The sequence below is a fragment of the Trichococcus patagoniensis genome (assembly GCF_003051085.1).
GTDB lineage: Bacteria > Bacillota > Bacilli > Lactobacillales > Aerococcaceae > Trichococcus > Trichococcus patagoniensis.
Genome location: NZ_QAOM01000002.1, coordinates 1 through 212644, shown reverse-complemented (window position 1 = coordinate 212644; position 212644 = coordinate 1). Strand labels below are relative to the sequence as shown.

Annotated in this window: 169 protein-coding genes and 3 pseudogenes; 23 read left to right on the top strand and 149 right to left on the bottom strand. The window is 46.2% G+C overall.

Annotated elements, in window-relative coordinates:
* Nucleotides 1-210 precede the first annotated feature (210 nt).
* From C8U37_RS02215 to C8U37_RS02205, 3 genes are all read right to left on the bottom strand, one after another.
* Nucleotides 211-2490 carry a glycoside hydrolase family 65 protein gene (locus tag C8U37_RS02215; RefSeq protein ID WP_108031659.1) on the bottom strand — a complete coding sequence of 760 codons (2280 nt, stop codon included), beginning with the start codon at nt 2488-2490 and terminating at the stop codon, nt 211-213.
* A gap of 165 nt (nt 2491-2655) precedes the next feature.
* Nucleotides 2656-3966: an alpha-amylase family glycosyl hydrolase gene (locus C8U37_RS02210; protein WP_108031658.1), complete on the bottom strand. Its 1311-nt coding sequence runs from the start codon at nt 3964-3966 to the stop codon at nt 2656-2658.
* A gap of 20 nt (nt 3967-3986) precedes the next feature.
* Entirely contained in the window at nt 3987-5690 is a 1704-nt protein-coding gene (locus C8U37_RS02205) for a glycoside hydrolase family 13 protein (protein ID WP_108031657.1), read from the bottom strand.
* A gap of 422 nt (nt 5691-6112) precedes the next feature.
* Between C8U37_RS02205 and proC the strand changes: the two genes are divergently transcribed.
* On the top strand, nt 6113-6931 hold the full coding sequence (proC, locus tag C8U37_RS02200) for a pyrroline-5-carboxylate reductase (RefSeq protein WP_108031656.1): 819 nt from the start codon (nt 6113-6115) through the stop codon (nt 6929-6931).
* A gap of 327 nt (nt 6932-7258) precedes the next feature.
* On the opposite strand, the gene perR is transcribed toward proC, so the two are convergent.
* Nucleotides 7259-7750 (bottom strand): peroxide-responsive transcriptional repressor PerR, encoded by a 492-nt coding sequence (gene perR / locus C8U37_RS02190; RefSeq protein ID WP_108031654.1) that lies wholly within the window; start codon nt 7748-7750, stop codon nt 7259-7261.
* Between the two features lie 289 nt (nt 7751-8039).
* On the opposite strand from perR, the gene C8U37_RS02185 reads away from it, so the two are divergent.
* Nucleotides 8040-9137: an FUSC family protein gene (locus tag C8U37_RS02185; protein ID WP_170100163.1), complete on the top strand. Its 1098-nt coding sequence runs from the start codon at nt 8040-8042 to the stop codon at nt 9135-9137.
* A gap of 328 nt (nt 9138-9465) precedes the next feature.
* On the opposite strand, the gene C8U37_RS02180 is transcribed toward C8U37_RS02185, so the two are convergent.
* From C8U37_RS02180 to C8U37_RS02145, 8 genes are all read right to left on the bottom strand, one after another.
* The gene (locus C8U37_RS02180; RefSeq protein ID WP_170100162.1) at nt 9466-10278 is read right to left on the bottom strand and encodes a Cof-type HAD-IIB family hydrolase; all 813 of its coding nucleotides are present in this window, start codon (nt 10276-10278) and stop codon (nt 9466-9468) included.
* Between the two features lie 340 nt (nt 10279-10618).
* A complete protein-coding gene (gene pulA / locus C8U37_RS02175; protein ID WP_108031651.1) occupies nt 10619-12598 on the bottom strand; it encodes a type I pullulanase in 1980 nt (659 codons plus the stop codon).
* Between the two features lie 432 nt (nt 12599-13030).
* Nucleotides 13031-14167: an SGNH/GDSL hydrolase family protein gene (locus C8U37_RS02170; protein ID WP_108031650.1), complete on the bottom strand. Its 1137-nt coding sequence runs from the start codon at nt 14165-14167 to the stop codon at nt 13031-13033.
* A gap of 195 nt (nt 14168-14362) precedes the next feature.
* On the bottom strand, nt 14363-14908 hold the full coding sequence (gene ntdP, locus C8U37_RS02165; RefSeq protein WP_068561041.1) for a nucleoside tri-diphosphate phosphatase: 546 nt from the start codon (nt 14906-14908) through the stop codon (nt 14363-14365).
* A 123-nt stretch (nt 14909-15031) separates the two neighbouring features.
* A complete protein-coding gene (gene mutY, locus C8U37_RS02160) occupies nt 15032-16306 on the bottom strand; it encodes an A/G-specific adenine glycosylase (protein ID WP_245879739.1) in 1275 nt (424 codons plus the stop codon).
* Complete coding sequence (recX, locus tag C8U37_RS02155) at nt 16306-17142, bottom strand: recombination regulator RecX (RefSeq protein ID WP_108031649.1); 837 nt, start codon at nt 17140-17142, stop codon at nt 16306-16308. The genes mutY and recX overlap by 1 nt, the downstream gene beginning before the upstream one ends.
* Nucleotides 17143-17376: 234 nt before the next feature.
* Nucleotides 17377-18192: a general stress protein gene (locus tag C8U37_RS02150; protein WP_170100161.1), complete on the bottom strand. Its 816-nt coding sequence runs from the start codon at nt 18190-18192 to the stop codon at nt 17377-17379.
* 117 nt (nt 18193-18309) lie between these two features.
* On the bottom strand, nt 18310-19251 hold the full coding sequence (locus tag C8U37_RS02145; protein ID WP_108031647.1) for a competence protein ComK: 942 nt from the start codon (nt 19249-19251) through the stop codon (nt 18310-18312).
* Between the two features lie 273 nt (nt 19252-19524).
* On the opposite strand from C8U37_RS02145, the gene C8U37_RS02140 reads away from it, so the two are divergent.
* The 4 genes from C8U37_RS02140 to C8U37_RS14730 all read left to right on the top strand — a co-directional run bounded on the left by C8U37_RS02140 (nt 19525) and on the right by C8U37_RS14730 (nt 21519).
* On the top strand, nt 19525-20064 hold the full coding sequence (locus C8U37_RS02140; protein ID WP_108031646.1) for a sigma-70 family RNA polymerase sigma factor: 540 nt from the start codon (nt 19525-19527) through the stop codon (nt 20062-20064).
* Nucleotides 20065-20155: 91 nt separating this feature from the next.
* Nucleotides 20156-20362: a DUF1659 domain-containing protein gene (locus C8U37_RS02135; RefSeq protein WP_068561036.1), complete on the top strand. Its 207-nt coding sequence runs from the start codon at nt 20156-20158 to the stop codon at nt 20360-20362.
* A gap of 57 nt (nt 20363-20419) precedes the next feature.
* The gene (locus C8U37_RS02130; RefSeq protein ID WP_068622645.1) at nt 20420-20653 is read left to right on the top strand and encodes a DUF2922 domain-containing protein; all 234 of its coding nucleotides are present in this window, start codon (nt 20420-20422) and stop codon (nt 20651-20653) included.
* Between the two features lie 155 nt (nt 20654-20808).
* Complete coding sequence (locus C8U37_RS14730; RefSeq protein WP_108031645.1) at nt 20809-21519, top strand: LysM peptidoglycan-binding domain-containing protein; 711 nt, start codon at nt 20809-20811, stop codon at nt 21517-21519.
* A gap of 333 nt (nt 21520-21852) precedes the next feature.
* Here the strand turns inward: C8U37_RS14730 and C8U37_RS02120 are convergent, their stop codons facing one another.
* The 4 genes from C8U37_RS02120 to C8U37_RS02105 all read right to left on the bottom strand — a co-directional run bounded on the left by C8U37_RS02120 (nt 21853) and on the right by C8U37_RS02105 (nt 25058).
* Nucleotides 21853-22113 (bottom strand): hypothetical protein, encoded by a 261-nt coding sequence (locus tag C8U37_RS02120; RefSeq protein WP_146161797.1) that lies wholly within the window; start codon nt 22111-22113, stop codon nt 21853-21855.
* A 108-nt stretch (nt 22114-22221) separates the two neighbouring features.
* Nucleotides 22222-22836, bottom strand: a complete 615-nt coding sequence (locus tag C8U37_RS02115; protein WP_108031643.1) for an RloB family protein — start codon at nt 22834-22836, stop codon at nt 22222-22224.
* Nucleotides 22826-24055 (bottom strand): AAA family ATPase, encoded by a 1230-nt coding sequence (locus C8U37_RS02110; protein WP_108031642.1) that lies wholly within the window; start codon nt 24053-24055, stop codon nt 22826-22828. The genes C8U37_RS02115 and C8U37_RS02110 overlap by 11 nt, the downstream gene beginning before the upstream one ends.
* A gap of 352 nt (nt 24056-24407) precedes the next feature.
* Complete coding sequence (locus C8U37_RS02105; protein WP_108031641.1) at nt 24408-25058, bottom strand: YdcF family protein; 651 nt, start codon at nt 25056-25058, stop codon at nt 24408-24410.
* Nucleotides 25059-25225: 167 nt separating this feature from the next.
* Between C8U37_RS02105 and C8U37_RS02100 the strand changes: the two genes are divergently transcribed.
* Nucleotides 25226-25987 (top strand): SDR family oxidoreductase, encoded by a 762-nt coding sequence (locus tag C8U37_RS02100; RefSeq protein ID WP_108031640.1) that lies wholly within the window; start codon nt 25226-25228, stop codon nt 25985-25987.
* 248 nt (nt 25988-26235) lie between these two features.
* Here C8U37_RS02100 and C8U37_RS02095 read toward each other — a convergent pair whose 3' ends face one another.
* The 3 genes from C8U37_RS02095 to C8U37_RS02085 all read right to left on the bottom strand — a co-directional run bounded on the left by C8U37_RS02095 (nt 26236) and on the right by C8U37_RS02085 (nt 28830).
* On the bottom strand, nt 26236-26631 hold the full coding sequence (locus C8U37_RS02095) for a GtrA family protein (RefSeq protein WP_108031639.1): 396 nt from the start codon (nt 26629-26631) through the stop codon (nt 26236-26238).
* Nucleotides 26624-27598, bottom strand: a complete 975-nt coding sequence (locus tag C8U37_RS02090; protein ID WP_108031638.1) for a glycosyltransferase family 2 protein — start codon at nt 27596-27598, stop codon at nt 26624-26626. The genes C8U37_RS02095 and C8U37_RS02090 overlap by 8 nt, the downstream gene beginning before the upstream one ends.
* Before the next feature lie 74 nt (nt 27599-27672).
* Nucleotides 27673-28830 carry an acyltransferase family protein gene (locus C8U37_RS02085; RefSeq protein WP_170100160.1) on the bottom strand — a complete coding sequence of 386 codons (1158 nt, stop codon included), beginning with the start codon at nt 28828-28830 and terminating at the stop codon, nt 27673-27675.
* 194 nt (nt 28831-29024) lie between these two features.
* Between C8U37_RS02085 and C8U37_RS02080 the strand changes: the two genes are divergently transcribed.
* Nucleotides 29025-29651 carry an FMN-dependent NADH-azoreductase gene (locus C8U37_RS02080; protein WP_108031636.1) on the top strand — a complete coding sequence of 209 codons (627 nt, stop codon included), beginning with the start codon at nt 29025-29027 and terminating at the stop codon, nt 29649-29651.
* Nucleotides 29652-30252: 601 nt separating this feature from the next.
* Complete coding sequence (locus C8U37_RS02075; RefSeq protein ID WP_108031635.1) at nt 30253-30957, top strand: metal-binding protein ZinT; 705 nt, start codon at nt 30253-30255, stop codon at nt 30955-30957.
* Nucleotides 30958-31187: 230 nt separating this feature from the next.
* Here C8U37_RS02075 and C8U37_RS02070 read toward each other — a convergent pair whose 3' ends face one another.
* From C8U37_RS02070 to C8U37_RS02025, 9 genes are all read right to left on the bottom strand, one after another.
* Complete coding sequence (locus C8U37_RS02070) at nt 31188-34160, bottom strand: GW dipeptide domain-containing protein (RefSeq protein ID WP_108031634.1); 2973 nt, start codon at nt 34158-34160, stop codon at nt 31188-31190.
* A 282-nt stretch (nt 34161-34442) separates the two neighbouring features.
* Nucleotides 34443-36908 (bottom strand): GW dipeptide domain-containing protein, encoded by a 2466-nt coding sequence (locus C8U37_RS02060; RefSeq protein WP_170100159.1) that lies wholly within the window; start codon nt 36906-36908, stop codon nt 34443-34445.
* 174 nt (nt 36909-37082) lie between these two features.
* Entirely contained in the window at nt 37083-38135 is a 1053-nt protein-coding gene (locus tag C8U37_RS02055; RefSeq protein WP_108031631.1) for an EpsG family protein, read from the bottom strand.
* 20 nt (nt 38136-38155) lie between these two features.
* The gene (locus C8U37_RS02050; protein ID WP_108031630.1) at nt 38156-39226 is read right to left on the bottom strand and encodes a hypothetical protein; all 1071 of its coding nucleotides are present in this window, start codon (nt 39224-39226) and stop codon (nt 38156-38158) included.
* Complete coding sequence (locus tag C8U37_RS02045) at nt 39223-40329, bottom strand: glycosyltransferase family 1 protein (protein WP_245879738.1); 1107 nt, start codon at nt 40327-40329, stop codon at nt 39223-39225. Before C8U37_RS02045 ends, C8U37_RS02050 begins: the two co-directional genes overlap by 4 nt.
* Nucleotides 40330-40350: 21 nt before the next feature.
* A complete protein-coding gene (locus C8U37_RS02040; RefSeq protein WP_108031629.1) occupies nt 40351-41394 on the bottom strand; it encodes a glycosyltransferase family 2 protein in 1044 nt (347 codons plus the stop codon).
* Between the two features lie 89 nt (nt 41395-41483).
* Entirely contained in the window at nt 41484-42368 is an 885-nt protein-coding gene (gene galU, locus C8U37_RS02035) for a UTP--glucose-1-phosphate uridylyltransferase GalU (RefSeq protein ID WP_108031628.1), read from the bottom strand.
* A 144-nt stretch (nt 42369-42512) separates the two neighbouring features.
* Entirely contained in the window at nt 42513-43526 is a 1014-nt protein-coding gene (gene galE, locus C8U37_RS02030; RefSeq protein WP_108031627.1) for a UDP-glucose 4-epimerase GalE, read from the bottom strand.
* 70 nt (nt 43527-43596) lie between these two features.
* A complete protein-coding gene (locus tag C8U37_RS02025) occupies nt 43597-44682 on the bottom strand; it encodes an LCP family glycopolymer transferase (protein WP_170100158.1) in 1086 nt (361 codons plus the stop codon).
* 451 nt (nt 44683-45133) lie between these two features.
* Here C8U37_RS02025 and C8U37_RS02020 point away from each other — a divergent pair, with 451 nt between their 5' ends.
* Nucleotides 45134-51346, top strand: a complete 6213-nt coding sequence (locus C8U37_RS02020; protein WP_108031625.1) for a polysaccharide deacetylase family protein — start codon at nt 45134-45136, stop codon at nt 51344-51346.
* Nucleotides 51347-51454: 108 nt separating this feature from the next.
* Here the strand turns inward: C8U37_RS02020 and C8U37_RS02015 are convergent, their stop codons facing one another.
* The 37 genes from C8U37_RS02015 to C8U37_RS01830 all read right to left on the bottom strand — a co-directional run bounded on the left by C8U37_RS02015 (nt 51455) and on the right by C8U37_RS01830 (nt 90381).
* Nucleotides 51455-52303 carry a glycosyltransferase family 32 protein gene (locus C8U37_RS02015; protein ID WP_281257475.1) on the bottom strand — a complete coding sequence of 283 codons (849 nt, stop codon included), beginning with the start codon at nt 52301-52303 and terminating at the stop codon, nt 51455-51457.
* Nucleotides 52272-53795 carry a lipopolysaccharide biosynthesis protein gene (locus C8U37_RS02010; RefSeq protein WP_170100157.1) on the bottom strand — a complete coding sequence of 508 codons (1524 nt, stop codon included), beginning with the start codon at nt 53793-53795 and terminating at the stop codon, nt 52272-52274. The genes C8U37_RS02015 and C8U37_RS02010 overlap by 32 nt, the downstream gene beginning before the upstream one ends.
* Before the next feature lie 76 nt (nt 53796-53871).
* Nucleotides 53872-54846 carry a glycosyltransferase family 2 protein gene (locus tag C8U37_RS02005; RefSeq protein ID WP_108031622.1) on the bottom strand — a complete coding sequence of 325 codons (975 nt, stop codon included), beginning with the start codon at nt 54844-54846 and terminating at the stop codon, nt 53872-53874.
* A gap of 34 nt (nt 54847-54880) precedes the next feature.
* Nucleotides 54881-55921 carry a glycosyltransferase family 2 protein gene (locus C8U37_RS02000; protein ID WP_245879742.1) on the bottom strand — a complete coding sequence of 347 codons (1041 nt, stop codon included), beginning with the start codon at nt 55919-55921 and terminating at the stop codon, nt 54881-54883.
* A 327-nt stretch (nt 55922-56248) separates the two neighbouring features.
* Entirely contained in the window at nt 56249-57469 is a 1221-nt protein-coding gene (locus C8U37_RS01995; RefSeq protein ID WP_108031620.1) for an LCP family glycopolymer transferase, read from the bottom strand.
* Nucleotides 57470-57860: 391 nt separating this feature from the next.
* The gene (locus C8U37_RS01990) at nt 57861-58649 is read right to left on the bottom strand and encodes a tyrosine-protein phosphatase (RefSeq protein ID WP_108031619.1); all 789 of its coding nucleotides are present in this window, start codon (nt 58647-58649) and stop codon (nt 57861-57863) included.
* Entirely contained in the window at nt 58649-59407 is a 759-nt protein-coding gene (locus C8U37_RS01985; protein WP_108031618.1) for a CpsD/CapB family tyrosine-protein kinase, read from the bottom strand. Before C8U37_RS01985 ends, C8U37_RS01990 begins: the two co-directional genes overlap by 1 nt.
* 12 nt (nt 59408-59419) lie before the next feature.
* On the bottom strand, nt 59420-60157 hold the full coding sequence (locus C8U37_RS01980; RefSeq protein ID WP_108031617.1) for a YveK family protein: 738 nt from the start codon (nt 60155-60157) through the stop codon (nt 59420-59422).
* Nucleotides 60158-60432: 275 nt separating this feature from the next.
* Nucleotides 60433-61140 (bottom strand): CpsD/CapB family tyrosine-protein kinase, encoded by a 708-nt coding sequence (locus tag C8U37_RS01975; RefSeq protein WP_108031616.1) that lies wholly within the window; start codon nt 61138-61140, stop codon nt 60433-60435.
* Nucleotides 61141-61143: 3 nt separating this feature from the next.
* On the bottom strand, nt 61144-61878 hold the full coding sequence (locus C8U37_RS01970) for a YveK family protein (RefSeq protein ID WP_108031615.1): 735 nt from the start codon (nt 61876-61878) through the stop codon (nt 61144-61146).
* 67 nt (nt 61879-61945) lie between these two features.
* Nucleotides 61946-62695: a type I methionyl aminopeptidase gene (gene map, locus C8U37_RS01965; protein ID WP_108031614.1), complete on the bottom strand. Its 750-nt coding sequence runs from the start codon at nt 62693-62695 to the stop codon at nt 61946-61948.
* 376 nt (nt 62696-63071) lie between these two features.
* Nucleotides 63072-63800, bottom strand: coding sequence for a CpsD/CapB family tyrosine-protein kinase (locus C8U37_RS01955; RefSeq protein ID WP_108031612.1), 729 nt, complete (start codon nt 63798-63800; stop codon nt 63072-63074).
* On the bottom strand, nt 63800-64849 hold the full coding sequence (locus tag C8U37_RS01950; RefSeq protein WP_108031611.1) for a YveK family protein: 1050 nt from the start codon (nt 64847-64849) through the stop codon (nt 63800-63802). Before C8U37_RS01950 ends, C8U37_RS01955 begins: the two co-directional genes overlap by 1 nt.
* A 124-nt stretch (nt 64850-64973) precedes the next feature.
* On the bottom strand, nt 64974-66125 hold the full coding sequence (locus C8U37_RS01945) for a DegT/DnrJ/EryC1/StrS family aminotransferase (protein ID WP_108031667.1): 1152 nt from the start codon (nt 66123-66125) through the stop codon (nt 64974-64976).
* A 52-nt stretch (nt 66126-66177) separates the two neighbouring features.
* Nucleotides 66178-66804 (bottom strand): hypothetical protein, encoded by a 627-nt coding sequence (locus C8U37_RS01940; RefSeq protein WP_108031610.1) that lies wholly within the window; start codon nt 66802-66804, stop codon nt 66178-66180.
* A gap of 33 nt (nt 66805-66837) precedes the next feature.
* Nucleotides 66838-68658: a polysaccharide biosynthesis protein gene (locus C8U37_RS01935; protein ID WP_170100155.1), complete on the bottom strand. Its 1821-nt coding sequence runs from the start codon at nt 68656-68658 to the stop codon at nt 66838-66840.
* Nucleotides 68659-68770: 112 nt separating this feature from the next.
* Nucleotides 68771-70246, bottom strand: a complete 1476-nt coding sequence (locus C8U37_RS01930) for a lipopolysaccharide biosynthesis protein (protein WP_245879741.1) — start codon at nt 70244-70246, stop codon at nt 68771-68773.
* Nucleotides 70247-70300: 54 nt separating this feature from the next.
* Nucleotides 70301-71518 carry a hypothetical protein gene (locus C8U37_RS01925; RefSeq protein WP_108031607.1) on the bottom strand — a complete coding sequence of 406 codons (1218 nt, stop codon included), beginning with the start codon at nt 71516-71518 and terminating at the stop codon, nt 70301-70303.
* A gap of 24 nt (nt 71519-71542) precedes the next feature.
* Nucleotides 71543-72664, bottom strand: a complete 1122-nt coding sequence (locus C8U37_RS01920; RefSeq protein ID WP_170100153.1) for a glycosyltransferase family 4 protein — start codon at nt 72662-72664, stop codon at nt 71543-71545.
* Between the two features lie 38 nt (nt 72665-72702).
* Nucleotides 72703-73671: an ATP-grasp domain-containing protein gene (locus C8U37_RS01915; protein ID WP_108031666.1), complete on the bottom strand. Its 969-nt coding sequence runs from the start codon at nt 73669-73671 to the stop codon at nt 72703-72705.
* Nucleotides 73672-73691: 20 nt separating this feature from the next.
* Nucleotides 73692-74648, bottom strand: coding sequence for a peptidoglycan bridge formation glycyltransferase FemA/FemB family protein (locus C8U37_RS01910; protein WP_108031605.1), 957 nt, complete (start codon nt 74646-74648; stop codon nt 73692-73694).
* A gap of 31 nt (nt 74649-74679) precedes the next feature.
* The gene (locus tag C8U37_RS01905; protein ID WP_108031604.1) at nt 74680-75279 is read right to left on the bottom strand and encodes a sugar transferase; all 600 of its coding nucleotides are present in this window, start codon (nt 75277-75279) and stop codon (nt 74680-74682) included.
* Between the two features lie 28 nt (nt 75280-75307).
* Nucleotides 75308-76417, bottom strand: a complete 1110-nt coding sequence (locus tag C8U37_RS01900) for a DegT/DnrJ/EryC1/StrS family aminotransferase (protein ID WP_108031603.1) — start codon at nt 76415-76417, stop codon at nt 75308-75310.
* Between the two features lie 435 nt (nt 76418-76852).
* Nucleotides 76853-77386 carry a hypothetical protein gene (locus tag C8U37_RS01895; RefSeq protein WP_108031602.1) on the bottom strand — a complete coding sequence of 178 codons (534 nt, stop codon included), beginning with the start codon at nt 77384-77386 and terminating at the stop codon, nt 76853-76855.
* Between the two features lie 221 nt (nt 77387-77607).
* Nucleotides 77608-79278, bottom strand: coding sequence for a hypothetical protein (locus C8U37_RS01890; RefSeq protein WP_108031601.1), 1671 nt, complete (start codon nt 79276-79278; stop codon nt 77608-77610).
* A 215-nt stretch (nt 79279-79493) separates the two neighbouring features.
* Nucleotides 79494-80144, bottom strand: a complete 651-nt coding sequence (locus tag C8U37_RS01885; protein ID WP_170100152.1) for a VanZ family protein — start codon at nt 80142-80144, stop codon at nt 79494-79496.
* Between the two features lie 349 nt (nt 80145-80493).
* On the bottom strand, nt 80494-81051 hold the full coding sequence (locus C8U37_RS01880) for a hypothetical protein (protein WP_108031599.1): 558 nt from the start codon (nt 81049-81051) through the stop codon (nt 80494-80496).
* A complete protein-coding gene (locus C8U37_RS01875; RefSeq protein ID WP_108031598.1) occupies nt 81048-81587 on the bottom strand; it encodes a hypothetical protein in 540 nt (179 codons plus the stop codon). Before C8U37_RS01875 ends, C8U37_RS01880 begins: the two co-directional genes overlap by 4 nt.
* Nucleotide 81588: 1 nt before the next feature.
* Nucleotides 81589-82611, bottom strand: a complete 1023-nt coding sequence (gene pilM / locus C8U37_RS01870) for a type IV pilus biogenesis protein PilM (RefSeq protein ID WP_170100151.1) — start codon at nt 82609-82611, stop codon at nt 81589-81591.
* Nucleotides 82612-82654: 43 nt separating this feature from the next.
* Entirely contained in the window at nt 82655-83410 is a 756-nt protein-coding gene (locus C8U37_RS01865; protein WP_108031596.1) for a prepilin peptidase, read from the bottom strand.
* A 70-nt stretch (nt 83411-83480) separates the two neighbouring features.
* Complete coding sequence (locus C8U37_RS01860) at nt 83481-83813, bottom strand: competence type IV pilus major pilin ComGC (protein WP_108031595.1); 333 nt, start codon at nt 83811-83813, stop codon at nt 83481-83483.
* Between the two features lie 142 nt (nt 83814-83955).
* Nucleotides 83956-85161 carry a type II secretion system F family protein gene (locus C8U37_RS01855; protein WP_211306098.1) on the bottom strand — a complete coding sequence of 402 codons (1206 nt, stop codon included), beginning with the start codon at nt 85159-85161 and terminating at the stop codon, nt 83956-83958.
* A 32-nt stretch (nt 85162-85193) separates the two neighbouring features.
* Nucleotides 85194-86210, bottom strand: coding sequence for a type IV pilus twitching motility protein PilT (locus tag C8U37_RS01850; protein ID WP_108031593.1), 1017 nt, complete (start codon nt 86208-86210; stop codon nt 85194-85196).
* Nucleotides 86211-86223: 13 nt separating this feature from the next.
* Nucleotides 86224-87849 carry a GspE/PulE family protein gene (locus C8U37_RS01845; RefSeq protein ID WP_211306097.1) on the bottom strand — a complete coding sequence of 542 codons (1626 nt, stop codon included), beginning with the start codon at nt 87847-87849 and terminating at the stop codon, nt 86224-86226.
* A gap of 17 nt (nt 87850-87866) precedes the next feature.
* Entirely contained in the window at nt 87867-89507 is a 1641-nt protein-coding gene (locus C8U37_RS01840) for a DUF7305 domain-containing protein (protein ID WP_108031592.1), read from the bottom strand.
* A gap of 9 nt (nt 89508-89516) precedes the next feature.
* The gene (locus C8U37_RS01835; RefSeq protein WP_108031591.1) at nt 89517-90008 is read right to left on the bottom strand and encodes a PilW family protein; all 492 of its coding nucleotides are present in this window, start codon (nt 90006-90008) and stop codon (nt 89517-89519) included.
* Nucleotides 89953-90381: a hypothetical protein gene (locus tag C8U37_RS01830; RefSeq protein WP_108031590.1), complete on the bottom strand. Its 429-nt coding sequence runs from the start codon at nt 90379-90381 to the stop codon at nt 89953-89955. Before C8U37_RS01830 ends, C8U37_RS01835 begins: the two co-directional genes overlap by 56 nt.
* A gap of 311 nt (nt 90382-90692) precedes the next feature.
* Between C8U37_RS01830 and C8U37_RS01825 the strand changes: the two genes are divergently transcribed.
* Nucleotides 90693-91676 (top strand): sensor domain-containing diguanylate cyclase, encoded by a 984-nt coding sequence (locus tag C8U37_RS01825; protein WP_170100150.1) that lies wholly within the window; start codon nt 90693-90695, stop codon nt 91674-91676.
* Between the two features lie 117 nt (nt 91677-91793).
* Here C8U37_RS01825 and C8U37_RS01820 read toward each other — a convergent pair whose 3' ends face one another.
* The 4 genes from C8U37_RS01820 to C8U37_RS01805 form a co-directional block, all read right to left on the bottom strand.
* Nucleotides 91794-92756, bottom strand: a complete 963-nt coding sequence (locus C8U37_RS01820; RefSeq protein WP_108031588.1) for an HD-GYP domain-containing protein — start codon at nt 92754-92756, stop codon at nt 91794-91796.
* Nucleotides 92708-93292, bottom strand: a complete 585-nt coding sequence (locus C8U37_RS01815; RefSeq protein ID WP_108031587.1) for a PAS domain-containing protein — start codon at nt 93290-93292, stop codon at nt 92708-92710. Before C8U37_RS01815 ends, C8U37_RS01820 begins: the two co-directional genes overlap by 49 nt.
* 73 nt (nt 93293-93365) lie before the next feature.
* Complete coding sequence (locus C8U37_RS01810) at nt 93366-95624, bottom strand: putative bifunctional diguanylate cyclase/phosphodiesterase (RefSeq protein WP_108031586.1); 2259 nt, start codon at nt 95622-95624, stop codon at nt 93366-93368.
* 224 nt (nt 95625-95848) lie between these two features.
* Nucleotides 95849-96898, bottom strand: coding sequence for a GGDEF domain-containing protein (locus tag C8U37_RS01805; protein WP_108031585.1), 1050 nt, complete (start codon nt 96896-96898; stop codon nt 95849-95851).
* 430 nt (nt 96899-97328) lie between these two features.
* On the opposite strand from C8U37_RS01805, the gene C8U37_RS14380 reads away from it, so the two are divergent.
* Nucleotides 97329-97532 (top strand): hypothetical protein, encoded by a 204-nt coding sequence (locus C8U37_RS14380; RefSeq protein ID WP_146161796.1) that lies wholly within the window; start codon nt 97329-97331, stop codon nt 97530-97532.
* A 318-nt stretch (nt 97533-97850) separates the two neighbouring features.
* Here the strand turns inward: C8U37_RS14380 and C8U37_RS01795 are convergent, their stop codons facing one another.
* The 11 genes from C8U37_RS01795 to C8U37_RS01745 form a co-directional block, all read right to left on the bottom strand.
* Nucleotides 97851-98771 (bottom strand): GGDEF domain-containing protein, encoded by a 921-nt coding sequence (locus C8U37_RS01795; RefSeq protein WP_170100149.1) that lies wholly within the window; start codon nt 98769-98771, stop codon nt 97851-97853.
* A gap of 584 nt (nt 98772-99355) precedes the next feature.
* Nucleotides 99356-99664, bottom strand: coding sequence for a helix-turn-helix transcriptional regulator (locus C8U37_RS01790; RefSeq protein WP_108031582.1), 309 nt, complete (start codon nt 99662-99664; stop codon nt 99356-99358).
* Nucleotides 99661-100017 carry a type II toxin-antitoxin system RelE/ParE family toxin gene (locus tag C8U37_RS01785; protein ID WP_108031581.1) on the bottom strand — a complete coding sequence of 119 codons (357 nt, stop codon included), beginning with the start codon at nt 100015-100017 and terminating at the stop codon, nt 99661-99663. The genes C8U37_RS01790 and C8U37_RS01785 overlap by 4 nt, the downstream gene beginning before the upstream one ends.
* Nucleotides 100018-100106: 89 nt before the next feature.
* Nucleotides 100107-100820, bottom strand: coding sequence for a nuclease-related domain-containing protein (locus tag C8U37_RS01780; protein WP_170100148.1), 714 nt, complete (start codon nt 100818-100820; stop codon nt 100107-100109).
* Between the two features lie 545 nt (nt 100821-101365).
* Nucleotides 101366-103189: a lantibiotic ABC transporter permease gene (locus C8U37_RS01775; RefSeq protein ID WP_108031579.1), complete on the bottom strand. Its 1824-nt coding sequence runs from the start codon at nt 103187-103189 to the stop codon at nt 101366-101368.
* Nucleotides 103186-105411 carry a glycosyltransferase gene (locus C8U37_RS01770; RefSeq protein WP_108031578.1) on the bottom strand — a complete coding sequence of 742 codons (2226 nt, stop codon included), beginning with the start codon at nt 105409-105411 and terminating at the stop codon, nt 103186-103188. The genes C8U37_RS01775 and C8U37_RS01770 overlap by 4 nt, the downstream gene beginning before the upstream one ends.
* 5 nt (nt 105412-105416) lie before the next feature.
* Nucleotides 105417-106457: a glycosyltransferase gene (locus C8U37_RS01765; RefSeq protein WP_108031577.1), complete on the bottom strand. Its 1041-nt coding sequence runs from the start codon at nt 106455-106457 to the stop codon at nt 105417-105419.
* A gap of 540 nt (nt 106458-106997) precedes the next feature.
* Nucleotides 106998-107405 (bottom strand): hypothetical protein, encoded by a 408-nt coding sequence (locus C8U37_RS01760; RefSeq protein WP_108031576.1) that lies wholly within the window; start codon nt 107403-107405, stop codon nt 106998-107000.
* Nucleotides 107406-107409: 4 nt separating this feature from the next.
* On the bottom strand, nt 107410-107907 hold the full coding sequence (locus tag C8U37_RS01755) for a macro domain-containing protein (RefSeq protein WP_108031575.1): 498 nt from the start codon (nt 107905-107907) through the stop codon (nt 107410-107412).
* A gap of 262 nt (nt 107908-108169) precedes the next feature.
* Complete coding sequence (locus tag C8U37_RS01750; protein WP_108031574.1) at nt 108170-108916, bottom strand: plasmid pRiA4b ORF-3 family protein; 747 nt, start codon at nt 108914-108916, stop codon at nt 108170-108172.
* Between the two features lie 33 nt (nt 108917-108949).
* Nucleotides 108950-109630, bottom strand: coding sequence for a nuclease-related domain-containing protein (locus C8U37_RS01745; RefSeq protein ID WP_211306096.1), 681 nt, complete (start codon nt 109628-109630; stop codon nt 108950-108952).
* Between the two features lie 677 nt (nt 109631-110307).
* Between C8U37_RS01745 and C8U37_RS01740 the strand changes: the two genes are divergently transcribed.
* Nucleotides 110308-111012 carry an EAL domain-containing protein gene (locus C8U37_RS01740; RefSeq protein WP_108031572.1) on the top strand — a complete coding sequence of 235 codons (705 nt, stop codon included), beginning with the start codon at nt 110308-110310 and terminating at the stop codon, nt 111010-111012.
* Nucleotides 111013-111275: 263 nt separating this feature from the next.
* Here C8U37_RS01740 and C8U37_RS14605 read toward each other — a convergent pair whose 3' ends face one another.
* The 8 genes from C8U37_RS14605 to C8U37_RS01690 all read right to left on the bottom strand — a co-directional run bounded on the left by C8U37_RS14605 (nt 111276) and on the right by C8U37_RS01690 (nt 119038).
* The gene (locus C8U37_RS14605) at nt 111276-112025 is read right to left on the bottom strand and encodes a YecA family protein (RefSeq protein WP_108031571.1); all 750 of its coding nucleotides are present in this window, start codon (nt 112023-112025) and stop codon (nt 111276-111278) included.
* A gap of 924 nt (nt 112026-112949) precedes the next feature.
* Nucleotides 112950-113684: a plasmid pRiA4b ORF-3 family protein gene (locus C8U37_RS01720; protein ID WP_108031568.1), complete on the bottom strand. Its 735-nt coding sequence runs from the start codon at nt 113682-113684 to the stop codon at nt 112950-112952.
* A 32-nt stretch (nt 113685-113716) separates the two neighbouring features.
* Nucleotides 113717-114394: a nuclease-related domain-containing protein gene (locus tag C8U37_RS01715; RefSeq protein WP_108031567.1), complete on the bottom strand. Its 678-nt coding sequence runs from the start codon at nt 114392-114394 to the stop codon at nt 113717-113719.
* 225 nt (nt 114395-114619) lie between these two features.
* Nucleotides 114620-115687 carry an HRDC domain-containing protein gene (locus C8U37_RS01710; RefSeq protein WP_108031566.1) on the bottom strand — a complete coding sequence of 356 codons (1068 nt, stop codon included), beginning with the start codon at nt 115685-115687 and terminating at the stop codon, nt 114620-114622.
* A gap of 447 nt (nt 115688-116134) precedes the next feature.
* On the bottom strand, nt 116135-116440 hold the full coding sequence (locus C8U37_RS01705) for a helix-turn-helix transcriptional regulator (protein ID WP_108031565.1): 306 nt from the start codon (nt 116438-116440) through the stop codon (nt 116135-116137).
* A gap of 28 nt (nt 116441-116468) precedes the next feature.
* The gene (locus C8U37_RS01700; protein ID WP_211306095.1) at nt 116469-116810 is read right to left on the bottom strand and encodes a type II toxin-antitoxin system RelE/ParE family toxin; all 342 of its coding nucleotides are present in this window, start codon (nt 116808-116810) and stop codon (nt 116469-116471) included.
* Nucleotides 116811-117105: 295 nt separating this feature from the next.
* On the bottom strand, nt 117106-118005 hold the full coding sequence (locus C8U37_RS01695; RefSeq protein ID WP_108031564.1) for a nucleotidyl transferase AbiEii/AbiGii toxin family protein: 900 nt from the start codon (nt 118003-118005) through the stop codon (nt 117106-117108).
* 1 nt (nt 118006) lies between these two features.
* Nucleotides 118007-119038, bottom strand: coding sequence for a type IV toxin-antitoxin system AbiEi family antitoxin domain-containing protein (locus C8U37_RS01690; RefSeq protein WP_108031563.1), 1032 nt, complete (start codon nt 119036-119038; stop codon nt 118007-118009).
* Nucleotides 119039-119928: 890 nt separating this feature from the next.
* On the opposite strand from C8U37_RS01690, the gene C8U37_RS01680 reads away from it, so the two are divergent.
* The gene (locus tag C8U37_RS01680; protein ID WP_108031561.1) at nt 119929-121203 is read left to right on the top strand and encodes an AAA family ATPase; all 1275 of its coding nucleotides are present in this window, start codon (nt 119929-119931) and stop codon (nt 121201-121203) included.
* Nucleotides 121196-121621 (top strand): RloB domain-containing protein, encoded by a 426-nt coding sequence (locus C8U37_RS01675; protein ID WP_245879737.1) that lies wholly within the window; start codon nt 121196-121198, stop codon nt 121619-121621. Before C8U37_RS01680 ends, C8U37_RS01675 begins: the two co-directional genes overlap by 8 nt.
* Before the next feature lie 503 nt (nt 121622-122124).
* Here C8U37_RS01675 and C8U37_RS01670 read toward each other — a convergent pair.
* Nucleotides 122125-122430: a helix-turn-helix transcriptional regulator gene (locus C8U37_RS01670; RefSeq protein WP_108031560.1), complete on the bottom strand. Its 306-nt coding sequence runs from the start codon at nt 122428-122430 to the stop codon at nt 122125-122127.
* Nucleotides 122431-122458: 28 nt separating this feature from the next.
* Nucleotides 122459-122800, bottom strand: coding sequence for a type II toxin-antitoxin system RelE/ParE family toxin (locus tag C8U37_RS01665; protein WP_211306094.1), 342 nt, complete (start codon nt 122798-122800; stop codon nt 122459-122461).
* Between the two features lie 455 nt (nt 122801-123255).
* On the opposite strand from C8U37_RS01665, the gene C8U37_RS01660 reads away from it, so the two are divergent.
* A complete protein-coding gene (locus C8U37_RS01660) occupies nt 123256-123591 on the top strand; it encodes a hypothetical protein (RefSeq protein ID WP_108031559.1) in 336 nt (111 codons plus the stop codon).
* Nucleotides 123592-124102: 511 nt separating this feature from the next.
* Here C8U37_RS01660 and C8U37_RS01655 read toward each other — a convergent pair.
* The 22 genes from C8U37_RS01655 to gmd all read right to left on the bottom strand — a co-directional run bounded on the left by C8U37_RS01655 (nt 124103) and on the right by gmd (nt 153808).
* On the bottom strand, nt 124103-124699 hold the full coding sequence (locus C8U37_RS01655; protein WP_108031558.1) for a type IV toxin-antitoxin system AbiEi family antitoxin domain-containing protein: 597 nt from the start codon (nt 124697-124699) through the stop codon (nt 124103-124105).
* Between the two features lie 553 nt (nt 124700-125252).
* The gene (locus C8U37_RS01650; protein WP_108031557.1) at nt 125253-126203 is read right to left on the bottom strand and encodes a carbohydrate kinase family protein; all 951 of its coding nucleotides are present in this window, start codon (nt 126201-126203) and stop codon (nt 125253-125255) included.
* A gap of 16 nt (nt 126204-126219) precedes the next feature.
* Nucleotides 126220-127740 carry a glycoside hydrolase family 32 protein gene (locus tag C8U37_RS01645; protein ID WP_245879736.1) on the bottom strand — a complete coding sequence of 507 codons (1521 nt, stop codon included), beginning with the start codon at nt 127738-127740 and terminating at the stop codon, nt 126220-126222.
* Nucleotides 127740-129182: a sucrose-specific PTS transporter subunit IIBC gene (locus C8U37_RS01640; protein WP_108031556.1), complete on the bottom strand. Its 1443-nt coding sequence runs from the start codon at nt 129180-129182 to the stop codon at nt 127740-127742. The genes C8U37_RS01645 and C8U37_RS01640 overlap by 1 nt, the downstream gene beginning before the upstream one ends.
* Before the next feature lie 336 nt (nt 129183-129518).
* Nucleotides 129519-130496 (bottom strand): LacI family DNA-binding transcriptional regulator, encoded by a 978-nt coding sequence (locus C8U37_RS01635; RefSeq protein ID WP_108031555.1) that lies wholly within the window; start codon nt 130494-130496, stop codon nt 129519-129521.
* Between the two features lie 689 nt (nt 130497-131185).
* Nucleotides 131186-132403: an FRG domain-containing protein gene (locus tag C8U37_RS01630; protein WP_108031554.1), complete on the bottom strand. Its 1218-nt coding sequence runs from the start codon at nt 132401-132403 to the stop codon at nt 131186-131188.
* Nucleotides 132404-132781: 378 nt separating this feature from the next.
* Nucleotides 132782-135139 (bottom strand): excinuclease ABC subunit UvrA, encoded by a 2358-nt coding sequence (locus C8U37_RS01625; protein ID WP_211306093.1) that lies wholly within the window; start codon nt 135137-135139, stop codon nt 132782-132784.
* On the bottom strand, nt 135102-136187 hold the full coding sequence (locus tag C8U37_RS01620) for a HesA/MoeB/ThiF family protein (protein ID WP_108031553.1): 1086 nt from the start codon (nt 136185-136187) through the stop codon (nt 135102-135104). Before C8U37_RS01620 ends, C8U37_RS01625 begins: the two co-directional genes overlap by 38 nt.
* Nucleotides 136184-137293, bottom strand: a complete 1110-nt coding sequence (locus C8U37_RS01615) for a HesA/MoeB/ThiF family protein (protein ID WP_108031552.1) — start codon at nt 137291-137293, stop codon at nt 136184-136186. The genes C8U37_RS01620 and C8U37_RS01615 overlap by 4 nt, the downstream gene beginning before the upstream one ends.
* The gene (locus tag C8U37_RS01610) at nt 137293-137745 is read right to left on the bottom strand and encodes a JAB domain-containing protein (RefSeq protein WP_108031551.1); all 453 of its coding nucleotides are present in this window, start codon (nt 137743-137745) and stop codon (nt 137293-137295) included. The genes C8U37_RS01615 and C8U37_RS01610 overlap by 1 nt, the downstream gene beginning before the upstream one ends.
* An 83-nt stretch (nt 137746-137828) precedes the next feature.
* On the bottom strand, nt 137829-138008 hold the full coding sequence (locus C8U37_RS01605; protein WP_211306092.1) for a hypothetical protein: 180 nt from the start codon (nt 138006-138008) through the stop codon (nt 137829-137831).
* Nucleotides 138009-138432: 424 nt separating this feature from the next.
* Nucleotides 138433-139503 carry a glycosyltransferase gene (locus C8U37_RS01600; RefSeq protein ID WP_108031549.1) on the bottom strand — a complete coding sequence of 357 codons (1071 nt, stop codon included), beginning with the start codon at nt 139501-139503 and terminating at the stop codon, nt 138433-138435.
* Between the two features lie 105 nt (nt 139504-139608).
* Nucleotides 139609-142185, bottom strand: a complete 2577-nt coding sequence (locus C8U37_RS01595) for a hypothetical protein (protein ID WP_108031548.1) — start codon at nt 142183-142185, stop codon at nt 139609-139611.
* A gap of 350 nt (nt 142186-142535) precedes the next feature.
* Nucleotides 142536-143006 carry a VanZ family protein gene (locus C8U37_RS01590; protein ID WP_108031547.1) on the bottom strand — a complete coding sequence of 157 codons (471 nt, stop codon included), beginning with the start codon at nt 143004-143006 and terminating at the stop codon, nt 142536-142538.
* 66 nt (nt 143007-143072) lie between these two features.
* Complete coding sequence (rfbB, locus tag C8U37_RS01585) at nt 143073-144101, bottom strand: dTDP-glucose 4,6-dehydratase (RefSeq protein WP_108031546.1); 1029 nt, start codon at nt 144099-144101, stop codon at nt 143073-143075.
* A gap of 399 nt (nt 144102-144500) precedes the next feature.
* On the bottom strand, nt 144501-145415 hold the full coding sequence (galU, locus tag C8U37_RS01580) for a UTP--glucose-1-phosphate uridylyltransferase GalU (RefSeq protein ID WP_108031545.1): 915 nt from the start codon (nt 145413-145415) through the stop codon (nt 144501-144503).
* Nucleotides 145416-146833: 1418 nt separating this feature from the next.
* Nucleotides 146834-147877, bottom strand: coding sequence for a type II TA system antitoxin MqsA family protein (locus C8U37_RS01570; RefSeq protein ID WP_108031543.1), 1044 nt, complete (start codon nt 147875-147877; stop codon nt 146834-146836).
* 30 nt (nt 147878-147907) lie between these two features.
* On the bottom strand, nt 147908-148321 hold the full coding sequence (locus tag C8U37_RS01565; protein ID WP_108031542.1) for a hypothetical protein: 414 nt from the start codon (nt 148319-148321) through the stop codon (nt 147908-147910).
* Between the two features lie 389 nt (nt 148322-148710).
* The gene (locus C8U37_RS01560) at nt 148711-150039 is read right to left on the bottom strand and encodes a sugar phosphate nucleotidyltransferase (RefSeq protein ID WP_108031541.1); all 1329 of its coding nucleotides are present in this window, start codon (nt 150037-150039) and stop codon (nt 148711-148713) included.
* 25 nt (nt 150040-150064) lie between these two features.
* Nucleotides 150065-151690 carry a phospho-sugar mutase gene (locus C8U37_RS01555; RefSeq protein WP_108031540.1) on the bottom strand — a complete coding sequence of 542 codons (1626 nt, stop codon included), beginning with the start codon at nt 151688-151690 and terminating at the stop codon, nt 150065-150067.
* Between the two features lie 33 nt (nt 151691-151723).
* Complete coding sequence (gene fcl, locus C8U37_RS01550; RefSeq protein WP_108031539.1) at nt 151724-152665, bottom strand: GDP-L-fucose synthase; 942 nt, start codon at nt 152663-152665, stop codon at nt 151724-151726.
* A gap of 75 nt (nt 152666-152740) precedes the next feature.
* A complete protein-coding gene (gmd, locus tag C8U37_RS01545; protein WP_108031538.1) occupies nt 152741-153808 on the bottom strand; it encodes a GDP-mannose 4,6-dehydratase in 1068 nt (355 codons plus the stop codon).
* Between the two features lie 177 nt (nt 153809-153985).
* Between gmd and C8U37_RS01540 the strand changes: the two genes are divergently transcribed.
* The gene (locus tag C8U37_RS01540) at nt 153986-154984 is read left to right on the top strand and encodes an AraC family transcriptional regulator (RefSeq protein WP_146161795.1); all 999 of its coding nucleotides are present in this window, start codon (nt 153986-153988) and stop codon (nt 154982-154984) included.
* Between the two features lie 239 nt (nt 154985-155223).
* Here C8U37_RS01540 and C8U37_RS01535 read toward each other — a convergent pair whose 3' ends face one another.
* From C8U37_RS01535 to C8U37_RS01465, 14 genes and pseudogenes are all read right to left on the bottom strand, one after another.
* Nucleotides 155224-156678, bottom strand: coding sequence for a flippase (locus C8U37_RS01535; protein ID WP_108031536.1), 1455 nt, complete (start codon nt 156676-156678; stop codon nt 155224-155226).
* A complete protein-coding gene (locus C8U37_RS01530; protein WP_108031535.1) occupies nt 156671-157909 on the bottom strand; it encodes a protoporphyrinogen/coproporphyrinogen oxidase in 1239 nt (412 codons plus the stop codon). The genes C8U37_RS01535 and C8U37_RS01530 overlap by 8 nt, the downstream gene beginning before the upstream one ends.
* On the bottom strand, nt 157906-158916 hold the full coding sequence (locus tag C8U37_RS01525) for a hypothetical protein (protein WP_108031534.1): 1011 nt from the start codon (nt 158914-158916) through the stop codon (nt 157906-157908). The genes C8U37_RS01530 and C8U37_RS01525 overlap by 4 nt, the downstream gene beginning before the upstream one ends.
* Before the next feature lie 329 nt (nt 158917-159245).
* Nucleotides 159246-159440: a transposase gene (locus C8U37_RS14810; RefSeq protein ID WP_170100147.1), complete on the bottom strand. Its 195-nt coding sequence runs from the start codon at nt 159438-159440 to the stop codon at nt 159246-159248.
* Between the two features lies 1 nt (nt 159441).
* Nucleotides 159442-160592 (bottom strand): annotated as a pseudogene (locus C8U37_RS14805) (IS1634 family transposase); the annotation flags it as partial.
* A gap of 124 nt (nt 160593-160716) precedes the next feature.
* A complete protein-coding gene (locus tag C8U37_RS01505) occupies nt 160717-161766 on the bottom strand; it encodes a glycosyltransferase (RefSeq protein WP_108031530.1) in 1050 nt (349 codons plus the stop codon).
* Between the two features lie 527 nt (nt 161767-162293).
* The gene (locus C8U37_RS14800) at nt 162294-162623 is read right to left on the bottom strand and encodes a helix-turn-helix domain-containing protein (protein WP_108031529.1); all 330 of its coding nucleotides are present in this window, start codon (nt 162621-162623) and stop codon (nt 162294-162296) included.
* Nucleotides 162624-162798: 175 nt separating this feature from the next.
* Nucleotides 162799-163926 (bottom strand): O-antigen ligase family protein, encoded by a 1128-nt coding sequence (locus tag C8U37_RS01495; protein WP_146161793.1) that lies wholly within the window; start codon nt 163924-163926, stop codon nt 162799-162801.
* Nucleotides 163927-164351: 425 nt separating this feature from the next.
* A complete protein-coding gene (locus tag C8U37_RS01490; RefSeq protein WP_108031527.1) occupies nt 164352-165290 on the bottom strand; it encodes a glycosyltransferase family 2 protein in 939 nt (312 codons plus the stop codon).
* A gap of 15 nt (nt 165291-165305) precedes the next feature.
* Nucleotides 165306-166496, bottom strand: a complete 1191-nt coding sequence (locus C8U37_RS01485) for a glycosyltransferase family 4 protein (protein WP_170100145.1) — start codon at nt 166494-166496, stop codon at nt 165306-165308.
* A gap of 41 nt (nt 166497-166537) precedes the next feature.
* Nucleotides 166538-167377, bottom strand: coding sequence for a WecB/TagA/CpsF family glycosyltransferase (locus C8U37_RS01480; protein WP_108031525.1), 840 nt, complete (start codon nt 167375-167377; stop codon nt 166538-166540).
* A gap of 49 nt (nt 167378-167426) precedes the next feature.
* Nucleotides 167427-168617 (bottom strand): nucleotide sugar dehydrogenase, encoded by a 1191-nt coding sequence (locus C8U37_RS01475; RefSeq protein WP_108031524.1) that lies wholly within the window; start codon nt 168615-168617, stop codon nt 167427-167429.
* 39 nt (nt 168618-168656) lie between these two features.
* Nucleotides 168657-170069, bottom strand: a complete 1413-nt coding sequence (locus C8U37_RS01470; protein ID WP_108031523.1) for a sugar transferase — start codon at nt 170067-170069, stop codon at nt 168657-168659.
* A 56-nt stretch (nt 170070-170125) separates the two neighbouring features.
* Nucleotides 170126-170803, bottom strand: coding sequence for a sugar transferase (locus C8U37_RS01465; protein ID WP_108031522.1), 678 nt, complete (start codon nt 170801-170803; stop codon nt 170126-170128).
* A gap of 1156 nt (nt 170804-171959) precedes the next feature.
* Here C8U37_RS01465 and C8U37_RS01460 point away from each other — a divergent pair.
* Nucleotides 171960-172406: a NanQ anomerase/TabA/YiaL family protein gene (locus tag C8U37_RS01460; RefSeq protein WP_108031521.1), complete on the top strand. Its 447-nt coding sequence runs from the start codon at nt 171960-171962 to the stop codon at nt 172404-172406.
* A gap of 432 nt (nt 172407-172838) precedes the next feature.
* On the opposite strand, the gene C8U37_RS01455 is transcribed toward C8U37_RS01460, so the two are convergent.
* The gene (locus C8U37_RS01455; RefSeq protein ID WP_108031520.1) at nt 172839-174197 is read right to left on the bottom strand and encodes an AAA family ATPase; all 1359 of its coding nucleotides are present in this window, start codon (nt 174195-174197) and stop codon (nt 172839-172841) included.
* Nucleotides 174198-174468: 271 nt separating this feature from the next.
* Here C8U37_RS01455 and C8U37_RS01450 point away from each other — a divergent pair, with 271 nt between their 5' ends.
* Nucleotides 174469-175653 carry an ATP-binding protein gene (locus tag C8U37_RS01450; RefSeq protein ID WP_108031519.1) on the top strand — a complete coding sequence of 395 codons (1185 nt, stop codon included), beginning with the start codon at nt 174469-174471 and terminating at the stop codon, nt 175651-175653.
* A gap of 76 nt (nt 175654-175729) precedes the next feature.
* Here C8U37_RS01450 and uvsE read toward each other — a convergent pair whose 3' ends face one another.
* The 17 genes and pseudogenes from uvsE to rpsN all read right to left on the bottom strand — a co-directional run bounded on the left by uvsE (nt 175730) and on the right by rpsN (nt 190234).
* Entirely contained in the window at nt 175730-176989 is a 1260-nt protein-coding gene (gene uvsE / locus C8U37_RS01445) for a UV DNA damage repair endonuclease UvsE (protein ID WP_108031518.1), read from the bottom strand.
* Nucleotides 176990-177051: 62 nt separating this feature from the next.
* Nucleotides 177052-177747: a Gfo/Idh/MocA family protein gene (locus tag C8U37_RS01440; RefSeq protein ID WP_245879740.1), complete on the bottom strand. Its 696-nt coding sequence runs from the start codon at nt 177745-177747 to the stop codon at nt 177052-177054.
* Nucleotides 177733-178021, bottom strand: a pseudogene (locus C8U37_RS01435) (Gfo/Idh/MocA family oxidoreductase); the annotation flags it as partial. The gene C8U37_RS01440 and the pseudogene C8U37_RS01435, both read right to left, overlap by 15 nt.
* Before the next feature lie 397 nt (nt 178022-178418).
* Complete coding sequence (locus C8U37_RS01430; RefSeq protein WP_108031515.1) at nt 178419-178835, bottom strand: type II toxin-antitoxin system death-on-curing family toxin; 417 nt, start codon at nt 178833-178835, stop codon at nt 178419-178421.
* Nucleotides 178836-178838: 3 nt separating this feature from the next.
* On the bottom strand, nt 178839-179243 hold the full coding sequence (locus tag C8U37_RS01425) for an AbrB/MazE/SpoVT family DNA-binding domain-containing protein (RefSeq protein ID WP_108031514.1): 405 nt from the start codon (nt 179241-179243) through the stop codon (nt 178839-178841).
* 422 nt (nt 179244-179665) lie between these two features.
* Nucleotides 179666-180070 (bottom strand): annotated as a pseudogene (locus C8U37_RS01420) (DsrE/DsrF/DrsH-like family protein); the annotation flags it as partial.
* A gap of 152 nt (nt 180071-180222) precedes the next feature.
* The gene (locus C8U37_RS01415) at nt 180223-180798 is read right to left on the bottom strand and encodes a Fic/DOC family protein (RefSeq protein WP_108031512.1); all 576 of its coding nucleotides are present in this window, start codon (nt 180796-180798) and stop codon (nt 180223-180225) included.
* Nucleotides 180782-180958 carry a hypothetical protein gene (locus C8U37_RS14410; protein WP_170100143.1) on the bottom strand — a complete coding sequence of 59 codons (177 nt, stop codon included), beginning with the start codon at nt 180956-180958 and terminating at the stop codon, nt 180782-180784. The genes C8U37_RS01415 and C8U37_RS14410 overlap by 17 nt, the downstream gene beginning before the upstream one ends.
* A gap of 2722 nt (nt 180959-183680) precedes the next feature.
* The gene (locus tag C8U37_RS01410; RefSeq protein WP_108031511.1) at nt 183681-184313 is read right to left on the bottom strand and encodes a redox-sensing transcriptional repressor Rex; all 633 of its coding nucleotides are present in this window, start codon (nt 184311-184313) and stop codon (nt 183681-183683) included.
* The gene (locus C8U37_RS01405) at nt 184310-184468 is read right to left on the bottom strand and encodes a FeoB-associated Cys-rich membrane protein (protein WP_108031510.1); all 159 of its coding nucleotides are present in this window, start codon (nt 184466-184468) and stop codon (nt 184310-184312) included. The genes C8U37_RS01410 and C8U37_RS01405 overlap by 4 nt, the downstream gene beginning before the upstream one ends.
* On the bottom strand, nt 184458-186449 hold the full coding sequence (gene feoB / locus C8U37_RS01400) for a ferrous iron transporter B (protein WP_108031509.1): 1992 nt from the start codon (nt 186447-186449) through the stop codon (nt 184458-184460). The genes C8U37_RS01405 and feoB overlap by 11 nt, the downstream gene beginning before the upstream one ends.
* The gene (locus tag C8U37_RS01395; protein ID WP_211306091.1) at nt 186376-186789 is read right to left on the bottom strand and encodes a FeoA family protein; all 414 of its coding nucleotides are present in this window, start codon (nt 186787-186789) and stop codon (nt 186376-186378) included. Before C8U37_RS01395 ends, feoB begins: the two co-directional genes overlap by 74 nt.
* Before the next feature lie 330 nt (nt 186790-187119).
* Nucleotides 187120-187968 (bottom strand): metal ABC transporter permease, encoded by an 849-nt coding sequence (locus C8U37_RS01390; RefSeq protein WP_108031508.1) that lies wholly within the window; start codon nt 187966-187968, stop codon nt 187120-187122.
* Entirely contained in the window at nt 187965-188738 is a 774-nt protein-coding gene (locus C8U37_RS01385; RefSeq protein WP_108031507.1) for a metal ABC transporter ATP-binding protein, read from the bottom strand. The genes C8U37_RS01390 and C8U37_RS01385 overlap by 4 nt, the downstream gene beginning before the upstream one ends.
* Nucleotides 188735-189610 carry a metal ABC transporter solute-binding protein, Zn/Mn family gene (locus C8U37_RS01380; RefSeq protein ID WP_108031506.1) on the bottom strand — a complete coding sequence of 292 codons (876 nt, stop codon included), beginning with the start codon at nt 189608-189610 and terminating at the stop codon, nt 188735-188737. The genes C8U37_RS01385 and C8U37_RS01380 overlap by 4 nt, the downstream gene beginning before the upstream one ends.
* 156 nt (nt 189611-189766) lie before the next feature.
* Nucleotides 189767-189916 (bottom strand): 50S ribosomal protein L33, encoded by a 150-nt coding sequence (rpmG, locus tag C8U37_RS01375; protein ID WP_108031505.1) that lies wholly within the window; start codon nt 189914-189916, stop codon nt 189767-189769.
* A 48-nt stretch (nt 189917-189964) separates the two neighbouring features.
* Nucleotides 189965-190234, bottom strand: a complete 270-nt coding sequence (gene rpsN / locus C8U37_RS01370) for a 30S ribosomal protein S14 (protein WP_108031504.1) — start codon at nt 190232-190234, stop codon at nt 189965-189967.
* 269 nt (nt 190235-190503) lie between these two features.
* Between rpsN and C8U37_RS01365 the strand changes: the two genes are divergently transcribed.
* Together C8U37_RS01365 and C8U37_RS01360 are read left to right on the top strand one after the other, a co-directional pair.
* Nucleotides 190504-190938 (top strand): Fur family transcriptional regulator, encoded by a 435-nt coding sequence (locus C8U37_RS01365; RefSeq protein ID WP_108031503.1) that lies wholly within the window; start codon nt 190504-190506, stop codon nt 190936-190938.
* Between the two features lie 77 nt (nt 190939-191015).
* A complete protein-coding gene (locus tag C8U37_RS01360) occupies nt 191016-192215 on the top strand; it encodes a GTP-binding protein (protein ID WP_108031502.1) in 1200 nt (399 codons plus the stop codon).
* A gap of 1253 nt (nt 192216-193468) precedes the next feature.
* Here C8U37_RS01360 and C8U37_RS01355 read toward each other — a convergent pair.
* From C8U37_RS01355 to C8U37_RS01335, 5 genes are all read right to left on the bottom strand, one after another.
* Entirely contained in the window at nt 193469-194389 is a 921-nt protein-coding gene (locus tag C8U37_RS01355; protein WP_108031501.1) for a nuclease-related domain-containing protein, read from the bottom strand.
* Nucleotides 194390-196434: 2045 nt separating this feature from the next.
* Entirely contained in the window at nt 196435-203241 is a 6807-nt protein-coding gene (locus C8U37_RS01350; RefSeq protein ID WP_108031500.1) for a SpaA isopeptide-forming pilin-related protein, read from the bottom strand.
* A 151-nt stretch (nt 203242-203392) separates the two neighbouring features.
* Entirely contained in the window at nt 203393-204007 is a 615-nt protein-coding gene (locus C8U37_RS01345) for a class D sortase (RefSeq protein ID WP_108031499.1), read from the bottom strand.
* A gap of 1292 nt (nt 204008-205299) precedes the next feature.
* On the bottom strand, nt 205300-207801 hold the full coding sequence (locus C8U37_RS01340; RefSeq protein ID WP_108031498.1) for a CoA-disulfide reductase: 2502 nt from the start codon (nt 207799-207801) through the stop codon (nt 205300-205302).
* Nucleotides 207802-208709: 908 nt separating this feature from the next.
* Complete coding sequence (locus C8U37_RS01335) at nt 208710-209609, bottom strand: nuclease-related domain-containing protein (RefSeq protein WP_108031497.1); 900 nt, start codon at nt 209607-209609, stop codon at nt 208710-208712.
* 1350 nt (nt 209610-210959) lie between these two features.
* On the opposite strand from C8U37_RS01335, the gene C8U37_RS01330 reads away from it, so the two are divergent.
* Both C8U37_RS01330 and C8U37_RS01325 read left to right on the top strand, forming a co-directional pair.
* Nucleotides 210960-211409, top strand: coding sequence for a flavodoxin (locus C8U37_RS01330; protein ID WP_108031496.1), 450 nt, complete (start codon nt 210960-210962; stop codon nt 211407-211409).
* Between the two features lie 80 nt (nt 211410-211489).
* Entirely contained in the window at nt 211490-212392 is a 903-nt protein-coding gene (locus C8U37_RS01325) for a hypothetical protein (RefSeq protein ID WP_108031495.1), read from the top strand.
* The last annotated feature ends 252 nt before the right edge of the window (nt 212393-212644 follow it).

Below are 212644 nucleotides of genomic sequence, written 5' to 3'. Positions count from 1 at the left end.
CCCTTTTGGGTCTTCATTTTTTGTCTATTTCTCTTTTCACCCGGTCCGGTGTGGAATTTAGTTTTACAAACTGGAATTTACTATTGCAAGTAACCATTATTTGAATCTTTTTTGTGTATTCCTCCAAGTTTCCGAGCGATTGTATGACTGTATTCTCAGCTCCTGCTTCAGAAAAATTTTAGGGCCGCCTCCCAGCAGCCCCCAATCCCATCATGCCTTCATCTCGACGACGACGGCATCATTTACCTGCACCAATTCATCATACAAATAAACAGCAAGCTGCGGTCCTTCCTCAACGGTAAGGGTAACTTTTCCCTCATTCACTTCCACATCAAGCAAGCTGCCGCGGAAATTGATTTTGAAATCATAGCCTTGCCAACTTTTGGGGACGAATGGTTTGAAATGCAGGACGCCCTCTTTCACGCGCATTCCAGCGAATCCTTGGACGATAGCCAACCAGGCACCGCTCATCGAAGTGATGTGGAGCCCGTCATCCGTATCATTGTTGTAGTTGTCCAGATCGAGCCTTGCGGTGCGCGCATACAATTCGACCGCTTTTTCTTCTTTTCCGAGTTCCGCAGCCAGAACGGCATGAACGGAAGGCGATAAGGATGATTCGTGAACAGTCATCGGCTCATAGAAATCAAAGTTGCGTCTCTTTTCTTTCATGCTGTACCGATCATTCAGGAAATAGATGCTCTGCAGCACATCGGACTGTTTGATGAATGGGGATCGGAGTATCTTATCCCATGACCAGTGCTGATTCAAAGGCCTTTCGCTCGGATCCAAAGTATCGGCAGGACGAAGGTCTTTATCAAGGAACGTGTCATGCTGGACGAATACGCCGAGTTCTTCATCATACGGATAATACATCCGGTCAATGATATCTTTCCAGTGGCCCGTTTCCGTTTCCGTCAGGCCATGCTCTGCCCATTTCTCGGGGGACACTTTTTTGAGTGCGTCCAGCGTGTACTGCAGCGTCCAGGTCGCCATATTATTGGTGTGGTAATTGTTGCTTACGTTGTTTTCGTACTCATTCGGGCCAGTCACGCCATGGATCATGTATTTTTGATTGCGTTTGGAAAAATGGACCCGATCTGCCCAGAAACGGGAAATACCGACGAGGACATCGATTCCCGTTTCCACGAGGTAGCTTTCATCCCCCGTATAGTTCGTGTAATTGTAGATGGCATGCGCGATCGCCCCGTTGCGGTGGATTTCTTCAAAAGTGATTTCCCATTCGTTGTGGCATTCGATTCCGTTGAAGGTCACCATCGGATACAAAGCGCCTTTCAGACCCTGCTGGCGTGCGTTGTGGAAAGCACCCGGCAACTGCTGATGCCGGTAGCGCAACAACTGGCGGGTGACTTTCGAATCGGCCACGGAAAGGTACATCGGCACCATGTATGCCTCCGTATCCCAATAGGTGGCGCCGCCGTATTTCTCGCCGGTGAAGCCTTTCGGACCGATGTTCAAGCGTTCATCTTCTCCATAATAGGTAGAAAACAATTGGAAAAGGTTGAAACGGATCCCTTGCTGCGCTTCGTCTTCGCCCATTATTTTTACGTCCGCTTTCGCCCATCTCGCTTCCCAAGCACCTTCATGCGTAGCGAGTAGCGTATCGTAGCCTTCCCCAGTTGCTTCACTGGCCATCTTTTTGGCGATGAACGCCTGCTCAGCATCCGGAATGTCCCGGCTGGTGATGACAGCGACATACTTGTCCAAAACGACCTTTTCGCCCGCGCAAACGAGTCCGGAAAAAGTTTCTTCTACTAAAAGGCCGCTTTCGTTGCTGCCGGTTTGTCCCAAGCCGGAAATACGGTTGCTCATCGCTGCAGTGACCGTGAACTGGTCGATCCCGAACGGATTCGGAATCGTTTTGGCACTCAGGCTGACAGGCGCATCCAAGGTACGCCCCGCTTCTTCCCAGAACATTTCCTCGTAATTCGCATCCTCATTCGTGACGTTCCCGTCCAGACGCGGATGGAATTCCAGATCAGCGGAACCTTTCAGCACTTCTGCCGTGACCCGCACGAGGCATAGCTCCTTCTGTGAGATGCTGACAAAGCGTTCAAAAGTGAACTTGATTTCCGCAGCATCACCCTCACTTTTCCAAACGAAACTGCGGTTCAATACGCCGCGATGCATGTCCAATTCCATGTGGAAATCCGCGACAGGTTGCTTCGCCAAATCAAGCGGTTCGCCATCGATGAGGATGCCGACAGCAATGAAATTCATGGCGTTGATGACTTTCCCGAAATATTCCGGGTAGCCGTTCTTCCACCAGCCCACACGCGTTTTGTCGGGATACCAAACACCCGCCAAGTAGGTCCCTTCATGGGTATCGCCTGAGTAGCCTTCCTCAAAATTACCGCGCATCCCCATATACCCGTTGCCGATCGCGGTCAGGCTTTCCTGCAGCCGCTTCTCTTCTTTATCCAATACAGCCGTCTTTATTTTCCATGGATCGATATCAAACAGTCTTTTCATGAACATTCCCTCTTTCCGAGATCAGATGCCGCTCCTTTTCGAAGCCTGCATAAGAATGATTGTTTTGATGACTCTATTATCCCAATTCCGACCACTGTGTTGCAAGCGCAATCACGATTAACACTACAATGTTTTCATTTTATTCCAAACCTTTTTCCTGCGCGCTCAGACTTCGGTCAGCAGCGCTTCGCCGTAGCTCTTGAACACTATCGGCAAACTTCGTGTCTCCAGCATGCCTTCACTGATTTGATACTCCTGGTCATCCAGCAGATTCCGGTACCCACCGTCAGGCAAATCGACGGCAACCTTGGCCGCTTTCCCGTCCAGACAGAAAATACCCGTCAGCCTTTCATTCCCAAACCGGTAATAGCCGATGACCGTCTCCGAACCGGCGGCTGCCGTCAGGTCATAACTTCCTTCCCGAACTGCCGCCTCCCTTTTGAAGCGTTGCAGTCGCTGCAGCAAAGGCGTCAGATCCTCCTCATGGTTCCATAAAATCGGATCCTTTTCGAACAGATCCGGCAGATGCGCTGTCGCGGTCTCCTGTCCGCCGAAGAGCAGCAGGGTCCCTTTCTGGAAATAGGCAAAGGCCGTCCAATTCCGCAGCCTGCCGAGTTCTTCGATTTTCGAGCGGATGCGCGGATGATCGTGGTTCTCCAGGAAACGCAGTTTGACGTAATTCACGGGGTAGATGCCGTCCTGGAACAGAAGGACATCCAGATAATTTTTTAGGCTGATTTCGCCCCAGAAGTAAGCCTGTTGGAAATCGTGCACATCATAGTCGTAGGTGATATCGAACGCTTCATACAGTTCGCTGTCGGAGTGGCCGATATTGCCGCGGTCCCGATTCATCCGCAGAAAAGTCGGATGGACCGACTCGGCCAACCAGATGACGCCTTCTTTGACTTCCGCGACTTCTTTTCTGGCCCGCATCCAAAATTCCAAAGGCACGAGACTGGCCACATCGCAACGGAAGCCGTCAACAATCGAAGCCCACTGCTTCAACGTTTCAATCTGATAATCCCACAATTCCCGATGGCTGTAGTCCAAGTCGACGATGTCATACCACTCGCCAACTTTATTTCCCATTTCGCCGTTCGGTCGGCGATAGAACCACTCCGGATGCTGTTCAACAAGCTGTGAATCCGGCGAAGTGTGGTTATACACAACATCGATCATCACCTTCATGCCCAATTCACGGATTGCGGCGGCCAGCGCTTTGAAGTCGTCCATCGTTCCGTAGGCAGGATTGACGGCGCGATAGTCTTTGATGGCATAGGGACTGCCTTCCACCCCTTTGCGCTTCGTTTCTCCGATGGGATGGATCGGCATAAACCAGATGATGTCCGCACCCAGCCCGCGGATCCGTTGCAGATCCGGGATGATGGCAGCAAAGGTCCCTTCAGGCGTATGGTTACGCACGTAAATGCAATAAATGATTTCATTTCGTAAGTTCAAAAGCGTGTCTTTTGCCATAAGGATCCCCCTTGACTAGTTTAACTATTGTAATCGGTCTGGAAAATTGCCACACCGTAAGGCGCCAGGTGCAACGTTTCCCCTTCTGTGCTATTCCCTTCATTCTGCAACAGAATCTGGCGGTAACCGTGCTGTTCCAGCGGGTGCAGTACGAATTCGCGTGTTTGATCCGTGACGTTGCAGATGACCAAACCGACTTTTTTGTCCATCACGCGCTCATAGACAAAGAAGTCATCGTGCGTATCCCAGAGCTGATAGTCCCCATCGATGAACAGATCCGTCTTCTTCAGATCCAATACTTTTCGGTAAAAATGCAGGATACTGTCGAAAGCTGCTTCTTCTGCCGCTACGTTGTATTCCGGTTCGACGTTTACGCCGCTCCACGGGCCAACCGTCGAAAAACCGGCAAAAGCCGACTGATCCCATTGCATCGCACCCCGGCTGGCGTCTTTGGAACTTTCCCGCAGATTGTAGAGAACAGCCTCTTCGCTGTACCCCAATGCCAAGGCATCCTTGTAGAACGTTTGTGCTTCCGGCGAATGGAAATTTTTGATGTCATTCAGGAAAAGGTTCTTCATCCCAAGCTCTTCCCCGTTGAGGATGAAGGGGATGCCCTTCTGAAGATACATCAGCGCCGCCAGCATTTTCGCGCTGTTATCGCGGTGGATAGTGTCGTCGCCAATCCGGGAAACGACCCGAGCCATATCATGGTTGTTCCAATAGAGCGTCGGACCGCCGACATCCGCCATCACTTGCTGCCACTCCTGCAAATTTTTCTTGAAGGCGCCGTACAGCAGCTTCGTCTTCTGCATATTGGAGGAAAGGCGCGGGTCTTTCGACTTTTCATCCATCGTGAAATAACGGAAAGTGATGACCGTGTCGCAGCCGCCGTCAACGGGATCCGTATAGGAACGCGCCAGCTCGACGGTGGCCGAGGCTGCTTCCCCGACGATGAACGTGTCCGGATAACGTTCCCGCAAAGTCGAGGTAAAGAATTTCATGTATTCATTGATTTTTGGCAAATTGGCATAATAGTTTTCAGCCAGTCCGATTTCCCCTTCATCCAGCCCTTCCACATCCGGAAAGCCATCTTCCTTTTGCAGATGGATGAACGCATCCAAACGGAAACCATCGACCCCTTTATCGAGCCAAAAAAAGGCGATATCGACCATCGCGCGCCGCACTTCCGGATTGGCCCAATTCAGATCAGGCATTTCCTTCGCAAACAGATGGAAATAGTATTGGTCACCCGATGGTTCCTTTTCCCACACAGTTCCGGTGAAAAAGGATTCCCAATTGTTCGGCAAATCTTTCCCGCCGTTTTTGCCGTCCGCCCAGATATAATAATCGCGGTACGGATTGCCTTTCCCCTTTAAGGCCTCTTGGAACCAAGGATGCTGTTCCGAGGTATGATTCATCACAAAATCGAAGATGACTTTGATGCCGCGTTTGTGCGCCTCAAGGATCAACTCTTCAACCTCCGCCATCGTCCCGAAAATCGGATCGATTTCGAGAAAGTCGGAAATATCATACCCATTATCGACTTTTGGCGATTTGAAGATCGGATTCAGCCAAATCATATTGACGCCCAAATTTTGAATATAATTCAACCTGTTGATGACGCCGCGGATGTCCCCGACACCATCCCCGTTGGAATCCTGGAAACTCATCGGATACACTTGATACACAATCAAACCGTGCCACCACTCACGCACATTCCCCATATCAAAAACCTCACTTTTATGATGAGAAAAGCGGAACGGGTTCATTCAGCCCTGAAAGAAATTTAGGAAATCGTACCGACTGAGCATCGTAGAGCGCAATAGGTGCGATTTATCTAATTTCCGAAGGGCTAACCCGTGCAGCTAGCCATCATTATTGATTGTAATAATAACTACCCTAAGCTTACCGAAAAGGGTTAACAAAAACAAATTTATGGACACATAGGATGCACTGTGGGCGCAAGCGCCCAAGTGTATCATGTCTCTAAGCGATTGAAATCGCAAGAGCCATGACAATTCGCGTTAGATACCCGTACGTTGGAGCGCTTCATCATTTTATGTACGGTTTCCCCATTTACTTGGTATAATGATGTAGTTAAAGCAATCAAACTAACTTACTCATCATCCAAAAGGAGCCCTCACTTATGAAAAAAACAATCGGATTCATCGGCAGCGGGAACATGGGCGGAGCCATCATCGGCGGTCTTGTCGGTTCTGCACTTGTTGCCCCTAACCAGGTCATCGTATCCAGCCAAGACAACGAAAGCCTGAAAGCCTTGAAGGAACAACACAGCATCCGCATCGCGGCCGACAACAGACAGGTGGCAGCCGAATCGGATATCCTCTTCTTGGCCGTCAAACCGAATATCTACAATGTCGTCATCGACGAAATCAAAACAGCCATCAAAGAAAATGTCGTCGTCGTTACGATCGCAGCCGGAAAAAGCTTAAGTGACATCGAAGAACGCTTCGGCCGCAAAGTGAAAGTAGTGCGCGCCATGCCGAATACGCCTGCGTTGGTCGGCGAAGGCATGACCGGCATCTGCGCCAATGAAGTAGTGAACGTCGCCGAGCTGACGGATGTCAAAAACATCTTTGACAGTTTTGGTCGCAGCGAAATGGTTGCGGAATACATGATGGATGCGGTGACAGGCGTCAGCGGTTCATCCCCGGCCTTGGTCTTCATGTTCATCGAATCACTGGCGGACGGGGCCGTCCGCGGCGGCATGCCTCGCCAACAAGCCTACAAATTTGCGGCACAGGCAGTACTTGGTTCCGCAAAAATGGTGCTGGAAACAGGCAAACATCCCGGCGAACTGAAAGACATGGTCTGCTCCCCTGGAGGAACGACGATCGAAGCCGTTGCGGAATTGGAAAAAAACGGATTCCGATCCGCTGTCATTTCGGCAGTCCAAACAACCATCGAAAAATCCATCGCTATGAGCAAACCGAAAGAGAACTGAATCTAACCAAAACGAAGAGGAATGTCCCGAAATGGGACATTCCTCTTCGTTTTGGTTTGGTTACAGAATCGTCTCTTATGTGGTTCGGATTCGTGGTGGATTTCCCCGCCAAAATGGTTTTGGCGGGGAATTTCTAGTTGCCCGCGGGCGTTTTTCCCCGCGAAGGTTGCTTTGGCGGGTTTTCTGACCGTGATTTGAACTGTTTTCCCCCGCCAACAAGACTTTGACGGGGAATCTCTGAGCAGAAATTTAATTTCCATGCAGTCCGCCTTCTTTCGGGAACAAAAAAACTCTCCCTCGCAAAATTGGAGGAAGAGTTCATACTAATTAATGCTGGTGGTGATGATGCCCGGCAGCTTCGGCTCCGTCATCGATGTCCTCTTTTTGGACCCCTTTTTCCTGACACTCAGGACAGATGCCGTAGACTTCCATGCGGTGATGGCTGACTTGGAAACCAGTCAAATTCTCGGCGACCATCTCCACATCATCCAATACCGGATAATAGAGATCGACGATTTTTCCGCAACTTTCGCAGATGGCATGGTAATGTTGCGTATTGCTGAAGTCAAATCGGCTTGAAGCATCTCCATAAGCCAATTCCTTCACAAAACCAATTTTTACAAAAAGTCTCAAATTGTTGTAAACAGTGGCTGCGCTCATGTTCGGAAAGCGATCGGCCAACGCTTTGTAGATGTCATCCGCTGTCGGATGCATCTTGGACTCGACCAAATATTCCAAAATCGCGTAACGTTGCGGTGTAATTCGGATATTTGCATTTTTCATTTTTTCGATTGAATCATTTACGACTGTACGGTGCATGGTGTATCCCCCCTCTTATGGAATCACTTGTATATGATAGTCATTATAATTTACATTTAGCTGAGTTCATCATATATCGATTTGCCGAAAATAGCAATACATAAGCCTCTAACATTCACAAAAAATGCTTACTTTTTGTTATCTCGCCGCTGATGATAGCGGATGCAAGGCAACACTTGACTTAGGATACTTTCATCCAATCTTTACACCGGCTCCGGATTGGTATATCCTTAACTTGAATAGCTATTATTAGTCATCTACACAAATTATTGACATGGAGCTGAAACTTATGAAACTTGGCGCCCGCACCTTTAAAACGGGTCTCGCCGTCGCATTATCAATGATCGTCGCCCAATACTTCGGATTCGAAGGCGGAGGCGTCATCGCCGGCATCGCAGCTATCTATTCCACCCAGCCTTCCCTTGGCCGGTCCTACGCGAACCTGAAGAACCGGATCATGGCGAATACAATCGGCGGTTTGGTTGCTGTCTTTGTCGTCATGACATTGGGATACAACATTTACCTCCTCGGCATATCGGTTATGCTGTTGATCGCCATCCTGAATGCCCTCAAGTTCGAAGACGTGATTGGATTGTCGATTGTGACATTGATCGTCATCATGGTCGGCACGGATGACAACTTGTTGTTAAGTGCAACCTATCGCGTATTGGAAACATTCGTCGGCGTCATCATTGCCTTTTTGGTCAATACATTCGTTGCTCCTCCGCGATACGATGAACGTTTGTACCATACTGTGGACTATGCCACTACCGAGTTTCTGATTTGGATCCGCGCTGGTTTGCGCAAGAACACCGAATATTCTATCATGAACAACGATCTGAAATGGGCGCGCACGCAGCTCAAAAAAATGGACAATCTCTATCAATATTTGACTGAAAGCGGTCTGTTCAACAAGCAAAACAAGTATCAGAACAAAAAGATGCTGGTCGTCTACCGCAAAATGATCCAAACGACCCGCTCCGCCTTCCACGTTCTGGAAGTCCTGCACGATTACGAAAATGTTTTCTATCAGTTCCCCGCCGAAATGCGCATCATGATCCGCGAACGCCTGGAAACCTTGATGAGCGGGCATGAACAGATCATGCTGAAATTCAGCGGTCGCGTTCGGGCCAATCAAGTCAATTTTTTTGAAGCCGATAAGGCCCAACGCCATGAAATGATGGACGTCTTTTTCCAGCGTGCCCAAGAAGAAAGTGATTTCGGCAAATACAGCAGTTCCGAAAGCTACGGCATCATCCATCTGATGAGTGCCATCCTGGCCTACGAAGACGATCTGGTCCATTTCAACAAATTGGTCCGCAGCTACAAAGCGACCCCGGGCAATATATCCAAGAACATCAATAATATCGAAGACATCATCCACTAATAATACAAGGGGCGGGCTCATAATGAGACCGCTCTTCTCTTATTTGTGTTTTAGTGGCATAGAGATTTGATCCTGGGTTCGAGTTCACGGCGGAATTCCCCGCCAAAATGGTTTTGGCGGGGAATCTCGTATGGTTTGTGGGCGGTTTTCCCCGCAAAAGTAGTTTTGGCGGGTTTTCTGACTGTAATTTCAACTGATTTTCCCCGCCAAGTTAGTTTTGACGGGTTATTTCTGAGCATCAATTCCATTACCATTTAAAATCAAAAGGGTGTTTCAAAACTAGAATGGCATTTTCTAGTTTTGAAACAGCCCCTTTTTTTGCATTCATCTAGCTTTGGAAAGCCCACTTCTCGATGGCATGGGCCACGCCGTCTTCTTCGTTGGATAAGGTGATTTCATTGGCAATGCTCTTAAGATTATCGGTTCCGTTCGACATCACGACACCCAGACCGGCAACTTGGATCATTTCATAATCGTTCTCGCCGTCGCCCAGCGCCATTACTTCCTCCATCGTGATACCCAAATGATCTGCCAATTTAGTCAACGCGGTGCCTTTATTCGAGCTCTTCTCCATTACTTCCATAAGGAAATCCTGGCTACGGACGATATAGAAGTCATCACGCATCTTGTCGGGAATGGCCGAATCGATGACATCCACCTCATTCGGTTCGCCGATGTAAAGGATCTTCATCAAACCCATCTCTTCACTTACCGCTGTGGGATCCAATACACTGATAGCCATGTTGACGAGGGTGGCATCCTTTTGCATCGATTCCGTCACTTCATCTTCCAAGCTGTAATAATGATGCTCACCCACTAATAGCGTCCCGGCGGAAAAACCTTTTCCGAACTCGTAAATTTCCTGCACTTCAGCACGCGACAACGTTTTTTTGTAGACTGTTTCGTCCGTGTCTGCACGCAGAATGTAGGCGCCATTCTGTGCAATGATATAGTCCTCATGTTCCCCAAAGCCCAACTCATCGGCATACGGTTTGATGCCCGCAGGCGGCCGGCCTGTGCAAAGTACGATTTTGATGCCGCGGCGCATTGCCTCTTGGATCGTCTCTTTTACTTTTTGCGTCATTACTTTCTGTTCATTGACCAACGTGCCATCGATATCGATCGCTATCATTTTTATCATCTGAATACCCCACTTCATCATTATCAGCAACATCATTCTCTGTTCATTGTACCAAAAAATGCGCTAGGATGTGACAATCTTGCATCAGACCGAATGAAAAACGATGCCTAGAACAGTGATCAGTTGGTCGCCTGTACACTAACTCCGGTGGGCCAGTCCTTGGCCGGAGTTCACCGCGGAATCGGGTAATCTTCTCCGGCCAGCATCTCGCGGCCGGAGTTAGGCGCGGTTTCGGCCGCCAAACTCCGGCTAACCCTCCCTAAGCCGGAGGACAGCACCGGACCGTTCTTTTCATACCAAAAAACGGTCGCCTCAAGTGAGACGACCGCCCGGACTACCATCATTTATTCTTTACAAGCACTGTAACGGAAAGGTATTCCACCCGGATGCGGGATAGTCCTTCGACTATTCTCGGTTCATCCAAGTTCGCTTTGCCGTCTTCGATCAACACTCGATAGTCCCCAGCTTCAATATCAAAATCGATGGCATTCGTCTGGCCATTGAAGATGACGTAGTATAACTTTTCTTGGTCCTCCAACTGGTAGACAACAATCTGATAATCTGCTTTCAGTATATTCATGTGTCCCTTGACTTCATCGATGGTCCGCAAGCGGAATAACGGCTCCCGTTTGCGCAATGCAATCAGGCCTTTCATATAATCCACAGCTTGTTTCATCTCGAAACGGCGGTGCCAATCCATGCGGTTGATCGAATCCGGCGCATTGTAGCTGTTCTCAAGCCCGTTCTTTGTGCGCAAAAACTCTTGCCCTGCATGGAGGAACGGAATGCCTTGGCTCAGCAAAACGAAGCTGCTTGCCAAAAGGTGACGCCGCACACGGGAATCCTCCTCATCCCACGGCATCGAAATCTTCAATTTGTCATAAAGCGTCAGATTGTCGTGCGCCTCCACATATTGCACTATCTGAGCCGGAGTCTTGTAGTTGCCGCGACTAGCGGGATAATACGCTCCGCCCTGCAGATTGGTAGCTACCCAACCTTCCATGAACGGTTTGCCGGTGACAAACCCGGTATCGTTCCCGCTGTTGAAGTCGGAACCTTTGATAGCCTCGCGCAACGCATCATTGAAATGAGCCACACCGGGCATTCGGTCCGCATTTTGTTGGACAGCCTTTTCGGAAGGAGGCAGATTGGTGTTCAGAATCCACCCTTCACCGAGCATGATGATGGAAGGATCGATCGCATCCAAAGCGACACGGATTTCATTCATCGTTTCGATATCATGGATTCCCATAAGATCAAAGCGGAATCCGTCCATATGGAAGTTCTTCGCCCAATATGTGATGCTGTCGATAATGTATTTGCGCATCATATAACGCTCCGAGGCGGTATCGTTACCGACACCAGTCCCATTGGAGAGCGTTCCATCAGCATTTTTTCGGAAATAATAACCTGGCACAGTATTTTCCAAAGCATGCAGTTTCGGTAAAAAAACGTGATTGTAAACGACGTCCATGATGACACGGATTCCCGCATCGTGCAAGCCTTGGATCATTTCCTTCATTTCCATGATCCGAACTTCCGGTTGGTAGGGATTGGTGGCATAGGATCCTTCCGGAACATTGAAGTTCTGCGGATCATAGCCCCAGTTGTATTGTTCCAACGGTTTCAACTCATTAACTGTGGAAAAATCGGCCATCGGCAAAAACTGGACATGCGTTACGCCAAGTTCTTTAAGGTAATCCAGCCCGGTCTTGTCGCCATCCGCAGACAAGGTACCTTGCTCGACCACTCCAAGGAATTTGCCTTTATTTGCAATCCCGCTTGTTGGGGAAATCGTGAAGTCACGAATATGTAATTCATAAATAATGGCGTCGACTGGTGAAGCGATCGGCTCCAATCGGGCTCCCCATCTTTTTGGATTCGTGTTTACTGCATCCATAATGACGGAGCGTTCTCCGTTTGCGGTCGTCGCGTAGCTATAGGGATCGACTGTCTCAACAACTTTGCCATCCGGAAAAGTAATGGCATATTTGTAGGCAGTGCCCACATAGTCCCCAATCATAATGAGTTCGTGAGTCCCTCTTCCACCATTCCCCATCGTGTGTCTTTTCTTCTCTTTGCGATACAGACTTTCATAAACGATTACTTCTACGCTGAGCGCAGTCGGAGCCCATAGCCGCAGAATAGTTCGTTGCGGAGTATAAAGCGCTCCTAACTCTCCATCAAATGAATACTTTTTATCAAAAACAGGCGACTGTACAAATTGCTCTAGTCGATCGTCTAAATTATCTAAGTTATATTGATAATAAGTAGTCGATAGAACGTCAGTCCGTTTCCGTTCATCAACTTGTATGTACATGACATTACCTCCGAAAAATCTCTTTTCTGATGAAATTGCCTTTATGCGGATGGCTATCGTGCGGCGGTTTCCAAATTTTCCTGCATATTTGTGAAATACATAGCTTCGGACCTACACAGAACCCCTTTCATAAAAACGCTTACATCATTTGGTTATGCCATAATTATACATCAGAAACGTAATAATATCAATATTTCAAAGACTGTCTTAAGAAGTAAGGACAATAATGTTTTTGTGTTGTACATAAAGCGGAACTTTGTGAAGATCAGATTAAAAACGGTTAACTTATCTGCTTTTTTGTGACTGTAAAAACGATTAAAGCACCAAAAAAAGTCTGTATTTACCGTACAATCCGGTAAATGCAGACTTGATATTTTGTGATTCATTTGTGTTGATTACGTGTGAACCGAATATGGTTATGTCATCTTAGCGCTACTCAGTTGTACCTTCTCCTACAGCTGTTCCCTGATCGATAGCAGTATCGTCACTTGGTACTATCGGAGTTATTGTTGTATCAGTAACCGGTGCGACATATTGATAAGTCGGCGCGACGTAAGTGGGCGCTTCATAAACCGGCTCTTCGTACACCGTTTCTGCCTCGACTGTCTCCTCGATTACAACGGCAGGCACTTCCGGCACGACTAAAGTTGGTGCGATCGGTGTGTAGGCAGGCTTCTCGCCTTCTGCATACAAACCGGCTGTTGTATCGATCATTTTTGTCCGCAGGCTGTTCGCAAACATTTCACCGTAAAATTTTTGACCGGCTTCGTTCAATTCCAGACCGGTTGCATCCATCAAGTTGGGCAAAGTTTCGCCGCGATTCGTCAACTCAGCAAGGAAATCCGCATGCAGATCGTATAAAGGAACGGTGAAAACAGCATTTTGTTCAACCAGATTGTTGGTATAGTTCCGATAATCCAATGAACGTGAATTCCAATCGGCCACTTTGGCTTCTGACGGAGCCGGCGTCATCAAAACGATCAACGCGTCAGGCAAGGCAGCTCTGATTTCATCATAAATCTTGTAGATGTTTTGCGTCGAATCGACCAAACTGATATCAACCACTTGATCGGTCTTCGTCGGGATGGTGTAAAAAATCACATCCGGACTGCTTGCGACCATCTCCTGAACATACTGGCTGCTCAGATAAACCGAGCTGCCGTCGGACGGATGGCTGAAGAATGATGTCGTCAGATTCTCGAGCGGATAATCGGCTTGGATGTCGGCGATGGCTGACTTGGCCCAGACCGCATCGGATGCGACATCCCCGAAGAAGGCGACATTGACTTCTTTCGTATGATGATGAACATATTGCAGATAATCAACAACCGAGGCATTGCTTCTGTTCTCAGCAAAAGCGGCCAAGAATTGTGCATAAGCTTCGGATGTATCGCTCTCAGCGATTGGCGACTCTTGTGAGGAGACCACTTCGGAAACAGTTTCCGTCTGTTTTTCCCCTTCGTTCAATAAGGCCTCTTTTTTACCGGCCGCGTATTTATATCCAAAAAGAACAATGGCAATCGTAAGGATACCCATGATGGAAACAAGCACTATTTCCCTTTTTTTCATTCTGACTCCTCCAATATTTTTTACATATTTCAAATATTGACTCTATATTACAGATACAATTATCATAATATAACGGTTGTATTATTGCACGGTATTTTTTCGTCGGATCGGATTTTTCAATATTTCACTTTCAATATTTCCGATAAAAAACCAGCCGATCTATAAGCTCGACTGGTTGTTTATAATTTGGATTCATCACGAGTTTTGCTGATTATGCGACAGCTGACAGTACCGCTCATACCATAAGTCGACGTATTCTTTGGAAAATGGACCTTTTTCTTCGTTGATCCAGCTCACCAAAATCTTTACGTTCTCTTTCAGGATATGATCGATCTCTTTTGGGTAATTCATGCGATTGCGGTGCAATTCATACTCATCTACATCAAGCAAACGTTTTTCACCATCAGGAAAAACTTTAATGTCCAGGTCATAATCGATGTACTTCAGTGCTTCCTGGTCAATCACATAAGGCGATGCCAGATTGCAATAGTAGGAGACACCCTTTTGGCGGATCATGGTGACGATGTTGAACCAATAATGTTTATGGTAATACAACAATGCAGGCTCTCTGGTGACCCAGCGACGCCCATCTGCTTCCGTTACTAAGGTGTGATCATTACAGCCGATTATGGATTGGTCACTAGTTTTTAATACCATGGTGTCACGCCACGTTCGATGCAGGCTGCCGTCATGCTTATAACTCTTTATGGTGATGAATTCTCCCTCCCGAGGGTTATGCATCACGGTGCCCAACTTTCTACAACTATTTGAGCCCTTGCCGGAAATTTTTTCGGCGGAACTCTCAACTTTCAGTTCATTGAACAGTATATCATAGAATAGAAATAGATTGCGAAACTTTAGCCATTATAGACCAAATTCTTTTCGGGTCTGTTGCTGGAATTGTTGCCACATTTTTTGCTGTGGCACCGGGAAGGCGTAGTCGGCAAAATCGTTTTCGCTGACCCAACGGCATTGTTCGGGCAATGGGCTGCCATCGTTCGTCAACACGCGTCCGTAATAACCGGTGATGTGCCATTTGATGTGACTGAAGACATGATTGACCGATCCGGTTTCCGCCTTCAGCCAGACAGGCTTCAAGCCGTATTTTTCTGCCACAGCTACTGAAAGCTGGGCTTCGATCTGGTTAAAAGACGGCAGCTTTTTGTCGGTCTTCTTCGCTGCTTCCGACAGTTTCGGGAAATCCTCCGCGACCAGCAATTCCGTCTGGATGCTGGCCGGTTCTGGGGTTGTATCCACCGATTCCGGAAGCGCATCGAGGTCGAGCTGGATCAACGGAAAGGTCCAAAAATCCGCCAGCAGACCGCTGTTCGGGCGCTTCTCTAAAAGAAACTGCTTCTCTTTGTTCTGCAGGATGACACCCTGCAGGTTCATCGGCACCGGCCTTTTCGCTTTCGTCTTGACCGGATAAAGGTGCATCGTTCCGTTTTTGTAGGCGGCATTGAATGCCTTGACCGGGCTGATTTCAGGCTGTGGATTCAGCGGCGTGCAGATGCTCGAGCCCAGATCCATCAAGGCTTGGTTGAAGTCGCCCGGACGCTCCGGATCGATCAGTTCGCGTATGATCGCTTCGAAGATTTTCCGGCTGGCTGGTTTGGCGATGTCGGCATCGATTTCGAACAACCGGCTCATGACACGCATGACGTTACCGTCGACTGCCGGCTCCGGGATCTGGAAGGCGATGCTGGAAACGGCGCCGGCCGTATACGGACCGATTCCCTTCAGTTTCGCAATTTCCTGCGGATCTTCCGGGAAAACACCGCCGTATTCGGCGACGATCTGTTGTGCTGCTTTCTGCATATTCTTGACCCGGGAATAATAACCGAGTCCTTCCCAAGCTTTCAGTATCGCATCTTCAGGAGCAGCCGCCAACGCTGCGATGTCCGGGAATTTATCCAGAAAATTTTGGTAATACGGGATCACCGTGTCCACCCGTGTCTGTTGCAGCATAATTTCCGACACCCAAATGCTGTAAGGATCGCTCGTCCGGCGCCAAGGCAGGTCGCGTTTCTCTTTTCCGTACCAATCCAATAGCGCCTTACGGAAAGCTTTTATCTTTTCGGCCGGCCACATTTCAATGCCGGCTGCTTTGAATATTTTTTCGTGTTCCGAATTTGTCATTATTCTACTTCCTGTTCCTTTTCTTCGATATAGGCGGAGATCAGTTCTCCAGGATATCCCTTTTGATAAAGGCCCGACCTGACTTTTTGATGCAGCTCACGGCCTTTTGCTTTTCGCTCATAACGGCGCCAAAGCTTGTCCCCTTGCATGCGCAGTGCGGCCATTTCGTCCTCTTCCTCTTTTTCCGTTTCGATCTCGCCCATGACTTCCAGAACGATGTCGGAAGGATAGCCTTTCTGATGCAGATGGAGGCGGATTTTTGATGCCGCTTCATGCGAAGAAACCCGGCTTTGTTTGCGGAGTTGCTTCTCGGCGATCGATTGGGCATTTTCCAGCTGCAGTTCATGCGGATATTGTTTCAGGGAAAAGGCGATATCCTCTTCCGACAAGCCCTTCCCTTTCAGTTCGTTGGCGATGAGCTGCGGTCCCTTCAGGTTCAAGTTCGCGGCCGTGCGCGTGTAGCTTTCGCCATAGCTGCGGTCATTGACGTATTTTTGGTCTATCAGCCGCGTCAGCGCACGTTCGATCGCGTCCGGACTGATTTCTTCGTCGTGCAGTTTTTTGCGGACCTCTTTCTCGCTGCGCAGACTGTAGGACAGATAATTGACTGCCGTCGTGTAAGCCATGTAATCGTAATTTTCCTTCTCGATCTCGGCGCTGCGCTCTTTCGTGAGCGTCATCCCTTTATGCAAGCCGACCTTGATGAGCACGGCTTCCGATATCGGAAAGCTGTACTCCCCGTCAATGAAGACATTGAAGCGGTCCTTGCGTTTTTTCTGAACAGTTATTTTTGTTACGACAGGCAATTTTTCAGCCTGCTCTTCGGTATGATCCATTTTCTACTTCCTTTCGGCGAATCTCACTTGCTATTATACACGCAAAAACAAAAAGGAACAAAACGTATGTTCGAACTGGCTGCTTGAATCGGTAATCGATCGTCGGTCATCGGTACCGCCCCGAACCGGCTTCGCCGCTGAGTTCAGTGCGCGGCCCCAAACCGACGAAGAATAGACGAAAAAAAACACCAAGTGCTGCCTCATTCCGAGGCAGCACTTGGTGTTTAAATCCCATCACAGAGCCGGTTTTGGTTTGTCCGTCTCTTCATAATCAGGCTCGATGTCATCAGCATCCTCGCCGGCTTCGGCAACGACCGTGTCGCCTCCGAACGGGTCTTTGGAAAATTGTTCTTTTTCCTCCTCCAGTTCTGGCAGGGAATCATCTTTGTCGAACTGCATCTCCGGTAAACGATGACTGTCTTCCGCCATCGCAGGGTCCGCTACCGTTTCCGCTTCGATCGGCTGGCCGGTGATATCATCGGTCACATCAGCAGGCTGTGTCGCAGGAGCAGCCGCAACAACTTCGCTGCTTTCCAGTTGTTTCTCAGCTTCGATGGAATGGGCCGGCACATCTCCGACTTCTTCGCTGTCGGCGGAGGTCCAATCCGGTTTCGTGGCAGTGACGGCTGCGACAGGGACGATTTTTTCGTCAGGCAGAATACCATCGCGAACCAAAAATTCGGCATGTTCATCATTGATCGGAGCGGCATCGTCGATCAACAGCAGCAACTCGCCGTCATCCAAAGCATCCTCAAACCGTTCGTACGTATCCTCATCAATGCCGTAGCGTTCGAAAATCGCTTCTTCCTCTTCTTCGTCCAAATCAACCGTAAAAAATTTTACGATCTTGTCCCACAAAGAATCTTCCTCGCGGTCCTCACCGGTTATGATCACCTGCACCGCAGTCTCTTCCGTAATGTAGTTGCTCTTGCCGTTGCGGGTGATGACCAGCAATTGCTCCGGCGCATATCCCTCATGCTTGATCAGGTGTGTGATTTCGTCGATCACCATTTCCTGATTGGCAAAGGTACCTTCGATTCTCTTGTCCATAACGTTTCCTCCCTTGACTGAAGATTTGTTCTTTGAACTCATTGTAAAATACTTCCACCTGAATCACAAATGATAGCCTACTTTCCCATCATACAAATCATTACTCGGCATCGCTGATCAGAGCGGTGCATTCCTGAGATGGGGCAGATCTCCGTACAGATTCTCCCGTAGCAAATGTAGCGCCTCCTCAGTCACCGGATTGTCACGCAACGAAGGATGCCGCAAAGCTGTTTCAGCCAAAGAAAACTGAAAAATCCGGATATATTCCTCCATCGAAATCGTGGAAAGGCGAGCGGCATTGGCGTGCAGCGCATTGCCCAACAGATTGTGCTCGCGTTCTTCTTTCCGTCCATCGCCGTAATCGAAATTTGTTAAAACGCTGCGCAACAGGTGGTCTTGGCGGTGGACACTCTGGCCGGCCTGTTTGACTTTTTCGGTGAAAAATTGCGGACGCACCGGAAGCTGGAAAACATGCTGATTGACGCAATGGACTTCCACTCCTTTTTCCCCTTTCAGCGCCTGAGAGTGCAGTACCTTTGAAAGATTGATCCAGGAACTGTTTTTGCGGGTCGGACCGTTCAAAGGCAAAAACCGATACCTCCCAAAAATATAGGGAACGCAATGGGAATCTTTGCCGTTGACACGCGTGGAGATGCCCCGAATGAAATCATAATCGAAGCCGATCAGTTCAAACAAGGAGAACATCACACTGTTGCTGTTTTCGCGCGTCTTGATGAGGCGGCCGTCTTTGAAAAAGATGAGCGTCCGAAAATCCGTCCGATGAATCTGCGCATCAAGGCTGAGTATGTACAGAAAAGAGTTGTCCAGCACAAAACGGTCCAAGGCCCAGGCACGCTCCAAATAAGACTGGATGCTTTCCGGATCGAGCAATACCAAGAATGGTTCCGGCTCCTCTTTTTTCTGGCTTTTGTGCGCAAAGGACACCTCCAATGAGGAACGCATATGCGAAATGATCGTCTCCAACATCTCAGGATCAAGCGCTCGCTCCGATTGTCGCTTCAGTTCTTTACGATACTTTTTTGCTGTCTTGTTTTCCATAAAATCCCCCCAAATAGGAATGCTTACCTTCAAAATATACACTAATTTGATGCCGAACGAAATATCAACGCTTACATTTTTTTAGTTAATTGAAAAATAACAGTCAAACTTATCGATCCAATCACTTTTGTCCCAATTATTGCCGGATTTGCCGTTTTGACCCGGATGCACCCGCAACGCTAATATGGGCATCAGCAAGCTTGCCGAGGCCGTGATGAGCATGCCAGGGTACGCCCTGCATCACGCCAGCCACTACATTACGGAGGCAAAGCCATGAATACGAAAAAAAGAATCTGCACTGATGAAGCCGCCACCCTATTGAGCGAACTGTACGCGGGTGTCATCCATCATTGTCTGAACAAAATCAATCGGTATCCGGACCACAACGACTACGACGATTTCTACCAATTGGGGCTGATCACCCTTTTTGACACGTACGAAACTTGCCTAAAGGACGCGCTCGCAAGCGAGAACAGCTTTCTGTTCGTCAGCTATGCCAAACAAAAAATCCACTGGATCTTCCTGGATCAAATCCGCAAGGACCAAAAAAAAACGAGCCGCGAAGCCTACCTTTCCGAAGCGGAATTGGAGGAAATCCCCAACGCCGTTTCGTTTGAAGACCAGCTGGAGCAGGAGGATTTGCTGCAACGCCTTTCCGCCTGTCTGACCGCCGAGGAGAATGCCTACCTGCGTGACGCACTGGATGGCCTGAACATCACCGAAATCGCCAAGAAACAAAAGCTTTCGCGCAAAACGATCTACAAAAGAAGACGCCACATCCAAACCAAAGTCCGCACTTTTCTGAAGGGCTGAAAGACGGGGTTACACATTGCCTATCCCCCTTCGTCGTTATAGGTGTAAGCAGTCATGACACTTACCAGAAAAGAAAATGGAGGAATGCCAAATGGTGAAACAATACGAAGAAGGAAACATCGAGCTTTATTTCAATGATTTTGCAAACGAGAAGGAAGTCAAACAGTCATTCGCGAACCTGAAACCAGGCGTCACCGCTGAACAGGTCCAATCCTTCCAATCAGCCGTATCCGGTCTCGTCGACCTGCCTGCTGCTTACGCAGTCGTTGTCGAAAAGAACCGCTACTCCATCGCCTAAGCCAACCGAAAGCAGCTCGATAATCACTAACCATCAGACATCTAGGAGGAAATGAACATGACGACAACAGTAACCTTGGAATTGAAATTTTTGACGGCCGACGGGAAAACCCGCAACTTGAGTGTCAAGAACCCGAAAAGCGGCTTGACATCCGCTGAACTGCAACCGGCGATGGACGCCATCATCGGCCTGAACGCGTTCGAAGTGAAAGGCATCAACCCCTTCACGGCAGTCAACAGCGCCCGCTACGTGGAACGCACCATCACTGACCTGATCGCCGAAGCCGAATAAGCATAAGAAAAGCAGCACAAGCCGCTTGGACTGCTGGACAGCTTAAGTTTTCATCAACAACGCCCAAGGGTGTCTCATTGGAGGCACCCTTTTTGTCGCTGATCCCCTGGCCCTTTTAGAGACTACCGCATCAACAAACACGAGGAGGAACACACATGAACTACACAATCGAAAAGCGGATTTTTTCCATCTATCAGAATCCGCTCAACGCCAGCAACCTGATCATCGCCCATGAATCCGGCAACCCGAACAACGTCGGACGCAACAGCCTCGAGAACGAAGTCGCCTACATGCAGCGCAATTGGCAAAACGCCTTTGTTTCCCATTGGGTCGGCGGAGGCGGGAAAATAATCCAGATCGCCAACACCGGCAAAGTCCAATGGGGCGTCGGCCCGAAAGCGAACGGCTATGCCTATGCCCAAGTCGAGTTGGCGCGTACGAATAGCCGGACCATCTTTGAACAGGATTATAAAGCCTATGTCTGGCTGCTGCAGAAATTGGCGCTGGAAGCAGGAATCCCCTGCACGCTGAACAGCGGAGCGAGCGTGCATGACAAAGGCATCAAAACCCATTCCTGGGTTTCGAAAACTGTCGGCGGAACCAACCATACCGATCCGGATGGCTACCTCGCGAGTTGGGGTATATCGCAGGCCCGGTTCCGTCAGGATATCGAAGCCGGCCTCTCCGCGCTGCCTCCGCTTACGAGCGCACCAGGCACGTTCCTGTTGCACCGCGTCGTCAAAGGCGACACACTCTGGGGGCTGTCGCGCAAGTACGGAACAACCCCGGCTACGCTGAAACAATTGAATCAGCTGTCTGGTGATCTGATTTTGATCGGCCAGCAACTGAAGGTGCGTCAATACTGAACGGCACCGCTACATCCGCATCACCTGCGGATGTAGCGGTGTCGCTGCCGCCGGTGCCGTTGAATGTGCATTAAATGCTCTTCTCCGGTGAACGCAGGCTTCGCCGGAGTTCGGCCCGCATTTTTGACTGTCTACTCCGATGAGGCAGGTTTCGCCGAAGCTGAGGCCGATTATTACCGGTGTCTACCGGCGAGCGACGGCCTGACCGGAGCTACGCACGGATTCCTACGCTGTACTCCGGTGAACCGCCGCTCCTCTCAATAAAATAGTCTAAACCACAAAAGAAGGCCAGCCCCCAATCAAACAGGGGCTGGCCTTCTTTTGTGGCTTTCATCAATAATCTGCGCGTTCGTAGTTGAATTTACCGATATCCAGATCCAAAAACTCTCTGATGATGGCATACTGGACCTCTAGCGGTTCCTCTTTGACCTCATCGCACAAGTTTTGGCAACTCCTGAAAAAAGCGGCCGCCTCATCCGTTGTCTCGAACAGATACTCCTCCGCCACTGCGTCGTCTTCAACAAAATGAATGACGACCCCTTTCTTGTCCTCCGTGAAATCCATCCCTAATACCGGTGTCATGAACATTTGCAATCGATCCCTTCTCGTCTTGTTAAGTGGCCTTTGTTGCTTGATAAGACCTACACTGGTATTATCCGCAATAATTCGCGCCAGCTTTTTTTATTTTTAAAATTTTTTAAATTATTTTCGCAGATGTTTGTTGAGCTCCTCCACCAGCATGAAGACGGTCGTGGATGGATTGTCCCGAGCTGGCGAAGGCGAGCGCTGGCTGTAGAGTTTCTTGGCATTCTGGATGGCTTCGGGCTGCCTTGATAATAATACGCTGTACATATGCGGATGATTTTTTTTGTAGAAAAAACCGAGCCGTTTCGACAGCATGTCGGGGTAATGGAAGCGCGAAATCGATTTTCTGATCAGTTCGAAATGCAGCAGATACCAGATTTCGAAGGCTTCGTTGCTGTAGGCGGCGCGGAAGCCTTCCCGGTAATGCGTTTCGCAGAAAAAAACAGCTTCATTGAAGATATCCCGGTCGAAGGAATCCTTGTCGAAAACGAGCCAAATTTCATCATACTCGTCACGCCGGGTATCGATAACTTCGCGCGCATGGTTGACCAAGGACATCGTGTTCATCGCCGTCCCGACGATTTCGACCTGCGCAGAGATGACGTGAAAACTGCGGAAGTAGTTCGGCTCGGTCTTGGTGCCTTCGCAAAGGATCAGGAATGTTTTTTCCGGCCGTTTGGTTCCAACCGGCCGTTCAAATTTTTTCTTGTGGCCTCTTCTTCTATTTTCCATTGTCGACCCACCAATCCACCGGCAACGGGAACGGGATCGCCCCGTATTTGCCGTTCAGGTAGTTGCGGTAAAATTCAAAACTGTTCTTCCTTTCCTCGTCATCAAAACGATATTCCACCAAGGAAGTCAGGTGGCTCGCGCTGTAGCTGTCCTTCTCCACGAACCAGACCTGGTCCCTGCGGAAAAGGCTGCTGGACAGATTCGTGATGTCATGCGTCGAATAGATCATCTGGGCGCCCTTTTCGTTGGTATTGCCGGAAAAAAGCTCCAACACATAGCGCGTCATCAAAGTATGGAACTGCGTATCCATCTCATCGACCATCAACAGACCGCCTTTTTCAAGCGCCTCGATGATCGGACCGGCCAACGCCAGCAGTTTGACGGTTCCGGCCGATTCGGTATCCTGGAAACGGAAATTTTCGCAATGCGGCTCGGATTCCCCGGCTTCATTGCGCCGGGTCTTGACGACGAAAAATGCCAATTCCGGCCGGCCGTTGCGCGGATTGCCGAGTTCATGGACAACGATGTCCTGAATGGTGGGATCGGCCACGCGGATCAAGGCCAACAGATTATGCTTGTATTTGGAAAGGTGCATCTTCGCCATCGAAATGGACAGCCCAATTTTCGACGTATCGAGGATGATGCGCATCTCCGTGAACCACTCGAGAAACAATTTCAACTCCGGATGTTGGGCTGATTCAGGTGCGTAAAGTAAGGACGACAAGGCCAAACGCGTATCATCCAAAATGATGTGGCGGAAAAGTTCGGCCCATTCCCCGCCGACAATCGCGCCGGTCACATTCCGGAAGAACAGATCTTTCTGCTCCTCGCCTTCCAGATAGAGAAACTCTTCGGTCACCCGTTTGCGATTGACGAAAAAACCATAGCGATAAAGCTTCCCGGCCAAAAGGAAGCTGACTTCCAACATCGTGTCCTTTTTCTCGGTGCGCGCATCCAGATGGAACGGTTCGATATGGCTCAGCCATTCCGTGGACGTGCACGTCTGCAGCAAAACGCCTTCCTGGATCATCTTCATCGCCTTCAGCAAGTTGCTTTTCCCGCTGGCGTTCGCCCCATAGATCGTCGCCAATTTCGTAACGGCGATGTTGTCCTTGCCATAGACGGACTCAGGGTGTTCAGCAATCGGGCTGGCGACCATCGAAAAAGTAGCCTCATCCTTAAAGGAAAAAAAGTTTTCCATCACAATTTCTACGAGCATTTCCGCACCTCCTATACCCAAAAGTATAGCACCCTAGCGGCGTTTCTTCTAAGAATAACCGTCAAGAATGCAAAAGTGGGGAATGTTTATGAGATCGGTTACATGAATGCGGGTTTGTAGGCGTTTGGGGGATGTTTGCATCCGCAAAATTCTCAGTAAACGAAAAAGTCCAGGCTCGCCAGCTCCGGGGAACGGTTGGCTCACCGGAGAAGCGGTAGTGATAAGGCGTTGTTCTCCGATGAAGTTTGCCTCACCGGAGCCGAGCGGTTGAACCTACACTCGATCTCCGGCGAGCCCCTGCCTGGCCGGAGATCGGGTACCCGAACAATATTAAAAAAAGACGCACTCCAATTCATGAGCCGCCTTCCCCGATATCAATGAAATTATATAACCCCAACCAGTAACCGACCGTTTTGAAAATCTCATACTGCGCCAATCTCCTTCCGAGTTGCGTTTCGATCCAAGGCAAGCCGTATGGGCCACCTGCAGACACATAAATGAACGTCAAGTCCTTCCCTTTTGCCGCTTTCTCGAAGCTGTACTTGACCCGATTCATATGATAATCACTCGAAACAACAATCGCGGAGTCATAACCGTTATCCTCCATCAATGCGATGCTGAAAACAGCATTGGTCCAGGTACTGGTCGCCTGGTAATCCGCCAATATGTCCTCATCCATCATGCCGAGTTCACCGTATGGCTGCAGATGCAGCAGCTCGGCTTCCACCAGTAACGGCGAGACGATGATCTTGCCGGATTCGGAAAAGCCTTGCTCCAGCAGTTCGGAAGCCTTAACTCCCCGCTCCGGCGCGCCTTCCGGTACGATGATGATGTCGGAAACGACCGGTTCCTCATTGATTTCCAGATTGGCGAGGATGTAGAAGCTGATCGCCAAAGCGACGGCAGTCACGATCAAAAACGCATTCAGCAACAGCATCGTTATTCTGGTGGATTCGTCCGTCTTCAGGAGGCTGCGCTCCTTGTCGAATGGATAATTTGCCATCTGCCGCTTCCATCCCCTTTCCTCACGCTATTATCACTCTATTTTAGCTGAAATGCGGAAATAAGCCATCGCTTTTTGTATTTTTTCTTCTGCGGTGATCATCAACCGATACTTGTAAGCGCTATCGTGCTATGATTAAAGCAATAAGGCATAAGGAGGAAAACAACATGAAACTGATGAACAAAGTCGCTGTCGTGACCGGGGGAGCCTCCGGTATGGGTGAAGCCATCTGCCGCCGGTTCGCAAAGGAGGGTGCAAAAGTAGTCGTCGCCGACTACAACTTCGAAGGTGCCCAAAAAGTCGCAAACGAAATCAACGCTGAAACCCTGGATGCTGCCACTGCCCTTAAAGCAGATGTTTCGCTGGAACACGACACCAACGCCATGATCGACACCGCCATCGCCCTCTACGGAAAATTAGATATCCTTGTCAATAACGCCGGGATCATGGACGGTTTCGAACCGGTCGGAGAAGTCACGAATGACCGTTGGGACAAGGTTTTCGCCGTCAACGTCAATGGACCGATGTACGCCAGCCGCAGAGCCATCGCCCTTTTCCTTGAACAAGGCAGCGGCAACATCATCAACATCGCTTCGATCGGCGGCCTACACGGCGGTCGTGCTGGCGTCGCCTATGTTGCTTCGAAACATGCTGTCATCGGGCTGACGAAGAACACAGCCTTCATGTACGCGAAAAAAGGCATCCGCTGCAACGCCATCGCGCCTGGAGCCGTCGCTACCAATATCGCCCAGTCGATGGGCACCGTCAGCACATTCGGCCAGGAAACGACTGGCGTCGGCATGGCGATCAACCCGGCTTTCGGAATGCCCGACCAGATCGCTTCCGTTGCGCTTTTCCTGGCGTCCGACGACTCCAGCTTCGTCAACGGCGCAGTCGTGACCGCGGACGGCGGCTGGACCAGCTACTGAAGCATGATTAATGTCACATAAAAACGAATGCGGCTGTTCCGAAAGGAGACAGCCGCATTCGTTTTTGTCTATCCTAGCTCAGGTTGGCCATCAGATTTCAGATGCCCGAATGAATGCTTGATATCCGGGACTTTGACCTGACTGAGAGGTCAAAGCCCCGGATGTTCCTAGAGCATTCGGGAATCCCGCCCATTTCTGCGTTTAAATAATCGAATATCCCTCAAATATTCGAGAACTTCGCTTGTCCGCTATCCGTTTTTGTCCTCCAGCCAGATTTTCCGGGAAATGAAATTCCAGGCCATCACGAACACAGTGGCGGCGACCTTCGCCACCAAATAATAAAACCCGACTTGTTCCACGAACAGCCACATCAGCACTTGATTCAATCCGAGGCCGATGATGCTCAACGTCACGAAAAGCAGCAGCTCCTGGCGCTTCTCGGCTTCACCAAAGCGGCTCGTGAACACATAGCGCATGCTTGCCGCATAATTGAACAAAGTCGCAGCCACGAACGCCAGCGCGGCGGCCGTCAAATAATGCAGGCTGATGAAATCGGTCAATACATACAAAACAATAAAATCCAATACGGTCGCAAAGACGCCGACGATCCCGAATTTCACCACTTGTGCCATCAGTTTAGTCATCGTCCTGCCCCTCCTTGCGATCAGTCGGCAAGGCAACATCCGTCTCCTTCAGAATGTAGAGCGGGCGCCTTTTTGTCTCCATGAAGGTTTTCCCCAAGTATTTCCCGAGGATCCCCAAGCAGAGCAACTGCAAGCCGCCCATCCCCAAGATGATGACGATGAGCGAAGTCCAACCGGATGTTGCGTTCCCGAACACCAAAGTCCGCACGGTCAGGATCAGTGCTGCCAAAATCGCAACCGCGAACGATAGGAATCCGGTGAAGGCCGCAATCGCCAATGGTGCCTCGGAAAAGGCCACAATCCCGTCCAGCGAATATTTGAACAGACTCCAGAACGACCAGGTCGTCTTGCCGGCGACCCGTTCCTGATTTTCGTAGGACAGGTACTTCGTCTCGAAGCCAACCCAGCTGAAGATTCCCTTCGAAAAACGGTTGTATTCGGTCATCTCAAGCACCGCATCGACCATCTGGCGCGTCATCAGCCGGAAATCGCGGGCGCCATCGACGATCTCGGTATCGGAGATGCGGTTGATCAAATGATAGAACTGCCTCGCGAAAAAGGAACGGATCGGCGGTTCGCCTTTGCGGTCAAGGCGTTTCGTGCCGATGCATTCGTATTCGCCTGTGCGGATCAGGGCAACCATCTCCACCAGCAGCGCCGGCGGGTCCTGGAGATCCGCATCCATCACGGCGACGTAATCCCCGGTCGCGTGGCGCAGCCCCGCCACCAGCGCCGCCTCTTTGCCGAAGTTGCGCGAAAAGGACAGGTAATGCACCCGTTCATCCAGCGCGGCCAACCGTTTCAGCTCCGCCAGCGTGGCATCCTTCGAGCCGTCATTCACGAAAATCAGTTCGAATGCGGCATCCGGCAGCAGCGCGCTGACCGCGGTGATCTCTTTATAAAAAATCGGCACCATCTCTTCCTCGTTGTGGCAAGGAATGATGATGGAAATGATAGCTTTTGACATGTGTCCACCTCGGCAATTCCTTCAAAAATTTTTGTGCTTCGTTTATCGTATCATAATTTACACGGGATGACCGTCTATTTCTTGAAATGTTTCAGCAAACCGAGGCATCGGGTTTCGACGTTCTTCTGCCACAGATAGGCCACCGGCAAAGCGAACAGCGGCGAAAGCAGCAGCGCCGTTTCCGGCGGGATGACCTGGCCCAGGAACGTCACAAAGAGGATAATCGACGTCGTGTGCGTCAGGTACAGGCTGAAGGACAGCCTTCCCAAAAGCAGCAGCGGTTTCGATTTGAAGAACGCCGTCAAACGCGGCGACTCCAGGCACAACAAAAGGAACAGAATGATGCCCAGCCCCGTCAGCAACAGCGTGTGCCGCACCCGGAACGACAAACCGAGCTCCGCCAGGATCCACTGGCTCGGAATCAAGAACGGGATCGCCCAGGCCGAAAGGATCCGGAAACGGCGGTGCTCCTGCACAACTACTCGGATGGCGGGAAGATGCTTCGCCAGTACCGCCCCCATCACGAAAAAGATCGCATAATAATTGGTCCGGTTGAGCGACTCCGACAGTTGTGCCAACCAGGCCGTGTCGCTCTGCATGCCCCAATTCGTCAACGCCTCAATCCCCAACTGCAGGACAGCATAATACCCAAGGACCTTCCCTGTCCGGTTGCGGTGAAGCGCCACAGCCACAAAGGGCAGGATGAAGGACAAGCGCCATTCCTGGACCATGCTCCAAAAAGCACCGCTAAGGATGTTCAAATTGTAGTCATACCCGAGAAAATACAACAGCATCTCCAGCGTGTTCGGCACCCTTTTCCATTTCACGTTGAACGAACCGCTCAAGTCGATCGTGTCCTGCTTCCAGGCTCCAAACAGCGCAATCAGGATGACCGTCACCGCGATGACAAGCACATAAGGCAGCATCAGGCGGATCCAGCGTTTGATGATGAACGGCTTGAAGTCCAGCTTCCGTCCGTTCAGATAGGGCCGTGCCAGCACAAACCCGCCGATGATGTAGAAGACCAGCACCGCTTCATTGCCGCCCCAGATCATTTTCAATGGTGTCTGCGTCGCCACCCTCCAAAAGGAATTGGCAAAGATTTTGTATTCATTGGCACTGTAACCATAAACTGTCCAGACCGCCATGTGGAAAATCATGACAATAAGGGAGGCCAATCCCCGCATGCCGTCAAAGATTTCGATCCGTTGGCTTTGGCCGGATTTTTGCATATCATTCACTCCCATTATCAACAAAACTATCGAAATATTCCTTCCTATGGTAGTGCAAATGTTACAAAATTTCAAACTGTTTATTTTTTTGAGCATATCCTATGCATATTTCGAAGCCGAGATGTTATACTGTACTTACATGCGGTAAGTGAATCGAAAACCGCATCAAATCAACCATAAGTGGAGGAACACACATGAACGTTTTAGTAGTAAAAGGAAACAACAGACCCGCAGAAGAAGCGATTTCTTCAAAAATGTACGAAACTTTTTTGGCAGCAGCCAAAGAAAATGATAAATTGAACATCACAACTTACAACGTCTTTTCAGAAGATATGCCTTACTTGGGCCAGGACCTATTCGGCGCTTACGGCAAAATGGCTGTCGGCGAAGAATTGACTGACATCGAAACACGCCTTTTGGCAGCAAAACAAAAAGCAATGGACGCTGTAACCGCAGCTGACGTGATCGTATTCGCATTCCCATTGTGGAACTTGACGATTCCAGCTAAATTGCAAACATTCATCGACTACATCTTCGCAGCTGGCTTTGCTTTCAAATATGACGAAACAGGCACAATGGTTGCTTTGATGCCTGAAAAGAAAGTCATCCTTCTGAACGCACGCGGCGGCGTCTACTCGTCTCCTGAAATGTCTCCAATGGACATGGGCGTCAACTACATGCGCAACGTTTTTGCTGGCGTCTTCGGCATGGAAATCATCGGCGAAGTCATCATCGAAGGACACGCAGCTGTTCCTGATCAAGCTGCAACAATCATCGAAGAAGGTCTTGCTAAAGTTACAGCATTAGCAAAATCACTATAATCATAACTAGCGGGGTGCATCAAAACCAGAAAATACCATTCTGGTTTTGATGTACCCTTTTTGCTTTATGCGGTGATTGAATCGATGCTAAGAATTTCCCCGCCAAAACTACCTTAGCGGGGAAATTCAGATCAAATCACAGTCAGAAAACCCGTCAAAACTACCTTGGCGGGGAAAATTGTCCGCAGAAAACATGAGATTCCCCGCCAACACCACTTTGGCGGGGAATTCCACCCTAAATTCGAACGCAGATCCAAACCTTCATTGCAGAAATCTGGATCTGCAACTGCTCTTCTACGGTGAACGCAGGCTTCGCCGGAGTTCGGCCCACATTCTGCTTGTGTTCTCCGATAAGCACTGCTTTATCGGAGGTAAGTCCGATTGTTACCGGCGTTCTCCGGTGAGCGGATCGTTCACCGGAGGAACGGACGCAAACCGGAGTCTTCCTCCTGCTAGCTTCTTCGTTGCGCTCCGCAATCGCAATCCTGACATCGGATTGACAAAATCATTGTATTTATTGTTGACAGCCTTCGCACAACTATGCAATAATACAAAACGTAATCATTTCGATTTGCTATCATTTATTTTTCAGGAGGACAAAATGCAGAAAAAACATAGAACAACCCAGTGGATGATCGGCAGCCTGCTCGTGTTGAGCTTGGCGGCTTGCCAAAACGACCCGGAAACCGAAGAATCCGCGACATCCAGTGAACCTGCTGCTGCCGAAATCACGATAGCGCCCGTCAACTTGCAGGACCAGGCGACAATTGATGCGGCCAACGGCATTTTTGAAGACAGCCAAGTCGCCGATCGCCCTTTGAGCGATTGGGAAGGCGAATGGCAATCGGTCTACCCTTACCTTTTGGACGGCACACTGGACAGCGTCTTCGCGGATAAAGCCGAGGATACCGGTGAAAAGACCGCAGAGGAATACAAGGAATATTACACAGTTGGCTACGAGACAACGGTTGATGAAATCGTCATCAGCGCTGACACCATTACGTTCCATGACGGCGACACCATACGTACCGGCACCTACCGGTCCAGCGGCTACCAAATTTTGACCTACGAATCCGGAAAGAAAGGCGTCCGCTATCTGTTCGAGTTGACGGATGCGACCCAAGATGCACCGCGTTACATCCAATTCAGTGACCACATTATCGAACCGACAGCTTCCGCGCACTACCACATTTACATGGGCGACGAAAACCACGAAGCGCTGCTGCAGGAGATGGACAACTGGCCGACTTTCTATCCGGACGGGCTGGACGGAGCGGAAATCCTTGAGGAAATGCTGCATCACTGATCTGAAAGTGGGTCACCGGGAGCTGTGCTCCGGTGAACGACGGCTTCGCCGGAGTTGACTGCTGTTATCGGCTTTCTCCTCCGGCGAGGGGGTCTTCACCGGAGGATGAACCGGATTTCGCTGTCCAGCTCCGGTGAACGGTTCCTTCGCCGGAGCTGGCGCTCTGCCACGCATACTCGCAAAAAAATCTCCGGCAAGCGCCTGCTTGCCGGAGATTTTTTATCATACGGTCATAAACACCGCTTGTCGACCCAGCCCAGCGTCTTGCCGTTCAGCGTCACAAGCGCATAGTAGCCGTCCGCCGATTCCTGGATGACCTGAACAGATGTATTCAGGTAGGAACTGGTCAGCCCCAGCATCGTGAAGCCAGGCGTCCCCCATGGCAGACTATCGATCGAATAGCCGACCGAGCGGATCGTGGCGGCGTAATTCACCGCTTTTGTATTCAAAGCCGCCAAAGCGCGGTAGTCGACCCAGCCCAAGTTCTGGCCGTTCAGCTGGATCAGCTTGTAATTCCCGTCAGTTGATTCCGCTACGACCTTCACGAGGCTGCCCAAATAGTTGTTCGTGCTGTCCAGCAGTTGATACCCTGTTGTTCCCCATGGCAGGCTGTCGATCGAATAATTTTGGCCCGAGATACCGGCGTAATAGGAAACCTGGCGCGCATTGCTGAAGGCCCTTTTGTCGATCCAGCCGATCCGTTGTCCGTCGATGGCGATCTCCGCATAGGCACCGTCCACACTTTCCCGCAGCACAGTAGCTAATTTCCCGAAATAAGCCGCTGCATCGGCAATCTTGACGAAACCTGGCTCTCCCCACGGCAAGCTGTCGATCGAATAATTGCCGTTCATGATCGGCAGGCTGTAACTCGCGGCGACTGTCGAAAAGTTCTGCAGACCCTTGCTGTCGATCCAACCCAGAGGCTTCCCGTCAAACGTAATATACGCGTACGCACCATTCGCCGTTTTGCGCGTCACAATTACTTCTTTTCCGTAATAATTCGAAGAAGAATCCAGATAAACATAACCTGCTTCGCCCCATGGCTGGCTATCGATCGAAAAGTTCGTGCCGGAAACGACCGCCGAATAATAAGCAGCCGTAGCATCGAAGCTCTCGAAAGCGCGGTAATCCACCCAACCCAGCGGCGAGCCGTTGTAGGCCAAACACAGGTAGGCGCCGTCAGCCGATTTTCCGATCACCGTGACGGTCTTGCCGACATAAGAGCTGCTCCAGTCGAGCGTCCGGTAGCCGGAAGTCCCCCACGGCAAGCTGTCGATCGAATAGTTGCCCTTGCGGATAACTGCATTGTAGCTCGGGAAAGCCGCGTTGAAGGCCCGCTTGTCTATCCAGCCCAGTTTGACCCCGTCGACCGAGATTTCGGCATAGACTCCGTTGGCCGTTTCCCGGACGACCGTCGCCAATTTCCCGTAGTAAGCCGCCGTGTCGCCGACATGAGCGTAGCCCGGCTCACCCCACGGCATCGAATCGATCGAATACCCGCTGTTCATGATTGGCAACGAATAACTTGCCGGAACGGTGTAAAAATTCTTCAGCGCATCCCTGTCGATCCAGCCCAGTTCTTTGCCGGCGCAGGAAATAAACGCGTACTGTCCATCCACGGTTTGCTTCGTGACCGCAATTTCCTTGCCGTAATAATTGGAACAAGGCTCCAAATATTTGTAGCCTAGCGTCCCCCACGGCAGACTGTCGATTGAAAAGTTTGTGCTCGCTACGATTGCGTTGTAATTCACTGCCACCGTCTTCGGTCCATCGAACTTGGTCAGATCATAAGCGCTGATGATGGCATTCAGCTTGATATAATAGGAAGAGTCCGTCGCATAACGCCCAGTCAAATACAGTGTGGCATCCTGATAACTGGTCGTATTTTCCTTCCAGGTACCTTTGTAGTAATTCGCATCCCAGCTGACGCCATTGCGCAGTTTTTCCGCATAATCGATCATCGATTCATAATAGGAAGGGTACAGCCTGAAGAAGGCATCGATCCAGATGATCGACCCGTCGCTCTCTTCCTCCCACGTACGCATCACGATCGAATTGCCGGCGTAGGACCCTTTGATGCCGAAAAGATTGTTGCCGACCGTACTGAGTTTACTGGTTCCATAAGCGGTCTCTAGCGAAGCTTGGGCGACCATGACCGAAGCGTACAGATTGTAGTCGTTGCCGATTTCGGTGGCGTACTGCCCGAGATAGTTCACGAATTCCGCCGTCGTGGCGAACGTCCGCGTCTCCTTGTCGATTTCCGTATAGGCATTCGTGCCATTGACGCTCAACAGCTGTCCGATATTGATGAGAGTGCTCGTCAGACTGTTCCAGCGCGTCAAACTAGCGACATCCGTGCTGTAATGAGTGGCTATTTTCTGCAGCGTATCGCCGGATTGGACGTAATAATACCAAGTGCCTTTCGCTTCCTCGACGACAGTCGTGGTTGTGGCGGTAGCGGCAGTTGCTGTCATCAGCGGGGCTTGAGCCGTTTCTTCGGCATCAGCGGATGCCGATCCCGAGTCGGTCTCTCCGATTGGTTCAGCGCTGCTGTCATCGGTTCCGAGCGCCACCTCAGGGGCCGAATCCGTTACAGGTTCCTCCCCAACCGTTGAAGCGGTTTCATTTTCAGTGGTCGGTAAAGACGGATCTGTCGGATTTGCTTGTGGGTCTTCCGCATCCACTGCAGTCCCCTCTTCCGTTCCTTCCGCTGCGGGCACCAGCCAATCCGATTCGCTCAACAAGATCGTTTGGGTGGCATCCTTATAGACTTTCACCTGCAAAACGGTTGTCCCTTCCGGAACGCTCTCCAACGCAACCGTAAAAATTCCGGCTTCATCAGCGGTTTGCTCGCCAACCTTGCTCTCTTCTGCACAAATAACCACGTATGCGTTCGGTTGGGTTGTTCCAGAGAGCTGATTGGTTCCGTAAATTCCGTCATCCAAAATGGTTTCGACCGGTATCGATGATGCAGTTTCTGTTGCAGCTTCTGTTTCTTCTTCCGTTGGTAATTCTGCTGATACCGGCAGCTCATCCGCTTGCTGCACAGGAAGGACCGGATTTGTTGATTCGATCGGCGCCAAGGTTGCAGTGGTGCCATACCCTTCTTCGGCAAAAGCAATCTTGTTTCCGACAAGTAAGCTTGCGGCAACGCTTGATAAAGCGATATAAGTTCGTAGGTATTTTTGTTGAACAATCTTCATACTAACCCTCCATATCTATCGATATTTTCTTAAAATTCCGTTAAATCCCATACGTTCATTATATCATCCAGCACGAATAACGCATCATTACTTTTTCATTACAAGCGCTTTCGGTCAGATGCCGCATCACTGCTCTTGATAGCGGATCACCGGAAGCTGTGCTCCGGTGAACGACGGCTTCGCCGGAGCTGGCCCCGCATTCATGCTTGAATGTATTACCGTAAAAAAAGCCGGAAGACACATCCATCTTGGATGATATCTTCCGGCTCCCAGCTAGTAACCCTAATTGAAATAAGCCACAATCCCTACAGTGATTGCTTTTGCCAAAGTCGTCTGATAGCTGGTCGTAGTCAATTTTGCCAATTCGGTCGGTGAGCTCATGTAACCCAACTCGAGCAACACAGCAGGAATAGCCGTTTCGCGCAGAACAGCGAATGTGTTCCGACGCACGCCGCGATCGATCGCGCCCGTATTCACTACCAAGGAATTCTGGATCGCCGAAGCCAAATGGGCACTTTCCAGAATGCGTGTCGGATCATTGTGCATTTCTTCATTGATGATCGGCGGATAGTCGGAGTCGTATTGATAGTAATATGTCTCGATTCCGGTGACAGTCGCATTTCCAGGCATCGCATTGTGATGGATGCTGACAAAAATATCCGCTCCCGATGCATTCGCTTCTTCCGAACGCTCCAACAAACCAACGTAGGTATCCGTTATGCGCGACATGATGACCGTGAATCCCAACGCTTCCAGATTCGCTTTCACCTTATTCGAAACAGCCAGATTGATGTTTTTTTCCATCACGCTGCTGTATGTCGCGCCGGCTTCCCAGCCGCCATGACCCGGGTCAAGGAATACTGTGTGGTTCAATTCAGCAACCGTCAAAGCGTCCTTCGCGATCCACCCTAATACTTTTCCGTTCAGGGAAACTAATGCCCAACGGACACCATTCGCGGTCAATTTTTCTTGACTGACCGTTACACCGGAACCAAGATAACTTGAAGTGTAGCCTACAGTCTGGTAGCCTTCTACCCCCCACGGCAAAGAGTTGATACCGTCCGTACCGCGTGTGATCGTCGCTTTATAGAAAGTGTCGGTCGTTGTGACAACCTTATTGAAGAGCGCATCCTTCGCAATCCAACCGAGTTCCTTTCCATTGATGGAAATCAAAGCCCAAGTCACGCCATTATCCGTTACTTGCTCTTTTGATACAGTGACTTTTTGTCCCAGATAAGTATAGCTATATCCGATTGTTTTGTAGCCTTTCATTCCCCATGGCAATGTGTTGATGCCATCGGTTCCTCTAAAAATAGTTGCTTGATATGAAACGGTCTTCGAAGATACGACTTGGACATAACTTGGTTCGGTCAAGGCAGCTTTCGCAATCCAGCCGATCTGGTTTCCATCAATCGAAAGAAAAGCCCACGTCACTCCATTGTCAGCCACTTTTTCTTGGATGACGGTCACTTGCTTGCCCAGATAGTCCGAGCTGGTGCCGATGGTTTGATACCCTCTTGTTCCCCATGGCTGCGTGTTGATGCCGTCCCCACCGCGCGTTACCGTAGCCGGATAATTCACATCTGTAGTCGAAAGAATCTGCACATATATGACCGGTTTCAGAGCATCCTTAGCTATCCATCCCAATTGGATGCCGTCTAAAGTGATGAATGCCCAAGTCACTCCGTTGTCAGCTACTTTTTCTTGGCTAACGGTCACTTGCTTGTTCACGTAAGTGCTGCTGTTGCTGACTGTCTTGTAGCCTTTCGTGCCCCACGGCTGCGAATTGATCGCATCAGAGTTGCGGATGATTGTCGCTTCATAATCCACATTGGTAGTAGACAAAATCTGCACATAGGTCGGCTCGGTCAAGGCATCCTTGGCGATCCAGCCTAATTGGGTGCCATTGAGCGAAATCAGCGCCCATATCACACCATTCTCGACAACTTTTTCTTGGCTGACAATTACGCTTTTGCCTAGGTACGCCGCACTCTGGCCCAAAATCTTAAACCCGCGTGTACCCCATGGCGCTGTATTGATTGCATCCGTTCCGCGCGTAATCGTTGCCGGGTAATCCACAGTTGTGGTTGATAAAACCGATAAATAAGTGGGCTCAGTCAAAGCGTCCTTGGCAATCCAGCCTAGTTGCGTGCCATCCAAGGAAATCAACGCCCACGTCACGCCGTTCTCCAATACTTTTTCTTGGCTGACGGTCACGCTTTTGCCTAGATAAGCGGCGCTATGGCTTAGAGTCTTGAACCCTTTCGTGCCCCATGGCGCTGTATTGATCGCATCAGTGCCGCGCGTGATTGTCGCCGGATAATCAACAGTTGTCGTGGATAGCACAGCCAGATAAGTCGGCTCAGTCAAAGCGTCCTTGGCGATCCAACCGATTTCCTTGCCATCCAAGGAAATCAAAGTCCAGGTCACACCGTTATCGGTCAATTTTTCTTGGCTGACGGTGACCGTTTTCCCGAGATAACTCGAGCTGGATCCGATCGTCTGATACCCTTGCGTCCCCCAAGGAAGTGTGTTTATTCCGTCGATACCGCGCGTTACCGTAGCTTCGTAATTCACAGTCGTCGTTGATAGAATCTGGACGTAAGCCGTTTCTGAAACCGCAGTTACGCCATCTATATCAGTAGCCTTAGCGACCGGAATATTGAACGTGCCTAAAGCCAAAAGCACAGCCCCTACCATAGAAGCCCTGCGCCAATCCCAAGCATTATTATGAAACATTCTCTTCATTTTACCCCTCCAACCAGATAATGAATCCATTCAATTATTTTGAACAATACAAGGTTATCTTACCATTTTTCAATCTGGATGACACCTTGTTTTTCGAGCAGATATTTCAACCGTCAAAAAGCAAAACAGTCTCTCCGATTTCCCTAGCCAAACAGGAAATCGGAGAGACTGTGTTTAATTCAAAAGCGTATCGTACGGGATAAAGTAGGCGTAATCACCTGACAGGATGAAGATTAGCAGGAAGATGATGACCGTGAATCCCAAGCAGAAAATCAGATTGACCAATTTGTTCTTCGTGAAGTTCAGGATGAAATAAGGCGCCACGAACATCTCATAGGTCGCAAAAGGCGAACTCAGACGCCCCCCTACCGTCGCCAGATTCCCGAAAGCGATCAGGATCAACGACGCCAGGAAATAGAGATTATGGTAGGTCCGGTATTTTTCATCCTTGCGGACATTCGTGAACAACAGTGTCCCGAAGAAGATTAGCAGCTGCATCAACAGGACCGGATTCATCAGCCATTGTCCGCCGGTATAGGCTGGATTCGTAAAGTAGGGAGCATAGCGGTCCGGTACCGCCCACAAGTAAAGCTGCGGCATCTGCACAACAATTCCGGCAGCGACCGCCAAACCGAACAGCATCAGCACCTGCAGCTTGCTGCCGTCATAAAGATAGTTCTCATAGATGTAGCCAACGATGAAGATGAGCGCAGTAATATGGAACAGAGAAGCAAGCCCCACAACGGCCAGAAAGCGGAACATCTGTTTCTGCTTCATGTACTTCACCGAATAGAGCAGGATGATGCTCGCTATCGAACCGCGGATCTGCCCCATATCCCTCGCCAAAAAGAAGCGCGAGAAATAATAGAAAAGAATCAGGGACGGATATGGGACATTCTTGTAGAGATAATTGACCAACAGCCCCATGCTCAGGAACGCGAAGAAGAGAATGAACGCATAATAATTCAAACCCAGCTTCAGGAAAAGATAGTTCAACAGCAGGTAGCCCGGTTCGGAGTCGATGCTGCCGTTGAAGACGTCCGACAAACCGGTCAAATCATAGAAAAAGTAATAATAAGAAACGAAATCATAACCCGAGTAATAGCGGAATCCAGCCAAGATAGCCAAGAGACCGCCTCCGATCAGGACGATTTTTTTGTTGTCATAGAACACTTCAGCAAGGCTGAGCAGCATCAAAGTGATGAAGGTAAAGACATAGAGAGCCATCCATTATTCCTCCTCCAATGCTAGACTAAGATGATTTTGATTGGAGTCGCGTAATTTTCCAATAGCGTGCGTTGGTTCTTGTACCAATCCTTCGTCGTGCCGTTCTTACGGGAAACGATGATGACTTCATCGAAACTCAACAGTGGGTCTGCCGAAAGGACGGATTGCGCGAATACGTATGGCGTGCCTTCCATCTGCTCCAGAAGTTTCTGTACGTCAGTAGGCAACGGCTGCTCTGACAAAACTAGCTTGCGGGCCGCAGCCGGATGTTGGATTCCATGCGCCAAAGCGGCTTCCTGAGCTGTAGCAGTCGTATGGGACAAGTCGAGCACGGTATCATCATCGCTCATGCGATAATTGAACACATCCGTGATTTCCTTCTTGAAGAATAGTCGGAAGAATCCCAACAGCATGCCCAAAAATAAACCAGCGATGAACAGTCCGGCTCCCATGACAAGATACAGCAACATGCTAGTACTTCCTGTTTCATTTGTCTGCTCCGGACCTTTATCCAGTTGGACAACATGCGGTTCGGACAACAGGTAGATGCTCTTGTTTTCGAAGAATGGGATCGTTCCCTCTTGCATTGCTTTATAGAGGACTGTTGCGATGGCTTCATTCTTTGCTTCATCCCCTGTCCCTACAGTGATGTGCAACTCACTCGTATCATAATCCGTATCCACATCAATCATGTAATTCGCCGGAATGTCGCCTTCCTCCATCGCTTCGATTTCATCAGTTGCAACGATCGGCTCCACCGAATCAATCGCTTCATAGACATTTGGCGATAACAGCACTGCTTCCAACAGATTAAAATTCGTGAAAGCATAGCCTTCCGTATTTTCTACATAGAAATCGAAACGTACGGCATCTTCTAAGAGTGCTTTGTATTCAGTGTCCGTGATCAACTGCAGTTCCAATCCAGTGCCCGGATCAATTTTCTTGATTTCTTCGACTTTATCATCACTGAACAGCGTGTAGGCGATCGCCAGTGCATACAGGAGGACAAGTGCTAAAGCAGTCCCGAAGATCGTCTTTTTGTTATCCTGCAAAAATTCTTTTGTTTGTTTTAGGGTGGGTAAATGCATCATGCAGAGGCCTCCTTCGCGTCGTATATTTTTTCCAGCGCTTTTGCGGTCTTCCGCATGTCAAAAGCTTCCATTTCCGGTTTTGGACGGTTGCCTTTCGGCTCTCCCATGACTTCGGCTTCCCAAATGTCCAGACTCGCATCAAGCGGCACAAAACGGACATTCTCGGATAACACCGTGTCCTCCGAGACTTCCGTCGACATCACCAACTTGGCGTTGGCGGCCTGCGCTTCCACCGCCACGATCGGCAAACCTTCATACAACGAAGGCAACAGGAAGACGTCCATCGCTTTCAGCAGCTCGGCGATATCTTCGCGTTCCCCCAAGAAGAGCACATGCTCGGATACGCCCAGATCCTTGGCCAAGCCGTGGATCTCTGCTTCCAGGCTGCCGGCCCCGACCGACAGCAGATACGTGTTCGGGTGCTTCTTCAGGATGTGCGCAAAAATTTTCAGCAGCAGCCGGTGATTTTTCTGTTCCTCGAAGCGGCCGATGTGTCCGATCACGAAAGCATCTTGCGGAATGCCCAACTGCGCATGCATCTCTGCCTTCGTCACCGGCACATTGCGGTAACGGTCCAGGTCGATGCCGTTCGGAAGCATAACGAAAGGCTGTTCCTTGCCGAAAAGGCCAACGCCGGCCTCATCCGAACAGCCAATGAAATCAGTCGCATATTTCATCATCAAACTGTTGAAAATTGGGCGCACGACGCTGTACGGGAATCGGTTGCCCTTACCGTCGGAAGTCGCATGGCTGTGGGCGATGCGCTGTTTGACGCCGGCTTTGGCAGCCAGCCACAAGTTCAGGCCGCCGCCGAAGAAGATTTCGTTATGGACGATATCGACTTGGTTCTCCTGCAGCAGTTTGCTGACGGTTTTGATGTATTTTAATGGATGCTTATTAGGGTTCGGCACGACGAAAATCTTGCCCCCCAATGCAGCGATTTCGTCATGGTAAGGACGCACATCAGCAAATTCTTCATAGATGACGAAATCGAATTGAAACTTTGAGCGGTCGATATTGCGGTAGGCGTTCATCATGAAGGTTTCCGCGCCGCCTTTTCCCATTCTGCCCTGGAAATGCAGGACACGTTCAGGTTGAGTCATTAGTGTAGTTCTCCCATCTGTCTAGAAATTTCCTTTGAGTTTTTCGATCAATTTCGGCGACGCATTACTCAAGAGGTGCATCATGCCGGAAGCGATATAGTTCAGGTAGACCGATTTGCTCCGGAACAGGAACTGCATGATTTTCCGGATCGGTGTATCGGTCAGGCTGTGCGCCGTTGCATACTGCACGCGTGGATGCTGCAGTATCTTTTCGATGTAGCGCCGTTTGCCTGCCCAATCCAAAGGGCAGCTGGCGCCGTGCAACGGAATGATGCAGGACATCGTGCCTTTCAGGAAAAGCGCACTGAAACCACCCAGATTCTTGTCGGTCAGGTCCAGCAATTCATTGTAGAATTCCAGGAACGTCTCGAATTTATTGTCGAAATACTTGTTGGTCAAGCTGCTTTTGCCTTCGAAGGCGTACTGGTACAGCACCTCGCTTGTCGTCACGACTTTGTCGGCATGCCGGTAGTAGGCGATGTTGAACAGGCGGTCCTCGCAGCTGCTGTAGCTCGGAAAGGTGATTTGGTGCTCACGGATGATGTCCAGACGGTAGATTTTGTTCCAGATGACATACATCAGCTGTTTGTTCATCAAAGGATACAGATTCTCCAGGAACGCCGCATTCGAGGCGTAGACCCGATCCTCGGCGATGACCTGCTTTTCCGAAACGATTTCCTGATTGTCCAGCACCCGCAGATTGTAGGATGCCACGATCAGATCCGGAGACTCTTTGTTGATGATTGCTTGGTAGCGTTCCAAAGTATGGTACTCGATTTCATCGTCCGCATCCATCAAAAACAGATATTGTCCCTGTGCGCGGGCAATCCCTTGATTGCGGGCATTCCCCGGCCCATTGTTCGGAATGGTGATGAAAGAGAAGCGGCTGTCCTTATCTGCGAATGCCTGCAGAACGTCCGCAGTCGCGTCCTTCGAACCGTCGTTCACGATGATGACTTCAAAATCGCTTACCGTCTGCGCGGCGATGCTTTCCAAATTGGCAGGGATGGTGCCGGCGCAGTTGTAGGCCGGGATCACGATGCTGAAAAAAGGTTTGTTTTCCATTAGTTTTCCTTCCTGACATTGGGCATGACGGAGCACCCAGGCCAGCCAAGGCCGGGGCTGTATAAAATTTGCTCCGTCAGATCAACGCGTTATGCTTTGTTCTTTAATTCCTTAGCCAATTCTTTCAGGTAAGGGCGCATTTTGTCGGCTGTATCTTTGTTCTCCAGACCGAATTCGATGTTCGCGATCAATAAGCCGTATTTATCGCCTACGTCATAGCGCTTGCCGGTATATTCATAAGCGACCAACGGATGGATCGCATTCAATGACTCGATTGCGTCGGTCAGCTGGATCTCGTTGCCGGCATCCGGCGCTTGGTTGCGCAGAATGTCGAATATTTCCGGCGTCAGCAAATACCTGCCGATGATGGCAAGGTTGCTCGGCGATTCTTCCGGAGTCGGTTTCTCGATGAAGTGGTTGACGCTGTAGATATGTTCGCCGACTTTTTCTTTGATGTCGACGATGCCGTATCGGTTCGTCATGTCATCGGGGATGCGCATCGTTGCAACAACGCCGCCATTCGTCTCGTCATAGGTATCCATCAAAGCTTTTGCCAACGGGACTTCGCTCGGCATGATATCATCGCCCAAAAGCACGACAAAAGGTTCGTTCCCGATGAAAGCTTCAGCCTGCAGAATGGCGTCACCAAGTCCATTCGGATAGGCTTGGCGCACGTAATGGATGTGCGGAATGTTTGTTTTCTGAACCAATTCCAACATCGCCGTCTTGCCTTTTTCCTTCAAGTTCTCTTCCAAGGCAATGTTTACGTCAAAATGATCCTCGATCGGACTTTTGCCCTTACCGGAGATGATGATGATCTCTTCGATGCCGGCAGCCATGGCTTCTTCCACCACATATTGGATGCTCGGTGTATCCACGATCGGCATCATTTCCTTTGCCATCGCTTTCGTCGCCGGCAAAAATCGCGTTCCTAAACCTGCTGCAGGTATTACAGCTTTCCGTACTTTTGTCATGGGGACTCCCTCTTTCTTCGTATAGTCTGTTCCATTATAACAAAGATGCCGCAAAAAAAGAATCAACATAAGACAGAAAAAGGGCCACGGCACGCATCCAATCGGATGAGCGCTGCCGCGGCCCAAGCTCATTCAGCGCAGAAACTACGCTTCGTAACCATTCGGATTACTCTTTTGCCAATTCCAGGAATCACGGCACATGTCAGCCAATGTCTTCTGGGCTGTCCAGCCTAGTTCTTCTTTTGCCTTTGTCGCATCCGCGTAGCAAGTCCCTACGTCGCCAGGGCGTCTGTCGATGATTGTGTAAGGAATCTCGACTCCAGTAGCCTTCTGGAAATTATACGTCAAGTCCAGCACACTGTAGCCGATGCCGGTACCGAGGTTGTAGATGCCGACGCCGTTTGTTTCTTTGATTTTGTCCAAGGCTTTGATGTGGCCCAATGCCAAATCGACGACGTGGATGTAGTCGCGCACGCCGGTACCGTCCGGGGTGTCATAATCGTCCCCGAACACGCTCAGGCGCGGCAATTTTCCGACCGCCACTTGGGTGATGTAGGGCATCAGGTTGTTCGGGATGCCGGTCGGGTCTTCGCCGATCAGGCCGGATGCATGCGCGCCGATCGGATTGAAGTAACGCAGCAAGGCGATGCTCCACTCGGAATCGGAAACAGCCACATCCTGAAGGATCTGTTCAATCATGACTTTCGTGTAGCCGTAAGGGTTCGTTGCGCTTGTCGGCAAGTCCTCAGTCAGAGGCGACACGTTGTTCATACCGTAGACCGTCGCCGAGGAGCTGAAGACGATCTTCTTCACGCCATGACTGCGCATCACATCGCACAGTACCAAAGAGCTCGTGATGTTGTTGTGGTAATATTCGATCGGTTTCGATACGGATTCGCCCACTGCTTTATAACCGGCGAAATGGATGACGGAGTCGATGTCCTCTTTTGCAAAGACGCCATCCAGCGCCTCGCGGTCCAAAACATCCACTTCATAGAAAGTCGGTGCTTTACCGGTGATCATTTTGATCCGGTTCAACACTTCCGGTTTGCTGTTCGAATAGTTGTCGACGATGACCACTTCTTGACCTGCGTTCAATAATTCCACTACGGTATGGCTGCCGATGTAGCCGGCTCCGCCTGTTACTAATACTGACATGTAATCCCTCTTTCCAATTGGCTGATATCGTTTATTTTCTTTTTCATTATTGCTGTAGATGATTTTTTTCTTATTCTTCTGTTTCTTGGACACTGTCTAAATCGGACGTCCCTGTAACCAATCCGGCGCTGGTCATCTGGCCAAAACCAAAGGATGAGTCAGCATCCGAAAGATTCATGTCGCTGAACTGAACCTGATCGATTTCCAATTCATCACGCAGCGTGTTGGCGATGCGCAAACGCTCTTCCGGATCCACATAATAATAGTAGATTTCATCATAATACAATTCTTCCCCAGCAATCGAAAGTTGCGTGAATGTGTCAAGGGCGTCGACATAGCCGGACTTGATGTCCAGGAGATCCTCGAAAGAAAGATTGGTTTGGATATTCACTTCCACTGCACTGAGAATTTTTTTGTAATTCGTGACGCTGTCGATACTGATCAACTTATCCAAAATCGCTTTGATGACCATCCGTTGTCGATTCTGTCGACCCAAGTCGCCTTCCGGATCCTCTTTGCGCATCCGGGCGAAAGCCAAGGCATCCCAACCACCCGCTAGAACTGTTTTGCCCTCAACGAAGGAAGAACCTTCAAACTCGAAAGTCAACGGGCTCGTCAATTCGATGCCTCCGATTGCTTCGACGATATCGTGCAATCCTTGCATATTGATTTCGACGTAATAGTCGATCGGCACGTTCAGGAATTCCTGGATGGAGTTTATCGCCATCTGGGTGCTCCCGAAAGCATAGGCATGCGTGATTTTGTCGTTGTATTCGGGATAGAGGTTTGTTTCGTAGCCCACCATCTCAGCATAGCTGTCACGCGGCACACTGACGATTGTAGTCTCTTTGGTCTTCGGATTGACCGTCGCAACGATGATCGTGTCCGAACGACCGGTTCCGTCTGCGATACCATCACCGTACATATCGATACCCAACAGCGCAAACGAAATCGGATGGGTCGCATCGACCGAAACTTCCTCTTCCCGCATATTTTCCGTTTCGACATCCTCAAAAACAGTTTTCAACGTGCTCTCCACATCGTCGTAGACAGTCCAGAACAATGCGAAAGCGACGAGGACAAGGCTCATCAATGATAGAATAATGATTCGGTTTCGTTTTTTCTTCTTAAAATAATTGCTTCTTGTGTCATTCATCGGTTCGAGCCTCTTTCTGCGCAATGCGGCTGCATGACAGCCCATCACCCTACTTAATATCGCTCCACCAAGTATAGAACAATTTTGGCGAATGAAAAAGGAATATTAAAAAACTTAACAAAAAAGTAAACCTATCGCAAAGTAATACTACTCAATTTTAACATAGTCATACAAATCCCTCTGCGGACGCTTTTATGAATTGACTTTGAATTCTCAAATTCTTTTAAATCGCTTTCATTTAGGTTATAATAACATAAAGTGGTTAAGTTAAGCAGTCGAATAAACCTATCAATACTTGACCTCTTACACTGTTTCCGGCTCATTCCACGTTTAATTTCAATAATAAGGAGATGGTCCTGATGGTTACGTAGCATACAACCCACCACAGCAAAAGAAACACTTAATTGAATATGCTTGTTTTCAGATTTAGCGATTGAAGGAGGGCTGAATTATGAAAAAAAGATTTATTATACTGCATCCTTTCTTAGTCATATTTACAATCTACGGCGCGCTGACAGATGTATCTGCAGCAACGGAAGGGACAACAGGGACAACTGAAACCACACTCCAAGAGCCCATTCTCTATGAACAGCCGCCAGGTATTCCGCTGCCGGAAACAGTGATGGAAACCAATGACGCCAACACACCCGCAACTACAACCACGGAATCTCCGCCCGCAGAAGTGAGTGCGGTAGATGAGCAGATGACGGAAACTCCTGCATCACCTACAGAACAGCCTCTGCCGGAAACGGCCGATCCGCAACCCACCACCACAGAAACAACCACACCGGCGACCACGCCTACTGAGGACGCGACCATACCGGAAGCAACCGACCTAACAGCTCCCACAACGGAAACAACTACTCCAGATATGACTGCACCCGTAACACCCATTCCTGAAGAAAATCCAGTAGATGTAACTGTAGAACAACCTGCTACCGGCACAGAAACTCCGATCGAAACGGAACAGCCAACGGAAACTCCGACAGAAACGATTGAAGTGACCGAAGAAACTGCACCAATAGAGTCGATTGTAGAAGCCGGAATCACCTACGAAGAACCCATGCAAGTGATGGCTGCAGCCGCAGTCAGCGATTTTTCAGGAACTTCACAAATCATCAATTCAGTAAATATCGCAGATAATGTGATCGCTCTGACGTTCGATGATGGCCATTCCTATGGAAACCTTTACGAGATTCTGGATAATTTAAACTACTTAGGCGTGAAGGCCACTTTCTTCATGAACGGTGATGCCGACGCTTCCTTGCTGCAGCAGATTGTGGCGGACGGTCATCAATTGGCCAACCACACCTACTCACATGGCGACTCTGCGACACTCTCGTCATCTGCCTTGGCGAACGATATCAACCTGATGGAAGATTACATCCAAGAAACAACCGGCACTTCATCCTTGCCTTTCTTCCGTCTCCCTTACGGTTCCTACAACAGTTCCGTTTTGGATACGGTCGGTAGCCTCGGTTACCAATATACAATCGGTTGGGACGTCGATACGCTCGATTGGACCGGCATTTCCGCTACTGCGGTAAGCAGCGCAGTCGTCAACAATGTCAGACCTGGTTCAATCGTCCTGATGCATGCCAGCGTCGGTGCTGCCAACACCCCTGAATCTTTGTGGTATTCTATCGCAGCCCTTAAAGAAGCCGGTTATAGCTTCTCCACAGTCAGCGATCTGTTGGCATTAGGGGGTTATTTTGCAGTCGAAGAAGAAGCACCGATCGAAGAGGATTATTCGGATGATATCCTATCAGAAGTCATCAACCAAGTTTCTACCGGCGAAAAAACCATTTCCTTGACCATCAGCGATGCATCCGATGCCGAAAATGTCCGTGAAATATTGGCGAACCTGGCCACAATGGATGTGAAGGCTACTTTCTTCCTGAACGGCCTGACTGATCCGACCGTGATCAACGAAATCATCCAACAAGGACATGAAATCGGCAACCATACCTACACACACGATGATGCCACAGCAATGACAGTAGGCGAAGTCGTCTGGGAACTGAATGCCTTGGAAACATTGGTACAAGACAGTACAGGCGGAGCAACTACCCGCCCTTACTTCCGGGCACCGATGGGCGAAACCAATGATGCAGTCCTTGCGACAGCCGCCAGTATGGGATACATGTATACAATAGGCTGGACGGTCGATACACGCGATTGGAGTGGAACATTGACGGCAGCCCAAGTCAGCTCTGCTGTCGTGAACAACTTGGCACCAGGCGCCATCTTCCTGATGCATGGAAATGCTTCAGCAAGCACGACACCTGCCTCTTTGCTGCAGATGATCACAGCAATCCGCCAACTGGGGTACAACTTCGCTACAATCAGCGAATTGCTCGCTTTGGAGGGCTCCTATCCGACAACACCGGGAGAGGAACCTGGTGAAACAATCCCTGATCCGGACCCAAATCTGCCGAGCAGCACTTCGCCCGCTGAAATCGTGAACCAAGTCAACACCGATGTGCCGGTCATCTCTTTGACCATCAGTGATGCATCCGGAACCGAGAATGTGCGGCAGATCCTCAATAACCTCGCGCTATTGGGAATCAAAGCCACCTTCTTCCTGAACGGCATGACCGATCCGAGCCTGATTGATGACATCATCGCGCAAGGCCACGAAATCGGCAATCATACTTACAGCCACGAAGATGCCACCCAAATGACCCAAGCACAATTGAAGACGGACCTTAACAACCTTGAGCAACTCGTTCAAGATGCAGCAGGCACGAGCACGACACCTTACTTCCGTGCACCGATGGGCGAAACCAATGCGACGGTTTTGGCAACCGCGGGCAGTCTCGGTTATCAATACGCCATCGGTTGGACAATCGAAACGCGCGACTGGAGTGGTACGCAAACAGCAGCACAAATCAGTTCTGCTGTCGTAAACAGCTTAGCACCCGGAGCGATCCTTCTTTTGCACGGCAGCGCCGACGCAGTTGCAACACCAGCCGCAATTCTGCAGATGGTGGCGGCAGTACAGGCACTTGGTTACCGCTTTGAGACAATCACCGGCCTATTGGCTTATCAAGGCATCTATGTTGGTGAAGAACCTGTAGTTACCGATCCTGATGTAGAAGAACCGGACTACGGAACGGGACCATCCCGTTTCGTCAGCCATGTCGATACCGGCAGAAATGTCATCGCCCTTACGTTTGATGACGGTGACGACTACACCAACCTGGCCGACATCATCTACAACCTCAATTACCTCGGCGTCAAAGCCACCTTCTTCCTGAACGGCACAACCGATCCCGGACTGATGGCCGAACTGGTCGCAACCGGACACCAACTATCGAACCATACCTATTCCCACAATGACGATTCTACATCCCTTTCAGCCGATGAATTGGCTTATGACTTGGAACTGATGGAAGATTACATTCTGCAAACTACAGGCGTATCCTCCAAACCCTATTTCCGTGCTCCAGCAGGGGTCTATAACGATGCCGTGCTCGAAACACTCGGTAGCCTCGGTTATGCCTATACAATCGGTTGGACACAGGACACACGCGACTGGGAAGGTTTATCCGAAACGCAGATTGCAGCCAGCGTAACCGATTATCTGGATGCAGGGTCAATCTACTTGCTGCATGCGAATCCGACTGCTGTCGGCACGCCGCAATCCCTTTGGTACCTTATCGCAGAAGCCCGCAGTCAAGGCTATGAATTCGTCACAATCGACGAATTAATGGCGCTGGAAGGCGTCTATGATGATGGCAGTGATAATGGTTCCGGAGAAATTTCTGATGGCGTCTCCCAATTCATCGAACAGGTAGACACGAACCAAAAAGTGATTTCTTTGACCTTTGACGATCTTGGCGACAGTGAAGTCTTGCAGGGAGTCCTTGATGCTTTAGCTGAATTGGACGTCAAAGCGACCTTCTTCGCAGACGGCACAGCCGATCCGGACATGTTGTATCAAGTCGTTTCCCAAGGACATGAACTAGGGAATCACAGTTACTCGCATGAATTTTCTACCTACTTGACCATAGCAGAATTTACGGCTGAGCTGAACGCTTTGGAAAACAAAGTCGTTAATGCGACAGGAGCAACATCCAGACCGCTCTTCCGTCCGCCATACGGGGATTACGATCAATCTGTTTTGGAAACTCTCGGCAGCCTTGGCTATACCTACACTGTAGGTTGGTCAGTCGATACCTTGGATTACCTTGGAACATTATCTTCTGAAGAAATTGCCTTCAACGTGTTGGACCAATTATCACCAGGTTCCATCTACTTGATGCATGCCGTGCCAGAATCCGCCAACACACCAGGTTCCTTGTACGAAATCATCACCTCAGCCCGCGAAGCTGGTTACTCCTTCGCCACCATCAGTGATTTGATCCAATTGGATGGCGTCTACTTGGAAGAGCCTGTAGATCCGGAAATACCGGTTGATCCGGAAAATCCAGTCGAAACCGTCCTTTCACAGCTGATCAATCAGATAACGACCGGAGAAAAAGTCGTTTCCCTGACCATCAGTGATGCTTCAGACGCGGATAATGTCCGGGAAATATTGGCAAACTTGGCTACTCTGAATGTCAAAGCCACGTTCTTCCTGAATGGCTTGACCGATCCGACTTTGATCGATGATATCATCGCCCAAGGCCACGAAATCGGCAACCACACCTTCAGCCATGACGATGCCACCCAAATGACCGAAGCCCAATTGACCAACGACCTCAACAACCTTGAGCAACTGGTCCAAAACGCTTCCGGAACAAGCTCAAAACCTTACTTCCGCGCTCCGATGGGGGCAACGAACACTACCGTCCTTACGACAGCAGGCACGCTCGGCTATGACTACACAATCGGTTGGACAGTGGACACACGTGACTGGTCAGGCACTATGACGGCTGCTCAAGTCAGCTCCGCCGTCGTGAACAACTTGACTCCCGGCTCAATCTTCTTGTTGCATGGGAATAGCTCAGCCGCAACTACTCCGGCAGCTTTGTTGGAAATGATTGCAGCTGCACGCGCGCTCGGTTATGAATTTACAACTATCACAGGCTTGTTGGCTCTCCAAGGCATCTATCCTGACCCGGTCGACCCTGTGGACCCAGTAGATCCAGTCGACCCGGTTGATCCACCGGTCATCACGACACCTTCGCAATTAGTCAATCAAGTCAACACCAATCAACAAGTCATTTCCTTGACTATCAGTGATGTTTCCAGTGCTGCTAATCTCCGCCAGATATTGGCAAATTTGGCGCTGCTGGACGTGAAAGCGACCTTCTTCCTGAACGGCCTGACCGATCCGACTCTGATCGATGACATCCTTGCCCAAGGTCATGAGATAGGCAATCACACCTTCACCCAAGACGATGCCACTCAAATGACGGCAGCTGAATTGACAGCCGACCTGAATCAATTGGAGCAGCTAGTGAAAACAGCTACCGGCGAAAGCACAATACCTTACTTCCGCGCTCCGATGGGTGAAACGAACGCAACCGTATTGGCTACAGCTGGCAGCCTAGGCTACAGCTACACAATCGGTTGGACGGTCGACACCCGCGATTGGTCCGGAACACTTTCAGCCAGCCAAGTAAGTGCGGCGGTCCTGAACAACCTTTCTGCAGGTGCCATCTATCTGCTGCACGGTAACAGCTCAGCCAGCACAACTCCTACCGCGTTGTTGGAAATGATTACAGCAGCCCGCGCCCTTGGTTATCAATTCACGACCATCAGCGAGTTACTTGCCTATGAAGGCGACTACAGCTACGTGGAACCTGAACCGGAATTCGTCATCCCGGAACTGGATGAATTCGGCAATGTCACAAACCCGGTCATCACCCGCAACGATGTGAACGACGTCTCCAATCCACTGGGCACAGCGGATCCGTTCATCATTCTCGTCGACGGCGTCTACCACATGTTCTTTGAAGTATTGGAAGAATACGACATCGCGACGCAAAGCTTCACCGATGGGGTTGCACATGCCTACAGTGAAGATCTGATCAATTGGACCTACACCCAAGTCGTGCTAAGTCCGGAAACTGATGGCATCAGAGCCGCTTATCCCAATGTCTTCGAGTACAACGAAAACTACTATATGATCCCTGACCAAGCCGGCAATGTCGAAGCCTACTTCGCGACTTCGTTCCCGCTCGATTGGGATTATCATTCCACTCTGTTGGAAGGCAACTTCGTCGATACGAACGTCTTCGAAGTCGGTGGCACTTGGTACATGACGACCTCCGAAGATCCGTACAACAGCATCTCCTTGTACTACAACACGTCAGGCGACTGGCGCAACGACCAATGGGAGCTGCACCCAGCCGGTCTCATCATTGAAGAGGACTGGACAGAAAAAGGCTACCGCGGCGCCGGCAACCCGTTCGTGTATGAGGACTATGTCGTGATGCCGGTACAAGTCACGCCGGTCGCCACCAACGTCTACGGCGAGTACACAACTTGGTTCAAGCTCTCCGATCTGTCACCGACAACAGTGACCGTCGAACAGCTCGGCACCGCCATCGAAGCGCAACACAACGGATCCTGGAACGACCTTGCGATGCACCACATCTCCCACGCCCCATACGGTGACGGATACGTGTATGCAGTCGATGGATACGCCTACTACGCAAGCGGAACCGGCCAAGCCGAATACACGATCGGCCTTTACACCTCAAAAGCTTGATACTAAAGTTCATGCTCAAAAAAAAACGCGGAAGCAACCCAGCTTAGTGGTTGCTTCCGCGTTTTCTTTTTTGGGTTCTGCTTAAAACGTCTTATATTTGAGAAAAATTTACTTTCTGAATTTTCCGATCACCTTCTTGATCAGGCCGCCCAAATCGTTCCTTTTCAGAATATCCGGCAACGACAGGACGTAATGCATTCCGGTTCCGACCGTTTTCCCATAACGTTCGATCAGGTGCAGCTTACGTTCGTAGTTCAGCTTTTCCTTATCTGATAGCCAAGATGCATTGTAGTGATGGATTGTGTAGGAATTTTCGGTCAGGTTCATGGCACCGGTGTAATAATCACGCGGACAGAAATAAGCTTTCGGATAGATGCTGATGCCTTCGATTTCCTGATAGGTATCGTTTTGTTTCAAGCCCTTCTCCAACAAATAATCGGTCGTGTAATGTGGACTCGGCAAGGTGTTGAAGCTGCCGTCCGGTTTGATGAAGGAGACGCCTTCGTAGACGTCGCGCATGGCCTTGATGTGCAGATTGCCCTTGGCGGCGCCGAAACCAAGTCCCAAAGCGACGAACTTGCCGTCCTCGAAGCCCATAAACGCCTCATTTTCCAACAGCGGATCCATGTTGCGGATGATCTCCACATCCGTATCCAAATAGATGCCGCCTTGCGTATAGACGATGTCCAAGCGGGCATAATCCGGCACGAAGCCCCACTTCTTCACGTCGTAGGCTTCCTTCATGTAGCGGTTTTTGGTTATGTCATAATTGCTTTCGTTCCATTCGATGATTTCGTAATCCGGACAGAATTTCCTCCAGCTTTCGATGCAGGCTTTGTCTTTTTCCGGAATCGGCGCGCCTCCGAACCAGCAGTAATGGATGATTTTTGGTATCTTCGTCATGAGTTTCCCCTTCCGTTCTCTTTTATTTGCGCAACACTTTTTTGACGACCGCAGACCGTTCCTCTTTATTCAAAAGGACGATGAAGTTGAAGCTGATCGCAAAGATGCTCGTCAAGATGCCGGCAAAAATCAGCATCGCCCAGCCGTCTATCGGAAGGAAGTTCCGGACCAAGAGGGAGAAAGCCGATGCTACAATGACTGACAGCGTGTTCTTCAGGATGGACGGATAGAAGGACGTCCATTTTATGTTGAGGCAATGCGCCCCGTAAATCGGCAGGAAGAACAGGGAACGGATCACCGCAAAGGCTGTGCTCGTCCCAGCAATGATGTACAATTTCAACGTGTCATCATTCGTAAACTGCAAAGCCACCAAGACGATGATGATCGTAACGATCGAGTTGGCGAACATGTAGATTGAAGTCTGCTTGACCTTGTTTGTCGCCGTAAAGAGGTTCCATAGCCCTTCCAACGGCAAGACGAACATAAACTCGATGCAGGACAAAATCGTCAGCATGTACAGGAGATGCGCATCCTGGGTCGGCACCCACAGTTTATAAAAGATTTCCCCATAAGCGAACAGCGCTGCTACCGGGATACAAGCGAACAGGCCAAGGAACTTGATTGAAGACATTAATTGGTTCTTCATTTCCTTGTAATTATTCTCCGCATAGCTTATCGTCAGCTGCGGCGCATAGACGCTCGCCAAAGTCCCGAACAAAGTCAGGATTGCACTCGGCACCGTTTTAGCTACCGAAAGCACGCCCATAGCGGCCGAACTCACGTACAGATTTGTCACCAGCAGATCAAGACCGGTCGACAGAATCGAACTCAGACGCGTGAAGCTGTTCCAGATACCTGAGGAAAGCAGCACTTTGATAACATTCACATCAAAATAGCGCCGTTTGACTTTTATATCAGGAATCAGTTTACGCGTATAATGGACATTCCAAACGAAGATGTAGAGAGAGGCCACAAATGCTGCCAAACCGACATACCAGACTGAGGGAACGAAAAAACTGAATGCTGCGATCAGCACCGCTACCCGCAGGATGTTGGAGATAATGCCCTGCAGCGAAGATAAGTACAACTTATTGCGGACGAACGTCGCCACACTGTACGTTGACGAAATGATGCTGATCAGGAAATTCAGGAAGATGAATGCCCACAGCCATTGAACATCAATCAGAATCGCGTCGGACACATTGACGATTTTGTTCAGATTCAGGATGATGATGGCCGAAGGAACGCTCAATACCAAGGCTGTCATGATGTTGGCGATGACGACAGAAGTGAAATAACGGTTCGATCCTTCCACATCATTTTCGGTGATTTTGATTGTGATGAAACGACTGGCCATCGAGTTCAAAGCCACGGTGATGACTTGCGCGTAGCCGACAAAGTTGTTTGCCAAGCCGACAAACCCGTAGGCCTCGCTGCCGACATGCTCTACGACGAACGGGGTCAACAGGAAGCTGATACCCATCATCACGACAAAGCCGACGACCTGCGCTATCATATTGATGGCGAATTGTTTATTTTTATCCACTGTAACCCTCTTTTCGTTCAGGAAAAAAGGCTGCTTCAGAACCGGAATAATCGGAAAACGAAGCAGCATCTCCTGATTACTTCAATTTTTTATAAGTGCGGTAAGCCCACGCGATCGGTCGTTCATAAGAAAGGTAGGTGTTGTACAAAAAAGCCAATTTCGAACGGCCTGTGCGTTTCAAGGCATTGCGGGCCTTCTTGAGGATGCCTCTGACCGTTATTTTCGGCTCGGTCTCTTTGCGTGCATCCAATTCCAGATTAACCGACAAAGCTTCGGAAAAAAGCGATTTATAAGTGCGGTCGCTCAGTTCCGGCCGGTCCACCTCGTGGAAAAAGGCTGCCCGTTCAACCAAAGCATCCATATAATCCAGTTTGTTCTGCAGACGGAATCCGGCTTCTCCCATGATGCTGTCCTCACGTTGCCAATAATAATAGAGTGGTTTTTTCGAAATCACCGTCTGCGGCGCGAAATGGAACAGCTTGTAGGTCGTGAACTCATCCTCATGGAGTCTGCCGACCGGGAAACGAATCGTTTTAAATAAGCTGGCTTCGTACAGTTTCCCGCAGGCCATGACCAATTGCGGATGGAAATCATCACCCAAGTCGGTGTACTTCGCCAGAATAGCGTCATTCTTCATGACCGTCACCATTTCTGGCTCGGTCACAACTGGCAAGTCTTCCGTCGTCGTCTTCAGGAAATTGCAGAGCGAGATGGCGCTGTCGGTTTCCTTCAACAGATTATAGAGGTAGGCGATGTATTCTGCCGGAATCCAATCGTCGCTGTCCAGGAAGGTCAGATACCCACCCTTAGCAATAGCAATGCCAGCGTTGCGGGCGTCCGACAAACCGCCGTTCGCTTGATGGATGACCGTAATCCGACTGTCTTTCTCGGCATAGGCATCGCAGATTTTTCCGCTGTTGTCCGGCGAACCGTCGTCCACCAAAATGATGTCCAGATTTTTGTATGTCTGTGCCAGTATCGAATCCACGCAGCGGGGCAAATACGCCTCCACCTTGTAGACCGGCACGATGATGCTGATCAATTCACTCATCTCAATACCCTTTCTTGTGGCATCGGGCGGCTAATCAGCCTTTGCCCAATGCAGCCTTTATTTTGTTGAATACACGGTAGTACAGGTACAGTGTCACGCTCGCGTTTCTCTTCATCAGGTTCAGTTCCAGCTTTTTGCGCGACTCCACCGCATCCAAATCGATTTTCTCAAGGTTGGCGGCCAATTCATTATCCGCCAATATCATACCGATGTTGCGGATTTTCTCGCGGAACGGCATCGGATTGTCCTTATGCGCCTCGTTCGCCAGTGACAGCAAGGCGATTATGATGAAGCGGTTCGCCATGCGTGGTGCCAATGCAGCCACTTTGCCCTCGCGCACCAACAGCTCTTGCAGTTTCGCAAAAGCCTGTTTCTGTCGTTGATGGAAATGTGGCTTATAGGCCATCACGGTCGAACTTTCGTGGACGCGGTAGTGGTAATAGGCGCCGGCATCGATGGCGATGCGGTCGCATTTAAGGAAAGTTTCGACGCAGACAAGCAAGTCTTCCATGAAGGCGACTTCCTTGTCGAACCAGATGTTCTCTTTTTCGAGCAGCTCACGGTTTATCAGCAGCCGGCAGACGCTGCCCATAATATCCGTCTCGCCACTTCGGAAGCTCGGCTTCGCGATGACGTTCGCGACGATATCCCCGAGGATTGCTTCCTTTTCGATGGTCCCCTTTTGTTTCATCAAAACGGGAACGGTGGCTTCCTTCGTTTCTTTGACATAATTGCACATGCAGATGTCCGCCTGCGCCGTCCTCAGCGTCGCAAGCATCCGTTCGTACATATCCGTGTCCACCCAATCATCCGGATCGACGAAGCCCACATATTCCCCTGTCGCGGATCGTAGTCCGTCGTTGCGCGCTTCCGACACGCCTCCATTCGGCTTGTCGATCAGGCGGATCCGGTCGTCTGTAGCTGCGAGCGCCACGCAGACAGCCAGACTGTCATCCGTCGAACCGTCGTTTATCAGTATGATTTCGATTTCCTTCAGCGTCTGATTCGTTAAGCTGTCGACGCATTGATTTAAGTAAGGTGCCGCGTTGTAAACCGGCACGATGATGCTGACCATTGGTTTCACCCTAGGTCCTCCTCCCGATCCTGCTGGGCAGGATGTATTGACTGGCGCTACACCCTTCTGTTGTGGTGCGCGCAACAAGCCCATTACCCTCTAGTATAAGTCAATTATCCCGAATGAAAAAGGAAAAATAACAATCTTAACAAAATTGTAAAGGCGGATTGATCGTTTGGAGGGGATGTGGGGGTCGGAGCTTGGGGACGGCGGGATATTTTGGTGGAGTGGTTCCAACATTCCACAGAAAAAGGATGGGCGTTGGGCCCATCCTTCTGTCTTTTTCATATTCTGCATTTAGAACGCTTACTGATTAAATCCCTGATCTTAATAAGCCGAGTCATAGACTTCTTCTTCGTAATAGGTGTCTTCATAATAGTATTCTTCGGTATAGTAGTCTTCGGTGTACGTTGCTTCTTCGGAATACGGATCGGAATAATTCGGCGTGTAGACGTCACTTTGACCGTACGTGGATGAATCATACGTTGTATCCGTGTAAGAAGAATCCGTCGCGGAAGATTGGGTATCATAATTCGGTTCACTGCCCGAAGTCGAGATATCTTCGATTGTCACTTCCGGCAATTCCAACTCGGCACGCAGGATGTTGGACAACCGCAATCGTTCTTCCGGATTTACATAATAATAGTAAATTTCATCGATATAAACTTCTTCACCTTCGACGTAGAATTGTTGGAAATTCTCCATTGATTTACGGTAACCGCTGGCGATTGAAAGGATTTCGTCCATTGACATATTCAATTGGACATTGTCTTCCAAAGTGGCCAGGATATTTTTGTAGTTCACGACCGTTCCCATCGTCAACACTTTATCCAAAATCGCTTTGATGACCATCTGTTGGCGCTTTTGTCTGCCGAGGTCGCCTTCAGGGTCCTGTTTTCTCATCCGAGAGAATTGCAGCGCTTCGAAACCGTTCAGGATCCTTGTTTCTCCCTCGATGAATTGCGGACCATAGAAATCGAATGTCAGCGGACTCGTGATTTCGACACCGCCGATTGCATCAACGATGTCCGTCAGCCCGTCAAAGTTCACCTCAACATAGTAGTCAATCGGGACATTCAAAAATTCCTGGACTGTATTGATGGACATTTCCGTACCGCCAAAAGCGTACGCGTGGTTCATCTTGTCATAGTAGTCACCGTAATAATCGTACACGTCGCTGTATCCGACAATCTCCGCATAGCTATCGCGCGGAATGCTCAAAAGCGTTGTTGTCTTTGTGTTCGGATTCACTGTACAGACGATGATTGTGTCGCTGCGTCCTGTTTCCGAGCGCTCTTCTTCAGCAGTACCCGTGTCAGCTCCCAGCAACAAGAACGAAATCGGCTGCGTTGCCGTCTCTACTTCGATCGATTCTTCCCGCATTTCGACCACACTTACCTCGTTGTAGATCGATTCTGCGGTGCTGCCGATGTCGGAGTAAGCCTTAAACAAGTATGCAACGACACCGACCATCGCAACCATCAGAATGGAAAAGATGACCTTCCATACCCTTTTTCTCCCTTGTCTGTTTTTTCTGGTTTCATTCATTATGCGTTCCTCTTTCTCTTGAATGAATATTAGCGCATAAAACAATTGTCCTCAGGATAACTCCTGTTCTGCCTTGTCCTTGCCAGCAATACTCGTTCATCAAGTGTTTTATTGAACATAACTATATAAAATGTGTCTCAGTCCATGCAAAAAGAAGCCCACCTGTCTATCCGAGGGCACTTGTCATGGAATCTTAATAATATTATCAATAAACGAAGGAACATTCAAGATGCTAGGGTGATTAGTAATATAACAGAAATATTTCATACATATTGACTATTACAGTTCATTTCGGAAAAGTCGAAAAAAAAAGACCGGAGAACAAAATGCAAGACCACTTGACGGACTATTTTGTTGAGCTGCCTTTTTTTCTGGATAAGTTAAGCCTCGCCTATCTTCCCCACATCTTCTTTAAAAATCCGAATCTCTGTTTTTTATGAAGAACTTCCATCGGGACTTCTGTCCGGAGCATATCCCCATTAATAATAGCTTTAGCATTCTGTTGGAAGTCCAACGCTCTTTCACCCCCGAATTCAGCTTCCAGCTTAACGAAAGCTTCTCGCATGTGGAAAGACCGCCCTCTCGTGTTGTGCGCATCCGATGCGATGATATGCACCAGATTCGCTTCAATCAGCCTGCTACTGAGCTCCGCAATTTCATTCCCGAAGATACCTACATAGCTACTCGCAGTCAGCTGCGCCAGCGCGCCTCTCTCAATGAACGGCAACAATGTATTCGGATCTGCGATGACGGCTTGGTTGCGCTCAGGATGGACGATGACAGGCGTGATGCCTTTCTGATGCAACTGAAAAAAAAGCGATTCCGCATAGTGTGGAATCGACAGTGTCGGAAATTCGATCAGAAGATACTGATTATCCAAATCGGCAAAAAGAATTTCATCATTATTCACATCCGTAAGCAATTCACCGTTTAGGCGCACTTCCTGCCCAGGAAATAAGGTCAGCGCAATATCCCGTTTATCGAACTCCGCTTGCAGCTCAGCCGTCTTTTTTTCAATAACAGTTTTCACATTTTCGTAGCTACCGTTTTTATGGTGCGGCGTCACAAGGATATGGGTGATGCCTTCAGCAATAGCCAATTCAGCCATCGCCAAGGAATCCTCCAGCGTCCGGGCTCCATCATCAATGCCGGGCAGCAGATGACAATGCAAATCGATCATCAGGCCCCACCTTCGCTCTTACCGTCATAACCATAGCCGTAGCCATAACCGTAGTAATCATAAGGACTATAGCTGTTTGAATCGACACCGTTGAAAATAACTCCCAGAACGTTGGCATTCACCATCTCCAACAGTTCCTTCGCATGATGGACAGCATCCTTTCGGGAAACACCATGGCGAATGACGAAAATGACGCCATCCGTTTTCGTGGACATAATCTGCGCATCCGTCACGGAAGTGATCGGCGGCATATCATAGATAATTATGTCAAAAGCCTGTTCGAGCTTTTTAATAAGGGCCGTCATCCGATTCGAGTTCAACAATTCGGAAGGATTCGGAGGAATAGGCCCACTCGTCAAAGCGAATAGCTTGGTTCCTTCAATTTTGTTGATTACATCGGCGGCCTCTTTATCTGGAGAAGTTAATAGCGTAGTCAAGCCTTCACTGTTGTTCAAGCCAAATGTGCGCTGCAAAGTTGGCTTGCGCAAGTCGGCATCAACCAACAGGACCTTTTTCCCCTGATCGGCAAAAACGGAAGCCAGATTGGCGGAGATTGTTGATTTTCCTTCCCAAGGACCCGAAGAAGTCACCACTAGCGATTTCAAATCTTGGTCAACCATCGAGAATTGGATATTGGTACGGATAGTTCGGTATTGTTCCGCAATAACTGATTTTGGTTTCATCATGGAAATCAAGCTCAAACCTTTGCGTTGTTGGCTGTCCAATTTCTTGATTGTTCTTTTGTTTGATCCAAACATGTTCTGTCCCCCCTATGCTATTCTGTTTGTCTTGCGCGTCAGCTCTTCTTTTGCTGGCGAGAATCTTGTCGAAGCGACCTCTTCTTCGCTCATCTGCAAAATGGCTCCCAAATTCACCCAGCCCATCTGTTCCATGAATCTTTCGTCCTTGACGGTTTTATCCATGAATTCAGCCAAGAATGCCAAGCCCACACCAATCATCATGCCGACCAGCAGTCCCAACACCAAATTCATGGGTGTATTGGGTGAAACAGCATTCGTATTTACGACAGCCTCCGAAAGGATAGTCACACTGTTGACATCCAAAATGCTGCCTATTTTTTGCTCGAAGGAACTAGCCGTCGCATTTGCCAATTCTGCGGCCGTGTAAGGATTTTCATCGGTCACGGTAACACCGAAAACAAGTGAATCAGCTTCTGTCTGAACCGATATCTTATTTCGCAACTGCTCCAAGGAAATCTCAGCGCCTGTATTTGCGATGACATCCTGCAAAATGATTGGTTCCTTAATGATGCCCTGATACGTGTTGATCAGGCTCAAGTTCGTCTGGATGTCCGTGTTCGTGATCGCCTGTTCCGCATTCTGTGTCTGATTCACCACGATTTTGGAAGTTGATTGATAAGTAGGCGTGACTAAAAAGAATGTGTACAGACCCGTAAGCAATAGACCCAGCAAGCTCCAAATGATGATTCTGCCGACCCGTTGTCTTAATATTGCACATATTTCAGATAAAGATATTTCTTCCTCCATGATTAATCCCCCGCTATCTATTTTATAAAAAATTTTTTCTCGTATGAAAACAAAAAGCCTAGATACGACATCCTAGGCTCGTCAACTTCTTTAATTGTACTATATCATACTTAAAATAACTATAAATAAATAAAAAAAGTATTTTTCGACCATTTTTATTGACCCTTGCGTTCAATTTTTCCTGAACGATACACTGGAATTGACCGATTTACAGAAGATTCAGACCCGCTGCTGTTAACGAATCATAACCATTTCCATTTTGTTTGGATATTGGATTAACTTTTGTTTTGATAATAATGGTGACGGTTTGCATCTTCCGCATTGACCGGTACGCGATTGTAGACTGCGCCCAAGACATTAGCATTCACCCGCTTTAAGGCTTCAGAGGCCTTCTCAGTATCCGCCTTGGTCGAAACCCCATGTTGAACAACAAAGATGGTACCCTCCGCACGCCCAGCCACAATCTGCGCATCCGCAAACCCTAAAAGAGGCGGCGTATCATAAATGATAAGGTCGAATTGCTCCTCGAATTCTTTCTCCAAATGGAGCATCCGTCTGCTGGAAAGCAATTCTGCCGGATTTGGCGGCGTAGGACCGCCTGTTAAGACCGACAAGTCGGCCAATCTAGTGGCTTGTACATAATCCTGGACAACGCCTGTCGGATTGTTCAATAAGTCCGTCAGCCCATGCACATTAGGAAGAGCGAAATGTTCATGGATGGTCGGTCGCCTGAAATCACAGTCGGCCAACAAGACACGTTTTCCTTGTTGGGCGATTGTGATGGCCAAGTTGATGGCGACAGTTGACTTGCCGACATTATTGCTTGCCGAAGTAATCGCAAGCGAACGGAGACTAGTGTCCACCAGGGAAAAACGGATGTTCGTCCGAAGCACACGGAACTGCTCAGAGATGGCAGCCGACGGCAACGCCATGGTGATGGCAGCGCTCTGCTGCAATGGTTGACTGTTTTTTCTTCTGAACATGCTTTAGCCTCCGATTCGATCATTTGCCGTTTCCAGCGCATTAAACTGGGTTATTGCTGTGAATTCTTCCTTTTTTATCTCTGATACGACGCCGAGGTCCAGCCAGCCGATCTTCTGCGAAATGAATTGGTTGTCCTTCAGCGTATTGTCCATGAAAGTTTGCAAGAAGGCGATGCCTACACCCAGCATGGTTCCGACCAGCAATCCTAGCACTAGGTTCATTGGCACGTTCGGCGAGATTGGATTGGAATTGACGGTGGCTTCCGAAATAACCGTGACGTTTTCGACGTTCATGATTTTTCCGATGCTTGTTTGGAAGGTCTCTGCAATCTCATTTGCAATGTTGGCTGCTTCAGTCGGACTCGTCGTGGTGACTGTCAAAGAAAATACCTGTGAATCTGAATTCGAGCTGATGGATATCATACTGGCTAATTGCCCAACGCTGTAGTTAGGCTCCAATTTTTCTTGGACCTCTTTCAAAATCACTGGCCCTTTGATGATGTCTTTGTATGTACTGATCATCTGCACATTCGTATTGATGTCCTCAAGCTGAATTTCACTGAGTGTATCAGACTTATGATTCACCAACATTTGGGTTGTTGCGTCATATGTCGGGGTCACTGCAAAAAAAGTGTACAAAGCTGAAACCAAAAGCCCAAAAAATGCCAAAATAGTAATTAAAAAAATACGCTGCTTCAGGATTGCGAATATCTCGCCTAATGAAATTTCTTCTTCCATAAATGTCCCTCCAGTAAATGTGAGATGGGCTAAAAAAGATACAATATGCCAGTTGTCCCTGTATTCATTATTTTTGTTGCGTCAATACTTTCGCGCCTTCTTTGGTGATCGCGATCGTATGCTCAAATTGGCAGCTCAAGCCGCCGTCTTTTGTGCGGGCAGTCCAGCCGTTATCGTCCATTTTGGACTTCCAAACGCCTGTATTGACCATCGGCTCGATCGTAATCGTCATTCCTTCTTTCAAGCGCAATCCTTTACCGGCATCACCGTAATGCGGAATGGACGGGCTTTCGTGCATCGTCGGTCCGATGCCGTGGCCGATGAACTCGCGGACAACAGAGAAACCTTCGCTTTCGACGTAAGTTTGGATTGCATGGCCGATATCACCCACACGGTTGCCTGCTTTCGCCTGCTCGATGCCTAGATACAATGCTTTCTCGGTCACTTCCATCAGACGTTTCACTTCCGGTGTAGCTTCGCCGACCACATAACTCCAGCATGAATCGGACATGGCACCTTTGTAGTTCACGACCGTATCGACCTTGATCAAATCGCCGTTCTTCAGTACATATTTGCCCGGGAAGCCATGGCAAATTTCGTCGTTGACGCTCGTACAAGTCGCAAACTCGTACCCCTCGAAACCGATTTGTTCGCAGATGGCGCCAGCCGCTTCGATGCGCGACTGCACAAAGTTATTGATCTCCATCGTAGTCAAGCCCGGCTTGATGAAACCGCGCAATTCCTCATGGACACCCGCCAAAATCGCTCCAGACTCTTCCATAGCTTGAATTTCGCGTTCAGATTTTAAAGTTATCATATTTATCCTGTCCTCTTCCTATAAAGTATTCTTTTTCATTATACATTAAATGAGGGGGATGGCTAAATATTTTTTTCAGTGATGAAATTCCTGGCTGCCCGGAAGCTTGGCCGGAGCTGAGGTATATGTGGGAACCGGCTCCTCCGGTCAGCGACGGCTTATCCGGCGTTGCGGTGGTATCCGGCGGCTCTCCTCCGGCGAGGGACGCCTCATCGGAGATGCGGCTTTTCGGGGGATGCGAACTCCGGGGAGACCCTCTCTCCCCGGAGCTGAGACCGCCAAACGGACAGCGCTGATTGTACAGCAAAAAAGACGACCTCATCCGAGACCGTCCTGTTCTGTCTTTAACGCATACATCCGCATCCATATACTTAAATCATTCTTCATCTTGGTAGCCATAATAATAGCTGTGCTCTTTTTGGCCGCCTGGAGCACGGTTGTAGACGACGCCCAACACGTTGGCATTGACCATCTTCAACGAATCCGCGGCCTTCAAGACATCCTCTTTCATGTCCTCACCAAAGTGCACGACGAAGATGGTACCGTCAACCCGGCCGGACAAGATTTGTCCATCGGTGAAACCCAACAATGGCGGTGTATCATAGATCACCAGATCAAACCGTTCCGCTGCATCCATTTCCAGTTGCTTCATCCGATTGCTGGACAGTAATTCTGCCGGATTCGGCGGCACCGGTCCGCCAGTCAGGATGGACAGTCCCGGAACTTCAGATGTATGCAGATAATCATCAATGCCCTTGCCGACATGATTGGCCAACAAATTCGTCAGGCCTTCGTTGTTGAGTATTCCGAATTCACGGTGAACAGATGGCCTACGTAAATCGCAGTCCACCAACAGAACTTGGTTTCCTTGCAAAGCAAAAGTCACCGCCAAGTTCGCGGCCACAGTTGACTTGCCGGCCGCCGGCGTAGCTGAGAGGACAGCCAGTGACTTCAGCTTTTTATCAATCATCGAAAATTGGATGTTGGTTCTGAGCGTCCGGAACTGTTCCGAGACTGGGGAGTTCGGCATGGCCAAAGTGATGAGACCATGCGTGCGGCTCGACTTTTTCGTTTTTTTGGTTTTCTTTTTTGTTGCCTCCACCATCATCGCTTCCCCCTTTTATTGCCGACATCCATGGTCTGGCTGACGTCACTATTCTGAAGGATGACGTCGATTTTCTGTTTGGTCATGTCCGCTACGGTCACAAGCCGCTCACGGCTCGTACCTGCATGTGCAGCAGACTGTTGTTTTGGCTTTATCTTAGGTACTTCATTTTTTCCCGGTATCGCTGCGATGACAGAATGCACTTGCTCTTCTGCTGGTACTTGTTCGGATATGACAGATGGTTTTTCATCAGGTATCCGTTTCATCTTTGTCATTGTTGCAGCTTCGGAAAATTCGCCAACAATCGGCATCTCCGCTTCATTGAGCGCTTTCGCTGCTGCCGCTTTTTGTTTCTGCATGTTCGCGATTGCCGTCTTTTCTTCTTTGCTGAGTTCGGAAATAGCTCCTAGATTCGGCCAACCGATTGTTTGAATAATATACTTCTGATCATCGATGGTCTTCGCCATCGCATAACGCATCATCGCTGCTCCAAAACCGGCCAAAAGCCCGACACCCAACCCAATCAAGAGATTGTTCAGGATGTTGGGGGATATCGATTCGCTGTCCGCTACTGCCGCGGAGATGATTTTCACGTTTTCGATGTTCATGATCTCTAAGACATTGATCTGAAATGTAGCCGCGATTTCGTTGGCTATCGAGGCAGCTTCCTCCGGATCGGGGGAAGTGACCGCCAGGGAGAAGACCTGCGATTCCTCATTCGCGCTGATGAACACCATATCAGCCAATTCTTCGTCAGTATAATCAAGTTCAAGCTGCTCTTTTACGTTGCCCAGGATGACGGGGCCCAGGATGATATCCTTGTAGGTGTTGATCATCTGCACATTCGAATCGATGTCATTCAGCACCAGTCCATCCATGGCATCCGCACGATTCACCAATAGTTGCGTCCTCGATTCGTACAAAGGCGTCACCCATAAAAAAGTATACGCCGCCGCAAGCAACAGGCCCATGATGCCAATGCTGATGATCATCCCCAATCTTTGTTTGATTAATGCTGTTAGGTCCCTCAAAGAAACTTCTTCTTTCATGTTCTCCCCTCCGCATGTTTGGCTTGTGATCCCTTTCCCTCTCAAAAACGACTATGTGCAACACATCTCTTGTATACGTTTACATTATACCACGAATCATTATTTAAGAAAAAATTAGATGTGCTCAATAACGCGATGATGCCGCTCCGAAGAACCAATTGATTCGCGTCACGATCCGGTCCAGATCGGCATCCGTCATCTTCGTGTCCGACGGCAGGCATAATCCGCGCGTAAAGATATCCTCCGAAACACTCGGCTCTTCAGGGTTGTGATTGAAGAACGGTGAACCTTTGAATACTGGTTGCAGATGCATCGGCTTCCAGATTGCCCTGCCTTCGATATGCTTCGCCGCAAGATAATCGAGCAAAGCCTTCGGACGCACTTCGCATTCCGGATTGATGGTCGCGCAGCTGAGCCAGTAGTTTGGCTCCCCGTAAGGCGCAATCGGCATCATTTCCAACTCATCCAAATCACGGAAAGCTTCCTTATAGTACTCAAAAATGTATTTTTTCTTCGCGATGCGCTGATCAAGCACCTTCAGTTGTCCACGGCCGATACCGGCCACGACATTACTCATCCGATAATTATATCCGATTTCCTTGTGCTGATAATAAGGGGCGTTTTCCTTCGACTGTGTCGCCCAGAACGTCACCTTGTCGATGACGCACTTTTCGTTCGCCACCAGCATTCCCCCACCGGAAGTCGTGATGATTTTGTTACCGTTGAAGGAGTAGATTCCGATAGCGCCGATCGTGCCGGTCTGCTTGCCTTTGTAGGTAGCGCCTAAGCTTTCGGCTGCATCCTCCAGAATCGGAACGCCGTGCGCATCCGCGATGGCCTTGATGCGATCAAAATCAGCGGATTGGCCATACAGATTCACGACAATAATCGCTTTGGGATTGGGATATTTGTCAAAGGCTTTCTCCAGAGCCTGAGGCGACATATTCCAGGATTCCCGTTCCGAATCGATGAACACGGGTGTCGCGCCCTGATAGATGATCGGATTGGCCGAAGCCGAGAAGGTCAAGGATGGGCAAAAAACGACATCCCCTTTCCTGACACCCAAATACATCAAGCCCATATGGATGGCGGCCGTTCCGGAAGACAGTGCGTCCGCATAACTCGCACCAGTATAAGCGCAGATTTCCTCTTCAAAACCGGTGACGTTCGGCCCCAATGGTGCGATCCAATTAGTTTCGAAGGCTTCTTTTATGTAAGGCATTTCCAATCCGGACATGTGCGGGGAAGCCAGCAGTATCTTTTTGTCGTTCTTCATCAACATGTTCCTCTCCTTTCAAGCAGGGCGGAAAGCATTCGCACTTCCTCGACTAAGTCGATTCTTGTTTTTCAATGTAGCCTATTTCTTCGATCAAATGCATAGTTTTTTCCAACGCATATCGCCCCTTTTCAAGCTCACCCTGATTCAAGTAATTCAGACGCATTCGGCGGCTCCTGTTGCGGGAACGTCTGACCAACTCAGCATCACTTGCATCAGCGAAATGAACCTTACCGGGCAACAGTTTATTTTCGAACAATTCGATGGCATCGAATTCTTTGGAGCCGCAAAAATAGATGGACCAGACAGCTTGAAAAAGTCCTTGATCCCAAATGTATAAGTGATCCGCATCGTTCTTCAAAGCATACAAACGCGCATTCAAATGCCAGTTGGACAAAACCGAATACAAATCCTTTGTATTTTTCTGTCCAGATGACAGTATGATTTTTGTATCCCGCACGAAAGCCCTCGGAGATCGCATAAACAACTGTGCCATATACAGAAGCTTAATGGCTTGTCTGCCGAACTTGCTCTTAGGCAAGCTTGCATTTACATCGATTGATCCCGGATCATTTTTTTTCATATTTCCGACTAAGGTTGTTTTCCCTGATGAAGGCATCCCCAGCACTTCGACATAATTATCTTTGCTGGCGTATTTTTGAGATTTTAATATATACATGGCCAAGTCCCCTTTTCCATCGCATGAATGCATTTATTGGTGTCTGCAGGCATAATTTATCAGGGTAGACTTGACTTCTTCTGCAGGCAGATTTTCCAGGTTGGCCGCGAAAGCGACCGTTTCCTCCAGAGGATAGTGGGACGCCTTACCGACAAAGATCTTGTCATGTACTTTCCGTTCGAGTGCGCTCCGGTCGGCCAGCAGTTCTTCGTATATTTTTTCGCCCGGCCGGATGCCGGTCTCGATGATCGGGATTTCTTCCTCTGTGTAGCCGGAAAGTTTGATCATCTTTTTGGCCAAATCGTGTATTTTGACGGGCTCGCCCATATCCAGAATGAAAATCTCCCCGCCGCGGGCCAGTACCCCGGCCTGGATGACCAGACGGCTCGCCTCCGGGATGGTCATGAAGTAGCGGATCATGCGGAAATCGGTCACTGTGACCGGTCCGCCTTTCGCAATCTGATCCTTGAACAGCGGGATGACGCTGCCGCGGCTTCCCAGCACATTGCCGAAGCGGACGGCCGCAAAATTGGTCTGGCCCGGCTCATTCAGCGCGGTCACGATCATCTCCGCCAAGCGTTTCGTCGAACCCATGACATTGGTCGGCCGCACCGCCTTGTCCGTCGAAATCATAATGAAGCTCCCCACACCCGCTGCTTTGGCGGCTTCTGCCATGTTCTTGCTGCCGAAGACGTTGTTCTTCACCGCTTCGAGTGGATTCCACTCCATCAAAGGGACATGTTTATGCGCCGCAGCATGGAAGACATAGTCGGGACGGTATTGTTCCATTACATGGAATATCCGTTTCCGATCCTGAACATCCGCGATGACCGGCACGATGGTGATGGCGTTTCCGTATCGGCCCGACAATTCCTTGTGGATCTGGTAAATTGAGTTTTCCCCATGGCCCAATAGGATGATGCTTTCCGGCTCGAACCGCGCCACTTGGCGGCAGATTTCCGACCCGATGGAACCACCGGCACCGCTGATAAGAATCGTCTTGCCTTTGATTTTGTCGCAAATCAGATCGTTGTCCAGTGTCACCTCATCCCTGCCCAAAAGGTCGCAGACATCGAGATCGCGGAAGCGGTTCACGGACAGTTTGCCCATCATGACGTCCTCTATCTTCGGCATCTGATTGACTTTCACCCCAGCCTGGTTGCAGATGTCCAGAATGCGTTCCATATCGTTTGCCGTCAAAGAAGGTATGGCAATCGTCACCTGATCGATGTGCAGTTCATTCACGAGATCAGGGATATCCTCTTCCTTGCCTAAAACCGGTATATCCATCAGACGGGAACGTTGCTTGCTATCATCCTGGTCGACGATGCCGACGATTTCGATTGCATTCGGGCGCCGCATCAGACTGGAAATGAAGATGCTCCCTCCTTCGCCTGCACCGACAACCAAGGTTCGGATTTTCCCTTTGTCCTCGGTGCGCATTCCTTGGGTGACCCCCTCTTTATATTCGTGGACGCCGCGCCAAATGATCCGGATACCGGGGATGAATGTCATGGAAAAGAAATACATCAACAGGATGTAACGCATACTGACCAGGCGGATCAAGCCGGTGGAAATGATCGCCGACAGCAGGAAGGCGATGCTCAGTGTTCGGACAGTACTGACGATTTCATTGACGCCGGTGTAGTCGGGGATGTTCGCAAACAGATGCCGACTGCCTCCAACCAAAAGGTAAATGCCGGCTGTGATCCCGATCATCATGAAATAGAAGACGGTCGGCGGGCTGATGTAGTTTGCCAATAGCCAGTACGCCAACAATGCCGCAAACACAATGCAGGCTGTGTCCGCCAGCATAAGCAAGATGGCTTTCTTCCTACAAGATAACGCTTTCATTTTATTCACCATCCAATCAAAAATAGATTTCGTTTTGCAACCGAACGGCTGAACGGACCCGCTCAACCCTGATGAGTAAAAACGCCTCATCCCTAATCCGCATCGTGCACCCTCATTCTTCTTCTTTGTGTATCTTTTCCATCGCTGGAGCCTTCCCCCTCTTTTTTAACAAGCCGCTCAAAAGCGATACAAACGGTTCATATCCTTTCGTGACCCATAAATAGGCCCCATAAAGAGCCATTGTCAAAAACAACTTGAATCCGAACGATAAGAGCAGATTAGTGAGGGGGACGTATGGCGTCACCAATTCGAGGATGATCACCATGATCACGATAGCCAGCAGGTCCTTCGAAAAATGGGCCAGAAATCCAAATGGTGATTTATGGAACCCTTTCGTCATCAGGATCGTTATCGTAGTGAACATATTTCCCCAATTCGCTACTGCCACAAGCAAAGCGATCGTTTCGATGCTACCGGTCCTTACGCCGATAACGATGAGGACGCCCGTAAATACGGCATTGATGCATCCGGCTTTAAACAATGTCTTGGTGTCCCCAAGGCTTTGGAAGATGGCTTTACTGGTGGATACAAACAAGATAGGATAAATGGCGGTCGATAAATATTGGAAAGGTTTGACCGCCTGAAGCCATTGATTTCCATAGAGCAAGGAAATGATTTCATAACCTGCAGAAAAACAGAACGGGATGCAGAATGCTGCAACCTTTGAAATCAGTTCCTGGATCTTCATGTACTTGGCGTAAATGACCTCTTTCGCATGCTGATACTCAGACAACATAGGGTGCAGAACCGGCGCGATGATGCCACCCGTAAAATTGACGGGGTATTTCGTTATTCTGTATGCCATGTCGTAAAAGGCCAATGGTTTGCTTCCCAAAACAATACCGATCAACAGATTATCCAAATTCTGTTCGAAATAATTCATCAGATTGGAGGCAAATTGAAACAAGCTGAATGCCGCCACCCCTTTGATTGCCGAAAAATTGATATGGACTGTGATTTTAACTTTTGAAGTCTGTTTGTTCCACATGAATTTCAGAAAAGCGGAAGCAATCGATTGCCAGATGAGCGCGTAATACTTGAACCCGAACCAGGCCAAAAGAATGGCCAAACCATACCCTGCAATATCAACGACAATGACCCGGATGCCGATGAGGGCAAATCTTTTTTCCTTCATCAATACCGCTTTGGGAACCATGTTGATGGTATTGAAAAACACGGATAAGGAGAGGATGATGCAGATCATGATATAGACGTCACTATCATAGATGCGGGCAATGGGATACCCCGCTAACATGAACAGCACTGCCAACATGAACCCAAGAAAGAGTGTAAAGGTAAAGATGGAATCGATATCCGCTTTGCTGAGTTTTTTTTGTTGGATGACAGCCGCCCCAAATCCCAGATCCGATAATCTTTCGAAAAATGTAGTGAAAACCATTACGGCCGCCACAATCCCATAGTCGTCCGGCACTAAAATGCGCGAGAGAATGGCGGTAAAAATGATGTTCATGATGACTGCAGAATATCTGGAGGCTGCATTGATTGCGGCCGCTTTTTTGATTGACATTTCACCCAAAAATTCCATCCCCTCCCGCTACTGCGCTTCAGCCCCTCAGTCGCATCACCGGAACAGTATATCTGTTGCGGCATTTTCCTGTTGTCCGGCACTCAAGGCTTCCGGCATCAACGCTGTTTCTTTATCAGCAGCCTGTTTTTTGTACAACACATTCAGTAATACGAAAATCATCCAGAATAATGACTGACGCTGGTTCAGCAACGTCAAACTTTCAAGCAACAAAGAAAGCACGACAGCCATGTTGCTTGCCGACAGCCTGCCTATGTTTTTGTAGAACCAATACAGCAACGTTGCAGTGGGCAAGGTACCATAATAGAACAGAATACTCAACAGCGTCGAATGAACCTCGCCATCCAGATAGGATCGCTCGAAGCGCTCGTGGAAGCCCTCTCCCGCCCCATAAAGGAGTTTCTCGGGGTAGAGGTAGAGCCGATCAATGCCCCGTTCCTCAATATTCGTCGGACCAGCCACACTTTCACCCATTCTGCTCAACTTCTCCTCCGCCCGTTCGACGATGCTTGATTCCGATAGATCGACTATACAATTACCTATTTCCGGACTGAAAAGCACCAGTGCAGCCAAGAAGGTCGTCCCTATCAGTATAGCCCTTACGCTGTGTTGGCGTTGGGCGAAAATTTTGACTTTCGGCAGCGCCTCAAACCCGTAAAAAAGCACCATCCCCATCAGCATCCCAGCGGAAGCGGTAAGGAAGATCAGCGCCAGTGCGATGACATGATACACCAAGCTAAGCTTTTCCCCTCGGATGCGACTGATCAAGAAAGCCATCATCAAGGAAATGTAAACGAAAAAAGCCATCTGGTTCGGGTCGTTGAATGTGCCCATATAGCGGGAAGCCGCGAAGTATCGCCCGATTCCGGTGATGTAAAAAAACAGCTGCAGGACCAAATTGACTTTGCAGATCCGAGCCACATTCACCAAAAAAGTATCCCGTTCTTCAGCGTATGCCCGGAATGTCAGGACAACCAACAGATTGTAGACATAGTAAAGGGACGCCCGAATGAAATTAGTTTCCCCGTGTAACACGCCATAGAACAAATTGATCGCAACGATACAGACGACAAAATACAATAGCCATTTATCATTCTTCTCGATGCTGATTTTTTCACCTTTTTTTACGAAAAGCACGTACAGGCCAAAAGACAGGATGAAAAATACGTCCGCTATCTGCAGCCCTCCGGAAGAGAACCAATAAAAAGGTTTCAGCAATAAAAACAAAAGGAACAAATACTGATGCATCCGCAAACTGAACACCTCCCTTCCATTCCGTTAAGAAAGTAACCCTTGATAGATTCCCTTCATTTCCTCCAGCACGTTTCCCGTCGCGTATTTTTGGATTTCCACCAAGTTGGCCTGACTCATCCTCAATCGCAACGTTTCATCCGAATAAAGCCGCCGGATCTTTTCGGCGAACATTTCCGGCGAATCATCCTGGATGACAAAGCCGTTCTCCCCGTCCTTCACCAGATCCCGGTTGCCCCGGCAGTTGCTGACAACCAACGGGATCCCTGTCGCCATGGCTTCCATGATATTTACAGGCAATCCTTCCTGGCAGGATGAAGAAACCGCGACATCCACCGTCTGCAATATCCTGTCGACATCATACCGGAAACCCATCAGTTCCACATGGTCCTCCAGATGCAGCTGCTGGATCAATTCCCGGTAGCGCGCCTCATTGGGGCCTCTGCCCAACAACAGCAGCTTCAGGTTCGGGATGTCCTTCACCAATTCCCCTGCCGTTTCAATCAATACATCTTGGTGTTTCCGATCGCATAAAGCGGCCGCATACATCAAAATGAATGCATTTTCGTCAAATCCGAATTCCTGGCGCATGCGCCTTTTTTCTGCACTTTCCTGAACAGCGAACCGATCCAGATCAACACCTACACCATCCACGATTTCAACCTTTTTGGTGCTTAATTTTCCCTTCGCCCTCTGGTAATCCTCATCGTTCATGGTGATCAGCACATCAGTGTCGCCAGCCAACAGCTTCTCTATCGGATAGTAAAGCAACCAATTCTTCATCGATGCCCCTTCAAAGAAATGGAAACCGTGCACCGTGTAGATGACCTTCACGTCCGGAATCCCTTTGCAGGCCAGCCGTGCCAAGGCGGAAGCCACCGGCGTATGCGTGTGCACCCAATCATATTCCCCATTTTTTATCAATTTTTTCAGGCCATGATACGCCCCATAATTTTCTTTCTTCAACGGCGAACGTTGGAATTCCAGCTGGAACACCTGGCAGCCACGGTCCAACAAAGTCTCATTTATCGGATAATTTACGTTGCATGCCATATCCACCGAATGCCCCGCATCCAGCAACATGTGTATGTGCGGAACCAAAAATGCATTGATTGTACCGGAAACGGTTGTAACATACAAAATCTTCATGAAAATTCCTCCCGGATCTCTCCGCAATGACGATGGCATCAATTTCTATCCATGATCTTCACTTCGTTGTACTTCATCATGTAGATATTTTCCTTATAGTCGCCGATTGCTGCTTCGTTTATCGTGCCCGCAATGTTGTTGAAGATCAGCTTCGGAACATTGATGCCGCAAGCATAGGCATGCGGATAGCCGCCGCCGAAACGTGGATTCACTTCCGAGAGGTAGTATTGGCCTGCCACCTGAAAAATATCAATGTCGATGATGCCGCGGAAACCCGCCTTTTCGGCCATTTGTTTGATCATACCGAAAAGCGCATCATCCTTTACCGAGACAGATTTATCCGTCTCCCCCGCACGCATCTTGATCTTTTCTTTGATGAAGATGGAGACGACTTCACCGGAAATCATGTCAATGTAGACATCTGCGCCATATTCGGTTCCATCCATAAATTCCTGAATCAGCATCCCTTCATGCCGATTCAGCATCAGATCCAGTTCCGCTTCAGATGACGCTTTGTTGATATTGATGCTGGCGCTCCCTTTCACCGGCTTCACAAAGACTGGGTATGTCACTTGCCCTGTTGCGACAGCGGCTTGGAAATCCGCTTTATCCCTATAGCTTTGTACCGTCCTGAAGCCATTTTCCTGCAAAAACCGAAACATCCTGTATTTGTCGAAACACATTTCGACTTCCTCATATCCCGAAATAATGGGCAAAGTGCCGATTTCCAAAAATCTTTGTCTGTTTTCGGCCAAAAGACTCAATTCCGGATCGATCAGCGATAGCACCGCTGCGACCTTGTTTTCCTTGCATATCGACAAGATGACTTCCAGGTATCCTTCCGCATCCTCTCTGGGCACAATGAAATAGTCGTCCGCATCATACAATGCCGGGGCCAGTTCACTGCAATCCGTCGCGAATACTTTCCCGGCGTCCCCCAGTTCCTTTTTGAAAGCTTGCACAATCTTATTCCGAGTTCCACAGCTCAATATCAATAGATTCATCATCAGCCGCATTCCTTTCCGTATCAGCCCTTCCTGTAAGCAGGGAAAAAGTTCTCTCTTGGTCCACCGGCCTGTTCGACTAACTTCGCGTAAATCGCTTCATCTCGGATCTTCGTCCCGCGATAATATGGGAATTCCTTGGTGCAGCGCTTTTTGAACATTTCCACCGGACTCCCTTGTTTCGCTCCGCCCCAGTCAAAGAGTTTCTTGCCTTGTTCCGAAGCATAGAGCGCGGCATGATACATGGTCACTTTGTTGGCGTTTGTGTTCCGGTACTGCTGGTCGGTTCCGCAGAAAATCCCATGGGCGATGTCCGGTCCAAGGAAAAACATCGTGGACGAGACGGCTTTCCCGTCGAGATTCGCTTGCGCAAATAGCATTTCATCCGGGAACATTGCGATGCATTTGCCGACGAACGCTTTGTCCAGTCGATAATAATCGCAGGCATCAAAACGTTCTTCGGTGTAGCAATAAAGATTCAGGAAATTCTCGATGAACGATTCATCATTGCCGAACTGGACTTCCATCCCCATCCTTTCGGCTTTCCTTATTTTCTGCCTCTCATTGGATGGGTATTCCTCCATAAAGAAATCACAGGTCAAATTATTGCAGTAGACATTGCCATGGAAATTCAGATCATACACTTCTGTAAGGCCGGCGTAATGGTCATGCCATGGGCTAAAACGGATGAATTCCGCCACAATTTTTTCTTCGGCGCAGTACTTTGCGAACGCTTCATCAAAGGCTGCAGCTATTTTTGCGAGGTCTTCGGTTCGGCAATTTTCGAATCGTATGCCCGCTTCGCCCCTCGGTGTAACCAAGTCGAAATATTGGACGCCGTCAACTGTTCCGGCTGCCCTCTTGATGAACGGATAAACGACCTTCCTGCCGTCCTTTTCAAAAACATAAATGCTCGCGTTGCCTTTTTCTTTTTCCTGTTGGAGCATTGCCCAGCGGTTATCCATATAGATGCTTTTCATAAACACATCCCCTTATCGAAAAACGAACGCATCAGGTATCGGAGTTGTAGATGCCATCGGGCTTGAGGACTTGTTCGATCGTTCTGAAAATGATTTTGCAATCCATCGCAAATGATAGCCTGTCGACGTATTCATTGTCGTATTTGATTGCCTCATCCCATGTCACGGCATTCCGATTGATCACTTGCGACCATCCGGTGATCCCCGGCATTACTTCAAACCTCTTTTTGGCCCACTCGGGATAATTCTTATAACCATCGTAAGGGATGTAGGTAACCGGCGGCCTCGGTCCAACCAGACTCATCGCGCCCTGCAACACATTCACCAATTGCGGCAATTCATCAATGCTGGTGCGCCTTAAAATCCGACCGATTTTGGTGATCCGGTCATCCGCTTCCCCCTCGACATGGACGCCTGCCCCCATATGTTCCGCATTAGGGACCATCGTCTGGAACTTGATTATCCTGAAGGTCTCCCCATTCCTGCCGATCCTGTTCTGAAAGAAAAAGGGTGAACTTTTGGCGCTAAAGACAATGCCCAATGAGATGAGTATGAACAACGGCGCCAGCACAAGCAGTGCTAATCCGGAAATCACGATATCCAACAGTCTTTTTATGACGTTTCTGTACATTTTCGACTCTTCCTTCCCTGATGCGGAATCATTGATCATCAAAATCGGCCAGCACGTCTGCAATATAGGCCATGTCTTCCCGACCGTATCGCTGATCGACCGGAATGCAAAGAATATGCTTGTATATCCATTTGACGGTCGGGGACGCATTTCCCAGCGACAGCCCCTTTTCGCCATCAAAGCTAGGCCAGAGAATAGGGGCGTAGACAGAACGCGCACTCAAGTAGGATTGCAGCAGCTTACGGTCGCTTTCCGCAACAGTGAACACCGGCAGGAACAGCGGCACGACATCTTCGGGCAACGCCGGAAAGACAGCCGCGATGCTCCGCAGCGCATTCACCTTTTGGACCAATAAGCCGTAGTTCTCCCTCCGCTGTTTTTGCAGTGCAGCGACAGCCACATTGCCCAAAATCGCCTTCGAGCAATCGCCCAAGGCATGGATCCCGCCTTGGTTTTCCAGCATCGTTTCCGCATCCCGGCATTTGCCCAGAACTTCCGGTTTTTCACCGATTCCTTCCATGATATAACGGTATTTCCCGTACAACGCATCCAGTTTGGCTCTTTCCAGTTCGCCGTCAGTGTCTGTCGGTTTGTTCCGGAAGGGTCCTTTTAGAGAGAGCGCCATCCCGCCTTCCGGGATCCCGAACCATTTGCGGAGGCTGGTCACATAATAATCCGCCTCCGTCAGCCTGGGTATCCCGGAGTACAGGCTGTGCGTGACATCCTCGATGATGACGACGCCTTGCTTGTGCAGATTCCCGAATGCCTCTTTCATGGGGGTCAAAGTGTCAAAACCATAATAGTTCTGCACCAGGATGACGGATGGCCGCATCCTCTCGACTTTTTCCAAAAAACGCTCCTTGGAAATGGTCAAATCCTTTTCGATGTCGTAATAGTCCACCTGGTAGCCGTTTTCGACAAACGGCAAAATGACGGAAGAACACGTGAACGACGGCAGCAGGGCGACTTTCCTTTGTTGGTCCATATGGGCGATGGCCAACAAGATGGCTCCCCGCCCGGTTGAGGTAAAAGCCATGTCGCCCTCCGGCAAGCCAAAATCCTCATTACCGAGCTCCCCCACAACAAACTTGGTTTCAGGGTCAAGCCAAAAATTACTACCAATTTCGGAATATTTCATTTGAATCGGCACCTTTCTTTTTAACTAAGTATGTTAAACATATCAACAGGCACCGTTTTGGATCATCCGATCATCGCGGTGGCTGTCTTCTTGAGTTTTGGGCTGCATTTGGATTTTTTGTTTGCGCGGTAAATTAGGTTGTTTAGTTTTTTTTATTCATTAGAGGATTAAAAAAGAGGGTTGGTTAAATTTTCACATGTAGTGAATTGGCGTTTGAAGAAAAAGAAAAACAGGAATGAACAAAACGGGATTTTCAAATAGAGTGGCTGAAACCGGTGATGGCGCCGTGATGGATAGTTTGCGGAAAAACATTAGGAAAAACTGAGCAATCCCATTAGACGTTGAAATGGGTTTCGCTTTCAAATAAAGTCAGAGAATGGCCCACTCCACAACCGCTAAAAGTTGTCATGCAGGCCTGTATTATTGTGTACCCTGTTACTCAATCTTTTCAAGCCACTCTTCCCGCCAAAACATTAAGCAACAGCGGTCACAACGGCCAAAAGCCAAGACACCTTCGCACATGACATTCTCAAGTAATATGATTCCGTTACATTTTTTCACTTTAAGTTCACGTTCATCAACGAAGCGCTCCATCGATTTAAGGACGCGTTGTGTGGTGCCGCAATAACGCTCCATTCCATCCATAAAGGCGCATCCACGCGTTTTTTTCGAGCCATCAAGCATGGCTTCTATTTCTTCCATAGTCCGTACACGAACGGTATCTCCCGCCTGCAAACGTACACCAGATAAAGCCGGCACCACCTTAGCAACCGGCATTGTTTTGCCCATTGTTTTGAAAAGATACTTTTTTGCCACAGCGGCATTTTTATGGAGGGCCTTGATCTGACTTGGACTCAAATTTCTCTTGATGGAGAGTTGAACGCGTTTCTTCAGTGATTGTGGCGGCAGTTTCACATTACCTTCAGCTATATCTCTCAGACATGGAAATTGACATTCATTTTGTTCCATCTCGAATCATCTCCTTCTTATCATAAGGCCAGAAACCTGGCCAATTGCTGCAAGGGCAAACTTTCCATTCGGGTGACCCCTGATTGAGCCGGCCTAGGAATCACGAAAAATGCAAACGCTTTATATTTTGATTTTACTACATTTCCCTGTCCAAATCCAATTAATTAAACAAGTTTACTAACAATCTTTTTACGAGTGGCGAAGGTAAGACTCGATACAGGCTACTCGCCTTTCGATACCTCCCATTCGGCTGCGACAGGATCAGACGTGCTGGCAACCCATTCATGCGGTTCTCCATCTACAGGCGTCTTCAATACAGCGGTATCTCCCGCAAAACCGGCGACACCGGCAACATTCGGATCGGATTCCACCAAGATGATCCTGCTGCTCTCTATCCTGGTCGTGCCGATGGCTGCGTCGCCTGCATAACCCGCTTGCACGCTGTCCAAGGTCATGTTTTTAAAAACGACCGTTGTGTAAGGCTTTGTCTCCATATAGGCCAAAAAGCGGAACGGAACGCTGGTGTTTTCCCCGTATCGGACACCGTCAAGCACCATCTCATAAACCTTGGCCCAAACTAGAGGCTTCATGGCGACCGCTGTGTCACAATCAAAGGTGACATTGTTGATGGCTGAATACGCCACACCGAGAGCATAGTAGCCGGTCTTGAAGCCTTTGCCAAAAGTACAGTCATTCAACGTAACCTTCCCGAAATAGCCATTCAGCGCGATCAACCCCTTATCCGTTTCGACCGGGTCGTCCTTATCCGACCGCTCAAAAGTGCAGTCATTGAACACCGTATAGAAGTCCTCTTGGGGCAATTCGGAGAAACTGTCCATTACACTCACCGTTGCCCCGATTACGTTTTGCGTAGTGCTAGGAGTCACTGTGATTTTGGTATTATTGAAAACGCAGTCTGTGGCGTTTATCACATCCAATTGCCCGATGTTTGAATCGCTGACGGTAATCTCATTCTTGAATCCATAAATTTTTGTCAAGCCGCCTACAACGGTAAGTTTATCCACTGTGGCCACCGATCCTTCGGGCATAGAGATGTCGATATCGCGGTATGCCTGCATTGCGTTGATGGTGAGGTTCACTTTTCCCGGGGTATCAATTTCGATATCCATCGCCGTGCCGAATGCGCCTTTTTCACCCACAAAGTCGGTTATCCGGACGTTCGAAGGGCTGCCGCTGGCGACAATGCCACCCCGGAAACAATTGATGGAGGAGCAGCCAATGACCGCAACGTCCGCGTTTGTGTAGACATGGACGCCATCCGCACACCAATTTTGGAAACGGCAGTTGATCACCTTGCCGCGCAGCATCCCTTTTTTCTCCAACGATCCGGAAAAAAAGATGCCAAACTGCTGCTCTTTCTCATAGTTCATGAATTCGCCCTGGTTCCAACAGTTTCCGTCAAGCGTCAGTCCCTCAATGATCAGATAATCGGAATCTTCAGCCGATTCCCATTTCCGGTTCTGGGTCGTGAACATCCGTGCCGACTTCGGCTGGTCATCGGCCAAAGTTACTTTGGCGCCGTAGCCGACGATCCTGAGCCCTGCCTCGATATTGACTTGCCGTACCGTATAGGAACCGCCGCTCGGGAAAACCAAATCCTGGTCATGCGCTATGCAGTAATCGACTGCCCGCTGAATCCGCTCAGTATCATCTTTGTCCGTCTTTCGTTTGGGGAACTCATCCAAGCTGATTTCGCCTTGTGCGGCTTGAACATCCGCTGTCTGGCCGCTTGCTGTTTCCGATGGCGCAACGCCATTGATCATTCCCTGAAGTGCGCTGTTTGTACTGAGCATCTGCGCCATCTCCGGCATCTTGGCATACAGAAGGCTCATCAATATGACCGGCAGCAACAGCAAATCCTTATTTTTCACTTCCAACCCCTCCTTCATAGGAAAGAACGCGTTCTCACATAGGAATAGTCAATTAACAGACTAGCATCATCAAAACCAGGATAATTCCACTTCTCTTCGCTTCCGTATTCCTGACACTTTCGATTATAACAAAAAATGCGCTTTCACTCCTATCCATAAGCCTGCGCTCCGCGAAAAAAAGAAGCCGTCTCAATTGATTTTGAGACCGCCCCCTGCTATTTTCTTCTGCGCAACCACAACTTTTCGGCACCAACGTAAAGCAAGATGCCTATTGCTGCGCCTGATCCGTCAATGAAGACATCCTTCAACAGCGGACCGCGGCCGGGCACAAAGATTTGATGGAACTCATCACTGATAGCGTAGGCCACACAAAGCAACAGGCTGGTGCCCCTTTGTTTCCAGACGTACGCGGTGGAGGCCTCGTTCTTCCTCGCATGCGAGACCAAGAAACCGAGGATCAGATAGGCGATGAAGTGGGCTGATTTGCGAATCAATCTGCCAGCGTAGGCAAAACTGGTGTCCTGCACGAGATCGACGAACAGGAACAGACAGATCGCCAACGCCAAGAAAATGGCGGTTCCGCCGATGATCCAGCGTTTTTTGATGCCGAAAAGTTGCGGTTCATCTTCCAGTGTTTCCAACAGATAGATCAGCAAGAGGATGCCTGCCAAAAACACGACCGTCCCCTGCGCACGCGTAAAATACACGATGAATGCGGAAAGCTGATTGAGCGCATCCGCGAAGAAGCGCGTCACGCTCCCGCTCAAGATAATGGACTGGTCCGCTGGTTGAGCCGACAGAATGAAGATGACGATCATCCAAACGATTACCGGCAGCCAGTGGTAATAGCGTTGCTCCCTTTCCATGGGTACCGCCTCCTTTCGTTTCCGACTAGAATGTTCCTTCCAGTATATCAGAAAGCTGCAGTTCGGTGTAGTCCGTCGGCCGAACATTTTTGCGCCCTTGCGCTCGCTCCTCCGGTGAGCGGCGCCTTCGTCGTAGCTGGCGCCGTCTTATAGGGCTGTCCTCCGGGGAAGCTTCCCTCATCGGAGCTGGTGCATCACTTCCCAGGGTTACCTCCGGGGACACACGGCTTCGCCGGAGGAGGGCTGCCCTTAGTGGCCGGGTGCGCCGGCCAGACATGCATGCTATCTATCTCACACAAAAACGATCTGCACCATCACATGCGTAAGTGATGGTGCAGATCGTTTTATATTACTGCGAATCATCGGAAACCGGCACATAATAAAACAATTCAAAAGTCAATGTACCGCTGAAAGACTCCTCATCAAGCTTTTCGAACCCCAAAGAATAGATATTCCAGATGCGTTCCAATCCCTCAAGTCTTTCCACAAGCCTCTGCATATTGCCCGCAGCATTGCTTGTCAGTTCAACTTCGTAGGTAGTTTTCCGGTAACTTTCATCAAGTCCTTCGATCGGTTGCGGTTCTCCTACACGTGCTATTTGTTGCACTAGGACATTCTCTTCAGCAGCCATCCTATCCAGAACGACCAGCTCTTGATTGACCTTTTCGCCTTCAGGTAAAAATCCCCAAGTCTCTTCATACTTTTGCCTGGAGTCTTCCAGCAATGTTTCATCCGGTGGATAGTCGGCCTTCAAGCTCTTTTGTTCCTCTACCTGCTGCGCCGCACGCTCAGATCGTTCCTTGATCGGATTAAGAAAATACACCTGCCCATAAATAAATATTCCGAGAAGTCCCACCACCATAACGAAGGCCAATAGGACCGACATAGGATTCCATTTCAGCTTCATGACAGGACCTCCTCTCGTAAAGCTTCTTCATTAATTTCCAGCCAAATTTCGACCGCCGAACCCGCTCCATCTGGCTGATTATCCATGCGTATGAAGTGGGCATCCGAGACAAACGGCAACGCTTTGAACTTGTCGAAAGCATCAGAAATCTCCGTAATCGTCAATCCTTCTAATACAAAGGTGATTTGATTTGTTTCATTTTTGCTAAAAATGGTCACATGCTGTTCCCCATTCGGGACTTGTTCCAGGATCGACTTTGTTACGTAGGCCATTGGATATTGCTTCGCTTCAAAAGCAACTTTATTTTCTGCAACTTGCTCCGTCAATCTAGCGTATTCTTGCATTTGCCGTGATACTTTTAATTGCTCTTCCTCAACTTGAAGCCATTCTTGATCGCGTATTTCAGCGTTCGTATAATATGCTTGCGCTGAGAAGAAGTAGACCCCCAAAAAAACAAGCAAGAGGAGAAAAACCGCACTGAGTAAGTAAGGAAGAAAGTTTCTCTGTTTTTTTTCAAAAAAATTGACTTCAAACATCTTATTTTCCCTCCTGTACTTTTTTTCCGGTGCGCTTCACTTTTTTCTTGGCAACTTTCTTCGGAATGGCTGCATTCTTCTCTTTTAATGCAAGCCCATATAGCGGCAAAAATTTGGAGCTGATTTCTTCAGAAACCTGCAGCATATGAATCGGCAGAAAGAAGCGTTGGGATAATTGTTCTCTTACCTTTTCCAGATCAGGGAAATCGCCTGTCAAAAATATATCCGTCACGCCGCCTTCCCCATTCATCACAGAATAGCGATAAAATTCCAGCAATCTTTCCAAAACATCGAGCGTATCCGTGATTGCCTCATCAAAAGAGTCTTGATCGTCTTTCCAAATCCATTCACCTTCTGGGGTAACATCCCATAAATCAACCAAACGGGCTAAACGCGACTGACGTGAAAATTTAGGCAAATCTCGATGAAAAACCATGATTGCATGATCCACAGGACTCCATTGCAATACCATTACGTGCTTTTCCGGATTCTGTTGCAGTTCATTTTGTTGCTGAATAATCCGATACAGGCATAGCGAAGAGATATCCGCTACAACGGGATCTAAAGATACCTTCTGCAATACAGATTCGTACTGTAAAATGACTTCTTGCGGATAAAGCATTAAGAGTATATTGTGCTCGGTCTCATCCCTTTCAAGCAACTCAAAGTGAAAACGTGTCTCCTTAAACGGAGAACGGATCAGTTGGCCCATATGTAAGGCAATATATGCTCTTATTTCTGAGGGTGCTAACTGTATCGGCACTTTTTCTTCGCGCACAATGACAAAGTCGTCCGGCAACAGGATGGACGCTTGCGCATTTTTCCACTTTCTTTCCGTAACCAGTGCGTTCAGGCGATTCTCAAGCAGAGACGGATTGATGATTCTCCCTTCATGAAGGATTTCGGTATCAAACAGAATATCATTTTTTTCCAGTATGGCATAGGATTGAGCATCCACAACCAGATAGCGGATCCGTCTTTCCAAAAATTCAAAATAAAGCAGTGTTTTTTTCTGAAATAACATAATATACCTCCTTCCAGATCCAAAACGCATACAGTGCGCACACTCAGCTAAGCAGTGCCAAGTACCACTGAATCATCGTTTCTCCAAAATAAAAAACAGTCAGTGCGGCCAGACCGATATATGGCCCAAACGGAATGGTCATTTTCCGATTGCCATTTTTCAGCTTCATGATGATCATTCCCGTGATGGCTCCGTAAAGGGTGGCCAAGAAGAAAAGTAATAAAAAGAGAGCAGGTCCGAAAATAAAGCCCAATAAAGTGAGGTATTTCAGATCACCTGCGCCCATGCCCCCATTAGATACAAGGATGATCACGAACACTAAAACAAAGGCCAGACCTGCTCCCAATACGGACTCCCCTAAAGAAGGATGCGGATACAGGATGCGCAAAGCCACAAACAATGGCGTGAAAAACAAAAGTAACTTATTTGGAATTTTCCTGTAGGCCAAATCGGATACTGTGATCGGAATGATGAGCGCAAGCAGCAGTAAGCCCAGAAACGTTTGTTCATTCCAGCCATAACGGTAGAAAGTAAGGGCCGCCAAGAGCCCGGTCGCCAGCTCCATAATCGGATAAAGCAAGGAAATTTTATCCTTACATTGGCGGCATCGGCCTCTTTGGCGCAAAAAAGACCAGACCGGAAGCAACTCTCTCCAAGTCAAGGTCCGCTGGCACGTGTCGCAATAGGAACGCGTTTGCGCCAACAACGTCCCGTTCGGCACCCGCAACCCCACCACATTAAAGAAAGACCCAAATACCAAGCCGTAGATAAAAAAAACAACGGTTACGATTGTATGCATAAAAAAACTCCTAATAAGCAAGAAAGACTCCACGAAGGAGTCTTTCTATGTATTTGAATGGGTGTTACGATTAATCTACTTCGTAGGTTGTCTTTCCATCAGCAGTTGTTTTCGTTACTGTCAAATCACCTTCAAAATCAGACTCAAGGAACCCTGCTGCTATTAAATCATCAGTAGAAACTCCCTCGGCTGGTATGCTGTTTTCTAGCTCGTACATTTGAGCCGCATCGATAACCAACTCTTGTTGGGCAGCATCCGTATCATCGCCAGCGCCTTCAATCACATTTCCGATCAACGGAATGGAAATGGCAACGATGAACCCCAAAATCACAATAACCGCTAGTAATTCAACTAATGTAAAGCCGCCTTCTTTTTTCAACAACTGTTTGATTTTATTTCTCATTTTCTTTTCCTCCATTTTCTTTGTGTCATTTCTTAATGTTTGTTTAGTAAAAAAACTCACTTCTTATACCAACAGAAGTTTATTTCCAATCCAAATCATACAACAATTATTTTACACATGCAATATATTTGTCTCTAGATTATCAGAAAGTTTCAAACATGCTGAACATCGGGATAACGATGGAAAGAACGATAAAGCCCACGATGCCGGAAAGGAAAATAATCATCACCGGTTCAATCAACGCTTGCAGCCTGTCGGACGCCTCCTGCACCTCCTGATCGTAGATTTCCGAAACTTTCTTCAGCATCTCGTCCAACTCGCCACTCGATTCCCCGACTTGGATCATCTGAATGATCAACGGCGGGAAAAACCAATGATCCAGCATCGGCTTCGCCAGCGACTCACCTTGTTCGACATCTTTTTGTGCTTGCAACAATACCTTTTCAACGACCCGATTGCCCACGACTTGACTGGTCACTTCGATGGCCTGCAGAATCGGAACCGAACTGTTGATCAAAGAACTTAACGTTTGTGTCATCCGCGCCAACAGCGTTTTCTGCAAGAAGGTTCCCAGAATAGGAATCTTCAGCTGCACCACATCGAACACGTACGCGACCTGATCTTTTTTCCCGAGCTGAATGATAATTGCAACCAGGACTCCGACTATTAAGATCACAAGCCACCAATAATGCTGAAACAACCCGCTCAGCGTCAGGACAAACTGCGTAATCGCAGGCAGCTCGCTTCCCATGGAGGCAAACATATCCCCGAATATCGGCACGATGAACACCAACAGAAAGACGGTGATGAAGAACGCTAGCACCCCTACAACAAGCGGATAAGTCATCGCGGTGGAGATTTTTTGCTTGATCCGGTGCTGCTTCTCATAATAGTCCGCCATCTGTTGGAGGACATCCTCCAAACGCCCGCTGACTTCCGCCGAATGAATCATATGTATCAATAAATCAGGAAACAATTTTGGTTTTTTCGCCATCGCTTCAGACAAAGTGACCCCTTCTCTTACCTCCTCGGACAATTCCTCCAATGCTTCTTTGAGCAACAAACTCGTGGATTGGGCAGCAAGGAGATCCAACGCATCCACAAGCAAGATCCCTGCATTAATCAAAGAGGAAAACTGTCTGAGAAACACAATAAAATCCTTTGATTTCAAAGAAGTGCGCAAGGAGATGTCCTTATTCAGGACAGCATTCAACACATTCACTTCAAAGACGATCAGGTCCATGTGCCTGAGTTCGTTCAGCGCTTCTTTTTTATTGCTGCTCTCTATTTTCCCCTTCATCAGTTTTCCGTCTGTTGTTTTGGCTTTATAGGTAAAAACGGCCATCATTACCCTCCTTTCTTAGTTACCGATTTTTCCATCTACGGCAATAGATGCGACCGGCTGATCTTTTCTTCTTCCACGAGCCGCTTGATGCTCATCTCCATGGTGTGCATGCCTTGATCCATCGAAGTCTGCAGCACATTCGGGATTTGGTGCATTTTTTCAGCTCGGATCAAATTTTTGATCGCTGCATTGTTGACCAACATTTCGGTCGCTAACACACGACCATCAGCCTTCTTGGTCGGCAAAAGCCGCTGCGACAAAATACCTACCAAGACATTCGCAAGCATCAAACGGATCTGATCCCTTTGCCCTCCTGGGAAGACGTCAATCATCCGTTCAATGCTGCCGGATGCATCCGAAGTGTGCAATGTCCCCAAAACCAAATGTCCAGTTTCGGATGCCGTGATGGCCGTGGAAATGGTATCCATATCGCGCAACTCCCCTACCAGAATGACATCAGGATCTTGGCGCAAACTCGCACGCAGACCCTCTTTGAATGATAAGGTATCGAAGCCTACTTCGCGCTGTTCAATGATGGATTGCTTATGCACATGCAGGTATTCGATTGGATCTTCCAAAGTAATGATGTGCCGGTTCATCGTTTCGTTCACATAATCGATCAGCGCCGCCAGTGAGGTACTTTTGCCGCTGCCGGTCGGACCGGTAACCAAGAAAAGTCCATGTGGCTTTTGGACCAATTTTTTGGTGATGCCGGGAAGACCTAAACTTTCCACGCTGGGAATTTCTTTTGAAATGATACGAAAAGCAAGCGAAAGCGCGCTGCGCTGATAAAATACGTTCACGCGGAAACGGGCAATGCCGTCAATGCCATAAGAAATATCAATTTCCCGTTTCCGTTCCAGCACCCCCCACAAGCTTTCGCTCAGGATAGTTTTCGCAAACTGTTCCGTATCTGGAGGCGTGAGAGGCGCTTTTTTTTGGGGAATCAGCTTTCCGTCCACCCGGAAAACCGGTGCTGAGCCTACCACAAGATGGACATCGGAAGCTTTTTTTTCATATGCGGCGCTTAATATCGAATCCAACTGTTCCATTGTTTCCGCCCTCTTATTCATTGATTGAAGCAACCCGCAAAACCTCTTCCAACGTGGTCTTGCCTGCCTTCACTTTTATCAAGCCATCGTCGACCAGAAAGCGGACACCTTGTTGCTTGATATGGCGTTTGATTTCTTGGATGGACGCCTGATTCATCATCAGCTGCTTTATTTCGTCCGTGATCACAATCAATTCATGGATAGCCATCCGACCACGATATCCGGTATGACGGCAAACATCACAGCCCCTGCCGAACGTGATCGTGTCGATTGTCTGGTTGCGTCGCTCAAAGAGTTCCTTCTCAACCGGCGTTGCCTCTCGTGTGTCGGCACAATCTTTACAGATGGTTTTGACGAGTCGTTGCGCTACGACACCACTTAAGGCGGATACGATCAAGTAAGATTCGATCCCCATATCAAGCAAGCGGGGAATGGCCTCAATGGCGCTGTTGGTATGCAATGTACTGAACACCAAATGACCAGTCAGGGCCGCCCGCACACTGTTCTCAGCTGTTTCTGTATCCCGGATTTCCCCTACCATGATAACATTTGGATCCTGACGCAAGACGGAGCGCAATCCGGTCGCAAAGGTCAACCCAATCTGGGCATTTACCTGAACTTGGTTGATGCCCTCGAGTTGATATTCAACCGGGTCTTCAATCGTGATGATATTACTTTCTGGATGGTTCAGTTCATTGATGGAGCCATACAGCGTGGATGTTTTCCCTGAACCTGTCGGACCTGTCAACAAGATCAGTCCCGACGGCAGGGCAATCAGTTCCCGATAATCATCCAAAATGTCCTTTTCTAATCCGATATCCTCCACTTTTCTGAACATGTTGGAGATATCCAATATCCGCAGCACTATTTTTTCACCAAAAACAGTCGGCAAGGTAGACACACGCAAATTCACCCGTTTCCCCAAAATCGTTGTGCTGATACGACCGTCCTGGGGCAGGCGCGTTTCCGTAACGTTCAATCCGGCTATGATTTTGATCCGAGCGACCAAAGCGTTCATCAAGGTTTTCGGCAAAGGGCGTTCATTCCGGAGCAGGCCATCTACGCGGTACCGAACGGATACTTGGCGTTCTGTTTGATCCAAATGAATATCGGATGCCCGAAGCGATACACCGGTTTCCAGCAATTGATTGAAGATCCTGACTGCGGGAGCATCCTCACCCTCGATGTACTCAATATTTACCTCTTTTGAGTCATATAAGCGGTTGATTGTCTGCAGTAAGTCATCTCGTGTCGCTATCACCGGCCGGACGACATAGCCAGTAGAAAATTCCAACTCCTCTATGGCATAGAAGTCCAACGGATCATTCATTGCCACTATCAAGCGGGTACTCTCTTTTCTGATTGGGAGCAATAATTTTGATCGTGCAAAATCTTTTGATATCAGCTCCACTACAGACATATCGATCGGATATTGATACAAAGACACACTTTCCAGTTTCAACTGGATCTCTAATGCATCCAGTAATTGTTTCTCAGTGATGTAACCTTGATCAACCAACAAATCCCCTAATTTTTGATCCTGCTTTTTCATGCTGATTGCTTCCACAATCTGCAGTTCCGTTATGAGACCCGCTTCCTTCAATAAATCCCCTAATTTTTTCTTCTCAAAATCTGCCACATTCTCCCACCTTTCTGTTAATTTTCTATGACTGTCCCTGAACTGATGATGTCTTCCGGGTCCGGATCAGCAACCACCTCGGTCGATCCGAACGGAAAGCCTGTCGTGGCAACGTCTGCATATTTGAGGCTTGCACCACCGTCCATTTTGAATGTTTTTGCGATGACCGTGCCGTTTATTGAGTAAGAACCTGATAACGAGACAGCCGCATTTGGGGCAATGAGCATCATGTTGGAAGGTCCAACTGAGTTATTACTTGTATTATTGACATTATTGTTATCCGTCAGGAATACGCCATTTATAGTCGAATCAGATATATTAACAGGACCCTTATTTCCTAAGACTATGACATGGGCATTCATCTTTGTGATGTAATTGAAATTAGGTGTAGGGCCCGTGTATATAAACACGAGCTGATTACTCGATCCAGGATTATTGATATATGTTGTATGATTAAATGCCATTTTACCCGTTACAACCATTGTGACTGTGCCTTCTCCAACAATATTGAGAGTCCCTGACATGACCGATAAATCATCTACTAAAATGGTGTGATTCCCACCCATCGGATCAATAGTCAGCGTTTTTCCAGACCCAACGACTAGTTTATTGAAAAAAATATTGTCTTGAATTTCAAGATTATAGGTATCGAGCATCCAACTATTCAGGAAAAGATTTCCATTGTCTTGAACTTTGTACTGATTCCACTGATCTTTTTGTATAGTCTTATCCGGCAATTTTTTAAAGTCTGTATTGGTTTCGGTAGGTACCTTCACTTGATCCAATAAGCTTTGGTAAGCTTTAAAATTCGAAAGATAGCTACTGCTATCCCATACGTTATCTTTAGCTTCCAATCTGGGGAAATTAGTATAATTTTTTGGATACTTAAGTACCTCTTCAGCCGTAATTTGATTCGAGTGAAATAACGTAGATGATCTTAAATTGATCCAGCCACCAATAGTGAATGCGTTCTTTTTTGTAGAATTAGTATATATATCACCTTTAAGCATACCATCTGTGATAGTAACGCCCCCATTAGCGTAGATGTTACCGTTAATGTTACCATTAGGTATATTGACATTATCATCAGTATATATATTGCCATTTATCGTAACACCATCAGAAATTTTAATATCCTCTTTCGTCAACAGAGCCCCCTTAGCAGCAAGTGTCGGCAATCCACCGCCACCGGTATTTTTTTCAAACCACTCCACAGTGATCTGTTTCGTAACGGTCCTTTCTTTTCCATCCACTTTTCCGGTGGAATAGATGGTGAATACTTGCGGATCCGTCCCGGATGTTTTTTCAGTCCGGATCGTTGCAGAAGGCTTGCTGCCGAACTGCGCACCAAAATCAACAGAGGATTGACCATTTTGGGAGGTCACAATAGTCGAAACATTATTATAGAAGGAGCCTTCTGTTGCATTATTTACATAAGCGCTCAGCACTTCCTTCTGAATATTTTCATAAGCCGCAACGGCTCCGGCCTCTGCCACGTAATAAGCTGATGTATCATCACGGGTAGCAACACTCAAGCGATGACTGCCGATTGTGAGCATGCCGATTGAAACACTCAGTATAGAAAGCACGAGCAGCACCATCAATGTCAAAACGAGGCCACTACCTCTTTCGTCCTCTCGGAAATGCTTGATTCCCATCCCTTCCACTCACCTCCTGAAATAAATCGTAGTTTGATATTCTTTTGGTTGGCTGTTCATTTCCGACATGCTTTTCAGCAGAATTCCGATACTCTCGGTTGCAGGATCACGAGTGACAAGGAACTCCTGCACATCATCTGCCATAATTTGGTTCTCATTTTTCAAGAGCTGTGCGCCTCGTTGACTGAATGCTACAGCACCATCAATCAAGAGCGTATCCCCTGATTCTGATACTGTGATGGAAGCAAAAGGCGTACTGCGGACTTCTCTGGAAATAGCGGAGAGCGTGTAAGCGAAATCATTTGATTGACGGGCGGAATAAGATTGCGTCAGGTATTGCTTTTGACCAAACAGGTGTACAGCCCCCACTAACGAGAGCACCACCGAGAGCAGCGCAATGCTCGCCAACAATTCTATGAGCGTCATTCCTGATTCGTTCCGTAGATTAATCTTCGAGCTCTTCTGCTGTATGAAATGACAGCCGCGTTTCCATTTGTGCATAAGCTTTCCCTTCCTTGGAAACCGTCACTATTCCCTTATAAAGGGCACCATTCGGTTCTGATTTTTCGACTTTAGATTTCACTTCAAACCCGGAGACCGCCTTGGGGTTTTCGGCCTCGATAAGACTCAACGTTTCTTCCGCACTCTTTGTATTTGAATAGTAGGTAAGTAATTCGATTTGTTCTTGTGCGATAAAAGTTGCTTCATTCACGGTGTCTGTCTGATTATTTGTTTTGGCTGCTTGGATAAAAAAAGATAAAAAGGTTGTGATGATAAGCGATAAAAGTAGGATAGATGCCAACAACTCCACAAGTGTCATTCCCGCTTCTTCCGATAATATGTCTTTCATTTGTTTTCTATACCAACGTTTCATGGTCTTCTTCCTTTTTATCAAATATAGTTATGAATAGCGCCCGTTTTTTCATACCAAATGCAACAATTTTGTTAAAAAACATTATCTTTAAGTATATTATCTTAAAGATTGACTGTCAATGATTTTGCATCCACGGAAATGCTGCTTCTCTTGCATTAGAAGCCGGCATCGGAATCGCTTTCAATGGCAGCAAGACTTTTCACAAACCTGATGGTAAAATGGTCACATAGGATAACTGAGGACACCTCAATCTCTCCAACAAGAGCGCACTGCTCACAGTACGGTTAAAATAAACTGACATGGAGGTTAGTATGGATACGAATGACCTAGTGCAACAAAAGTTAATGGCTGAAATTGCTTATTTGCAACGTTTGAATAAAGAACTAATCAATCAAATATATGAAGACGATTTCTCGAAGTTCCCCTGGCTAGGAAATTTGGGGCAGTGGTTTTGGGATTACCCCAAAAACATGGTGACCTTTAATCCCTTGAAAGCAAGTGCGCTTGGGTATTCGCACGATGAAATACCTGCAGAAACAGGATTTGAATTTTTTACGGAGAAATTGCACCCTGAAGATTATGCTGCTGTGATGGATGAAATGCGTGCGCACCTCAAAGGACTCGTTCCTGTATGGGAAGTAAAGTACCGCATTCAAGCAAAGGACGGATCTTGGAAAGTTTTTTATGATCGAGGCAAAGTTACGCAATGGTCTGACGATCACAAACCATTATTCCTTGTGGGGAATGTGTTTGATGTAACCGATGACGAAAACCAGAAACGGGAGTTGATTCAAAAATCCGCTTTTTGGCGTGCGCAAGCACAAATTGATAGTCTGACAAAACTGTATACGAGGGCGGCATTGGAAGAAAAACTATCCACAATCCACCAACACAGTCTGCAAAATCAAAAAAACTACTCTATTCTGTTGCTGGATATTGATCATTTCAAAAACATAAATGACACCTACGGCCATTTGGTCGGTGATCAAGTACTGAATAAAGTTGGTGCAATCCTCAGCTCCAACGTTCGTGAAGCTGATATCGTTGCTCGGTATGGTGGAGAAGAATTTTTGATTGTGTTCCCAAACCTGGAAAGTGAAGATGCCAAACAGATAGGGGAACGCATGCAAGAAAATCTCAAAAATACCGAACTCCCTATCGATTCCAGCTTGACGTTCAGCGCAGGAATCGCTTCGAACATAGAAATCCAAGATATAAAGGAACTCCTGGAACTTGCTGATGTACGCCTTTACCGAGCAAAAAATACGGGCAGAAATCGTATCGTTGAAGCTTAATCGTCTTTTTGAATCTAACCACCCAAAAACCCTTTTGACAAACGGAATGTATGCGTTTGTCAAAAGGGTTTTTGGGTTCGATTATTTGAACAGTATCATTGTTTGTTATCTTCAGACTCAGTATTTCCCAGAAAGTAGTACTTCTTCGATGAATACGGAAACAACTTCAGGATCGAATTGGGTTCCTGCGCATGCTCTTAATTCTCGAATAGCTTCTTCCATTGTTTTGCAGTCGGTATAGGTACACCCACTGGTCATTGCATCATATGAATCTGCAACTGCGATGATTCGGGAAGCTAAAGGAATGTCCTCTCCTTTCAATTTTTCTGGATACCCTGATCCATCTACCCACTCATGATGGGACAAAACGATCATCGCAACAGATGCGTATTCATCTACGGACCGAAGAATTTGGTACCCCGATTCAGGATGGCGTCTGATCAGCTCTAATTCTTTTTGAGATAATGAAGCGTCCTTATTGAGAATTTTTGACGGTATAGTTATTTTCCCGATATCATGCACTAAGGCCGCTTTCTTCACTAATTCTTGCAAGTATGGGTCAAGTCCCATTTTTTCTGCGATTTTTCCGGCATGATCGGCAACATTTTCTGCGTGTTTCTGATCCCATTTCCTTAATAACCTTGGATTCGACTGGATACCTTCAATAATCGAATTCTTGTGCTTCCGGCTTTTGCGTAACTTATCTTCGTACATCATTCTATCTGCTTCCAAAATGATGTCTTCAACAGAGTCTTCTATCCCTGTCTTTGTTGCAACCCCCAATGAAATAGAAACCCATTCTGACGGGAATCTCCCGGAAATTTTTAAAGTATCGCTATTTTTTATTTTGTCAGCAAGTGAATAGGCAACATCATAAGGTGTATATGGGAGCAACAACACAAACTCATCTCCACCATAACGGACGAAAATATCGCCTTCCCGTTGATAAATTAGCATTTTCCCTGAAATCGTGCGCAGTAATTCGTCACCTTGATCATGTCCATATGAGTCATTGATCAATTTCAATCCATTCAGATCAACAAAAATGACGCTAAGAGGCAGTTGATAGGGCAGAACCATCGCCTCGGATGAAGATTGTATAAAACTGGCTGGTACATCCCTGTTAATGTATCTCTGTTATGATAGTACTCAAGTTTTTCCCGCGTCATAATCAGATCCGAAATATCGCGTCCTGATGCATATATGCTATTCTCAAAAACTTTCACACGCCACTCATAGTAACGGATTATTCCCTTATGGCTCAGGACTCGGTTGACAAATTTATCAAGCCCGCCAGATTTCACGGCTTCACTGATAGCAAATTTTGTAGCATACACATCATCATTTACGATGATTTCAAAAATACTCTTTCCAATCATCTGTGAATCATTGTAACCCAATGATTCGCGCCATGTCGGATTGCTTTTGATGATTTTCCCGTTGAATGAACAGATGCAGAATAAATCTTTTGTCACTGAGATATAGCGTTGCAGCTCGATGTTTTCCTCTCTCAGATTATTTTCTGTTTGCTTTTGCATTGTGATGTCCTTAGGGGTATCAATCTTAATTACTGATTCAAGTTTATCCGAGTCACTTTCTTGAAATCCAGCTGCCATTTTATCCTCCTTTATTTACTTTCCCGGTGCGTTCAAATCATTCATGTGTCACATTTACTGAGCAAATTCAACGCTATACGTCACTTCCATAACTTCTTAAGAAGGCAATGGCACTCTCTTCAGGCAAGGGTTTACTTAGAAGATAGCCTTGGATGATATCGCATCCGTATTTTTGCAGGTAAGCTTTTTGACTCGCGTCCTCTACACCCTCTGCTACAACGCTTAACCCAATTTTATGAGCCATAGAGATAATGTCGGAAATGATCAGATTTTTTTCAGATGTGTGACTTATCTTACCGATAAAGAATCTATCAATCTTAACGGCATCTATATTCAGTTCAGCAAGTCTGGAAAAAGAGGAATATCCCGTCCCAAAATCATCCAGCGAAATGGCTATGCCCATTTGTTTGATTGCCTCTAATGTTTCGTTGATCTGGCTAAAATGGTCGAGCAACACCGTTTCCGTAACTTCGAATTCCAGTGGCTTCCTGATTCTGTCTGATAAAAAGAGTTTTTGTTGGATATTCTCCACAAAGTCTTCCCGGAGCAATTGAATGCCGGAGATATTGACTGCTACACTCGTTTCATGGAAACCTTCATCTTGGAGTCGTTGTAAAAAATCGCATGCAAGCAGTAGAATATGGTTGCCTAAATCATAGATCAACAAATTTTCCTCAGCTAAAGCAATAAATTCATCTGGAGCTATCTGGCCCAGATTTTCAATTCGCAGCCTAGCCAGCGCTTCAAACCCAATGACTTTATCTTCCATCAAGTCGAGCTTCGGTTGGAATTCCAGATAAAAAGATTCGGTATCTTTACCTTCTATGACTTCCCGCAATACTTTTACAATTTTATCTTGCCGTAAGAGTCGTTTCTCCATATCTTCGTTAAAGAAAGCTACCTGATCCGCAGAACTGTCCTTGATTTGAGAGAGTGTTAGTGTTGCATCCTGCAGAATTTTATCCGTTGAGGTATGTCTATCTTTGATCTCCACTATAGCTATTTGAACATTCACATACTGATGTTCCGTTCCTTCCATAATTGGATTCTCAAAAATGTGCATAAGTTTATCAGCGAATGCTCTCAGTTCTTTCTGGTCTGCGTAATCGTCAAGCACCACTATAAATCTGTCTCCGTCAAACCTGAAAAATGAGTCTTCCGAATCCAATAATGTCCGGACTTTAACTGCAATCTGTTTTAGTACCTCATCTCCATATAAAAATCCGTAGGTGATGTTCAGTGTTTTAAAATTAACGAAATTGAGAAGCAACACCGCTTTATTTTTTCTGTATGGATTTCGTAGGACTTGATTTAGATACTCCGTAAGATATTTGCTGTTACGAAGACCCGTAAGCTCATCGTAGAATGCAATTTTGATGTTGGACTTATTTTTCCGATAAGCATAAAAAAGAATGCCGCCCATTGTAATAATAATAATTAAGAATATTGCAATAGCATAACGAATGATTTTATTGACATCATCATCGAGTTCATCAGTAGGCCAATGGATCAGCAACGTGCCAATTTTTTCATTTTCGACAAATATAGGCTCGGAAAGCCTAAAAAATTCATATCCATCCGTTTCAACTCTCTGAACATCCGATGCATTGCTGTCCATTTCTGCACGAAGGTCTATATCCTCAATCGTGCGATCCTCGTAGTCAGGAAGGCTGCTTGCAATAATTTCGTATTTTGGATTGACAAAGAATACCTGCTTTACATCTCTTCTGTTCGAAATTTCATTTATCAATGTTGTGATTTCAAAATCCTCAAGGAAATCCTGTCTGCTCTCTGCAAGAACCCCTACTTGCACAAATCCACCCGCATCATCTTTTACATAACCAAATTTATAGTATAAGCCATTCTCGGTGTCCGGACGAACGTCTTCCACCAGCATAGTCTGATCGCTCATCATGAAATCATAAACCGGATGTCCTTCATATGCTTGCCACCCGATCAATTCCTCAGAAGTGCTGTGGGTAAGTTCTCCCTCTTTGTTGTACAAATCTATTCCATTCACATCGAACGTTTGGGAAATAGCGTCCAACACCTCATTATTCTCCCTATTTTCAATAAGCATGATGGCTTGACTTGCTATCCTTATTTTTTCATCCAAAAGTTCTGTAATGACCTCATATGCTTCGCTTGTGTGAATCAAACTGTGCGAATAGCTGTTTGCAATTTCTAAGGACGTATCTTTAAGCTGCTCATACTTTTCATCAATTCGATTTTTGACTGCAAAACCTATCAAAGCCGAAAAGCCTATCGTTATTATCAAAAACGGAACCCAAAAATAGGTTACATTTATCATCTTCAATTTGTCTCTTCCCAACACACAACCCCCGATAACACTTATTGCACTATTTTTGTGTTCTGAAACGATCTCGTGAAAAGCAGAGATATCAATTCACAACTATTCTCTTAAATGATTATATCATTCATCGAACCAAACTATAGTAACAATATTGATTATTTGCTTATCGAAAAAATGTCTTTAAATGCTGAAATGGTTTTTTGTCCAAAAACGAAAAACAGCCACAAAAGTTGTGGCTGTTTTTAAAGTGGGAAAGAAACAACAACTTTGTTTCTGCCGCCTTTTTTTGCTTTATAAAGCGCCACATCGGCGCGTTTGAGCGTTCTTTTCAAGGTTTCACCTGTGCGACTGTGCGCCACCCCTACAGATATTGTAACGCTAACCGGATCACCTGAAGTTGTGCAGAAGCGCCTGTGAGCGACTATTTCCTGCAAGTCATGAATGAACTCCTCTGCATCCCTTTGATTTGGAGTGTCGATAATCACGGCGAACTCCTCACCACCGATTCTGTAGAAATCAGTGTCAAAAGTCGAAAGCTCATTGAACACCTGCGCCAACTGTTTTAAAAGCACATCCCCATTGTCATGTCCGAAGCTATCGTTATAGTCCTTAAAATAATCGATATCGACGACTGCCAATGTTACTGCTTTCTTTTCCCGCTCCACATCCATCAGATCGTTGTTGAAAGTGCGCACGTTCTTGAGGGCCGTCAGGTGATCGATACTGGCAGAAACGATCAATTTGTAAAGATCCATAATAAAATAGCGCATAACATATGTTGCAGCATACCCGGAGGTAACCAGAATACTGCATATCACCAACACGAGTTTTTTGTCAGCTATCAGGTAATTGGTAAGCACAATTGTAGGGATGAGCGCATACGTGACCAAGACTAGCAATTGAACCAGCTCATTCAACTTATCCTGAATATAATGTGCTATCAACGGCAATGTGACTGCTAGTAAAATACTGACGAACAGGTTGATTTGGGCAATATCATTATTTCCCCAGAAAAACCTGAGAATCCCTAACAACAGGATACTTGAACTGGTTATTTTCCAATCTATATATTTGGCAGAAAAACAAAACATCAGAAATCTGAAGTCATATCTTATCCCCAGAATAACCGTGGAAAAACTCAACAAAACGATTCCTACCAGCACTTCCAATAAAATACTTTTGATGTAGTAGGATATTTTCTCATTATCTTGATTTGGCGACCCAAAATTGCTTCTCAAGTAGAAGTAAATAGCAAAAAAAATGATTCCAATATTTGCCAGTAGACTAACCATTGTGCACTCCTTACTTGCATACCTTATATAGAAACAAGTTACTTTTTGCTTGCATCTTTGTATAAAGTTTATGTATCATTCACCTCGGAACAAATGTTTGATTCCAGTGACTACCTTCTTTAAAACAGTAATATCTTGCCAATTATAACTTACTTATTTCATAATGTATAATACTAATTATTTCCGAGAAATTTTGCACAAACAAAATACAATATTGTATTTTAATTTGGACTTAAAAAATAATATTCAGGCCGATACAATAACTTTAGTTGGTAATTTTAGATTTGAAATCTCAGTTTTATCAAAAAGTAAGCGCATTCGAATAGTCATCTAGCATAATCTATCTGATTGCTGCAACTGTTTAACCATAGGATTTGATTCAACATATTCTCAATAGTAAATTTTCAGTATTTGTGAAGGAGGAAAGTGAGTGGATGATACGCAAGAGTTGTTAGATGATTTATACATAGTGTGCCAGCCGATCATGCTATGTTCAAATACAAATGTTATTGATGGGTACGAAATTTTATTAAGATCAAAAGAACAGCAACGTTTTCCCGAAAAAACATTCATGTGGTTCATCGTAGTCTATCAGCAAGGCTATTACCATGGGAAAGCCCAAGTATTGAGCTGACCTTTCATCGCTGCCGGGTATGCCTGTTTGGTCGATGAAGCCCCTTATTCGCCGGTGAGGGAGCCTTCCGCCGGAGCCGAGAACCCCAAAAAGATCATCACCTCCGACCACGGCGGCTTCGCCGGAGTTCGGCCGTCGCGCCGCGCACTGTTCTCCGGCCAGCATTCTCTCACCGGAGTTGGATTATCCGGCGCGGTCCTCTCCTCCGATGAACGCCCTTCTCATCGGAGCTGACGGTTCCTCACGTTATGAATGCATTCAAAAATCTGATCCCCGGTGAGCATCATCTCATCGGGGATCAGATTTTTATTCTAAGGCTCAGGCGGAGACCATCACTTTGTTTCTGCCGCTTTCTTTTGCCTGATACAGCGCGATGTCGGCCCGCTTGAGTGTTTTTTTCAGGGTTTCGCCTTTCTCGCTATGAGCCACCCCCACCGATAGGGTGATGCTGACCGGATTTTCTCCTCGTACAGTGAAGCTTCTGCGGGAGACCGTTTCCTGCAACTCATGCAGGAACGCTTCGGCTGCACTCGGGCTGAAGTGGCTCAGGATCACACCGAATTCTTCCCCGCCAATCCTGTAGAAAGTGGTATGGGGGATGGCACGTTCGTTGAAAAGAGCGGCCATCTGCCTCAAGACCGCATCTCCGCTGTCATGTCCATAATTATCATTGTAATTTTTGAAATGGTCAATGTCGATCACCGCCACCGTTACCGGGCTCTTTTTCCGCTCCATTTCCACCAGATCGCTGTTGAAGAGCCGCACATTCTTGAGATTCGTCAAGTGGTCCGTGCTGGCAGAGTCAATCAAAACGTGCAGATCCGAAATGAAGTAATGCAACACAAAAATCGCGGCATAATTCAAAGCGGACAGAATGATACTGATCGACAGCACCAGCCATTTGTCGGCTATCTGATGATTGGTAAACACGATCGTTGGGATGAGCGCAACGGTGACCAAAATCAGCAATTGCGCCAAATCATTTATTCTGTCCCGGATCAGTTCCACTATCATCGGCAATGCGATGGCCAACATTAGGCTAACGATCAGGTTGACTTGGGCTGCCTCACTGTTTCCCCACAAAAATCTGATGATGCTCAGCAAAAAGATGCTTGAACTGGTTATTCTCCAATCCATATACTTAGCGGAAAAACAAAACAACAGCACCCTGAAATCATACCTGATGCCCAAGATAACAGTGGAAAAACTCAACAAAATCGTACCTAACAGCACTTCCATCAATATGCATCCGATGAGGCTGGATTTATTTGCATGGTGATAATTTTTTTCTAGCCTTCCGCTTTTCAAGCAGAAATAAACCGCCATGAACATGATTCCTATATTTGCCAGTAGACTAACCATTATAAGCTCCTTACATACCTATTGCCCCGTAGCAAAAACGCGCTGTGAATTTTATTCGGACCGCTTAAGCTAAAATTCATAACCAGATGCGTCAGAACAAATTCTGTACGAATATAATAACCCAACAGAAACGCAACATTATTCATTTCATTATAACCTACTTTAGCTTGTACAGATATCATCATATACTTATGAAAACTTATACAAATAAAAAAAATACAATTTTGTATTTCAAATAAATGTGAATCGTATTTTTTTACACCAATATGTTGACTAATCACTTATCTTTCGGGTTTCAAAGGATGCGATCCCGCCAGAGGAAATTCTCCCGTAAAAATGTCACCTCCGACCACAGCGGCTTCGCCATCACACACTTTCAAAACAATCTTGTTCCTTGGATATACTGAAAAGACCGATGGATTCGTCCCGTCGGTCTTGAAAATAGTGTATTTGAGCGTTTATCAGACTGATTTCTCCGCTGCTGTTTGCTTTGCTTCGACAAATCTGATTTCGACGCGTTTTCCTAAAGCCTGCGCTATGTCTTCAAGCATCGAGAATGATGGTTCCATTCTGGCGCCTTCTATCCGTGCGATAGTCGAACGTGATTTGTTGACTTTTTTGGCGAATGCAGTTTGATTCAAGCCTGTCTGAGCTCGCAAATCGAACAACAGATCAGCAAAATCAAGTTTTGTTACTTCTTCCTCGAAGGCCTGTTTGAATTCCGCACTTTCGGAGCTTCGCCTCTTGATGGCTTCGCTGTTCTTGCTCATTCTTCATCCCTCCTTTTGTTTCTGGCAAACCAGAATGCTTTTCTGATGGCCTTTGCTCTGCTGATTTCTTTTGCAGGAGTTGCATTTGTCTTTTTGCTGAACCCATGCGTGATATAGTATTCAGTGCCTTTAATTTGAAAGTAGCATCCTCTCAACCAATGATCATTCGTTTGGGCGCGAAGTTCGTAAATATCATCGGCCAATTTCTTAACCCGTTCTTTTCTGATCGAATCCTGCAAGTCTGTATTTTCGACGCGATCTATCAGCGCTCTGAACTTTGCTTCGTCCTTAGTGCTGAGAGAATCCAGGAACGTTTCAAATTCTTCTCCCCAATCAAATTCAGGCTTAACCATTCCGCCCCCTTTATGTTATTATACACTAAACTGTAGCGAGCACGCTACAGTTATTCACTTAGTTGCTTATAAAAAACCAACACTCGATATCACAATTTTTTCCACTCCATCGCATCAATGTGCGCCTGTTTCGTCTTGCCGTCCGCTCGAGTATATCGACTCAACTCGACGAAAAGTTGCTCGATTTCCAATGGCGAAAAAATCTCCGGCAGCCGCTCCATATCCTCCATCATTTCGTCCATCAAATCATCCCGGCTCATCACTTTCACTTCCGGCGAGTGGACGAGCAGCTTCTTCAGGACGCAATGTTCGCTGAAAACGACATAGGAACGAAATACTTCGTCGCCCAGCCCCAGGTGCTGCTTCAAAACGCTGATATGTTTTTTATTTTGCCAAATAGGGTTGTAGAACTGAAAATGCCGTCCGCCTCGGAAAGTTTGCTTCCAATAGCGGCTGTTTTCATCCCCGAAAATCCAACCGCTGTAGTTCTTTGACTCGAAAACATAGATGCCTGTCGCCGAAATCATGATCAGATCGATTTCAGTGGTCGTCCCATCGCTTTTCGGCAAATAGACATTCGCCAACAATTTGTGCGCTTCGCCAAGATTCTCCAGGCAAGAATACGTCAAGAACTCCCCGAAGTTTCCAGTGTCAAACAGCGTGTCGAAAACACTGTTGCCGCTCGCATCATGATAAGCTGTTCTTCGGTATCGGTTGTATCCATTATGTCTTTTCGGACGATCCTTTTTTCGCGAGATTGCAATCATCACGGCCAACAGCAAGACAATCAGTACTATTTCCAATAGACTCAGCTCCTTACTTTGGCCCCTAAAGCGACAGGTTGTCATTGAATTTCAAAATATGCATCCTTCATAAAACCATCCTCTTGCCTACACCAGTAATATACGCAACTTACCGGGATTCGTGCTTTTTTAAAAAGCGGATCTGTTCTCCGTTTGATGCACTTCCCGCCGGAGAACAAATCCAAAAAGATGATCACCTCCGACCACGGCGGCTTCGCCGGAGTTCGGCCTCTCCACCACGCATCCTCCTCCGGTCAGCATACCCTCACCGGAGAACACATCCGCGGCGAACGTGAATGCATACGACAGGATTTATTCATCGCCGATACTGTGGTGCTATTTCTTTTGTGAGTGTCGGCTTTGATACGACTCTTGTCAGTCCTAGCTCGTGGTGCTCCAGTGAACAACTCTGAAAAATCTAAAAGACCAGCAAGGTGAGCTATACTGCCCCCCGCTGGTCTTTTAGATTTTCACTTATCATTCATAACATCGAGAATTTACTGTTGCAACTGCTGCTTGCATCCGTCCAATCATTCCCCGGTTACTCAAAAATATTCATCCACATCATAAATGCCCGGCTTAAATTTCGTGTGAATCAATTTATCGGTCATAGCATCAAATGTATAATGATCGTCGAGCACCACGATTTTATCGTATTTTTGCATCAGGTTCATGAAAGATTCATCATCCATCATGAAATTCTCCACTGCATCCACATTCGGAGAATACAGATAATATTTGCCGACATAGCTGATCAGGTAGTTTTCGACAGCTTCCTTGTCGGCGCTGATTACCAAATAACGTTCTGAATTCATCGTCATCTGATTCCCGGCGATTTCGGAAAATGCATAAGGCACCGAATTTTTGTGCATAGTGTTGTTGTACTTCATGCCGTTGTTTTCGGACAGAATCATGATTACAGCGAAGAAAAGCAGTCCCATGCTGCTGACTTGATAGACTTTTTTGGTGGTCAAGTTTTTAAAGCTACGATGGTTTCTGCTTTGGATGCCTTGTTCGAACAACGAGTAATCAATTTCTCGGGAAAGCACCATCATGGCAACGCCAAGCGAAAAGATGATGATGCTGGATGCATAGCGTTCAAACCCTGCCAGAACGAGAGCCTCCTCCGTGGGCATGGAAAAGAGGAACATGGAATAGATCCCGATATAGTAGGCCACGATGATCAGATCCACCAAAACGGTGCAGCGCAGGATGCTGTTATTCCGCTTAACAAAATAGCGGATGACAATATAGGAACCGATCATCACAAAATTGAAAAGAAGGATTCCTTGAGACGGAATACTTGAAAGATCCGTCAGTGCAGCCATAAATTTTTCGGTTATCTCCGCAGTGATGGCAGCATCTTTTTCCAGAAAAATCTGCCGGTACCCGTTCAGGCTCACTGCGTGCTTGGAACTGGAAAATTGTTGGCCAACGCGAATGGTCCACATGACATAAGGAATCAGCGCAGCGCCAAAAACTGCCAGTACGTTAACCGGAAGATGCCAAACTTTACCGAAGCTTTTTCTGGCACCAACCACTGTGTAAAGATAGTAGATGAACAGGAGCCCGACAAAGAAAATCGCACTGTTTTTTATCAGACTCAAAACCGAAGCGATCAGAATAAAATAGACGGACAGCGCTTTGATATTTTTGCGCAGGCTGTAGATGCCGGCAACCCCTGCCAGCGTCAGCAACGGGAGCAGAAAATCCACCAACAGATTGTTCATTCTGATGGAAATGTTGAAGTAGTTAAAAATGGCCAGCAGACTGAAATTCATTGCCACAACCAAGGTACGCGATTCATCCCTGATGGGGGCAAATAAGGCAATGACACAACTGTAGATCAACAGGAATTGGCCGATCAGCATAGTGCCGTCACTGAAACCGACCATTTTTGTCGCATAATACACAAAAAGCGAGCTGCCTAAAGGATAGGAGCCAAAACTGATGATTGTGTCCGCCGCAGTCGGCAAGCTGGCTTCCGTATACAAAAACTTGACGATCGTCGCCCAGTGCGAGAAGTTGTCGTAATGCTCCAACTCCGTATTGAGAAGCGTATATGCGAACAGCAGAAAATAAAGCAGCAGGCCGATAGTGATCAAGTTGATTCTTGGTCGGAAGAGCTGGTTCTGCCTGAAACTCCGATACAGCGCATAGCCGGCAAGCGACCAGCCCGCGCTGGCCAGACCGATGGCCGTCGCCTCGAGCACGCCCGCAAACGCGCCGAAATATAAAACAAGAATATTCAAACTGCAAGCAGCAATCCATCCAATTCTCGGATCGAAACCAAGAAATTGCTGCAGAAGCCACTTGAATCCATAAAGGGAAAGGATGAAGAGAATCATACGGGCGATTACGAGAATCATGAAATTTCCCCCACTCTACTGCGCCATTTGTGCAACAACGTTTCGAACGCAGAATCATTCATCAGTGCAGCTAAGTTATCGACTCCAAATGTATATTCATCGCCAGCATTTTGAGCGATATAAGTTAATTCGAACGGAACGCCGTCTATGCTCACATGAAAATCCCCATTCTCGGATAAATCATGCTGAGAAGCGATATATAAATGATGATAATTGAAGCTCCTGAGCAGCAACGTCACCCCTGATACGTCGACCTCTTCATTGATTTGGATAAGCGGAAATTTGCTTGCCTCATCACCCGTTTTACCTTGGTCGCCCAACCTTCTGTTGAAGTTGTCAATGAAGCGATCGAATGAATTTACCCAAGGATCACGGAATTGGGGCAGGCTTTGATTGAAGCCATCATAGATGACCAGCAAATATTGGAGGTATTCCTCAAACGGGATTTCTTCAAGTTCGACGCCATAAACCCAGCCTCTGTTTTCTTGGAAAACCCGGACCACTTTTCCGGTAAGGTGTGTTCTGTATTTGTTTTTTCCAACCGTAAAGTGCAGCACGGCATCCTCGGGGAAATATAGCGGATCCTCAGACAGGAAGGACAAGCCATTTTCCGAATGATTTTTCGTCACCAAATGATATTCTTTGCTGTTGTGCTTCACAAGAATAGGGTTTTCCGCCAGAAAGCGTTCCGTTTTCCTGTAGATGGGTCTGCCCAAAAAGAACAGCACCGAAAAAGTAAGATTGAACAAATGCGTCAACAACCAGAAAGTGATGATGCTGCCGTAAAAGATCTCCGATCCGTACTTGCCGTAATTGAATGTCACGATCCCTACGACCGTCAATATCAGCAGGATAAAGTGAGGGATGACATACAGAATATCCTTCTTAGACTGCACAGCAGCTTTATTTGTCACTTTGAATCGCTTCTCCTTAATTCCGACCGCCTGCAAAAAGACTGGAATGACCAGATACGGAGCAAAAATTGTCTCCTGAACCTCACCCCAGCGCTGCGTCCGGATGTCGCTGGACAGATCCTGCATCGAAAGATGGATGAAATAGTAGCTCGGCAACCAAAAAATCAGCAATGTCCAGAAATCGGTATCCACAACTTTGATGTCGAAGACCGTGAAGAGGATCGGCGCCATGATATAGAGAAGCCTTCGGATAAAAGACCACCAGTACAAATAACTGTTGAGAAAAATCAATTTCTGCCTGAAAGTAAGGTCTTTATTGGTCAGAATGTGCAGGTTATGCACACTTTGCACGACGCCTCTTCCCCATCTGATGCGCTGCTTGATTGCACTGGGTATGTCAGTCGGCGTCAAACCGCTTGCCAACGGTTCGGTTGTGGAAATGTTCCGATACCCTTTTGTATTGATTCTTGCCCCCAATTCAAAATCTTCCGTGATGGTATTCAAAGGAAATCCGCCAGCATCATCGATAGCTTTCCGCAAAATCAAGGTGTTGGAGCCAGTGTATATTGCGGCATCCTGAGCATTATTGAGGACATTGACTTCCCTTGAAAAAAAGTCTTGTTCATTCGGAAGGGAGGTTTCAGAAAAGAGATTGAACTGAAACAGATCGGCATTGTAGAAACTTTGCGGTGTCTGGATCAATCCCAGAGGCTTTTCCTTTTCCTTGTCCTCATCAGCATGCCGGATCCAATCGTCCACGAAGTAAGGAACAGTCTCCAACAAAAAGTTGGAATAAGGAATCATATCTGCATCAAATGTCGCAATCAGTGGAGAGCGGGTTTGTCTCAAAGCATTGTTCAAATTGCCCGACTTGGCATGTTTGTTGCCCTGCAAACCGATATAGCCAATGGAAAATTGACTCGCCAGTTCCCTGACTTCAGTCCGGTTGGAATCGTCCGATAAATAAATGTGCACTTTGGTTTTATCCGGATAATCCATATTCACTGCCGCGTTCACCGTCTTCAGCAGTAATCCCACCTCTTCATTATGGGTAGCGATAAAAACATCCACATCCGGAAACTGTCCAGGCAAAACATCCGGTTTGGTAATTTCTTTCGAACTGTTTTTGCTCCAAATAAGGACCACGGCAGTAAAATTGGATATGATTTCACTGAACCATAACAGAATCCCAAAGACGAGTGCGAAAACAGATTCGTCCCATGGGAGCGTATAGAGCCCCCTCCAAACAAGGTAAACCACAGTCAGGATGAATGCAGTCACATATAAGATTTTCTTTTTTTTCTGCATATAAGTCACCTCTTAAAGATGTAGTTCTTCTGGATATAATAACTGGAAAAAAACAACAAGCAATCAACCATTATTTTGACCGGAACCGTATCAACGCTCGGGAAAAGCAAATGTCCGAAGTATACCAGATAAGCGGACAACATGATTTGAACGGACACCAGCGCAAAATACTTCAGGAAGCTGCTGCTGGAATTATTGGAGAAAACGACTTTTCTGTTCACAAAGTAGTTGAATACGGATGAAATGCCGCGTGCGCTGACTGAAGACAATGCGATGGCATGCAGACTTGTATCATTCAACAAGCCGATCAAAATTGCATAGACGCTTACATCCACAAGGAACGCGGCCGCAGACGACAAAAAATATTTGATGAAGACCGCATAAATGGCAATGGAATCGGCTATGACCCGGAAATGCGACGAGGCATTGTCTTCAATGTAAATCGTGGAAATTGCCTGAGAGTGGATTTCCCAGTTGCTTCGCTTCGTCTCAAGCAGCATATTGGTCTCATATTCAAATCTATCCCCCGGAACTTCGAGCAGCTTGTCCATGAAGCGCGTAGGGATTACCCGAAGGCCTGTTTGCGTATCTTTGACATTGATGCCGGTGGTCATCCGCAATATGTTCCGTGTCAGAACATTACCGAATTTGCTGCGCAGTGGCATCTTTTGTCCAAAGTCCCTGACGCCCAGAACCAATGCATTACCGTGCGTTTCAGCCGCTTCGACACATTTGATCATATCCTCGAGCGTGTGTTGCCCATCCGAATCGACGGTCACCATATACTGAGCACTTTTCAGGTCGGACAGAATATAACGGATGGCTGTTTTAATTGCAGCACCTTTTCCTTTATTTTCCGCATGACGGATAACGATACAGCGGTGCTTGTCCTGAGCCTCTTCAAATACAGCACCGTAGGCATTCCCACTTCCATCATCAATAATCACTATCGGCCAAATTTGATTCCGTTGGCGGATAGAAGCTACCAGATCCACTAGTTTCGCATCCGGTTCCAGTGAAGGTATGACAACCACGACATTTTCCATAGTAATTCCTCTCTCTGACGTCTTTTTGTTAGTATATAATCCTTACTTTAAATGCACATGTCACCTATACTGCGTACCAACAATAATTCCTGATTTATTATAACCCACTTGTTTCTTTATATATAATACTAAGAAATATTGAAACCTATTACATTTTCAAAAATACAATATTGTACCTTAATCTTCATTCCCTTACAAAAAAAGAAGAAGCTATCTCAATTGATTTTGAGACAGCCCCGTCTTTTCACGGTTCACTTCTTCCGGTATTTGTCTTCGATTAGCGTATAGTTGTCGTGATTGATCTGGTTCCACTCGGTTTTCTGATAGTTTTTGCAGTGCCAATCTTGGGGTGCACTATTTTTTATTTCGGACAAACAAAAAGATTCCAAAAACTAATAAACTTCATACTCCTGCTTTATCCAGAGTTGGCGTGATGCTTTTCGAAAAACAAAAAACAGCTGATGTTCACCTAAGATGGTAAATCGTCTGCTGCTCTCACAATTTAAAATTCATTAAATTGTGGCACTTGATTCGTTCTGTTTAGAACGGTAAATCACTTTCTTCATGACCGTTGTAGCAATCGGCATATGCTAAATTATCATCAAGGTATACTTCTATTCGGTATTCCATTAAGGGAGTTCCTATCTTGCCCTTAAAAATCCCATCGCAATTATGATCAGCAAAAATTACTTCTTTGGTTAATCCTGACTGAAGATCCGTCATTCTGATTTTTAAATCGAAAGTTTTATCCCCCAACCCATTGTTGAATGACAGCATGACTTTATCACTTGATAGCTCTGCTTTGCTGACGTACGTCCAAAGCGAGAAAAACATAATCTGCTTGTTATCAACTCTAATTTTGTCAATATACTTTTCCGATTCTGTGGGTCCCAACAAACTCAAAAGTGTGTTCTTTTCTGACTGGCTCCTGACAATAATAAACTTCAATGCCTCATCTAGCTTCAGTTCGTCTGAAACTACGATTCATGTGTTCCGCGCTAGCCAATCTATCTTTGTAAATATGCACAAATACATCAATCGGAAGGTCTTTTAAGTATTTCTCCATCAAAGGTCTGACTTCACTGTCCCAATCCAGACCGCCATTTCCACAACCTAACTGCGGAAATGAGACGGAAGTTATGCCTTTTTCCTCGTATGTTTCCACGAATTTCTTAAGTCCTTGTTCGATGTACTCGATTTTGGATGGATTTCTCCAATGCTTTTTGGTCGGGAAATTCAGGATCCACTTAGTATCTGATTTATAAATCCAAAGTTTGCCGACATCCAACAAATGCTGCTCACAAAATTTTTGGTATTGTTTATACATATCCGGGTAGATTTCCTTGTATCGTTTGGCAATCCCTTTCCCCATCACCCCGACCGTATTGACGGTATTGACAATCACTTGCGCGGGACTTTTGAAAATATCCTGTTGGACATACATAAACATCTGTTATCCCCCCATTTTATCTTTACTCACAGTAAAGTATAACATATGAGCAAGATATCCAACCCGTCTAATCCTACAATCAAGAATCAAACTTGGGGTTTCTACTCTACTCCAGGAAGCAGTCTTCCAGCCGGAGAACACCACTCCAAAAAGACTATCACCTCCGACCACTGCGGCTTCGCCGGAGTTGAGCTACCCGGCGCAACCCTCTTCTCCGATGAGCAAGCCTAGAAATATCAAAAAGATCAGCGAGGCGAAGGCCTCACTGATCTTTTCGATTTTTCCGGTATTTGTCTTCGATGATCCGGTGATTGTCGTGCTTAATTTTGTCCCATTCAGTCTTCTTGTAGTTAAGGCATTTCAAAAAACTATTTGTCCTATCGGGATCGTATTCCCTGAACCGCATCGATTGCGCCCATAGTTTTATTTCTTCATGCTCTGGGTGCGTTTCGTCGCGATAAATTTTCAAAAACTCATAGAAACCATCAGTGCCACCGACATCTTCTGGAGGTGCTGCTTCGGCACCATCCAGCAAGGTCGGATAGCCGAAATAGTAATCATCCACAGTGTTTTCAAGCGTGATTTTGAAATGCCAATCAGCGCCAAAGTCATAGAGGTAATGGATTTCTTTGTGCGCCTCCAGATACTTGTCGATTTTCAATCCGGTTGGTTTGCGGATTTCGATTTTCAATCGTTCTTGATGGAATTGTTCGAACTTCAAGTTACGGGGAGAGGCTTTTTTCAGTCGTTTCGCGTAGAGTGTTTTGTTTTTCTTATAATGCTGGTGCTCCGAATACGCTTGCTCATCGTTCGTGACGGCCAAGTTTTCTTCAGGAAAATCGAAACGGAACAGATGATAACCGTCATGAGGATAGCCGCTTTGAAAATTCGTCACCCTTTGGATCACGTCATGCAGACGGTTGAAAGTCGCATCCGCTGGCATGATCACTCGGCGCCAGATTACGGGATCGGAGTCCAGCAGTTCGATTCTGATGATGTATGCTTTCATAGTAAGGCCCTCGCTTTCTCAAATTTCAGGGTGCTAGTTCCGCCACCGCATCGCGGCATCGATGTGCGCCTGCTTGGTGGCGGCATCCGCAAGGGTGTACTGCGACAACTCGTTGTAGATTTGGTTGATTTCCAAATCGGTCAGTCGAATCGCCAAGGTGTTCATGTCCTGTTTCATTTCCCTAATCAGGACATTCCGGTTCATGACTTTCACATTCGGGGAGCGGACGAACATTTTCTTCAGCTCGCAGCGTTCGCTGAAGATGATGTAGGAGCGGAACACTTCGCTGCCCAGCTCAAGGTGTTTCTGCAAAACGCTGATATGCTTTTTGTTCTGCCAAATGGGATTGTAGAAGCGAAATTTTTTCCCACCCTTCAGCGATTGCGTCCAGAATTTACTACTCTCGTCGCCAAAAATCCAGCCGCTGAAGTTCTTCGACTCGAAAACATAGATGCCCGTTTCGCTGATCATGATCAGGTCGATTTCGGCGGTGGTGCCGTCCCCTTTCGGCAAATAGACGTTGGTCAGCAATTTGTGCTGCCCGTCCAGACGTTCCAAGTCACGGTAAATCAAATATTCACCCTTCCGACCGGGATCCGTCATTGTATCATAATAGCTATGGCCACTGGCATCTTTGTAGCCTGAATCATTGTATTGCTTTTTGGCCAGCATTCCAGCCAGAATAATTAATAGAAACAAGAATAGTACACCCATACTGATAACTCCTTTGCAGAAAAATGAACTGTTGATCCATCCAAACTTCCTTATGCCTGCCCACAATCCCCAATATCGCATCCCCATACTTCCCACACTTAACCGCCCCAAATTGGAATGAGACGAAATACTATGCGGAACAGCGGATACCCGAACATTGTTTTCAATTTGTTTTAAACATTTAGTCCAATATCAATTTTACTATATTCAACTGGATTAAACCATGTTTTAAAATAATGGATTCCAGATTCCTGCCTTGAGATTATCAGCGAATGTGCGATCAGAACATCCACTTCCGGCAGCTGCTCAGGCAATACGCCGGGGTTGATTATTCTTTTAGGACTAACATCGCTCCAAATAGGATCGAAGCGGTAAAATAATGTATGAGCCTACTGGCCCATATCAAAATCCCAAAGGTCACCTCTTATAGATGGCGTTTTTCTGGAGCTTTTGGAGAAGGCGACTTTATTGTTCACCAAGTAGTGTAGTCCCGACAAATTGTCTCGTGCGCTGACTGAAGATACAGCATAGGAAAAATTGATTTTTAAACAAGAATACATGTATTCAAATAGCCATATAGTATAATTTATTTTAATCGCTGCAATTATTTAACAATAGAATTCGACCGAATACGTTTCCATCGTTTGAATTGCAGTGATTGTAAAGGAGAAAAGTTTATGGATGAGATGCAAGAGTTGTTGGATGATTTTTACGTAGTGTGTCAGCCAATCATGTTGTGTTCAAATATAAATGTTATCGATGGGTACGAAATTTTATTAAGATCAAAAAAACAACCTGGTTTCCCTGAGAAAATGTTCCTGTGGTTCATCGAAGAGGATCAACGCAATTCCAAATTGATGGCTTATTATTCGAAGGAACTGGAAAAATTAATGGATACCCGCAGCGACATCAAACTTTCGCTGAACCTGCATCCGAAACAGTTGCAGCATCCCTCAACCTGGGATTTTTTGGATACTATTTCATTTATGAAAAAGAACGTCTCAATCGAATTGACTGAGCACTACTGCGAATTTGATCCAGCGGATGGAGAGGACAAGCTCCAGTTTTATATCACAAAACTGAAGAATAAAGGTTTTTCGTTAGCGATTGATGATGTAGGGAGTGGCCAAAACAACTTTGAATTAGTAACGAAGAATATTCAGAACATTTCCACGATAAAATTCTCACTTTTGAATTTTCGAGACCTGAACGAGAACGTTCTTTTCAATTTCTTGAACAGCTGGTTTTCTTTATCCCAACAGTATCACCTTAAACTGATTGTCGAAGGGATTGAATGTGAAATCGTCAGCAATAAGCTAAAAAATTTGGGGATGATTTACCAGCAAGGCTATTATCATGGGAAAGGCTTAGTGTTGAGCTGACCTTTCCTCAGTTTGCTGCCGGGGGTGCCTGCATGGTCGGGTGAAGCCACTATCCTCCGACGAGGGGCCTTACACCGGAGATCATCATCCAAAAAGACGATTACCTCCGACCACGGCGGCTTCGCCGGAGTTCAGCCACACACCACGCATTCTTCTCCGGCCAGCATTCGCTCCCCGGAGAACAAATCAAAATAACCCCCTTAACTCCGGCCAAAAGGCTCTCATCGGAGTTAAGGGGGTTTTGTTATCTTTTCACTATTATCTTATTCTTCCTGCTTATTCATGCAGCAATTCTTATACTTCTTCCCGCTGCCGCAAGGGCACGGATCGTTGCGACCGATTTTCACTTTTTTCTCGAACGGGAACACATTCACTGCGCGAGCACGATACGGCTTGTCCGGCAATGGGCGCAAATGCGGCTTTTCGAATTCCTCAAAGATTTCCTGCGGCGTGTTGCCGTTGTGCTCCCAGAGACGGATATGATTCGACATTTCCATGACCAGACTCATCATTTCCTGGGCTTGTTGCTCGCTGTCGAAAACGACATCCGCACGCTCGAGAGCCTTGGAAACAAACTGCATCCCCAAGTCAATCGCAAAACCATCATGGATTTCCTCGCACAAATCCTTCGTGCGCAACTCATTCCCCTTGAACAGATTCTTTTTCACAAACCTGTATAAAGCCCGATAGGCAGCACTTTTCTCGAAATATCGATCATCGGTGTAGCGCAGCAGTTCCTCCTTCGCCGGCACATAAAACGGCTTGTTTCCCTTTTTTTGCAGCATCGGTTCGAAATCATTAAATTCCAAAATCGTTTCATGAACGAAATAATCCTGATGCGGATAAGTATGGCCCTTCTTTAGTTCCGCCGGTGGATTTTCAAGATAGGCCTCGACTTCCCCTATGCTGATCGGCTCCTCGTTTTGCGTATTGTAGATTTCAACCAAAATATCCTTCTGGATCATCCCGTACAAATTGGTCAATGCGATGATATAGTCTGTCAATTGGCTCATGATTTCACTCCGGTCTCTTAGTATTTTGCATTCCTTCTCCAATACATTTTACTATAGATAACCGCTGGAAATACAGAATTATGCGAAAGTCGCTGCGAAAATTCACCTGTACCTCCGATGAGCGACACCCTCACCGGAGAACAGAATCCCCAAAGATCATTACCTCCGACCACGGCGGCTTCGCCGGAGTTACGCCGCCCGCAACGCATCCTCCTCCGGCCAACAGTCGCTCCCCGGAGTTGAACTCCCCGGCGCGAGTCTGTCCTCCGATGAGCAGCCTGCTCATCGGAGCTGACGCCCAGCTCCGGGCAGCAGCCTTCCCGCCGGAGGAAAACATCCCAAAAAAATATCACCTCCGACCAGCACGGCTTCGCCGGAGTTCAGCTGCCCGCAATGCACTCAACTCCGGCCAGCATTCGCTCACCGGAGTTGAGCTTCCGGGCGCGGATCTGTTCTCCGATGAAGGTCCCTCTCATCGGAGCTGACGCCCAGCTCCGGGCAGTAGCCTTCCTGCCGGAGGAAAACACCCAAAAAGATCATCACCTCCGACCACGGCGGCTTCGCCGGAGTTCGGCCCCCGCATCGCAACGCTCCTCCGGCCAGCATTCGCTCACCGGAGTTGAGCTTCCGGGCGCGGATCTGTTCTCCGATGAAGGTCCCTCTCATCGGAGCTGACGCCCAGCTCCGGGCAGCAGCCCTCCCGCCGGAGAACAGCACACCAAAAGACGATCACCTCCGACCACTGCGGCTTCGCCGGAGTTCGGCCTCCCGCAACGCGTCCTCCTCCGGCCAGCATTCGCTCTCCGGAGTTGAACTCGCGGGCGCGAGTCTGTCCTCCGATGAGCAGCCTGCTCATCGGAGTTGACGGCGCGCGAGTCTAGAAATGTCAAAAAGATCAGCGAGGCAAAGGCCTCACTGATCTTTTCAATTCTTCCGGTATTTATCTTCGATGATCGAATAGTTGTCGTGCTTAATTTTGTCCCATTCGGTCTTCTTGTAGCTGATCGATTTCAATAAGCTATTTGTCCGATCGGGATCGTATTCCCTGAAAAGCATCGATTGCGCCCACTGCTGCATTTCTTCATGCTCAGGATGCGTTTCATCTCGATAGATTTTCAAGAACTCATAGAAACCACCGATGCCGCCGACGTCTTCGAGAGGTGCTGCTTCGGCGCCGTCCAGCAAGGTCGGATAGCCGAAATAGTAATCATCCACAGTGTTTTCAAGGGTGATTTTGAAATGCCAATCAGCGCCAAAGTCATATAGATAATGGATTTCCTTATGCGCCTCCAGAAACGTATCAATTTTCAATCCAGTCGGTTTGCGGATTTCGATTTTCAATTGATCTTGATGGAATTGTTCGAACTTCAAGCTGCGGGGAGAGGCTTTTTTCAGCCGCTTCGCGTAGAGTGCTTTATTTTTCTTATAATGCTGATGTTCCAAATATGCTTCCTCATCGTTCGTGACGGCCAAGTTTTCTTCAGGAAAATCGAAACGGAACAGATGATAACCGTCATGAGGATAGCCGCTTTGAAAATTCGTCACCCTTTGGATCACGTCATGCAGACGGTTGAAAGTCGCATCCGCTGGCATGATCACCCGGCGCCAGATCATGGGATCGGAATCCTGCAGTTCAATTTTGATGATGTATGCTTTCATAATAAGTTCCTCTCATTCTAAAATACAGGGTGCTAGTTCCGCCACTGCATCGCATCGATGTGCGCTTGCTTCGTGGCGGCATCAGCCAGGGCGTACCTGCTAAGGTCGTTGTAGATTTGGTTGATTTCCAAAATACTCAAACGATTCGCCAAATGTGCTACGTCCAGCGCCATTTCTTTAAACATCACGTCCCGATTCATGACTTTCACTTCCGGTGAATGGACGAACATTTTCTTCAGCTCGCAATGCTCGCTGAAGATGATGTAGGAGCGGAACATTTCACTGCCCAACCCAAGGTGGTTTTGCAAAACGCTGATATGCTTTTTGTTCTGCCAAATGGGATTGTAGAAACGAAACTTTTTCCCGCCTTTAAGCGATTGCGTCCAGAATTTACTGTTTTCGTCGCCAAAAATCCAGCCGCTGTAGTTCTTCGACTCGAATACATAAATGCCGGTCGCCGAAATCATGATGAGATCGATTTCGGTGGTCGTACCATCCGCTTTTGGTAAATAGATGTTGGCCAACAACTTGTGTTGCCCATCCAGACGCTCCAAATAACGGTAAATCAGATATTCACCCTTCCGACCGGAATCCGTCATTGTATCAAAATAGCTATGGCCACTGGCATCTTTGTATCCTGAATTATTGTATTTTTTTGCAGCAAACATTACAGCCAAAAATATTGATAGCAAAAAAAATAGTAAATTCATACCGATAACTCCTTTACAGAAAAATGAACTGGTTTTGGTAGAACACACAATTCATATCGACAATTCTAATAAATGATAATTGAACCGAACATCTATTCTATCCTATTGCTTTTTACCAATTTGGCCTTTCGTTCCCCAGCTCGAGCTTGGTTTGGGAAGAAAAGAGTGCTTCCGAGAAGATTAAGGATACGCTTGTCTCCATGCTAGCATTCAGTCACGATCCATTCAATCTTCCTTATACCGATCAACTATCTCAATAATCGCTTCCCCATACTTCTCGCACTTAACGTCCCCAAAACCGGAAACCTTCTTTAGCTCATCCAAATTCGCAGGCATCGCCTCAATCAGCGCTTCAAGCTGGGAATTATTGTAGACGTAAAACGCCTTGATTCCCTCCGCTTTGCTGGTTTCATAGCGGTATTGCTTGAGCGCTTGGTACAGCGGCGTTTCCGTGATGTCAATTTCGACCTGATCTGGCAGTGCTTCGGCCGTATCGTCACCCTTCTCACCACTATCACCCAATATATATTTCTCCGCATAATCAACAGGATTCTCCTTATGCAACCCCACAAAGAACTCCGCCATTTCATACATGTCTTTCTCGGAAGATGCCATATCCTTGCTTTCGCGCAACAGTCTCTTGATATGTTCAATCAACTGGTCGCTACGAATAATCTGATCTTTCACTACTTTCGGCGCACGCTTCAGATTGATGACAGTCTTTGGATTGGCCAGCACGATTACGGAACGATGGAAATCGCCGAAGGATTTCTCCAACGCCACGCGCATCAGCGGATTCTTTTTATTTTCCACCCGCAGCCGTTTGATCATTTCCATATGCCTTGCATTCTGCGTTACCGGGCTGTAAATGCCCTCTTTTTTGCGTTTTCCATTGAAGTCCAGCTCACGGATGAACTCGCCCCGGCTGTTGACTTCGAGGTTGCCGAAAAGGTTCTTGCACTCGACGACCAGGCAAAACTTCGTCGTGATGATCAGGTAGTCGATCTGCGCCGACAGCCCCTCATGCTCGAGGCGCAGATCGTGCATCACGATGAGCGGCAGGTAGCTGTTGTTCAGCTCGAACGCGACACTTTCCTCCCCGGCGATGCCGTACGACAGCAGCTTGATGTCCCGCTCGATCTGCGGCTTCACCCCGTCCGGCGCAGTCGCCAGCAGCCCGTTCAACCGCTCCAGCTGCATCCGCGCATCGCTGTCCGCCTTATAGAAATCCGGCTTCTTCAGGCGCACCGGTTTCTGCGTGACCACTTCTCTGATCGAATCAAAAATTCCCATCCCAATCCCCCGATCCCGTTCATTATTTATATTCCCGCAAATGGATAATGAAAAATGTGTGCCCAGCAAAATAAAGCCATACTGACGATGCAAAATACTTTGCGTAACATTTTTCAATTTATCCCAAACAATTAGTTCACTATCAATTTTACTATACTCCTCCAAATTAAACTACGATTAAAAAAATTAAGTTGCCGCCTGCCGGCTGTTCTCCGACGAAGGAGGGCCTCGCCGGAGAACAGAACTCTACCAAGACCATCACCTCCGACCACGGCGGCTTCGCCGGAGTTCGGTCTACAAAAAATAGCTCAACTCCGGCCAGCGCTTACTGATCGGAGTTGAGCTATTTTGCGGATTTTTTGCTCCCATAAGCGTTGACCCAACAGGAGTTGAGCACAGCATTTACGTTGCTGGTATGCCCCCAGTTTTCATTCTCAAACACATCCATCACCGGATTTCAATGTGCACATCTTTTCCCAAGCCCTTGGCGATTTTGATAAGGAAGTCCAATGAAGGATTGTAGGAACCACTTTCGAGCCTGGAAATGTTGGACTTTCTGGTTCCGGCTCTTTTGGCCAGCTCTTCTTGCGTCATTTTCATACCTTTTCTTGCTTCGATGATCTGTGAAATCAATTCATATCTTGGCTGCAGATTATTGTATTCCGCTTCAAATGCAGCATCTTCCATAAGTTGCGCTTTGATGTCGTCAAACTTTATTCCTGCAGATTTTGTTTTAGCATCCACTTTACTCATCATTAAACCTTCTTTCGTAATCCTCTTTCTATTTCCGTGCTCTCTCAATTTCTCTTAGTGGAGTTTTATTCGTTTTTTTAACAAATCCGTGGAGCAAGACGAAGGTACTGCCTGCATAGGTAAAATAAAACACCCTGGAGATATCCGTCGAAAACTTTACTCGCAGTTCATAGATACCTTTGTTTTCTTTCCCTTTTATTGGCTTTGTATGCGGTTCCCTAAGGTCAGGACCATGATCTTTTAACAGTTCAATTTCTCGAAACGTCTTCGCCCTTAATTTGGGAGGCAAGGATTCGAGGAAATCACGCACTGGTACTTCCCCATTTTCTTTTTGATAAAATGCAACATCGTACGCCAACCTATCCCGCAAGACTAATACTTCCTTCAGCCTTATGTTATCATATACGATAACTTTATTCGATGATAAATTTTTCTTACACAAGCGCGATCATGGCGCGGCTGTTCTCTCATCAGAGGAGGCGGTCTCCTCCGGTAAGGGGGGCTTCCGCCGGAGGAAAACATCCATAAAAATCATCACCTACGACCACCGTGGCTTCGCCGGAGTTCGGCCTCCCACCACGCATCCTCCTCCGGCAAACATTCGCTCGTCGGAGCTGGTTAGCTGGCCCAGCAGCTTTTCTCTGGCACAAATTTCAGATACGAATTCAGCCATTCTCGAACTGATTGTAGAATTGCTGCAATTCCAAAATAAAGCCCTTGATCTGCCGTGCAATTTGTTCAAACGCGATGCCTTGTGCATATTTTCTGTCTTTCGCATAATTTGGCCAATATACTTGATTGGCTGTTTGATTGTTCCCGAGTTCTTCGATTACGAACAACCAGTCTTCAAACAGATCTTCATCAATTATACTTCCATGCCTGAACAGCCATGTATTTTCAAATGCAGTATAGCACAGGTCAATTTTTGGGCGGTTCGGATCACTCAACATAAGCCTTAAATCATAGAAATCTTTCATGCGCGAATTTTGAATACCTTTCTCCAACACCGTTTCCAGTTTTTCAGCCAAAATTGTCTGGATCGGATAAGCCAAAATCCTGATTGACTCATTTTCACCGCGGATTTCACTAAAAGTCAGTTTCAATTCCATATTTGAAGCTGATGGCGTAATGACATCCCCCACCCCGATATCCAAATCAAAATTCACCCGGGATTGTTCTCCATCAAAAAGCATAATCATTTTTGCCCTGAAACCCGGATACCTTCTCTGCTCTTGCGTCTGTGTGATTTCTGAGACCACAAAAGTCACGCCATCATTCAAATCTATTGTCGAAATAGTATGCAATGCTTTTCCGATTTCTTCTTGTTCGGCTGGCAAATTTTTCACGACTGTATCTAAATCTTTCGTGGTCCTTTGACCGATATTGTAAATCGTCCCCATAAGGAAGCCGCCTTTCAGTACGAAATTATCCCGGAAGTCCGATTGACTTAATCTCATCAAAAAGCGTTCCAAAGCATACCTTATCCGCAGCTCTTGAACGTTTATCGTTTCGCCGCCTTTCATTTTCAGACTTCGGATCAGATCTGACAGCCTAGCGCTCTGCATTTCATTCCTCCTTTAAATATCTCGCCAAATAATCATCCAGTATTTTGCCGACTCCCTGTTTACTGGCTATCCTTCTCAATCTGTTCACATTTGCCTGCGGATCGGCAATATAACGTTTCAAAGCCGACACCTTTACCTCCTCTTCGATGTGGCTGACAGGTTTCAGAATGTCCGCAATTGTCCTCTCCTTCGACGTTATTCGGATAGGATTCAGATTATCCGACAGCACATTCACTTGTTCTTTTTCGGAAATCTCATTGTTGTTCACAAAGATAATATCCGTCAAAAAGGTATGCGCCCGTTTTTCATTTTTGCTGATTTGCGTCAAATTATAAGCTTTCGGAAAACTCACGTACACCGTGTAAGGAATCACATCCGTCAAGTCGTGGTAGTACAACGCCGTCAGATGGGATATGGTGGATTTCGTATATTTATTTACAAGAATGAATTCCCTGTCGACCGGGCTAGCACGATGAATATAAATCCCCTTGTCCAGTTCCGTCAGACCGTATTTTTCGACAAACTTTTTCATATTGTAATCACTCATGCCATCTTGTCTGAATAATTTCCGGATGGCGATTCCATGATACTTGTTCAGCAGGACAAGAAATTGAAATTCGGCCGATCCGATAACCGGCCGCAGCTTGCCCATAATGTATCTGTCGATTTGATTCGCATAAACATCCGTGCTGATTTCAATGAAATAGCGCCCCACATCTTCAACTTTCATCGCCTGCAACATGTTTGTGATTGCTTTGATCTTATCCGCCTTCGTCATCTGCTCCACATCGCCTTGATAAAAACGAGCGTTTCGAAGGGCCTGTTGCATGTTATCTTTAATATTTGTAGCATCCAGCTGGAATTTTCCAATTTCAGATTCCCTCAGAATCTCATCAGATGCATCCTTTTCGATCACTTTCAACACCTGCATCAGCTTCGCCAAACTATCGAAGGAAAATTCTGTGTTCCCCAAATGAAAAAGTTCCTGCTTCAGCTTCTCCACAGCCTGTCCACTTTCTTCGTTGCCAACCATCACGTTACACCACCTTTAAACTTTTAACGATCTCTATCACCCATTATACAGTAAATGCTATAAATATTTAAACTTAAACACTCTAATTTCATCTCTTTAACAAATATACAAACTATCAAAACAGTTAATTATATAAATAACCACTTATGGAGCTATATGCAGATGAGGTTTTACTTCGATGAACGGTCTTCTCATCGGAGCTGCCGCTCTTCTCCGGTAAGGGGTCTTCTGCCGGAGGACAACATCCATAAAGATCATCACCTCCGACCACGGCGGCTTCGCCGGAGTCCGGCCGCCCGCAACGCATCCTTCTCCGGCCAGCATTCGCTCACCGGAGTTGAACTACCCGGCGCAATCCTCTCCTCCGATAAGCGCCGTTCTCATCGGAGCTGGCGATTTCCTCCGGCAAGGGGGTTCTTTGCCGGAGAACAGCACCCAAAAAGATCATCACCTCCGACCGCGGCGGCTTCGCCGGAGTTCAGCCGCCCGCAACACATCCTCCTCCGGCCAGCATTCGCTCACCGGAGTTGAACTAACCGGCGCAATCCTCTCCTCCGATGAACGCCCTTCTCATCGGAGCTGGCGATTTCCTCCGGCAAGGGGGTTCTTTGCCGGAGAACAGCACCCAAAAAGATCATCACCTCCGACCAACGCGGCTTCGCCGGAGTTCGTCCTCCCGCAACGCATCCTACTCCGGCCAGCATTCCCTCACCGGAGTTCGCATACCTGACGCAACATCGTCTTCCGATGAACGCCCTTCTCATCGGAGCTGACTCCCTATCCCTCTCATCAGCAGAACCCCTTCCGCCAAAAAAGCAAATTTGAGAAATTTTCTCAAAAAAATTGCTCCACCTCATTATTTAGGCTATGATAGGGATGAGGTGATGACGATGCTACACCAATTTACATTCAAAAATTTTAAATCGTTCAAAGAGGAAACAACACTGGACATGCTGGCTTCTTCCATTAAGGAGCATCCGTACGATGTTGTGACGGATGTGATGGCAGAAAAAGTCCTGAAGGTTGCAGCAATTTACGGGGCTAATGCTTCCGGCAAGAGCACGGTGATCGAAGCGTTCGCGATAATGAAAAATCTGGTCCTTTATTCCTTCAGGCAGAATGTTTTTTCTGCAAAAAATGTTATTGAGACGCACTGGTTTGAGGAGAAAAATGTACCTACTGCGTTCAATGTTATTTTTTCCACAGAAAGTGGCATCTATCAGTATGGATTTTCTGTTCTCGAAGGCGTCATACTTGAGGAATACCTTTATCAGAGGGATCCAAAAGTAAAAAAGGAAGCGTACGTTGAATTATTCAGCAAAACTGGCGATCGTCTTTCCGGGGAGTTACTTGATAGTCTGGGAACCCAGAACATCCTGGAGCTGATTGAAGAGGACACTCTGGTGATTTCTGTCATATCCAAATTGAAGGTTCCTTTTGCACAAACAGTTTTTGATTGGTTCAAAGAGGCAAAAATCATCGACTATGGAAATCCGAAAAAGGAATTGCGGCTTTCACACTTTAATCAGGAAAATACAATCGGAAATCCACTGCTCAGTCTTTTGGAGAATGAATCCGAGAAAAAGAAATTGGAAAAATTTATCCAAGCTATTGATGTCGGCATTTATAAACTCGGTATCGTGCAGGATGTATTGACTGAGGATTTGCTGAATGCGCGCAGCGCTGGGGAATTGAAACGCATCGTTACCTATCATAAAAATCCCAAAACGGGAGAACTTCTGCTGACCCCACTTGAGAGCGAATCAAGCGGGACATTGAAAATGCTGACGCTGTACGTGGATCTCAAGCGTATTCTGGACAGCGGCGGCACTATTTTTGTCGATGAGTTGGATGCGAAGTTGCATCCTTTGTTGCTCCGCTACATCATTATCATGTTTCATGATGAAAAGACGAATCCAAACAACGCACAGTTGATTTTTTCGACACAAGAAATATTCACTCTCGACAAGGATAATTTCCGCAGAGATGAAATCTGGTTCACCGACAAAACCGACGATGGGATTTCCGAACTGTACTCATTGGCCGATTATGTGGATGATGAAGAGAAAAAAGTCCGCAATGACGCCAGCTACGGCAAAGATTACATTTTGGGCAGATACAAATCCATCCCAACATTGCGTCGAATCGAGGACATCGATGGCTAAAATCGGCAAGAAGCAACGGAAAGCAAAAAGAATCCCGGAACCGGCAAGTTATTTTATCGGATCGGAAGGAACCAAAACGGAAGTGCTTTATTTCAAATGGATCGCCGATAAAGGTTGGCACACTGCTTGGTCTAATGATTCATTTGAACTTTGGTATCTCTTGCATTTTGAATATCTGCAGTCCGGTATAACACGGGAACAGTACAAACAGAAGCTGACTGCTCATTGCCAAAGAAGAGGGATCGCCAAATACGAAAAAAATAACCCACTGCTGATTGAGGCTTTGTATCCATTAAGCAAAACAGCAATCAGAAATGCTTCTCGATTAGAACAGAATTACGATGATTGGGTCCCCACTCCCCTGTACAACTGTTCACCATTTGGTTCAAGAATTGGTAGATTTGGAAAAGAATATTGAAAAATTAAAGCAACAGAGCTAACGAAAAATACCCCACTGCTATGTCACTCATATAGCAGTGGGGTATTTTCTATTTGCAACGTTGTGTTTTCCGTTGCCGGAGAACAGAATCACAAAAGACGATCACCTCCGACCAACGCGGCTTCGCCGGAGTTCGGCCCCCGCACCATGCTCCCTCCTCCGGCCTACATGCGCTCACCGGAGTTCGCATACTTGGCACAGTCCTCTTCTCCGATGAGCGTTTCTCTCATCGGAGCTGACTCCCAGCTCCGGGCAGACACCCTCCCGCCGGAGTAAAAGATCCCAAAAGATCATCACCTCCGACCACGGCGGCTTCGCCGGAGTTCAGCCTCCGAAAAAAAGCTCAACTCCGGCCAGCGTTTGCTGATCGGAGTTGAGCTATTATAAGGATGTTTTGCTCCCATAAGAGTTGATCCAACAGGAGGCAAGCACAGCATTTGGGTTGCTGGTATGCCCCCAGTTTTCATTCTCAAACACATCCATCACCGGATTTCAATGTGCACATCTTTTCCCAAGCCCTTGGCGATTTTGATAAGGAAGTCCAATGAAGGATTGTAGGAACCACTTTCGAGCCTGGAAATGTTGGACTTTCTGGTTCCGGCTCTTTTGGCCAGCTCTTCTTGCGTCATTTTCATACCTTTTCTTGCTTCGATGATCTGTGAAATCAATTCATATCTTGGCTGCAGATTATTGTATTCCGCTTCAAATGCAGCATCTTCCATAAGTTGCGCTTTGATGTCGTCAAACTTTATTCCTGCAGATTTTGTTTTAACATCCGAGTTACTCATCACTACACCTTCTCTCATAATCCTCTTTCTATTTCCTTGCCCTCTCTATCTCTCTTGAGGGAGTCTTATTCGTTTTTTTAACAAATCCGTGGAGCAAGACGAAGGTACTGCCTGTATAGGCAAAATAAAACACCCTGGAGATATCCGTTGAAAACTTTACTCGCAGTTCATAGATACCTTTGTTTTCTTTCCCTTTTATTGGCTTTGTATGCGGTTCCCTAAGGTCAGGACCATGATCTTTTAACAGTTCAATTTCTCGAAACGTCTTCGCCCTTAATTTGGGAGGCAAGGATTCGAGGAAATCACGCACTGGTACTTCCCCATTTTCTTTTTGATAAAATGCAACATCGTACGCCAACCTATCCCCCATACACTAACACGTCCTCTAGTCATATGTTATCATATACGATAACTTTATTCAATAATCATCTGAATCCTTTTAAGAACAAGACAAAAAGTATGAAAAAGCTACCTATTTTCGGTGACAGCTTAATCTGATTTTGTTTCATCGCGTTCGGACTAGCACCGACTGGCCGATTCTTCCATTCGATAATTACGCCCACACTGTTCCCTCACTAATAATATACGCATTTACCAATTTGAACTTTTAGTTGATTCAAATTTTTGAGGAAATAATTCATTTTTCTCCGGCGAGGCTCTCCTTCGTCGGAGAACAGGACCCAAAAAGACTTATTACCTCCGATCGCAGCGGCTTCGCCGGAGTTCGGTATAGTTAAATAAATCTTATCCGGCCAAAACATTCTGAACGGATTGCATAAAAATCTGTGAGATTGTATCATTGAGCAAACGGAAGGAGGCAATGACATGGTACATGTTGATAAGATGTTACAGGTTGTAAGCAACTGGGAACCCTTGTATGACGGTGAGCGCAAGAAAACAGTTATTCACGTCCAGACCACTTTGAAAAATTTATCAAATCAAACTGTTGAATTGCCGATTTTATATGACAAGTTAATGGACTCCCCAGCCGATGATCAAACGAAAAAGGATGCCGTAAAAATGGTGCGCGTCCTGTACAATGCATTAGACGTCAGTGACGAAGAGCAAGCTGCCAATGAAGCCTACCTAAAAGAAGTGCGAAAAAAAAGGAAACCCTTATCCTCAGTCGGAAAAAATAAATTGGACTATCACAGAACTTGATTCTCTTCTTGTTTTTGGGTAGTCCTTTTTTACTGCAAATTTCGTTCTCAGCCGTCAACCGATGGCTCTCACAAATAACCTAACATTCTAAAGAAGCCAGCCCCTCTCCTAATTGGAATGGGGCTGGCTTCTTGTCTACGGTATAGTCAAATGCGATCCTGTTCCGATGAAAGGTACCTTCGCCGGAGAAAAACGTCCCAAAATCATTGTACCACCACTTTATTAACAAAAATATTAGCAGGCTACTTGATAACTTACTTGATAGGCACTCGATACCCTTTATTAGCTTAATTAACAAGATTCTTGGCAAGTTTCTTGATATCAACTCGATACCTACTTGATAGGTACTCGATACCCCATATACTCACTATTAACTTTATCTTTTGCAATAACTCGCGGCCTATTTGGATCCTTTCAAAGTATAAAATTTATGAGGGTCTTTTGGATGGGATTGGTGTACTTTTATGATTCCTTCATCCGCTAGCTTATATGGATGCACTTGAAGGTCCCATCAAAGCCACTTTCCTATCTGTGATTGCATTTTTTTGGTAATGTTCAATGCTTCGGCATATTCAACCAGATGCCTTACATTCTTTTTCGGATCCTTGATGTACCTCATGACTGCATTCGTGAATACTTCTTTTTCCAGTTTTTTTTCATAGCGCAAAATGTCGCAGATGGTACGATCCCTGTCAAAAATCCTGATTTCTACGCCTTCAACTTCAAACGTTGTCACCCCTATGCCGAGAAATTTGGGTTCCTGATAGAAAAGTTCCAGCAGCGGATATTCGATCGCATACTGACTTTTTTCACTGTTTCGATCCACCGCAATCTGCCAGGCGGTCGGGATTCTGTCCGTATAGTGATAATGCAGCAGTGCGCTCTCGAGAAATAGGATTGCGTTAGGGAATAGCCGCGCGATAATCACCTCTTCCGGATTCACTTCATCCGCAAGCACATAGTAGCCGTGCTTAATTTTCGATACTTCGCCTTCTTCAACAAGTTTTTTTAGTTGACGACCAGTAAGACCCAGCGATTTCAACTCCGCTGTTTTCAGGACGCCGCCGTGTTTCCCAAATTCCTCTTTTAGCTTATTTTTATCGATCATACTTGCACCTCATTATCCGCATTTAAATTCCAATGCGGGTATCTAAGTGCAACTTTATCACTAAATAAAGTAATTATCAACGTTCTTGTCTTGCTACTCCCATACTCACGCTAGCGCTGCCCCTTCACTGATAATATACGCAATTGACCACTTGAACTTTTTGTTGATTCATACTTTGTAAAAATAAATCCTCATACCGATAATTCGTTTTTCTCCGGTTAAGGGGTGGCTTGCCGGAGAAGGAGATCCAAAAAGACGATCACCTCCGACCAGCACGGCTTCGCCGGAGTTCGTCCTCCCCACCATACACCCTCCTCCGGCGAACATTCGCTCGCCGGACCTGGGATCACCGGCACACACCTCTTCTCCGGCGAACATTCGCTCCCCGGAACTAAGCTACCCGCACCACCACCACTTCCGACGAGCGTCAGCCCCGTCGGAGCAGGCCAACCAGGCCAACCAACCAGCTAAGACAAACAAAAAAAGCACACCCTCAACCAGCAACAATGCTGGTTGAAAAGTGTGCTCATAACGATAATATTTACTGAATCAATCAATTCCCCAAAGTCGACTCTACTTCTTGCAAACTCGGCAGGGCGGGGATTGCACCGTATTTTGTACAGGTTAGCGCGCCTACCACATTGGCCACTTTCAAAAAGTCCGCTAGTTTAGCAAAGCTTAATGCTGCTGTTCCTGCTTTTTGGATTTGATATAGCAAGCCTCCTGTAAAAGCATCGCCTGCTCCGGTTGAATCCACTTGTTTGATCGCGATCGAACCGACTACTTGCTGAGCCTCTAAACTCTGTAAGTGCGTGCCGGATTTGCCTAAAGTGACAGCCAGATATTTAGCGCCTGATGCACAAATCATTTGAGCGCCCTTACTGATATCTGTTTCACCAGTAATCAACGTTAATTCTTCATCACTCAGCTTCACAAAATCGGATACCGCAATGAATGTCCTGACTTTTTCTAAATAATCAGCCAGTTCCTCGGGTGCAATCAAAGTATCCCGGTAATTCGGATCAAAACTAATGAATGCGCCTTTGGCTACGGCCTCATCCCTTAAGCGAAAATAGCTCTCTTCTAATGCGCCGCCAGAAAAACCCAGCGCCGCTCCAAAGTGCACAATATCTGTAGCATGTATATCAGACAAAGGTAAATTGGCTGCTTCATAGTTACCGGCTGCACCTTGGACAAAAGAAAAACTTCTTTCGCCGGCCTGATCGATCCCTACAAAGGCTAAAGTGGTTGTTCCTTTTTGAATCATCCCTTGCGTCTGAACACCATGTTCCACCAACGTGTCTTTTAAGTGATCACCAAAATCATCTTTCCCGACTTGGCCCAGGAAACTGATCTCTCCCCCTAATTTTGCGACAGCTGCCGCAACGTTGGCTGGTGCTCCTCCAGCATTTTTTTCAAACTGTTTTCCGTGGCGCAGCCCCGAAGAATCCGTACAAACAAAGTCTATCAAAGCCTCGCCAATACAGTATATATGTCCCGGCATAAAGGTGCCTCCTTCACTAAATTTCCCATTGTGTTGCTGTTACAGACGCCTGTCCGTCTGCGAAAAATTCTACTTGATTCTGGTCTGATTGCGAATAAATACGCGCTGTAAAGACCTCTAACCCATCATTCACAAAAATTTCCACTGAAGATTCATCCATAAATAAGTGAATCTCTAATTCTTCTTCAGAAAAATCGCATCGACGGACTGTGCCGTATTCATCCGTCACTGATTTTCCGGATTGACTCCGATCAAACACTAGTTTTTTAGCTGCAAGGTCATAATAGAAGGAAGTTGCTTCCGCTGCTCCCTTGCGGAAAGCTAAACCGACACGTGTCCCTTTTATGTCTTTAAACGTTGCTTTCAGTTCATAGGTTCGAGCTGAAAAGTCTGTTACCAACAACGCTTCGTTTTCCAATTTCATTTCTTTCGCGACCGCTTTCCCGCGTAAAGCTGCCAGCTCTGGGACTGGACGTTGATACAGTTGTCCGTTTTGCAAGCTTAGTTCACGAGGAATCGTCAAACAGTGCGCCCACCCAAACGCATCCGTGACACAATCCACACCCGGAAGGCCTAGCCAACCAACTAACAGTTGACGCCCTTGAGGATCAGTCATCGTTTGCGGCGCATAGAAGTCAAAGCCGCGATCCAATTCGTTGAATGTCTCTGTCACTTGAAATTCACCTGTAGCAAAATCAAGCGGTTCTCCAACTAGGTAACCAGACTGATAAATGTTATGATAGGCATCTCCCTCGGGCTCCATGCCTTGAGGCGAGAACAGCAAAACGCCTTGATCAGCTAGTTCAAAATAGTCCGGACATTCCCACATAAAGCCTTGGTTCTCTGAGGCAACATTCCCTTTTAGCGCTATTGCTTGTTGGTACGTCCAGTCTTTTAAGTCCTCGGAAACGTAGTACGCGATCGCGCCTTGATGATCACTTGTTTCAGCGCCGATAATACAATAATAGCGCCCCGCTTGTTCAAGTACTTTAGGGTCTCGAAAGTTATCGGTATAGCCTATCGGCGAATCACTGATCACCGGTTCCGCGTCTTTCTTGATTTGGTTGTCGCTCCCCATTATTGCGTGACACTGGTAAGGAATACGCGTCCACTCTTCCGTTCGCGTATTACCTGTATAGAATACATGCAGCTGATCGTTTTCCACAAATCCAGTCCCTGAGAAAACGCCATGACTGTCATATGCCGTATCCGGTTCCATGGCAATGCCTAAATCTTGCCAGTCAACCAAATTGTCCGAAGCTACATGATACCAGTATTTCACACCATGAACCGGGCCCAAAGGAAACCATTGGTAAAATAAGTGATATTGCCCGTTATAATAACTAAAGCCATTCGGATCATTCAATAATCCTGTTTTCGGTTGAATATGAAACTTTTGCCGATAAGGACCCGCACTGACTTGTTTTGTCAGCTCTGACATATAGGCTTCGGGAACATCTTCCATTCTTTTATACCGCTCTTCTCTTGTCCATTCCATTTTACTATCCCACACACCTTCTCTTTTCTCTGATACCATTAATTTAACTTGCTTTTTCCTTGACTCATCTTAGCGAACAGGATCGTAACAACAAAGGTTACGACGAAGGCAATGCCCAACGCAACCATGTATTGAACCATTGATTGCGGTCGAATGACGATCACTCCCGGTAACCCTGCAGGCCCTTGAGATACAGAAAGAACTTCCCTCCAAGTAGCATAAGCTGCTCCAGCTGCGGAGCCTATCAATGCTGCAACAAATGGGTATTTCAGTTTTAAATTAACCCCGAAGACAGCAGGTTCCGTAATCCCCAATAAAGCAGATATTCCGGCTGCTGAAGCAATAGCTTTCATTTTGACATCTTTTTTGAACAGGTAAAAAACTGCCAGTGCCGCGGCACCTTGCGCTACGTTTGAAGCAGCGACTACTGCAAAAGTAGGCGATCCTCCAAGCGTTTCGATATTCGCTAAGATTTGCATTTCCGAGGTAACCAAACTATGGTGCATGCCCGTAATAACGAGTAATGGATAAACAACACCATAGATGGCGCCACCTATAGGTCCTAATTCAAAAAATAACCACATCACGCCGTTCGTCATCCAATCGCCGACCACGCGCATAACCGGTCCAATCGCTATAAAGGTGAAGCTGGCTGTAAACAAAACAGCCAATAATGGTGTAATAATGTTATCTAACATCATTGGGATAAATTTGCGCAATACTTTTTCCGTTTTAGCCAACACAAAGGCAGCGCCGATAACCGGCAAAACCGTACCTTGATAGCCGACTTTAGCGATTTCAAAACCAAAAACATTCCAAACCGGCACAGTATTATCCAACACTGCTTGTCCGTAGCTGTAGCCATTTAATAAATCCGGGTGAATCATGATTGCTCCGATAACAGCACCTAAAACAGGTGTCCCGCCAAAAATCTTGGCTGCATAAAAACCAATCAAAATCGGTAAAAATACAAAAGCAGTATTCGCAAAAATATTGATCATTTCCGCTAAATCCGCAAACTGTGGATACGCTCCAATCACCGTTTCGCCAGAAACAAACAAGCCTTCAGCTGTTAATAAGTTATTCAAACCCATTAATAAACCTGAAGCTACCAAGGCCGGCAAAATCGGCACAAACACATCCGCCAACGCCTTCAGTATACGTTGCGCAATATTTAACTTGGATGATGCAATCTCTTTCAATTCTTCCTTGCCTACTTCAGATAAATCAGTTTGAACCAAAAACTCCTGATAGACTTGATTCACCAGTCCCGTACCCAAAATAATCTGGAACTGTCCACCGTTGTTGAAAGAGCCTTTCACCCCGTCAATTTCAGCGACGATATCTGTCTCTATCAGACTGTCATCTTTCAAAACGATCCTTAATCGCGTCGAACAATGGGCAGCTGAAACAATATTTTCTTCTCCACCGACTCCATCAATGATTTGTTTTGTCAGTTGTTTTATGTCTAACTTACTCATGATGCACCTCCGTATTTTTAAAAATGAAACGTTTCATTTTTAATATAAACATATAACTTCAAGTTGTCAACCCTTTCCCAGAAGGATTGCAGCCTGAAGTCAATGCGGAAGAAAAGCGGAACGGGTTCGTTCAGGCCTGAGAGAAATTTAGGAAATCTGTCCGACTGAGCATCGAAGAGCGCAATAGGACAGATTTATCTAATTTCCGAAGGGCTAACCCGTGAAGCTGGACATCATTTTAGATGCATGAAACATTTTGCAAACTTGTGAAACACCTACGGTGATGCACTTTTCACTCAGGAAAATTTTATAAATTCCTATATGTGAGCAAATGCTTTACTCCTTAGTGGTTGCACCCGGATGATAAGTTACCGGTAAAATGGTTTTTAGTGGTGCTTCTTTTTTCTCGATAACATTGATCAAACACTTCACTGCCGCGGCTGCAATCGCAGGAATCGGTTGGCGGATACTGGAAAGACTGGAGGGTATATTAGTGGATTGTTGACTGCCATCAAATCCAATCACTTGGACATCTTCAGGCACCCGAACCTTATTTTTCTGCAATAGCTCCAACACTTCATAGGCCTGTTCATCATTTACCACAAAAATGCCATTGACCGCTTTATTTATAATAATCTGTTGCACGAGTTCAGGCAATTTTTCATTAAATTCGTGGTGGCGACCTTCATAATAAATGATCTCCGATTCAATGCCATGCGTCTGACAATACGCTTGAAATCCCCGATAACGATCTCTGGTTGAATTATCATAAATAGAACCATATCCTATAAACGCCAATTTCTTTGCGCCTGCTTGGATCAACTTTTCAGCTGCCAGTCCTCCCCCAGCAAAATTATCACTCATGATTGTTGGAATCTTCTCGGAAAAATAACGGTCAATGCTGACAATCGGCATCTCACTAGAAATATACTCATCCACATTGCTGTACGTTAATGCAATCAAGCCATCAACCTTGTTTTGACGAGCCATCGAGATATATGCGACCTCATTCTCATAATTGTTTTGTGTATTGCACAAAATTAATTTGGATTGATAATTCCGCAACTCAGCTTCAATATAAAAAGCTAATTCACTAAAAAAAGGATGCCAAATAGTTGGAATAATTAAAGCGATCGTATGTGTTCGGTTCGTCCTTAATCCAGTCGCATACGTATTTTTTTCATAGTTCAAATCCTTGATCGCTTGTTCAATCGCTATCGTCGTTTTTTCTTTTAATTTGCCGCCGTTCAAATATTTCGAAACACTTCCCACAGATACCTGAGCTAGTTTTGCAACATCTTTGATTGAAGCCATCTTTTTTCTCCTTCGTCCTCACTTTATACAACTAAGAATACCATTGCCGGACAGATTGCTCAAATGAAGTTAGCAAGCTGACGATTTCATCCGGTAAGGGGCTGCTCTGCCGGAGGACAAGATCCCAAAAGACTATCACCTCCGACCACGGCGGCTTCGCCGGAGTACAGCACTCGCGCAATGCAAAGTCCTCCGGCGAACATTCGCTCGCCGGAACTGAGATCGCTGGCACACTCCCTTCTCCGGCAAGGGATTTCCTCCTGTAAAGGGTTGCTCTGCCGGAGGAAAACATCCCAAAAGATCATCACCTCCGACCACCGCGGCTTCGCCGGAGTTCGGCCACCGGAAAATAGTTGTCCTCCGGCTAGCATTCTCTTGCCGGAACTGAGATAGCTGGCACAGTACGCTTCTCCGGTGAGAGATTTCCTCCTGTAAGGGGGTGCTCTGCCGGAGGAGGACATCCCAAAAAATCATCACCTACGACCTCAGCGGCTTCGCCGGAGTTCGGCCGCCCGAAATATAACGTCCTCCGGCGAACATTCTCTCGCCGGAACTGAGATCGCTGGCACAACTCCCTTCTCCGGCAAGGGAGTTCCTACTGTAAGGGGCTGCTCTGCCGGAGGAGGAGATTAAAAAAAATCATCACCTTAGACCACGGCGTTAATAGAAAGAGCTTCAAACGTATTTACTTATCTGTACTTTTCTTTTATATAGGCTGCTCTTTTTTCTAAATCTGGGTATATATTTCCTTGATTAATTCCAAGTTCTTCTAATTGTTCACGAATCTTTCCCTTTGAAGAACAAGGAACTATATATCTAACTACCTCTTTATCAATTTTGTACGCAAATTTAAGATTCATACGCTTTAGGTAGCTCGATTGCTCATTATTTATCTTTTCATGAAACGATGTCTTATTTGTAAATCCATAACTAATAAACGCTCCTGACTGATTCATAATACGATCATTATTTTTCAAAGGTAAGCATATCTTAAACTCAAAAAGATCACGAGGATCTAAAACATCTGAAAAAAATACTCCTGATTTTCTTGCTTCGTGTATTAGTTTCTTTACACTATCAAGTTCATTAAATTTATCTACCCTCTCTTTTTTTTCTAAATGATATATTTTTTTTGCACAAGTATGAATTTCTTTTTTTAAATTGTATGGTAAAAAGGCTAAAGAACTCTGAATTTCAACGGTATCACTTGAAAATTTCTTAACTGCATTTTTTTGCGCCGAAAAAACGATTACTTCCCCATCTACATATCGTGAGTTTTGATCCGTAATAGTTGTAGAAAAAAATAAAGCAGATAATACGTTGGAACTAATATCCAACAATCTCGTAGGTAAACTAAAATGCTGCATTTCTGTCAATATTTCCAGGTGTTTCTTCAAATTATTGAATTTTTTTGAACTAACAGTCTGGAGCTCTGAATAAAGGTCATTTTCGTTTTTATAATATTTTTCTGATCTCATTATTGAGGGAATAGACTTGAAATTTAGATTCTCATGCCCTCTAAAAAAATAACTTCTTTCTTTTTCATCGTCTGATTCAGATAGAGTACTATTACTAAAAAGAGTGATAGCATCTTCAACAGAATTAATAATGTTGATCTTTGCATTTTTTCTAATTAAATATTTTTCTTTTACGCCATAATATTGATTAAGTGTTTCATCTTGTAGAAAACCTCTTGTTTTTTGTAATTCCTTGATCATTACTTCCATTGAAGGTTTGTGTGTACTTACAATACACTGATTAATAAAAGCCGTTTTCAATTGGTCAATTATTTTTTTTTCATTACTTACTTTCTCGGTAATCCTTTTATCTGCTTCATTTTCAAAATACTGTCTCTCAACATCGATAAAAGAATCGAAATGAAATTCACTGGTTTTTTGCATTCTCATAAAATTTTCTCCTCTGATGACTTCTTTTGTCTTCAAAATAAGTTATGTATCCAGTCATTCACGTAATAAAATAGCAATAACTTTTTACTTCAGTAATACACTATGAGTTCAGATAATCATTTTGGTATTATTTAAGCAGAGTTGCCTTTTTTCCCTCCTATAATACTCTAAGTCTCTTATTGATAACTGACTTAAGTTAAATAAACTCTAGTGTAGTGTATTGTTGAAAAATAAGGTAATTCATCAGTAATTATGATTATCCTAAATCTATACTTACAAGCTACTTCCAAGAGCAATAAGAAATACGAATTACTCTACATACCAATGAAACACTACACTAGTATTCGAAGAAAAGGGATTTTCTACTGAACAAAAATCCTAAACGAGCCCATACCAAGATGACTGAGGATTTTTAAAGACATTTTCTGGTAATCCATTTGCTACAATTTTACCTCCTAAATCGCCGGATTCAATCCCAAAATCCAACAAATAATCTGATATTTTTGCAATGAAATCCATATTGTGTTCAATGATTATAATGGTTTCACCCTGTGCTTCCAACTTCAACACAACTTTCTCAAGTAGTTCGATATCCTGGAAGTGAAGTCCTGATGTTGGTTCATCAAGGATATATATTTTCCTGCTTTTTGTCGGAGCACCCAATGATTTTGCAAGTTTGATTCGTTGCGCCTCTCCTCCCGACAGTTGCATCGACATTTGCCCTAATGAAATATATCCTAACCCTATATCATCCACACATTTTAATTTTGAATATATAGGTATTACGCCATCAAAAATTCCAAACAATTCACTTATCGGTGCGTTCAAAATATCGTTGATGGTTTTATTTTTATATTTAACCAATAATAGATCATCATGATATCTTCTTCCACTACATTCTGTGCATTCGATGTATGAATCTGGTAGGTAATTCAATTCAATTTTCTGGAAACCTGTACCCTGACAACTTTCACATCTCCCACCAGGTACATTCAGACTAAAATCTGATGCAGTAAATCCATTGATTCGGGCATATTCTGTTTGTGAGAATAATTGTCTGATATTATCAAACACATCTAAATAGGAAGCAACTGTAGAACGAGATGTTTTCCCGATGGGTTTTTGATTTACAAAATCAACGTTTTTAATTTTTGTAGGATTACTATAATTCTTACACTTGATAGCTTTTCCACTTGCAACACAGTTTTCAATCACAGATACCAGTGTGCTTTTTCCCGAGCCGGATACCCCTGTAATGCAGGTGATCCTTTCCAACGGAACTTCAACATCTTGATTTATAATGTTTCGGAAATTGATGTTTTCAAACCGCATCCAATTCCTTGGCACTTTCTTTTCTTTAAATTCATAAACCATTTCTGATTCTTTGCTTACTTGATTTACATCCTCATTGATAACATACCCGCCTTCTGGTCCGCCAACAGGACCAAGTTCAATCACCTTATCTGCTTCAGAGATGTATTTCCCATTATGTTCGATTGCAATCACAGTGTTTCCCTTTGCTACAAGATTTTTGGTTGCATCAATAATGCTGATTATATTTCTCGGATGTAATCCTTTGCATGGTTCATCCAATATATAGACTAGCCCCGATAATGCACAGTTTAATTGTTTGCATATCCTGACACGTTGTACTTCTCCTCCAGAGAGGGACGGTATACTACGATTCAAACTCAAATAGCCAACATCCAGCGCAATCATATTATGTGTTCGTACTAAGAGTTGATTCAATAATTGATCTACTTGCTCATGAATGTTACTTTGCGCATATGTATATTTTACCTTTCCTGTCCATTCATCTAATTCAAATAACGGCATATTTTCCACATTTGATATATTCTCATTACAAATGGAATACGCCAATACCGTTTCTTTTAGTTTTGATCCTTTGCAGGCTGAGCATACTTGTTTTATTAAGTACTTTGAAATACTTGCGAATACAGATGGGGTGTCGATATCCTTCAACTTATCCTGTAGTTCTCTCATTGCCCCCTTAACTTCAACACTTTTATGCTTAGTCCTGCCTTTTGGGGTTTTGAATTTCAGCTGAATACTTTCGCTGTTGTCTCTATATAAAAGTATTTCTTTTTCTTCATCTGATAAATCACGCACCCTTTTATCCAGATCGATGTTGTGCACAGCACAGAGAACAACCAGCGTCTGATATTCTTGCGAAGTATCTTTTCCCTTAAAATATGAAATTGCACCATTACGTAAAGTTTTTTCCTCATCCGGTATCAAACTATCCAGCGAAACTACATACTCTTCACCAAGACCTTTGCATTTTTCACAACAGCTATTCGGATCGTTTGAAGAAAAAAAGCTTTCCTTTAGCGTCAAGCCCTCGCTAAAATTTGTGATCAATGCAAATAATGTTCTGAGATAATGTGAGCTGTCCGATAGTGTGCCTATAGTAGAACGTGGATTTGAATTATAATAATTTTGAGACACATTTAACGCTGGTCTTAAATTTTCAATAGAGCCGACATGTGCCTTATTCATTATCTTTTGTGTAAACATATTTCCCGACAGATTTTCCAATAATTCTCTTTGGCTTTCAGCGTACAAAGTGTCATAAATCAGGGATGATTTTCCACATCCGGATACGCCGGTTACACACGTAAATTTGTCGATTGGTATCTCCACATGTATGTGCTTCAAATTATTTTCATAAGCATCCCTAATGATAATATTGTCCTTCATGACCGCACCACTCACAATCTTCCCTCCTTACGAATATTTTATATGTAACATCCATACTGTATATATCGAATTCACCTCTTCGATTAATGTTGGCTGGGGTGATGTCTTCAGATAAAATTTTGATAGCTTCCATTCCGATCATACTTGCAATTATTGAACACATCGGCCCAAAGCTTCCGACTTTTCTGTTGCTCACTGCCAGTTTTTTGACGCGATTGATGTCGATCGTATTCTCTTCCTCAAGCTGTTTCTGAAAACATTTCACACATGCAGAACTTCCAGGGATCACTGATTGACCAATGAGTGATAGATGGAGATTGTATCCTCCTCCAACTATATGGGGAATCCCTCGTTTCATTGAATATTCTCCGACCCATAAAGAGGTAGTATCAACATTGGGCTGATCTGCGCAATTTATTATCAAATCTATTTTTTCATCATTAAATGAATCCAGTATATCAGCATCGAGCATTTCACAAACTTTAGTTACCTTAATCTCGTGATTGAAATCATGCAATCTCTCAGCTAAAGCATCAACTTTTCTTCTTCCAATGTCACTCTCCCCGTATCCAAATTGTCTATGTAGATTCGATAATTCCACCTTATCGGGATCAAGTAGAATAAAATTCCTGACACCAGATTGAACTAAATTTGCGGCTACCCAAGAACCGACTGCTCCCAAACCAACAATCAAAACCTGTGCATTTTGAATGTTTTGCCATAAATGTACCAGATGATCGTGTGATACAGAAAAATCTTCCAGGAAATGGATCGTTCTGCGAAACTTTTCATATTCATCAAACGCTTCTTTCGGAGAAGCATTGGCCAGTATTCCTTTACTGCTTAAAAAGTTCAATAAGGGATTCAACTCATCTAGAGATACTGCATTTTCTTTTGCTATTTCTGCTATTGACTTTAACCCATCCAATCCACATACTATTTTCAATATTGAATCATCTTCAACCTTGATCCGTACTTGTTGCCTCGTGTTTGTTTTGAAGAATTCCAGAATAGTATCGCTTATTTTTACCACTGAGACGGTTGAATTTAATTTAGGCATCATATTCCATCACCTCCACAAACCGGACAATTATTATTTTTCATGACATTGAGATAAGTTAAACTCAGATCTGTAAATAATAATTCTCCTCTTACTTTATATTCTTCGCTGATGTTAACCAGCCCAGCAATATATTTTATTATTTCGATTGCTGCAAATGATGCTGAAAATAGTGACATTGAGGCTAGCCCACCGATTTCTGTATATCGTTCTCGCACAGGGTGTTCCTTTGGTTTCCACCCCTTCAGCGTCTCCTTGAAATGTCCCGCATAGCATTCAACACAAGGCGTTACATGTGGAATTATCAGTTCCCCCGTACTTGCTAAATGGGCATCAAAACCACCTGCAATATAATGCGGAATATTGTATTGGATGCAGCATCTGGAAATTTTTGAAGATGTATACCCAATATAGGGTTCATCCAATGTGTTGATCACAAAGTCAGCTTCCTTGATATACCCCTCAATATCAGAATATGGATTCATGCTCTCCTCTATTGCATAGACTTCAACAGAATGATCTATTTTATATAGTTCTTCTTTTAACGCAGCTACTTTCCCCTCTCCAATATGTTCCTCTCTAAAATACATATGTCTGGATACATCGGAGCACGCTACTGTATCGTAGTCATATAACGTTATATTTTTTACGCCAGCCATAACTAACTCCATTGCTATATTCCCACCTATGGCTCCACAACCAAAAATTAATACATGTGCGTTCATCAATTTCTTCTGACCATAGATTCCTTCCTCTTCACTCCCCAGGAACTCTGAAAAGTAGTTTATCTGACGACTATAGCGTTCATGCTCCTCCACACTCAATATATTGTCCTTTACTTTAGTATCAGTAATTAATCTATTGCTTTCCATTAACGCCAATACAAACGCTACAGATTCATTGTCACTCTGATGATGAACAGTCATGTAATCTTTCAATTCTTGTACTGTGTGCTTACCATCAATTTGCTCAATCAATAAAATCATCTCTTTATTGATCTTAAAACTTTTTCTTTGTCTAGTATTCATATAGTAGGCCATTAAATATTTTTCATCGCTTAAGAACAGATCCACGGAATCCTTGATCTTATATACAGTTTGGTTATCCATTACGCTTCCTCCATGAAGAAATTTTCCCGGATTGAAAGAACCTCTTCTTTAGAATTCACTATCAGTGAATCTATCAATTTGATATCAAATATTTTTGCAATTGTACCAATTTTCTTTGTTAACGAGATATCCGCTTCCGTTATTTCTAATACTCCACTTGGGTGGTTATGTGCAATAATAATTTGTGAAGAATTGGACAGCAAAGCTATCTTGAATATTTCTGCAATACTGACTTTCACACTTTCTATACTTCCTATTGCAACGCAAGCATAATTAATTATCCGATTCGTACTATCTAAACAAATCAGTCCGACATTTTCAACGTTAGATTTTCCAATTTTTTTTGAAAATATCTCACCTGCGCACTCAACTCCAAAAGCATAATTTGTTTCCATATCTATCTCAAATCTATGGTCTGTGACTAGTTCTAATCTTACGCTGTCTAAAATCATCTTTTCTTTTCCCTTCTATAAAAAAACTGCTGCAACCCAATTTTTATAGGTTACAGCAGAATTATCCATATGATCATCAAAAATTAATACTGGATTACTCCACCTTCAACTTCAAGGAACTTTCCCCATTCATCTTCAGTAGAAACGTAACCGTTTCTTGTACACACTCGAGTACAGCAATCTGATCTACCGCCTGAACAATCTGCCGTATAATCGGCAAACAATTCACTTTCATTTACTTCTTCAAATTGTAAATTATTCACAGCACTCATCTCCAATACTATTTCCTTTAATTATATAATATTATTCAATTTTTTCAACACAAATTTTAAGCGCTACCATCCGGATACGGTTATCTTCTTTTTCTCTATTACTCAGAATCAATGAAACATAATGTTAGTGTTTCTTCAAAAGTGGATCATTCGCTTTAGTGGAATCTTCCAAAAAGATGATTACCTCCGACCAACGTGGCTTCACCGGAGTTCGACCCCGCGCGACGCATCTTCCTCCGGCCAACATTCGCTCACCGGAGTTGATCTCCCCGGCGTAACCCTCTCATCGGAGAACAACATCCAAAAAGATCATCACCTCCGACCAACGCGGCTTGGTCGGAGGTGCGCTTGTTTTGCGGATGCTTGCTCCGGTTGAGATAGGCCTCATCGGAGGTGGGCACACCTTTGACGTTTCTCAGATATTCAGGGCACGGACGATGTCCTCTACCGTATTTTGATACGCATCCAGATTTTCTCTGATGATGTTCTCTACGATCAGGTCGCTGATCGCTTGCATATCGATGCGGGCTAGATCGATTTCCTTAATCGAAACTGCGACTCCTCGGCGTTTGAGTTCGTCGATGTTTTCGGTGTCTTCCAGGACACCTTCCCTTTCGATAAGCACGAGGTTCCGTTTGGAAAGGAGCGACTCGGCGATGGTGCCCCAGCCGGCTTTAGCGATCACGAGGTCGCTGGCGGCGAGGTAGTTGTGGGTGTCGAAGGTTTCGACGGGGAGTTGGACCACGGTGGCATCGCCGGTAGCGGTGATATTGATGCCGCTGGTTGTAAAGATGGTGCCGTCGTAGTTGTCGATTTGGATGTTGTTCAGATCTGCTGATTTGCCGCAAGTGATGAAGATGCTCGGACCATATTGGGCTTTGATGGCGGCGATGCGGTCAGAATCGAAGCGGCGGCAGATGAAGCCGGTCTGTTTTCTTGGTATGGATAGCTTGGGTGCCGGCAGCATCAAGTCGTATTCGATCAGGATGTCTAGTTTGGCGTAGACTTCCCTGAAGCGGGCGATGATGGTTTCGGAAAGGCCGAGGTGCTCGTACTGTTCGCACCAAGTGAAGTTGGCGATGCCGATGTTGCGCACACCTAATTGTTCTCCCACTTGAATGCCGATGGCGCTGATGTCACTGATAACGCAGGCGACGGATAGATCGCGCAGAATGGTGACTTCCGCGGCCACGGCGGTCTCCCAACCAGCCATGAAATCGTTCAGCTCGTGTTCGAGACGTGGGATGTCGACTTGGAGACTGTTGTCCTTGTTGACGAGGCCGACCTCGGTGCAGATGTCCCGGTAGGTCACACGGTTGCCGAATCGCGCCAGATAAACGCGAGCGAAGGCATTCTGATATGCGCCGCTCGCGAGATAAACCCGGTGATCAGTCGTCTCCAAAATTCCCTCAATGATCGCCAGGCAACGGGTCATGTGCCCGAAGCCGTGGGAGGATGCGTAAAATGCAAGGTATTGATTGTTCATGGGGTGCTCCTCATTTTCTGATTATGTAAAACAGTATAGTAATTATGAATATTCCAAGAAATACACTATTGTAATTATGTTTCGTGTATAGCTGAATACACTTACTTAGATATCTGGAAAATAATAAGAGATTGCTATGACTGCAATTATTGCTGTAACAACAAAAAGAATTAGTGTCGAGAGTAAATTATTAATAAACTTAAATCGGGTAAACTTTAGTATTGGCCAAGAAATAGGCTTTTTCATAGTTTTTACTCTTTCATAGAAATGAAGTGAGTACATGACATAGACTATACCATGCACGCTATTGATTTCATTTCTGGCTCGATTTGCTCGAGAGGATGCTAGTTCTTTTGAAAGCCAGTTTTTCATGGCACTCAGATGCTTGTTATTATTAAAAGGGTTATTTATTCTTGAGATAAATTTTTTCAGTCTATTGACTATCTTTTCCACGATTATTTTGATTGAGCTTTCATCATACATGCTCCTCAAATTGTCTGTTTTTTTTCTTAAGAAACCATGCAGTAAATTTTTTTCTGTAACGGTTTCGTATATTCTCTTCCATTTGATAATTTGTATTTGCTGATTTGATTCCTTACCAGGCGCGCATTTTTCTGTATGGAATTTGATTATAAAATTCTTAGTACCTAGCAGTTCTTTTATTGGTTTATATCTTCTTCTTTCAATCCATGACGTAAAGATGAAAAATATAAAGATCAAAATATCAATTATGGTCTTCATACCTAAATTCATGATATTACTGATCATCAAACGGGTGAATCCTGTAATGGTACGCGCTTCAGTAGATTCACTGAAATTCATGATTCCATCTACAGGTGAAAACAAAGACAGAATGAAGTAAAGGATGAATATATTGGACTTATATTTGATAAAAAATTCAATGACACTTTTTCCTAGGGAACAAAGCATGGCCCAAACATCAGGATGTACTTTAATTTTAATTCCACGTAGACGTTCATTCTCAAAACTTTCAGTTGCTTTTTTCTGACTTTTGTTTATGTCAGCAAAGGTGTATGAAGTTGAATTATGCGTTAATACATTGAAGTGCATTCTCCTTTTCATAACCTGTCTTTGTTCGTCAATAACACTATTATTTATGCTCAAATACGAGATCCCGTAATAGGACCACTCATGCTCAAAAAAAGGCAATCCCAGTTCAGCTAAAGCCTCTCTTTGAATTTCGTTGTTTAAATCAATTCTATATTTTGAATCGAACTCCATTGAGGGCAAGTCTTCAAATACACTATTTCTGTAGAATGACACATTCGGATCTCTGAACTCAGATTGTCCGTTCACGGAGCAATAGTATTGACTGTTGTCTATGGTAAGTTCTCCTCTTTTGCCAATAAGAAGGTAATCATCCTTTGTTACAATATTGGCAGAAACGGCAACCGTATTGCTATTCAGACTTCGTTCAAGATATTGATTCAGGTTGTCAATCATCCATTTTTCGTAGTCACGCTGCGCATCAGTTGTAGGGCTTAAAAAGATTCTTTCAGTATCAGTATCGTTTACATCAATTTTTTCTGATTCCGTTGTTGATTCTTTTTTCGTTTCTATTTCTGATTTATCCTCAGGTTCACAGTCAGACTTCGGATTGTATTCAGGATTATACAGATACTCATTTTGGATATTATCCTCATGCTGATCAAAATTCATCATTAACTCAGATCGCTTCAGATCGTTTGTTTCTGAATCCTCTACTTTTGATTGAAAAAATGGCTGTGATAAAATGGCTGGATTATCAAGCATATCTACAGTTGCAAATGTTGTTCGGACAACCTCAAATACAATGTATTTCATTTTATCTGCAGCTGTTGGCTTTTCTTCATAGCGAATTTTGATTACTTTCGGCATCACGCCACTGTAATAAACGTTATCAAAATTATTATGATATTTATCTATATTCGCTTTATCAAAAGTCAGAAGACTGAATAACTCGCCACTACTATTACCACCGCAACTTTTCAAAATTAAAGTGTTGTTCTGACAGTCATACCGTTGGGTTATTTCGTTTACTACTGATAGCGGCCATATCCCCTTAATATATATCACAGAAAAATCATCATTGAACTGCCAGTATAGGCTGTTTTTATAATCTTCTTTTCTGAATTCTTTGGGAAATTCAATAATTCCGCTGAAACAGTCTTTCAAAATTTGGAGGAATTCCCGCTGATCCTGTGCAGATAATTTAACACTGAAGCCGAAATGTGTTGCCATCTGTAAAATAGCACGTCCCAATAAAGTAATGTGCATTTCATCAGGCAGCTGACAGTAAGAACCTATTGTAATCGAATTTGATTTCTTGTCCTTGGTCCAACCATCTTTAACAAAAAGATTCACGTACTCGTGTTTATTCTGCTCTACTTTGATCTTTCGCCAAAAATTATCCGGATTATTGATTTCAAATCCGCAATCTTCACTATTAGTATTCTCGGGAAATAAGAATTCTTTTAGTTTAACTTCATCAAATTTAGGACTTAGACCATGATAGTAATCCATCTTTTCATATTTTGCTTCTAAAGTCACTGACACTTTTGCTTCATCATTCATAACGAAAAGCTTCATATTGTTGACTTCTTTTTCTTTTGTCACTTCTGCTAGCTGATCTTTTAGTTGTTTGTTAAAAGATAAAAGGTCAAAGTTGTATTGATCTCTCATGCATGACTCCTCGTCTACTCAGTGAGTTTTTATGATGTTTATACACACAGTCATCGTAAGGCATGTGGTTACATATATACCAAATTTCGCAACATCAGCAATAGCTTCAAAACATAATTCAGCACCTGTAAAGATCCATAGATGAAACGTATAATACCGGCTAACTCCTGCTCATAATAGTTCCTCTTCTTTGTTTATGTTTGTTATTGGTCGTCTGCTTTCCTCCGATAAGGGTGATTTTCGTCGGAAGTGAGCTATTTGGCGCAACGCTGTTCTCCGAGCAGGCACTTAGCTCACCGGAGATGGCTGCTTGCGTTGTGGCCGCAGCAGGAGCTACACCATCGGGTGAATTACAAAAGCTTCTGCTTCAGTTCTTTCCATCTGTTTTCCACAAATAGAACATAAATCCCAATGCCCAACGACGCTCCGCTGTTGTCTATCAAAACATCCAGCAGATTCGGGGTGCGGCCGGGAACGAAGGCTTGGTGCAGTTCGTTGGTGATGGCGTAGCCGATGCAGAGCAGCAATGTGAAGCCTACCCCTTTTTTACCCGTCAAGCCGATCCGTCTCACCGCAACCAGAACGATGATTCCCAACACAAGATAGGCAAGAAAATGGGCGCATTTGCGGATGAAGTGATTCAATGTTAGGACATTCACGTCAGGCCGGAATAGCTTTGCCAGGCTGACGATGGCCGTCGTCACTTTTGTGCTCAGGAGGTTCGATTGTTCTCCGGGCTGTGCTGAAAGCTTGAAGATGATCGCCATCCAGAAGACCACCGCCAGTAGGATCAGCAGTTTGCGTTGGTTGACTTTCAGCATATCCACAGGCCTCCTTTATTTTCATTTGATCAAAAAACTGGCTCCAGAAGAGCGTCTTTCTAATCGCTATTGGTTATTATTAAAATAATTTGCTTCAACAGCTTCTTTTTCGTCTGCCCACCAGTCTTTATTGACCCTATACCATTCTATCGTGTCCGCCAAGCCCTCCCGGAAATCAACAAATTGCGGTTTCCACCGCAACTCTTCGCGTAACTTTGTAGCGTCGATTGCATAACGCAAATCGTGTCCCGCGCGATTTTTTACATGATCATAAGCATCTTTCGGTTGGCCCATTAGTTCCAGAATCAGTTCAAGAACGTGCTGGTTGTTCTCTTCTCCGTCGGCACCAATCAAATAGGTTTCCCCGATCCGGCCCTTCATCAAAATCGTCCATACCGCCGCTGAATGGTCATCCACATGGATCCAATCGCGCACATGTTTTCCGTCCCCATATAGTTTCGGACGCATGCCCGATAGGATATTGGTGATTTGGCGTGGGATAAATTTTTCGATGTGTTGGTAAGGGCCATAGTTATTGGAACAGTTCGAAATGGTCGCTTTTAGACCGAATGAACGTACCCAAGCCCTGACCAACAAGTCAGAACCTGCTTTTGTGGCTGCATAGGGGCTGGAAGGATTGTAAGCTGCCTCAGAGGTAAATTTTTCACCAGGACCTTCCCCTTTTCCGGGCAAGTTCTCACGCAATGGCAAGTCGCCGTACACTTCGTCCGTTGAAATATGGTGATAACGCACGCCGTATTTTCGGCAGGCTTCAATCAACGTGTACGTTCCAATGATGTTCGTCTGAACAAACGGAAAAGGATTGCTCAATGAATTGTCATTATGCGACTCGGCAGCGTAATGCACGACCGCATCCGCCTCTTTCACAAGCCGATTCACAAGTTCGGCATCCATGATATTCCCTACAACTAGTTCTACCCGATCTACCGGCAGCTCAGCCAGATTCTTCTTGTTTCCCGCATAGGTCAGTTTGTCCAGAACTGTGATGTGCACTTCGGGATGGTTGTCCACTATAAAATGAACAAAATTCGATCCGATGAATCCGGCCCCGCCGGTAACAATGATATTTTTCATTCTCTTTGTCTCCCAGAACTTCATTTCCACGGTAAAGGACTCCGGTTTATAGTCTGACACTAAAAAAAGTTCCTATAATATAAAGATAGGCACAGACCGGTAATCCCAGCCTGCACCTCACTCCATTTAATATACAGTCACAGCATACGCCAAACCAACTAGATAAGCGGTTTTATTGCCGGGGCTGAGGATCCGAAAAGACGATTACCTCAGACCACGGCGGCTTCGCCGGAGTTGGGGTATGCTCAAATGATCCAGCTCCGGCGAAAGCATTCTCACCGGAGTTGGTTCATCGGCGCGAGTCTGTTCTCCGATCAGGGGCGCGCTCGTCGGAGCTGGCGCCCCAGCACACCCTCAGGTGTGCTAATCTTCAAAACAAACACCCGAAAAACGGTATTTCTACATCACTGAAGCAGCCGTCTCAGCAGCGGCCGTCTCTCCGCTCAATTCTTTCCCAAGCGCAATAATATATTCCTTCAGCTTCCCTTTGATCTCCGGGTGCGTCAAACCATACCCGATGCTTGTCGTCATAAACCCAAACTTATCCCCGACATCATAGCGCGTGCCTTCAAATCGCTTCGCAAACACACGCTGCGTTTGGTTCAAAGTATCGATCGCATCGGTCAGTTGAATCTCGCCGCCTGCGCCCGGCGTCTGGTTCTCCAGAATGTCGAAGATCTCCGGCGTCAACAGGTAACGGCCGATGATGGCCAAGTTGCTCGGTGCTTCCTCCGCTTTCGGTTTCTCCACGAAACGGCTGACATTGTACAGCCCCGGCTCCAACTCGGAAGCGATATCGATGATGCCGTATTTCGACGTCTCCTCGTAAGGCACTTCCATGACCGCGATATTCGATGCATGCGTGCGGTCGTAGGCGTTGATCAGTTGCTTCGCCAATGGCACTTCATCTTCCATCAGGTCGTCCCCAAGCATGACGACGAAAGGTTCCTGGCCGACGAAGGCTTTTGCCTGCAGGACGGCATGGCCAAGCCCCAATGGATAAGCCTGACGCACAAAGTGGATGCGCACGCCTGTAGTTTCTTGCACCAACGCCAACAACTCGTCCTTGCCTTTTTCGCGCAGATTCATCTCCAACTCGACATTGGAATCGAAATGGTCCTCGATCGCGCGCTTGCTTTTGCCCGTGACGATCAGGATTTCCTCGATGCCCGACGCGATGGCCTCCTCGACGATGAATTGGATGGTCGGCTTATCGACGATCGGCAACATCTCTTTCGCCATCGCCTTCGTAGCCGGTAAAAAACGCGTGCCGAATCCGGCCGCCGGAATCACTGCTTTTCTAACTTTATGCATACTGTTATTCGCTCCTTTAGGTTTAATACGGTCAATGATACAAAATCCACAAACACTCGAAATTGTCTTATGATGATTTCAAAATACCTCATGATACTATTTTCACTCACTCCCAAATTTTACTACATTTCCATGAAAATAACTATATTGATTTTTAATCTTGGGACATAAGTAAACGGTTACTTCTAATGAAAAATTAATCTTATGGCAAGGCAAAGAAAAAGGCACAAACTAATTTTTTAGTCTGTGCCTGCGAGCTTAGTTGTTGACCTTATACCATCCGAGGTGGTTGTTTCATCTTCCTTCGTTGCTTCCCCGGAGTTTGTGCATTCATAAGAGTGCGTAGCACCGATGAAGGACTCGCTCATCGGTACAGAGTCTCCAAATGGGAGCGCAACTCCGTCCGGCCAACATTCTCACGCCGGAGATAGGTATTCGGCGCGAGATTGTTCTCCGACGAAGGGGGCGCTAACCGTGGGACAGCTTATCGCTTTCCTGAGGCGGCAGCAAATAGCAAGGTGATTTGTACATAATGGGTAATTATTCGGGGAATCATTAAGCAAACTTATATTGTCCGAAAAATCTAGTGTATCGTTGATAATTAAAATAACGTTGATAGTCTCAAATCTTTTTATACGTTGTGAATATGGTTTTATTCTACAATCAATAAAATTTATTTTCTCGCATTACTATTGTATAAAATAATTTTACGATATATAATTTAATGTGAACTTATGGGTTGTCGGGGAGTTTATCCCTTGGAGAGATTTACTCTATCTCAAATCACAAAATGATTTTCATAGCCTTTACCTTGTTTCTCGTTATTTCGATAATCAGATATTTGAGCCTCCAGGCTCAGCAAGCAACAATAAAGGGAGTGGTGTCTATGAAAATTAGTCTATTTTTATCAAGCATGCTAGAGTCCTTATGGTCTATGGCAATGAGTTTTGTGATTGGGAGGAGTAGCTCCCCGAGAGCCTATAAATTCATTTCAAAGATTTCCATTGATATCCGCCGATCTAAATACCAACTTTCTCAGCCAATTATGAAAAAGGATTTTAAAATTCTATTGCTCGGAGCTAGCTATAATCCTTAAAACAAACTTCACTATCGAATTTAACTAAAGGTTTGATTCAATGGAATGACCAAAAAAATACGAAAAGCTTTAGAGGAGATTTTTCAACCGAAAAATCTCCTCTAAAGCTTATTACCTGGATTCCCGATAAAATTATAACGAGGAGCGTTAAATGGTTGATAAATCAATGTTTCCCAGATAAACCTCGTTATAAATCATCGTGGCAATTTATAACGAGGTTTATCGGAAAAGACCGTAGGTAAGGGATTTTTCAGTACCACGTTATAATAATCCGGGAATGAAGGTTATTAATGCTGTCCCCTTGAGATATACCCGAAGCATCTCAAGTAAGTTCATTCAACTCTTTTGCAAGCTCGAAAGAAATTAATTTATATGGTTCTGTCTCTTTATACGCTTTTTCTTTGTGCATATAATCGACGATGTCTTTTGAACGATAATTATTGAATTTTTTTGAAATCATCTCTAAAACACTCAATTCTTCGATTGTGAAACTTGAAATATTTACTTCGCTATTTGGTAGAATTTTATAGCTGATATAATCGTTAAGCATTTCCTCTTCCACTGTGACTGTCGGTAAATGAATAATCTCATCGTACGCTAAAGGCAACGCACCATATGGCATATGTTTATACACTAAACCCGTCATTGATTTTCCAAATCTTTTAAAGTTGACTACATCCGCATACCACAAAAGTTTCATAAGTTTAACTTTATATAAGTTGTTTACGAAATTAGCAAAGTATCCAACAACGTTTGCAACCTTCTCCAAATTTAATGCTCTATATCCATTGTAATCGCTCTCGTCTTCGTAATTTACGTAAATGCTGTTGATCTCTTGTATTTTTAGGTATTGAGTTCCAGACTCCTCAACACGCTTAATAATCTTATTTCTAATTTTATGATACTTTTCTTCCGTAAATCTAGCCTCATGCTTCTCCAAACTCTGTAGCGCAAAAAATGGGTTTTCACCTGTCATCCGCATAAGATTATCGTAGGTTTCATCTTGTATTGTCTTGCTTTCGTAGCGTGTGACAGTGACATCTCCCCAACCAAGCAAATTTGAAAATTCACTCTGAGTTAACTCGTAAAAATTACGAATCTCCGCTATCTCATTAGAAGTCAACAAACCTCTTCCGATTCGATAAGCGTCTCTGGCTCTTAATAAATTTTCATCCATAACCCTTGCGGACACGAATTCATTCTCTTCTTCACCCGTTATTGGACATAGAAAAAATACTTCCTCAAAGTCTACAACTTCTCCCTTAACAATTCCTTGGGTCATTCTCTTCCTTTTTTCAACATTATGAATTTCCCCGCAAACAGGACAATCCATCTTAACCTTCTCGATTAAATATTCTTTATTCATTCCTTATACCCCCTTTTTGCCTCCAGTTGTTTACTTGTACGGCAAATTTTTCGGAAATGGAAATCTTGCAAAATGAAAGGACACACAGAATATTTTGTGCTTTTCTCTATCTCGAATTTTTACCTTTACATAGACGTCTTTATTTTTTATTTGTTTTGCGAAAGCAAAAAAAGGTGGCCGTTCGCTGCCCAAGTCATCAATAACAGTTTCCTTATACTCGCTTACTTCCAATGCCATCAATTGGTTTACGACATCATTACTGTCAAATTCCAGCTCCAGTAAGGTATTGCCTGTAGTATACGGATCTGTCGGAGACTCAGCTTTTTTCTTCAATAAAATATCCAAATCTACATCCACGTTGAATGCAGGATCCGTCAGTATTTCTTTCAGTTCAGAAAGAAATGTTTTCACTTCTCCTTCAGACGATATTATTTTTTGACTCACGCGCACACCTCCTAGTCCACATATTATAAACTATCAATTGATAGTTTGTCAATTACAATCCTAAGCCTATTCCCATGCGATAACTGCTTCGGATAGCGGGTTGTGTTGCTCCAAAGACTAAACTTCCGGATGGGCGCTGAACTCCGATGAGTGTAAGGCTCATGGGATGTGCGTGATCCGAACCGGCTGGATCTCCGGTCAACGTACTCTTGCTGGAGATCAGCTTTTGATAAGAAGTTCTTCTCCGGGCAGGATGTGTTTGGTCGGAGAAGGGCTATCTGTCGGAGAGCCTCAGCCGACGGCCTCCTCACCATAGCGAATTTAACGCAAAATAAAACAGAAGACCACTTCCCTCTTAGGACAGTGATCTTCTCGTCATATCTATCTCTCTATTTCCAAGCCCATTCCAGATCCTTTACATCTTCCTCAACAATTTCGCTTCCAATCTCGACTTCGATAAGGCGCATATTTGTGACAGCGCGGATGGAGTGTTTCTGGCCTTTGGTGATGTAGGCTACGTCCCCGCGACGGACATTGCGGACGTGTCCATCGATCACGACATCGCCGATGCCATCGATGATGGTCCAAATTTCGTCCCTGACGGCATGCTGTTGGTACTGCAGGCATTCGCCGGCTTTGATGAAGATGCTCTTCGTCAAGGTCGAAGTGCCGTCTTCATTGTCATTGTAATCCAGGACCTTCGCCTCTCCCCAGCCAGACTCTTCATACATTGGTCGCTTAGACAAGCCGTCGACGTATTCCTTCAGGTAAGAACTTTCGTGCTTATCCGAAATCAGGATGCCATCCGGACTCGCTGCGATGACCATGTCTTTGGCACCCAATACCGTTATCGGGATATCTAGTTCATTGATGACATGGCTGTTGTTGCAGCTGTCGGACATGACGACATTTCCGACTATATGGCTATCCATGACTTCGGTCAATGTGTTCCACGTACCCAAATCTTTCCAGATGCCGGTGTATTCCACCATCGAAATGGAATTTTCGTTTTCGATGACTTCATAGTCGAAGCTGATTTTTGGCAGCACCGAGTACTGTTCGCGGACATCCTCGAAGCTCTCGAAGGAGATGTAGGATGCCAAGATATCCATGATATAGCCTGCCTTGAAGGCGAACACGCCGCCGTTCCACATCGCGCCGTCCGTGATCAACTTTTCAGCCAACGTTTCGGACGGTTTTTCCTGGAAACCTTTGACTGCTCCGGTCCCGTTTTCCGTCAAAATATAACCGTACTTGGCGGATGGGTAAGTCGGTTTGATGCCCATCAAGCCGATTTTGGCTTTGTCGCTCTCGACCAATTCCTGCAGGCTTTTGATCGTCTCGAAATACTCGATCTCTGCATACGGATCGACCGGCAGAACAACGATGGCTTCATCCCTGTCCATGTTTTTCTCGAAGAATACGTAAGAAGAGGCAAGCGCAATCGCCGGGAAGGTATCGCGGCGCTCAGGCTCCAGCACGATATCGATCAGATCGCCCAGATGGCTCAAAATCGAGTCTTCCTGGTTTTTGCCGGTTGCGATGACCAAATCGGCTTCGATTCCTGTATCACGGATCTGTCTGTACACGCGCTGCACCATCGATTCCGATTCACCGTCTTCGTTCTTCAACAGCTTCAAGAATTGCTTGGAGCGGATGTCATTGGACAACGGCCATAAACGTTTGCCGGATCCACCTGATAGTAAAATAATTTTCATCTGCTTTCCCCTCCTTTTTCCAAATTTATAGTGCGATGTCCAAATTTTGTTGGATCTGCGTTTTGATGACTTGCAGTTTTTCCTGCGCCAATTGTTCGTCATCGGCCCGCACGGAATAATAGAATTTTATTTTAGGCTCGGTTCCGGATGGACGGATGGCCACCCATGATTCGTCCTTCAACATGAACTTGATCACGTTTTCTTTCGGAAGATCAGCGATGCCGGTCGCATAATCCCGCACTTCATCCACATTTGCGAAGAAATCTGCATCGGATTCCCGGACTTCTTCCATCATTTCCTTGATTCGCGCAGCCCCTTCGACACCCGTCAAGGTGACGGAATCCAAGGCGTCCAGATAATAACCGTGTTCGCCGTACAACTGTTCCAGCTTGTCGAATAAAGTCAGGCCCTTCGCCTTGTAATAGGCGGCCATTTCGCAGATCAGCAAAGCCGAAACAACAGCGTCCTTATCCCTTGCGTGGGTGCCTACCAGGTAGCCGTAGCTTTCCTCGTAGCCCAGCACGAATTCGTTCGTCAAATCGTCAGAAGTTTCGAATTCATTGATCTTCTCGCCGATGTATTTGAAGCCTGTCAGGGTTTCAATGATCTTAAGACCCTTCCCGCTGGCGATTTTTGCGCCGAAGTCATTGGTGACGATCGTTTTGATCAGCGTCGAATCTTCCGTCACTTCCGTATGGGCGATGACGAAATCCGCCAATAAAGCGCCGATCTGATTGCCTGTCAATAGTCTGTACTGACCCTCATGTTTCACGCCCACGCCGATGCGGTCGCAGTCCGGGTCGGTTCCGATTACGATATCGGCATCTTCTTGTTTTGCCTGTGCAATCGCCAGCTCCAACGCCTTGCGGTCTTCCGGATTCGGCGAACGGACTGTGCTGAAATTACCATCAGGCAATTCCTGCTCTTTTACGATCGATACTTTGAAGCCTTCCAAGGCGCGCCTTACCGGGATATTCCCGGCACCATGCAATGGCGTGTAGACGACATGCAAATGCCCTTGATGAATCGACTGTTTCCTGATTTCCGTAATGAAGACGTCCAAAACCGCTTCACCGATCATCTCAATCAAGTCTGGATTTCCGGTCAACTCCTTAACGGAGTCAAAATTCTCAATAGATTCGATAAAGCTCGTCACTTCCCGTGCGGCATCCGGTGTCAACTGCCCGCCTTGATTGTCGTAGACTTTATAGCCGTTGTATTCCTTCGGATTATGGCTGGCTGTAAGGACGATTCCTGCATCACATCCTAAGTGCCTTACCGCAAACGATAGGACCGGCGTCGGTATGGTAACATCAAAGAGATAAGCCTTGATGCCCATCGAACTGAATACAGCAGCTGCATCTTCCGCAAATTGTTGCGAATGATTGCGCGTATCGTAAGCGATGGCGATGCTGGCTTCCCCGGCCGAATGGGAAAGCACATAGTTCGCCAAACCCATAGAAGCTTTTTTGACCGTATAGCTGTTCATACGGTTCGTTCCGGCTCCCATCAAGCCTCTCAAACCACCAGTACCGAATGACACGTTTTTGTAAAAACGATCTTCCAGTTCCTTCTCATCAGAAATAGCCAACAATTCCGTTTTTGTATCCTCATCGAATGCCAACCATTCTGCAACTCTTTCCTTGTACATACTCCACCCACTCACTAAAGTTTATTCTGATGCTTATCTTTCCGCTCTATACTCGCTGTTCAAAAAATCCTGGTAGGCCATCGTGATGCCCTCTTCCAGCTCGGTTGAATAGGACCAGCCCAAGCCGGCCAGTTTGGACACATCCAATAATTTACGCGGTGTGCCGTCCGGTTTTGTCGCATCGTAGACGATTTCGCCTTCATAGCCGACTACTTTTTTCACAAGGCTCGCCAAGTCACCGATAGACAAGTCTTTGCCAGTACCGATGTTCACAGTTTCGTTGCCTGAATATTTTTCCATCAGGAACAAGCAAGCATCAGCCAAGTCGTCCACGTAAAGGAATTCTCTCAGCACAGTTCCGGTACCCCATACTACCACTTCAGGAACGCGTTGTTCCTTCGCTTCATGGAATCTTCTGATCAAAGCCGGCAATACGTGCGAGTTTTGCGGATGGTAATTGTCGTTTGGACCGTATAAGTTCGTAGGCATCGCGCTGATGTAACCTGTACCATGCTGACGGTTCAAATATTCACAGTATTTCAGGCCGGAAATCTTGGCTAAAGCATACGCTTCATTGGTTTGTTCCAATGCTCCAGTCAAAAGGCTGTCTTCGCGGATCGGTTGTTCAGCCATACGCGGGTAGATGCAGGAAGATCCCAGCAGCAATAATTTTTTGACTTGGTTTTCGTAGGCATTTTTGATGACGTTCATTTCGATCATCATGTTGTCATACATGAAGTCAGCTGGGTACGTGTTGTTCGCCATGATGCCGCCGACTTTCGCAGCTGCCACGATTACATATTCCGGTTTTTCTTCTTGGAAGAATGCTTCAACGTCCGCTTGTCTGATTAGGTTCAACTTGCTGGACGTGCGGGTGATGATATTCGTGTATCCTTCAGCTTCCAATTTACGTAAAATAGCAGAGCCAACCATACCGCGATGACCAGCTACATAGATTTTTGCATTTTTTTCCATCGAATGAACGCGCTCCTCAACAATCATGTATTTTGAAAAACCACAGGTTTTTCAGTTTCTATATAGTCTCTAACATTAAACTTGAATAGTCTTGTATTCCTCGGATGACATACCGGCGATCGTCTTCATGTCTTCGTCGACCATCATTTCGACCAGTTTGCGGAAGCTGACTTTACGCTCCCAACCAAGTTCAGTCTCGGCTTTCGTAGCGTCACCCCAAAGCAGTTCAACTTCGGCAGGACGGAAGTATCTTGAATCCACTTCCACCAAAAGACGGCCGGTTTTCTTGTCGTAGCCTTTTTCATCTTCGCCGCTGCCTTTCCATTCGATCTCGATACCGACTTCAGCGAAGGACAATTCCACGAATTCGCGGACTGTATGCGTCTCATTCGTAGCCAAAACATAATCACGTGGCTCTTCCTGTTGCAGCATCCGCCACATACCTTCGATATAGTCTCCAGCAAAGCCCCAGTCGCGTTTCGCGTCCATGTTACCCAAAGCCAATGTTTCTTGTTTGCCGGCCATGATGCTGGCAACTGCCATCGTGATCTTACGCGTTACGAAAATCTCGCCACGTCTTGGTGATTCGTGGTTGAATAAAATCCCGTTACATGCATACATGTTGTAAGACTCACGGTAGTTCACAGTTATCCAGTAGGAGTAAAGTTTAGCTGCTCCATAAGGGCTCTTAGGATAGAAAGGTGTTCTTTCGCTTTGCGGAGCCGTATCAGGCAGTCCGCCAAACAACTCTGAAGTCGATGCTTGGTAAAAACGGATATCCAATCCGCTTTGACGGATCGCTTCCAATATACGGATCGTACCCACACCAGTAGCTTCAGCAGTGTATTCAGGCACTTCAAAAGACACCGCAACGTGCGATTGTGCACCCAAGTTGTAGACTTCTTCTGGTTTGATCTTCATGATCAACATAGCCAAGTTGGAAGAATCGGTCAAATCTCCGAAATGCAGGAAGAATCGGTCCTTCAGGCTTGCATCCTCCACCAAATGATCGATGCGGTCCGTAGCAATCGTGCTGTGACGACGAATGATACCGTGCACCTCATACCCTTTTTCCAACAACAACTCCGCAAGATAAGACCCATCCTGCCCTGTAATACCCGTAATCAATGCAACTTTACTCATAATAGCCTCCTCAGTATGATAATAACTCAAATAATATTTGCATAAGAACCCTACAACACCTCAATAAATGGTATTATATGCATATGCAATCCAAAATCAAAAATATAAATACTTTATCATTATAATATAACTTTATGTTAACCGCCATGGATAAAGTTGCTATCCGATGGTATTATCTTGCCAGAAAAAGGTGAACTTATTTTGAAAACAAATGACAATCTTATGGATATTCAAAATGCTACAAAATCATCCGATCATTTTCAAAAAATAGATAGCGGTTCTTTACCTAGTAAACAGCATTTTTTCGAAAATTATGCGCCTTCAGAATTGACCGACTCTTACCGTATCATTTCAACCCCAAGTGCTTTTGCGAAAGGAACCTTGTTCTACATTCAGGAGATTGGAAAATTAAAAAGTCTGAAATCCCATACCAGCAAGCGTGAAGCTCTGGACTCATTCTTGTTCATCATTGTGGTATCAGGAAGCGGTACGTTTACTTACAAGGGAAAAACTTATAAATTAAAATCTGAAGATTGCCTATTCATTGACTGTAAGAAGCCTTACTCTCATGAAAGCACAGACAGTGATCCGTGGGAATTGATGTGGGTACATTTCAATAGTATTCTTATGGATCAGTATTATCTCTACTTTTCCAACAAAACCGGCTCCGTAGCATTCCAATCAGAAGAAAAACCAGAGTTTTCTGCCATTCTAGAGAACCTGCTGATGTTAGCAAATAACAAAAGCACTCATTCAGAACTACTGATCTCCCAGCTTCTGAACACTCTGGTCACGAGAATCCTTACAGATAATACTGATCAGCAAGAAAATACTGCAGATAAGATAGCTGATAAAATTCAACAGATAAAAGATTTTCTTGACGAAAATTTCAAAAAAAAAATTCCCCTTGATATAATTGCCGATGAATTCTTCATCAGTAAATATCATATGTCCAGAGAATTTAAAAAAGCACATGGAATCACGATAGCAAATTACATCATTGCTAAACGGATTACATATGCTAAGGAACTTCTAAGATTTACAAATATGAAAATTGACGAAATTGGACAATTTTGTGGGATTGAAGATAATAGTTATTTTAATAAAGTTTTTCGTAAATTCGAAGGAATAACTGCTTCGGAATATCGAAAAAAATGGAAAGGAATTATAAAATAAATTTTATTTATTATAATTTTAAATATCAAAAAATTCTACAACTTTTCTTCTTAATGTTTTGGTGCGTATTAAAATAAGACACTATAAAAACAACATATACAATCAGAACCATTTTTAAAGTGATACGCTTATTTCAATTGATTGAATATTATATCTAAGCAACACCATTTTGCTAAACTGGACCAATACCCTATTTAAATTAGAATTGATGTATCAAAGTATATTCCCAATTACTACGTTTATTTCCCAATTTTTTTCATAGCACCTATCATAATTATATTCATTGCAGCATTATTTAATTTAATTTCAATTAAAAAGTATGCAATAATGGAAACTCCAACTGTTAAGATTGTATAAAGAATTGAACTTTGATTTAATGGCTTCAATAATAATGAAATCAGCACAATGGCAGAGCAACCGATTATAACTTTTAACGTAGTCTTCCCTATATCTTTTAGGTGTACATACTTTTTCCCTTCAGACATACACCAAAGGAATGCGAGTCCCTCAGCTAGAACAGTTGTAAATGCTGCTGCATTTTCTGTCCATTTAGGAATCAGTATGAAGTTTAATACAATATTTAGTACTGCACTGGTAAAAGTAGCTTTGAAAACAATATTTTCTTTTTTCATTGGGACCAGAATACATTGCCCCCAAAACCATGCACCTAAACAAAAAATTAAAGCTATACTTAGTAATGCCAAAGATGTTGTTGCAGCAATGTATGTACTATCAGAAATAAGCAGGACAATTTGTTTCCGCAGGATAATTATTCCAGTCGCAGTAGGCAGAAGAAGTGTTAAAAGTGTTTGATAAATATCAGTCGCAACATAATTGAATTCGCTCATATCATTATTTCCCAATAATGAAGATAGATGCGGAATTGATACAACCAGCACTGAAGCCAAGACTGTCTTAATAATGCCATATACCTTAGTTGATACTGAATATACACCCACACTGTAGTCTCCGGATATTAGTCCAAGTATCGTAGTATCAGAAATTACATATATCGCAACTGTAGCAGACATTGCAAACAATACCATTATTGGCTTTATATGTTTACGCCAACGTATCTTATTTGTCCACCTAACCTCACAATAACGCTTCGCATAAAAAAAATTTAACACATTAGAACCTACACTTGAGAAAACTGTTATTGCTGCGTATATATTTAAATCATTTTCACTATGAACGAGTAAAAACATAAGTATTAGAGAAAGTATTTGAAATAATATACTCCTTACAGTAATATACGCATAATCTTCATAGATTGAATATATCCACTCAATACCGATTGCTTTAAATATCACTTGCAAGGATAAAATAATTAGTAAACTTTTATAACCCTGAAATCTTGGTATAGCAATAAATAATACAATCAATAGTGCGTATGACAAAACAGTCGACACGATATTGATCGAAAACATTTCATTCGCAAACTTTTGAAATTCACCTTTGCTCTCACGAAATCTGGCTCCCTCACGAATCGCATAGGTAGAAATCCCAAGACCAGCAAACAAAACAAAATAACTAATAATTGAATTAGAAAAGTTAAATCTACCTATATTTTCTACCCCAATCACTCTAGAAATATAGGGAAATGAAATCAAAGGAAAAATGATACTCATTAATCCTTTAATTGCATTCAATCCCATATTCAGCTTAAGGGATTTTTTTTTACTTTCAGTCATTACAATTACCTGTATCGCTGATACTATTGATAAACTTATCGGCTAATTGCATTGCCAAATCGACAGTGACATCCGAATTATAATGCTGATGCTCGCCCCAACGTCCTAGTCCATATACACTTTGTCCCGCACTCCAATTCAATAATTTTTCCATTATTTCCGGTTTGCTTATAGTGTTAAGGGGATATGCATGTTGATTCATGTACTTGAAGTTGTTGCTTGGCTCCTCCATTTCAATGCGCTCGCCATTCGTTTCTGTCCAATATCCTTTACTGTTAGGGCAAAAATTATGTCTTACAAGTATTCTGTGGTAAGGCAGTTTGGGATCTGGACAATAAATCCATTGTGCATCGGTATCAAGTTTTTCTGCAACATACCCCGTCTGAATAGAACTGAATTTCAACTGCTGAATGCTCTCCTTGATGTCTTCAGGCATACCGATAATCTCTTTAAATCCCATCCACGGTATTGTTGTAATAATTATATCGGCTTGATATTGAGTTCCATCGGAAGTCATCACAATTTTATTTGAAAAATCAATGCTTTGGATTGATTTGTTATATTCAATGTTCTCTTTTATCGCTTCAGCCATTCTAAGCCAAAGCTCACCATAACCATATTTCTTTGGATAATAGAACTGTGCATGCCCAGGTTGCTCCCCATATGCTTTTTTTGTCAGACAGGACAGTAATGTCTCCTCGAAGCTAACATTGGGAAGTTTTTCTAGCCAATAAGTTCCAAGTTGATCCAATTCCTTGCTGAACATTTTCTGGTTGTATGGAATCATATAATCTTCAGCTACCTTAGATCCCAACTTCCAGTAAATCCAGTCCACAAAATCCTTAGGCATTTCTGATCCTAAATTGCATCCTGCAACAGCAATGGATTTCAAGTATTCCACCTGATCATCCAATTTCATCTGCCAAATATTTGCTTCAATTGGATGACTCACTACATTTCCGTTTACTTCTATACGGCTGTCACGATCATATTTATCCCATTCATCCTCCGGCATGAATTGGAAAAGAAAATCATTTACGTTCGTCCTTCTTACATCTAGAAAATGACCACCGCCTATATCAAAGGGTGATCCGTCAACATCTACCGAACGACAAAGCCCACCTGCCTCATTTTCTTTTTCCAAAACAAGAAAAGATGTTTCACCGCTTTGTTTTAGTCTATTTGCTAAAGTTAGCCCTGCTGGTCCTGCTCCTAAAATTAAATATTTCATGATATAAACCCCTTCATCTTCTCTTTAAATTCAGAATACCACGTTGATGTTAAATGTTTCTCTATGAAATTTCCATATTTTTTTGTATCAACTTCAATTTCTCCTGCTCCGATTCTATCCATAATCGCACTAAATTGTTCATAACTATTAATTGAATAGCAAATAGAATCAATCCCTTGGATTTCAAATTCTTTATGATTGCTATGCCTCGTAAGCATAATGCAATAGCTAGCAGCGGTTTCATAAAATCTAGGTGTAGGAAAGTCAATATCCTCCGCATTTTTTCTTGATGAATCAACACCAGGAGATGATAACAAGCAAATATGTGAGTTCTTCAATAAGTCCATATAATCTTTCCTTGTATTTATAGCACCTATTTCCCCACGAGTAGTAGAAAAATATTTTAAATCCCCTGTTGTACCATTTTTCCCGGAATAGACGTATTCCAAGGTTGGATGAGTTTTTATATATTCAAGAGCAAAATTATGAAGGACCTCATTTTTCCTTCCAACTTGAACCAAATCTATTGTTTTTTTCGGAATAAGATCACTTTTCCATATATCTGATACAGATAAGGGCAAGTAATATACATCTAATTTTTCTGATGCACCTTTTAATTTTTCATAAACATCTAGCGATGTCACAAAAAATGGAGTACCATTACTCATTTTTTTTCGCACATAATCAATTCTATCATTCCAAACATCAATAAATACTGGTATACAATTCTTGTTTTGCACATATAAAACATCATTTACCAACGTTAAGAATGCAAAATAAATTGGTTTTGTTTTATCAAGTTTATTAAATTGCTTTTTGTTAATCACAAAGCTATATATGCGTTCAAAGATATTTCTGTCACTCCGTTCAGTAACACTTATATTATCTACGTTTACTATAGGTACTTTCTCAATCCTAGCAATTTGATCCTCCCATTCATATACCACATCCCGAAAAACTTCTTTTTTTATTTCTCTCAATGAGATTATCCCATAAAATTTCCCCATTTTTTACCTCCTAATTAATCAACCACATGCTCTACCTATCCATTCTTCTGAATTTATATCATCTTTCATAACAAACGTCAAAAAATTAATAAATAAACAGTAATACTTAGAATAATTCCTCCTTGTTTTCTCTATACAAGCTGAATAAAATATTCGCATGTATAAGCAGTAAATGAAAGTTCCTCTCTATTGGTTGATCCACTGAAGGAATGCTCTGACAACCCGTATGATTTGTTGGACTTCGAAAAGAAAACATTTTTGATGGCGGCCTCCTTGAGCCGCTTCCAGAGACCCTTCATCACGTTTTGCTCCGGACTTTAGGGTGGGAGCTAAACCAATTCAATACGCTTCCCAGGCTGTTCGAGGAATGGCTTGAGAAGATTGGCATGGTGAATCCGAGCCTTGTCCAGGATTATCACGGTCTTTCCTTCTGGGTAGTGATTTAGGATGTGACCTAGAAATTCCTGGAATACAATAACATCATAAGTTTCCTTCTCCTCGCACAGAGTTTTCGCCAGTATCATATGTGGTGATTTCAAAATATTTAGCACACTGCTTTTCGTGTTCCGCTCTGCGATTCCCGGAAACAAGTTCTTCTGCAAGACGATCAAGAAGCTCGTTGATACGGTTCTCATGCTCCAGTGCTTTTTCGCCACTAAAATAAATATGCAGGTACATACGCCGTTTTTCTTCAATAGCATCGCCTTTGTTTGGCCGTTTTTGTATGTACTCCCATTCTATCATGGCAGTATGGCTGTAGCGTTGGTAGCTTGCATTGTAATTGGCGCGGGTGCGGATGTTATCCCGAACCTTGTTTAACTCTTCTTGCACGTATTTAAGGGATACTTTTGTAGCCATCAAAAATTTCAAATGATTTTGATATAGGGCATTGATATTTTCCTTGCTGTATAACCCTCGGTCCATTACGAGTTTTACCTTTTTAAAACCAAGATTGCCTAAGTCGGCAAGCAAGTACTTAACTGTTTTAACGTCACTAATATTACCTGCCAATTTACGGTAATAAAACGGTAATTCGGATTCTTCGCCAAACAACAGGCAAGGTTAATTTGCGCGAGTGGATCATGGTCCTTGTTGATGACGTATTTGACTTGTTTGAGCATTTCTGAATAGAAGGAAATACTGGTAGTATCATAAGCCCAATATTCATTCTCCGCTCGTCACTTAGCCTGTAAGCTGAAAAAGCGATTTTTAGCTTCTTCCGTAACGGACGCAAACAGATCACTACTCATTTGTGAAGGAATGCAACTGCCGCATGGCTGGGAATGGGTTCGGTCACACTTCGGAAAGCGTAGCATCGTATTACAATCTTCCAAAATCAAGAAGTAGACGATCGAGAGCATCTGCTTATAGCTTTCAGGAAAGCAGGCTTTTAAATCGGCTGTAATACCAAGCAGTTTTCCAATTTTATCAAACAGATATGTCGCACCGTAATAGCTGCGTTTTATTACAGTTGATTGTACTAACCCTTGTTTTGCAAGTACTAATGCCATCGGCATAGCCAATCGTTTTGAAGGAATCGGATTCCCAGTTCATCTAGTTTTCCGATGCAGACCCGCTTGCTAAACGACTGCTTCTTAAACTTTGTCCCAATAGTTAGTTGATTCATAAACATAGGTAGTACCATTTTTCTTGTTCGTTGTATACACTAAACTCATCATATCAAGCCTTTCCACGTTATAATTTACACGGGAATGGAGGATCAAAAATAGTATAAATTTCATTTTAAATTTGTAGTAAGATATCAGTTTGTGTAGCAGTATTAACTATTCAAAATCCTTGTTATTTATACACATTTCGTATTTTTTCTGCAACAAGGTCCAAGGAATTGTGGATAGTCATTTCTTCAAACAGCTGTTTTCCTTGCCATGCAATATGTGAGTTATTATCTGAGCGTTCTACATACATACGCATAATTGCAGCTACAAGAGCATTAACATGCTCTTCCTCATTTTCAGAATACTGATAGCTATACAAAAAGTCATTACTATCTAGGTCCTTAACAGTTCCAATATCAGTCGAAACAACTGTCTTCTCATAAGAAAATGCTAGATATGCTGCACCAGAGTTTAGTGCAGAATTAGTATTATAGGGTAATACAGATGCATCAGCAAGTGCCATCAGCGAAGGAATTTCTTCATCATTGATAAAGCGTAAATCAGTTGTAATATTTGCTCCCTGTATCATTGACATTAAAGACAGTCTGTACTCTTCTGATGAACATTTCCCACAGATTAAAAAGTTGATATCCGAATAATTCTTCAGCTGATTAGCGGCATGTATAATAATTTCTACGTTTTTATATGGTCTCACTGCTCCCATAAAAAGTATTAAAAGTTCATTCTCTTTCTTCTTATATTTTTCGTATTTAATTTTATCTTTATAAACCCCGATATAGTTAGGATGTGGCACGTAGTATATTTTTTCATTTGGAATATCATTTGAAATTTTGTTTAAGACTGAATAACTTTCTTGGCAATGAACTACTATACTATTCGATTCCGTTATTAACCAGTTCATTAAATTTGTTGAATATCGTGCCTCCTCACATTCATGCGGCATTTTATTATGTAAAGTGAAAATAATTTCTTTACCTAGCAATTTTAGAGTCATGAGCGCACACATTTTTTTAATATAGCTAATCCTTTTTTTTAATGTACCTCCAGCCGGAATTCCTTCAAACCAATTTAAATGTACAATGTCACTACGTAGCACATCAAGAAAGCTATTATTTTCTGACAATTCATAGTTAGCTTGCACAATCGCTTTCCTCATTAATTCAACATATTTATTACTATTTGTCGCAGTTGGAACAAATATTACCCTTTTCATATTATTATCCTACGCTTTCTTTTAAAAATTTCAAACGACTTAAATTTATTAAACTTTCGAATTTATAGAAGCTTAATCTATATTTTTTACTTAATCTTTTAAGAAGAAACATGAAAATAAGCAATTAATTCTATTACTATTATTTATATTATTCCTTCATTCTTCTAAAATCATCTTACAAGTTTAATTTTTTAGCTCTTGCGATTATTAACAAATTATCTTTGCCAATTGGCTTTAATGAAGTAGCGTTTTCTCGCGCACGAAATATTTAAGCCATTCGTTATTAAACAAAATATTACAAATCCCTTTCCGAACGTATTCACGTCCTCTCCTTTTGGGCTTAATTGGCTGCATCGGAATGGGATTGCGTTTCTCATCAGTCAACTGACAAGGTTTTTCATCCATACAAATCACTGGATAGCGTTCATCAAATGGTAGTTGATATACTTCTAGGATGTCCTCCAAGCATGCCACGAAATCAGCATTGTGTTCGGGCGGGATACACCAACACTTGTGGAGGTGGGGCTTCAATTCGTTTTTTTGGGGACATGGTTCACTGATTCATGAGAGATACTTTCAATGTATCCGAGTTCTACCGCTTTATCTGCCAACATACGGAGGGCCCAACGCGCTCTTCCAACTGGTGGCTCGCTGCAGCTTAAGGCAATGATTTTAGCCTCTACTTCGCCTGTTATTTTTGGCTCTGTTGGTGGTTTCACGCGCTTTTTCCTAAAAATAGCAGCTTCTAACCCAAAAAGCGCATATGTTTTGCGGACAAAAATGGGCAGTCTGGTGATGAACAGATTACCGAGCCGCAATCTCAGCTTCCGTCTTCCTCTTACTAGAACTGTTCTCATCAGCGGCGAGCCAGATGTTGGCGTGCATAATGGTTCGTGCCGGGCAAGATCCTTTCGAAATAAGGCTAAGCAACTGCTTTTTTTCGCTATCTGAAAGCATTACGTGATAAAGATGTTTTGGCATGATGAACACCTCTCTTTCCTTAATACAAAGATAGCATAAAAAGAAATTATTCTATGATTTTAGGTTTGACCGAGTACTATTCTGTATTTTTTTGGTATTCTGTGATATTTCATCGTTATTTCTCGATGATAGTATAATCATGTAAAAAGGGATTAAATAAGATATGTATATACTTACATTATCTGATATATATAAAATAAAAGTATAAATAAACAAAAGCATAATAAACCTTGCAATTCTCTCTCCTTTTCTAATGTATAATCTATCAAAAAATAATTTATATAGATAAAAATAAATTATAGATCCAACAAAACCAATTTCTATGAACATCGCTAATATATCATTATGCAAATTTTTAAGAGGATATACATGTAAAACATTTAAAACATATCCAATTCCTCTACCACTAAAAAATATACTAAAAGAATATAGATCGTTAAAGATAGGATAAATATAATCAGCTCTTCCTTGGGTATTGATTTGATACTCCCTTACAAACAAAAGAAATTCTCCCGATTTAATAAAATATATTAAGAAAAAAGCCAAACCAATAAAAACAATATATACACTCATCAACACTTTTCTCTTATTTACCTCTTTAAATATATCTATTATATAATAAATAAACGTAACAATTACTATTGCTACTATAACAATCCTCTTGTGAGCAAGAATTAAAGCAATAATGGCAATAGATACATTAAAATTTTTTTTTAGATATATAAAATATAAAATATATGCCCCAAAAACAAATGCTAGTTCTGATTCTAATAAATCTATTGGATTATATTCGGGTATTTTCTTTATTAAAAATATTATTAAAATAGACCAAAATTGAATCTGAGTCATTTTTTTAAATCTCTTCAAAGAAACAGACGAATACAGCGCAATAGAAAATAAACACGGAACTGAATAAAAAGCAATTTGTTTAAATGTATATATACTTACATTCCCACTTAATATTGCTATCATTATACCTATTAAAACATAATATACTATCGGATAAAGAATACCCTTTATTTCAAGTGTAATATTTATTTTTCTGTTTTTTAATAAAAGAATCATACTTATTAATATTACTACTAAGTATTTGAGAAAACCATTAGTTGATAATATTCCAGATATAATTGTAAGCAGCATTAAATCGGGAATATTGTGTTTTGTTATTTTTAATTTCATCATATCCTCACTAAACATAATTATTAATTTTGTGTTTTATTCTATTAATGTCTCCACTTTTATAATATAATATGCTGCTATTAATAAAGGGAAATTAAACGCATTTATATATTCCTTAACACCTGTTCTAGCTATTGTTTAGTTATATAAGTTGAATTATTGTTTTTACCAACGAATTTAGAAGGAATTATACCTTTAACCATCCCTGAACTGATTGGTAGCTAGGGATACTTAGAGGCGATTCTTTAATTCAACTTATATAGTGCAAATTTCATCGTTCAACCTAGAGATTGACTAAATTTTACAAGCAAATATATTCGGTTTGTGGACAATTTAAGATGCCATAAACAGTGCAGTATGATTACAAAATTGATTATCACTTTTTATCCTGATTGATTTTTAAAAAACATTAAAAGACCAATGATTCAAGTTGTCTTCTGGAAATCTATGAAAATTAAGGAGTATTTATACGCCTTAATCCTTTTAATTTTATTTATGGCCTTAATACAAAGTAAAAAATAGTTATATACACTTAAAGGGTTAGTAAGTATACCTTTAATTTTAAAAATTAAATACATTTTTATGTTAACCCTATGTTTCAATGCCAACATATTTAATGCAGAATTATTAACATGATAACTATAAGCTTTAGGATATTTAGCGAATTCTATTTTGTACTTATTCATTAAATATAAATCACCCTCTGCATACTTAGCAACATTGCTAAAGGTGGAATCCTCACTCAAATAATAATTTACTAATGGCTCTTGTACTAACCTAGCTTCACTATGTTTTAAAATCCTTATCCACAAATCATAATCTTGAGAACTAACCGCCATAATATCAAACATACCACATTCCTTTACAGAATTTAGCCTTAATAAAGGAAATGACGTTGACCCTACATAATTAGTACGTAATATTTCTTCATAGAAGTTTGTTTCCACTTTTTTAGGTATATATCGTTTTTGAGATCCGTTTGCCGACACAATATTTGAAGCACAGTATACTAGTCCAACATTATCGTTTTTCATATACACCAACTGCTTTTCAAGCTTTTCACTTATCCATTCATCATCATCATCTAAGAAAGCTATAAACTTTCCTTTTGCTTTATTTATGCCTGTGTTTCTTGCTTGACATGCTCCAGAATTAATAGCATGAACTATATATATAATATTATCCTTTTTATATGAATCAATTAATATTCTAATTTCATTTACTAATTCTATCGATTTTGGAGCATCATTTACGACGATAATTTCGAAGTCAGTCATCGTTTGTTGTACCACGCTATCTAAAGCTCTTTTTAATATTGTCACTGGTCTATTATATGTTGTAATTACCACACTGACTAAACACATATTAATCCTCCTTTATTATTTTCCATCCAACATAAAATCATATATTGACAGTAATTCTTTATAGTTTATATCTGAAGTGTACTTAGATTCATATTCAAGTCTACAAGAATCTGTCATATCATGAATTCTGTTGACAACTTCTCTTAAGCTGTCAGCAGAATCAAATTGAAACTTTTTACCGGTAAGTCCTTCCTTAATCAGATTACCTGTGTTCCCTATGTCACTACCAATCACTGGGGTTCCACATGCAAAACTTTCAACAATTGTCATTGGAAATCCCTCGTATAACTGTGTTGGTAGAATTAACGCTTTAGATTCTGATATAATTTCTCTTGCCTTCTCATTTTTGATATATCCCATCAAATATACATTAGACATTCTATTTTCTTCTATATATTTTCTGCACCATTCTTCTTCTGGACCTGTACCACAGATAATCAGATCGGTTTCCTTAATTCGCCCCCAAACTTCTAACAGCAAGTCAATTCCTTTTAACTTATCCAGCCTTCCAACAAAAACAAACTGATTCTTTCTTTCATCAAAAGGAATAATTTCTCTATCCATGCTCACATAATTTGGTTTAATAAATGTCTTGCTCTCATCAATTATTATACGTTCCTTATTATTTAACTCTAAAACTTTTTTCTTGTTAAATTCGGTTAAGAAAATATAATTAACCTTTTTATAAGTACCTATTACTCTATGTATTTTTAATGTTGCCGCACTTATTAATGTATGAATAAGACTTCCTTTATAGATTTTATTCTTTATTGAACTTCTCAATCCTTTATACAAACTATCTTCACAGATTTTTCCATTATGGTATAAAGTTCCACCTGGACATATCAATCTAAAATTATGAACAGTTTGAACAACAGATACATTCGAGTGAAATGCTGCATAATATACTGATGGACTAATTAAGGGCCATGTATTATGCACATGGACAATATCTATCTTATTCGCTAAAATAATTTTTTTTACTTCATGATAGGTTTTCAATGAAAAAACCGCATTAAATGGGTAACCTATTTTCCCAAATAAATGAAAATTATTTATTTCTTCGTTATCTCTGGTATATGTGATTACTTCGTGTCCATTTTCTTCAAGTAATTCTTTCTCATTTTTAAAAACAGTATCTTCCCCACCAGGAACTTGATAAAAATTATGTACCAATAGGACTTTAGGTTTATATAAGTTCTCCATTGCATCTCCAACTTTATTCTTCATTTAATTTTGGGATAATTTTATTTTCCAATTGCTATCAATTTTAAAAACTTCGTATTTGTTAATAGATATCTATTAAATAATCGCTTTGGATCTTGTAGCAATCGATATAGCCATTCCAAATTATTTCTTTGCATAAATTCAGGAGCTCTTTTAATATTATCAGCATAATAGTCAAACCCCGCGCCTACACCAACCATTAACCCTTGAATTTCCCCTTGATGGGCTGCCATCCATTTTTCTTGTTTTGGAGCGCCTAAGCCAATCCATACAAAATCTGGATTTGTATCATTAATCATCTTAACAATCATTTCATTCTCCTCATCGGTGATTGGGCGAAAAGGAGGGCTATACATACCAGCAATTTGTAATCCCGGATACTTCTGTTCTAACTTACTATATAATTTTTCTAATGTTTCTTCTGTAGACCCATAAAAATAATGACGATATCCTTTTTCTGCAGAAATATTGAAAATTTCTCCCATTAAACTTGGACCGGTAACACGAGCCATTTTACTGTGCCCACGTTTTCTTCCCACAGATGACAATGGACCACCATCAGGAAGAGCCATAATGCCTCCATTCTGGATGTCGCAATATTCAGGATCTTCATAGCTAGTTACTGTGGTATGAACGTTGGACACACATACGTAGTCACCTGACAAATCTTTTAAGTACTTTTTGAAATAATCCAAAGCCCATTCCGTATCGATAGCAGCGATATTTACACCTAAAATATTGCAAACCGGGATCTTCGTTTTATCCACTGTCCGCTTGTATGAATTATTCCATATAAAACCTTTAACTTTATCAGGTTGTACATTATAAACTGAATCTTTTGTGTTAATTTCTGCTGGCATGAGGTTCTCCTCCCCTATAACGTCTAACATCTATTTCTTATTCATATTTTCAGTCTTTACGAAATAGATCTCTTGTATAAACCTTATCTTCAACATCAAGCAATTCGTTTGCAAGGCGATTAGATACAATTACATCTGATATCTTTTTGAAATTATTCAAATCTCTTATAACTTCTGAATTATAGAATGTTTCCTCTTGTAAAGCCGGTTCGTAGACTACAACTTCAATCCCTTTTGCCTTGATACGTTTCATAATTCCTTGGATTGAAGAAGAACGGAAATTATCGGATCCTGACTTCATCGTTAAGCGATAGATACCCACCACTTTTGGATTGTGTTGTAATACCATATTGGCAACATGGTCTTTACGCGTGCGGTTGGATTCAACAATTGCACCAATTAAGTTATTAGGAACATCCTCGTAGTTGGCAAGGAGCTGTTTTGTATCTTTAGGGAGGCAGTAGCCACCATAACCAAATGAAGGATTGTTGTAGTGAGAACCAATACGTGGATCCAGACCCACGCCCTCTATAATTGATTTTGTATCCAGGTTGCGTATTTCTGCGTACGTGTCAAGTTCGTTAAAGTAAGCTACACGCAATGCCAAGTAAGTATTTGCAAATAATTTGACTGCTTCTGCTTCGGTGGAATCCATATGCAGAACTGGTATATCTTCTTTAATTGCGCCTTCGACTAATAGGTTCGCGAAGGTTTCTGCTTGTTCTGTTTTATCTCCAACTATGATGCGGGAAGGATACAGGTTATCATATAAAGCTTTTCCTTCTCTTAAGAATTCGGGGGAGAAGATGATATTGCTGACTCCATACTTTTCGCGGATCTGTTCGGTGTAGCCTACCGGTATGGTTGATTTGATGATCATTGTCGCTTCAGGACGATAAGACAATACATCCTCGATGACAGACTCCACCGAAGATGTATTAAAGAAATTTTTCTTCTCATCATAGTTAGTGGGTGTCGCGATGACAACATAATCAGTGTCCTTATATGCCAATTCTTTATCTGTTGTAGCAATCAGATTCAATTCTTTAGTCGCCAGATACTCTTCAATTTCTTTATCCGCGATTGGTGATTTTTTTTGATTGATCAGATTCACTTTTTCTTCAACAACTTCCAATGCCCGTACTTCATTGTGTTGCGCAAATAGGATTGCATTTGATAATCCTACATAGCCTGTACCCACAACTGTAATTTTTGCCACTTGTCCTCGTCCTTCTTTCATCTTCAGAAATATTATGTATGTTTTAAATGAGTGCTGTTGCTAAACCGATCCCTTTTTCCCAAGCACGACGCCCACGGTTTTGAAAAGAATCTTCAGGTATAACCCTAATGAAAAATTGCTGATATACTCGGTATCCAATTTCACGACTTCCTCAAAGTCGGTGATATCGCTCCGTCCGCTGATTTGCCACATGCCGGTCAGACCAGGTCTAGATGCCAGTCTGCGTTTGTGGTGCAGTTCATACTGTTCGTATTCATCCACTGTCGGTGGTCGTGTGCCTACCAGGCTCATGTCGCCTTTGAGGATATTGATGCTTTGCGGCAGTTCGTCCACTGATACGCGGCGGATGAATTTCCCGATCGGCAGGATGCGCGGATCGTCGTCCATTTTGAACATGAAACCGTCCATCTTGTTCTGGGCCATCAGTTCCTGCTTGCGTTCTTCGGCATCCATGTACATGGAGCGGAATTTGTAGATGCGGAAGCGTCTGCCGTTGCGGCCTACCCGTTCCTGCGAGAAGAAAATCGGTCCGGGTGACTGGATATAGATGATCGGCGCGAAAATAATGAAGGCGATAAGAGTCGCCAACAAGCCGGCCAAGCCGCCGCAGATGTCGATCGCGCGCTTGATGAACAACTGACGTGTTGTCGCCATCTTAATGCTGGTCGTCAAGACGGTGTAGCCGTTGATTTCCTCGACCACCTTATTCGGCATTTCGCTTGATACGTGATCCAAGGAGATATGGACCGTTATTCCCATAGCCAACAAACTATCCGTGATCGCTACAATTTCATCATAGGAGTTGCGTACATGGATGAAGACGCCATCCACCGTTTGCGTCCGCAGGTATTCATGCAAGGTGTCATCCGTCGCAACTACTGGAACGCCCTGGACCGTTTGGCCTATCATATCGGCATCGACAATCGCTAGGCCTTTAATGATGTAATCACTGTACTTCTCTTTTTGCAGCTGATCGATTGTTCTTTCGGCAACTGCTTTCGAGGTCACGACTAGCATGTAGGACAGGTTCTTCTCATTCGAATACGCGAGCAGCAATGCCCTCTTCAGTAACGCTCTGCCTAGCCAAGTGAACACAAGGTTGATTCCCCAAAACGTAAAAAGCACACTGCGGGAATAGCTCGCCGCCTGTTGTGTGGCGAACATATAGAGGGTCACCATCGCGACCAACATGCAGTTATGCTGCAGGACCGCTTTGAACTCCTTCAGATACCCCCTGCGCAGGATACCCGAATACTCCTCCGTAAAAAAGACAATAAAAATGTGCAGGATTGGGAGGATCACTCCCAACACTGCATAGATGGGCACATCAAAGGGCGAGGAGAGCCCGAAACGAATGATATATGAGAATATAAATGCTGCTTCCAATAAAAAAATATCATTTACCATAAAATCAAAATGCTTTAACCAACCACTGTTTGCTAATTTATACATCCTACATACCCCTCAGCCTTTTAAATAAACAACAAACTCCTTTTAATTGCGCTTATCTAATAAGCGCCATCACCTTTACAAACAACTTTGACTGTCTTGAACAAGATTTTGATGTCCATCCAGTAAGAACGCGTAACGACATACTCCAAGTCCAGATCCACCATCTGCGCAAACGTCAAGCGGCTCCGTCCGCTCACTTGCCACAACCCGCTGATTCCCGGCGTAACCAACAACCGCTGTTTATCATGGCTCGTGTACGCCTCAACCTCACGGATCAACGCCGGCCGCGGCCCGACCAGGCTCATATTTCCCATGAGGACATTGAACAGTTGCGGCAGTTCATCAATGCTGCACTTGCGGATGCAGGCCCCGATCTTCGTGACGCGCGGATCTTCCTTCATCTTGAACATCGCCCCGCTGACCTCGTTGTACTTCAGCAGCTGCGCCAACCGCTCCTCCGCGTCGACATACATCGAACGGAACTTGTACATCTTGAACAGCTCTCCGTCCTTCCCGACCCGGTCCTGGCTGAAGAACACCGTCCCTTTCGGATCATCCCATTTGATCAGGAACGCCACAACCAGAAACACCGGCGACAAGATAATCAGCCCGATCAGCGCCAAAACAAAGTCCGTCATACGCTTGCATGCCAGGTAAATCGGCTTGTTTCGCGCGACGACACTGGTCTCCAATCCAGTAAAAGCCGCAACATTCAAATTCTCTTCAATCTCCATACACAATATCCTCCTTCAGAAAATAAAGCTGTATCCTTTGTACCTCAACCGAACTCCGTTCGCTTACTAACGAAAAAAATATGCATAAAAATAGCTTCTTAACACCTGTCACCAAAAAAAAATTCATACTTTTTGCAATTAGTTATCAGAAATAATCCAGTTTTTTGATTAGAAAAAAATTATCCGTAGTCAATATTCAGCGAGTTGGATATATCCAGAGAAACAATATAAAATCCTTTAGCTACTTGATTTAAACAGTAACTTTAGGTAAATATTTCTAAAAATGATTAAACTCGCTTAATATATCTTAAAGTACTTATTATGATAACACTCCATTCACAGAATTTACACAAAAACTGAAATGTTTTCTCATATATACCGTTACTTTTCATAAAAAAAACGAAAAATTTACAAGTAAGCGTTTCAATTGTTAACATTCTGTGCGAATGTGTTTATTTCCTATAATAAGTTCCGAATTTATGTCGTCCGTATGATACTTCGGTTACGATTTACCGACAGCAAGATGACAAGGTGTGACTTCTTCAGTAACTTCTTGCCTAAAAATCACCGGCCGGCGGCTGGACAGGCTTGTGCTCCGATGAATGCGGCGTTCGCCGGAGTTCATCCTTCGGATTCGGCATTTTCCTCCGGCGAGAGCTAGCTCGCCAGAGGTCAACAAAACATATCTGAAATGAAAAAATTTGAAAAGTAATTTTATTGAACTACATCTTCACGATGCGTACTATTATAGCCCTTTCCTGACAGGTTTCTTGTTTTATAGTACTATAATCATAATTTAAGATATTCCCTATCCGGCTTTTCACTTTTCTAAGTCGAGTTGTTTATCCGGTGAAGTTGTCTTTCGCCGGAGAACAGAATTGCAAAAGAGTATCACCTTCGACCACGGCGGCTTCGCCGGTGTTGCGGTGCCGGGGAGACGCTGTCCTCCGTCCAAAACGCTCTCGTCGGAGCTGAGTAGCTGGCGCAAGGGTTGTTCTCCGACGAGGTGGCTGCTTATCGGAGTTGGCTGTACGCGCAGCGCCGATCCTATTTGCGACAGAAATCGCAACAATCGGTTGTAAGCCTATCCAATCGGTGGAATCTGGCTTATACTGGAACTATTGATTCACAATTGAACGGATGGAGGAATGTTTTTATGATTATTGATACATTGGCTAATATGGAATTTTATAAAGGTTTGAACGAGCAGCTCTACAAGGGGCTGACGTTTTTGAAGGAGAACGATGTCGCGTCGTTGCCTGTCGGGCGCTATGACATCGACGGGGATGCGGTGTACGCGCTGGTGCAGGAATACAAGACGCATCTGCCGAAGGAATGCCGCTGGGAGGCGCACTATAAATATACGGACATCCAGTACGTCGTCGAAGGCAGCGAAAAGATGGGCTGGAACACGTTGGATGGCGTCGTGAAGACGGAGGATCGCCCTGAAAATGACGTCTACTTCTTCGACGCGGAAGGCGATCATTTCGTGCTGCATGCGGGACAGTTCGCTGTCTTCACCACGCAGGATGCACATCGTCCGGGTTTGGCAGTCGATGGACCGGCACCGATCAAGAAAGTCGTCGTTAAAGTGGCGATGTAATACTGTAACCAAACAAAAGAAGCCTGAACCGTTATTGCATAAGCAATGCCGGTTCAGGCTTCTTTCTTATCTCAGGACGCAGCAAGCTAACTAAGAGACGCCCAAAGGGTGGCGTTGTTTCCTGTGTACAAATGCATTCCTCAAACCCATACCGTACCCGCGTGATAAGAATCTACTCAAAGCGCCTTAAGACGGTAATCAATATATCCATGTAGGAAAGCGTGGATATACCAAGGAACCAATTAATTGTGTATTCATCGGACAATGAAGGATTGCTTATTTTAAAGGATGCGCTATCTGTATGCTCGGCTTGCGCAGAGTCAATTGCGTTTGATCTGCTTATCCTGCAATTGGTACAAGCTTCTTCTATCGTGCTGTGCAGTCTCTCCGCATTGGCTTTATACCATTAATCGGCAACGTATGAGTTTTCATTTAGGAAAATACCTCTGGCAACCCGCCAAACCGGCCTTCCAGATACAAGTTGGTCCAATTGTGATTGTTGTAGGATATGTCCTTGAAATCATTCAGGTAAGTGATAAAACTGCTTTGACTTGAACGATCTTTTTCGATCAAGCAGATTTGTTCCTTAGCAAAGAATTCTGATGAAAGGAGCAATGGATTATGGGAGGCAACCAAAAATTGAGCCCTGCCGGCATCCTCCTGTTTCAGAAACTTTTTCAGGATTCCTTCCTGTATTTTGATGTGGTACTTGCTGTCAAATTCATCGGATAGATAGAGGGAATTGTTGATCAAAGAATTGAACAGGTTTATGGACTGTGACAAAAACTTTTTGGTCCCGTCCGATTCCAAGTCCAGTGGCAATTCGTAACGCTGCGATTGCACCTTATGGATTGCCGTGATCTTGTAATTGCTTTGATTTTTTATTTTTTCCAAGAATTTTTCGACGCTTTCTTCCGACTTTTTATCTGTGTCACGGCGAAGCGCGGTTACTGCTTGCACCAGTTCCTCAGTGATATCCTCTATGTTGAAATCGGATATCGCAAAATCGAAATCATACAACTCCCCCAATATTTGTTCCTTAAAATTCGGATCCTCATTCACTTTTTCAATAAAATCATTTAGGTTGCTGTAATCGCCGTTCATTGAAAAACCTTTTGTGATTTCGTTGTAGACTGCCTGCACGATTTTGTATGCCGTGCTTTTCACTTCGTCCTCATAATATTTTTTATTGATGCTGGAGTTCATCATTGCCAATATCGACTTGTAATCTATATTTTCTTGCGATAATTTTTCAACAATCTTATGAAGGCCATTCCTGGATGGATGCAGATCATCCCCCACCCGTTGGAAAATAACCTTTTTTGCGCCTAATTTTGTCTTTAAGATTTTTTCATAACTTAGTTCCTCATTTTTTACATAAAAATCATCCGGGTCAAAGCTTATTTTATAATAGGTTTTGACATCAATATGCTTGCCGTCTTCCGGAACAGAAGAAATGAAGCTTATGTCGAATGAAATATCGGTTTTATCTTGTGCTAATTTGAATGGGATAGGCCTGTGGATGATGTCTTTGCTGGAGTGCATCTTTTCATTTGTGGACAAGAAATAATTCAAAAAAGAAAACGCCAAGAGCAAATTTGACTTTCCGGAAGCGTTTGCTCCAAAAAGGATGGCACCATTCAAAATCGAACGTGTCAAACCTTCCTTATCTTTGTAGGAATAGATCGTATTCGTCCTGAATTTCTCAGCGCTGTTATATGGATGATCTAGCGACAAAGTCGTCTTGTCTTTGAAAGAGAAAAAATTTTCGACAGATAGGTAAGCTAGCATTTTATCCCTCTTTTCCTTGTTGTATTTAGATTATAACACAAAACACTGATTTGAAATAGATGACCTATTTAAAATGAGTATTTTTGCTATTTTTTGGATTAATTTAATCTATTGAGATGACATTATCACCTTCCTCATCAAAGAATTATTTTCGAGAGCAGTAGAATCGCTTTATAAGTACATATAGGTTTTTTTCACCGCAAAACTATTGTATTTACCGGAATAAGGAATATAATATGGATAGAAGATACAAGAACGGAGCTGGATCGAGATGAGAAAGTTATTGAACCCATACACGCCTGGTGCGGGTGTGCCGCCCAAGTATTTAGCCGGTCGTGATGCTACGATACGCGAAGCCGAAGATGCTTTGTTTTATATCAAGAACGGCGATTTTTCCCGTTCGGTTGTTTATTATGGCCTCAGAGGCGTAGGGAAAACGGTGTTGCTGAACAAAATAGAAGAGATGGCGGATGAGGAAGACATACGGTATGAACATCTTGAGATTTCGGAGCGCAGTTCATTTAAAAATAATATTTCCTTGCACATTCTAAAGCTGATCCAACAACTAAGCGCAAAAGCAAAAACAAAGGGTTATCTTTCCAAAGCATTGTCGGTTCTGAAGGCTTTTTCCATTAAATATTCGCCGGAGGGAGAAATCAGCCTCAGCATCGATTCGGAAATCGATTCAGCTGTCGGCATATCCGACACCGGAAATTTTGAAAACGACCTTACTGAATTGCTTGTGTCGCTGGGGACACTGGCGCAGAAACAAGGAACCGGGGTCGCTTTATTCATCGATGAAATCCAGTACATGAAGGATGATGAATTCGAAGCCTTGATTGCTGCGATACACAGAGTGAACCAAAAAGCGTTGCCGCTTATCATATTTGCGGCCGGCTTGCCGAAAATCGCCAAGATTGCAGGGGATGTGAAATCCTATGCTGAAAGGCTGTTCAAATTCGTTTCCATCGGTTCCCTGGAACAAAGTGCGGCGAGACTGGCACTGGAAGAACCCGCAAAAAAATGGGGGGTGTCCTACAGTGAAGTTGCCCTCGAAAAGATACTTCAAATAACCGAGTGCTACCCCTATTTCCTGCAGGAATACGGCAATCAAGTTTGGGCAAAAGTCTCGGTGGATAAACGCATCATTGATGCCACTATGGTTGACGAGGTCTATTCGGATTTCGAGAAAAGTTTGGATGAAAGCTTCTTTAAAGTGCGGCATGACAGGGCTACATCAAGGGAACTGGATTTTATGATCGCGATGGTAAAATGCGGCACTCTGCCTTGCTCGACAAAAGCGATAGCTGAACAGATGCAGTGTCCAGTAAGTGCCATATCGCCGTTGCGTGCGCAATTGATTCATAAAGGCTTTATCTATTCGGCCAATCGCGGTGAAGTTGATTTCACCGTACCGCAGTTCGATAAATACCTGAAAAGGATCCACAATGTATAACAGAATACTAGCTAAAAAAAAGAATCAGGAGGTCGGGCATAAAACGACAACTTCCCTGATTCTTTTTTGCGACCATTCAGTCCAGATAAAAATACAGCGACTGCAACAGATACTCCGTTTCGTATTTTTCTGCCAACTTGAAGAGTTGACGTTTGACTGTCGCAAGCGTTCCGGTGCCGTTGCGATAGTTAGCGAGGTTCTTTTCGTACTGTCTGCGTTCGGCATCGGTCGCGTGCTTTTTGAAGTAACCCCAGACGTGAGCGGCGGCGTTTTCGGCGTAGCCGGGGCGGATTTCCTCGGCGAAGGCGGTGTCAATCAGGCAGTAGAATTCAAGGACCGGATAGGCTTCTTTGTCCTTCAGCAGTGTGCGGATGGCTTGGTAGATCGCCGGCGACCTTTCGAGGATGGCGTATTTATAGCGGCCCCACTCCTTTTCCAGCAGTCCCATTCTTGAAGTTGTAGTGGTCGCGTTTTGGCATTTGATGGCGGACAGATTTTTGTCCTTCACCTCCAGCATGATGTCGATCTGCTGGTCCGGCAGCTGCGCGTGGAAAGCCATAAACGGTTCCAGCTGGATCGTATCGGAATGGGCGCCTGGGCGTTTGCCGGGAGCCTGTTGGGAATAATGGATTTTCTGGTTGCCGTCGTGGGGGCTGCAGGTTTTCGCGGCTGCGGCGATCCAGTATTGGTCATCCCCTCCTGAAGGTGGCGGGTTAATGGCGTGGTGCAGATTATCGTAGACGGCCGGGATCTGCAGTCGGGCTGCCAATCCGAGGATGTCTTCGATATGGTAGAGACGGTCGTCGTTTTCGATGATGAGGCGGTTCTGGACGGTTTCGGGGAGGCGGCGGAAATTCTCTTCGAATCGCTGCAGCGCCGCCTCTTTGTCGCCATAAATACCGCCGACATGCAGGACGATTTTGTTGGTGCGATCCGCCCCAAGCGCGCTCAGGAGTCGGTCATGGTAGATCAGGTCCGCAATGGCGCGGTCCACGACATCCTCCGTCGGCGAGTTCAGCACGGTATACTGACCGGGATGCATCGAAACGCGGATGCCGCTTTTGCGGATCTTCACGCCGATGCGGTCGAAGGCGTCCTTGTGGATTTCCGTCCAGTCGAGCTTGTTGACGGGACTCGAGCCGAACGGGATCAGATCCGAGCTGATGCGGAAAAGCTTGATGTCGTTCTCCCGGTTGTAGTCGATCATCCACTCCAGCGCGACGAGATTGTGCGCGGTCACCTCCGTCAGCTTCTCCGCGGTCGCATTGCGCTGCATCACGCTCCGCATTTTGGTGTTGGGGGTGCCGATGTTGAGGCAGGCGTAGCCGATGGACATAAGGGGTCCTCCTTTCATTCAGAGTTCCCGATGGAACTCAATCACTGCATTACATATTTTTATTAGTTCTCGTACCTTTCGCGGTAATCCTTCAGCAGCAAATCGAACATGCGGATGCCATTGGCTGCGCTGGCGGCATCGGCGGGGCTTTTGGCTTGGCCGTTCAGTTCGTCGACGACGGTTTGGATGAACGGCATGGCGACATGCTCCGGTGTTGCGAAAGTGTAGGTCGTCGTTTTTCCGTCTTTGATGAGTCGGATCCATTCGAAGCTCGTGCCTTCGAAAACAAGAGTCCCTTCCGAACCGATGATCGTCACTTCATCCAGTTCGAAGTCCGCGACGTAACACCAGGCGGCCGATCCGACGACGCCGTTCGCGAAGTGGAAGGAGGCCGAGACCGTGTCCTCGACTGCATAGAGTCCGGCTCGGTTCTCGACGATGCCGGTCATCGCGGTGATGTCGCCGAAGTAATAGGCCAGGTAATCGAGCACATGCACTTGGATATCGAGATCCTTCCCGCCGCCTGCTTCCGGCAGCAAGCGCCAAGGTAGGTTGTCCTTGTCGAAGTCTTCCGGTGCTGGTCGTTGGTATTGGCGGATCTCCACCAATTGCGGTTGGCCGATGGCGCCTTCATCCAACAGTTGTTTGATTTTCTGGAATTTCTCGAGCGCTCGGCGGTAGAAGCTGACGAATACCGACAAGCCGTTTTCTTCGGCGGCATCCAGTATCGCTTGGCATTCCGCGAATGTCCGCGCCATCGGTTTCTCAATCAGCGGCACTTTATTCGCTGCGATGATGACCTGCATGGCGTAGTCGAAGTGTAGCCGGTGGTGTGGCGATATAGACGGCCGTGATTTCTTCGTCCGCCAGCAGTTCTTCGACCGTTTGGTATACCTGACCGTGGCCATGGCGTTTCACCCAATCATGGGCCTTGGCCTCTGTACGGTTGTATGCCCCCTTCAGTCGCGACCCATTGGCTTTATAGAGGCCTGGTCCGCTTTTCTTCTCCGTTACGTCGCCACAGCCGATCATTCCCCATACTGTCTCTTTCATATACTCTCCTCCTGATCTGTGTATATTGTTCATTGTACCATTCAAGCCCACGCACTGATGCGACAGAAAACTGAACATTCACTCCGCCGGAGGTGGTGAGCTTATTCTGTATGTTTCTCCGGCAACGCCTGTCCTGACCGGAGGCAAGGGTACTGAAAAGGCAACCAACTCCGGTCAACAATCCTTCGTCGGAGTTGGAAGCTGGCGCGAGGTGCGTGCTCCGGTGAGTGCTCTCTTCGTCGGAGTTGGTGTGTTGCGGGCGATTGGATACCGATAGGAAGCAGGAATTGATCACATGCAAAAAGCCGTAAAACACTGACAATATGCAGTGTTTTACGGCTTCTTTATTTTTCGTCGCCTTGCAGATAGGCAGATATCAATTTTTCGTTTTATATTTTTCTTGGAGTTTGGCCGAAGTGTCCTGCTTGAGTTCGTCGAAGTCGTTTGTAGTTTCCTCGCTTCTTTGAACGACATCCATGACAAACGCAATATATTCATCGTGTTCCCAGGTAGCGGTATAGCCGTTGATATGAAGGAAGATATCGGTTGCGGCTATCGCTGTCCGTTTGTTGGCATTTTGAAACAATTGTTTTCCTGCAATGCCCAGCAATAGCACTGCCGCTTTATCGAAAATTGTCGGGTAGGCGTCCTCTCCGAACGCGGTTGCCTTGGGCGCTTCAACCACTGCATTAAGCCCTTCTTTTTCTCTTACGCCTATAATCTCTTGGGGAGTGAACTTTTGGATGATTCTCGCGTTGATTTGGATCAGTTGTTCTTCGGTCAGATAGTTCATTTTTTACATGTCGGCCAATGATTTCATTACCGAGTCATACTTGTCGAAGTAATCGTCCAACATTGTGTCAAGCTCTTCAGTCCCTAAACCGTCTGGCTTAGCAGCCGGAGTGACTTTTGAGATTAAAACGGTGTCGACCTCTTTTTCCCCATCGTTCATCTTTACAGTGATGTACTGGATTTCGTCTCCAGGCTCAGCATGTAAAGTGCGCAGTACGTCCTCGGGCACAGAGATAACCACGCTGTTACCGGTCATTCGCAATTTGAAAGTGTTCACCTTTTCCTTCGATCGTTTATTGCTTTCAGCAAGCGAATAGCGGTAAGTGCGTTTGGCCGTTCCTCCTTTTTGATTTGTTGGTGGATTTATTTCTGACATGGCAGTTACATTCGTTTTAGCGTCCTTACTCATAGTATTCGACATCCTCTCGATTTTAATTTATTATTTCCTTGGATTTTTCTGGGATTGTGCACGCCTCATAACTGTATATACAGATTAACAGTATATACAGTTATTGTCAATTATCACTCCAAAGGAGAGAACCTCAGGGAATCAATACCGTCCTGGGCATTCGCCCGACATTGCTACACTTAGTCGGCCATTCGGCTGACATCATTCTTCGTTCAGTCAACAACTTTGCTTTTCGTCGGCTGTTCGGTATCCTTCGTTTTTCGTTCAGTCGACATATCCGTTTTTCGTCGGCTCTTCAGTATTCTTCTCTCTCGGTTCAGCCGACGACCCGGACTTCCGTCGGCAAAATCACCCCTTCAAAACAACCGAATGCCAAAAAAAATGGCTCCCGCCGCGGCGGGAGCCTAATTTGTGTTGCTTTATTAGATGAACAGATTCAAATTCGAATCCATCGTATCGCCGATGTAAGTTGCTACACCGCCGAAGTCGACACCGTCGATGATTTCTTCTTCCTTGATGCCCATGATGTCCATGGACATGGACATGGTGCAGGCTACCATCTTGATGCCCATTTTTTGGGCTTGGGCGATCATGACCGGCAATGGATCAACGTTCTTCTGTTTCATGACGGCTTGGATCATTTTCGATCCGACGCCGCTCATGTTCATTTTCGAAATCGGCAGTTGGCCGGCGTGGTTCGGCAACATGATGTCGAACATTCTTTCCATGCCGCGTTTGGCTACGCTGACTTTTTTCGGACGCTTGATGATGTTCAAGCCCCAGAAAGTAAAGAACATCGTCACTGGTTTGCCGTAAGCTGCCGCTCCTTTCGTTCAGATTTACTGCTGAAAATCAATCAACTAAAACAAATTCTGCACAACGTCGTATGATAGCTAAAGAAAATGGCCCAACACAATCTCCGCGCGGTATTTTGCGAACGGTTTTGTGTTGGACTATTCCGATGACTATTCGAATCAGTTTATAAAGGTTCCAAAACTGTCAGCAACAATTTTTCAAGATCAGATTCATCATATTTCGATTTGATCATCGCCTCTAGATACATCTGTGCATCCATATTTTCGTATCTCCACAAGTATCCTTTTTCCTTAGCATATGCTGCTAAGAATATGCGTATCGTGCGGCCGTTCCCTTCTCTGAAAGGATGCAGCATATTCAGCTCTGCTTTAAAATAGGCGAGTCTCTTTGCTGCTGTTTCAACAGTTTCCCACTTGCCCTCTATTATTAGCTCATTGAATAGACTATCCGCATAAGCGTCCAGGAATTGAAACTGACAAAATACTGTAGACTCTTTGATTAGATTGACATCCCTGAATTTACCCGCGAATGGATAAATATCCTGAAAGAGATGATGATGGATTGCCATGAAGTCCCATTTTGAGAATCCTTTGATAGAGTAGATTCCATTCTCTATTTCTGCATTTCTGACAAAAAAAGATAATGCTTCCGCTTGGGTTAATTTGTCTTGATTGCTTACACCCATAAGATTATGCTGCAACAAATACTCATCATTATTTCCTTTATTGTACTTTGGCATTTTCGAGTTCTTTCTTGATTAGGGCGATTGTAATAGACTTGCCGGAATTGACGATAGCGAGTGCTCGTTTTTGTAAATCTTCACTCAAATACAAATTCTCCATAGCCATATTCTTATTGATGCGTTTGACTTCCGGCGAGTTCATTTGCAGTGTTTTCATAATGTCATCAACCCCTCTCGTTCGTTACTTTATTATAATCGAAGACAAGGCCTTATGCTACTGAAACAGATTGGGGCGCTCCGCAGTAGATTATCAAAAAAGTTTTTGTGACTGGATATCAAATACTGAATCTAACTTCTGTTTTTGGCGGCTGTTCAGGTTACCGTCCTGGGCGCTCGCCCGGCAGACGGGCGTTTTCTCTGGTGTTTTGCGGTTTTCGGTATTCGTTCAGCCGAGAGATGCGTGCGCTCTCGGGTGTTCGGGATACCATCCTGGGCGTTCGCCCGACAGATGGGCTTTTTGTCTGGTGTTTTGCGGTTTTCGGTGATCGTTCAGTCGACAGTTGCGGGTGCTCTCGGGTGTTCCGGATACCATCCTGGGCGTTCGCCCGACAGAAGAGCGTTCTGTCTGGTGTTTTGCGCTTTTCGGTGATCGTTCAGTCGAGAGCTGCGGGCGCTCTCGGGTGTTCAGGTTACCGTCCTGGGCGTTCGCCCGACAGAAGAGCGTTCTGTCTGGTGTTTTGCGCTTTTCGGTGATCGTTCAGTCGAGAGCTGCGGGCGCTCTCGGGTGTTCAGGTTACCGTCCTGGGCGGGCGCCCGACAGAAGCACGATTTATCTGGTCTTTTGCGCTTTTCGGTATTCGTTCAGTCGAGAGATGCGTCCGCTCTCGGGTGTACGGGATACCATCCTGCGCTGGCGCCCGACAGAAGATCGATTTGTCTGGTCTTTTGCGCTTTTCGGTATCCGTTCTGTCGAGAGCTGCGGGCGCTCTCGGGTGTTCAGGTTACCGTCCTGGGCGGGCGCCCGACAGAAGAGCGTTCTGTCTGGTGTTTTGCGCTTTTCGGTGATCGTTCAGTCGAGAGCTGCGGGCGCTCTCGGGTGTTCAGGTTACCGTCCTGGGCGGGCGCCCGACAGAAGCACGATTTATCTGGTCTTTTGCGCTTTTCGGTATTCGTTCAGTCGAGAGATGCGTCCGCTCTCGGGTGTACGGGATACCATCCTGCGCTGGCGCCCGACAGAAGATCGATTTGTCTGGTCTTTTGCGCTTTTCGGTATCCGTTCTGTCGAGAGATGCGTCCGCTTTCGGCTGTTCCGGATACCATCCTGGGCGTTCGCCCGACAGAGGTGCGATCTGTCTGGTGTTTTGCGGTTTTCGGTGATCGTTCAGTCGACAGCTGCAGGCGCTCTCGGGTGTTTTGGATACCATCCTGGGCGGTCGCCCGACAGAAGTGCGATTTGTCTGGTGTTTGGTGGTTTTCGGTATTCGTTCTGTCGACAGTTGCGGCATCTCTCGGGTGTTCCGGATACCGTCCTGGGCTGACGCCCGACAGTTGGGCGTTCTGTCGGATGTGTTGTGGTTTTCGGTATTCATTCAGTCGACAGTTGCAGGATCTCTCCGCTGTTCCGGGATACCGTCCTGGGCGGATGCCCGACAGAAGTGCGATTTGTCTGGTGTGTTGCGGTTTTCGGTATTCATTCAGTCGACAGTTGCGGCATCTCTCGGGTGTTCCGGATACCGTCCTGGGCTGACGCCCGACAGATGGGCGTTCTGTCGGGTGTTTTGCGGTTTTCGGTATTCATTCAGTCGACAGTCGCGGGCGCTCTCGGGTGTTCCGGATACCGTCCTGGGCGGTCGCCCGACAGAAGTGCGCTCTGTCTGGTGTTTTGTGGTTTTCGGTATTCGTTCTGTCGAGAGATGCATGCGCTCTCGGGTGTTCAGGTTACCGTCCTGGGCTGACGCCCGACAGATGGGCGTTCTGTCGGGTGTTTTGCGGTTTTCGGTATTCGTTTTGTCGAGAGATGCATGCGCTCTCGGGTGTTCGAGTTACCGTCCTGGGCTGAAGCCCGACAGATGGGCGTTTTGTCTGGTGTTTTGCGGTTTTCGGTATTCGTTCTGTCGACAGTTGCGGGCGCTCTCGGGTGTTCCTGATACCGTCCTGGGCGGATGCCCGACAGATGGGCGTTTTGTCTGGTGTTTTGCGGTTTTCGGTATTCGTTCTGTCGACAGTTGCGGGCGCTCTCGGGTGTTCGAGTTACCGTCCTGGGCGGATGCCCGACAGATGGGCGTTTTGTCTGGTGTTTTGCGGTTTTCGGTATTCGTTCTGTCGACAGATGCATGCGCTCTCGGGTGTTCAGGTTACCGTCCTGGGCGGATGCCCGACAGATGGGTGTTTTATCTGGTGTTTTGCGGTTTTCGGTATTCGTTCTGTCGACAGTTGCGGGCGCTCTCGGGTGTTCAGGTTACCGTCCTGGGCTGACGCCCGACAGATGGGTGTTTTGTCTGGTGTTTTGCGGTTTTCGGTATTCATTCAGTCGACAGATGCATGCGCTCTCGGGTGTTCAGGTTACCGTCCTGGGCGGATGCCCGACAGATGGGTGTTTTGTCTGGTGTTTGGTGGTTTTCTGTATTCGTTCTGTCGACAGTTGCGGGCGCTCTCGGGTGTTCCGGATACCGTCCTGGGCGGATGCCCGACAGAAGTGCGTTTTGTCTGGTGTTTTGCGGTTTTCGGTATTCGTTCTGTCGACAGTTGCAGGATCTCTCGGGAGTTCAGGATACCGTCCTGGGCTGACGCCCGACACAAAGACCCGAATACCCAAAAAGCTCCCGTTGCGGCCTTCTCTGCCGCAACGGGAGCTTTTTTATTTTTTCTTTAGATAAACAGATTCAAGTTAGCGACCATCGTAGCGCCGTACTTCGTTTCCTGCAGGACAGTTTTCCTGGTCAGCCGTTATCATGATCCAGGAAATAGAGCAGCGTCTGCAAGTCGCTCGTCAAATCCACATGCTGGACGCGCACCTGTTCCGGAACGGTGAGGCGGATCGGCGTGAAGTTCAGGATGCCATGGACACCCGCTTCGACCAAGTGGTCCGCGGCCTCCTGGGCCACTTCCTGGGGAACCATCAAGATGGCGACATCCAGCTGTTGGATCCGCAACTGCGCGACCATGTCGGACATCGGATAGACCGGCACGCCGCTGAGGATTTTGCCGACGACCGCCTCATCGATATCGAAGGCGGCACTGATGCGCAGATTGTTGCTGACATAGAAATTGTGGTTCAACAAGGCCCGGCCGAGATTGCCCATGCCGATCAGCGCCACATTCGTGAGCCGATCCTGATGGAGCTCTTTATTGAAAAAATCCAGCAGATAGGCGACATCATAGCCATGGCCTCTTTTCCCGAGCGCGCCAAAATAGGAAAAATCCCGGCGGATCGAGGCGCTTTCCACCTTCACCGCCTCGCTCAACTCATCGGATGAAACATGTTTTTTGCCTGCGGAGTGCAAAAAACCCAAGTAGCGGTGATAGATCGGCAACCGCTTTGCCGAAGCTTCTGGAATAGCCTTCCTCATCATTCTGATTCCTCTTTTCTTTCTTCCTTCCTGGCACAGACTTTATTCAGCGGACAACCGGCGCACCTGCTGCCCGTTTTCTTGTCGCGGCTGATTTTCGCGAGGGAAACGGCAACGAAGGCGGCTATGATCAGGAAGACAATGACATCATCGAACATGACGGGCTTCCCCCTTTGCGTCTTTCTTCCGGATCAGGTAGCCGATGATTGCGGCCATCAGTGCGACCGCAATCAGGCCGGGGATCATACCAGGCCCGAAACGACCGGTCGTAAGCAGCGTGCCGATTTGGTGGACGAAGTAGGCGAGCGTATAGCCCATGCCGAACTGGAATCCGATTGCGCCCCACAGCCACTTGCTGCTTTCCATCTCGGCTTTCATGGCGCCGATCGCAGCGAAGCAAGGCGGTGTGAAAAGATTGAACAGCAGGTAGGCCAAAGCCGAAGCCGAGGTGAGCCCCATGATCGAAGCCACATCCTGGGCCCCGGAAACGAGGACCAGTTCCTCGGTGTCGATGAAATTGCTGATGCTGTAGACGACCGCCAAAGTCCCGACGACGTTTTCTTTGGCGATGAAGCCCACTACCGCGGCTGCCGCAAGTTGCCATGCGCCGAATCCGAGCGGGATCAGTAGGAAAGCGAGCGGCCTGGCTACGCCGGCCAGGATGCTGGTGCTTTCCATGCCCGCTTCCACGATTTTGAAGTCCCAGGTGAAGGTCTTCATGATCTGGACGATCACATTGCACAAGAGGATGACCGTCCCTGCGTTCACCACGAAGGCCTTCCCTCTGGCCAGCATCGAGATGGCTGCCCGCTTCAGGCTCGGCACCCGATAGTCCGGCAGCTCCATGATGAAGTAGGATTTGGCTGGACTGGGTTTCACGATTTTATGGACGATCCGGGCGGCAAAAATGATGATGGCGATCGCCACGAAATACATGGACGTTCCCACCCAAGCGGCGTCTTCGAAGAAAACACCGGCAAAGAGCGCGATGACCGGCAGCTTCGCTCCGCAGGGCATGAACGGCGTCAGCATGACGGTCGTCCGGCGTTGGCGCTCATCGCGGATCGTCCGCGTCGCCATGATGCCGGGGATCGCGCAGCCCGTGCCGATCACCATCGGGATGATTGATCTTCCCGAGAGCCCCACCTTTTTCATATGGCGGTCCATCACGACCGCGACCCGGGCCATGTAGCCACAATCCTCCAGCAGCGCCAAAAGGAAGAACAGCACCATGATCAGCGGCAGGAAGCCGATGACGGCACCGACGCCGCCGATGATTCCGTCCAGCAGCAAGGCGCTCAACAAAGGCGATACGCTGGCGCCGATCAGTCCCTCTGTCCAGACGTACAACCGGTCAATCCATCCGACCAGGATGTCGGCAAGCAGCGGGCCCACGTATGTCTGCGATACGGAGAACACGAAGTAGATGACTGCCGCAAAGATCGGGATGCCCGCTATCCGATGGGTAAGGACCCGATCGATTGCGTCTTGCCTCGTTTGTTTGGCGCTGTCGACTTTTCGGACTTCCACTTCTGCCACCACCGCATCGACGAAAGCAAACCGCTCGCGGTCGACAGCCGCAGCAGGCTGCGGCGTTTGTCCTTTGGGGCCGGCGGAGGGATGGAACGGCGCCGGCTGGCTTCGGCCAAAGCTGGCGGCAGCTGCGGCTATCAGTTCCACAAGGCCTTCCCCTTCGATGGAAGCGGTCGCGACGACCGGGCAGCCCAGCCTTTCCGCCAGTTTTTCCGAATCGACCGCGATCTTTTTGTTGTCCAGCAGATCGCTTTTGTTCAGAGCGATGACCAGCGGTATCCCCAGCTCCAGCAGCTGGGTGGTGAACAGCAGGCTTCTGCTCAGATTCGTGGCATCCACGATGTTGATGATCACATCCGGCGCTTCATTTTTGACAAATGCGCTGGTGATGTTTTCCTCGGACGTGAAAGCCGCCAAGGAATAGGCACCCGGCAGGTCCACGACCCGGATTTTCTTCCCGGACTTGTTCAGTTCTTTTTTTACGTCGCCTTCTTTCTTGGCAACCGTCACACCAGGCCAGTTGCCGACCAGTTCAATTTTCCCGGTGATGGCGTTGAATAAGGTTGTTTTGCCGCTGTTTGGATTTCCTGCAAGTGCAATGCGCATCTTCGTCCTCCTTGCCTTCTTTTTCCATCCGGAACGGTCCGCCCAGGTCGTTCGCCTGGATCAGGATCGCTCCGGCCAACTCGCTGTCGATGCTGTACCGGGCATTTTTGACGTGGATGATGTAATTCTCGTTCGACGCTGAAATGACCGTGACGGTTTCGCCTTCAAAGCAGCCCAAGGTGCATAAGAACTCCTTCATCCCTTGCTCTTCTGCAGCGATTCCTTTGATGACGTAGGGACGGTTGATTTCCGCGTCGGTCAGGTTGCGCGGCCGCGACGGATTTTCTGTTTGATTTTTTTCTTTGCCGCCGAACAAGCGCTTCATGAATGAACGTTTCATAAGAACCTCCTTGGTTCGTTTTTATCGGATCTGCCGTACTTCGGCAGTGTTTCGCCTGTTTTTGTACTTTTGGATCGGCAGGTTTGGCGCACGGAAAGAACGTAATAAGTGATTATTTTCACATGAAATCCCCTTTTTTGTGTGTCAAACCCTGCTGTTACTGGTTTATGCCCGCTTGATTGAGAATCATTCTCAATCAAGCGGGCAACCTAATCATATCACTTTTTCATCAGCATTCAACCCTCTGAAACGGAAAAAATGCCCTCCCGGATGATCCCTTCATCACAAGGGCAAGGACGGCTTTCTTCCCGCGGTCGATCTGTTTGGGGATCACTCCACGCTTTGTTTTGATGCCAGGCTTTTCCTTTTCATTTTCCTGCCCACTGCACTGAAAGCATAGGCCAGGAAGTAGGCGGCGACTGCTGTCATGACGATGCAGGCTCCGGACGGAATATTGAGGCCATATGAGAGCCATAACCCGCTGATGCTGAAAAAGGCCCCAAAAAGCACCGCGAGCAGCATGCGGTTCTTCAGTTTTTTCGAAAATAAGCCTGCCATTGCCGCCGGTGCCGTCAGCAAGGCCAACACCAAAATGATCCCCGCCACCCGGATCAGCGCAACGACTGTCATCGCCACCAGAACCAGCAGCAAATATTCCAAAAAGATTGTTTTGACGCCGATGATGGCGGCGAATTCTTCATCGAACAGATAGGCTTTCCAGGCATGGAACAGCGCGATCACCACCGCCAGCACCAGGAAGGTCACCACCAGCATCAGATAAAGGTCCGCTCTTGTCACCGACAGGATGTTCCCGAACAGATACGAATTCAGATCGGGCGGATAGCCCGGCATCAGCGCAATGAATACGATCCCGAAAGCCATACCCAGGGACCAGAACAAACCGATCAGGATGTCCGCTTGCACGCCGCCCTTTCGTTTGATGGTACCGATCCCGAGTGCCGCCGCTATGGAAAAAAGGAAGGCCCCGATGATCGGCTCAAAGCCGAGAAAATAGCCAAGCCCGACACCGCCGTAAGCCGTGTGGGCAATCCCCCCGCTCATCATAAGCAGCTTCTTTTCGACGATGATGACGCCGATGATGCCGCAGACAACACTGGCCAGCAGGCTGGCGATGAAGGCATGCTGCATGAACTGATATTCTGATAAGGCCTGAATCATTTTGTTGCTCCCTCCTCGTGCGCTTTTAGGACCCGGTGCGGAACGCCGTGTGCGATCAGATCGACCGGGCAGCCGTAAAGCTCGTTCACAACGCTTTCGTTGAGTTCCGGTTCACCATGGTACACTAATTTTGTATTCAAACATGCCAATTTTTTGACTTCGGACGAAATGGCCATCAGATCATGGGTGACGAGAACGATTGTCATGTCGGCATTGATTTCCCTCAGCAACTGATAGATCTGATTCCGGGAGTGCGCATCCACGCTGGCGGTCGGCTCATCCAGCAGCAGCAATTTGGGTTCCACCGCCAAGGCGCGGGCGATCAGCAGCCGCTGGAATTCACCGCCGGACAGTTCCGCTATCTGCCTTTTCGCCAGATGCGCGATGCCGACGCGTTCCAATTGTGCCTGCGCGATCACTTTGTCCGCTTCGGAATACTTGCGGAAGAAGGAAAAGCCCGGTTTGAGCCTCCCGGTCAAGACGACTTCCAGCACGGAAATCGGGAAGTGTTTGTCCATCGCTGCAAACTGCGGAACAAAGCCTACCGCGGCATGGTTCTTGCCGGGTTCCTGGCCATAGATGCGGATGCTGCCGGTCGTGGGCGGCACCAAGCCGAGGATGGCCTTCAATAAGGTCGATTTCCCACCGCCGTTCGGTCCGATGATGCCCAAGATTTCCCCGTGCGCGACATCGAAGCTGACCTTTGAGAGCGCGACTTCCTCCCCGTAATGGACGGAGAGTTTGTCGATCTGCAGGGCCGGCTCCGTCATTGCATCGCCTCGGCCATGGTCTGTGCCATGTTTTCCAGATTCGTGATGTAGTCCGCTGCCAAAGGGGCAAGCTGGATCGTTTGCCCGCCGAGCTCTTCAGCAAAGGCTTCGGCCTGGCTGCTGTCCATTTCTTCCTGATAGAAAATGACTTTGATGTTTTCCGCTTTGGCAAAGTCGACCATCTCCTGCAGATGCTGCGCGGTGGCTTCCTTGCCGTCCTGTTCCAGCGCGTACATGGTCAGTCCGTAGTCCTCGGCGATGTAGCCGAATGCCGGATGGTAGACGATGAATTGCTTGCTTTCGACCCCTTCCAACGCGGCCTGGATTGCTTGGTCGACTTCATCGAGTTGCGCGATATAGTCAGCCGCGTTCTGCTCGTAGGTTTCCTTGTTGTCGGGATCCAGTTCGCCCAGTTCCCTTGCGATCACCTCTACCATCACTTTTGCGCGCTTTGGCGAAAGCCAGATGTGCGGATCCCTTCCGCCGGATTCGAAGGTCCGATCTGCATAGACGGCAGCGACTTCATCTTCCAGCGGCACAACTTTCATATCCCCCACGTTCGGCAAGATATTGGCTTCCTCGGTCGCAACTCCGATCGAGAAATAGAGCGCGGCATCGCTGAACGCTTCCATTTCCTGGGCGGTCGGTTCATAGTTGCCGGGGTTGCTGCCTGGCGGGATCAGCGTCACGATGTCCACCGAATCGCCGGCCACCGCTTCCACAAACGTCCGCTCCGGCACGATCGATACCGCCACGACCGGTTTCCCCGGCTCTGACGTTGCCTCTTCATTCGCCGCATCGCTGCAGCCGGCCAAAGACACGGTGCTCAGCAGCAGGGCTGCCCCAATTAAGTTTTTGATCATTTTTTTCATAGTATATTTCTCCCCTCTTTGCGCTGTTGCCTCGGACCCCGTAAGTTCGGGCGGAACGAGCAAGGAGGCTATCTCTGGATGAAATAGCCTCCTTGTTGCTTTCAGCGTCTTCCTTTGGTTCCCTTTTATTGTTTTCAAAATGCGCTTCCGGCGTGTTTACTTGACTTCGCGGAAAGTTGCGCGTCTGCGTAACTTTTGCGAGTATTTCTTCATTTCCAGGCGCTCTGGATTATTGCGTTTGTTTTTGCTGGTCAAATACAAGCGTTCCCCTGTTTCCACGCATTCCAAAATAATATTAAGTCTCATTTTGTTCCTTCCTTTCTGAATGTTTTTTACCGGATCCGCTGTTGCTTCTTACCAGCTGGCTTTTTGGACACCAGGAATAAAGCCCATATGAGCAAGTTGTCTGAAGCTGATCCGCGACATGCCGAATTTGCGCATGTAGGCTCTCGGTCTGCCGTCAATCAAATCGCGGTTTTTATACCGGTTCGGATTCGAATCTTTCGGCAATTTTGCCAGCGCTAGATAATCGTTAGCCTCTTTTAGTTCTTTACGCACTGCTGCGTATTTTTCTATTACTTCCCGCTGCTTGCGAGCTTTTGCAATTTTTGATTTTTTCGCCATACAATCTTCCTTTCTATCGATAAGAACAATCCGCTTTGATGTAAAACGGAACGAATACGATTTACATTTGAAATTTATCATACTATAAATGGATTGTCAACATAAATAAATCTGAAGTTTCATTCATATGAGCGCGCTTCACGACAGCATAGTGACAGGATTACAAGCCGCTCCTAAGAAAAGCTTGACAATATAAAAATTTACAGATACGATTTAAATCGTAATTATTACGTTTTGCAACTATAGAGGCATCAACAACAGGAGGAAGCATGGAATTAAGTGTTTGCTTATCAAAACTAACAAAAAATGGGTATAAGCCTACCTCCCAAAGAAAGGCACTGATCAGATTGTTTTTGGAAAATAATCGAACAATGTTCTCCGCCAAAGAAGTCCGGGAGTATATAACCCATTTGACGGGAAAACAGGCCAGCTTCGGGAATGTCTATCACAATCTGTATTTGCTCTGCATTTTCGGCATCATCGACAAAACCGAATATTGCGGAGAATCGTTTTTTTATTTGAAAGAAATGAGTCAAAAAGAATCCGTCATGTTCATCTGCACCAACTGCAGGAAAATCATCTATTTCTCAAACGGTTTGTTTGAACAGTTTCTGAAAAAAGAAAAAGAAGAACATGCTTACCGGATCCTCAGCCAAAAATTTGAAATTTACGGCTTGTGTCCGCAATGCCGGGTGGCCGGGTAAGGACCCTAGCTGTCAAATGCAGGATCAGGATGTATCAGAAAATAATACAGGTGTTTAAGAGAGGAAGAATATTTTAGATGAAACAATCGATTCCCATTACGGTATTAACCGGTTATCTAGGCTCAGGAAAAACCACCTTATTGAATCACATTCTCCATGGCGATCACGGCTTGAAAATTGCGGTCATTGTGAATGATATGGGAAGTGTCAATGTAGATGAAGCGCTGATCAATCAAGGCGGATTCAAACGGACGGAAGAAAAATTGATTTCGATGGCCAATGGCTGCATTTGCTGCACTTTGAGAGAAGATTTAATCGTTGCGCTGGATTCCCTTGCGCAACTCCCGGATATTGACTACATTGTGATTGAGGCGTCAGGAATCAGTGAACCCATCCCGATTGCCCAATCGCTGACGCTGCCGGATAATCCTTTGGGGATTGACCTGACCGGTCAGGTCCACCTGGACACGATGGTGACCGTTGTGGATGCGAAAAGAATTTGGGATGACTTTGGCTCAGGTCAGCCGATTGTTGATCGTCAGAAGGAGATCGTTGATGAGGAAAATCGCGACATCCGGGATTTATTAATTGACCAAATTGAATTTTGCAATGTCTTGATTCTGAACAAGTGCGATTTGCTGGAGGAATGGCAAGTCGAAAAAATTGAAACATTGGTCCATTCGCTTCAAAGAGAAGCTAAAATCATCCGCTCAGTCAGATCTGAGATTGCATTGACTGAAATACTGAACACAAACCTTTTTGATTTAGAGCAAATGAGTTATGCAGCGGGCTGGATTAAGGAGTTGGAACTGGGCTATCAGGATCATGTCCCGGAAACGGAAGAATACGGCATTTCCTCCTTTGTCTATCGAAGCAACCTGCCGATGGATGCGGAACGCTTTAACGCCTTCCTTGAAAAGCATTTCCCTGCCTCAGTTGTCCGGTCGAAAGGCTTTGTCTGGTTTGCGCAACATAGTGATTTCTCTTCCTTGATGGAAACAGCGGGCAACCATGTCGACATTTCTCCATTGACCTATTGGCTGGCGACATTACCAAAAGCCGAGCGCATGCAAGTCTTATCAGAAGATCCGGAAATAAAAGAAAGATGGCATCCATTATATGGGGATCGCCTCACAGAAATCGTCTTTATCGGCATTGATATGCACCAATCCGGCATCGAAGCCGCGTTGGATTTATGCTTAGTGGATGAAGATGCCTTGCAGTCAGGTCTCTACAGCAAAACAAGCCCCTATCCATGGGAAGTCAGCAGCCTGTAAGCTTGCTTGCGTTTGATTCCGTTTGCCGGCTTGGCTGCGAGAAACGCTGTAGCTGCGGGCATCTACAGCAGTTGGTGATTGTCTGGTTTTCCGGGTTACCGTCCTGGGCGGACGCCCGACAGATGGGCTTTTTGTCGGGTGTTTGGTGGTTTTCGGTATTCATACAGTCGAGAGATGCGTCCGCTCTCGGGTGTACGGGATACCATCCTGCGCTGGCGCCCGACAGAAGATCGATTTGTCTGGTCTTTTGCGCTTTTCGGTATCCGTTCAGTCGACAGTTGCGGGCACTCTCGGGTGTTCGGGTTACCGTCCTGGGCGTTCGCCCGACAGAAGATCGATTTGTCTGGTGTTTGGTGGTTTTCGGTATTCGTTCAGTCGAGAGATGCGGGCGCTTTCGAGTGTATGGGATACCGTCCTGGGCTGACGCCCGACAGACGGGCGTTCTCTCTGGTTTTTTGCGGTTTTCGGTATCCGTTCAGTCGAGAGATGCAGGCGCTCTCGGGTGTTCTGGATACCGTCCTGGGCTGACGCCCGACAGATGCGCGTTCTCTCTGGTTTTTTGCGCTTTTCGGTATTCGTTCATTCGAGAGATGCGTCCGCTCTCGGGTGTTCAGGTTACCGTCCTGGGCTGACGCCCGACAAAAGTGCGATTTGTCTGGTCTTTTGCGCTTTTCGGTATTCTTTCAGTCGAGAGCTGCGTCCGCTCTCGGGTGTACGGGATACCGTCCTGGGCGTTCGCCCGACAGATGTGCTTTTTGTCTGGTCTTTTGCGGTTTTCGGTATTCGTTCAGTCGAAAGCTGCGGGCACTCTCGGGTGTTCAGGTTACCGTCCTTGGCTGACGCCCGACAGAAGCGCAATCTGTCGGTTTTTTTGTGGTTTTCGGTATTCGTTCAGTCGAGAGATGCGTCCGCTCTCGGGTGTTCGGGTTACCGTCCTTGGCTGACGCCCGACAAAAGTGCGATTTGTCGGGTGTTTTGCGGTTTTCGGTATCCTTTCCGCCGACAGTCGCGGGGGGATTTCTCTTGTTCCGCATTACTCATTGTTCCCCTCACAAACATGATGAATCTGTTACAATTAACGTTTCATTTCAAAGCAAAAAAAACCGAATACCATCCAGTATCCGGGAAAATTTATTCATGAATTCTTTGCTTAATACGCCAATCATTACATTCCCAACTGATTGGCTCAACAATCTAGAGTGATCCCACCATTCATCCTTTTCGAAAATTTTATATCATAGCTGACATTTATTTCATAATTTTTGATCCATCGGGACATAATAGCGTCCCGGCGCACTGCCGATTGGTTGCCATTCTTGCTTCAAAACCGCATAGACCCGATCTTTGTTCTGCGCGCAACACCAATCAGCCAAGCGCTTCGTGGTTATTTTTTCATACGGGAAAAGAAAATAAAAATCGAAAATACTGCTGCTGATGGCTTTTTTGATACTCATCTTCTTACCGCAACTCCCACAAACATGAGAACGTCCTGCATAATTTTTTGCTAGGAAACCGCATGACGGGCAATTGATCCCTTTCCCAATTTTCTCATAATCATACTCCAATGATTTGCTTGGGTAATCAGTAATATGTCGTTTCAAAAGTTCTTCCGCCAACTTCTCCATTTTTTTACTAGGTTGTTGAGTTGCAAGGTTTTGCAGCTCCCGGAAATGCTCCGGAATCTGACTTGGCAGAATAAAAGTTTCATCATATGGGGCTCCCAAAAGTGTAAATTCCGGATTTACAAATACAACCACCGCATCAACTTTGACTGAATATCCCATCTCTTGGAGCAACATTTCAAGTCTGACTTTGGTTTTTTGCAGCTGCATCGAGGGGTTTTCCAAAGTAGTTCCAGATCGCTTCGTAAGTTTTTCCTTTCCCCACAGATGCACGCCTTCATAATTCTTTATCTCGGCAAGTATTATTTTATCCGCAAACAGCAATAACGTATCCACTTGAAACGAAGAGTGTCTGATCTCCAACTGCAGATCATTCAAGATAATGCAATTCGGTTCCAATTTTTCAGTCAGAACATCATACCGGCACTCGCCCTCATGTCCTTTTTTACGGTTAAGCGAGTAATAATAATCTTCTTTCTCCAACGACATGCGTTGAGACAATATTTCATATGTTCGCAGTTGTTTTGATTTTGTGCGTTCTTTGAATGCCAATTTAGACACCTCCGTGATTGATGATTCTCCTATAATATCCGCAGATTTCGACAATCAGCGTTCTGTTGCCGAAGAAATTTTCTGATAGTTAAAATAACCGACAAAGTGCTCCTCACGGTTGTTCGAGTTACCATCCTGGGCGTTCGCCCGACAGATGAGCGTTCTGTCTGGTGTTTTGCGCTTTTCGGTATCCGTTCAGTCGACAGCTGCAGGCCGCTCTCGGGGGTTCCGGTTACCGTCCTGGGCGGACGCCCGACAGATGAGCGTTCTGTCGGGTGTTTTGCGCTTTTCGGTATTCGTTCAGTCGACAGATGCGTGGACTCTCGAGTGTTCGAGTTACCATCCTGGGCGGTCGCCCGACAGATGAGCGTTCTGTCTGGTGTTTTGCGCTTTTCGGTATCCGTTCAGTCGAAAGATGCGTGGACTCTCGAGTGTTCGAGTTACCGTCCTGGGCGGACGCCCGACAGAAGCACGATTTATCTGGTCTTTTGCGCTTTTCGGTATTCGTTCAGTCGAGAGATGCGTCCGCTCTCGGGTGTACGGGATACCATCCTGCGCTGGCGCCCGACAGAAGATCGATTTGTCTGGTCTTTTGCGCTTTTCGGTATCCGTTCTGTCGAGAGATGCGTCCGCTTTCGGCTGTTCCGGATACCGTCCTGGGCGTTCGCCCGACAGATGTGCTTTTTGTCTGGTCTTTTGCGCTTTTCGGTATTCGTTCAGTCGAAAGCTGTGGGCACTCTCGGGTGTTCAGGTTACCGTCCTGGGCGTACGCCCGACAGATAAGCATTCTGTCGGGTGTTATGTGTTTTTCGGTATCCGTTCTGCCGGCAGATGCGCGCTGTCTCGGGTGTACGGGATACCGTCCTAGGCGGACGCCCGACAGAAGAGCGTTCTGTCTGGTGTTTGGTGGTTTTCGGTATTCGTTCTGCCGGCAGATGCGCGCTGTCTCGGGTGTTCCGGTTACCGTCCTAGGCGGACGCCCGACAGATGCGCGATCTGTCTGGTGTTTGGTGGTTTTCGATATTCATTCAGTCGACACTTGCGGGCGCTCTCGGGTGTTCAGGTTACCGTCCTGGGCGGGCGCCCGACAGAAGCACGATTTATCTGGTCTTTTGCGCTTTTCGGTATCCGTTCAGTCGAGAGATGCGTCCGCTCTCGGGTGTACGGGATACCATCCTGCGCTGGCGCCCGACAGAAGATCGATTTGTCTGGTCTTTTGCGCTTTTCGGTATTCGTTCTGTCGAGAGCTGCGGGCGCTCTCGGGTGTACGGGTTACCGTCCTGGGCGTTCGCCCGACAAAAGTGCGATCTCTCTGGTTTTTTGCGGTTTTCGGTATCCGTTCAGTCGAGAGATGCGGGCGCTCTCGGGTGTTCTGGATACCGTCCTGGGCTGACGCCCGACAGATGCGCGTTCTCTCTGGTTTTTTGCGCTTTTCGGTATTCGTTCATTCGAGAGATGCGTCCGCTCTCGGGTGTTCAGGTTACCGTCCTGGGCTGACGCCCGACAAAAGTGCGATTTGTCTGGTCTTTTGCGCTTTTCGGTATTCTTTCAGTCGAGAGCTGCGTCCGCTCTCGGGTGTACGAGATACCGTCCTGGGCGTTCGCCCGACAGATGTGCTTTTTGTCTGGTCTTTTGCGGTTTTCGGTATTCGTTCAGTCGAAAGCTGCGGCATCTCTCGGGTGTACGGGATACCGTCCTGGGCTGACGCCCGACAAATGCGCGTTCTCTCTGGTGTTTTGCGGTTTTCGGTATCCGTTCAGTCGAGAGATGCGCCCGCTCTCGGGTGTACGGGTTACCGTCCTGGGCGTTCGCCCGACAGAAGAGCGTTCTGTCTGGTGTTTTGCGGTTTTCGGTGATCGTTCAGTCGAGAACTGCGTCCGCTCTCGGGTGTTGAGGTTACCGTCCTGGGCGTACGCCCGACAGAAGCGCGACTAGCATCCCAAGCAAAAAAACACACCGCATCCGCGGTGTGTTTTTTGCTTTGTGATTGTTTCATTCAAACATTCTTTTTGAATCGGCTTCACCAGATACGCGCTATCCTGGATTTAGTTATTAGGATGTTTTTTCTTTCTTAAAGTGAAGAATCCAATCACAAGTAACACAATGCCTGCCAACAAGTAGTTGAACGTATTCGTTGCAGTATTCGGCAAGACAGATCCTGTTGATCCTTTGTCTGCTGCATTCCCGAGATCAGTTTTAACTATTTGTTTGTTTTCTGCAGTCACTTTCGCAACTGTTTTTTGGCTGTAATCGATTGTAAAGGTCACAGGTTTCGTATTGCGTTCATAGCCTTTCGGAGCTTGTGTCTCTACAAATTGATAATCGCCTGGAAGTAAATCATTTACCCAGATTTTGCCATCTTTATCCGTGACTAAATCTGTGCGGATAACTTTTCCTTTGCTGTCTTGTAATTCGAAGTGTGCGCCTGCCAATACTTTATCGTTTTTAGCTGCGTCTACTTTCGTTAAGACAACACCACCGGTAATCAGGTCATTTTTGGCCATAACCGTCAAGGTCATTTCTTGACCCTTAACGATAGTGAAAGCCAACGGTGTTTTATCTAATTGATAATGTTGTGGTGCTTTTGTTTCAACAAAGTAGTAATTGCCTGGTTTCAGATTTTCAACCATCAATTTCCCGTCTTTGTCTGTCTTCAAGCCTTCGAAGAGGACCTCGCCCGCTTCGTTTGTCACGCTGAATTCAGCACCCATTAGTTTGTGTGATGGATCCAGTTTGTCAACTTTTATCAATGACACACTGCCTGTCGTCAACTCATTTGTAGCTGTTTTAATGATTGTTTCAATTTGTCCTTTTTCGATTGTGAACAAGATTGGTGTAGCGTCTAAGTCATAACCAAAAGGTGCTTTTGTTTCAATGAATTGATAATCGCCCGGTTTCAGATCGGAAACAAGGATACGGCCATCTTTGTCTGTTGTCAACTCGCTTTGCAGTAGCTTTCCTTCTGCATTACGCAATTCGAAGACAACATTTTCCAACGTTATTTTTCCATTGTCACGGTCCACTTTGATCAGTTCCACCGAACCAGTCGTCAGTTCGTTTTCAGCCTCAACCATTACCGTTTCCGTTGGTCCAAGAACGATTGTGAACGGAATAGGTGTTGCATCCAGGTCGTATCCGAACAACGTTGCTGTTTCAACGAATTGGTAGTCGCCTGGTTTCAAGTCGCCGACAATGATTTTGCCGTTTTCATCTGTTACCAAACCAGCTTGTAAAACAGTGCCTTCTGCATCCTGCAAGCTGAATGTAACGCCTGCCAATGGTGCGCCATCGTTATCAAGATCTGTTTTGCTTAGTTCCACCGAACCAGTTGTCAATTCGTTGGTTGCTTCAAGCAGAACGGTTTCTGTTGGTCCAAGAACGATTGTGAATGTGATTGGTGTTGCATCCAAGTCGTATCCGAACGCTGCTTTTGTTTCTACAAATTGGTAGTCGCCTGGTTTCAGATCTTCGACAATGATTTTGCCGTTTTCGTCTGTTACCAAACCAGCTTGTAGCACTTTTCCTGTTGCATCTTGCAAGCTATATGTGACGCCCGCTAATGGTAAGCCTTCGTTATCAAGATCTGTTTTGCTTAGTTCCACCGAACCAGTCGTCAGTTCGTTTTCAGCTTCCACCATTACGGTTTCCGTTGGTCCAAGAACGATTGTGAATGTGATTGGTGTTTCGTCTAAGTCGTATCCGAAGACCGCTTTTGTTTCAACGAATTGGTAATCGCCTGGTTTCAGAGCTTCGACAAAGATTTTGCCGTCTTCATCTGTTACCAAACCAGCTTGTAAAACAGTGCCTTCTGCATCTTGCAAGTCGTAGGTAACGCCTGCCAATGGTGCGCCATCGTTATCAAGATCTGTTTTGCTTAGTTCCACCGAACCAGTTGTCAATTCGTTTTCAGCCGTTACTTCGACAGTTTTAACGTCAGCCATGGTTGCAGCTTTTTCGATTGTAAATAGAATTGGTGTTGCATCAAGATCGTATCCGAACACTGTTGCTGTTTCCACCAGTTGATAGTCGCCTGGTAATAAGCCAGTGATCAAGATAGTACCGTCCGTACCTGTTGTAAGATCTGCTTGGAGTACATCGCCTTCTGCATTTTGCAATGCGAAGACAGCACCCGCAAATGGTCCATTTTCTTTATCTACATCTGTTTTAGTCAATTGGACATTGCCGCGGATCAGTTCATTCTCTGCAGTAAGTTGCAGTACTTCTTCTTGACTGCGCGCAATTGTGAAGGCAATTGGATCTGTTGTTAATTTGTAATACGTTGCTGCTTTTGTTTCGACCAATTGATAGTCGCCTGGTCGTAGATCAGTAAGACTGATTTTTCCTGAGGCATCCGTCACAAGCCCTGCTTGTAGGACAGTGCCTTCTGCATCTTGTAGGTCAAAGACCGCATCTGCAAGAACCGCACCGCTCTGATTATCTACTTTTGTCAGTACGACTGCACCTGGTATCAGTTCATTTGTTGCGTTTACTTGAACAGGGGTCGCCGGAGTACCGACTAGATTTCTTGCAATAGTGAAGGTATACTTTTGCGTACTTGACTGATAATCTGCTGCTGCTTGCGTTTCCAAGAAATAGTAATTACCTGGTTTCAGGTTTTCCACTTCAATTTTTCCGCTTGCATCCGTCGTCAAGTTGGTTGCAATGACTTGATTGCTTGCGGTGTAGAGTGTGAATGTTACGCCTGCTAATGCTTCAGCACTTGTACCATCTGTCTTCGTCAGAAGAACACTGCCGGTAATCAAGGCATTTGGCGCATTCACTGTGACGGCTGTTGTTTCACCGGCAATAACGTTGAAAATAATCGGTTCAGCATTTAATTCAAAAGCAGTTGGTGCTTTAATTTCCACAAAGCTATATGAACCTGGTTGTAGGTTTTCTACGAAAATAGCACCTAATGCATCCGTCCGTAAGATTGGGAAAAGGACTGAGCCATCTGCGCGGAGTAGTTTAAATTCTGCTCCTGCTAACGTTTCATTCGCATTGTCTTCGTTGAACTTAGTCAATATTACCGAGCCAAGCTTCAAGTTCTCAGCCGTTACTTTTGTAACTTCGGTTTGTTTTTCCGTGATCGTGAAAGGAATTGGATTGGTATTTTTTTGATAACCAGTCGGTGCGATAAGTTCGATGAAACGGTACTCACCGGCTTCTAAATCGCCACGATATAAGGTGCCTGTGCTATCTGTCGTCAAGTTTGCAATAGTTTGGTAGCTTTCGCCGACTTGCTTTTGTAATTCGAACATAGCGCCGGCCAATTTATTGCCGGTTTCTTTATCTGTTTTAGTCAATTCGACTGCTCTGATGATTTTTTTATTTGAAACCGTCAGTGTACTTACTTCTGCATCGACAGTAGCTGTTTGTTGGTCTGCGATACCGACCACATAACCCTCTGGTGCAGCAGTTTCTTTCACAATATAGTCACCATACAATAAATTAGTGAAGATAGCTTTACCATCTGCTCCAGTAACATACGTGCGTAATGCAACTTGTCCCGTTTTGTCATAGAGCGTGAAGCTTGCACCAGCTAAAGGTGCATTGCTGCCTGCAGCAACTTTAGTGATTGCGAGACTACCAACTTTTCCGTCGATGCCGCCTGCGATGCCGGCCGTTTGGATCCGCTGGTTGACAGAACTATCTGTAGGCACGCCTTTCGTTTCGCTGCCGGTGAACACCGCATCATTCGAGATAAAGCCATTGTCTTTGAAAAGGATATACGTATTGTACTCCAGGATATATGCTCTATCAATTTGTGAGTCCAAGAAAGTCAACGTGAAGGTTTCTGTTCCATCTGCATTTTCTCCGAAGGCTAGCGTATAGTCTACGCCTTCTACAAGAGCTGCCCCTTTATTGATTTGGGTTGGTGTTGTAGTTGTTGCGTATAATTTGAATGATTCTTTCTGGATAGCTTGATTCTTGCTTGGTGTATCCTTAATGACTACATTCGATACAGTAGATTGCGCATAATTTATTTTTACGGACCAATTTACGATGCGCGGATTGACTGCATTCTGAGTTGCTTGTTTTCCTGTGTACTCGCCACCAAAGGATGGAGATACAGTCGCCTTCAATTCGAAGTTAGAATCAGGCGTATCGGTCGTCACTGAAGCAGTGTTCGTATACGTTTTTGCGACCAATTGATCCTGTAGGTCGGTCTGGAAAGAAACTAAGTAAGCTGAACTGATATCGCCAAGTTTGACGCGGAAAGCAGGCTCTCCGGTTAATCCGGTGAATGTTTCCACTTGATAGTCGGTACCTCGTATGAGTTCTGTTCCCAGAGTATAACCATTTGCGGATCCTGTCAGGTTCATCGGGTAGACATGGATGTCTGAGCTATCGAAATTCTGATTCCCTTGAATAACGTCCCCCACGACAACATTAGATAATGTTTGATTGTTGTAGTTGACACCAATCTTCCAATCGATGACTTTGGTTGCTAAGTTATAAGAGCCACTTTTGAATCCATTCGCCTTCGTATAGGTATCTGGGTCGAAGGTTGCTGATCCGGTTGCGACACCCGATCCATTCGTACCATCAGGAGTCCATGTCATGTTGACTCTATTGATGTGAGTGCCATTTGTTTCGGGAACCGTTAGGTCATGATTGATGTCCGTAGTAAATTTGATGATAACTTTTTCAGTTACAGGTACTAGGAAATTGATTGTAATTTTACCAGTAAGTGCATCGTAAGACTGTGTATAGCCAGTACCTTCTGCCAAAGTTGTACCACCATGCGTAATGACCATATCTCTTGGAGTAAAGCCAACCGGCAACGTGTCGACAACTTGCACATTGGTCATTGTATATAGGTCACTGTTCAAGGTAATCGTCCAACCGGTCGTTTTGGCATTGTAATTGGTCTTGCTGGAGTCATTCGCTTTAATCAAGACTCCTTGACCAATATTCCGCGTTGCAGTTTTTGTATTACCGAACGCATCAGAAATAGTATTGCTGATTGTTGCATTCGTTTCTACTCGTTTAACAGAAGTCGTGTTGTAAATAATCTTGTAAGCAGTTGTCACAGGATCCGTGAACTGTAGGGTAAAGCCGGTTGCGCTTGGGGTAACTGTGTAGTTGGTCACTAGCTCTTGACCGGCTTCAGCTCCAGTATCCGGATTAATTGTGACTTTATAGACGTTAAAATCAGTTGCAGTAGTTGAGACTAGCTTTTGGTTGCTTCCAAAAGTATCCGTCAAATACGCTTCCGCTTGTGGAATCGATTTTTCATCGTAATTGTACTTAGCTTGCCATGTAATCTTCTGAGTCTGGCCGTTGTAGGCTGTCGTCGCTTTTTCCAGTGGTTGGCCGCGTTTGACAGTTACCGTTGCAGCAGCAGAGATAGGTTCTTGGTTTGAACCGCTTAGGGTTACGTTATTTTTATACGTTTGTCCTAGGTCATCTGTGATTGTTGTCTGGTAGACCAAACGATAAGCAGAGTCGATTGTTCCGAGGTTCAGCGGGAAAGCATCGCCAAAACCGTGATCCATTATTTCGACTGTCTTTGTTTCATCGATTGTTCCATCTGCATTCATGAAAAGTTTGAACACATGCAGCGATCCGGGTGTGAATGCATGCTCTCCAACGGCCGCTTCATCTGTAACGATTGCATTTTCAACTTCTTTAAGGCCTTTATTAAAATCAACGGTCCAAGTAAGCTTCTTTGCATTGTAGGCTTTATCCGGTACACCCATCTTATCGATTGCGTTCACGGATGGCATGAACTTGATTGGATAAGTGATTGACGTTCCATCTGTTAACGGAATGGTGATTTCCGTTTCGGCTAGGCCATCGTATTGTGAATCAAAAGACGAGAACAACGTAACGAACCCGCTGATATCGGAGCGATTTTCGATATTCTCGTTGAACGTGATCATTATTTTTCTGTCATTCGTGACGATGAAGGTCCCAAATACAGTGCCGTCTGCTGCTTTTAATTCATTCGATTCTGGATTTGGTAATACATCGAAAACATCCGGGATGGAGATTTCATAAGTCGATCCGGCGCCATAGCTGTGTCCGTCAGGAAGCGCGAAATTGTAAGTGACGGCTACCTCATATGATTCGAAAGGATCGTCTACTACGATTTCATCGCCTGGATTCAAGATAACTTCTGTATCCCCAATGCGATGAACCAATTTGACATTGGTGATAATGTTCTCCGTGATTGCACCAGTCGTGTAAAGAGCTTGGCTTGGTGCCATCATCATCATCATAGGTTCTTCTGCTGCTGGTTCTTCCGTTGCTGGTTCTGGTAATTCGGTTGGTTCCGCAACTTCAGCTGCAGCCGTAGCAAAGTTCACCTGGATTATTTTTTCATTTCCAGCTAATTGGAACAATAAGTCAGCCGATTCGGCATTGCCGATAACCGTCTCATTGAAGCCCGCTTTGATGATCAAACTACCGGAAGCATCAGCTTCGGCAGCAGCCGCTTCATTGAATTGAATGGCTACTGATCCATCCAGTTCCACCTGATAGGTCCCTATTTCTGTCTGATTTCCAGATAGTAGGCTACCTTGCTGCTGTTCCTTTATTTCCAGTTGCATCGGCAACTTGAAGGTGTAACTGTCTCCTTCTTGCACAGTCACCCCAGCCAATGACCAATCATAATTGATGAGGATTTTATCGCTACTGCTGATTCCGCCCGCTTCCACTTGATTTTCATCAAGGATGTTACCTGCTTCGTCGGTAATACCCACATCCATCAGTATATTTGGAATAGTATCCATTTCCATTGCAAATACTGGTGCGAGTGCTGCCGTAAGCGTGTTCATCAATAAAACAAAAACCAATGATAGCGCCGCTATCTTTTGCAGCCTAAATTTGCCTTTCATGTACATACACAACTCTCCTTTTCGTCTTGTGATGCAATCAATTATCTGATTAGATTTATTATAATGTAACCATCTGTAGTAAACAACATTTACATATATAAAATATCCCAATCTGAAAATAATATTTCAGATTGGGATATTTCCACAAATTTCAGATTTATTCAGTAGCATTCGCGGTCACAGGATAGGCATAGATGATGTAGCGGTCCGGGGCTGATCCGATGTATCTGAAAGGATAACAAGTCGATAGTGTCAGCACCTCTTCCCCGCGCGGCTTGATGACAGTCGTATCATCCGCTGCAACAATCTGCGCCTCCCGCATTTCATATTCGAACTTGCCGTATCCCATATCGACGATGAAACGGTCCCCAGCGATCAATTCTCCCAAGCGTTGGAAAACCGTTCCGCGATGGCCGGATAAAAGAATCTGTTCCTTTTCACCGGGCAGGGCCGTTGTAGGATAATGGCCGACTCCCTTTGCGAGCATTTCTTCTTCCGTCCCTTCAATAATAGGGTAGGTTTCATCGAGTTTCGGTATGGTCAAAATTCCGATGACGTCGTCTTGCTGGTAGTTTTGCGCAATCGGTTGGTAGTCTTGCGCGATTGGCTGACCCTCACTATCTTTTTGCACTTCTGGTTGAGATGCGATGACCGTTTTGGCAATGGCCAATGCCTTTTCCGTACCGGTCTTAGTCTCGTAAAACTCGTAAAGAGAGAGGCTGACTAACGCCAGCCCCACCCCAATTATGCTGAACCCAATCAATCTTTTCATATCATTCCTCCTCCTATTCATTTTTCATCCTAATTAGGGCCTTAGTGCTTCGTAATGACACTGGTAGTTTGACCTGTAACAACAGCACCGGCGAATTATTTTCAATGGCCTGATTACAGTCCATTATACGCAATAATGCGTTTGGTTGCCTACTCGAATGCTTGCAAAAAAATTGCGGAAGTTAGCGGATAACCTCGCCGGACAGCCGACTTATGTAGCGGGTGTCGGCTGTTCATGGTACCGTCCTGGGCGTTCGCCCGACACGAGGGCCTTTCGTCGGCTGTTCGGCATTCTTCGCACTTCGTTCAGCCGACGGATTTAGCGGGTGTCGGCTGTTCATGGTACCGTCCTGGGCGTTCGCCCGACACGAGGGCCTTTCGTCGGCTGTTCGGCATTCTTCGCACTTCGTTCAGCCGACGGATTTAGCGGGTGTCGGCTGTTCATGGTACCGTCCTGGGCGTTCGCCCGACACGAGGGCCTTTCGTCGGCTGTTCGGCATTCTTAGCACTTCGTTCAGCCGACGCCCTCGCATTTTGTCGGCTGTTCATGGTACCGTCCTGGGCGTTCGCCCGACACGAGGGCCTTTCGTCGGCTGTTCGGCATTCTTCGCACTTCGTTCAGCCGACGGATTTAGCGGGTGTCGGCTGTTCATGGTACCGTCCTGGGCGTTCGCCCGACACGAGGGCCTTTCGTCGGCTGTTCGGCATTCTTAGCACTTCGTTCAGCCGACGCCCTCGCATTTTGTCGGCTGTTCATGGTACCGTCCTGGGCGTTCGCCCGACACGAGGGCCTTTCGTCGGCTGTTCGGCATTCTTCGCACTTCGTTCAGCCGACGGATTTAGCGGGTGTCGGCTGTTCATGGTACCGTCCTGGGCGTTCGCCCGACACGAGGGCCTTTCGTCGGCTGTTCGGCATTCTTCGCACTTCGTTCAGCCGACGGATTTAGCGGGTGTCGGCTGTTCATGGTACCGTCCTGGGCGTTCGCCCGACACGAGGGCCTTTCGTCGGCTGTTCGGCATTCTTCGCACTTCGTTCAGCCGACGGATTTAGCGGGTGTCGGCTGTTCATGGTACCGTCCTGGGCGTTCGCCCGACACGAGGGCCTTTCGTCGGCTGTTCGGCATTCTTCGCACTTCGTTCAGCCGACGCCCTCGCATTTTGTCGGCTGTTCGGTGTTCTTCATTCTGCGTTCGGTCGACATCCTCGCCTTTTGTCGGCTGAACGACCCTTCCGAAACAACCGAATGCCAAAAGAAAAGACTCCCGCCGCAGCGGGAGCCGTATCGTTGTTGCTTTAGATAAACAGATTCAAATTCGAATCCATCGTATCGCCGATGTAAGTTGCTACACCGCCGAAGTCGACGCCATCGATGATTTCTTCTTCTTTGATGCCCATGATGTCCATGGACATTGTGCAGGCGACCATCTTGACGCCCATTTTTTGGGCTTGGGCGATCATGACCGGCAATGGATCGACGTTCTTCTGTTTCATGACAGCTTGGATCATTTTCGAGCCCATGCCGCCCATGTTCATTTTCGAAATCGGCAGTTTGCCGGCGTGCTTTGGCAACATGATATCGAACATTTTTTCCATGCCGCGTTTGGCGACGCTGACTTTTTCCGGACGTTTGATGACGTTCAAGCCCCAGAAGGTGAAGAACATCGTCACTGGCTTGCCGTAAGCTGCCGCTCCGTTGGCGATGATGAAGGAAGCCAAGGCTTTGTCCAAGTCGCCGCTGAAGACAACCATCGTCGCGCCGTCTTTCGTTTCCTGCAAGACAGGTGCTTGCGCGGCTTGGGCTGCCATTGCCGCAGGGTTGAAGCCTGCTGCTGGAACTGCCGGAGCTGCTTTGCCTTTGGAGATATGGGCGCGGACGATTTTGCCGTCGATTTCTTTCGAGATCAGCGTGTTGCCGGTGTTCTTCGTCCAGGCAGCGATGTCAGCCAGGAAGCCGAAGTCGGATGCTTCGATGATCAGCTCTTGGCCATCGACCATCTTGTCCATGTTCTCTTTCACTTTCAGGATTGGGCCCGGGCACTGCAGTCCGCAGGCGTCGACTTGGATCGTGTTGCCGACCGGTTGCGCGGCAGGTTTCGCATGCACTGGTTCGACATGGACCGCTGCTTCCGGCACGTCCTCTTGATAGGTCAAAGTTGTTTTGGCTTGTTTGTAGGTCTTGTAGCCGCCGTCCAGGTTCTTGACGGTGAAGCCGTTCTGCATCAGGATGCGGGCTGCATTGTAGCCGCGGTGGCCGACTTGGCAGAACACATGGATCGTTTTGTCTTTCGGCAATTCGCTCATGCGGTCGCGGATGTCGCCCAACGGAATCGTGTAGGCATTGCCCAATACGCCGGTCGCCAATTCGAAGTCTTCACGGACGTCCAACAGGAATGCGCCTTTTGCGATCAAGCCGTCGACTTCATGCCATTGGAAAGTATCGATTGTTCCTTCCAGCATGTTGGAAGCCACATAACCTGCGATGTTGGCAGGATCTTTTGCGGATGAATACGGCGGTGCGTATGCCAATTCCAGATCCGGCAAATCGTAGACGGTCGCGCCCAGTTTCATGGCTGTCGCGATGACGTCGACGCGTTTTTCGACGCCTTCCATACCGACTGCCTGCACACCCAATATTTTGCCGTCCAAACCGAACAACAATTTGATGTCCAACGGCGAAGCGCCTGGGTAATAACCGGCATGGGAGTTCGGATGGATATGCACGACTTTGTAGTCTGTATCCGATCCGTTCAATGTTTTCTCGTTGTTTCCGGCTGCCGCCACCGTCAATTCGAAGACCTTCGCAACAGAAGTTCCCATCGTGCCTTTGTAGCGGACATCCATGCCGTTCAAGTGATCGGCCACCAAGCGGCCTTGACGGTTCGCCGGCCAAGCCAATGGCACAACTGTCGGTTTGCCGTTGACGAAGTCGGTCACTTCGATGACGTCGCCTACCGCGAAGATATCCGGATCGGATGTCTGCAGCTGGTCGTTCACGACGATTGCGCCTCGGAAGCCTGTCTTAAGGTCGGATTCGACCGCCAATTCGTTTTCTGGCGTCACGCCGATGGAAAGAATCGTCATGTCCGTGTTCAGCACTTTGCCGCTGTTCAAGCGGACTTTCGTGCCGTTGTTTTCGAAGGCTTTGACGCCATCGTTCAAGATCAAGTTGACATTGTGCATATCGATATGTGCATGCACGGATTGGGCCATTTCGAAGTCGATCGGTGCCATGACTTGGTCGCTCATTTCGACCAAGGATACTTGGATACCCAATTCCCACAGGTTTTCCATCATTTCCAAGCCGATGAAACCGCCGCCGATGACGGTCGCGCGCTTGACTTGGTGCTCGTTGATGTAGGCTTTGATCTTGTCCATATCCGGAATGTTGCGCAACGTGAAGACATTCTCCGCTTCCTCGATGCCGGTGATGGCCGGTTTGATCGGACGTGCGCCGGTCGAGATGATCAGCTTATCGTAGCTCTCTTCGGTCGTTGCGCCGGTCAATACGTGTTTCACTGTGATGGTCTTCTCAGCGCGGTTGATCTTCACGACTTCGCTGAAGTTCTTGATGCCGATGTTGAATTTTTTGGCCATGCCACCTACCGTTTCCAGCAACAGGTTGTCGCGCTCCTGGATTACGCCGCCAATGTGGTACGGCAAGCCGCAGTTCGCGAAGGAGATGTATTCGCCCTTCTCGAAGATGACGATTTCGTCCTCCTCATTCAATCTTCTCAAACGCGCTGCCGCCGTCGCTCCGCCGGCTACGCCACCGATGATCACAATTTTACGTTTCATTATATAAAGTCCTCATTTCACAAAGTTTTTAAGTTTCGGTTGTATGCAGATAATAATACCCCGGTAGGTATAAATTGTAAAGCGAAATGTGTCGGGAATGTTAAATTTTTTTTGCACAAAGTCGCCGGGTGGGCCAGCGGGGGGCGTCAGGAGTCGGCTAGCTCCGACGAAAGGGGTGCTCGTCGGAGTTGGGGTTCCGGTGATATGGTTTCCTCCGATTACCGGCGTGAAGGTTCCCGCCGGAGATCGGGTCGGGGCGCTCTCTCCTCCGGTGAACGCCCTCTCACCGGAGTTGCGGTTCCCGGTATCAGTTTTCCTCCTGTGAGCGAATGCTGGCCGGAGCTGAGCTCCCGGTCGGAGGCTGTCCTCCGGCGAACAAAGGCTCGTCGGAGCTGAGCGTTTCCTGCGCTCGCCTGCTCCGGCGAAGCAAACCCTTATCGGAGCTGGTGCTTTCCTCCGGTGAACGCCCCTCTCACCGGAGTTGCGGTCTTCGCTATTGGTCCTTCCTCCGATGAGCGAATGTTGGCCGGAGCTGAACGCGTAGACAGATGCTGTCCTCCGACGAACGATGGCTCGTCGGAGCTGAGCGTTTCGTGCGCTCGCCTGCTCCGGCGAAGCAAACCCTTATCGGAGCTGGTGCTTTCCTCCGGTGAGCGCCCTTCTCAACGGAGTTGGGCTCTTCGGTATTTGTCTTCCTCCTGCAAGCGAATGTTGGCCGGAGCTGAGCGCGCAGACAGAGGCTGTCCTCCGGCGAACAACTTCTTATCGGAGGACAGAATTCCCATCTCGCACCAGCTCCGGCGAAGACTGTCCCCGTCGGAGAATAGTGTCCTGCCGCTATACAATCCCTCAGAAAAGCAAAAAGGCACGAACTCCGACGAAGATGCTGTTCGTCGGAGTTCGTGCCTTTATACATAATGGCGCCCGTGGCCTTTTCCCACGGGCTTGTAGTTTTTGCGGAGCACCCGATAGACGCGATCTTTGTTGTCCAGTCCGCACCACTCGGCCATCCGCGGGGTCGTCACTTTCGCATCCGGAAAAAGCAGCCGGAACTCTTCGATGTTGTGCGCGATCGTTTTGTTTGTTCGCCTCCTTTTTTTGCAAACCGGACAATAGACGGACTTGATGCCATCGAGGCGCACGGCCGAGCCGCAGTCAAGGCAGAAGAGCTCTTTTCGCAGCTTGCCGTAATCGATTGCCGGCAGTTCCTCGGAAAAATGGCGCGGATTGTGCATCCGGATCAACGCATCCGCCAGCCGCTGTTGCTCAGGCCCTATTTCTCCTTTCACCCGGAAATTCTGAAAATGACGCAGAATCTGCCCGGGAAGCAGATAATCCGTAATTTTCCGAGCACTCAGCAAATTGAACTCAGGATTGATGAAGACAACATAGCCTTCAATCGGCATCTCGATTTTCAGATCCGCAAGCAGCACACCCAATCTTGCCATGGTCCGATTCAGCTGGAGCGACGGATTTTCCATCGTGGCGCCGCTTGGTTTCCGGAGTGTCAATGGCCCCCACAGATGGTCCCCTTTGTGGTTTTTCGTTTCATACACCAGCAGCTTATCAGGGCAAATCACCAGCGTATCGATCTGGATCGAGATGCGGTTATGCCTCAACTGCAGGTCATTCAGCACCAAACAGCGCGAATCAAGTGTATCGGTGAGCACATCAAGCCCACATTCGCCCCCGAACCCTCCATCCATATGCAGCAAATAGTACTGATCATCCGTCCCCAATTTCATCCGCTTGGCTAATGCTTCATAAATGCAGAGCATCCGCGGTTTTGTGCGTTCTTTGTATGCCATAGTCTGTCCTCCTCAAAATATTTGTCACCAGTACTATCTGCATTCCATCCGGATTTGCGTTAATTCTGTTACGGCGACTTCCGACGACGGGGCTTTCGCAGGAGTTGCGGTGCCGGGTATTGGTCCTTCCTCCGGTTACCGAGGGCTGGCCGGAGCTGGACGCGGATTCGGAGGCTGTTCTCCGACGAACGACGGCTCGTCGGAGTTGATCGAGTTCTGCGGTCGCCTGCTCCGGCGAAGGGGGTCCCCGCCGGAGATCGGTTCGTGGCGCCGGGTTCTCCGGTGAACGGGTCTCTCACCGGAGTTGCGGTTCCCGGTATCGGTCTTCCTCCGATGAGCGAATGTTGGCCGGAGCTGGTCGCGCGGTCGGAGGCTGTCCTCCGACGAACGAAGGCTCGTCGGAGCTGAGCGTATCATGCGCTCGCCTGCTCCGGCGAAGAGGGTCCCCGCCGGTAATCAGGTCGTGGCGCCAGTTTCTCCGGTGAACGGGCTTCTCACCGGAGTTGCGGTTCCCGGTATTGGTCCTTCCTCCTGTGAGCGAATGTTGGCCGGAGCTGGACATGGATTCGGAGGCTGTCCTCCGACGAACGAAGGCTCGTCGGAGCTGAGCGTATCATGCGCTCGCCTGCTCCGGCGAAGAGGGTCCCCGCCGAAAATCGGGTCGTGGTGCCGGTTTCTCCGGTGAACGCCCATCTCACCGGAGTTGCGGTCTTCGGTATTAGTCCTTCCTCCTGTGAGCGAATGCTGGCCGGAGCTGAGCGCGGATTCGGAGGCTGTCCTCCGGCGAACGGGGTCTCGTCGGAGCTGAGCGTTTCATGCGCTCGCCTGCTCCGGCGAAGGAAGCCCTAACAGGAGCTGGAGCTTTCCTCCGGTGAATGGGCCTCTCACCGGAGTTGCGGTTCCCGGTATCAGTCCTTCCTCCTGTGAGCGAATGCTGGCCGGAGCTGAGCGCGGATTCGGAGGCTGTCCTCCGGCGAACGGGGTCTCGTCGGAGGTGAGCGTATTCTCGGGTCGCCTGCTCCGGCGAAGAAGGTCCCCGCCGGTGATCAGGTCGTGGCGCGCCGTTCTCCGGTGAATGGGCCTCTCACCGGAGTTGCGGTTCCCGGTATTGGTCCTTCCTCCTGTGAGCGAATGTTGGCCGGAGCTGGACATGGATTCGGAGGCTGTCCTCCGACGAACCAAGCCTAATCGGAGGAAAAAGTATCTTCTCCCCGCCTCAGCTCCGGCGAAGGCCGCGCTCGTCGGAGCTGCGCGGCCGCGGGATATTATTTGATTATTTGGTGCCAACCGCGCGGAACTTTGGTATACTTTGCTTAAGAAAGCAATCGTGAAAAGAAAGAGGGATATACAATGGCATCAGCATTGATCGTATACGCAAGTTTGACAGGGAACACTGAGGAAATCGCCGATATCGTCGCGGATCAATTGGAGGCGTTGGGCGTTACCGTGGAAGTAAAAGATTGTTCGCAAGTCGCTCCGGAAGATTTCTTGGGCTATGACATGAACATCATCGCGACTTACACATACGGAACGGACGGCGACCTGCCGGACGAATTCATGGACTTCTACGAAGAGATGGAAGACGTCGACTTCACAGGCAAAATCGCCGGCGTCGTTGGATCCGGGGATACATTCTATGAATATTACTGTAAAGCGGTCGATGATTTCGAAGCGCAATTCAAAAAATTCGGCGCGACAATCGGCGCAGAAAACGTCAAAATCGACCTGAACGCCGAAGAAGAGGATATCGCGAACCTGCAGAAATTCTCCGAAGCAATGGCAGCGGCGCTGAACAAATAACAGCAATAAACAAAAAGAAGAGTCGGCAATCGGGAATCCTTTCGTCGGGCTCTTCTTTTTATACAACAGGAAGGGGGATCATGATGGACGTCGGGATGGAATATGAAATTTTGATGCTGCAGCTGGGGTCGCTGGCGCGCAAGCTGTTCAGCGCCGAGGAAAATCTTACCAAGTATCAGGAAGCATTGGAAAAGGCCATTGCATCATTAGAGAAAGAGAACCGCGACCTCGATCGTTTGCGCAACGACAGTTTTTCGAATACGCTGCTGAAGCTGTTCGGCAATTTCGACCGCCGCTACGATAAGGAGTACAAAGAGATCATCGGCGCCAAAGTCGAGTTTGATAAGACCTACGCGATGAAGATCGCCGCCGCGCGCAGGGTCAAAGAGGTCGAAGCGGACATCGAGGAGAAAAAACTGCGCCTGCGCAACATCAAGGAAGACGTCCTGCGCAAGCATCCGGATATGAGCCAAGTCATCAGCGAGCGTCAGCAACAGATTCTCGCGCTGCAGCACGAATGGCGCGAAACGAACGAAGCCGAGCAAGCCGGAATTGCGGTGTTGGAAGCTCTCTCGGACATCATCACTGGCCTCGATGCCGCCGACGCCATCTCGACGTGGGATCTGATTACCGACAGCAGTCTTATTCTGGATTTCCTGAAGCATGATAAGCTCGATGCCGCCGAAGCCTCGTTGCTGCATCTCGAACAGACCGTTTATACTTTTGCGCGGGAACTGCGCGACTTGGATTTCGTCTTCGAGAGCGACCTCGAGACCATCTCCTCCACCCAGCGCGCCCTCGACATCTTCTTCGACAACCTTTTTTCCGACTGGGGAACGAAAGTCATCATCGAGAAGAACATCGAGAACCTGAAGAAACTGCAGGACAGCACCGAAGACGTCATGGAAAGTTTGGCAGAGAAGAAACGCGAGTTGGAGACGACGATGGAAGTGCTGGCGGTTGAGGAAGACAATGTGGTCTGAATAAATGCAAAGAACCGACTCGTCTGAGGACTGTCGGTTCCTTTTTTGTTTCGCGCGGGCGCGAACCAAAGGCAACTAAGCAAAATTGTCTGTGGTTAAAATTCTGTATCATTTGTAAATACGCTCTCAAGATATAGCAATTTTTGATAATTGTTAACACCACTTTACAACTTTTCACGCCCCTCAGGGCATAAAAATACAAACAACCCCAAATTTTTTGTATGATTGATTTGGAGAAAAAACCAACAAAAA

Excerpts from the sequence above, each read along its gene's own strand:
- C8U37_RS01535 (WP_108031536.1), bottom strand. The coding sequence starts at position 156,678 with ATGACTGAAAGTAAAAAAAAATCCCTTAAGCTGAATATGGGATTGAAT.
- C8U37_RS01335 (WP_108031497.1), bottom strand. The coding sequence starts at position 209,609 with ATGGCATACAAAGAACGCACAAAACCGCGGATGCTCTGCATTTATGAA.
- C8U37_RS01835 (WP_108031591.1), bottom strand. The coding sequence starts at position 90,008 with ATGCACAAATGGAAACGCGGCTGTCATTTCATACAGCAGAAGAGCTCG.
- pilM (WP_170100151.1), bottom strand. The coding sequence starts at position 82,611 with ATGTTATTTCAGAAAAAAACACTGCTTTATTTTGAATTTTTGGAAAGA.
- C8U37_RS01610 (WP_108031551.1), bottom strand. The coding sequence starts at position 137,745 with ATGATTTTAGACAGCGTAAGATTAGAACTAGTCACAGACCATAGATTT.
- C8U37_RS01910 (WP_108031605.1), bottom strand. The coding sequence starts at position 74,648 with ATGAAAAGCATCTATATGGATAACCGCTGGGCAATGCTCCAACAGGAA.
- C8U37_RS01430 (WP_108031515.1), bottom strand. The coding sequence starts at position 178,835 with ATGAACTATCTGACCGAAGAACAACTGATCCAAATCAACGCGAGAATC.
- feoB (WP_108031509.1), bottom strand. The coding sequence starts at position 186,449 with ATGCGCATTGCACTTGCAGGAAATCCAAACAGCGGCAAAACAACCTTA.
- proC (WP_108031656.1), top strand. The coding sequence starts at position 6,113 with ATGAAAAAAACAATCGGATTCATCGGCAGCGGGAACATGGGCGGAGCC.
- C8U37_RS01410 (WP_108031511.1), bottom strand. The coding sequence starts at position 184,313 with ATGATGAGGAAGGCTATTCCAGAAGCTTCGGCAAAGCGGTTGCCGATC.
- C8U37_RS02055 (WP_108031631.1), bottom strand. The coding sequence starts at position 38,135 with ATGGCTCTCTATGTCTTTACCTTCATCACTTTGATGCTGCTCAGCCTT.
- C8U37_RS01405 (WP_108031510.1), bottom strand. The coding sequence starts at position 184,468 with ATGTTCGATGATGTCATTGTCTTCCTGATCATAGCCGCCTTCGTTGCC.
- C8U37_RS01415 (WP_108031512.1), bottom strand. The coding sequence starts at position 180,798 with ATGCCAAAGTACAATAAAGGAAATAATGATGAGTATTTGTTGCAGCAT.
- C8U37_RS02140 (WP_108031646.1), top strand. The coding sequence starts at position 19,525 with ATGAATACGAAAAAAAGAATCTGCACTGATGAAGCCGCCACCCTATTG.
- C8U37_RS01795 (WP_170100149.1), bottom strand. The coding sequence starts at position 98,771 with ATGGAAGTGCTGTTAGGTACGATTTTGTTGAGTTTTTCCACTGTTATC.
- C8U37_RS02100 (WP_108031640.1), top strand. The coding sequence starts at position 25,226 with ATGAAACTGATGAACAAAGTCGCTGTCGTGACCGGGGGAGCCTCCGGT.
- C8U37_RS01390 (WP_108031508.1), bottom strand. The coding sequence starts at position 187,968 with ATGATTCAGGCCTTATCAGAATATCAGTTCATGCAGCATGCCTTCATC.
- C8U37_RS01365 (WP_108031503.1), top strand. The coding sequence starts at position 190,504 with ATGGAATTAAGTGTTTGCTTATCAAAACTAACAAAAAATGGGTATAAG.
- C8U37_RS02145 (WP_108031647.1), bottom strand. The coding sequence starts at position 19,251 with ATGGAAAACAAGACAGCAAAAAAGTATCGTAAAGAACTGAAGCGACAA.
- gmd (WP_108031538.1), bottom strand. The coding sequence starts at position 153,808 with ATGAGTAAAGTTGCATTGATTACGGGTATTACAGGGCAGGATGGGTCT.
- C8U37_RS02095 (WP_108031639.1), bottom strand. The coding sequence starts at position 26,631 with ATGACTAAACTGATGGCACAAGTGGTGAAATTCGGGATCGTCGGCGTC.
- C8U37_RS01785 (WP_108031581.1), bottom strand. The coding sequence starts at position 100,017 with ATGGTTAAGCCTGAATTTGATTGGGGAGAAGAATTTGAAACGTTCCTG.
- ntdP (WP_068561041.1), bottom strand. The coding sequence starts at position 14,908 with ATGCATAACCCTCGGGAGGGAGAATTCATCACCATAAAGAGTTATAAG.
- C8U37_RS01860 (WP_108031595.1), bottom strand. The coding sequence starts at position 83,813 with ATGAGAAATAAAATCAAACAGTTGTTGAAAAAAGAAGGCGGCTTTACA.
- C8U37_RS14410 (WP_170100143.1), bottom strand. The coding sequence starts at position 180,958 with ATGAAAACACTGCAAATGAACTCGCCGGAAGTCAAACGCATCAATAAG.
- C8U37_RS01345 (WP_108031499.1), bottom strand. The coding sequence starts at position 204,007 with ATGAAAAGATTGATTGGGTTCAGCATAATTGGGGTGGGGCTGGCGTTA.
- C8U37_RS01655 (WP_108031558.1), bottom strand. The coding sequence starts at position 124,699 with ATGATCGATAAAAATAAGCTAAAAGAGGAATTTGGGAAACACGGCGGC.
- mutY (WP_245879739.1), bottom strand. The coding sequence starts at position 16,306 with ATGACAAATTCGGAACACGAAAAAATATTCAAAGCAGCCGGCATTGAA.
- C8U37_RS01490 (WP_108031527.1), bottom strand. The coding sequence starts at position 165,290 with ATGTGTTTAGTCAGTGTGGTAATTACAACATATAATAGACCAGTGACA.
- C8U37_RS01530 (WP_108031535.1), bottom strand. The coding sequence starts at position 157,909 with ATGAAATATTTAATTTTAGGAGCAGGACCAGCAGGGCTAACTTTAGCA.
- C8U37_RS01895 (WP_108031602.1), bottom strand. The coding sequence starts at position 77,386 with ATGGAACAAAATGAATGTCAATTTCCATGTCTGAGAGATATAGCTGAA.
- rpsN (WP_108031504.1), bottom strand. The coding sequence starts at position 190,234 with ATGGCGAAAAAATCAAAAATTGCAAAAGCTCGCAAGCAGCGGGAAGTA.
- C8U37_RS01650 (WP_108031557.1), bottom strand. The coding sequence starts at position 126,203 with ATGCCGGGACATATATACTGTATTGGCGAGGCTTTGATAGACTTTGTT.
- C8U37_RS01990 (WP_108031619.1), bottom strand. The coding sequence starts at position 58,649 with ATGATCGATTTGCATTGTCATCTGCTGCCCGGCATTGATGATGGAGCC.
- C8U37_RS01915 (WP_108031666.1), bottom strand. The coding sequence starts at position 73,671 with ATGATGAATCTATTGATATTGAGCTGTGGAACTCGGAATAAGATTGTG.
- C8U37_RS01750 (WP_108031574.1), bottom strand. The coding sequence starts at position 108,916 with ATGAAAGCATACATCATCAGAATCGAACTGCTGGACTCCGATCCCGTA.
- C8U37_RS02185 (WP_170100163.1), top strand. The coding sequence starts at position 8,040 with ATGAAACTTGGCGCCCGCACCTTTAAAACGGGTCTCGCCGTCGCATTA.
- C8U37_RS02025 (WP_170100158.1), bottom strand. The coding sequence starts at position 44,682 with ATGAATGACACAAGAAGCAATTATTTTAAGAAGAAAAAACGAAACCGA.
- C8U37_RS02180 (WP_170100162.1), bottom strand. The coding sequence starts at position 10,278 with ATGATAAAAATGATAGCGATCGATATCGATGGCACGTTGGTCAATGAA.
- C8U37_RS01740 (WP_108031572.1), top strand. The coding sequence starts at position 110,308 with ATGGATGAGATGCAAGAGTTGTTGGATGATTTTTACGTAGTGTGTCAG.
- C8U37_RS01675 (WP_245879737.1), top strand. The coding sequence starts at position 121,196 with ATGGCTAAAATCGGCAAGAAGCAACGGAAAGCAAAAAGAATCCCGGAA.
- C8U37_RS01755 (WP_108031575.1), bottom strand. The coding sequence starts at position 107,907 with ATGTTTATGTATGTCCAACAGGATATTTTCAAAAGTCCCGCGCAAGTG.
- C8U37_RS01880 (WP_108031599.1), bottom strand. The coding sequence starts at position 81,051 with ATGAAGCTGAAATGGAATCCTATGTCGGTCCTATTGGCCTTCGTTATG.
- C8U37_RS01460 (WP_108031521.1), top strand. The coding sequence starts at position 171,960 with ATGATTATTGATACATTGGCTAATATGGAATTTTATAAAGGTTTGAAC.
- C8U37_RS01385 (WP_108031507.1), bottom strand. The coding sequence starts at position 188,738 with ATGACGGAGCCGGCCCTGCAGATCGACAAACTCTCCGTCCATTACGGG.
- C8U37_RS01340 (WP_108031498.1), bottom strand. The coding sequence starts at position 207,801 with ATGAAACGTAAAATTGTGATCATCGGTGGCGTAGCCGGCGGAGCGACG.
- fcl (WP_108031539.1), bottom strand. The coding sequence starts at position 152,665 with ATGGAAAAAAATGCAAAAATCTATGTAGCTGGTCATCGCGGTATGGTT.
- C8U37_RS01930 (WP_245879741.1), bottom strand. The coding sequence starts at position 70,246 with ATGTCAATCAAAAAAGCGGCCGCAATCAATGCAGCCTCCAGATATTCT.
- C8U37_RS01770 (WP_108031578.1), bottom strand. The coding sequence starts at position 105,411 with ATGCAGAAAAAAAAGAAAATCTTATATGTGACTGCATTCATCCTGACT.
- C8U37_RS02105 (WP_108031641.1), bottom strand. The coding sequence starts at position 25,058 with ATGGCAAATTATCCATTCGACAAGGAGCGCAGCCTCCTGAAGACGGAC.
- rfbB (WP_108031546.1), bottom strand. The coding sequence starts at position 144,101 with ATGAAAAATATCATTGTTACCGGCGGGGCCGGATTCATCGGATCGAAT.
- C8U37_RS01570 (WP_108031543.1), bottom strand. The coding sequence starts at position 147,877 with ATGAATAAAGAATATTTAATCGAGAAGGTTAAGATGGATTGTCCTGTT.
- C8U37_RS01970 (WP_108031615.1), bottom strand. The coding sequence starts at position 61,878 with ATGGAAGAAGAAATTTCATTAGGCGAGATATTCGCAATCCTGAAGCAG.
- C8U37_RS01590 (WP_108031547.1), bottom strand. The coding sequence starts at position 143,006 with ATGCTGAAAGTCAACCAACGCAAACTGCTGATCCTACTGGCGGTGGTC.
- C8U37_RS01595 (WP_108031548.1), bottom strand. The coding sequence starts at position 142,185 with ATGAGAGATCAATACAACTTTGACCTTTTATCTTTTAACAAACAACTA.
- C8U37_RS01715 (WP_108031567.1), bottom strand. The coding sequence starts at position 114,394 with ATGAATTTACTATTTTTTTTGCTATCAATATTTTTGGCTGTAATGTTT.
- C8U37_RS02115 (WP_108031643.1), bottom strand. The coding sequence starts at position 22,836 with ATGGAAAATAGAAGAAGAGGCCACAAGAAAAAATTTGAACGGCCGGTT.
- C8U37_RS01485 (WP_170100145.1), bottom strand. The coding sequence starts at position 166,496 with ATGGAGAACTTATATAAACCTAAAGTCCTATTGGTACATAATTTTTAT.
- C8U37_RS14800 (WP_108031529.1), bottom strand. The coding sequence starts at position 162,623 with ATGAGAACAGTTCTAGTAAGAGGAAGACGGAAGCTGAGATTGCGGCTC.
- C8U37_RS01875 (WP_108031598.1), bottom strand. The coding sequence starts at position 81,587 with ATGTTTGAAGTCAATTTTTTTGAAAAAAAACAGAGAAACTTTCTTCCT.
- C8U37_RS02040 (WP_108031629.1), bottom strand. The coding sequence starts at position 41,394 with ATGGAAAACAAACCTTTTTTCAGCATCGTGATCCCGGCCTACAACTGC.
- C8U37_RS01630 (WP_108031554.1), bottom strand. The coding sequence starts at position 132,403 with ATGAGAATGCAAAAAACCAGTGAATTTCATTTCGATTCTTTTATCGAT.
- C8U37_RS01805 (WP_108031585.1), bottom strand. The coding sequence starts at position 96,898 with ATGGTTAGTCTACTGGCAAATATTGGAATCATTTTTTTTGCTATTTAC.
- C8U37_RS01440 (WP_245879740.1), bottom strand. The coding sequence starts at position 177,747 with ATGGCGCGGACATTCGCGGAATGCCAAGCGATACTGGATGCCGCCGAA.
- C8U37_RS14730 (WP_108031645.1), top strand. The coding sequence starts at position 20,809 with ATGAACTACACAATCGAAAAGCGGATTTTTTCCATCTATCAGAATCCG.
- C8U37_RS01905 (WP_108031604.1), bottom strand. The coding sequence starts at position 75,279 with ATGTACAGAAACGTCATAAAAAGACTGTTGGATATCGTGATTTCCGGA.
- C8U37_RS01775 (WP_108031579.1), bottom strand. The coding sequence starts at position 103,189 with ATGATTCTCGTAATCGCCCGTATGATTCTCTTCATCCTTTCCCTTTAT.
- C8U37_RS02090 (WP_108031638.1), bottom strand. The coding sequence starts at position 27,598 with ATGTCAAAAGCTATCATTTCCATCATCATTCCTTGCCACAACGAGGAA.
- C8U37_RS01820 (WP_108031588.1), bottom strand. The coding sequence starts at position 92,756 with ATGGTTCTGCCCTATCAACTGCCTCTTAGCGTCATTTTTGTTGATCTG.
- C8U37_RS01980 (WP_108031617.1), bottom strand. The coding sequence starts at position 60,157 with ATGGAGGAAGAAATATCTTTATCTGAAATATGTGCAATATTAAGACAA.
- C8U37_RS01620 (WP_108031553.1), bottom strand. The coding sequence starts at position 136,187 with ATGATGCCTAAATTAAATTCAACCGTCTCAGTGGTAAAAATAAGCGAT.
- C8U37_RS01665 (WP_211306094.1), bottom strand. The coding sequence starts at position 122,800 with ATGGGGGATAGGTTGGCGTACGATGTTGCATTTTATCAAAAAGAAAAT.
- C8U37_RS01325 (WP_108031495.1), top strand. The coding sequence starts at position 211,490 with ATGATGGACGTCGGGATGGAATATGAAATTTTGATGCTGCAGCTGGGG.
- C8U37_RS01695 (WP_108031564.1), bottom strand. The coding sequence starts at position 118,005 with ATGCAGAGCGCTAGGCTGTCAGATCTGATCCGAAGTCTGAAAATGAAA.
- C8U37_RS01975 (WP_108031616.1), bottom strand. The coding sequence starts at position 61,140 with ATGTTCAGAAGAAAAAACAGTCAACCATTGCAGCAGAGCGCTGCCATC.
- rpmG (WP_108031505.1), bottom strand. The coding sequence starts at position 189,916 with ATGAGACTTAATATTATTTTGGAATGCGTGGAAACAGGGGAACGCTTG.
- C8U37_RS01840 (WP_108031592.1), bottom strand. The coding sequence starts at position 89,507 with ATGGGAATCAAGCATTTCCGAGAGGACGAAAGAGGTAGTGGCCTCGTT.
- C8U37_RS01455 (WP_108031520.1), bottom strand. The coding sequence starts at position 174,197 with ATGCTAGCTTACCTATCTGTCGAAAATTTTTTCTCTTTCAAAGACAAG.
- C8U37_RS01940 (WP_108031610.1), bottom strand. The coding sequence starts at position 66,804 with ATGTATATATTAAAATCTCAAAAATACGCCAGCAAAGATAATTATGTC.
- uvsE (WP_108031518.1), bottom strand. The coding sequence starts at position 176,989 with ATGTCCATCGGCTACGCCTGCCTCAACATCGGCACCCCCAACACCAAA.
- C8U37_RS02080 (WP_108031636.1), top strand. The coding sequence starts at position 29,025 with ATGAACGTTTTAGTAGTAAAAGGAAACAACAGACCCGCAGAAGAAGCG.
- C8U37_RS01505 (WP_108031530.1), bottom strand. The coding sequence starts at position 161,766 with ATGAAAAGGGTAATATTTGTTCCAACTGCGACAAATAGTAATAAATAT.
- C8U37_RS01395 (WP_211306091.1), bottom strand. The coding sequence starts at position 186,789 with ATGAAACGTTCATTCATGAAGCGCTTGTTCGGCGGCAAAGAAAAAAAT.
- C8U37_RS02135 (WP_068561036.1), top strand. The coding sequence starts at position 20,156 with ATGGTGAAACAATACGAAGAAGGAAACATCGAGCTTTATTTCAATGAT.
- C8U37_RS01745 (WP_211306096.1), bottom strand. The coding sequence starts at position 109,630 with ATGGGTGTACTATTCTTGTTTCTATTAATTATTCTGGCTGGAATGCTG.
- C8U37_RS01425 (WP_108031514.1), bottom strand. The coding sequence starts at position 179,243 with ATGAGTAAGGACGCTAAAACGAATGTAACTGCCATGTCAGAAATAAAT.
- C8U37_RS01705 (WP_108031565.1), bottom strand. The coding sequence starts at position 116,440 with ATGAGTAAAGTGGATGCTAAAACAAAATCTGCAGGAATAAAGTTTGAC.
- C8U37_RS02205 (WP_108031657.1), bottom strand. The coding sequence starts at position 5,690 with ATGGGGAATGTGCGTGAGTGGTGGCACGGTTTGATTGTGTATCAAGTG.
- C8U37_RS01815 (WP_108031587.1), bottom strand. The coding sequence starts at position 93,292 with ATGGCAGCTGGATTTCAAGAAAGTGACTCGGATAAACTTGAATCAGTA.
- C8U37_RS01790 (WP_108031582.1), bottom strand. The coding sequence starts at position 99,664 with ATGAGCAAGAACAGCGAAGCCATCAAGAGGCGAAGCTCCGAAAGTGCG.
- C8U37_RS14605 (WP_108031571.1), bottom strand. The coding sequence starts at position 112,025 with ATGAGCCAATTGACAGACTATATCATCGCATTGACCAATTTGTACGGG.
- C8U37_RS02060 (WP_170100159.1), bottom strand. The coding sequence starts at position 36,908 with ATGAAGAGAATGTTTCATAATAATGCTTGGGATTGGCGCAGGGCTTCT.
- C8U37_RS01680 (WP_108031561.1), top strand. The coding sequence starts at position 119,929 with ATGCTACACCAATTTACATTCAAAAATTTTAAATCGTTCAAAGAGGAA.
- galE (WP_108031627.1), bottom strand. The coding sequence starts at position 43,526 with ATGTCAGTATTAGTAACAGGCGGAGCCGGCTACATCGGCAGCCATACC.
- C8U37_RS01600 (WP_108031549.1), bottom strand. The coding sequence starts at position 139,503 with ATGAACAATCAATACCTTGCATTTTACGCATCCTCCCACGGCTTCGGG.
- C8U37_RS01720 (WP_108031568.1), bottom strand. The coding sequence starts at position 113,684 with ATGAAAGCATACATCATCAAAATTGAACTGCAGGATTCCGATCCCATG.
- C8U37_RS01350 (WP_108031500.1), bottom strand. The coding sequence starts at position 203,241 with ATGTACATGAAAGGCAAATTTAGGCTGCAAAAGATAGCGGCGCTATCA.
- C8U37_RS01450 (WP_108031519.1), top strand. The coding sequence starts at position 174,469 with ATGAGAAAGTTATTGAACCCATACACGCCTGGTGCGGGTGTGCCGCCC.
- C8U37_RS01380 (WP_108031506.1), bottom strand. The coding sequence starts at position 189,610 with ATGAAAAAAATGATCAAAAACTTAATTGGGGCAGCCCTGCTGCTGAGC.
- C8U37_RS01765 (WP_108031577.1), bottom strand. The coding sequence starts at position 106,457 with ATGGAAAATGTCGTGGTTGTCATACCTTCACTGGAACCGGATGCGAAA.
- C8U37_RS01855 (WP_211306098.1), bottom strand. The coding sequence starts at position 85,161 with ATGATGGCCGTTTTTACCTATAAAGCCAAAACAACAGACGGAAAACTG.
- C8U37_RS01640 (WP_108031556.1), bottom strand. The coding sequence starts at position 129,182 with ATGAGTAAGTTAGACATAAAACAACTGACAAAACAAATCATTGATGGA.
- C8U37_RS01955 (WP_108031612.1), bottom strand. The coding sequence starts at position 63,800 with ATGGTGGAGGCAACAAAAAAGAAAACCAAAAAAACGAAAAAGTCGAGC.
- galU (WP_108031628.1), bottom strand. The coding sequence starts at position 42,368 with ATGACAAAAGTACGGAAAGCTGTAATACCTGCAGCAGGTTTAGGAACG.
- C8U37_RS01950 (WP_108031611.1), bottom strand. The coding sequence starts at position 64,849 with ATGAAAGAAGAAGTTTCTTTGAGGGACCTAACAGCATTAATCAAACAA.
- C8U37_RS01475 (WP_108031524.1), bottom strand. The coding sequence starts at position 168,617 with ATGAAAGAAGGACGAGGACAAGTGGCAAAAATTACAGTTGTGGGTACA.
- C8U37_RS02170 (WP_108031650.1), bottom strand. The coding sequence starts at position 14,167 with ATGAAAAAAAGGGAAATAGTGCTTGTTTCCATCATGGGTATCCTTACG.
- C8U37_RS01470 (WP_108031523.1), bottom strand. The coding sequence starts at position 170,069 with ATGTATAAATTAGCAAACAGTGGTTGGTTAAAGCATTTTGATTTTATG.
- C8U37_RS01635 (WP_108031555.1), bottom strand. The coding sequence starts at position 130,496 with ATGGCTTCAATCAAAGATGTTGCAAAACTAGCTCAGGTATCTGTGGGA.
- C8U37_RS01935 (WP_170100155.1), bottom strand. The coding sequence starts at position 68,658 with ATGAAAGCGTTATCTTGTAGGAAGAAAGCCATCTTGCTTATGCTGGCG.
- C8U37_RS02210 (WP_108031658.1), bottom strand. The coding sequence starts at position 3,966 with ATGGCAAAAGACACGCTTTTGAACTTACGAAATGAAATCATTTATTGC.
- C8U37_RS02085 (WP_170100160.1), bottom strand. The coding sequence starts at position 28,830 with ATGCAAAAATCCGGCCAAAGCCAACGGATCGAAATCTTTGACGGCATG.
- galU (WP_108031545.1), bottom strand. The coding sequence starts at position 145,415 with ATGCATAAAGTTAGAAAAGCAGTGATTCCGGCGGCCGGATTCGGCACG.
- C8U37_RS02215 (WP_108031659.1), bottom strand. The coding sequence starts at position 2,490 with ATGAAAAGACTGTTTGATATCGATCCATGGAAAATAAAGACGGCTGTA.
- C8U37_RS01865 (WP_108031596.1), bottom strand. The coding sequence starts at position 83,410 with ATGCATACAATCGTAACCGTTGTTTTTTTTATCTACGGCTTGGTATTT.
- C8U37_RS01995 (WP_108031620.1), bottom strand. The coding sequence starts at position 57,469 with ATGAATGAAACCAGAAAAAACAGACAAGGGAGAAAAAGGGTATGGAAG.
- C8U37_RS01885 (WP_170100152.1), bottom strand. The coding sequence starts at position 80,144 with ATGGAAAGGGAGCAACGCTATTACCACTGGCTGCCGGTAATCGTTTGG.
- C8U37_RS02075 (WP_108031635.1), top strand. The coding sequence starts at position 30,253 with ATGCAGAAAAAACATAGAACAACCCAGTGGATGATCGGCAGCCTGCTC.
- C8U37_RS01495 (WP_146161793.1), bottom strand. The coding sequence starts at position 163,926 with ATGAAATTAAAAATAACAAAACACAATATTCCCGATTTAATGCTGCTT.
- C8U37_RS01330 (WP_108031496.1), top strand. The coding sequence starts at position 210,960 with ATGGCATCAGCATTGATCGTATACGCAAGTTTGACAGGGAACACTGAG.
- C8U37_RS01945 (WP_108031667.1), bottom strand. The coding sequence starts at position 66,125 with ATGAAGAACGACAAAAAGATACTGCTGGCTTCCCCGCACATGTCCGGA.
- C8U37_RS14810 (WP_170100147.1), bottom strand. The coding sequence starts at position 159,440 with ATGATACTGGCGAAAACTCTGTGCGAGGAGAAGGAAACTTATGATGTT.
- C8U37_RS01560 (WP_108031541.1), bottom strand. The coding sequence starts at position 150,039 with ATGAAAATTATTTTACTATCAGGTGGATCCGGCAAACGTTTATGGCCG.
- map (WP_108031614.1), bottom strand. The coding sequence starts at position 62,695 with ATGATAACTTTAAAATCTGAACGCGAAATTCAAGCTATGGAAGAGTCT.
- C8U37_RS02000 (WP_245879742.1), bottom strand. The coding sequence starts at position 55,921 with ATGGTCAGCATCATCGTGCCGGTTTACAACGCGGCACCTTACTTAAAT.
- C8U37_RS01900 (WP_108031603.1), bottom strand. The coding sequence starts at position 76,417 with ATGAAATATTCCGAAATTGGTAGTAATTTTTGGCTTGACCCTGAAACC.
- C8U37_RS01920 (WP_170100153.1), bottom strand. The coding sequence starts at position 72,664 with ATGAAGATTTTGTATGTTACAACCGTTTCCGGTACAATCAATGCATTT.
- C8U37_RS02110 (WP_108031642.1), bottom strand. The coding sequence starts at position 24,055 with ATGCTCGTAGAAATTGTGATGGAAAACTTTTTTTCCTTTAAGGATGAG.
- C8U37_RS01670 (WP_108031560.1), bottom strand. The coding sequence starts at position 122,430 with ATGAGTAACTCGGATGTTAAAACAAAATCTGCAGGAATAAAGTTTGAC.
- pulA (WP_108031651.1), bottom strand. The coding sequence starts at position 12,598 with ATGTACATACAAGTTGATGAACGGAAACGGACTGACGTTCTATCGACT.
- perR (WP_108031654.1), bottom strand. The coding sequence starts at position 7,750 with ATGCACCGTACAGTCGTAAATGATTCAATCGAAAAAATGAAAAATGCA.
- C8U37_RS01615 (WP_108031552.1), bottom strand. The coding sequence starts at position 137,293 with ATGGATAACCAAACTGTATATAAGATCAAGGATTCCGTGGATCTGTTC.
- C8U37_RS01825 (WP_170100150.1), top strand. The coding sequence starts at position 90,693 with ATGGATACGAATGACCTAGTGCAACAAAAGTTAATGGCTGAAATTGCT.
- C8U37_RS02150 (WP_170100161.1), bottom strand. The coding sequence starts at position 18,192 with ATGGACAAGAGAATCGAAGGTACCTTTGCCAATCAGGAAATGGTGATC.
- C8U37_RS02020 (WP_108031625.1), top strand. The coding sequence starts at position 45,134 with ATGAAAAAAAGATTTATTATACTGCATCCTTTCTTAGTCATATTTACA.
- C8U37_RS01850 (WP_108031593.1), bottom strand. The coding sequence starts at position 86,210 with ATGGAACAGTTGGATTCGATATTAAGCGCCGCATATGAAAAAAAAGCT.
- C8U37_RS01985 (WP_108031618.1), bottom strand. The coding sequence starts at position 59,407 with ATGTTTGGATCAAACAAAAGAACAATCAAGAAATTGGACAGCCAACAA.
- C8U37_RS02045 (WP_245879738.1), bottom strand. The coding sequence starts at position 40,329 with ATGACTCAACCTGAACGTGTCCTGCATTTCCAGGGCAGAATGGGAAAA.
- C8U37_RS02070 (WP_108031634.1), bottom strand. The coding sequence starts at position 34,160 with ATGAAGATTGTTCAACAAAAATACCTACGAACTTATATCGCTTTATCA.
- C8U37_RS01525 (WP_108031534.1), bottom strand. The coding sequence starts at position 158,916 with ATGGGGAAATTTTATGGGATAATCTCATTGAGAGAAATAAAAAAAGAA.
- C8U37_RS01360 (WP_108031502.1), top strand. The coding sequence starts at position 191,016 with ATGAAACAATCGATTCCCATTACGGTATTAACCGGTTATCTAGGCTCA.
- recX (WP_108031649.1), bottom strand. The coding sequence starts at position 17,142 with ATGGATCATACCGAAGAGCAGGCTGAAAAATTGCCTGTCGTAACAAAA.
- C8U37_RS01480 (WP_108031525.1), bottom strand. The coding sequence starts at position 167,377 with ATGCCAGCAGAAATTAACACAAAAGATTCAGTTTATAATGTACAACCT.
- C8U37_RS02130 (WP_068622645.1), top strand. The coding sequence starts at position 20,420 with ATGACGACAACAGTAACCTTGGAATTGAAATTTTTGACGGCCGACGGG.
- C8U37_RS02050 (WP_108031630.1), bottom strand. The coding sequence starts at position 39,226 with ATGATGCATTTACCCACCCTAAAACAAACAAAAGAATTTTTGCAGGAT.
- C8U37_RS01710 (WP_108031566.1), bottom strand. The coding sequence starts at position 115,687 with ATGGGAATTTTTGATTCGATCAGAGAAGTGGTCACGCAGAAACCGGTG.
- C8U37_RS01555 (WP_108031540.1), bottom strand. The coding sequence starts at position 151,690 with ATGTACAAGGAAAGAGTTGCAGAATGGTTGGCATTCGATGAGGATACA.
- C8U37_RS02005 (WP_108031622.1), bottom strand. The coding sequence starts at position 54,846 with ATGAGTGAATTGATCAGCATCATCGTGCCGGTCTACAAGGTGGAGGCG.
- C8U37_RS01465 (WP_108031522.1), bottom strand. The coding sequence starts at position 170,803 with ATGGAGATTGAAGAGAATTTGAATGTTGCGGCTTTTACTGGATTGGAG.
- C8U37_RS01645 (WP_245879736.1), bottom strand. The coding sequence starts at position 127,740 with ATGGTATCAGAGAAAAGAGAAGGTGTGTGGGATAGTAAAATGGAATGG.
- C8U37_RS01660 (WP_108031559.1), top strand. The coding sequence starts at position 123,256 with ATGGTACATGTTGATAAGATGTTACAGGTTGTAAGCAACTGGGAACCC.
- C8U37_RS01690 (WP_108031563.1), bottom strand. The coding sequence starts at position 119,038 with ATGGTTGGCAACGAAGAAAGTGGACAGGCTGTGGAGAAGCTGAAGCAG.
- C8U37_RS01830 (WP_108031590.1), bottom strand. The coding sequence starts at position 90,381 with ATGAAACGTTGGTATAGAAAACAAATGAAAGACATATTATCGGAAGAA.